At 57.8% G+C, this 221,644-nt stretch carries 216 protein-coding genes, 8 tRNA genes and 1 other annotated feature (1 of these 225 running past the window's edge); of the genes, 88 read left to right on the top strand and 136 right to left on the bottom strand.

The features are described 5' to 3' along the window. Positions 1-277 precede the first annotated feature (277 nt). The 3 genes from pfkA to elyC all read right to left on the bottom strand — a co-directional run bounded on the left by pfkA (position 278) and on the right by elyC (position 3,029). Positions 278-1,240, bottom strand: coding sequence for a 6-phosphofructokinase (pfkA, locus tag Q9290_RS06855; protein WP_306078893.1), 963 nt, complete (start codon positions 1,238-1,240; stop codon positions 278-280). A 169-nt stretch (positions 1,241-1,409) separates the two neighbouring features. Continuing rightward, complete coding sequence (gene tpiA, locus Q9290_RS06850) at positions 1,410-2,162, bottom strand: triose-phosphate isomerase (RefSeq protein WP_306078892.1); 753 nt, start codon at positions 2,160-2,162, stop codon at positions 1,410-1,412. Between the two features lie 102 nt (positions 2,163-2,264). Next, entirely contained in the window at positions 2,265-3,029 is a 765-nt protein-coding gene (elyC, locus tag Q9290_RS06845) for an envelope biogenesis factor ElyC (protein ID WP_306078891.1), read from the bottom strand. Positions 3,030-3,101: 72 nt separating this feature from the next. Between elyC and Q9290_RS06840 the strand changes: the two genes are divergently transcribed. From Q9290_RS06840 to Q9290_RS06800, 10 genes are all read left to right on the top strand, one after another. After that, positions 3,102-3,869 carry a methyltransferase domain-containing protein gene (locus tag Q9290_RS06840; RefSeq protein ID WP_306078890.1) on the top strand — a complete coding sequence of 256 codons (768 nt, stop codon included), beginning with the start codon at positions 3,102-3,104 and terminating at the stop codon, positions 3,867-3,869. Between the two features lie 190 nt (positions 3,870-4,059). Continuing rightward, positions 4,060-5,385: a chromosome partition protein MukF gene (gene mukF / locus Q9290_RS06835; protein WP_306078889.1), complete on the top strand. Its 1,326-nt coding sequence runs from the start codon at positions 4,060-4,062 to the stop codon at positions 5,383-5,385. Further along, entirely contained in the window at positions 5,366-6,037 is a 672-nt protein-coding gene (gene mukE / locus Q9290_RS06830; protein WP_306078888.1) for a chromosome partition protein MukE, read from the top strand. Before mukF ends, mukE begins: the two co-directional genes overlap by 20 nt. Beyond that, positions 6,034-10,449, top strand: coding sequence for a chromosome partition protein MukB (gene mukB / locus Q9290_RS06825; RefSeq protein WP_306078887.1), 4,416 nt, complete (start codon positions 6,034-6,036; stop codon positions 10,447-10,449). The genes mukE and mukB overlap by 4 nt, the downstream gene beginning before the upstream one ends. Positions 10,450-10,848: 399 nt before the next feature. Next, positions 10,849-11,226, top strand: coding sequence for a DUF805 domain-containing protein (locus tag Q9290_RS06820; protein ID WP_306078886.1), 378 nt, complete (start codon positions 10,849-10,851; stop codon positions 11,224-11,226). Positions 11,227-11,278: 52 nt separating this feature from the next. Continuing rightward, positions 11,279-11,719 carry a hypothetical protein gene (locus Q9290_RS06815; protein WP_306078885.1) on the top strand — a complete coding sequence of 147 codons (441 nt, stop codon included), beginning with the start codon at positions 11,279-11,281 and terminating at the stop codon, positions 11,717-11,719. Positions 11,720-11,856: 137 nt separating this feature from the next. Beyond that, positions 11,857-12,522: an SOUL family heme-binding protein gene (locus Q9290_RS06810; protein ID WP_306078884.1), complete on the top strand. Its 666-nt coding sequence runs from the start codon at positions 11,857-11,859 to the stop codon at positions 12,520-12,522. Between the two features lie 218 nt (positions 12,523-12,740). Beyond that, a complete protein-coding gene (locus tag Q9290_RS06805; protein ID WP_306078883.1) occupies positions 12,741-13,127 on the top strand; it encodes a tautomerase family protein in 387 nt (128 codons plus the stop codon). 45 nt (positions 13,128-13,172) lie between these two features. Next, the gene (locus tag Q9290_RS16480) at positions 13,173-13,385 is read left to right on the top strand and encodes an EamA family transporter (protein WP_371930900.1); all 213 of its coding nucleotides are present in this window, start codon (positions 13,173-13,175) and stop codon (positions 13,383-13,385) included. A 70-nt stretch (positions 13,386-13,455) separates the two neighbouring features. After that, complete coding sequence (locus tag Q9290_RS06800) at positions 13,456-13,728, top strand: hypothetical protein (protein WP_306078882.1); 273 nt, start codon at positions 13,456-13,458, stop codon at positions 13,726-13,728. A 99-nt stretch (positions 13,729-13,827) separates the two neighbouring features. Here the strand turns inward: Q9290_RS06800 and Q9290_RS06795 are convergent, their stop codons facing one another. Further along, entirely contained in the window at positions 13,828-15,297 is a 1,470-nt protein-coding gene (locus Q9290_RS06795) for a DUF945 family protein (RefSeq protein WP_306078881.1), read from the bottom strand. 276 nt (positions 15,298-15,573) lie between these two features. Here Q9290_RS06795 and Q9290_RS06790 point away from each other — a divergent pair, with 276 nt between their 5' ends. Continuing rightward, positions 15,574-15,912 (top strand): zinc ribbon domain-containing protein YjdM, encoded by a 339-nt coding sequence (locus tag Q9290_RS06790; RefSeq protein ID WP_306078880.1) that lies wholly within the window; start codon positions 15,574-15,576, stop codon positions 15,910-15,912. 79 nt (positions 15,913-15,991) lie between these two features. Beyond that, entirely contained in the window at positions 15,992-16,480 is a 489-nt protein-coding gene (locus Q9290_RS06785) for a 2-thiouracil desulfurase family protein (protein ID WP_306078879.1), read from the top strand. Positions 16,481-16,493: 13 nt separating this feature from the next. Here the strand turns inward: Q9290_RS06785 and Q9290_RS06780 are convergent, their stop codons facing one another. Then, positions 16,494-17,384, bottom strand: a complete 891-nt coding sequence (locus Q9290_RS06780; RefSeq protein ID WP_306078878.1) for a LysR substrate-binding domain-containing protein — start codon at positions 17,382-17,384, stop codon at positions 16,494-16,496. Between the two features lie 146 nt (positions 17,385-17,530). Here Q9290_RS06780 and Q9290_RS06775 point away from each other — a divergent pair, with 146 nt between their 5' ends. From Q9290_RS06775 to Q9290_RS06765, 3 genes are all read left to right on the top strand, one after another. Further along, the gene (locus tag Q9290_RS06775; protein WP_306078877.1) at positions 17,531-19,168 is read left to right on the top strand and encodes a BCCT family transporter; all 1,638 of its coding nucleotides are present in this window, start codon (positions 17,531-17,533) and stop codon (positions 19,166-19,168) included. Positions 19,169-19,297: 129 nt separating this feature from the next. After that, positions 19,298-19,600 carry a DUF1330 domain-containing protein gene (locus tag Q9290_RS06770; protein WP_306078876.1) on the top strand — a complete coding sequence of 101 codons (303 nt, stop codon included), beginning with the start codon at positions 19,298-19,300 and terminating at the stop codon, positions 19,598-19,600. Positions 19,601-19,768: 168 nt separating this feature from the next. Continuing rightward, positions 19,769-21,703 (top strand): methyl-accepting chemotaxis protein, encoded by a 1,935-nt coding sequence (locus tag Q9290_RS06765; protein ID WP_306078875.1) that lies wholly within the window; start codon positions 19,769-19,771, stop codon positions 21,701-21,703. A gap of 46 nt (positions 21,704-21,749) precedes the next feature. On the opposite strand, the gene Q9290_RS06760 is transcribed toward Q9290_RS06765, so the two are convergent. Continuing rightward, positions 21,750-22,421 carry a Dph6-related ATP pyrophosphatase gene (locus Q9290_RS06760; RefSeq protein WP_306078874.1) on the bottom strand — a complete coding sequence of 224 codons (672 nt, stop codon included), beginning with the start codon at positions 22,419-22,421 and terminating at the stop codon, positions 21,750-21,752. Between the two features lie 178 nt (positions 22,422-22,599). Between Q9290_RS06760 and Q9290_RS06755 the strand changes: the two genes are divergently transcribed. The 3 genes from Q9290_RS06755 (at position 22,600) to Q9290_RS06745 (ending at position 23,559) form a co-directional block, all read left to right on the top strand. Continuing rightward, positions 22,600-22,896 carry a sll1863 family stress response protein gene (locus tag Q9290_RS06755; RefSeq protein WP_306078873.1) on the top strand — a complete coding sequence of 99 codons (297 nt, stop codon included), beginning with the start codon at positions 22,600-22,602 and terminating at the stop codon, positions 22,894-22,896. Positions 22,897-23,027: 131 nt separating this feature from the next. After that, the gene (locus Q9290_RS06750) at positions 23,028-23,390 is read left to right on the top strand and encodes a hypothetical protein (protein ID WP_306078872.1); all 363 of its coding nucleotides are present in this window, start codon (positions 23,028-23,030) and stop codon (positions 23,388-23,390) included. Then, positions 23,383-23,559: a DUF1289 domain-containing protein gene (locus Q9290_RS06745; protein ID WP_306078871.1), complete on the top strand. Its 177-nt coding sequence runs from the start codon at positions 23,383-23,385 to the stop codon at positions 23,557-23,559. The genes Q9290_RS06750 and Q9290_RS06745 overlap by 8 nt, the downstream gene beginning before the upstream one ends. Before the next feature lie 51 nt (positions 23,560-23,610). Here Q9290_RS06745 and Q9290_RS06740 read toward each other — a convergent pair whose 3' ends face one another. Then, positions 23,611-24,168 carry an OmpA family protein gene (locus tag Q9290_RS06740; RefSeq protein ID WP_306078870.1) on the bottom strand — a complete coding sequence of 186 codons (558 nt, stop codon included), beginning with the start codon at positions 24,166-24,168 and terminating at the stop codon, positions 23,611-23,613. A gap of 331 nt (positions 24,169-24,499) precedes the next feature. Here Q9290_RS06740 and Q9290_RS06735 point away from each other — a divergent pair, with 331 nt between their 5' ends. Continuing rightward, the gene (locus tag Q9290_RS06735; RefSeq protein ID WP_306078869.1) at positions 24,500-25,654 is read left to right on the top strand and encodes a mechanosensitive ion channel family protein; all 1,155 of its coding nucleotides are present in this window, start codon (positions 24,500-24,502) and stop codon (positions 25,652-25,654) included. After that, positions 25,655-26,161, top strand: a complete 507-nt coding sequence (locus Q9290_RS06730) for a lipocalin family protein (RefSeq protein WP_306078868.1) — start codon at positions 25,655-25,657, stop codon at positions 26,159-26,161. It abuts the gene before it with no gap. A 16-nt stretch (positions 26,162-26,177) separates the two neighbouring features. Here the strand turns inward: Q9290_RS06730 and Q9290_RS06725 are convergent, their stop codons facing one another. The 7 genes from Q9290_RS06725 to Q9290_RS06695 form a co-directional block, all read right to left on the bottom strand. Further along, positions 26,178-26,732 carry a histidine phosphatase family protein gene (locus Q9290_RS06725; RefSeq protein WP_306078867.1) on the bottom strand — a complete coding sequence of 185 codons (555 nt, stop codon included), beginning with the start codon at positions 26,730-26,732 and terminating at the stop codon, positions 26,178-26,180. Positions 26,733-26,879: 147 nt separating this feature from the next. Continuing rightward, positions 26,880-27,845: a diguanylate cyclase domain-containing protein gene (locus Q9290_RS06720; RefSeq protein ID WP_306078866.1), complete on the bottom strand. Its 966-nt coding sequence runs from the start codon at positions 27,843-27,845 to the stop codon at positions 26,880-26,882. Continuing rightward, positions 27,838-31,851: a CHASE domain-containing protein gene (locus Q9290_RS06715; RefSeq protein WP_306078865.1), complete on the bottom strand. Its 4,014-nt coding sequence runs from the start codon at positions 31,849-31,851 to the stop codon at positions 27,838-27,840. Before Q9290_RS06715 ends, Q9290_RS06720 begins: the two co-directional genes overlap by 8 nt. Positions 31,852-31,909: 58 nt before the next feature. Beyond that, positions 31,910-33,613, bottom strand: a complete 1,704-nt coding sequence (locus tag Q9290_RS06710; RefSeq protein WP_306078864.1) for a putative bifunctional diguanylate cyclase/phosphodiesterase — start codon at positions 33,611-33,613, stop codon at positions 31,910-31,912. Between the two features lie 219 nt (positions 33,614-33,832). Continuing rightward, positions 33,833-34,429 carry a PqiC family protein gene (locus Q9290_RS06705; protein ID WP_306078863.1) on the bottom strand — a complete coding sequence of 199 codons (597 nt, stop codon included), beginning with the start codon at positions 34,427-34,429 and terminating at the stop codon, positions 33,833-33,835. After that, positions 34,426-36,063 (bottom strand): intermembrane transport protein PqiB, encoded by a 1,638-nt coding sequence (pqiB, locus tag Q9290_RS06700; RefSeq protein WP_306078862.1) that lies wholly within the window; start codon positions 36,061-36,063, stop codon positions 34,426-34,428. Before pqiB ends, Q9290_RS06705 begins: the two co-directional genes overlap by 4 nt. Beyond that, on the bottom strand, positions 36,056-37,390 hold the full coding sequence (locus Q9290_RS06695) for a paraquat-inducible protein A (protein WP_306078861.1): 1,335 nt from the start codon (positions 37,388-37,390) through the stop codon (positions 36,056-36,058). The genes pqiB and Q9290_RS06695 overlap by 8 nt, the downstream gene beginning before the upstream one ends. Before the next feature lie 191 nt (positions 37,391-37,581). Between Q9290_RS06695 and Q9290_RS06690 the strand changes: the two genes are divergently transcribed. From Q9290_RS06690 to Q9290_RS06680, 3 genes are all read left to right on the top strand, one after another. After that, complete coding sequence (locus Q9290_RS06690; protein WP_306078860.1) at positions 37,582-37,815, top strand: hypothetical protein; 234 nt, start codon at positions 37,582-37,584, stop codon at positions 37,813-37,815. Positions 37,816-37,899: 84 nt separating this feature from the next. Further along, positions 37,900-38,088 carry a hypothetical protein gene (locus Q9290_RS06685; RefSeq protein WP_306078859.1) on the top strand — a complete coding sequence of 63 codons (189 nt, stop codon included), beginning with the start codon at positions 37,900-37,902 and terminating at the stop codon, positions 38,086-38,088. 1 nt (position 38,089) lies between these two features. Then, positions 38,090-38,794: a methyl-accepting chemotaxis protein gene (locus Q9290_RS06680; protein WP_306078858.1), complete on the top strand. Its 705-nt coding sequence runs from the start codon at positions 38,090-38,092 to the stop codon at positions 38,792-38,794. 110 nt (positions 38,795-38,904) lie between these two features. Here Q9290_RS06680 and Q9290_RS06675 read toward each other — a convergent pair whose 3' ends face one another. The 3 genes from Q9290_RS06675 to Q9290_RS06665 form a co-directional block, all read right to left on the bottom strand. Next, positions 38,905-40,095 carry an amino acid aminotransferase gene (locus tag Q9290_RS06675; RefSeq protein ID WP_306078857.1) on the bottom strand — a complete coding sequence of 397 codons (1,191 nt, stop codon included), beginning with the start codon at positions 40,093-40,095 and terminating at the stop codon, positions 38,905-38,907. 157 nt (positions 40,096-40,252) lie between these two features. Then, positions 40,253-41,440 carry a Bcr/CflA family multidrug efflux MFS transporter gene (locus Q9290_RS06670; protein ID WP_306078856.1) on the bottom strand — a complete coding sequence of 396 codons (1,188 nt, stop codon included), beginning with the start codon at positions 41,438-41,440 and terminating at the stop codon, positions 40,253-40,255. Positions 41,441-41,502: 62 nt separating this feature from the next. After that, entirely contained in the window at positions 41,503-42,402 is a 900-nt protein-coding gene (locus Q9290_RS06665; protein ID WP_306078855.1) for a DNA replication terminus site-binding protein, read from the bottom strand. Between the two features lie 354 nt (positions 42,403-42,756). On the opposite strand from Q9290_RS06665, the gene Q9290_RS06660 reads away from it, so the two are divergent. Beyond that, positions 42,757-43,041 (top strand): YebG family protein, encoded by a 285-nt coding sequence (locus Q9290_RS06660; RefSeq protein WP_306078854.1) that lies wholly within the window; start codon positions 42,757-42,759, stop codon positions 43,039-43,041. 35 nt (positions 43,042-43,076) lie between these two features. Here the strand turns inward: Q9290_RS06660 and Q9290_RS06655 are convergent, their stop codons facing one another. After that, the gene (locus tag Q9290_RS06655) at positions 43,077-44,864 is read right to left on the bottom strand and encodes an ABC transporter ATP-binding protein (RefSeq protein WP_306078853.1); all 1,788 of its coding nucleotides are present in this window, start codon (positions 44,862-44,864) and stop codon (positions 43,077-43,079) included. Between the two features lie 73 nt (positions 44,865-44,937). Between Q9290_RS06655 and Q9290_RS06650 the strand changes: the two genes are divergently transcribed. The 8 genes from Q9290_RS06650 to Q9290_RS06615 all read left to right on the top strand — a co-directional run bounded on the left by Q9290_RS06650 (position 44,938) and on the right by Q9290_RS06615 (position 57,778). Continuing rightward, positions 44,938-45,399 carry a GAF domain-containing protein gene (locus tag Q9290_RS06650; RefSeq protein ID WP_306078852.1) on the top strand — a complete coding sequence of 154 codons (462 nt, stop codon included), beginning with the start codon at positions 44,938-44,940 and terminating at the stop codon, positions 45,397-45,399. A 91-nt stretch (positions 45,400-45,490) separates the two neighbouring features. Then, a complete protein-coding gene (proQ, locus tag Q9290_RS06645; RefSeq protein ID WP_306078851.1) occupies positions 45,491-46,036 on the top strand; it encodes an RNA chaperone ProQ in 546 nt (181 codons plus the stop codon). Between the two features lie 10 nt (positions 46,037-46,046). Next, positions 46,047-48,053, top strand: coding sequence for a carboxy terminal-processing peptidase (gene prc, locus Q9290_RS06640; RefSeq protein WP_306078850.1), 2,007 nt, complete (start codon positions 46,047-46,049; stop codon positions 48,051-48,053). A 76-nt stretch (positions 48,054-48,129) separates the two neighbouring features. Continuing rightward, positions 48,130-50,736 carry an aminopeptidase N gene (gene pepN, locus Q9290_RS06635; protein WP_306078849.1) on the top strand — a complete coding sequence of 869 codons (2,607 nt, stop codon included), beginning with the start codon at positions 48,130-48,132 and terminating at the stop codon, positions 50,734-50,736. Continuing rightward, positions 50,736-50,960 (top strand): DUF2835 family protein, encoded by a 225-nt coding sequence (locus Q9290_RS06630; protein WP_306078848.1) that lies wholly within the window; start codon positions 50,736-50,738, stop codon positions 50,958-50,960. The genes pepN and Q9290_RS06630 overlap by 1 nt, the downstream gene beginning before the upstream one ends. Positions 50,961-51,249: 289 nt before the next feature. Beyond that, entirely contained in the window at positions 51,250-56,085 is a 4,836-nt protein-coding gene (locus Q9290_RS06625; protein ID WP_306078847.1) for an NAD-glutamate dehydrogenase, read from the top strand. Between the two features lie 60 nt (positions 56,086-56,145). Beyond that, a complete protein-coding gene (gene pyrD, locus Q9290_RS06620) occupies positions 56,146-57,153 on the top strand; it encodes a quinone-dependent dihydroorotate dehydrogenase (RefSeq protein WP_306078846.1) in 1,008 nt (335 codons plus the stop codon). Positions 57,154-57,241: 88 nt separating this feature from the next. Then, complete coding sequence (locus tag Q9290_RS06615; RefSeq protein ID WP_306078845.1) at positions 57,242-57,778, top strand: cell division protein ZapC; 537 nt, start codon at positions 57,242-57,244, stop codon at positions 57,776-57,778. A 61-nt stretch (positions 57,779-57,839) separates the two neighbouring features. Here Q9290_RS06615 and Q9290_RS06610 read toward each other — a convergent pair. The 5 genes from Q9290_RS06610 to Q9290_RS06590 form a co-directional block, all read right to left on the bottom strand. Next, positions 57,840-57,916: transfer RNA gene (locus tag Q9290_RS06610), tRNA-Met, on the bottom strand. A gap of 39 nt (positions 57,917-57,955) precedes the next feature. Continuing rightward, positions 57,956-58,032: transfer RNA gene (locus Q9290_RS06605), tRNA-Met, on the bottom strand. A gap of 42 nt (positions 58,033-58,074) precedes the next feature. Further along, positions 58,075-58,151: transfer RNA gene (locus Q9290_RS06600), tRNA-Met, on the bottom strand. 39 nt (positions 58,152-58,190) lie between these two features. Continuing rightward, positions 58,191-58,267, bottom strand: a tRNA-Met gene (locus Q9290_RS06595). A gap of 41 nt (positions 58,268-58,308) precedes the next feature. Beyond that, positions 58,309-58,385, bottom strand: a tRNA-Met gene (locus Q9290_RS06590). A 215-nt stretch (positions 58,386-58,600) separates the two neighbouring features. On the opposite strand from Q9290_RS06590, the gene rlmKL reads away from it, so the two are divergent. The 4 genes from rlmKL to rmf all read left to right on the top strand — a co-directional run bounded on the left by rlmKL (position 58,601) and on the right by rmf (position 63,327). Continuing rightward, entirely contained in the window at positions 58,601-60,703 is a 2,103-nt protein-coding gene (gene rlmKL, locus Q9290_RS06585) for a bifunctional 23S rRNA (guanine(2069)-N(7))-methyltransferase RlmK/23S rRNA (guanine(2445)-N(2))-methyltransferase RlmL (RefSeq protein WP_306078844.1), read from the top strand. Then, positions 60,700-60,933 carry a glutaredoxin family protein gene (locus Q9290_RS06580; RefSeq protein WP_306078843.1) on the top strand — a complete coding sequence of 78 codons (234 nt, stop codon included), beginning with the start codon at positions 60,700-60,702 and terminating at the stop codon, positions 60,931-60,933. The genes rlmKL and Q9290_RS06580 overlap by 4 nt, the downstream gene beginning before the upstream one ends. Continuing rightward, a complete protein-coding gene (gene uup / locus Q9290_RS06575; protein WP_306078842.1) occupies positions 60,930-62,831 on the top strand; it encodes an ATP-binding cassette ATPase Uup in 1,902 nt (633 codons plus the stop codon). Before Q9290_RS06580 ends, uup begins: the two co-directional genes overlap by 4 nt. Before the next feature lie 319 nt (positions 62,832-63,150). Further along, positions 63,151-63,327 (top strand): ribosome modulation factor, encoded by a 177-nt coding sequence (gene rmf / locus Q9290_RS06570; RefSeq protein WP_107852562.1) that lies wholly within the window; start codon positions 63,151-63,153, stop codon positions 63,325-63,327. Positions 63,328-63,433: 106 nt separating this feature from the next. Here the strand turns inward: rmf and fabA are convergent, their stop codons facing one another. From fabA to speB, 8 genes are all read right to left on the bottom strand, one after another. Continuing rightward, positions 63,434-63,964 carry a 3-hydroxyacyl-[acyl-carrier-protein] dehydratase FabA gene (fabA, locus tag Q9290_RS06565; protein ID WP_306078841.1) on the bottom strand — a complete coding sequence of 177 codons (531 nt, stop codon included), beginning with the start codon at positions 63,962-63,964 and terminating at the stop codon, positions 63,434-63,436. Positions 63,965-64,055: 91 nt separating this feature from the next. Next, on the bottom strand, positions 64,056-66,011 hold the full coding sequence (locus Q9290_RS06560) for an AAA family ATPase (RefSeq protein ID WP_306078840.1): 1,956 nt from the start codon (positions 66,009-66,011) through the stop codon (positions 64,056-64,058). Positions 66,012-66,089: 78 nt separating this feature from the next. Continuing rightward, complete coding sequence (locus tag Q9290_RS06555; RefSeq protein WP_306078839.1) at positions 66,090-66,362, bottom strand: hypothetical protein; 273 nt, start codon at positions 66,360-66,362, stop codon at positions 66,090-66,092. Between the two features lie 33 nt (positions 66,363-66,395). After that, positions 66,396-66,878 carry a hypothetical protein gene (locus Q9290_RS06550; RefSeq protein WP_306078838.1) on the bottom strand — a complete coding sequence of 161 codons (483 nt, stop codon included), beginning with the start codon at positions 66,876-66,878 and terminating at the stop codon, positions 66,396-66,398. 256 nt (positions 66,879-67,134) lie between these two features. Next, positions 67,135-67,437 (bottom strand): MTH1187 family thiamine-binding protein, encoded by a 303-nt coding sequence (locus Q9290_RS06545; protein ID WP_306078837.1) that lies wholly within the window; start codon positions 67,435-67,437, stop codon positions 67,135-67,137. 231 nt (positions 67,438-67,668) lie between these two features. Further along, on the bottom strand, positions 67,669-68,958 hold the full coding sequence (locus Q9290_RS06540) for a tyrosine-type recombinase/integrase (RefSeq protein WP_306078836.1): 1,290 nt from the start codon (positions 68,956-68,958) through the stop codon (positions 67,669-67,671). Positions 68,959-69,501: 543 nt separating this feature from the next. After that, positions 69,502-70,902: a YjiH family protein gene (locus Q9290_RS06535; RefSeq protein WP_306078835.1), complete on the bottom strand. Its 1,401-nt coding sequence runs from the start codon at positions 70,900-70,902 to the stop codon at positions 69,502-69,504. 96 nt (positions 70,903-70,998) lie between these two features. Next, positions 70,999-71,973, bottom strand: coding sequence for an agmatinase (gene speB, locus Q9290_RS06530; RefSeq protein WP_306078834.1), 975 nt, complete (start codon positions 71,971-71,973; stop codon positions 70,999-71,001). A gap of 86 nt (positions 71,974-72,059) precedes the next feature. Here speB and Q9290_RS06525 point away from each other — a divergent pair, with 86 nt between their 5' ends. Further along, on the top strand, positions 72,060-73,055 hold the full coding sequence (locus tag Q9290_RS06525) for a LysR family transcriptional regulator (protein ID WP_306078833.1): 996 nt from the start codon (positions 72,060-72,062) through the stop codon (positions 73,053-73,055). Here Q9290_RS06525 and Q9290_RS06520 read toward each other — a convergent pair. Both Q9290_RS06520 and Q9290_RS06515 read right to left on the bottom strand, forming a co-directional pair. Next, positions 73,037-73,330, bottom strand: coding sequence for a hypothetical protein (locus tag Q9290_RS06520; protein ID WP_306078832.1), 294 nt, complete (start codon positions 73,328-73,330; stop codon positions 73,037-73,039). The genes Q9290_RS06525 and Q9290_RS06520 overlap by 19 nt on opposite strands. Before the next feature lie 86 nt (positions 73,331-73,416). Further along, a complete protein-coding gene (locus Q9290_RS06515) occupies positions 73,417-73,887 on the bottom strand; it encodes a hypothetical protein (RefSeq protein ID WP_306078831.1) in 471 nt (156 codons plus the stop codon). Positions 73,888-74,191: 304 nt separating this feature from the next. Here Q9290_RS06515 and ccoN point away from each other — a divergent pair, with 304 nt between their 5' ends. The 11 genes from ccoN (at position 74,192) to ttcA (ending at position 83,974) form a co-directional block, all read left to right on the top strand. After that, complete coding sequence (gene ccoN / locus Q9290_RS06510) at positions 74,192-75,616, top strand: cytochrome-c oxidase, cbb3-type subunit I (protein ID WP_306078830.1); 1,425 nt, start codon at positions 74,192-74,194, stop codon at positions 75,614-75,616. Between the two features lie 16 nt (positions 75,617-75,632). Further along, positions 75,633-76,241 carry a cytochrome-c oxidase, cbb3-type subunit II gene (gene ccoO / locus Q9290_RS06505; protein WP_306078829.1) on the top strand — a complete coding sequence of 203 codons (609 nt, stop codon included), beginning with the start codon at positions 75,633-75,635 and terminating at the stop codon, positions 76,239-76,241. An 11-nt stretch (positions 76,242-76,252) separates the two neighbouring features. Beyond that, the gene (locus tag Q9290_RS06500) at positions 76,253-76,468 is read left to right on the top strand and encodes a cbb3-type cytochrome oxidase subunit 3 (protein ID WP_306078828.1); all 216 of its coding nucleotides are present in this window, start codon (positions 76,253-76,255) and stop codon (positions 76,466-76,468) included. Beyond that, positions 76,465-77,436, top strand: coding sequence for a cytochrome-c oxidase, cbb3-type subunit III (gene ccoP, locus Q9290_RS06495; protein ID WP_306078827.1), 972 nt, complete (start codon positions 76,465-76,467; stop codon positions 77,434-77,436). The genes Q9290_RS06500 and ccoP overlap by 4 nt, the downstream gene beginning before the upstream one ends. A gap of 91 nt (positions 77,437-77,527) precedes the next feature. Continuing rightward, complete coding sequence (locus tag Q9290_RS06490; protein ID WP_306078826.1) at positions 77,528-78,013, top strand: FixH family protein; 486 nt, start codon at positions 77,528-77,530, stop codon at positions 78,011-78,013. A 2-nt stretch (positions 78,014-78,015) separates the two neighbouring features. Next, entirely contained in the window at positions 78,016-80,385 is a 2,370-nt protein-coding gene (locus tag Q9290_RS06485; protein ID WP_306078825.1) for a heavy metal translocating P-type ATPase, read from the top strand. After that, a complete protein-coding gene (gene ccoS / locus Q9290_RS06480) occupies positions 80,382-80,582 on the top strand; it encodes a cbb3-type cytochrome oxidase assembly protein CcoS (RefSeq protein WP_306078824.1) in 201 nt (66 codons plus the stop codon). The genes Q9290_RS06485 and ccoS overlap by 4 nt, the downstream gene beginning before the upstream one ends. Further along, the gene (locus Q9290_RS06475; RefSeq protein WP_306078823.1) at positions 80,566-81,249 is read left to right on the top strand and encodes a sulfite exporter TauE/SafE family protein; all 684 of its coding nucleotides are present in this window, start codon (positions 80,566-80,568) and stop codon (positions 81,247-81,249) included. The genes ccoS and Q9290_RS06475 overlap by 17 nt, the downstream gene beginning before the upstream one ends. A 63-nt stretch (positions 81,250-81,312) precedes the next feature. Further along, positions 81,313-82,056, top strand: coding sequence for an FNR family transcription factor (locus tag Q9290_RS06470; protein ID WP_306078822.1), 744 nt, complete (start codon positions 81,313-81,315; stop codon positions 82,054-82,056). A gap of 22 nt (positions 82,057-82,078) precedes the next feature. Then, positions 82,079-82,990 carry a universal stress protein UspE gene (gene uspE, locus Q9290_RS06465; protein ID WP_306078821.1) on the top strand — a complete coding sequence of 304 codons (912 nt, stop codon included), beginning with the start codon at positions 82,079-82,081 and terminating at the stop codon, positions 82,988-82,990. A gap of 69 nt (positions 82,991-83,059) precedes the next feature. Continuing rightward, the gene (ttcA, locus tag Q9290_RS06460; protein WP_306078820.1) at positions 83,060-83,974 is read left to right on the top strand and encodes a tRNA 2-thiocytidine(32) synthetase TtcA; all 915 of its coding nucleotides are present in this window, start codon (positions 83,060-83,062) and stop codon (positions 83,972-83,974) included. Between the two features lie 31 nt (positions 83,975-84,005). Here the strand turns inward: ttcA and Q9290_RS06455 are convergent, their stop codons facing one another. The 11 genes from Q9290_RS06455 to Q9290_RS06405 form a co-directional block, all read right to left on the bottom strand. Continuing rightward, positions 84,006-84,605 (bottom strand): DUF2987 domain-containing protein, encoded by a 600-nt coding sequence (locus tag Q9290_RS06455; RefSeq protein WP_306078819.1) that lies wholly within the window; start codon positions 84,603-84,605, stop codon positions 84,006-84,008. Further along, the gene (locus tag Q9290_RS06450) at positions 84,602-85,360 is read right to left on the bottom strand and encodes a hypothetical protein (protein WP_306078818.1); all 759 of its coding nucleotides are present in this window, start codon (positions 85,358-85,360) and stop codon (positions 84,602-84,604) included. The genes Q9290_RS06455 and Q9290_RS06450 overlap by 4 nt, the downstream gene beginning before the upstream one ends. Positions 85,361-85,469: 109 nt before the next feature. Next, the gene (cobB, locus tag Q9290_RS06445; RefSeq protein WP_306078817.1) at positions 85,470-86,210 is read right to left on the bottom strand and encodes a Sir2 family NAD+-dependent deacetylase; all 741 of its coding nucleotides are present in this window, start codon (positions 86,208-86,210) and stop codon (positions 85,470-85,472) included. A 105-nt stretch (positions 86,211-86,315) separates the two neighbouring features. Continuing rightward, a complete protein-coding gene (locus Q9290_RS06440) occupies positions 86,316-86,618 on the bottom strand; it encodes an integration host factor subunit alpha (protein ID WP_306078816.1) in 303 nt (100 codons plus the stop codon). A 4-nt stretch (positions 86,619-86,622) separates the two neighbouring features. Further along, entirely contained in the window at positions 86,623-89,010 is a 2,388-nt protein-coding gene (pheT, locus tag Q9290_RS06435; protein WP_306078815.1) for a phenylalanine--tRNA ligase subunit beta, read from the bottom strand. A 15-nt stretch (positions 89,011-89,025) separates the two neighbouring features. Next, complete coding sequence (gene pheS / locus Q9290_RS06430; protein ID WP_306078814.1) at positions 89,026-90,009, bottom strand: phenylalanine--tRNA ligase subunit alpha; 984 nt, start codon at positions 90,007-90,009, stop codon at positions 89,026-89,028. Positions 90,010-90,163: 154 nt separating this feature from the next. Continuing rightward, positions 90,164-90,520, bottom strand: a complete 357-nt coding sequence (rplT, locus tag Q9290_RS06425; protein ID WP_014292510.1) for a 50S ribosomal protein L20 — start codon at positions 90,518-90,520, stop codon at positions 90,164-90,166. A gap of 14 nt (positions 90,521-90,534) precedes the next feature. Then, the gene (gene rpmI, locus Q9290_RS06420; protein ID WP_014292509.1) at positions 90,535-90,732 is read right to left on the bottom strand and encodes a 50S ribosomal protein L35; all 198 of its coding nucleotides are present in this window, start codon (positions 90,730-90,732) and stop codon (positions 90,535-90,537) included. Positions 90,733-90,804: 72 nt separating this feature from the next. Then, positions 90,805-91,302 carry a translation initiation factor IF-3 gene (gene infC / locus Q9290_RS06415; protein ID WP_462806084.1) on the bottom strand — a complete coding sequence of 166 codons (498 nt, stop codon included), beginning with the start codon at positions 91,300-91,302 and terminating at the stop codon, positions 90,805-90,807. 41 nt (positions 91,303-91,343) lie between these two features. Next, on the bottom strand, positions 91,344-93,278 hold the full coding sequence (gene thrS / locus Q9290_RS06410) for a threonine--tRNA ligase (protein WP_306078813.1): 1,935 nt from the start codon (positions 93,276-93,278) through the stop codon (positions 91,344-91,346). A 190-nt stretch (positions 93,279-93,468) separates the two neighbouring features. Beyond that, positions 93,469-93,915, bottom strand: a complete 447-nt coding sequence (locus tag Q9290_RS06405; RefSeq protein WP_306078812.1) for a tellurite resistance TerB family protein — start codon at positions 93,913-93,915, stop codon at positions 93,469-93,471. Between the two features lie 90 nt (positions 93,916-94,005). Between Q9290_RS06405 and Q9290_RS06400 the strand changes: the two genes are divergently transcribed. From Q9290_RS06400 to Q9290_RS06390, 3 genes are read left to right on the top strand one after another with little or no spacing between them, the layout of a single operon-like run. Further along, entirely contained in the window at positions 94,006-94,869 is an 864-nt protein-coding gene (locus Q9290_RS06400) for a fructosamine kinase family protein (RefSeq protein WP_306078811.1), read from the top strand. A gap of 8 nt (positions 94,870-94,877) precedes the next feature. Then, on the top strand, positions 94,878-95,624 hold the full coding sequence (locus Q9290_RS06395) for a pteridine reductase (protein WP_306078810.1): 747 nt from the start codon (positions 94,878-94,880) through the stop codon (positions 95,622-95,624). 25 nt (positions 95,625-95,649) lie between these two features. Continuing rightward, positions 95,650-95,853: a CPXCG motif-containing cysteine-rich protein gene (locus Q9290_RS06390; protein ID WP_306078809.1), complete on the top strand. Its 204-nt coding sequence runs from the start codon at positions 95,650-95,652 to the stop codon at positions 95,851-95,853. 80 nt (positions 95,854-95,933) lie between these two features. Here Q9290_RS06390 and Q9290_RS06385 read toward each other — a convergent pair whose 3' ends face one another. Further along, the gene (locus tag Q9290_RS06385; RefSeq protein ID WP_306078808.1) at positions 95,934-96,542 is read right to left on the bottom strand and encodes a riboflavin synthase subunit alpha; all 609 of its coding nucleotides are present in this window, start codon (positions 96,540-96,542) and stop codon (positions 95,934-95,936) included. 160 nt (positions 96,543-96,702) lie between these two features. On the opposite strand from Q9290_RS06385, the gene Q9290_RS06380 reads away from it, so the two are divergent. From Q9290_RS06380 to aptA, 6 genes are all read left to right on the top strand, one after another. Further along, positions 96,703-98,091 (top strand): MATE family efflux transporter, encoded by a 1,389-nt coding sequence (locus Q9290_RS06380; RefSeq protein WP_306078898.1) that lies wholly within the window; start codon positions 96,703-96,705, stop codon positions 98,089-98,091. Then, positions 98,036-99,067 (top strand): DUF3080 domain-containing protein, encoded by a 1,032-nt coding sequence (locus tag Q9290_RS06375; RefSeq protein ID WP_306078807.1) that lies wholly within the window; start codon positions 98,036-98,038, stop codon positions 99,065-99,067. Before Q9290_RS06380 ends, Q9290_RS06375 begins: the two co-directional genes overlap by 56 nt. A gap of 91 nt (positions 99,068-99,158) precedes the next feature. Then, a tRNA-Val gene (locus Q9290_RS06370) sits at positions 99,159-99,235 on the top strand. A 14-nt stretch (positions 99,236-99,249) separates the two neighbouring features. Then, positions 99,250-99,326: transfer RNA gene (locus tag Q9290_RS06365), tRNA-Val, on the top strand. Positions 99,327-99,340: 14 nt separating this feature from the next. After that, positions 99,341-99,417, top strand: a tRNA-Val gene (locus Q9290_RS06360). A 403-nt stretch (positions 99,418-99,820) separates the two neighbouring features. Further along, positions 99,821-101,125 carry an omega-aminotransferase AptA gene (aptA, locus tag Q9290_RS06355; RefSeq protein WP_306078806.1) on the top strand — a complete coding sequence of 435 codons (1,305 nt, stop codon included), beginning with the start codon at positions 99,821-99,823 and terminating at the stop codon, positions 101,123-101,125. A gap of 48 nt (positions 101,126-101,173) precedes the next feature. Here the strand turns inward: aptA and Q9290_RS06350 are convergent, their stop codons facing one another. Further along, positions 101,174-101,764 (bottom strand): FMN-dependent NADH-azoreductase, encoded by a 591-nt coding sequence (locus Q9290_RS06350; RefSeq protein ID WP_306078805.1) that lies wholly within the window; start codon positions 101,762-101,764, stop codon positions 101,174-101,176. 671 nt (positions 101,765-102,435) lie between these two features. Between Q9290_RS06350 and Q9290_RS06345 the strand changes: the two genes are divergently transcribed. From Q9290_RS06345 to Q9290_RS06335, 3 genes are read left to right on the top strand one after another with little or no spacing between them, the layout of a single operon-like run. Continuing rightward, positions 102,436-104,358 (top strand): PrkA family serine protein kinase, encoded by a 1,923-nt coding sequence (locus Q9290_RS06345; RefSeq protein ID WP_306078804.1) that lies wholly within the window; start codon positions 102,436-102,438, stop codon positions 104,356-104,358. Positions 104,359-104,379: 21 nt separating this feature from the next. Then, positions 104,380-105,648, top strand: coding sequence for a YeaH/YhbH family protein (locus Q9290_RS06340; protein WP_306078803.1), 1,269 nt, complete (start codon positions 104,380-104,382; stop codon positions 105,646-105,648). Positions 105,649-105,656: 8 nt separating this feature from the next. Continuing rightward, positions 105,657-107,177: a SpoVR family protein gene (locus Q9290_RS06335; RefSeq protein ID WP_306078802.1), complete on the top strand. Its 1,521-nt coding sequence runs from the start codon at positions 105,657-105,659 to the stop codon at positions 107,175-107,177. Between the two features lie 64 nt (positions 107,178-107,241). Here Q9290_RS06335 and fadR read toward each other — a convergent pair whose 3' ends face one another. Beyond that, positions 107,242-107,955: a fatty acid metabolism transcriptional regulator FadR gene (fadR, locus tag Q9290_RS06330; protein ID WP_306078800.1), complete on the bottom strand. Its 714-nt coding sequence runs from the start codon at positions 107,953-107,955 to the stop codon at positions 107,242-107,244. Positions 107,956-108,076: 121 nt separating this feature from the next. On the opposite strand from fadR, the gene dsbB reads away from it, so the two are divergent. Further along, positions 108,077-108,577: a disulfide bond formation protein DsbB gene (gene dsbB / locus Q9290_RS06325; RefSeq protein ID WP_306078799.1), complete on the top strand. Its 501-nt coding sequence runs from the start codon at positions 108,077-108,079 to the stop codon at positions 108,575-108,577. A gap of 96 nt (positions 108,578-108,673) precedes the next feature. On the opposite strand, the gene Q9290_RS06320 is transcribed toward dsbB, so the two are convergent. Genes Q9290_RS06320 through Q9290_RS06310 form a run of 3 tightly spaced genes read right to left on the bottom strand, consistent with a single transcriptional unit; the run spans position 108,674 to position 110,071 of the window. Next, on the bottom strand, positions 108,674-109,108 hold the full coding sequence (locus tag Q9290_RS06320; RefSeq protein WP_306078798.1) for a YcgN family cysteine cluster protein: 435 nt from the start codon (positions 109,106-109,108) through the stop codon (positions 108,674-108,676). Further along, on the bottom strand, positions 109,109-109,771 hold the full coding sequence (locus Q9290_RS06315) for a fumarylacetoacetate hydrolase family protein (protein ID WP_306078797.1): 663 nt from the start codon (positions 109,769-109,771) through the stop codon (positions 109,109-109,111). 9 nt (positions 109,772-109,780) lie between these two features. Then, positions 109,781-110,071, bottom strand: a complete 291-nt coding sequence (locus tag Q9290_RS06310) for a YcgL domain-containing protein (RefSeq protein ID WP_306078796.1) — start codon at positions 110,069-110,071, stop codon at positions 109,781-109,783. 106 nt (positions 110,072-110,177) lie between these two features. On the opposite strand from Q9290_RS06310, the gene minC reads away from it, so the two are divergent. Genes minC through minE form a run of 3 tightly spaced genes read left to right on the top strand, consistent with a single transcriptional unit; the run spans position 110,178 to position 111,982 of the window. Continuing rightward, entirely contained in the window at positions 110,178-110,861 is a 684-nt protein-coding gene (minC, locus tag Q9290_RS06305; protein ID WP_306078795.1) for a septum site-determining protein MinC, read from the top strand. 29 nt (positions 110,862-110,890) lie between these two features. Beyond that, positions 110,891-111,703 (top strand): septum site-determining protein MinD, encoded by an 813-nt coding sequence (gene minD, locus Q9290_RS06300; protein WP_306078794.1) that lies wholly within the window; start codon positions 110,891-110,893, stop codon positions 111,701-111,703. A gap of 3 nt (positions 111,704-111,706) precedes the next feature. Beyond that, positions 111,707-111,982, top strand: coding sequence for a cell division topological specificity factor MinE (gene minE, locus Q9290_RS06295; RefSeq protein WP_306078793.1), 276 nt, complete (start codon positions 111,707-111,709; stop codon positions 111,980-111,982). A 226-nt stretch (positions 111,983-112,208) separates the two neighbouring features. Here the strand turns inward: minE and rnd are convergent, their stop codons facing one another. The 7 genes from rnd to Q9290_RS06260 all read right to left on the bottom strand — a co-directional run bounded on the left by rnd (position 112,209) and on the right by Q9290_RS06260 (position 120,631). Then, positions 112,209-113,303: a ribonuclease D gene (gene rnd, locus Q9290_RS06290; RefSeq protein WP_306078792.1), complete on the bottom strand. Its 1,095-nt coding sequence runs from the start codon at positions 113,301-113,303 to the stop codon at positions 112,209-112,211. A 54-nt stretch (positions 113,304-113,357) separates the two neighbouring features. Then, positions 113,358-113,504, bottom strand: coding sequence for a hypothetical protein (locus tag Q9290_RS06285; RefSeq protein ID WP_306078791.1), 147 nt, complete (start codon positions 113,502-113,504; stop codon positions 113,358-113,360). Positions 113,505-113,513: 9 nt separating this feature from the next. After that, positions 113,514-114,194 (bottom strand): tRNA (adenosine(37)-N6)-threonylcarbamoyltransferase complex dimerization subunit type 1 TsaB, encoded by a 681-nt coding sequence (gene tsaB / locus Q9290_RS06280; protein WP_306078790.1) that lies wholly within the window; start codon positions 114,192-114,194, stop codon positions 113,514-113,516. 4 nt (positions 114,195-114,198) lie between these two features. After that, a complete protein-coding gene (locus tag Q9290_RS06275; RefSeq protein WP_306078789.1) occupies positions 114,199-116,118 on the bottom strand; it encodes an ATP-dependent DNA helicase in 1,920 nt (639 codons plus the stop codon). A 76-nt stretch (positions 116,119-116,194) separates the two neighbouring features. Next, the gene (locus Q9290_RS06270) at positions 116,195-116,926 is read right to left on the bottom strand and encodes a ZIP family metal transporter (RefSeq protein WP_306078788.1); all 732 of its coding nucleotides are present in this window, start codon (positions 116,924-116,926) and stop codon (positions 116,195-116,197) included. Positions 116,927-116,978: 52 nt separating this feature from the next. Further along, entirely contained in the window at positions 116,979-119,687 is a 2,709-nt protein-coding gene (locus Q9290_RS06265) for a diguanylate cyclase domain-containing protein (protein ID WP_306078787.1), read from the bottom strand. Then, the gene (locus Q9290_RS06260; protein ID WP_306078786.1) at positions 119,684-120,631 is read right to left on the bottom strand and encodes an ABC transporter substrate-binding protein; all 948 of its coding nucleotides are present in this window, start codon (positions 120,629-120,631) and stop codon (positions 119,684-119,686) included. The genes Q9290_RS06265 and Q9290_RS06260 overlap by 4 nt, the downstream gene beginning before the upstream one ends. Positions 120,632-120,859: 228 nt before the next feature. Here Q9290_RS06260 and Q9290_RS06255 point away from each other — a divergent pair, with 228 nt between their 5' ends. Beyond that, positions 120,860-121,582 carry a Crp/Fnr family transcriptional regulator gene (locus Q9290_RS06255; RefSeq protein WP_019933684.1) on the top strand — a complete coding sequence of 241 codons (723 nt, stop codon included), beginning with the start codon at positions 120,860-120,862 and terminating at the stop codon, positions 121,580-121,582. A 59-nt stretch (positions 121,583-121,641) separates the two neighbouring features. Here the strand turns inward: Q9290_RS06255 and Q9290_RS06250 are convergent, their stop codons facing one another. The 6 genes from Q9290_RS06250 to Q9290_RS06225 form a co-directional block, all read right to left on the bottom strand. Next, positions 121,642-122,490, bottom strand: a complete 849-nt coding sequence (locus Q9290_RS06250) for a BON domain-containing protein (protein ID WP_306078785.1) — start codon at positions 122,488-122,490, stop codon at positions 121,642-121,644. A gap of 164 nt (positions 122,491-122,654) precedes the next feature. Next, complete coding sequence (locus Q9290_RS06245) at positions 122,655-122,846, bottom strand: hypothetical protein (protein WP_306078784.1); 192 nt, start codon at positions 122,844-122,846, stop codon at positions 122,655-122,657. Between the two features lie 222 nt (positions 122,847-123,068). Then, positions 123,069-123,257: a Thivi_2564 family membrane protein gene (locus tag Q9290_RS06240; protein WP_019933687.1), complete on the bottom strand. Its 189-nt coding sequence runs from the start codon at positions 123,255-123,257 to the stop codon at positions 123,069-123,071. A gap of 65 nt (positions 123,258-123,322) precedes the next feature. Then, on the bottom strand, positions 123,323-123,883 hold the full coding sequence (locus tag Q9290_RS06235) for a lipid-binding SYLF domain-containing protein (protein ID WP_306078783.1): 561 nt from the start codon (positions 123,881-123,883) through the stop codon (positions 123,323-123,325). A 165-nt stretch (positions 123,884-124,048) separates the two neighbouring features. Further along, a complete protein-coding gene (locus tag Q9290_RS06230) occupies positions 124,049-124,201 on the bottom strand; it encodes a DUF3309 family protein (protein ID WP_306078781.1) in 153 nt (50 codons plus the stop codon). A gap of 188 nt (positions 124,202-124,389) precedes the next feature. Beyond that, positions 124,390-124,515, bottom strand: coding sequence for a hypothetical protein (locus Q9290_RS06225; RefSeq protein WP_306078780.1), 126 nt, complete (start codon positions 124,513-124,515; stop codon positions 124,390-124,392). A 172-nt stretch (positions 124,516-124,687) separates the two neighbouring features. Between Q9290_RS06225 and Q9290_RS06220 the strand changes: the two genes are divergently transcribed. Further along, positions 124,688-124,966: a high-potential iron-sulfur protein gene (locus Q9290_RS06220; protein ID WP_306078779.1), complete on the top strand. Its 279-nt coding sequence runs from the start codon at positions 124,688-124,690 to the stop codon at positions 124,964-124,966. Between the two features lie 72 nt (positions 124,967-125,038). Then, positions 125,039-125,242, top strand: a complete 204-nt coding sequence (locus tag Q9290_RS06215) for a CsbD family protein (RefSeq protein ID WP_306078778.1) — start codon at positions 125,039-125,041, stop codon at positions 125,240-125,242. A 138-nt stretch (positions 125,243-125,380) separates the two neighbouring features. Here Q9290_RS06215 and Q9290_RS06210 read toward each other — a convergent pair whose 3' ends face one another. Then, positions 125,381-125,521, bottom strand: a complete 141-nt coding sequence (locus tag Q9290_RS06210; protein WP_306078777.1) for a hypothetical protein — start codon at positions 125,519-125,521, stop codon at positions 125,381-125,383. Positions 125,522-125,529: 8 nt separating this feature from the next. After that, complete coding sequence (locus Q9290_RS06205; RefSeq protein WP_306078776.1) at positions 125,530-126,756, bottom strand: porin; 1,227 nt, start codon at positions 126,754-126,756, stop codon at positions 125,530-125,532. Between the two features lie 505 nt (positions 126,757-127,261). Continuing rightward, positions 127,262-127,384, top strand: a sequence feature (His leader region). Positions 127,385-127,425: 41 nt separating this feature from the next. Between Q9290_RS06205 and hisG the strand changes: the two genes are divergently transcribed. From hisG to hisIE, 8 genes are read left to right on the top strand one after another with little or no spacing between them, the layout of a single operon-like run. Next, positions 127,426-128,322: an ATP phosphoribosyltransferase gene (gene hisG, locus Q9290_RS06200; protein WP_306078897.1), complete on the top strand. Its 897-nt coding sequence runs from the start codon at positions 127,426-127,428 to the stop codon at positions 128,320-128,322. Between the two features lie 3 nt (positions 128,323-128,325). Beyond that, positions 128,326-129,618, top strand: coding sequence for a histidinol dehydrogenase (gene hisD / locus Q9290_RS06195; protein WP_306078775.1), 1,293 nt, complete (start codon positions 128,326-128,328; stop codon positions 129,616-129,618). After that, a complete protein-coding gene (hisC, locus tag Q9290_RS06190) occupies positions 129,615-130,673 on the top strand; it encodes a histidinol-phosphate transaminase (RefSeq protein ID WP_306078774.1) in 1,059 nt (352 codons plus the stop codon). Before hisD ends, hisC begins: the two co-directional genes overlap by 4 nt. Then, entirely contained in the window at positions 130,674-131,744 is a 1,071-nt protein-coding gene (hisB, locus tag Q9290_RS06185; RefSeq protein ID WP_306078773.1) for a bifunctional histidinol-phosphatase/imidazoleglycerol-phosphate dehydratase HisB, read from the top strand. It begins immediately after the preceding gene. Beyond that, a complete protein-coding gene (hisH, locus tag Q9290_RS06180) occupies positions 131,741-132,331 on the top strand; it encodes an imidazole glycerol phosphate synthase subunit HisH (protein WP_306078772.1) in 591 nt (196 codons plus the stop codon). The genes hisB and hisH overlap by 4 nt, the downstream gene beginning before the upstream one ends. Further along, positions 132,331-133,068 carry a 1-(5-phosphoribosyl)-5-[(5-phosphoribosylamino)methylideneamino]imidazole-4-carboxamide isomerase gene (gene hisA / locus Q9290_RS06175; protein ID WP_306078771.1) on the top strand — a complete coding sequence of 246 codons (738 nt, stop codon included), beginning with the start codon at positions 132,331-132,333 and terminating at the stop codon, positions 133,066-133,068. The genes hisH and hisA overlap by 1 nt, the downstream gene beginning before the upstream one ends. Further along, positions 133,050-133,823, top strand: coding sequence for an imidazole glycerol phosphate synthase subunit HisF (gene hisF / locus Q9290_RS06170; protein ID WP_306078770.1), 774 nt, complete (start codon positions 133,050-133,052; stop codon positions 133,821-133,823). The genes hisA and hisF overlap by 19 nt, the downstream gene beginning before the upstream one ends. Then, complete coding sequence (hisIE, locus tag Q9290_RS06165; protein WP_306078769.1) at positions 133,816-134,424, top strand: bifunctional phosphoribosyl-AMP cyclohydrolase/phosphoribosyl-ATP diphosphatase HisIE; 609 nt, start codon at positions 133,816-133,818, stop codon at positions 134,422-134,424. Before hisF ends, hisIE begins: the two co-directional genes overlap by 8 nt. Before the next feature lie 406 nt (positions 134,425-134,830). Here the strand turns inward: hisIE and Q9290_RS06160 are convergent, their stop codons facing one another. The 3 genes from Q9290_RS06160 to Q9290_RS06150 form a co-directional block, all read right to left on the bottom strand. After that, positions 134,831-135,241: a GNAT family N-acetyltransferase gene (locus Q9290_RS06160; RefSeq protein ID WP_306078768.1), complete on the bottom strand. Its 411-nt coding sequence runs from the start codon at positions 135,239-135,241 to the stop codon at positions 134,831-134,833. Further along, positions 135,231-135,725, bottom strand: a complete 495-nt coding sequence (locus tag Q9290_RS06155; protein WP_306078767.1) for a GNAT family N-acetyltransferase — start codon at positions 135,723-135,725, stop codon at positions 135,231-135,233. Before Q9290_RS06155 ends, Q9290_RS06160 begins: the two co-directional genes overlap by 11 nt. A 95-nt stretch (positions 135,726-135,820) precedes the next feature. Then, complete coding sequence (locus Q9290_RS06150) at positions 135,821-137,164, bottom strand: DKNYY domain-containing protein (protein WP_306078766.1); 1,344 nt, start codon at positions 137,162-137,164, stop codon at positions 135,821-135,823. Between the two features lie 124 nt (positions 137,165-137,288). On the opposite strand from Q9290_RS06150, the gene Q9290_RS06145 reads away from it, so the two are divergent. The 3 genes from Q9290_RS06145 to Q9290_RS06135 are packed head-to-tail and all read left to right on the top strand — an operon-like array spanning position 137,289 to position 140,247. Beyond that, a complete protein-coding gene (locus Q9290_RS06145) occupies positions 137,289-137,822 on the top strand; it encodes a hypothetical protein (RefSeq protein WP_306078765.1) in 534 nt (177 codons plus the stop codon). Positions 137,823-137,835: 13 nt separating this feature from the next. After that, positions 137,836-139,353, top strand: coding sequence for a molybdopterin-dependent oxidoreductase (locus Q9290_RS06140; protein WP_306078764.1), 1,518 nt, complete (start codon positions 137,836-137,838; stop codon positions 139,351-139,353). A gap of 30 nt (positions 139,354-139,383) precedes the next feature. Further along, complete coding sequence (locus tag Q9290_RS06135) at positions 139,384-140,247, top strand: hypothetical protein (RefSeq protein WP_306078763.1); 864 nt, start codon at positions 139,384-139,386, stop codon at positions 140,245-140,247. A gap of 227 nt (positions 140,248-140,474) precedes the next feature. Here Q9290_RS06135 and Q9290_RS06130 read toward each other — a convergent pair whose 3' ends face one another. The 8 genes from Q9290_RS06130 to Q9290_RS06095 form a co-directional block, all read right to left on the bottom strand. Next, positions 140,475-140,855, bottom strand: coding sequence for an HNH endonuclease (locus tag Q9290_RS06130; RefSeq protein WP_306078762.1), 381 nt, complete (start codon positions 140,853-140,855; stop codon positions 140,475-140,477). A 125-nt stretch (positions 140,856-140,980) separates the two neighbouring features. Continuing rightward, positions 140,981-142,161 (bottom strand): IS3 family transposase gene (locus Q9290_RS06125; protein ID WP_371930897.1). Its coding sequence is split into 2 segments (ribosomal slippage): positions 140,981-141,865 and positions 141,868-142,161, totalling 1,179 coding nucleotides; the frame shifts between segments, so codons are not numbered across the junction. 104 nt (positions 142,162-142,265) lie between these two features. After that, positions 142,266-143,996: an ATP-binding protein gene (locus tag Q9290_RS06120; protein ID WP_306078760.1), complete on the bottom strand. Its 1,731-nt coding sequence runs from the start codon at positions 143,994-143,996 to the stop codon at positions 142,266-142,268. Positions 143,997-144,005: 9 nt separating this feature from the next. Beyond that, a complete protein-coding gene (locus Q9290_RS06115; RefSeq protein ID WP_306078759.1) occupies positions 144,006-145,019 on the bottom strand; it encodes an SIR2 family protein in 1,014 nt (337 codons plus the stop codon). 77 nt (positions 145,020-145,096) lie between these two features. Next, positions 145,097-146,188 (bottom strand): putative phage abortive infection protein, encoded by a 1,092-nt coding sequence (locus tag Q9290_RS06110; protein WP_306078758.1) that lies wholly within the window; start codon positions 146,186-146,188, stop codon positions 145,097-145,099. Positions 146,189-146,260: 72 nt separating this feature from the next. Beyond that, on the bottom strand, positions 146,261-146,734 hold the full coding sequence (locus tag Q9290_RS06105) for a hypothetical protein (protein ID WP_306078757.1): 474 nt from the start codon (positions 146,732-146,734) through the stop codon (positions 146,261-146,263). A 123-nt stretch (positions 146,735-146,857) separates the two neighbouring features. Beyond that, positions 146,858-147,184: a hypothetical protein gene (locus Q9290_RS06100; RefSeq protein WP_306078756.1), complete on the bottom strand. Its 327-nt coding sequence runs from the start codon at positions 147,182-147,184 to the stop codon at positions 146,858-146,860. 384 nt (positions 147,185-147,568) lie between these two features. Next, complete coding sequence (locus tag Q9290_RS06095; protein WP_306078755.1) at positions 147,569-147,907, bottom strand: tRNA-binding protein; 339 nt, start codon at positions 147,905-147,907, stop codon at positions 147,569-147,571. Between the two features lie 254 nt (positions 147,908-148,161). On the opposite strand from Q9290_RS06095, the gene Q9290_RS06090 reads away from it, so the two are divergent. Beyond that, entirely contained in the window at positions 148,162-149,217 is a 1,056-nt protein-coding gene (locus Q9290_RS06090; RefSeq protein ID WP_462806083.1) for an integron integrase, read from the top strand. Between the two features lie 173 nt (positions 149,218-149,390). Here Q9290_RS06090 and Q9290_RS06085 read toward each other — a convergent pair whose 3' ends face one another. From Q9290_RS06085 to yceD, 25 genes are all read right to left on the bottom strand, one after another. After that, positions 149,391-150,038 carry a DsbA family oxidoreductase gene (locus tag Q9290_RS06085; RefSeq protein ID WP_306078754.1) on the bottom strand — a complete coding sequence of 216 codons (648 nt, stop codon included), beginning with the start codon at positions 150,036-150,038 and terminating at the stop codon, positions 149,391-149,393. 7 nt (positions 150,039-150,045) lie between these two features. Then, positions 150,046-150,327, bottom strand: a complete 282-nt coding sequence (locus Q9290_RS06080) for a DUF503 domain-containing protein (protein ID WP_306078753.1) — start codon at positions 150,325-150,327, stop codon at positions 150,046-150,048. Between the two features lie 142 nt (positions 150,328-150,469). Next, the gene (locus Q9290_RS06075) at positions 150,470-151,573 is read right to left on the bottom strand and encodes a Fic family protein (RefSeq protein ID WP_306078752.1); all 1,104 of its coding nucleotides are present in this window, start codon (positions 151,571-151,573) and stop codon (positions 150,470-150,472) included. Positions 151,574-151,643: 70 nt separating this feature from the next. Beyond that, on the bottom strand, positions 151,644-153,518 hold the full coding sequence (locus tag Q9290_RS06070; protein WP_306078751.1) for a propionyl-CoA synthetase: 1,875 nt from the start codon (positions 153,516-153,518) through the stop codon (positions 151,644-151,646). Positions 153,519-153,568: 50 nt separating this feature from the next. Next, on the bottom strand, positions 153,569-154,744 hold the full coding sequence (prpF, locus tag Q9290_RS06065) for a 2-methylaconitate cis-trans isomerase PrpF (protein ID WP_306078750.1): 1,176 nt from the start codon (positions 154,742-154,744) through the stop codon (positions 153,569-153,571). Positions 154,745-154,756: 12 nt separating this feature from the next. After that, positions 154,757-157,336 carry a Fe/S-dependent 2-methylisocitrate dehydratase AcnD gene (gene acnD, locus Q9290_RS06060; RefSeq protein ID WP_306078749.1) on the bottom strand — a complete coding sequence of 860 codons (2,580 nt, stop codon included), beginning with the start codon at positions 157,334-157,336 and terminating at the stop codon, positions 154,757-154,759. 8 nt (positions 157,337-157,344) lie between these two features. Further along, positions 157,345-158,505 carry a bifunctional 2-methylcitrate synthase/citrate synthase gene (gene prpC / locus Q9290_RS06055; RefSeq protein WP_306078748.1) on the bottom strand — a complete coding sequence of 387 codons (1,161 nt, stop codon included), beginning with the start codon at positions 158,503-158,505 and terminating at the stop codon, positions 157,345-157,347. Between the two features lie 38 nt (positions 158,506-158,543). After that, a complete protein-coding gene (prpB, locus tag Q9290_RS06050; RefSeq protein WP_306078747.1) occupies positions 158,544-159,422 on the bottom strand; it encodes a methylisocitrate lyase in 879 nt (292 codons plus the stop codon). Further along, positions 159,419-160,126, bottom strand: a complete 708-nt coding sequence (locus Q9290_RS06045) for a GntR family transcriptional regulator (protein WP_306078746.1) — start codon at positions 160,124-160,126, stop codon at positions 159,419-159,421. The genes prpB and Q9290_RS06045 overlap by 4 nt, the downstream gene beginning before the upstream one ends. 370 nt (positions 160,127-160,496) lie before the next feature. Continuing rightward, positions 160,497-161,042: a PIN domain-containing protein gene (locus tag Q9290_RS06040; RefSeq protein ID WP_306078745.1), complete on the bottom strand. Its 546-nt coding sequence runs from the start codon at positions 161,040-161,042 to the stop codon at positions 160,497-160,499. 66 nt (positions 161,043-161,108) lie between these two features. Then, positions 161,109-162,062, bottom strand: coding sequence for an SPFH domain-containing protein (locus Q9290_RS06035; protein ID WP_306078744.1), 954 nt, complete (start codon positions 162,060-162,062; stop codon positions 161,109-161,111). 38 nt (positions 162,063-162,100) lie between these two features. Next, a complete protein-coding gene (locus tag Q9290_RS06030; RefSeq protein ID WP_306078743.1) occupies positions 162,101-162,523 on the bottom strand; it encodes an NfeD family protein in 423 nt (140 codons plus the stop codon). Between the two features lie 315 nt (positions 162,524-162,838). Continuing rightward, entirely contained in the window at positions 162,839-163,621 is a 783-nt protein-coding gene (locus Q9290_RS06025; RefSeq protein WP_306078895.1) for a TatD family hydrolase, read from the bottom strand. Between the two features lie 27 nt (positions 163,622-163,648). Further along, positions 163,649-164,608, bottom strand: a complete 960-nt coding sequence (gene holB / locus Q9290_RS06020) for a DNA polymerase III subunit delta' (RefSeq protein WP_306078742.1) — start codon at positions 164,606-164,608, stop codon at positions 163,649-163,651. Further along, positions 164,593-165,216, bottom strand: a complete 624-nt coding sequence (gene tmk, locus Q9290_RS06015) for a dTMP kinase (RefSeq protein WP_306078740.1) — start codon at positions 165,214-165,216, stop codon at positions 164,593-164,595. Before tmk ends, holB begins: the two co-directional genes overlap by 16 nt. A gap of 3 nt (positions 165,217-165,219) precedes the next feature. Then, positions 165,220-166,224: an endolytic transglycosylase MltG gene (mltG, locus tag Q9290_RS06010; RefSeq protein ID WP_306078739.1), complete on the bottom strand. Its 1,005-nt coding sequence runs from the start codon at positions 166,222-166,224 to the stop codon at positions 165,220-165,222. Beyond that, on the bottom strand, positions 166,208-166,999 hold the full coding sequence (gene pabC, locus Q9290_RS06005; protein ID WP_306078738.1) for an aminodeoxychorismate lyase: 792 nt from the start codon (positions 166,997-166,999) through the stop codon (positions 166,208-166,210). Before pabC ends, mltG begins: the two co-directional genes overlap by 17 nt. 57 nt (positions 167,000-167,056) lie before the next feature. Next, complete coding sequence (gene fabF, locus Q9290_RS06000; protein WP_306078737.1) at positions 167,057-168,298, bottom strand: beta-ketoacyl-ACP synthase II; 1,242 nt, start codon at positions 168,296-168,298, stop codon at positions 167,057-167,059. 71 nt (positions 168,299-168,369) lie between these two features. Next, complete coding sequence (acpP, locus tag Q9290_RS05995; protein ID WP_014292450.1) at positions 168,370-168,606, bottom strand: acyl carrier protein; 237 nt, start codon at positions 168,604-168,606, stop codon at positions 168,370-168,372. A gap of 158 nt (positions 168,607-168,764) precedes the next feature. Beyond that, positions 168,765-169,499: a 3-oxoacyl-ACP reductase FabG gene (fabG, locus tag Q9290_RS05990; RefSeq protein WP_306078736.1), complete on the bottom strand. Its 735-nt coding sequence runs from the start codon at positions 169,497-169,499 to the stop codon at positions 168,765-168,767. Between the two features lie 114 nt (positions 169,500-169,613). After that, positions 169,614-170,549 (bottom strand): ACP S-malonyltransferase, encoded by a 936-nt coding sequence (gene fabD, locus Q9290_RS05985; RefSeq protein ID WP_306078735.1) that lies wholly within the window; start codon positions 170,547-170,549, stop codon positions 169,614-169,616. A gap of 11 nt (positions 170,550-170,560) precedes the next feature. Further along, a complete protein-coding gene (locus Q9290_RS05980; protein WP_306078734.1) occupies positions 170,561-171,520 on the bottom strand; it encodes a beta-ketoacyl-ACP synthase III in 960 nt (319 codons plus the stop codon). 5 nt (positions 171,521-171,525) lie between these two features. Continuing rightward, positions 171,526-172,536 carry a phosphate acyltransferase PlsX gene (gene plsX / locus Q9290_RS05975; protein WP_306078733.1) on the bottom strand — a complete coding sequence of 337 codons (1,011 nt, stop codon included), beginning with the start codon at positions 172,534-172,536 and terminating at the stop codon, positions 171,526-171,528. Between the two features lie 10 nt (positions 172,537-172,546). After that, positions 172,547-172,717 carry a 50S ribosomal protein L32 gene (gene rpmF, locus Q9290_RS05970; protein WP_014292445.1) on the bottom strand — a complete coding sequence of 57 codons (171 nt, stop codon included), beginning with the start codon at positions 172,715-172,717 and terminating at the stop codon, positions 172,547-172,549. 21 nt (positions 172,718-172,738) lie between these two features. After that, entirely contained in the window at positions 172,739-173,260 is a 522-nt protein-coding gene (yceD, locus tag Q9290_RS05965) for a 23S rRNA accumulation protein YceD (protein ID WP_306078732.1), read from the bottom strand. Between the two features lie 136 nt (positions 173,261-173,396). Between yceD and Q9290_RS05960 the strand changes: the two genes are divergently transcribed. After that, complete coding sequence (locus Q9290_RS05960; protein WP_306078731.1) at positions 173,397-173,975, top strand: Maf family protein; 579 nt, start codon at positions 173,397-173,399, stop codon at positions 173,973-173,975. Between the two features lie 57 nt (positions 173,976-174,032). On the opposite strand, the gene Q9290_RS05955 is transcribed toward Q9290_RS05960, so the two are convergent. Both Q9290_RS05955 and rluC read right to left on the bottom strand, forming a co-directional pair. Further along, complete coding sequence (locus Q9290_RS05955; RefSeq protein WP_306078730.1) at positions 174,033-174,674, bottom strand: HAD family hydrolase; 642 nt, start codon at positions 174,672-174,674, stop codon at positions 174,033-174,035. Next, positions 174,671-175,621: a 23S rRNA pseudouridine(955/2504/2580) synthase RluC gene (gene rluC / locus Q9290_RS05950; RefSeq protein WP_306078729.1), complete on the bottom strand. Its 951-nt coding sequence runs from the start codon at positions 175,619-175,621 to the stop codon at positions 174,671-174,673. Before rluC ends, Q9290_RS05955 begins: the two co-directional genes overlap by 4 nt. 333 nt (positions 175,622-175,954) lie before the next feature. Between rluC and rne the strand changes: the two genes are divergently transcribed. Beyond that, positions 175,955-179,002: a ribonuclease E gene (gene rne / locus Q9290_RS05945; protein WP_306078728.1), complete on the top strand. Its 3,048-nt coding sequence runs from the start codon at positions 175,955-175,957 to the stop codon at positions 179,000-179,002. Between the two features lie 134 nt (positions 179,003-179,136). On the opposite strand, the gene Q9290_RS05940 is transcribed toward rne, so the two are convergent. Next, entirely contained in the window at positions 179,137-179,628 is a 492-nt protein-coding gene (locus Q9290_RS05940; protein ID WP_306078727.1) for a low molecular weight protein-tyrosine-phosphatase, read from the bottom strand. Positions 179,629-180,294: 666 nt separating this feature from the next. On the opposite strand from Q9290_RS05940, the gene Q9290_RS05935 reads away from it, so the two are divergent. The 4 genes from Q9290_RS05935 to Q9290_RS05920 all read left to right on the top strand — a co-directional run bounded on the left by Q9290_RS05935 (position 180,295) and on the right by Q9290_RS05920 (position 182,589). Continuing rightward, positions 180,295-180,486 carry a hypothetical protein gene (locus Q9290_RS05935; protein ID WP_306078726.1) on the top strand — a complete coding sequence of 64 codons (192 nt, stop codon included), beginning with the start codon at positions 180,295-180,297 and terminating at the stop codon, positions 180,484-180,486. A gap of 78 nt (positions 180,487-180,564) precedes the next feature. Beyond that, positions 180,565-180,753 (top strand): type II toxin-antitoxin system HicA family toxin, encoded by a 189-nt coding sequence (locus tag Q9290_RS05930; RefSeq protein ID WP_306078725.1) that lies wholly within the window; start codon positions 180,565-180,567, stop codon positions 180,751-180,753. A 164-nt stretch (positions 180,754-180,917) separates the two neighbouring features. Next, entirely contained in the window at positions 180,918-181,322 is a 405-nt protein-coding gene (locus tag Q9290_RS05925) for a type II toxin-antitoxin system HicB family antitoxin (protein WP_306078724.1), read from the top strand. Between the two features lie 58 nt (positions 181,323-181,380). After that, positions 181,381-182,589, top strand: a complete 1,209-nt coding sequence (locus Q9290_RS05920; RefSeq protein ID WP_306078723.1) for a hypothetical protein — start codon at positions 181,381-181,383, stop codon at positions 182,587-182,589. 83 nt (positions 182,590-182,672) lie between these two features. Here Q9290_RS05920 and Q9290_RS05915 read toward each other — a convergent pair whose 3' ends face one another. The 9 genes from Q9290_RS05915 to Q9290_RS05875 all read right to left on the bottom strand — a co-directional run bounded on the left by Q9290_RS05915 (position 182,673) and on the right by Q9290_RS05875 (position 192,551). Next, complete coding sequence (locus tag Q9290_RS05915; RefSeq protein WP_306078722.1) at positions 182,673-183,881, bottom strand: hypothetical protein; 1,209 nt, start codon at positions 183,879-183,881, stop codon at positions 182,673-182,675. Between the two features lie 26 nt (positions 183,882-183,907). Continuing rightward, a complete protein-coding gene (locus Q9290_RS05910; protein ID WP_306078721.1) occupies positions 183,908-185,020 on the bottom strand; it encodes a nucleoid-associated protein in 1,113 nt (370 codons plus the stop codon). A gap of 89 nt (positions 185,021-185,109) precedes the next feature. Beyond that, on the bottom strand, positions 185,110-185,526 hold the full coding sequence (locus Q9290_RS05905) for a hypothetical protein (protein ID WP_306078719.1): 417 nt from the start codon (positions 185,524-185,526) through the stop codon (positions 185,110-185,112). Between the two features lie 658 nt (positions 185,527-186,184). After that, entirely contained in the window at positions 186,185-187,474 is a 1,290-nt protein-coding gene (locus tag Q9290_RS05900; protein WP_306078717.1) for an amidase, read from the bottom strand. Then, positions 187,471-188,652 carry an oxamate carbamoyltransferase subunit AllG family protein gene (locus Q9290_RS05895; protein ID WP_306078716.1) on the bottom strand — a complete coding sequence of 394 codons (1,182 nt, stop codon included), beginning with the start codon at positions 188,650-188,652 and terminating at the stop codon, positions 187,471-187,473. Before Q9290_RS05895 ends, Q9290_RS05900 begins: the two co-directional genes overlap by 4 nt. Before the next feature lie 70 nt (positions 188,653-188,722). After that, the gene (locus tag Q9290_RS05890; protein WP_306078715.1) at positions 188,723-189,334 is read right to left on the bottom strand and encodes a hypothetical protein; all 612 of its coding nucleotides are present in this window, start codon (positions 189,332-189,334) and stop codon (positions 188,723-188,725) included. 33 nt (positions 189,335-189,367) lie between these two features. After that, positions 189,368-190,237, bottom strand: coding sequence for an NAD-dependent epimerase/dehydratase family protein (locus Q9290_RS05885; RefSeq protein WP_306078714.1), 870 nt, complete (start codon positions 190,235-190,237; stop codon positions 189,368-189,370). A gap of 22 nt (positions 190,238-190,259) precedes the next feature. Then, positions 190,260-191,234: a PDR/VanB family oxidoreductase gene (locus Q9290_RS05880; RefSeq protein WP_306078713.1), complete on the bottom strand. Its 975-nt coding sequence runs from the start codon at positions 191,232-191,234 to the stop codon at positions 190,260-190,262. A gap of 93 nt (positions 191,235-191,327) precedes the next feature. Continuing rightward, entirely contained in the window at positions 191,328-192,551 is a 1,224-nt protein-coding gene (locus Q9290_RS05875; RefSeq protein WP_306078712.1) for an aromatic ring-hydroxylating oxygenase subunit alpha, read from the bottom strand. A 314-nt stretch (positions 192,552-192,865) separates the two neighbouring features. Between Q9290_RS05875 and gloA the strand changes: the two genes are divergently transcribed. Then, entirely contained in the window at positions 192,866-193,273 is a 408-nt protein-coding gene (gene gloA, locus Q9290_RS05870) for a lactoylglutathione lyase (protein ID WP_306078711.1), read from the top strand. 40 nt (positions 193,274-193,313) lie between these two features. On the opposite strand, the gene Q9290_RS05865 is transcribed toward gloA, so the two are convergent. The 20 genes from Q9290_RS05865 to Q9290_RS05770 all read right to left on the bottom strand — a co-directional run bounded on the left by Q9290_RS05865 (position 193,314) and on the right by Q9290_RS05770 (position 215,942). Further along, a complete protein-coding gene (locus tag Q9290_RS05865) occupies positions 193,314-193,826 on the bottom strand; it encodes a universal stress protein (RefSeq protein ID WP_306078710.1) in 513 nt (170 codons plus the stop codon). 10 nt (positions 193,827-193,836) lie between these two features. Further along, the gene (locus Q9290_RS05860; RefSeq protein WP_306078709.1) at positions 193,837-195,141 is read right to left on the bottom strand and encodes a TRAP transporter large permease; all 1,305 of its coding nucleotides are present in this window, start codon (positions 195,139-195,141) and stop codon (positions 193,837-193,839) included. A gap of 28 nt (positions 195,142-195,169) precedes the next feature. After that, positions 195,170-195,715, bottom strand: coding sequence for a TRAP transporter small permease subunit (locus Q9290_RS05855; RefSeq protein WP_306078708.1), 546 nt, complete (start codon positions 195,713-195,715; stop codon positions 195,170-195,172). 104 nt (positions 195,716-195,819) lie between these two features. Beyond that, positions 195,820-196,833, bottom strand: coding sequence for a TRAP transporter substrate-binding protein (locus Q9290_RS05850; protein WP_306078707.1), 1,014 nt, complete (start codon positions 196,831-196,833; stop codon positions 195,820-195,822). Positions 196,834-197,107: 274 nt separating this feature from the next. Further along, on the bottom strand, positions 197,108-197,983 hold the full coding sequence (locus tag Q9290_RS05845) for a LysR substrate-binding domain-containing protein (protein WP_306078706.1): 876 nt from the start codon (positions 197,981-197,983) through the stop codon (positions 197,108-197,110). Between the two features lie 863 nt (positions 197,984-198,846). After that, a complete protein-coding gene (locus Q9290_RS05840) occupies positions 198,847-199,890 on the bottom strand; it encodes a methionine synthase (RefSeq protein ID WP_306078705.1) in 1,044 nt (347 codons plus the stop codon). A gap of 30 nt (positions 199,891-199,920) precedes the next feature. Next, positions 199,921-200,913, bottom strand: coding sequence for a DUF1852 domain-containing protein (locus Q9290_RS05835; protein WP_306078704.1), 993 nt, complete (start codon positions 200,911-200,913; stop codon positions 199,921-199,923). 326 nt (positions 200,914-201,239) lie between these two features. After that, on the bottom strand, positions 201,240-202,124 hold the full coding sequence (locus Q9290_RS05830) for a LysR family transcriptional regulator (protein WP_306078703.1): 885 nt from the start codon (positions 202,122-202,124) through the stop codon (positions 201,240-201,242). A gap of 145 nt (positions 202,125-202,269) precedes the next feature. After that, on the bottom strand, positions 202,270-203,028 hold the full coding sequence (locus Q9290_RS05825; RefSeq protein WP_306078702.1) for an iron ABC transporter ATP-binding protein: 759 nt from the start codon (positions 203,026-203,028) through the stop codon (positions 202,270-202,272). A 19-nt stretch (positions 203,029-203,047) separates the two neighbouring features. Continuing rightward, positions 203,048-203,995 (bottom strand): iron chelate uptake ABC transporter family permease subunit, encoded by a 948-nt coding sequence (locus Q9290_RS05820; RefSeq protein ID WP_306078701.1) that lies wholly within the window; start codon positions 203,993-203,995, stop codon positions 203,048-203,050. Continuing rightward, on the bottom strand, positions 203,995-204,939 hold the full coding sequence (locus Q9290_RS05815) for an ABC transporter permease (RefSeq protein WP_306078700.1): 945 nt from the start codon (positions 204,937-204,939) through the stop codon (positions 203,995-203,997). Before Q9290_RS05815 ends, Q9290_RS05820 begins: the two co-directional genes overlap by 1 nt. A gap of 26 nt (positions 204,940-204,965) precedes the next feature. Then, positions 204,966-205,889, bottom strand: a complete 924-nt coding sequence (locus Q9290_RS05810) for a siderophore ABC transporter substrate-binding protein (RefSeq protein WP_306078699.1) — start codon at positions 205,887-205,889, stop codon at positions 204,966-204,968. Positions 205,890-205,900: 11 nt separating this feature from the next. Next, complete coding sequence (locus Q9290_RS05805; protein ID WP_306078698.1) at positions 205,901-206,185, bottom strand: DUF2218 domain-containing protein; 285 nt, start codon at positions 206,183-206,185, stop codon at positions 205,901-205,903. A 61-nt stretch (positions 206,186-206,246) separates the two neighbouring features. Further along, on the bottom strand, positions 206,247-208,181 hold the full coding sequence (locus Q9290_RS05800) for a TonB-dependent receptor domain-containing protein (RefSeq protein WP_306078697.1): 1,935 nt from the start codon (positions 208,179-208,181) through the stop codon (positions 206,247-206,249). A 113-nt stretch (positions 208,182-208,294) separates the two neighbouring features. Next, complete coding sequence (locus Q9290_RS05795) at positions 208,295-208,990, bottom strand: response regulator transcription factor (protein WP_306078696.1); 696 nt, start codon at positions 208,988-208,990, stop codon at positions 208,295-208,297. A gap of 9 nt (positions 208,991-208,999) precedes the next feature. After that, positions 209,000-209,854, bottom strand: a complete 855-nt coding sequence (locus Q9290_RS05790) for a sugar phosphate isomerase/epimerase family protein (protein WP_306078695.1) — start codon at positions 209,852-209,854, stop codon at positions 209,000-209,002. After that, positions 209,851-211,164 (bottom strand): DUF6005 family protein, encoded by a 1,314-nt coding sequence (locus Q9290_RS05785; RefSeq protein WP_306078694.1) that lies wholly within the window; start codon positions 211,162-211,164, stop codon positions 209,851-209,853. The genes Q9290_RS05790 and Q9290_RS05785 overlap by 4 nt, the downstream gene beginning before the upstream one ends. Beyond that, entirely contained in the window at positions 211,164-212,438 is a 1,275-nt protein-coding gene (locus Q9290_RS05780; RefSeq protein WP_306078693.1) for an AMP-binding protein, read from the bottom strand. Before Q9290_RS05780 ends, Q9290_RS05785 begins: the two co-directional genes overlap by 1 nt. Positions 212,439-212,443: 5 nt before the next feature. After that, positions 212,444-214,159, bottom strand: a complete 1,716-nt coding sequence (locus tag Q9290_RS05775; RefSeq protein WP_306078692.1) for an IucA/IucC family protein — start codon at positions 214,157-214,159, stop codon at positions 212,444-212,446. After that, positions 214,146-215,942: an IucA/IucC family protein gene (locus Q9290_RS05770; protein ID WP_306078691.1), complete on the bottom strand. Its 1,797-nt coding sequence runs from the start codon at positions 215,940-215,942 to the stop codon at positions 214,146-214,148. Before Q9290_RS05770 ends, Q9290_RS05775 begins: the two co-directional genes overlap by 14 nt. A gap of 140 nt (positions 215,943-216,082) precedes the next feature. Here Q9290_RS05770 and Q9290_RS05765 point away from each other — a divergent pair, with 140 nt between their 5' ends. Further along, positions 216,083-217,456: an MATE family efflux transporter gene (locus Q9290_RS05765; protein WP_306078690.1), complete on the top strand. Its 1,374-nt coding sequence runs from the start codon at positions 216,083-216,085 to the stop codon at positions 217,454-217,456. A gap of 171 nt (positions 217,457-217,627) precedes the next feature. After that, on the top strand, positions 217,628-218,464 hold the full coding sequence (gene yghU, locus Q9290_RS05760; RefSeq protein WP_306078689.1) for a glutathione-dependent disulfide-bond oxidoreductase: 837 nt from the start codon (positions 217,628-217,630) through the stop codon (positions 218,462-218,464). 50 nt (positions 218,465-218,514) lie between these two features. On the opposite strand, the gene Q9290_RS05755 is transcribed toward yghU, so the two are convergent. The 3 genes from Q9290_RS05755 to apbC all read right to left on the bottom strand — a co-directional run. Next, the gene (locus tag Q9290_RS05755; RefSeq protein ID WP_306078688.1) at positions 218,515-220,464 is read right to left on the bottom strand and encodes an AsmA family protein; all 1,950 of its coding nucleotides are present in this window, start codon (positions 220,462-220,464) and stop codon (positions 218,515-218,517) included. Between the two features lie 220 nt (positions 220,465-220,684). Further along, positions 220,685-221,266 (bottom strand): dCTP deaminase, encoded by a 582-nt coding sequence (gene dcd / locus Q9290_RS05750; RefSeq protein WP_306078687.1) that lies wholly within the window; start codon positions 221,264-221,266, stop codon positions 220,685-220,687. Between the two features lie 96 nt (positions 221,267-221,362). Continuing rightward, positions 221,363-221,644: the end of an iron-sulfur cluster carrier protein ApbC gene (apbC, locus tag Q9290_RS05745; protein ID WP_306078686.1), read on the bottom strand. The gene runs 792 nt beyond the window's last position; the window shows 282 of its 1,074 coding nt (coding positions 793-1,074); the start codon falls outside the window, past its right edge; the stop codon is at positions 221,363-221,365.

Here is a 221,644-nt window from a genome sequence, read left to right as displayed (position 1 = left end):
AGCGGAAGAAGTTATGGCAGACTGTGCGGACGGCAGGCATGGCGGGTCCTCTTTGTTTTTTTGGCGATTAACAAAAGAGAAAATCTACCATGCCTGCCTATTTTTTTGGGGATCCCTCAGCGCGAAGGCGGGCATCCAGGGGCAGGCAACGTAGAGTCTGCTTTATGCGGTGGAATGGCAAACGACGGCATTGTCTGTGAGATGGACTCCCGCCTTCGCGGGAGTGACGTAGACAAGGAGGGAGTGACGTAACTTAAGACGGGAGTGACAAGAGCAATCAGAACAGCGTATTCGACAGCTGATACATCTCTTCGTTAAAGGGGCGACGCAGGTGCTTGATGCAGTCGATGATGTCGTGGTGCACGATATGGTTGTTCTGCAGGCCCATGCAGCGACCGCCCAGGCCTTCCAGCAACAGCTCCACGGCGCGGGCGCCCATGCGGCTGGCCATAATTCTGTCCTGCGCGGTGGGGGTGCCGCCGCGCTGAATGTGACCCAGAATGGTGGCCCGGGTGTCGCGACCGGTGGCTGCCTGAATGTTTTTGGCCAGCTGGTTGACGTCGCACACGTTTTCGCAGATGGCCACAATGGCGTGCTTCTTGCCCTTGGCCACGCCTTCGTGGATTTGCTGGATCAGCTCGTCCTGATCAAAGGCCACTTCCGGCACGATCACGTATTCGGCACCGCCGGCCACGGCGGCAGACGAGGTGAGATCACCACAGTGACGGCCCATGATCTCCACCACCGATATGCGGTTGTGGGAGCTGCAGGTGTCGCGCAGCCGGTCAATGGCTTCCACCGCCACATTGAGGGCGGTATCAAAACCAATGGTGAACTCGGTGCCGGCAATGTCGTTGTCGATGGTGCCGGGAATGCCGATGCAGGGGAAGCCCATCTCGGTCAGGCACATGGCGCCCATGTAGGAGCCGTCACCGCCGATCACCACCAGGCCGTCGATGCCGTGCTTTTTCAGGTTTTCCACCGCTTCCTCGCGCACCTTAAGTTCCTTGAACTCGGGAAAGCGCGCCGAGCCCAGAAAGGTGCCACCCCGGGTGATCACGTCCGATACGCTGTGACGGTCGAGCGGTATGATCTGATCCTGATGCAGGCCCAGATAACCGCTCTGAATGCCGAACACTTCCAGGCCGTGATGCAGGCCGGTCCGTACCACAGCGCGAATGGCCGCGTTCATGCCGGGGGCATCGCCGCCACTGGTCAGCACACCAATTCGTTTGATCATGGAGTCCCTCTTTATTATTCCGTTATGCTGTAAGCGTGGTCATTCCGGCCTGCGAGCCGGAATCCATTCTGCAGACACTGGTGCAACTTGCCTCGGACTCCGGGTCTGTCATGCTGATACTGAATCAAGTTCAGCATGACGAAGGTTCAGTACCGGAGTGACGAGGGTGTTACGCCCCCGCACGGATAATGGCGGCGAACTCGTCGGCCTTGAGCGCCGCGCCGCCCACCAGGGCGCCGTCGATGTCTTCCATGGCAAACAGGCCGGCGGCACTGTCGCCTTTAACCGAACCACCGTACAGAATTTGCACTTTGGCGGCCACATCGGCGTTTTGCTTCGCCAGAAAGGCACGAATGGCGCTGTGCACGCCCTGCGCGATCTCGGGGGTGGCGGTCTTGCCGGTGCCAATGGCCCAAACCGGCTCGTAGGCGATAACGCTACGACCCAGTGACTCGATGCCGCACTGATCGATCACCGCCTGTAGCTGGCGCTCGACCACGGCCTGGGTTTCGCCCGCTTCAAACTGCTCCAGGGTTTCGCCAATGCACAGTACCGGCACCAGATTTTGCTCCAGCACGGCGGCGAACTTGGCGGCCACCACGGCGTCGGACTCACAGTGCAGAGTGCGGCGCTCGCTGTGGCCCACCAGTACGTATTTCACGCCAAATTCCTGGTACATGGCCGGGGAGTTTTCACCGGTAAAGGCGCCGTCGGTGTGCACATCGGCGTCCTGAGCGCCCAGAGCAATGTGGCTGCCGGCCAATTCGGCTTCGGCCTGGCCCAGAAACAGCACCGGCGGGCATACGGCCACGGCCACTTTGTCGCTCTCGGCGGCGGGGGCCTTGAGAGCGCCGATCAGCTCGCTGACCATGGTCTTGTTGCCGTTGAGCTTCCAGTTACCCATTACCAGAGTCTGTCGCATTAGGAATTTCCTTTCAGTCAAATGATGAGGATTATAGGGATCTGGGCTGCATTAAACCAAGCCTCGGCCATCAAGTGCCAGTGAATTGTGCAGTTCGTTCATTCACTGTCCGCCAAGGCGCATCCATAACCGGCCCAGGTACTCGTGCCAGGCCAGCTCGCTGCGCTCCAGATAACGGGCCCGGGGCAAATAGGTATAGAGCGGCAGGGTGCCCGCGCTTTCCTTGGCCTGATGATCGACGGGGGCGGGTACGGGCGTGGTGCCTTTACCGGCAAACAGCGCCATGGCGCGGGGCAGGTGGCTGGCAGACGTGACCAGCACCGCCCGGCGGCCGGCAATCAGCGGTGCGATGGCGGCGGCTTCCTCGGCGGTGTCTCTGGGCTTGGGCAGCATCAGCAGCCGGCTTTGCTCAATGCCAAAGGCCACCGCCACCTCGCCATAAAGCTCGGCGCTGCTTCGACCCTCACCACCGGCGTAACCGCTTAATATCATTCGTGCCCCGGGGTGAGCGTGAGCGAGGCGAATCCCTTCGCTGATGCGCGCCAGCGCCGCATTGCCCAGCTGGCTTAACAGCGGCAGGCGCGGATCGGCGACCTGGGCCGCTCCCAGCACAATAATGTCGTTGACCGGCTGGTCGCCGGCCTCAAAGGGGGCATAGGTGCTTTCGAGCGGGGCAATCAGTGCATTGGCCACGGGCCGGGTGCTGAGCAGAACAAGTGCCAAAAGAGACACGAATACAAAGAGCATTCCACTGCGCTTGTGCCGCAGCAACAGCAGGAACACGCCGAACATTGCCACAAAAAGCAGCAATGGCAGGGGTAAAAGCAGGCTACCCAGCCATTTTTTCGCCAAAAAGAGAAAGGGCATGCACTCTCACATTTGTTAACCGTACGGGTTGTGCCAGAATAGCCGTCTTCGTAATGGCAAGAAATACCGGGTTTGACGCGTAACACCAGCTTTGACGGCAAAAGCCGCACTTTTTCTCGCAATATCTACGGCACCACCAAGGGGCAAATCCGCCTGCGCGTGCTGGAGCGGGATCTGACCGAAGGACTGCCCGCCAGCCGGCAGCCCCTGCGCACTCTCGATGCCGGCGGCGGCTTTGGCCCGGTGTCCCAGCGTCTGGCCGCCGAGGGCCACACTGTGGTGCTGTGCGACTTGTCTGCCGAAATGCTGGATGAGGCCCGGACCCAGGTGGCAGAAAAAGGCCTGAGTGAGCAATTCGACTTTATTCATGGCTCCATTCAGTCGTTAACCGTGGCCGATCTCGGACAATTTGACCTGGTTCTCTGCCACGCCGTGCTGGAATGGGTGGAGGAGCAGGCCGGGCTGCTGGCGACATTAAACGAGCTGCTGCTGCCCGGCGGCCATTTGTCACTGATGTACTACAACCGCGATGGCCTGCTCTACCACAGCCTGGTAAAAGGTAACTTTGATTACGTGCACGCCAACCTGGTCAGAAAACGACGCCAGAAACTGACGCCGGGCTGGCCCTGCCGGCCCGCCGAGGTAGACGGCTGGCTGCACGAGCTCGGCTTTGTTATAACCGGGCGCAGCGGCGTACGGGTCTTTCACGATTACATGTCGAACGTGCACGGGCCTTTCCCAACCGAGGAAGAGCTGATTGAAATGGAGCTGGCCCACTCCCGCACCGAGCCCTTTATGCATCTGGGCCGCTATATGCACGTGCTGGCGCGGAAGGAATAAAAAAAGCTGTCATGCCCGCGGAGTGAGCATCCAGGTAGGCGATGCTAAAGTCTGCGAGCCTCGCACTGATTTGAAAGTTCGGCGGTGTCTGCATTATGGACTCCCGCCTGCGCGGGAGTGACCAAACGAAAAAGAACACGCGCCGCCGGGCCAGTAGCCGGGCGGCATTCAAAGTGAAGAGAGCAACACCATGACGGAAATGTCCCGCACCCTGCCGGACTGGATCGGCTGGGTCAGAGAGGAAAATCTGGGGCTCAGTCTGCCCCCCGAGCGGCTGGCCTTTTTGCTGGCGGTGCACATCTTCGGCCGGGGCGGCGAGCAGCCGCAACTGTCCGAGGCCGAGCTGCACCACGCCTTTGGTTATGTCAGCAAGGGCTTTGATCAGGCCGGCGACACCCAAGTCAGCCGGGCCAACAACGCCATTAACGATCTGGTGCGACAACGGTTGCTGAGCCGCTTTCAGGGTGACGGCGGCGAGGGGGAAAGCCTCTATCGCCTGACCCGGCTGGGGCTGGCCATTGTGGAATTCTTTGCCGCCCAGCGGGAAGTGAGCCAGATCAAGCTGTCGCTGCTGCTGGAGCACATCGCCCAGGAGCTGGACCGCGTGGCCGAGGCCATTGCCGCCGATCCCGATGAACAGGGCTGGGCCCAGAACGTGGAAGGCCGGCTTAAATACTCGGTATCCGAGCAGCTGGCGCGCATTGACGACACCCAGCGCACCATGGACGAGCAGCAGAACGCGGTAAAAGCCAACATTGCCTCCCTGCTCAACAAGAACTGGCACGAGGCCATTCACGCCTGTGAGCAACTGCTGCGGGAAACCGGCGTCACCCTGCGGGAACTGCAGGATACCCTCGACAAGGCCGGCCACGGCCTGCAACAAAGCCTGCTCAATATTGAAGAGCAGCTGCAGCAATCCTCACGGGGCGAAGCCGTGGCGGTGTTGTGCCAGCAGCTGCAGGCCCGGCTCGACGCCATTATTCACTGGGGCAGCCAGTGCATCGAGCTCTGGTCCCGTTACGACCGCCACGTACACCGCTTTATTCGCACCGCCATCGACATGGACAAGAACCGCGCCTTCAGCCAGCGGCTGCGCGAGTCGATTCGCCACTTTGAGCATCACAACTGGCGGCTGCGGGTGAGCCAGACCCTGCCTTTGCTTGAGCTGCGCGACGAAACCATGGCCGCCTACGCCGAGGAAGTGACCGGCGAGCTACCGGTGGAGCTGGAATATCAGGACATGACCGACGTGGCCGCCGAGCTCTCCGGGCGCATTCGCGATCTCCTGGAGATATTTTCCAGCGCCGGCAAACCGCTGGATCTGGCCGGAGTGCTGCGCGATTACCTCAACGATTACCCTCATTACCAGCACTTTGACATTGCGCGCCTGCTGATTGACGAAGCGGTCAAGCTCGGCCATGCCGACGGCGAATTGGCGGGCGCGCCCATGCCCGACTGGCAACCCATTAATGCCCACGGGGCCAAGGTACAAGCACATGTTATCGACCAATACTGATCAGGCCCTGGACCCGCGACTGGTTCAGGCCATTGCCAATCCGCTGTTTCCGGCCCTCGACAACCAGCTGCGGTCGGGCCGGCACATTACCGCCGACGAGCTGGAGCAGCATTCGCTGCTGCAGGAGTTTTACCCCGAGCTCGACGCCTTTTATCAGCGCTACCAGGCCGAGCTGGTGCGCGCTCCCGAGGGCTTTTATTACCTGCGGCCGCGCTCCACCAGCGAGCTGGGCACCTCCATTCTCTCCGAGCTGGAAATGCTGGTGGGCAAGGTGCTGTGCTACCTCTACCTGAGCCCGGACAGGCTGATCAACGAAGGGGTGTTTTCCGTTGACGATCTGCAGGAAGAGATTTTGACCCTGTCCAACGAGCAGGCGTTGCTGCGCATGGTAAACCAGCGTGCCGGCGGCAGTGATCTCGACAAGCGCAAGCTGGCCGACAAGCTCAAAAGCGCCATTCGCCGGCTCAAGCGCATTGGCATGGTGAGCAGCGTGGGCAGCCAGGACAAATTCCGTATTACCGAAGCGGTGTTCCGCTTTGCCGCCGACGTGCGCAGCGACGAGGATCCGCGCGAGCTGCAGCTGCGCATGATCCAGGAAGGCGAAGCCGTGGCCGGCACCGAACAGCAGGACGAGCAGGAGAACGAGCAGTGAGTGTGACCCGAGGCAAGTTTGAATCCCTGACCATGGTCAACTGGAACGGCTTTTTCGCCCGCACCTTTGACCTGGACCAGCTGGTGACCACCCTGTCCGGCGGCAACGGTGCCGGCAAGTCCACCACCATGGCGGCCTTTATTGCCGCGCTTATTCCCGATCTCAGCCTGCTGCACTTTCGCAACACCACCGAAGCGGGTAGCCAGTCCGGCAGCCGCGACAAGGGCCTGTATGGCAAGCTGCAACGGGGCCACTGCTACTCGCTGATTGAGGTAACCACGTCACAGCAGGAGCGGGTGTGGTTTGGCGTGCACCTGGAGCAGGTGGCCAACCGTGACAACAAGGTCAACCTGGTGCCCTTCGCCCTGCAGGACGTAAGCGAGGGCGTGGAGCCTACCGAGCTGTTGCTGCAACGGCTGGAAGACGGTCGCGGCCAGGTGCGCTCGCTCAACGAGCTGAAAGCCGCCGCCGTTGATGCCGGCCTGCGCTTCGCCCGCTTTAATACGGTGAGCGAGTATCACAACTTTTTGTTCGACATGGGCGTGACCCCGCGCAAGCTGAAAGATCAGCGCGATCGGGTCAAGTTCTACCGCCTGATCGAAGCGTCTCTGTACGGCGGTATTTCCAGCACCATCAGCCGCAGCCTGAAAGACTATCTGCTGCCGGAGAACGCCGGTATTCGCAAGGCCTTTACCGACATGGAAGCGGCGATCTTTGAAAACCGCCGCACCCTGGAATCCATTCGCGAAACCCAGCGTCAGCGGGACCTGTTCCGTCAGCTGATCACCGAAACCACCCACTACGCTGCCGCCGACTATGTGCGCAACAGCGCCGAAAAGCAGCGGCTGTCGGATCTGGCCCTGGCGGCCCGTAAAGCACTGGCGGAAGAGCGCCGCATTCTGGCCGAAGAAAAGGCCCGGCTGATTTATCTGGCCGACGAATACGAGCACCTGCAGGCCAAGGAGCGCATGCTCACCGACGAGCTGGATATTGCCTCCGAGCATCTGGCCAAGGTGATGAGCGGGGTCAAACTCAACGAGAAAATCCAGGCCTACCAGCTGGAGCTGGACGAGCTGGAAGAAAAGCTCGCCATTCAGGAAGAAATGCTGGCCGAGCTGCAGGATGAGTATCAGGAAGCCCAGGATGCCCGCACCGAGGCCGACGCCGAGGTAGACAGCCTGAAGAGCCAGCTGGCCGACTATCAGCAGGCGCTCGACACCCAGCAAACCCGCGCCATTCAGTATCGCCAGGCCCGCCAGGCGCTGGAAGACGTGCGCGCCCGCTGCGAGCTGCCCACCCTTGAGCCGGAGCAGGCGAAAGAAGAAGAGCAGCGCCACCAGCAACGCGAGCAGGAGCTCACTCAAGCCGTGCTGGAGCAACGCCAGCAGCTCTCGCTGGCCGAGGCCGCCCGCGCCCAGTATGACCAGGCGCTGGCGCTGCTTGAAGCCGTGGCCGGTCCGGTGGACAGAGCCGCCGCCTTTGGCAAGGCCACCCAGCTGATTGAGCAGGGCCGTGAGCACCAGAGCCTGCTGAGTCGGGAAGAGAGCATTCGCCGCACCCTGAAAGACGCCGAGCAGGCCGAGGCTCGGCTGCAAAAGGTGCGCGAGCTGCAAACCGAGCTTTCCCGTCACAACCGCCGAGTACAAAGCGAAGACGAGCTGGAGCTGCAACTGGCCGAGCTCGACGAGCAAAAGGCCGAGGCCGAAGAGCAGCTGGCCGAATGCACCGAGGCTCAGCGTCAGCTTCAGTCTGCCGAAGGGCAGCTGGCCCCGCGCATCAAGGAATTGAAGGCTCAGGCTCCGGCCTGGCACAAGGCCCAGCAGGCGCTTGAGCGGCTGCGCGAGCTTTCTGCCCAGCCGCTGGCCGACAGCAGTGAAATTACTGCGGCCATGCAGCAGGCCCTGCGCGACGAGCATCTGGCCGAGCAAACCAAACAGGAAGCCCTGGCCGCCAAGCAACGCATGGAGCAACAGATCCGTGTGCTGAGCGGCGGCAGCGATGCCTCGCCTGAGCTGGTGTCGCTGTGCGAGCACCTGGGTGGCACCCTGCTGTGCGAAGTCTACGACGACATAGCAGTGGAGGACGCCCCTTACTACGAGGCGCTCTACGGCCCGGCCCGCAACGCCATTGTGGTGGCCGATCCGGAAGCCGCACTGGAAAAACTGCAGGCACTGGAAAGCTGCCCGCCTGATGTGTACCTCATTCAGGGTAACCCCGACGCCTTTGATGAAGATCTGCTGCAGGCCACCGAGCTGGAAGGGGCCGTGTATGTGCAAAACGGCGAGCGCCAGCTGCGCTATTCCCGTTTTCCTGCCGTGCCGCTGTTTGGCCGCGCCGCCCGGGAAGCCCAGGTGGAGAAGCTGAGCGAGGAGCTTGAGACTGAAAGCGCCCGCTATGCCGAGGCCGCCTTTGCCCAGCAAAAGCACAGCCGGCTGTACCACCAGCTGAGCGAGTTTGTCAGTGACGGCCTGCAACAGGCCTTTGCCCCCAGCCCGGAAGAATTACTGGCGGAGCTGGCCGAGCAGCAACAGGAGCTGGAGCAGGAGCGGGCGGTGCTGTCCGAGCAGCGCACTCAGTGGGCCAGCAAGGTAGAAACCTTGCGCGAGCAGCAGGGCCTGCTGCACAAGCTGCTGCCGCTGGCCTCGTTGCTGGCAGACGACGGCGTGGCCGAGCGGCTGCAAGCTGCCGGAGCCGAGGCCGACAAACTGAATGATGCCCGCAACTTTATGGCCGCCCATGGCCAGCGCCTGGGCCGGCTGGCCGAGCAGGTGCAGGTGCTGCGCCAGGATCCCGCCGGCTTTGATGCCCTCAAGGCCGCCACCGAGCAGGCCGAAAGCGATTTGACCGAGGCCCGCGTCCGCACCTATGCCCTGAACCAGCTGGTGGCGCGATTGCCGCACCTGGCTTATGACGATGCCGAGCAGTTGCTGAGCCAGAGCTCGGCCATGAACGACAGCCTCAAGGCCAAGCTGGCCCAGGCCGAAGAAGCCCGTCGCAAGGCCGGCCTGCGTGCCGAGCAGCTGTCCGGCCGGGTAAGCGATGCCCTACAGGCGCGCACCGCCCTGGTAACCGGGCGCGATGCCCGCAACCGTACCCTGGGTGAGTTCCGTGACGAGCTGGCGCAGCTTGGCATTACCCTGTCTGCCGACATGGAGCAAAAGGCACTGTATGCCAAGCGCGAGCTGGAAAACGAGCTGGTGCAGACCCGCAACAAGCGCAGCCAGACCGAGGCCCAGCGCCAGGTCACCAAGCGCGAGATTGACTCGCTCAGCCAGCGGCTGTCGAAAGACGGCCAGGGTTACTTTGCTGCCCGCAAGGCGCTGGTGGCCCACAAGGCCAACTGGTCGAGAGTGGAGCGGCTGGCCCGGGATCACGATGTGGAGCGCCGGCTCAAGCGCCCCGAGCTGGCTTACCTCGATGCCGACGAACTGCGCTCCATGTCCGACAAGGCCCTCGGCACCCTGCGGGTGGCGGTGGCCCACGACGAAGAGCTGCGCGATGCCCTGCGCCTGAGTGAGGGCAACCGCAACACCCTGCAAAAGGTGCAGTTCTACATTCTGGTGTTTCGTCATCTCAAGGCGCGCATTCGCCACGACATCATCCGCGCCGACGACCCGGTGGAAGCGCTGGAAGAAATGGAAGTGGAGTTGGCGCGCCTGGCCGACGAGCTCACCCTGCGCGAAGGCCAGCTGTCGCTGTCTTCGGTGGAAGTGGCAGCCAAGATCAACACCATTATTCGCCGCGAGCAAACCCGCATTCGCCAGCTGAACCAGGGCCTGCAGAACATTCGCTTTGGTCTGGTGGCCGGAGTGCGGCTGAACGTGAACATTCGCGACACCTATCAGCGTCTGCTGGATGCCCTGAGCGACCCCGAAGGCCGCCATCAGGACTTGTTCAGCAGCAAGGAGCTCAGCTTCTCCGAGGCCATGGGCAAGCTGTATCAGCGCCTGAACCCCGAGCTGGAGCGGGGCGATCGCAGCCCTCAGGTGCTGGGCCAGGCCTTGCTCGACTACCGCAACTACCTGGAGCTGGACATTGAAGTGCAGCGCGGCGCCGACGGCTGGCTGCGTGCCGAAAGCGGCGCGCTCTCGACCGGTGAGGCCATTGGTACCGGCCAGGCCATTCTGCTGATGGTGCTGCAAAGCTGGGAAGAGGAAGCCCGCCACCTGCGCGGCCGCGACGTGCTGCCCTGCCGCCTGCTGTTCCTCGATGAGGCCGCGCGCCTCGACGCCCGCTCCATTGCCACCCTGTTCGAACTGTGCGAACGCCAGGACATGCAGCTGCTGATTGCCGCGCCGGAAAACATCAGCCCGGAAAAAGGTACCACCTACAAGCTCATCCGCAAGGTGCACGGCAACCAGGAGCACGTGCATGTAGTTGGCCTGCGCGGCTTTGCAGGGGAGGCGGCTTAACTTCTTCTTTGTCATCCCCGCGATGGCGGGGATCCAGAGCAGACACCTCCGAACTAACCCAAAAACGCCCGCCATCGCGGGCGTTTTTCTTTTATTAGTTACCCAGCCTCTGATCTCCGGCCGGTATTTTCCTTATCGTTCACTACACCCCTTTTTTGTCATTCACCGCAAAGTGAGGTTCCAGCGCATACAACTCCAGTATCACAATGCAAGGCAATCGTTTCATTACGAAAGGTTTCATTTGAATTTCTTGTCAGGATCTGCACAATACTTCGGTGCTGGCGAGGCCGCCAACAGCTGGTCTCTGCTCATGCACAATGAAAAACAAAAAACGATCGGGTGACACCACTGCCTCAGGTGTTAGCTGAATAATGAGCACGGGGCAAAAAGGAAAAATTGATGAACTGGTATCTTGAAGTTCTTAAGAAGTATGCTGTTTTCGAAGGCCGCTCCAGAAGAAAAGAATATTGGATGTTTATTCTGTTCACTACGCTGATCAGCCTGTTTCTTGCTTTTTTTGATGGCATGATTGGTCTTTTCAGTGAGGAAATGGGAATTGGTGTGCTGGGCGGTATCTATACCCTGCTTGTGCTGCTGCCGAGCCTGGCAGTGACCGTTCGTCGTCTTCACGATATTGGCCGCAGCGGCTGGTGGGTACTGATGGCATTTATACCGCTGGTAGGTGTGCTGGTACTGTTTGTCTTTATGTTGCTGGACAGCAAGCCCGGTGAAAACCAGTACGGCAACAATCCCAAGCAGGAAGCTCTTGCTTCATAACCTACGCCTTCAGCGTGGCTGACTGCGAATATCTTAACAGCCCGTGCCGGGCATGCAAGAGGGTTTAGATATTTTTGAAGAAGGAATAATTCAGTCATCCAGAGCAGTATCTGAAGAAAGGAAGCAAAGATTGGCTCATTTAGTAGCCAATTCATTATCCGTCGACCAATTAAAATATTCAGAATCCCGAAAGCTCCTTAATATTTACAATGAGTTAACAGATCCAGAAGTTATTTGGTTAATATACTATTCGCTAAATCCTGTTTTAGTTAAAGGTCCACACTCTGATTGGGTAAATAAGCACCCTGATGTCCTTAAGCCAATTAGTAGGGAAATGGGGGCTCCCCAAGAGCAACATGAAAGAGGCGCGCTTCAAGATAGCTATAAACTAACTCTTTCTCGTTTAGGTTTGACTACAGAAAAGAACCGTACAACAAGTCTTACTACTCTTGGTCGACTTATGGTTCGTTATATTACCGATGAAGAAAGCTAACAAATCAATCAACTTTTCGCCTACGGCGCCGGACGCAGCAAGCTGCGCCGGTTATTGAGACGTTGGGCGTCAAAAGTGGTGCCCTTATATCTGGTTGCTGTGTAATGCCCGGCGGTGAGCTTCATTTTAGGTCCGGAATGGTTGAGTCTAAAAAGGAAATCTCAAAAATGTTGCGGATAGCTCGGGGGAGTTGGATCATAATTATCATGTTGCTGTTGACGGGAAATGCTATGGCCGTTGAGGAAGCAAAATACAAGGTACTTCGAGAAGAAAACGGGTTCGAGCTTCGAGAGTACGAGTCCCATATTCTTGCCGAGACATTGGTAGATGGTGAGTTTGAAGATGCAGGTAGCGAAGCATTCGGCCGCCTGTTCAAGTACATTTCCGGCAACAACAAACAGCAACAGAAAGTGGCAATGACATCGCCTGTTGGCCAAGAGCCAACGAGTCAGAAGATTGAGATGACATCGCCGGTAGGCCAGCAGAAGCAGGATGGAAAATGGATTGTCAGCTTTATGATGCCAGCGTCATTCACGCTGGAAACGACTCCTGAGCCAAAGGATCCAAACATATCTATTCGAGAGGTTCCGGCACGACTCATTGCTTCGGTACGCTATTCTGGTTTTTGGAGCGAAAAGAGTTACCATCGCAACTTGGCAAAATTACAGGATTGGATAGCGAATAATCGCTTGACTAAGTTAGGCGAACCGATTTGGGCACGGTATAACCCGCCGTTTATGCCTTGGTTCCTTCGTCGCAATGAAATCCTGATACCGGTTGCATCCCCGGAATCTGACGATTGAGTGTGATGCAGTTGACATCCAACCAGCCGTTGCAGCTACTTTTCAGTTTTTGGCGGCTGGGTGCCGTTGACCAGTTTACGCCCGAGCCGGCTCCGCAAATACAGGTTTATACCGCAGATAAAGCACCCTGGGTAACTTTGCATGACGATGAATCTGTTGCTGGCTGATTTCTCTGCCAGGCGTGAGGGCTCGGCGTTATACATAAAAAGGAGAATTGAATGATCGTTGTTTATGGTATCAGGGAGCGGTTAAACCCCATAAAGGCGCAGCTTTCAGAGGTGATTCACGGTTGCATGATGTCCGTGCTCGGCATGCCCGAGGACAAGCGCGCTCACCGCTTTGTGCCGCTGGCACGTGATGACTTCTATTACCCTGGTGGCAGAAGCGAGGCCTACACGGTGATCGAAATTAACATGATGGCCGGTCGCAAACCCGAGACGCAAAAGCAGCTCATCAAGGCCTTGTTTGAGGAGCTTGAAAGCCGGATCGGGCTGGCTCCCGCGAATGTGGAAATCACCATCAAGGAGCAACAGCCCTATCAGTGGGGTTTTCGCGGCATGACCGGCGACGAGGCGCGCGACCTTAAGTACTCGGTCAATGTGTAACAATGTGGTCAACGGGCGTTATGTGTTAGCCGGTGTTACGCAGCTCTGGCGCCTTACGCACTGTGGTACTGGGTTCTGCCAGAACTTACCGCGGGCACTGCGGCCACCGTGCAACTGAGTGTGCCCATTATTGCCGCAGCCGGTGGCGTATTGTTCCTGGGCGAGCCATTTTCAACCCGGCTGGCCATCGCATCGGTCATTGTGGTGGGCGGCATCTTCGTGTTCATCCATTCAGACCGGCGCGCTGCGGGGCAATGAGAGCAAAACCTGGTCAGGGGTTATAATAAAAGCTTCCTTGATGGTGTAACGACAACCCGGAGGTTTCATCATGACCACGGTGATCGCAGTGCATGAAGTAGACGATGTGGGCCACTGGCTGAGCTCGCCGAAACGGGCCGAGTTTTTTGCAGCCCATGGCATGACGGTAAGGACCTTTGTCAGTCCGGAAGGCGGCAAGCGGGTGGGGCTGATCATCGAGAATGTGCCCAGCCTTGAAGCGCTTAAAACCGCGCTGCAGGGAGCGGATGCGGCCGAGGCAATGAAGCATGACGGTGTACACCCGGATACGGTAGAGCTGTTTATCGCCGGTCAGTCGGACTGAGCCGAGTTAAGTCTCTGCTCTCGTCAAAACGCCCGCAATCGCGGGCGTTTTCATATCCACTCATACCGTCCTTCAAGCTGAGTAAAACAGCTAAGGCGATTAAATCCTTTCGCCGTTCATGGTGGTTTCGCCGTCTTCGATCTTGAAGGTAAATTTATCACCAGACTCCGACAGTATGGCGGCGGCCATGGGGTTGATGGTGGAGGCCATGTCGCTGGCACTTTTACCCAGCTCTGCTTCAAAATCTACCAGAATGGCTTTGATGAACTCTTGAGGATTGGGCGCACGATTATATTCAAAGGCTGATTTAAGAAAATCTTTCGGGAGTTTGGAGGAGTCCAGTTTGGCTATGCCTTCGGCATCTATCAGGAGGTCGCCGTTCATTTTTGCTTTAATGCGATTGATTTCCAGCTTTGGGTTATAAGCCAGAAGACTGTCGGCTCGCTCCCGTAAAGCGCCTTCAATGGACTGCTGAAGCCGGTATTCACTCCAGTCTTCCTTGGCTGCTTTTTGGGTCATCTTGATGACATCAACAATGGATGCACCATCGATTCCTGCCAGGCTATAGCTGACTTCCACATCCGAGAGTGAGTCACCGTTGGCGTTAAGCTCGTCAAATTGCAGTGAAAGATTACTGCTGAACTCTTCCTGCAGGTCAAGATCCATGGCTATGGCGAGATCTTTCACTTCCACCCGCTCGCTATCACGGCGATAACCCTCGTTGATAACAGTGAGCTTGTTCAACTCCAGAGAAAATTCGCCATTTCCTTTTTCACCGTCGAATTCGTTGGTTAATTCGAGAACGCCATCGGTGAGTTCGAACCCTTCACGTCTGTCTTTGAATTTTATTAAAGGCACACTGGCCTGCACTTCATAGAGTCCGGGAGAGCCGTATTCATTGAAGTTGCTGGCGTAAAATTCTGCGATGATGGGCTTTGCTTCCAGACCGCCACGGCCTTCTGAGAACTCAATGGCAGGTACTGTGAGGGTTCCGTCAATGGAGTCGCTACCCAGAGAGCCGTTAATGATAACGGGCTGATCATTCAGCAGCACGGATGTCAGCGTTTTTTCGTCATTTCCGTCCATCACAGAGTTAATGATTTCGGCTTCATAAGAGGCACCGCCCAGCACGGTAGTGAGGCCATGAGCAACGGTATAATTAATCCTGAACTCAGTGGGCCGGTAGTCGGAGCCTGCTTTGACGGTGATAACACCGTTTGAGGAAAATACGCCGCCGTCATGAGAGGCCAGCTCGGCATTGATCTCTTCCCCAAACAGGCGGGCGTCGTTTAGTTGTTCAATAATGTTGTCTACGCCGGCCTTAACTTGACCCTTGTAGCCAGCCTGATTGATGCCAACAAAGCCAACAACAGTAACGGCTGCAACAGCAGCCGCAATTTTTTTGGTTTTCATCAGATATCCCTTTTTATCTTGTGCTCTGGTTTTTAATTGTTGAAGCGTTGAAGGGCTTGGTCCAAGCGATGAGCCTGTTCCAGACAAACTTTCAAAAGGTGAGTTTAAAACCAGCCGTGTGATGCTGCGTTTTTCTGGCAGGGTTTCATTCAGCACTTAGCGGCAGAATTTGACGCATGCAGGGGCAAATTGCAAGCCAAAATGGTTGTGTTGTGCATTTTGGGATTTACTTTCACATCCCAGTGCTTTGGTCAACCTGATACCCGCCGGCAATAACTACTGAAATTATTCAAAAGCGATGGTTAGTTAAAATTTTCGGGCTGGTTTTCATAAATTGGCGTTGTTGTCACTTTGTGGTGCACAAACCCACTCGAAAAATCAGGGAATTATCGTTAACATATGCCCCAAATCACTTTGAAGAAGAAGCAAGTCATGTCTTTACCTCCGTGCCCCAAGTGCAACTCCGAATACGTTTACCAGGATCAGGAGCAGCTGATCTGCCCCGAGTGCGGCCATGAGTGGAACCCGGCCGAAGTGGCCGCCGAAGACGCTCCCATCACTGCCAAGGATACCAACGGCACCCTGCTGCAGGAAGGCGACCGCATTACCGTGGCCAAGGATCTCAAGGTAAAGGGCAGCTCCATGGTCATTAAAATCGGTACCAAGGCGCTGATCCGCCGTATTGTGGATGCCAAGGATCACGAGCTGGACTGCAAGGTAGATGGCGTGGGCGAGATGATGGTTACCGCCGCCTTTGTAAAAAAAGCCTGAGTGCTTCAAGGCCCCTGAACAGGGGCCTTGTTGTTTTATCGCCACTCAACTTATTGCCTCTCAACAGGGAATTCGCACCATGGAAAATATCCTGGTCAGCGCCTGTTTAATGGGCGTGCCCGTCAGGTACAACGGCAAAAGCCTGGGGCTGCAGCCGGACGATCTGGTCTGGTTGAAGCAGCGCTTCAACCTCATGACCTTTTGCCCCGAGGTGTCTGCCGGTTTGCCCACGCCCAGAGCGCCGGCCGAAATCAAGGGCGGCGAGGGGGCCGATGTGTTGCTTGGTGCTGCCCGGGTGCAGGACAACACCGGCGTTGACCAAACGGCCGCCTTTGTTCGAGGTGCCGAGCAGGCCCTGGCATTTTGCCGGGCGCATAACATTCGCTATGCCATTCTGGCGGAAGCCAGCCCTTCCTGTGCCAGCAGCACCATTTATAACGGCCGCTTCTCTGGTGAGAAGATTCCGGGGCAAGGCGTGACCGCAGCGCTGCTGCGCCGCCACGGCATTTGTGTGGCCAGCCAGCACACGATTTCCGTTATCAAGGCACAGCCAGGCTGCACCGAATAAGTCACTCCGTTGATCAGGCTCCCGGCCGGCGTTTTGGGTTGTGCTCCTCCATGTGAGTGCGCAGTTGCAGCGCCAGCTGGTCAATGGCGTCGCCGGCCCTCTGGCTGCTGCGGTGCAAGGCAATTTCAATACCGGGTAGCGCCGGCAGGCCTTCTTCGGCTCCCAGAATACGCATGCCGGGCCCGACCATGGACGGCGTGAGCACGGTAATGGCCAGGCCCGCCCGCACCGCCGCAGACAGCCCGGACAGGCTGGCGCTGGTATAGGCAATTCGCCAGCGAATGGCGGCGGCATCCAGGCTGGCCAGGGTGTGCTCTCTAAAAATGCACACGCCCCGTTTGGACACCGCCAGTGGCAGGGGCGAGCGCCGGGGGGTGTCGTAGCCGGCGGCGCCCACCCACACCATGGGCTCCCGGCGCAGTACTTCACCACCCGGACTGCGGGGCTGGCGGGTGGTAATGGCCAGATCCAGGGCGCCGGTTTTTATCTGCTGGATCAGATCCACACTCAGGCCGCAGTGCACTTCCAGCTCCACATCTGGAAAGCGGGCTTCAAAATCAGAAAGCGCCGCCGGCAGGTAGCCAAGGTAATCTTCCGGAATGCCCAGGCGCACCACGCCGGCCAGCCGCTGGTCCAGTATGTCCTGCCAGGCCAGTGCGTTCTGACGCAGCATCTGCCGGGCATGTGACAGCAGCCGTTCACCCACCGCCGTGGGCACGGCCAGCTGATGGTGGCGTTGCAGCAGGGGCCGTTCGAGCAAGCTTTCCAGGCGCTTGATGTGGGCACTGACGGTGGATTGCGCCAGGTGCAGGTGACTGGCGGCGGCGGTAAAGCCGCCCTTGTCGACCACGGCCACAAAGGTGTTCAGCAGTACCAGGTCAATCGGGCGATAGGGTGCAGGCATAGGTATTACGTTTCGTGATGGAGGTATCAGGACTCTTCGTTTCCATGATGGGTGTGGTTTGGTCAGAATGCGCGGCTGAACACAGTCAGGCGTTTTCCCTTCTCCCGCCTTTGCACAACTGAATTCATTCAGCTGACAGGTACATCATGAACGAAGCGTATTACCAGCCGCAAGCCGACGCACCCAGCGCGGCGGCCGAGAGCATTCCTTCGCCCGACGGGCACTCCAACCTTATCAACACCGATTATACCATCGGCCAGGACAACATCACCTCCGGTTTCCTCGGATTACGGATTGATCTGCACAGCCAGGTGTTTACCTGGTCGTCGCTGGTGATCCTGGCCTTTGTCACCATTACCCTGGCTCTGCCGGAGGTCATGGAGCCGTTTTTCGGGGGCATTCGCAGTTACCTGACCAGCCACCTGAGCTGGGCCTTTATGCTGTCGACCAATGTGTTTGTGATCCTGGCCATTGTGCTGATTTTCTCGCCCCTGGGCAGAGTGCGGCTGGGCGGCACCAAGGCTACCCCGGATTTCAGCTACCCCGGCTGGTTTGCCATGTTGTTCGCCGCCGGCATGGGCGTCGGGCTCATGTTTTACTGCGTGTCGGAGCCACTCACCTATTTTGGCGATCTGCGAGCCGGTACCAGTGGCCCCTTGGGTGAGCAGCTGGCCTCCGACGGCGCGGCCCGCTCGCTGAGCATGGCCACCACCATCTTTCACTGGGGCATGCACCCGTGGGGTACCTACGCCATCATTGCGCTGGCGCTGGCGCTGTTTTCCTTTAACAAGGGCTTGCCGCTGACCATGCGCTCGGTGTTTTACCCGGTGCTGGGCGAGCGGGTGTGGGGCTGGCCGGGGCACGTGATTGATGTGCTGGCAGTGTTTGCCACTCTGTTTGGGCTGGCCACCTCGTTGGGGCTGGGCGCGTCCCAGGCCGCGGCCGGGCTGCATGCGCTGTTTGGTGTACCCAACGACAGCACCACCATGGTGCTGCTGGTACTGGGCATTACCGCGGTCACCCTGGTGTCGGTGATTGCCGGGGTGGAAAAAGGCGTTCGCCGGGTGTCACAGATCAACATGATGCTGGCCATTGTGCTGATGCTGTTCGTGATGCTGGTGGGGCCGACGTTGCTGATTGCCACCGGTGTGGCCGAGAACCTGATGAGTTACCTCAAGGCGCTGCCGGCACTGTCCAACCCCTTTGGCCGCCCGGATGACGACTTCATTCACGGCTGGACCGCCTTTTACTGGGCCTGGTGGGTGAGCTGGTCACCCTTTGTGGGCATGTTTATTGCGCGGGTGTCACGAGGGCGGACCGTGCGCGAGTTTCTGATTGCGGTATTGCTGGTGCCCACCCTGGTATCGGTGCTGTGGATGAGTACCTTTGGTGAAACCGCCTTCTGGCAGCTGGCCCAGGGGTATGACGGTGCCAAAGACGCGGCACTGGAGCTGCAGCTGTTTGCCATGCTGAAAGAGCTGCCGCTGGCGTCGGTCACCTCATTGGTGGGCATTATGCTGGTAATGGTGTTCTTTATCACCTCATCGGACTCCGGCTCACTGGTCATCGACTCCATCACCTCGGGCGGCAAGGTGTCGTCACCGCGCAGCCAGCGTATTTTCTGGGTGATCGTCGAAGCGGCCATTGCCATTGCCTTGTTGCTGGGCGGAGGCCTGACGGCATTGCAGGCGGCGGTGCTGATCACCGGGGTGCCCTTTATGCTGGTGGTGCTCACCTCCGGTTATTCGGTGGTGCAGGGGCTGCGCAGCGAGCCAAGGGTGTAATGCCGAATGTTAAAGGGGAGGTGACTCCCCTTTTTTGATCGTGACCAGCGTGTTGTGTGCCCGGCTTCGATGGAGCGACTGATGCCAGCCGTGCCTATGATTGATATACCGGCATAAGGAGGAACAAGCATGGCAAAGGCGTATTGCATTGTGAATATCGTCAAAATCCACGATACGGAGAAGTTTAATGAATATGTTGTCGGGCACACGCCCACCATAGCGCAATATGGCGGCCGTTTTCTGGTAAAGGGAAATCGGGGTGAGGTACTGGAGGGAGTGTGGCCGGCCAACCTGATGGTGGTGCACGAGTTTCCGAGCGTGGAGCGGTTTCGGGCCTGGTACAACTCCGAGGAATATCGCCCCTGGAAGGAATTGCGCCAGTCCTGCGCCGATGTGAATGTGATCCTGACTGAAGGCGCTGATCCAGAGTAACAGCAGCGTAAATCCTTTCGGTTTTTATGGTTAATATTTGCGCTTGCCCGGCTCAGGCGAATCCATTAGCATGCCGATTCTGACCTTTTGGTCAACAATCTTGTTACAGTTCGTGGCTGTGCCTGTCGTTCTGTACAGGGTCTGAGAAATTACCCGCCCGGAGCCGGCATGCATACCTTCAAGCTAAGAACCATTCTTATCGCCTTTGTGGCGATGTCACTGGCGTTGCTGACGCTGGTATCCACCGTTATCAATGTTCACCGGTTTTCCGGCCTCTATTACGGTCAGACCGAAAGCAACCTGTTGCCTAACAGCGTGGGCCGGGTGGCAGAACAGGTGCGCTCCGAGCTGATGCCGGCCATATTGCTGTCCGACAACCTGGCGGCCAACGGCCTGCTGCACGACTGGATGCGGGAAGGAGAAAGCTCCTCACCCATGCACGGCCAGGCGCTGCGTTATTTTCACGAACAGCGGGCGCAAACCGGCGCTTCCACCCTGTTCTGGGTGTCCGGTGACAGCCGTGCCTATTACACCGATGCCGGTGTGTTCAAGCAGATATCGCCCGCCGATCCCCTGGACCGCTGGTATTACGACTTTATTAACGGCAACCAGCAGCTGGCGCTCAACCTGGATCCGGACGAGCGCACCGGCAAGCTCACCCTGTTTGTTAACTCGGTGGTGGAGATAGACGGCAAGCGTGTGGGCGCCGCCGGCATGGGGCAGGATGTCTCCGCCATTGTGGATTTGGTGTCCAACTATCATCTGGGCGAGAACGGTTACCTGTTTCTGGTAAACGATCAGGGGGTGATTAACGCGCATCCCGACGCCAGCCTGGTGGGTAAGACCCTTGGCAAGCAGGCGGGGTTTGAGCCCGTGACCGGCCTGCTTGCGGACCAGCAAAACCGCTTCGATTTTGAGCAAACCGAGTTTAACGGCGAAAAGGTGTACCTGGCGGTGCAGGACATTCGTGATACCGGCCTCAAGCTGGTGGCGGTGCTGCCGTCGGCAGAGATCAGCGACACCATCAATGAGGTGATTTCGTCCTCGGTGATCGTAAGCGTATTGCTGGCGCTGGCCTTTGTTGTGCTGACCGTATTTTTTGCCAATGCACTGGCCCGGGCCATTCGCCGGGTGGGAGACGATCTGCTTGCCATGTCGGGCAACGGCGGCGATCTGACCAAACGTCTGGACGACAGCCACGACAACGAGCTGGGTCACCTTGCTCATGGCTTTAACGCCATTATCGGTAAAATTCGCGAGCTGGTGGCGGAAATTCAGCACACCGAAACCGCCATGAAAAGTGGTATCGAGCAGCTGGCGCTGCTGGCCGACGATACCTTCAAGGCCACCGAGGTACAGCGCGGGCAAACCGAGCAGGTGGCCACCGCCATTACCGAAATGGGCCAGACGGTAACCGAGGTGTCGGGCATTGCCCAGCGCACCGCCGGCGACACCGAAGCGGCGGTCATCGAAGCCGGCAGTACCAACGAAAACATGTCGCTCACCACTCATACCATGGCCCAGCTCAACGGCGTGATGAACGACATTGAAACCACCATTAATGATTTTGCCGATCAGGCCGACGCCATTAACTCGGTGGTGGAGGTGATCAACGCCATTTCCGAGCAGACCAATCTGCTGGCGCTGAACGCTGCCATTGAAGCGGCCCGGGCCGGCGAGCAGGGGCGCGGCTTTGCGGTGGTGGCCGATGAAGTGCGCAGTCTGGCCAAACGCACTCAGGCGTCTACCCAGGAGATCAGCGAGCAAATCGCCCGACTGCAGCAGACGGCACGCCAGTCTACCGCCGCCATTCGCGAGGGTACCGACAGCAGCCGCCGGGTGGCGGAAAGCACCGAGCAGTCGGCCCGGGCCCTGGCCAGCATTCAGCAGCGGTTTGAAGCCATCAGCTCCGGCAGCCATCAGGTGGCGGCGGCCACCGAGGAGCAGGGTGCGGTGGCGGATCACATCAACCAGTCGGCTCATGTGATCTCCGACAGCGCCGCCGGCATTCACGACAATGCCGAGCAGCAGCTGGTGGCCATCAGCGAGCTGCAGCAGCGTGCCGAACACCTGCGCAGCCTGGTGGGGCAGTTCAGGGTGTGAGGCTGTTACCGTGATCCCTTTTCATAGCCCGGTTCGCCGGGCTTTTTTACGCCGGCAGCACATCCGCAAACACAAAGCCGTCCCGCTCCACCACCTCGCCTGTTTCAATGGCTACCGGTTTTCTGAACATGGGACCGTCAAACACAAAGGTATGAAACTCGCCGTTCTCGCCACAAGGATCGGTGCCCTCGGGCAGGGCGGCCAGTAGTTCGGCGGTCAGCTCCCGGCCGGCAAACTCAACCGGCACCTTTTTCGGGTCCAGGCAGGTGATCACCGCCCGCAGGCCGCGTTCCATCATGGTGTGAGGCAGCTCGTGGGTGGGGGTGTGCCAGATGGGAAACACCGCCTCAATGCCGGTGCCCTCAAGCTGGCTTTCACGATAGTGCTTCACGTCTTCCAGCAGCAGGTCGCCAAAGCCAAAGCAGTCAATGCCCCGGGCCTTGGCGCGGGCAATAAAGGCACTCATGCGTTGCTGATAGTCTTCGTTGGTGCAGGGCCAGGGCAGGGCAATGATCTCCAGCGGCAGGCCCAGCGCCTCGGCCTGTTGCTGCAACAGGGTGGCGCGCACGCCGTGCATGGCCACCCGGTCAAAGGCTTCGTTCACCGTGGTGAACAGGCCCACTACCTCATATTCGGGGTTTTGCATCAGCCGGTGCAGGGCCCAGGCGCTGTCCTTGCCGCTGCTCCAGGACATTAACAGTTTGCGCTTGTGCGTCATGATGCCACCCTTTAAAAAGCGGCCATGGTAACACAGTAACGACCAACACTCGGGGTTACGTCGGGCAGTTGTTCCGTCGGGGACGGGCAGCCAGCCTGGACATACCGGTGGCGAAGGTGGTGGTCGCCGGCGCGTCGTCAAGGCGCCCGCTTTCAATCTCGACAGGAGGAATTACCCCATGAATGAGAGAGAGCTATATCAACAAAAGGCACAAGCCAGGCTGGATGAGTGGAAAGCCGAGCTCGACAAGCTCAAGGCACAGGCCGAGCAGGCTGATGCCGACACCCGCATTGAGCTTAACCGTCAGATCAAGACCATGAAGGCTCAAATTGAGCAGGGCGAAAACAAGCTTGATGAATTATCCGAGGCCGGAGAGCAAAGCTGGGAGGAGTTAAAGCAAGGATTTGAGAGTGCCTGGGACAGCCTTAGCGATGCCTTCGGCAAGGCGGCCGACAAGTTTAGACAACAGCGTTAATCGTTAGCCTGTGAGTCAGGCAGTTTCGCAAAGCCCGGCTTACCGGGCTTTGTTTTTTGTGGCGTGGTCATGGCATCATTGCGACCACATATATTAACCCGCTGTCTTCACAGCATGTCTGGCGAGAAAGAATGAAATCATTGAAATACGGTGCATGCCTGGCGCTGACCCTGCTGCTCACGGCCTGTGATCACGGTTTTGAAGGGGTGTATGAGACCCGGGCGGATTCGTCCAACGAGATGATGTCTCAGCTGATGAGCGATTTTTCCGGGCTGGTGGGCAGCGAACAAATCGTGATCGGCACCGACTATATCGAGCATAACGGCGAGCGCACCCGCTTTGACGACATCTTTGTTCGCGAGTCGGCGGGCAAGCGTTATCTGGTGTTTGTGCAGGGCGAGAAGGAAGAAGTCTGGACCATAGTGGACGACAACACCCTGATGAAGGGCAACGGCCTGGTCAAGGTACTGATGGAGCGGGTGAGCGATGAATGAGCCGGTGGCCAGCCCTTGCATCGGTTATTGCCGGCTGAATGAACAGCGGGTGTGTGCCGGCTGTTACCGTACCATCGACGAGATCATCGGCTGGCGCGAACGCTCAGAGCACGACAAGGCGGTGATCCTGGAGCGCTGTGCCGAGCGCCGTCATCACGATACGCCATAAAAAAAACAGCCCCGGAACGGGGCTGTCATTTGAAAAAAGAATGGATGGTTATCAGAAGTTGAGGCCCATACCAAAGGTATAAGCCCAGGCACCATCATCGAAGTTGTCATTGGCGCTGTCGCCGCTGTCAAACAGGAACTGGTATTCGGCCCTGGCCTGAATAAAGGTAGTGGGCAGCAGGTAATATTTCAGACCCGCTTCCAGGCCGGCAATGCCGGTATCGTTTACCCCGTCACCGTAAATACCACCCAGCGAAGCCCCTACAAAGGGACGCGCGGCATTCTGGCCAAAGTGATAGTCGGCAAAGAGTCGGGTACTGCCGTTCCAGAAGTCGTCTGTCAGGCCTTCACCTTCCACATCGGCGTAGCTGATGCTCTGACGAACCCCCAGCAGGGTGCGATCCGAATAATACCAGCCATAGTCAGCGGAAATACCGAAGCTGCTGTTGTCGAAATCCTTGCTGCTGCTACCGGTACCGGAGAGTGAGAACTCCCGATCACCCGCGCTCGGTCCTATGGAGCTGTGGCCATGCATGTTGGCCATAGCCACGGCGGGAAGCAGGGTGGCCCCAATCAGTGCGGCCAGCGGAGCTTTTTTGAGCATGTTCATGATAACACCTCGGATTAATCATTGGTTTCAATCAAGCACTTACCACTCTTCGAATAAAATAACGTATCGGACCCATTACCCGGGTTCGATAAACGAAGTGTGCCACTGTTGCTGTCAATCCTTGTCTTTATTGGTCCTTGGTATTTCGCGCGGCCAGCAGGTCCGCAGCACTGCAAGTATAGAAGTCATCCCCTTGTTGCGTTGGAATTCTGGCATCGGATAAGTCAATATTTGTCCAGCGTGATTCACCTGAGTCGCAAACATTCGGTGAAGGGCGCTCTGGCCGGCTGCTATAGTTTCAGCAGTCTGTCAGCTTCAAGGAAGGTGCTGAATGAACGACGACGATGTGGCCCTGCTGTGGCAGCAGTTTCGTAACAGCCTTGAAGACACAGGTAACGCCCTGGGACTGAGCGGCTATAACTGGCAGGAGTTGGCGGTATACGGGGTTGGGCAGTTGCTGGTCACCCTGATGATAGGCCTGCTGTTCTGGCTGTTGTATGTGGCGGGCTGCCTGGTGGTGCGCTGGCTGCTTGGCCGGCTGGGCTACGGTGCCGGCCCTTACCGCACCGGCAGGGTGGTGCTGCGCTACCTGCTGGGGCTGGCCACCCTGGTGGCGATACTGGCTCAGTACGGCGCCGAAGACGGCGTGATCAAGGGCATGGCCCGGGCCGGCCTGATGGCGCTGGCCTTTTATATGGTGTGGCAGTTGCTCTCCCATGGGCTGATCAACCGGCTGTCGCGGCGCCACCTGGATTCTTCCCTTGTGCAGTTGTGCAAAAACACCCTGTCGGTGTCGCTGATGGCGCTGGGGGCCATTACCGTGATGGCCCAGTTCGGTTTTGACGTGCTGTCCATTATTGCCGGTCTGGGTATTGTGGGTATTGCCGTGGGCTTTGCCGCCCAGTCGACCCTGTCGAATTTTATTGCCGGCATCACCCTGCTCATTGAGCGTCCCTTTCGCATTGGCGACTGGGTGTGTATTCATGGCCAGGAGGGCAGGGTGGTGCGCATTGCCTTGCGTACCACCTGGCTCAGAACCCGCGACAATGTGTTTGCCATGATCCCCAACGACAGCGTGGCCACCACCGACATTATCAACTACAGCGCCGAAGGGCCGACCCGCCTTCGCATTCCCCTGCATATTGCCTATAAGGACTCGGTTGAGCAGGCAAGAAGCGTTATCATGCCCATACTGAGGGCGCACCCGCGTGCCATTAATAACGACACGCTGGGGCCCAGGGTACAGTTGCGGGAACTGGCCGACTCCTCGGTGATCCTGAGTGCCCAGGTCTGGGTCAGCGCTCAGGACGTGGAGGTAAAGGGACGCATTACCTGCGAACTGCTGGAATTAATCAAGCAGGGGCTGACCGAGGCGGGCATTGAAATTCCCTTTCCGCATCTGCAATTGCATCTCGACGAAGCTCGGGGGCTGGAGCCGGTATTTGGCCGGGGTCATGCCGCCGATGACGCTACAAGGAATCATTAAATGAAATACAGCCTGTTTGCATTGTTGCTGCTGGCCGGATGTGCCGGCAAGCCCGACGGCATTACGCCGGTGTCTGGTTTTGAGCTGAACCGCTATCTGGGTACCTGGTACGAGATTGCCCGGCTCGACCACTCCTTTGAGCGGGGGCTGGAGCGGGTGACCGCCGATTACAGCCTGCGCGACGATGGCGGCGTGCGGGTGATCAACCGGGGCTTTGATGTTGAAGAAGGGGAATGGCAGCAGGCGGAAGGCAAGGCCTATTTTGTGGCGTCCCCGGATCTTGCTCACCTCAAGGTCTCGTTCTTTGGCCCTTTTTACGGCGCCTACGTGGTGTTTGAACTCGACGATGATTATCGGTATGCGCTGGTGTCGGGCCCCAGCCGCAATTACCTCTGGTTACTGGCGCGTCAGCCGGTGCTGGCGCCCGCACAGCAGCAGGCGCTGATTGAACGGGCAAGACAGGCCGGCTTTGATACCGACGGCCTGATATTCGTTGATCACGAATAGTTTATTCCAACATACCTCACGGGCGAATGCTGGCCAGTACCCTGACCCTTTCTTCCAGGGGCAACGCCAGGATCAGCGCCTCGCCCGAGGCGGGAAAGCGGCTGGTCAGGGTGGTGATGTTCACCTGATGACTGATCAGCACCACCGGCAGGCCCGGCTCAAGCCCTGCTACAAACCGGCGCAGCTCGCGGGTTTGCTCAGAACGTCGGCTTCGCCGGGAGAAAAACGAATTGAGCTCGGGGGCGGGCACCACTTCACCCAGGTTCAGCAGACGGGCGGTTTCCAGAGTACGGCAGAACTGGCTGCTGTAAACCCGGGCCTTCAAGATGCCATGCTCCCTGAGCCGGTCGCCCCAGGCCTCGGCCTGGGCCCGGCCGCGGGCATCCAGGTTACGCTGGGTATCGCAGCGCTCCAGTATAAAGCCGGGCGGGTCTCCAATGCCGGGGGCATTGGCATGACGCATCAGCATCATGGCGTGACCTTCCCGCAGCGCCTGCCAGGCGTCGGCATCGGAGGCGTGCACGCCCGCGGGCAATAGCAGCAACAACAACATCCATTTCATGATTGGCATGGGCATGAGTGTCCTTTATTACGTCAACAGGCAGACCGGTGACAACCGCCAGTGCTTTCACTGATTATGCCAACATACAATTGTCAGTCTGATTACAATCATTCACCGCCGATCACCGGTCTCACCTGGCAGGCAAAACACCGGGCTCTAGTCGTCATTTCCCCGTTCCGGCTGCGCCAGCTCGATGCTGCATACCCGGTTACGGCCGCCTTGTTTGGCCTTGTACAACTGATTATCGGCGGCATTGAGCAGCACCGCCTGAGTCACGCCCATGTCTGGCTGCACGGTGGCCACCCCAATGCTGACCGACACCAGATCACTGGTCGGCGATTGAAGGTGTTCGAGCTCCAGGGCCCGGACTGCGTTCAGCATTACCCGGGCCCGGTCCATGGCGCCGGCGTGGGGCGTGTTGGGCAGCAGACAGGCAAATTCCTCGCCGCCATAGCGCGCCACCAGATCGTCAGGGCGTCGTACCGAGGCACTCAAGGCTTCGGCAATGCGGGCCAGACAGTGGTCGCCGGCCGGATGGCCATAGTGATCGTTGTATTGCTTGAAATGGTCCAGATCGATCAGCATCAGTGAAAACGGATGTTCATCGCGCAGGCAGCGACGCCAGCCAATCTGAAACTGCTCATCAAACTGGCGGCGGTTGGCCACTCCGGTCAGGCCATCGATCAAGGCAATGGATCTCAGTATGTCGCTTTGCAGCTTGAGCGCCAGGTGCGTTTTTACCCGGGCCATGACGGTCACCGGATGAATGGGCTTGGTAATAAAGTCCACGGCGCCGCATTCAAAGCCAAGCGCCTCATCTTCCGCATCGTTCCGGGCGGTGACGAAAATAACCGGAATCTCTCTGGTCTCGCGGCAGGCCTTGAGTTGCCGGCACAGCTCATGCCCTCCCAGGCCGGGCATCACCACGTCCAGCAGAATGATGTCGGGACGCTGTTCACGGCAGATGGCCATCACCTGTTCGGGCTCTGTGCTCATCAGCACCTCAAGGTGGCCACGAAAAATACCATGCAGCACACGAATATTCATGGGTTGATCATCCACAACCAGCACCCGTAACGGGTCACGCCGGTGGGGCAGGGCATTCATCAGCTCATCAAGCATCGGCGTTCTCCAGCAGATCAAGGACAATACGGTGGGCGGCAGTAAAGTTCAGCTTTTGCACCTCGGCCACCAGCTGAGTCAGCAAGTCGTTGCCGGAGTGCGGAAGCAAAGCCAGTTCTTCGACCACTTCCACTGCCCGCAGGTTACCGGCCTTGAGCAATTCCAGCAGTGACTCAAACTGTTCATGCAGCTCGGCCATATCCAGTGTGCCGCTGGGGGCTTGCTCGGCGTCATCCAGGGAAGCAACCCGGGCGAGGCTGGCCTGCAAGCTCGCCTGGCCGCTGGCGAGCTGCTGTGCCAGCTCGTGCACCGTGCCGGCATCGAACGCCGTGAAGGTCTGAGCGTCATGGCCGCGAACCTCCTGCTCAAGGGCGGCAAACCGGGCCGCCAGGCCACACAGGCCCATGGTGCCTGCCATGCCCTTGAGGGTATGCAGGCTGGCGCTGACCGCCTCACCGTCGCCCTCGGCCAGCCGGGCTTCCAGGGTTTTCAGCTCGGCCATTGTGCTGGCATCGAAATTGTCGAGCATGGTGCGGTAGAGGCGGACATCGCCACCAAAACGTTTGAGAATGATGTCCAGGCTTTCAATCCCGGCCGGTGGTTGTCGGGTGGGCCTGGGCCCGGTGACGGGCGCATGGCGCATCACCCCGAGGATCCCGCTCACCATCTCGTCGGCGTCGATGGGTTTGCCCAGATGACCATTCATGCCGGCCCGCATGCAGGCCTGGCGGTCTTCTTCCGATACGTTGGCGGTCATGGCCAGAATCGGCAATGTGGCGCACTCGCGATGACGGCGAATACGCCGGGTCGCCTCAAGGCCGTCGATATGGGGCATCTGCATGTCCATCAGCACCACATCAAAGGCGTCGGGCGTGTCCGTCACCTTTTGCACCCCTTCGAGCCCGTCTTCGGCAACGGACACAGTGGCGCCTTCACTGGCCAGCAGCTCGGCGGCCACCTGGCGGTTGAAGGCATTGTCTTCCACCAGCAGCAGGCGCAGGCCGTCGAGCCGAAGCGTGCCGGCACTGTCCGGTGCCGGGCCGACTGCCTCGGCGCGGTCCCGGCCCAGGGCGTATTCAATGGCGTCCACCAGTTGCCGGGTGGTCACCGGCTTGGTCAGAAAGTCACTGAAGGGGGGATTCGCCTGGCGCTGCACCCCGGCCAGGGTGTCGTGTTCATGGGCGGTGATCATGATAATGGGGGCAGGGTTGCTTCGGGCCTGCATTTGCGCCGCAATGTCCAGGCCGCTCGGGCCGGGCAGCAGGCAGTCCAGCAACACCAGGTCAATAGTCTGCCGATCAATGGTGGTCAGCGCGTCTTCGCCACGGGCCACGCAGCTGACCCGATAGCCCTGGGCACTCAGGGTGGCCTCAAGAATGCCGGAAGACACCCGGTTGTCGTCGACCACCAGAATGTGGGCCTGGGTCAGGGCAAGGGCTGGCTGAACACTCTCCGCTCCGGCCAGGCCAAAATCCACCTCAAACCAGAAGCGGCTGCCAGCCCCCTGGGTACTGCTGACCTTGAGCTTGCCGCCCATCAGGCCGACCAGACGGCGGCTGATCACCAGCCCCAGGCCCGTACCACCAAAGCGCCGGGTGGTAGACGCCTCGGCCTGGGTAAAGCCTTCAAAAATACGCTCCAGCTTGTCGCCGGCAATGCCGATACCGGTGTCGGTCACCGCAAAGCACAGCCGGGCCCGTTGATCTTCCCGGTGGGTGACCCGCACCTGCACCACCACTTCGCCCCTGTCGGTAAACTTGATGGCATTGCCGGCCAGATTGATCAGCACCTGTTGAAGGCGCAGCCTGTCACCGATCAGCTGTTCCGGCAGGGCCGGATCAAGATCAAACATCAGCTCTACGGGTTTGTCGGCCAGGTTGCCCGCCAGCACGATGCCGAGATCCTGCAGCAACTGCTCCGACTCAAACAGGTGAGGTTCCAGTTGCAGCTTGCCCGCTTCTATCTTGGAGTAGTCCAGAATATCGTTGAGCAGGGCCAGCAGGGAACGGCCGGCCGACTGGGCCTTGGAAACATAATCCTGTTGCCGCGCATTGAGGCCGGTTTTTTGTACCAGCTGCAGCATGCCCAGAATGGCATTCATGGGAGTGCGGATCTCGTGGCTCATGTTGGCTAGAAAGTTGGACTTGGCCTGACTGGCCTCGTCGGCCTTTTGTTTGGACCAGCGCAGGCTGGTTTCCAGCTCGCGCTGGCTGGTAATGTCGATATTGATGCCGGTGACCTGCTCGGCAACCCCCTGGGCATTACGCACCACCTGAGCCCGGGCCTGCATGATGCGGATCTGCCCACCGGGCTGAACAATGCGAAAGGTGGGCTCATAGACCCCGGTTCCGTTTACCGCCGCCTGCAGGCTGGCCACGACCATGTCCACATCGTCGGGATGAACACGGGCACGCCACTGCTCATAACTCAACCCTTGCCGGCGTAATGACAGGGGCAGCTGGTAAAGCTCAAACATTCTGTCATTCCAGGTGAGGGTATTGTCTGCCAGGCTCCAGCTCCAGATCCCCATTTCCGCCACCTCGGCGGCCATGACCAGCTCGGCGGTGCGCTGGGCCACCTGGGCTTCCAGGTTGCTGTTGAGGTCGAGAATTTTTGCTTCGGCCACTTTCTGAGGAGTAATGTCGCGCACGGTTTTGGATGCGCCCACCACGCGGCCGGTGCTGTCCCTGAGGGGCGACATGGTGATGGAGGCATGAAACGGGTCGCCGTTTCTGCAACGGCGTATGGTTTCAAACTGGGGAATGGCTTCACCGGCGCGTACCCGATTGGTGATATCGGCTTCTTCCTGCTGAAATTCCTCCGGCACCAGCAGCTCGGCAAAACGCTGGCCCATGGCCTCGCTGGCATCAAAACCAAAGATGCGCTTTGCGCCGCGGTTCCAGGAAGTGATGCGGCCGTCCAGCGTCTGGCTGATGATGCCGTCTTCGGAGCTTTCCACGATGGCGGCCAGCTGGGCCTGCTCTGCGTGGATCTGGCGGCGGTTGCTGCGACTGAGGCTGATCATGCCGGTCAGGGCGGCGGCCAGTAGGGCCACCAGCGCGCCCAGCAAAAACAGCTGCAGCGGAGAAAACAGGTGCAGGTTGTCAATAAACAGTGGGCGCACGCTGAAACGTGACTCCCACTGGCGGCCATACATGTCAAACTGCGCGGTTTGCGTGTGCAGTAATGACGAGTCTGCCGGATCGGTGTAATAAAAGGCTTCTTCCTGGCCGGTACGGGTCACATCCCACAGCTCCAGGTGCGTGGCCTCGGTGTTAAAGGGCAGGTCGGCCAGCACATCCTTCATCAGCAGTGGCGCATAGCTCCAGCCATAGGCTCTGGCCTGGCGTTCGGCCTGGGTGGCGGGTGTCTCGCCTCCCTCATAAACGGGCATCAGGATCAAAAAGGACTGCTGTGGGTTACCGGTGGCCTGTACCAGGGTAATGGGGCCGGTAATGCGCACGTCGCCGGTGCGTATGGCCGCGTCGGCGGCGGCCCGGCGATGGGCCTCGGAGCCAATATCGAGCCCCACCGCTTCAATGTTGCGATCCACCGGCTCGATATACTGGATCACATAGCGCTCGCGCTGATGGGGGCTGAGCTCCTTGATGCGAAAGTCGGGCCAGCCATCAATCCTGGCCTGTTGAGTAAACTCGGCCTCGTCGGTCCGGGGCACCCGGCGAATAAAGCCAAAGCCCCGCGCGCCGGGAAACTCCGCATCAATGTCCCGTGAGCGGCTGTAGCGCTGAAACAGTTCCCGGTTGATGCCGTGCTCCCCGGCCGACAGTATTGCCCCACGGGCACCGCTCAGGCCGTAATGATAGAGGGAGAGCCGCTCCCGTACCGCTTGCTGAGCCTGCTCGGCGGCCTTGCCGACGGCCTGGTCGACTATGCCCTCGTTGGTGATATGCAATTTCCATGCTGCCAGTGCGCTGAGCAGCAGACCGCCGGCCAGGGTAAGCTGAACCCAGCGTCCACACAGTGCGCTGTTGAGGTGAAGTGGCATCCCATGCCTCCGTATTATTATGTGACTGGCGTGCTGCGCCATGTTTATTATTCGGTTATCAGGAGCCGGTACTGACGGTAATACCGGTTTCAAGCAACTGGCTCATGTCGGCAAAGGGAATGGGCCGGCAATAGAGGAACCCTTGCATTACGGTGCACCCCAGGGTCAGCAACGCGGCCTCCTGAGCCTGGGTTTCTACGCCTTCGGCGACCAGCTCCATGTCCAGCGCCTGGGCCATTTTGATAATGGCTTCAATGATCACCGCATCGCTGTGATCATCGAGAATGCCGCGCACAAAGCCCTGGTCGATTTTCAGTACGTCCACCGGGAACAACTTGAGGTAGGTGAGGCTGGAATAGCCGGTACCAAAGTCATCAATGGCAATGCGCACGCCCAGTTGTTTTAATTGCATCAGGGTTTCCTGAGAGCCATGTTTGCCGGTGGCGAGCACCCCTTCGGTAATTTCCAGTTCAATCAGCTCCGGGCTGGCGCCGGTCTCGGACAGAATACGGCTGACATCGGCAATAAAGTGCTCGTCCCTGAGTTGCACCACCGAGATATTCACGCTGATACGCATCGTGTACCCTGCTTCCCGCCAGTGGCGGGCATCCCGGCAGGCCTGCGTCAGTACCTGCTTGCCCATGGGAATGATCTGGCCGGTTTTTTCCGCCAGGGGAATAAAATCGCCCGGCGGGATCAGATGACCGTCGGCGCCCCGCCAGCGTATCAGGGCCTCAACGCCGGCAATCTGTTTTTGCCTGGCTTCCACCTTGGCCTGGTAGAACACCTCAAAGGCGTTGGCGTCCAGCGCCGCCTGTATCTGGCGCTCAAGCAACAGACGGGCACGCATGCAGGATTCGATTTCAGAAGAAAAAAAGCTGTAGCGATTTTTGCCATTGGCCTTGGCCTGATGCATGGCGGTTTCGGCGTGCCGCAGAATGGACTCACAATCATTGCTGTCGTCGGGAAAAACACTGACGCCAATGCTGCCGGTCAGGTGGTAATCGCGCTCCTCAAGGTGAAAGGGCTTTGACAGCAATGCCAGTAATCGTCCGGCGTAGTCGCCCACGGCGCTGACCGCGGGCAGATCCGGCAGCAAAATAATAAACTCGTCGCCTCCCGGCCGGCTGACGGTATCTCCCGCCCGGGAGTGCTGGGTCAGCCGGTTGGCGACCTGCTGAAGCAGCCGGTCGCCCTGGGGCAGGCCTTCCGAATCGTTGATTTCCTTGAAATTGTCGAGATCGAGCAGGATCAGCGCCACGCGCTCGTCGTCACGGCGGGCCTGGTGAATGGCCTGGGTGATCCTGTCCTGCAACAGAATGCGGTTGGGCAGGCGGGTCAGCCGGTCCTGATTGGCCAGCGCCATGGCCATTTGTTTCAGCCGCACATGAATGCGGATCCGGGCCCGGGCAACGGGAATATTGACCGGCTTGGAAAGAAAATCGACACCGCCCATTTCCAGCGCCTGTATTTCAAGCTCGGCCTGATTGTGGGCGGTCACAAAAATAATGGCGGCGTCATTGAGCTCGGGATCGGATTTAAACGCTTCACACAATTCAAATCCATTCATACCGCGCATTTTAATATCCAGTAATACCAGATCGGGCTTTACCCGGCTGGCCAGTTCAAGGGCCTGGTTGCCGCTGGTGGCAAAATGAACCACCCCCAGGCCCCTGGCAGCTTCTCCAAGCAGCTGAATATCACTGATCTGGTCATCAACAATCAGAATGACTGCTTCGTGACAGAGTAAATCATCATGCATTCCATTGCTCCCGGTGAAGCAGAGCGCCTTTTGGATAAAAGAAAGACGGTATTAAAAATATGCGGGTACAAGTCGATGATTGACTCCAAACGACTCCTAGTCAAGGTTATTTTTTGAAAGGGTGATAGTCCACTGCGTTAAGAAAAGAAGCAGGGATAAAGTCGGCAACGGTGCCGGGGCAGTAGCGCCTTCGGTATTGCACGGAAGGCGCGAATGAATTTAAAGACTCGCTACCAGTCGGGCGCCCAGATCGTCGGCCACCTGCTCCCAGCCGCCGGCCAGCGCCCGTACCAGCGCCGGGTAGCCGTCTTCATCGAGGGGCGTTTCCACGCGGAAAGCCTGTTGGTCAAGCAGCTCGCCCTGCTCACTCAGTAACTGCCAGTGTCCCTGGACCAGCGCCACACCGTCGTAGCGGCCCTGAAAACGGTTCAGCTGCAGGCGGACTTCACGGGCCGGTGTGTTGCCGGCTCTGGGCTCTCCGCGGGAAATGACCTGAGCCCGGGGCAGGCTGGCGCCGAGGCGCTCGATCAGCAGCTGGCGCAGCTGGCCGGGCAGGGCCTCGGCCCAGAGATGATTGCGGGCCTCGTGCACTTCAATGTCGTCGAGCTGCATCACGATGCCGTCGCCTTCCAGAAACGCGGCCATGGTGATGGGAGCCACCATCACCGCCAACCGGGCCTGGTGCTGTTGGCTGGCGGTGGTCGCCGGCAGCAGGTAGGCGGCTGTGCCGGTATCATTGCTGCCGGCACAGCCGGTGAGGGCCAGGCCGAGCAGCAGCGGCAGGGTGCAAAGACGTGGGGTGGTGAATGGCATCATTTGGCGGCCCTCGGTTGTGGATCCTGAGTGGGAGTGCGGTCGAAGATCAGCGCGTTGGGCTGATCGTTGAGGGTGCGAAGCACGGGTTGCATGTCTGCCATCAGCTGCTCCAGCCGCGACAGGGTCTGGGTCAGCTCGTTATAGCCCTGGGAGTCGGGGGCAAAGCCTTCCAGGGTGTCGTTCAGCTGGCGCAGGGTCTGGTTGACGCTGGCGGGGAGTTCACCGGTGGCCGGATCCGCCAGCAGGGCGTCTACCGAAGCGGCGATGCGGTTGACCTTGTCCATGGTCTGTTGAGTGGCCACCAGGGTGTTGTTGAGGTTATCGACCACCGGCTCGATCTGGAGGTTGTTGAACTTGTCGAGCAGGTTCGACACCTTTTGTTCAATCTGGGCAAAGCCGCCGGTAGTGGTGGGAAACACCCGCCGTTCCACAAAGGTCATGGCCTGCACGTCGGCGGCGTCGGGGTGGAAGTTGAGATCCACAAACAGGGCGCCGGTGAGCAGGTTGCCGGCCTTGAGCGATGCCCGCAGGCCGTGACCGAACATGCGTTCCAGACGAGCATACCAGGCCCGGGTGTCGATCACCTCACTGGTGTTGTCAAAGCGCTGAGGTTCGATGCGAATGAGCACCGGAATGGCAAAGCGGCTCAGGGAGTCGGGTTGCGGCGCGGTGAAGTGCCAGGGCACGCTGACCACAGATCCAATGCGTACACCCCGGTATTCCACCGGCGCGCCCGGCTCCAGCCCACGCACCGTGTCGTCCACCAGCAGCACGTATTCCAGGTATTGATCATAACTGCCTTCGTTGGCGCTTTCCTCGTCGGCGAACAGCACATAGTTGGCGTTGGCTTTGGCAGGATGCCCCATGGCGGTGTTGTCGGGCACGCCAAAGGTGATGCCACCGCCGACCAGAGATTCGAGTGAGCCTACGTTAACCCGAAAACCCTGGGAGTCCAGACGCATGTCGATACCGGAGCTGGTCCAGAACCGGGTGGTGCTGGTCACCAACACATCGTAGGGAGACTGAATATAAAGCCGGTGGCGCATTTCCCGTTTTTCGGCGTCAAATTCGCTGTGCTCCACCCGTCCTACGGTATAGCCCTGATAGCTGACCGGATCGCCGGTAGAGATGGCATTGCCCACCTGGCTGATCAGGTTGATGCGCAGTCCGGGCGCATCGGGCGGCGCCACCGGCGGCTGCTCCAGCACCTGAAAGCGGCGTTTTGACTGTTCGCTGCTGCCGGGCAGCAGCTGTATATAGGCGCCGGACAGCACGGTATTAAGGCCGCTGATGCCTTCCCGGCCGATGCGTGGCTTGACCACCCAGAAGCGGGTGTCGTCGTTGAGCATGTCTTCTGCCTGAGGACTCATGCGGGCGGTGATCAGGGCGTGCTGCAGATCGTCCGACAGCCTGACCCGCTCCACCCGGCCCACTTCCACGTTACGGGTCTTGATCAGGGTTTTGCCCGCTTCAATGCCTTCGGCATTGTCCATCACCAGGGTGATGGACGGCCCGAGCTTGCTCAGGTTGTCATAGATCATCCAGGCGCCGATCAGAACCGCCACCAGGGGCACGATCCAGATGGGCGACAGGGAGCGCTGTGTCTTGCGCTCGGCGCGGGGGGAATCAGACATGGTTCGGTTCCTTGCGGTTCTCGTTGTTATTGTGCGTGGCACCTGCCCAGATGGCGCGTTGATCAAACAGCATGGCCGCCAGCATGGTTAATACCACCACGGCGGCAAAGGCCAGCGCCGCCGGGCCGGGCTCGATGGACATCAGATTGCCGTTGCGGATCAGGGCCACCAGTATGGCCACCACGAACACGTCCACCATGGACCAGCGCCCCACAAATTCGGTAATGCGATAAAGACGAATGCGGCTCATGGGACTGAGGGCGGCCTGTTCGTGCCTGACGATATAACACAGCCACAGCAGGGCCAGGATCTTGCAGACCGGCACCAGAATGCTGGCGGTAAAGATAATAAAGGCGATGGGCCAGTCGCCGTGCTGAATAAACAACAGCACACCACCAATAATGGTGGACGGCGAGCTGCTGCCAAGGGAGGTGGTCACCATAATGGGGTACAGGTTGGCGGGCAAATACATGATCACCGACGCCGCCAGCAGCGCCAGGGTGGCCTGGTTGTTGATGCCATGCCAGGGATGCAGCGGCTCGTCGCAGCGCCGGCAACGGGCCTTGCCGTGCGCGGGCAGGGCGTTCACCAGGCCACAGGTGGCACAGCCACACAGGTTTTGTTCGCTGGCGGTGCGGCCGGGCACGGCGCCCGGGGGGGCCATGGCGCGCCGGTCGAGGGAAAACCACAGCCAGTCCTTGTCTACCGACTGGGTGGTCATCAGCAATAACAGGGCAAAGGCGCAAAAGGTCCAGAACGACATGCCGAGCTCGATGTCGGCCATGCCTACCACCTTGATAAGACTCACCAAAGTGCCGATCACAAACACGTCCGCCATCATCCAGGGTGTTACATGGCGCAGGGTACGGGCAATTTGCCGGCTGCGGGGCAGCGGGCGGCCCAGCAGCATGCCGGCGCACAGCCAGCTCACACTGAGCAGGTACACCAGCGGCAGAATAATCACCGTCAGCAACACGCACAGGGCCACCAGCGGCTGGTGCAGGCCGATAAGAATGGAGGCACTGTCGGTCAGCTCAATGCGGTTGCCGATGCCGCTCAGCTCAAAGCCGATAAAGGGAAAGGCCACCGACAGCGCCAGGGCGGTCAGGGTGGCCAGGGCCAGCGCCAGGGAGCGCTCGGCCGGATTGGCATGGCGGCGCACCAGGGTGTGGCCGCAGCGCGGACAGTCGGCCTTTTGCCCGGGGGCAAGGCGCGGCAGTGCCACCAGCAGATCGCATTCGTGACACACCCGCAGGCGCCGGCGGGAAACGGTCCGGCGACGATGCGGCTGTGCAGTGATGGCCGGCGTGTGTGGCGAGTCTGACAAGTAAGCACCCAAAACAATGAAGAATCAGTAGCTTGATACTACGACAGCTGGTCACGGGGAACAAAGATGAATCCGTGCCCCGCGACCGGAAACAGGATTGTATACATAACATGACATTTTTGTTTCAGGTTTGTCCCGGGCTGCCGATAAGGCATCAGACATAATCCCGTTGTTTATGGTAGGAGAACAAGGTGTTCCGCAATATTAATATCGGCCTGAGATCGGCCCTGGCTTTTGGCGCCATTGGCGTCTTGATGCTGTTCCTGGGCGTGCTCAGCCTGGTGCAGCTGGCCAGCCTGAATCATCAGATAGGCTGGTTGGTGAACCATGATGTGCCCAGCCTGACCGCGGTGGAAAACATCGACAAGGAATTTTTGCGCATTCGTCTGCACAGCCTGGCGTTGACCAACTCGGCACAGGCCTAGAAGCGGGCCGAATCCCGGGCCAACCTGGAAGCCGCCCGGGAAAAACTCAACGGCTTCAAGCAGGAGTACGATCAGCTCGCTCGTTTGCCCGAAGCCCGGGCGCTGATTGACCGTTTTAATACGGTCGAGGCCCGCTACTGGCAGGCCCATGGCCGCATCATGAACCAGGCTGAAGCCGGCGACGTGGCCGGGGCCAACCTTGCTTCGCGACTGGAGCTGGCCCCCCTGGCGGAAGAGCGAGGAGCTGGAGCAAGCGGCTACGGCGGTGAATGAAATGACCGCCGCGGTGGAAGAGGTGGCACGCAATGCCTCCAGCACCTCCCAGGAGTCGGAGCTGGCCGATGAGCGGGTCCAGTTTGGCCGCGACCGGGTTGGCCAGACCGTTACCTCCATGGAAGGCCTGGCCGGCGAAATTGGCGACACCATGAATAACATTGAGAGCCTGGCGGTGCGGGTGAACGACATCACCAGCGTGCTCGACGTGATCCGCGCCATTGCCGATCAGACCAACCTGTTGGCCTTGAATGCCGCCATTGAAGCCGCCCGCGCCGGCGAGTCGGGCCGGGGCTTTGCGGTGGTGGCCGATGAAGTACGGGCCCTGGCGCACCGTACCCAGGAGTCCACCAAGGAAATCGAGCAGATGATCCAGGCGGTGCAGCGGGGCTCGCAGGATGCGGTAACCGCCATGAAGAGCAGCAATGAGCGCACCACCGACACCCTGAGCATTGCCCGTGAAGCCGGCGAGACCCTGGCGCAGATCGCCACCAGCATCTCCGGCATCAATGACCGCAACGTGGCCATAGCCAGCGCCGCCGAGGAGCAGGCTCACGTGGCCCGGGAAGTGGACGGCAATCTGGTTAACATTCGGGACCTGTCGGTACAGAGCGCCGCCGGAGCCAACCAGACCAGCGCCTCCAGTCAGGAACTGGCCCGCCTGGCCGGCGAGCTTAATACCCTGGTGAACCGCTTTGCGATTTAACCAGACCAGCTAACTCCTGCTGCTCGGGTCGCTCCTTCGCGTCATGACAGGCTGGATCCCATAAAAAAGCCCCGCAAGAGCGGGGCTTTTTATTACCGGCAAGAAAATGCTTACAGTACGGCGGCGATGCCGTCACACAGGGCGTCGATGTTCGCCTTGGTGATGCCGGCCACGCTGATGCGGCCGGAGCCGACGATGTAGATGCCGAATTCGTCCTTCAGACGCGCTACCTGCTCCGGAGTGAGGCCGGAGAAGGAGAACATGCCGTTCTGGCGGGCGATAAAGCTGAAGTCCTTGGCGACGCCACGGGCGGCCAGCTTTTCCACGAACAGGGTGCGCATTTCCTGAATGCGATCCCGCATTTCCGCCAGCTCCGCCTGCCAGTCGGCATAGAGCTCGGGGTCATTGGCAATAATGGCCACCACGTTGGCGCCGTGGGAAGGCGGGTTGGAGTAATTGGCGCGAATAATGCCCTTCACCTGGCTGAAGCTGGTGTTGGCAGTGTCGGCATCCTTGGCGACCAGGGTAAAGGCACCCACGCGCTCGTTGTAGAGACCGAAGTTCTTGGAGAAGGAGCTGGCGATCAGCAGCTCGGGGTTATGCTTGGCAAACTCGCGCAGACCAAAGGCGTCTTCTTCGGTGCCCTGGGCAAAGCCCTGATAGGCGAAGTCGAACATCGGCAGCCAGCCCTTGTCGGCAGACAGCTTGGCCAGCTGTTGCCACTGCTCGGCGGTGGGGTCAATGCCGGTGGGGTTGTGGCAGCAACCGTGCAACAGCACCACGTCACCGGCCTTGGCGTCTTCCAGGCTGGCCAGCATGGCGTCAAAGTCCAGATCCTTGGTGTCGGCGTTGTAGTAGCCGTATTCCTTCACTTCCAGACCGGCGGCGGTAAACACGGCACGGTGGTTGGCCCAGGTAGGGTTGGAGATCCAGATGGTGTTGGTGTCGAGCTGGCGGGCGATGAACTCGCCGGCGATGCGCAGGGCACCGGTACCGCCCGGGGCCTGAGCGGTGCGGGCACGCTGCTCGGCAATAATGCTGGCGTCGGCACCAAACAGCAGTTTCTGTACTACCTGACCATAGGCTTCAATGCCTTCTATGCTGAGATAGTTTTTGGTGGTTTGCTCCTGCACCAGGCGCGCTTCGGCCTTTTTTACACAGCGCAATACCGGGGTCTGGCCGGCTTCGTCTTTGTAGATACCAACGCCCAGGTTGATTTTGTCGGCACGGGTATCTTTACGGAACGCATCGGTCAGACCCAGAATGGGGTCGGCCGGTGCAGCAGTGACCTTCTCGAACATAGTGTTGTCAATTCCTTCTTGTAAAAACGAGTGTGGTCGCCAGGCGACGGTCTTTAGTTATAACACTTGCGCCGGTATTAAAAAACGGCTTTGCCGGAATTTAGCGGGCGTCGCTACGCCAGGCATCGCATGCGGGGTATCCGTTGCCGGCTATCGGTTACGCCGCGGCCAGCGCCGGCCGCACCAGCACCCAGTAACTGGCCAGGGCCAGCCAGGCGCACAGGCTCATGACCAGCACCATGGGCAGGGCCGAGACCGCGTGACTGGCATTGACCGCAAAGGTGGCCACGGCCCCCAGGCCAAAGCGTACCGTGCCCGCCAGCGCCGAGGCGGTACCGGCCGATTCAGGGAAATGACTGAGCAGCCCGGCCATGGCATTGGCACCCACCAGGCTTATCTGGGCAATCAGTACCATCACTGCCGGCACCAGCCCCCACAGGCCGCCAAACCCGGTGATGCCATTGAACAGCAGGGCCACGCCGGCGAGAGCGGCCAGGGTCAGGCCGGTTTTCAGCAGCCGGTCGCTGCCCAGATGCCTGACCAGCCGGCTGTTGCCAAAGGTCAGTATCATCATCAGCACGATGTTCATGGCAAACAGCAGGCCGTAATGCTGGGCCGGCACGCCGTAGAGCTCGATGTACACCAGGGGCGAGCCGGAAATGAACGCAAACATGGCGGCCGTGGTCAGACCGCCGCAGCCGATGTAGCCCACCGCCGCCCGGTGGCGCAGCACCTTGCCGTAGTTTTGCAGCACCGGCCACATGCGAAAGGGCTGGCGGTGTTCGGGCTTCAGGGTCTCGGGAATCCGAAGGGCCAGCGCCACCGTTACCAGGGTGCCGATGATCGCCAGCAGCACAAAGATGCTGTGCCAGTGGCCAATCAGCAGCAGGTAACCACCGACGATGGGCGCCACCAGCGGCGCCAGGGTCATCACCAGAATCACCAGCGACATCACCCGGGCAAACATGTCTCGCTCGAACATGTCGCGCAGCAGGGCGTTGAGCACCACGGAGCCGGCGGCGCCGCCGATGGCCTGTAACAGACGAAAGGCCATCAGGGTTTCAATGCTGTCGGCCACGGCACAGCCCAGGCTTGCCAGGGTAAACAGGGCCAGCCCGCCCAGCATCACCGGTTTGCGTCCCACCGAGTCGGCCAGCGGTCCGTACAACAGTTGTCCCAGGGCAAAGCCTGCCAGAAACACGCTGATGGTGAGCTGGGCCTGGGACACGGGCACGCCCAGATCCCGGGCAATGGTTGGCAGGCTGGGCAGGTACATGTCGATAGCCAGGGGAGTGAGCCCGGCCAGGCTTGCCAGCAACAACAGCAGTGAAAAGGGCAGTGCCATAACGTCACCAAAGGTTACAAAAGAAACATCCGGCCATGATAGCACCGCCGTCAAGGCCAGTGTCAGGGTTCAAAGGGATAAATATGCAGCCGGGGGATCAGCGGTTCGCCGCCAATGCGTGCGGCCCGGCGCTTTCGGGTTTTGGTGGGCGGGTAGTCACACAGGTGAGTGATGGCGGGCAGTTCGTCCTGGCACAGTAACAAGGGCAAATGGGCCTTGAACTGCTGCTGGCGGGGGCTGAGCGGCTCGCGCCAGCGCACATTGACCATGGGGTGGGTTTTGACCGGCCGGCGCAGGCGCAGCTCAACATGAGCCGGCAGGCGTTTGACGTCGTAGACTTCCCGATCCACGCACTGCAGCCAGGTGTGGGCATCCACCAGGGGAGGGGGATGGTTGCGGCTTTGCATCAGTTGCTCCACCAGCCTTGTTTTGTCGACTTTCTGAATGATCTGCTTGTTGGCCCAGGTAAACCCCAGGCGCATGGCCGCATGGGGCAGCAGGGTAAGCTGGCGGTATACCTGCAGGGTAACCAGGCCGGGAAAGGTGTCGTGCACCAGGGTGAATTTTTTGTCCTTGTCGTCGAGCCGCTGTACCAGGGCACGAAAGGCCAGTTTGAGCCGGTTGACTTCGTCTATCAGAGGCTCAACCAGCGAACGGCTGGCGGCCGGCAGCAGCACAAAGCCGGGCAGACGAAAACTGGCCTTGGCGGAGCAGTCGGGCTGAATATGCCAGCGGCCAAGGGCGGCAAGGGCGGTGTCGAGGGCAGGCTGACCACTGAGCTGCTCCTGTACCGGAATCTGTTCAACGGGATCGTGCTCCTTGCCCTGAGCGACCTCGGGTAACCGGTAACAGCAGGCCCGGGGAGAGTTACCGGCCTCGGCTCTGACGAGCTGGTTCAGGCTGGCGAGGGCGGCCTCAAGCAAGGACATGGTATGGCGAAGTTCGGCGGCCAGTGTAAACATTGCTATTATGCCAACATACAAATGGTGTCTTAATATTAACCTGACCTGAACCAGGTGCAACCATTAATCATTTATGCTTACAAAAAAATAATGCTTTTATTTAACATAAGGTATTGCGGGGCGTATTATCGACAAAAAAAGCCAGGTACAAATTCCGTGTACCTGGCTCAGGGGAATGGCTCATTAGCTGAGCCGTGCGCTAGTAAGAGAACACCCGAGGTCGGGCGCCCTCTGTTTGAATTTTAGACATTAATCCCGAGTCCGCCAGCCATGAGCAAAAGAGGGGAGTCATGAGTGGCTTGCAATTCGGTAACCGGCTGATTACTGTATGCATATACAGATAAGGAGTCCACCATGGCCGTAGAAGTTCAATATCGCGTAGTACGCAACGGAATTGAGAAGATGACCTTTACCAACAAGAAAGAGGCGGACGCCTACGACCGCCTGCTGGATCTGGCCGAGCACATTGAAACCGTGCTGGAAAGCGCCCCGGTTGCCCTGGATGAAAACGACCGGGAAGCCCTGGCCCTGTTCCTGGCACAGAATCAGGCCGAGCTGTCGGGCCCGAAAAAGAAGCCCGCCAAAAAAGCCGACAAGGCAGACAAGGCGGGCGATGACGCGGTCAAGGCCGTGGCCTGAGTTGACCGTCTCACCGGCGTGGTACGGTCAGCTAATCAGCTATACAGGGTCCGGTACAGCCCCGGCTGTTCGAGCAGCTCAAAGTGAGTGCCGGACTGACTGATCCTGCCGTCCTCAAACACGATAACCCGGTCAGCCTGACGCACCGAGCTTAGCCGGTGCGCCACGATCAGGGTTGTGCGACCTTTCAGAAAGCCCGACAGCGCCTGATGCAGTCGCTGCTCGGTGTCGGTATCCAGTGCCGAGGTGGCCTCGTCCAGGATTACGATGGCCGGGTCTTTCAAAATCATTCTTGCCACCGCCAGTCGCTGTTGCTGGCCTCCCGACAGCCGCACACCCCGGCGGCCGATTTCGGTATCCAGGCCCTTGTCCATGGCCGCCACCACATCGTCAAGCTGGGCCACCTTCAGTGCCTGCCAGATGGCCTCATCATCGTGATCATCGCCCAGGTTGAGGTTGGCGCGTACCGTGTCGTTAAAGAGCACCGGCTGCTGCAGCACGGTGGCCACATGCTCGCGAATGGTGGCAAAACCAATGTCGGCACTGCTGACTCCACCAAAGCGAATGTCGCCGCTGTCGGCGGGGTAGAGGCCCAGCAACAGCTGAATAAAGGTGGACTTGCCACCACCACTGGCCCCCACCAGGGCCACCTTCTCGCCGGCGGCAATGCTCAGGCTGATATCGTCCAACACCCGGCGTTCACCATCGTAGGAAAAACCGAGGTTGCGCACCTCTATCGGCAGGGTGGTGACCCCGGCAAACGGATTAACCCGGCCGGCGGGCGCATCCTCACCCCCCAGGGTCAGCATGCCGTTAATGCGCTTGCGGGCGGCATCGGCGGCATAAAAGGAATACTGCATGTTGAGCAGCTCCTGCACCGGCCCCATCATGAACCAGAGGTAACTGAACACCGCAAAAATCTGTCCCACGGTCAGATCGGTGTACAGCACCATGATCATGCCCACGGCCCGGAACAACTCCACCCCGGACAAAAACAGCAGAAAACTGGCCTTGCCGGCCGCCTCGCTCTTCCAGTGATACTCTACGGCGGTGTCGCGCACGCCCCGGGCCCGGTCGATCACCCGTAACAGGTAATGACGTTCACGGTTGGCGGCGCGAATTTCCTGAATGCCGTCCAGGGTTTCCACCAGCGCCTGCTGAAACAGCTCGAACGCCTTGTTTTCGTTGCGCTTCAGGTGTTTGACCTTGGACCCCAGCCGGCTGGAGAAGTACACCACCACAGGGTTCAGCAACAAAATGAACAGACCCAGCTGCCAGTTCAGCAGCAGCAGTACCACGGCGGTGCCCAGTACGCTGAGCAGGCTGATCAGCAGCCGGCTCAGGGTTTCCCCCAGAAACTTGTCGAGGGTTTCCACGTCGGTTATGTAATGGGAGCTGACGGTGCCGGCCCCCATCGATTCAAAGGTCCGCATGGGGGTACGCATCAGCTGACGGGTCAGGCGACGCCGGATCTGAAAGGTAATGTGCTTGGCCACCCGGGCGAACTGGCGCCCCTGCAGAATATTGAATGCCAGCGCCATAAATCGCAGCAGCAGGGTCACCAGTAGTACTGCCAGAATGTAGCCTACGCCGGTCTGCCAGTGGTCGGGTAGCAGGGGGTTGAGCCCGGCGATTAGGGTGCCCGGCTGCTCCAGCAGCACTTCATCCACCAGCAACGGCATCAGCAACGGCACCGGCACCGCCAGCAGGGTACCGATAATGGCCAGTAAATGGGCATTGATCAGCAGTCGCTTGTGACGACGCATCATGCCGGTCAGCACCGACCAGTGCAGAACGGGGCTGTTCGGTTCTTTTTTACTCATTCACCACCATCATTGGTTTTCATTTTGTAAAAGCGCAGGTAAGTTAAGCCAAAATTGCCAACCTACTGACACCATGAGTGAAAAAAACGCATTTTATCAAAGCCTGACCGCTCAGGCACTGGCCCTGTGCGAAGGGGAACCCAACCGCATTGCCAAGCTGGCCAACCTCTCCGCTCTGCTGAACCTGTCTCTGGACGAGATCAACTGGGTCGGTTTTTACCTGCGCGAGCAGGATGAACTGGTGCTGGGCCCGTTTCAGGGCAACCCGGCCTGCGTACGCATTCCCATTGGGCGTGGCGTGTGCGGTACCGCCGCGGCCAGCAACCAGGTTCAGCGCGTGGCCGATGTTCACGCCTTTGCCGGCCATATCGCCTGCGATGCGGCCAGCAACGCGGAAATAGTGCTGCCCCTGAGTGATGAAAACGGTGTGGTTTGGGGTGTACTCGACATCGACAGCCCGGTGCATGATCGTTTTGACGCTGACGATGAAGCCGGCCTGACCACCCTGGTGAACAGCATACTGCCCCTGCTATAACATGCCGGGGTCGCTTTTGTCCGTGCGCCCCTTATAATGTGAAGGTTTCAACGGGCGGTGCGCCCACTGGTTTCAAATCCCAAGGTATTTCATGGAAAACTCCGAAAAACTGAAAAACAGCAAAGAAGTCATCGCCTACCTGGCCGAGCGCTTTCCCGAGTGTTTTATTGCGGCGGGCGAAGCCAAGCCGCTCAAGATTGGTATCTTTCAGGATCTGGCGGAACGCATGGCCGATGATCCCAAGGTATCCAAGACCCTGCTGCGCACCGCCCTGCGCCAGTACACCTCCAGCTGGCGTTACCTGCACGGCCTGAAGGCCGGCATGAGCCGCGTTGATCTGGACGGCAATCCCTGCGGTGAGCTGACCCAGGAGCACGTTGATCACGCCAAACAGGCCCTCAAGGACAGCAAGGAAAAGGTCTTTGGTCCGCGCAAGGAAAAGCCGGCCGGTAAAAAGCCCCGTCCTCGGGCAAAAAAGGTCGATCCCGCGAAACTCGCTGTTGAGCAGAATGTCAAAGTATTGCTGGGCAAGTCGCCGGTTCCCGCTACCATTAAGGAAGTGACCCGCGACGACGTTCAGGTAGAGCTCAAAACCGGCATGTCGGTTCGCGTCAAGTTCGATCACATAGTTCTCTGAGGAGTAGGGTTTGATCAGTCACGGAATTCGTTTTTCCCTGGTGGCCGCCGGCGTGCTGGCCGCCGGGCTAGCCCGGGCGGTGACGCCGGCCGTTGAGGCCGATGCCATTCCCGTTCTGGCTCCGGAAAGTCAGCATGCGGCTGCGGCCAAGCGGATTACCGCGCTGTTCACTCGCTCTCATTACAAGCAGTTCAGGCTGGATGATGCCTTTTCCGAGACGATTTTCACTCGTTATATCGAAAGCCTGGACTACAGCCGCAACATCTTCACTCAGGAAGATCTGCGCCGTTTCGAGCGTTACCGCGACAGTTTTGACGATCTGCTGCGGGCCGGCCGGCTCGACGCCGCCTTTGACATGTACAACGAGAGTCTGCGGCACCGTTACCAGCGCCTCAGCTATGCGTTGTCGTTGCTCGATACGCCGATGAATTTTGACGACGCCGAAGACTACCAGTTTGACCGCACCGAGGCCGACTGGCCCGCCAGCCAGCGAGAGCTGGATGAGCTGTGGCGCAAGCGGGTCAAGTTCGACGCCCTCAGTCTCGCCCTGGCCGACAAGGACTGGAGCGAGATCAAGACCACCCTCACCAAGCGCTACAACAACGCCATCAAGCGGTTGTCCCAGAGTGAGAGTGAGGATGCCTTTCAGAGTTTTGCCAATGCCTTTGCCCGGGCCATTGAGCCCCACACCAGTTACCTGAGTCCGCGCAACGCCGAACGCTTTGAAACCGAGATGAACCTCTCTCTTGAGGGCATCGGTGCCGTGCTGCAGGCGGAAGACGACTACACCGTCATCCGCTCTCTGGTACCGGGTGGTCCGGCGGCCCGGTCCAGCGAGCTACAGCCCGACGACCGTATTATCGGGGTAGGGCAGGAAGCCGATAAAATCACCGATGTGATCGGCTGGCGGCTGGATGAAGTGGTGGATCTGATCAAGGGGCCCAAGGGCACCCGGGTGTGGCTGCAAATTCAGCGTGGCCAGGCCGTGACCACCACGCCGCGCATCGTTGAGCTCACCCGTGATACCGTGCGCCTAGAGGACAGGGCCGCCAACGGCAAGGTGCTGGAGGTGAACGATCAGCGCATTGGGGTGATTGAAATTCCCAGTTTCTACGTCAACCTGAGCGTGGACGTGGCCCGGGAAATCGACAAGCTCAAGCAGCAGAACATTCTGGGCCTGGTGATTGACCTGCGCGCCAACGGCGGCGGCGCACTGACCGAGGCCTCCGCGCTCACCGGCCTGTTTATTGACAGCGGTCCCGTGGTGCAGATCCGTGACGGCCTTGGCCGCATTTCGGTGAACGGCGATGACGACGAACGCATCAGTTATGGCGGCCCCATGGCGGTGCTGGTGGATCGCTATTCCGCTTCGGCGTCGGAAATTTTCGCCGCCGCCATGAAGGACTACGGCCGGGCGGTGATCCTGGGCGAAAACACCTTTGGCAAGGGCACGGTGCAGCAGCACCGCAGCCTGTCGCGCATTTACGATCTGTACGAAAACCCCATGGGATTTGTGCAGTTCACCATCGCCAAGTTCTACCGCATTAATGGCGGCAGCACCCAGAACCGGGGGGTGAGCCCGGACATTCCGTTCCCTACTGCGATCGATGCCGATGAAACCGGTGAAAGCCTGGAGAAAAACGCATTGCCCTGGGATCAGATTGACAGCCTCGACTTTGCCCATGTGCGTGATTTGTCGCCCTATCTGCCCAAGCTGCGTCAGCGCCATCAGGCCCGCATTGAGCAGGATCCCGAATTCGCCTATGTGTTCGAAGACATTCGCGAATACCAGAAGCTCAAAGAGAAAAATTCGGTGTCCCTGAACCTGACCGAGCGCAAGGCCGAGCTCAGCGAGCAGGACGCCCGCTCGCTGGAGCGCCTCAACGACCGCCTGCGCCGGGCCAACCTCAAACCGGTGGACACCCTGGACGACGCGCCCAAGGACTTTGAGCCCGAAGACAGCTACCTGCAGGAAGCCGCACGCATCACCGCCGATCTGGCCAGGTTGCTGGGCTAATTCATTGCCATTCGGGGCCTTTGTGGCCCCGTTTTTTCACGTCATTTCTTCTTTCATCATTTTAACGAGATTCACTATGAGCCAAACCCAACCTCAGGTGCAATATCGCGACGATTATCAGCCACCCCATTACTGGATTGACACCCTGGATCTGGACATTCAGCTGTACGACACCGCCACCGAGGTGGTGGCCATCAGCCGGGTGCGCCGCAACGGTGAGCACAACGAACCCCTGGTGCTGGATAGTGAGCAGCTGGAGCTGTTGTCGGTCTCGATAAACGGTGTTGAAACCTCACAGTTCGAACAGGGCGAGGGGAGTCTGGTACTTCCCCAGGTGCCCCAGGAATTCGTGCTGACCATTAAGAACCGCATCAACCCCGCCGCCAATACCGCGCTGGAAGGGCTGTACAAGTCCGGCGATGCCTACTGCACCCAGTGTGAAGCGCAGGGGTTTCGCCGTATCACCTATTACCTGGACCGCCCCGATGTGCTGGCCCGCTTCAGCACCCGCATTACCGCCGATGCCGAAGCCTGTCCGTTTATGCTGTCCAATGGCAACCGGGTGGGGCAGGGCGTGCTCGATGATGGTCGCCACTGGGTGCAGTGGCAGGATCCCTTCCCCAAGCCTGCCTACCTGTTTGCGCTGGTGGCCGGAGACTTTGACGTGTTGCGTGACAGCTACACCACCCAGAGTGGCCGGGAAGTGGCGCTGGAAATTTTCGTCGACAAGGGCAACCTGCACCGCGCCGGTCACGCCATGGACAGCCTCAAGGCCTCCATGCGCTGGGACGAGCAGCGCTGCAATCTGGAATACGATCTCGATATCTACATGATAGTGGCGGTGGATTTCTTCAACATGGGGGCCATGGAAAACAAGGGCCTGAACGTGTTCAACGCCAAGTTTGTGCTGGCCGATGCCCAGACCGCCACCGACGATGATTACCTGGACGTGGAACGGGTGATCGGTCATGAATACTTTCATAACTGGACCGGCAACCGGGTCACCTGCCGGGACTGGTTTCAGCTGTCACTGAAGGAAGGTCTGACGGTATTCCGGGATCAGGAATTTTCTTCTGATCTGGGCTCGCGCACCGTGAACCGTATTCACAACGTACGTATTATGCGCGGCCCTCAATTTGCCGAAGACGCCGGCCCCATGGCCCATCCCATTCGTCCCGACGCCGTGATCGAGATGAATAACTTCTATACCCTGACGGTGTACGAAAAGGGATCGGAAGTCATTCGCATGCTGCACACCCTGCTGGGGGAGCAGGCCTTTCAGGCCGGCCTGGCGTTGTATCTGCAACGTCATGACGGCCAGGCCGCCACCTGTGACGACTTTGTCGCCGCCATGAGCGAGGCCAGCGGCCGGGATCTGACCCGCTTCCAGCGCTGGTACGGCCAGTCGGGCACGCCGGTGCTGACGGTGCGCGATGAGTATGATGCCGACTCTCAGCGCTATACCCTGATCGTGGGCCAGCACACGCCGCCCACCCGGGATCAGCCGGAAAAACTGCCCCTGCACATTCCCCTCAGCCTGGCGCTTTATACCGAGCAGGGCGAACCGGTGCCGCTGATGATGAACGGCCAGTCGGTGGAGTCGGTGCTGGACGTACTGGAAAGCGAGCAGCAGTTCGTGTTTGAACAAGTGCCATCCCGGCCGGTACCGGCCCTGCTGCAGGGCTTTTCGGCACCGGTGAAGCTGGACTATCCCTACAGCGACGAGCAACTGTCGTTGCTGGCCCGGGTCAGTCTGGACGAATTCGTGCGCTGGGATGCGGTGCAGATGCTCATTAACGAAACCGTGCGCCGCAATGTCGAGCTGTTGCAGCGGCGCCAGCCCCCGGTGCTGCCCCGCAGCCTGCTCGACGTGTTCCGCTGTACCCTGGAAGACGCCGTCATGGATCGGGCACTCAAGGCCGAAATGCTGGCCCTGCCGGATCTGGCCAGCCTGCTGGAGCTGTTTGAGCAGGTGGACATCGAACTGCTGGCCCAAGCCCGGGAGCATCTGGCCCGGGAGCTGGCCGAGGCGCTCCAGCCGGCCTGGCAGCAGGCCTATGATGATAACCTGACCCCGGAATACCGCATTGAGCACAGCGACATGGCCCGCCGGGCGCTGAAAAACACCGCCCTGGGTTACCTGGCCCTGACCGGTGCCGGACAGGCGGTCGCCCACCAGTATGACGCAGCCGACAACATGACCGACACCTTGGGGGCCATGCGTGCCGCCGTGCGCGGCGAGCTCGACTGCCGCCACGCCATGCTGGCAGATTTTGAGCAGAAATGGCGGCAAGACGGCCTGGTGCTGGACAACTGGTTCCGTGTACAGGCCACGGCGCCGGGGACCGACACCCTGAACCGGGTCCGTGAGCTGATGAAGCACCCGACCTTCAGTCTGGGCAACCCCAACCGGGTGCGGGCGCTGATCGGCGCCTTCTGCCAGGGCAATCCGGCTCAATTCCATCGTCTCGACGGCACCGGCTACGATTTGCTGGTGGAGGTGCTGACGCAGCTTAACCGCAGCAATCCTCAGGTGGCGTCGCGGCTGCTGACCCCGCTGATCCAGTTCAGCCGGCTCGATGATGACCGCCAGGCATTGATTCGGGCACGGCTGAAACAGCTGATGGACCTGCCGGATCTTTCCCGGGATCTGTTTGAGAAGATCAGCAAGGCCCTGGACTGATGCGACGGCTTCGCTTTCGGCTGACCATTTCCGGGGCCGAATTGCAGCGTTACTACACCGGCCGGGTCTCGGCACTGACGGTAATGACCGAGCAGGGGCTGCGATTGCAGCTGCCCCTGCATCATTTTCGTCGCTTTGTCGGCCATACCGGTCTGAACGGCCGCTTTGAAGTGGTGCTGGACGAGGGCAATGCCCTGCGACAATTGCAGCGTCTGGAAGGATAATAAAACAGCGGAGTTTATCTCCGCTGTTTTATTTCTGGCGCGACTGAAAAATATTATCCAAGGAAATATGCCGTCTTTAAGAATATAAATTCAGTTATTTTTAAAGGCCTTTGTATATATTCCGCACAGCAGTGATCCGCTCGATATTTTTTACATTCTTATCCCTGTGATTCCTCGCTTTCCCCCGGTGCCGGGCATACACTGGGCTCAATTCCAAGGGGTCAAATGACTGCCCCATTGGCTACGCTTTTCTCCATGGTCAATGCCTGTTCTCGAGGAAACCGACACCATGACTTTTAATGATGCCACCACTTCCGTGTTGCTGGAAAACGTCGAACAACTGGTCTGTGAAAAATTTTCAGAGCAAACCGCCCCCCTGGTACAGACCTTTGTCGGCAAGCTTTACAGCGGCATGACCCACGATGATCTGCACCATCGCAACGACAGCGATCTTTACGGTGCCGCCATCAATTTGTGGAACGACTTTGAAACCCGCCCCGATGACACACCCCATGTGCAGGTGTACAACCCCGAGCTGTCCCGCCATGGCTGGCAGTCGCCGCACACCATCGTCGAGCTGGTACTGCGCGACGCGCCGTTTCAGGTAGATTCCATTCGCATGGCCCTGAGCCGCATGGGCATTACCGCCCATCTGATGCTGCATCAGCCGCTGCATCTGGTGCGCAACAAGCAGGGCCGGGTGGAGTGCATTCTCTCCAGCAAGGACAAGGCCCGGCAAAACCGGGCGGAAACCGCCTTTCTGATTGAAATCGACCGCCAGCCCGACAAGAAAAAACGCGATCAGCTGCGCGATGAGCTGCTGTCGGTGGTAGAGGAAGTGGCGCTGGCGGTGGACGACTGGCAGCCCATGGTGAAACGGCTCAACACGGTGATTAAGGAGTTGCCCGCCCAGCTGAAACAGCACGACAAGCAGGATGCGGAAGAGAACCTGTCGTTTCTGCGCTGGGTGGCCGATCACAACTTCACCCTGATGGGCTATCGCCGATACCATATTTCTGCCGTGGAAGGAGATTACGAGCTGGTGCCGGATCACGACACCAGCCTGGGGTTAATGCGCAATATTCAGCACAGCGAGGGCCTGCGCCTGAGCACGCTCACCCCGAATGCCCGGGAAGAAGCCCTCAGTCAGAACATACTGGTACTCACCAAAACCAACCACAAGTCGCGGGTGCACAGACCGGCCTATATCGACTACATCGGCATCAAGCGCTTTGACGCCAAGGGCAACGTCGTTGGTGAAGACCGCTTTATCGGTTTGTATGCCTCCAGCATTTACAACACCAGCGCCATGCAAATTCCCCTGATCGGCGCCAAACTCAAGCGCATTATCGATGCCTCCGGACTGGAAGCCGGCTCTCACGCCTACAAGGCGCTGCTCAATATTCTCGAGACCTATCCCCGCGACGAGCTTATCCAGGCCCGGGAAGACGAGCTGCTGGAGATCGGCATGGGCGTGCTCGGCATGCAGGAGCGGGACATGACCCGGTTGTTTGTGCGCCGGGATCTGTTTGGCCGTTTCTTTTCCTGCATGGTGTATGTCACCAAGGACAGATATAACACCGCCCTGCGGGAAAAAACCCAGCGGATTTTTCAGCACTATTTTGGCTCGGTGGAAGAGGTGGAGTTCACCACCTATTTCTCGGAAGGGGTGCTGGCCCGCACTCACTACCTGATCCGCGTGCAAAACAACACCATGGACATCAATGTGAACGAGATCCAGTCAAACCTGATTGAAGCCGCCCGCAGCTGGGATGACAAGCTGGAGCAGTCGCTGTCTGCCAGTTTTGGCGAAGCCGAGGGCAACCGGCTCAAAGCCAAATATCAGCAGGCCTTTCCCCGGGCCTATACCGAAGACGTGATCCCGGGCTCGGCGGTGGCCGACATCGAACAACTCGAGGCGCTGAGCGACGACAATCGCCTGGGTATGCTGTTCTACCGGGCCCAGGAGCAGGGCCAGGACTCCAACCGGGTGCGGCTCAAGCTCTATCACAGAGCCGAGCCCATTCACCTGTCCGACGTGTTGCCCATGCTGGAAAACATGGGGCTGCGTGTGATCGGGGAAACCCCTTATGAAATTGACTGCGGCAGCGAGACCTTCTGGATCCTCGACTTTTCCATGCTGTACCCCCGCGGGCCACTCGATCTTGATGCCAGTCAGCAGCGCTTTCAGCAGGCCTTTGCCCAGATCTGGAATAGTGAGCTGGAAAACGACGGTTTCAACCGCCTGGTGCTGGCCACCCGGCTGACCGGCCGGGAAGTGAGCGTGCTGCGGGCCTATGCCCGCTACATGCGCCAGACCGGGGTCACCTTCAGCCAGGCCTACATCGAGGAAACCCTGTCACGCTATCCGCACATGGCCTGCCTGCTGTTTACCCTGTTTGAACAGCGGCTGTGCCCGGACCACAAGCAAAATGCCAAGGCGTTGCAGTCCCTGCACCAGGAAATGCTGGAAGAGCTCGACAAGGTCGCCAACCTGGACGATGACCGCATCATTCGCCGCTTTATGGAAATGATTGAGGCGACTCTGCGCACCAACTTCTACCAGCCCGCCAGTGATGGCTGCGACAAGGCCTATATCTCCTTCAAGATGGCGCCCGAGTCCATCAGCGACATGCCGCTGCCCCTGCCAAAGTTCGAGATTTTCGTGTACTCGCCACGAGTAGAAGGGGTGCACCTGCGCTGGGGCAAGGTGGCCCGGGGCGGCCTGCGCTGGTCTGATCGTCGCGAAGATTTTCGCACCGAGGTACTGGGCCTGGTAAAAGCCCAGCAGGTGAAAAACACCGTGATCGTACCGGTGGGCGCCAAGGGCGGCTTTGTGTGCAAGCAACTGCCGGAAGGCGACCGGGTCGCTTTTCTCAAGGAAGGCCAGGACTGCTACCGGCTGTTTATTCGCGGCCTGCTGGATGTTACCGACAACATCGTCAATGGCGAGGTGATCCCGCCGAAAAACGTGGTCCGTCACGACGAGGACGACTACTACCTGGTGGTGGCCGCCGACAAGGGCACCGCCACCTTTTCCGATATTGCCAACGGCATCAGCGCCGAATACGGCCACTGGCTGGGTGATGCCTTTGCCTCCGGCGGCTCCGTGGGCTACGACCACAAGAAAATGGGCATTACCGCCCGGGGCGCCTGGGAGTCGGTCAAGCGTCACTTCCGTGAACTGGGCACCGACTGCCAGAATGCCGACTTTACCTGTGTGGGTGTGGGCGACATGGGCGGCGACGTGTTCGGCAACGGCATGCTGCTGTCGAAACACACCCGGCTGGTGGGCGCCTTTAACCACCTGCATATCTTTATCGATCCCGAGCCGGACGCCGCCAGCAGTTATGAAGAGCGCCAGCGCCTGTTTACCACGCCGGGCAGCAGCTGGGACGATTACAACCGTGAGCTGATTTCCGAGGGCGGCGGCATCTTTGCCCGCTCCGCCAAGTCCATCAGCCTGTCGCCCCAGATGAAAAAGCTGCTGGGCACGCAAAAGGCCAGCCTCACGCCCACCGAGGTGATTCGTCACCTGCTGATGGCCGAGGTGGACTTGCTGTGGAACGGAGGCATCGGCACTTATGTCAAGTCACGGCGAGAGACCGACGCCGACGTGGGCGACCGCGCCAACGACGCCGTGCGCATTAACGGGGAAGATCTCCGTGCCCGCATTGTGGGCGAGGGCGGTAACCTGGGCTGCACCCAGCTGGGCCGGATTGAATACGCCGCCAGGGGCGGGCGCATCAATACCGACTTTACCGACAACGTGGGCGGGGTGGACTGCTCCGACAACGAGGTCAATATCAAGATCCTGCTCAACAAGCTGGTGGCAGAAGGCGAACTGACCAAGAAACACCGGGATCAGCTGCTCTTCGACATGACCGACAAGGTGGCGGACATAGTGCTGACCAACGCCTATCGTCAATCCCAGACCATTTCCATTACCCAGCACAGAGGCGCTCAGGCGCTGAAGGAGCATCAGCGCTTTATGCACTGGCTGGAGCGGGAAGGCGGTCTGGACCGGGGCCTGGAGTTTTTGCCCAACGACGAAGAGCTGGCCGAGCGCATGGCCGCCAACCGTGGCCTGACCCGGCCCGAGCTGGCCATTCTGGTGGCCTACGGCAAGATGGTGCTCAAGGACATGCTCAATATTCCCGAGATCACCAACAACGACTATATTGCCCGGCTGCTGCCGGCCAGCATGCCGGAAAAACTGGTGGCCCGCTTTGGTGAAGCGCTGATGGCGCATCCGCTGCGCAGCGAAATCATCGCGACCCGTCTGGCCAACATCATGGTCAACGACATGGGCTGCAATTTTGCCAACCGCATGCTGGACGAAACCGGCGCCGGCATGGGCGACATTGCCATCAGCTTTATGATTGCCCGGGAAGTGTTAGGCATGAACCAGTTGCTGCGCGACATTGAAGCCCTGGACAACAAGGTGCCGGCGCCGTTGCAACTGCAAATGTTCTACCAGTGCCGGCGCATGGTGCGCCGCGCTACCCGCTGGTTCCTGCGTAACCGCAACCGAAACCAGGGGCTGGAAGACACCATTGCCCAGTTCAAACCTGCCTACGACACTCTCAGTAAACACCTTTACGAGGTGATGGAGGATAGCGAAGTGGCTGAACACCGGAAGGAAGTGGCCCGGCTGGTAGAGCAGGGCGTGCCCGAGTCGCTCGCCGCCCGAATCACGCACATGAGCACCCTGTTCTCGGCGCTGGATCTGGCCCAGATCAGCCACGAACACCAGCAGGACATTGAGGGGGCGGCCCGGGTATATTTCCATCTGGGGGCGGCGCTGGAACTGCACTGGTTCCTGGATCAGATCAACCAGCAGGCAGTGGGTAACCACTGGCAGGCCCTGGCCCGGGCGTCGTTCCGGGAAGATCTGGACTTTCAGCAGCGCAGCCTCACCTCGGTGGTGCTGAAAAACTGTAAAGAAAAAGGCGAATGCGCTACCATGCTGGCCCAGTGGCTTGATGAGCATGAGCAGCTGCTCAATCGTTGGCGTCATTTGCTGGCGGATTTCAAAACCTCCGGCAGCCATGAATTCGCCCAGTTCTCCGTCGCCCTGCGCGAGCTGAACCTGCTGCATCTCAATTGTGTGAACGCCGTCTGATCAGGCGGCCACGACAAAAGCCCCGGCCATGACCGGGGCTTTTTTATAAGGAAACAAAACGTGTACTCCCTGGTAAAACCCCTGCTGTTTCAGTGTGACCCCGAACATGCCCACGAGCTGACCATCAAGGCCCTGGCCAAAACCCAGCGCACTCCGCTGGAAGCCCTGTACCGCCGCCCGGCCATTCATAACCCGGTTGAGCTGATGGGTCTGACCTTCAGCAATCCGGTGGGCCTGGCCGCCGGTCTCGACAAAAACGGCGAGTGTATCGATGCCTTTGCCGCCATGGGCTTTGGTTTTGTGGAAGTGGGCACGGTGACGCCCCGGCCGCAGGACGGTAATCCCAAACCCCGGCTGTTCCGGGTCAAGCCCGCCGAAGGCATCATCAATCGCATGGGCTTTAATAACCTGGGTATCGATTACCTGATCGAGAACGTGAAGCAGGCCCGCTACAACGGCATTCTCGGTATCAATATCGGCAAGAACAAGGACACCCCCATTGAGCATGGCAAGGACGATTACCTGATCTGCATGGAAAAGTCCTATCAACACGCCAGCTATATTACCGTAAACATTTCCTCACCCAATACGCCGGATCTGCGTTCGCTGCAATATGGCGATGCCCTGGACGATCTGCTGAGCTCATTAAAGGAAAAGCAGGCCGAGCTGGCCCAGAAACACCACAAGCAGGTGCCGCTGGTAGTAAAGATTGCCCCGGATCTGGACGAGGCTGAAATCGAGCAGATTGCCGACAGCCTGGTGCGCTTTAATATCGATGGCGTGATTGCCACCAACACCACCCTGGACCGGGAACTGGTGTTTGAGCTGCCCCACGCCCAGGAAGCCGGCGGGCTCAGTGGCCGGCCGGTGCAGAACAAAAGCACCCAGGTGATTGCCGAGCTGTCACGCCGGCTCGACGGCAAGCTGCCGATCATCGGGGTAGGGGGCATCGACTCGCTCACCGCCGCCCGGGAGAAAATGTCTGCCGGCGCCAGCTTGGTGCAGGTCTATTCCGGCTTCATTTATCATGGCCCTAAACTGGTACAAAACCTGGCAACCTATCTGTAAGCTGTCATAATAATTTGCCCCCAGGCGAGTATTTCAATATATATTTAACGTTTTGGGGGACATTTTTTTATTTTCACAAGGTGTGTGAATGCTGCTACAACCAAATGATCAGTGGTGCTGGTTTGTCGGCGCAGACCGGCACCTGATGCTGGATCTGGGAGAGGAAATGCTGTTTGCCACTCCCTACTTACAAAAAAAACTGATTTGCGCCGAGAATATGCGCCAGAATTTCTCGGTGGAAGACACCGGGCTCTATTATACCTTTCTCGACAAACTCAGCTGTGTGGCAACGCCCTCGCGACGGGTACAGGCGGCACTGAATGGTGTGGCCGTGGCTCGCTTTTACAAGCCATTGATGCCCCAGAGCTGGTTTTTTGAGCCTCAGGCCGACTATCACCAGCCTCAGCTGGGCGAGTTGATTGGCCTCGACAGCGGTGAACGCAACCTGGCCATGATGGTGGTGGAAACCTCACCATCAGCGTCGTTGTGCATCTCGCTCTCGGCGGATGTACTGCTGAGTGACTCAAAGAAATTGCCGGTGTTTGGCGCCATCAAGGTGATGAACGATCGTTTGTTCAGTCTGGAGGAAGATACTCAACTGCAGGAAATGCGTCGGGTCGGTTAATACCGGCCGATGTGTTTTTTATGGGGTAGTACTGAAAGGAAGGGGAGAGTGTTCACCGGATTGGTTGCGGGAGCCGGATTTGAACCGACGACCTTCGGGTTATGAGCCCGACGAGCTACCAGGCTGCTCCATCCCGCGGCCGGTGTATACATCTGTTTTCTTGTTCAAACATCAAGTTGGTTGCGGGAGCCGGATTTGAACCGACGACCTTCGGGTTATGAGCCCGACGAGCTACCAGACTGCTCCATCCCGCGCCAGGGGTATTACATCTTGATGCTGCCGTATTGAAATCAAGTTGGTTGCGGGAGCCGGATTTGAACCGACGACCTTCGGGTTATGAGCCCGACGAGCTACCAGACTGCTCCATCCCGCGCCAGGTGCTTGATTTCTTCATTTGCAATACAAAACCGGTTGGTTGCGGGAGCCGGATTTGAACCGACGACCTTCGGGTTATGAGCCCGACGAGCTACCAGACTGCTCCATCCCGCGGCCGATACCTGTATTTACAAATTTTTACAGCTTCTGAGAACTGGTTGCGGGAGCCGGATTTGAACCGACGACCTTCGGGTTATGAGCCCGACGAGCTACCAGACTGCTCCATCCCGCGTCCTCAGGCTGCGTATACTAGTGATCCGCCTCACCGAACGCAACCCCTTGATTGAAACTTTATTTTGCTCGCTCAACAAAGCAGCGACATGGTCAACTGTTATGCGCATTGGCGTTTTTTACGCCGTCATGGACCGCTTGCCCACCATTAATCCGCAGATATCGCCTTGTCACTCATGTATAATATGGCCTCTCTATTTCTGACCATGCGTGATTATGCTGCCGTTTTTTGCTACCTGCCCCAAGGGCCTGGAATCCTTACTCTCCGACGAACTGCAAGCCCTTGGCGCCAGCCAGGTGCAGGAAACCGTGGCCGGTGTGGCCTTTCTGGGCGAACTGGATGTTGCCTACCGGGCCTGTTTGTGGTCACGGCTGGCCTCGCGCATCATGCTGCAGCTGGCCGACTTTCCCATGCGCGACGACATGGACCTTTACCTGGGCGCCAGCAATATAGAGTGGGAAACCCATATAGAAGAAGGCCAGACCTTTGCGGTGGACTTTTCCGGCAGCAACCGGGCCATCACCAACACTCAGTATGGTGCCCTGAAGATCAAGGACGCCATCGTTGATCGCTTAAGCAAGCGCCGGGGCGAACGTCCCAGTGTGGACAAGCGTTTTCCCGACATTCGTATTCTGGCGCACCTGAAGCGCGAGCGGGTCAGCATTACCCTGGACCTGTCGGGCCCGGCACTGCATCAGCGCGGCTACCGCCAGCAGGCGGGCGAGGCACCACTGAAGGAAAACCTGGCCGCCGCCATTTTGCTGCGCAGCGGCTGGGATGCCAAAAGTCCGCTGGTGGACCCCATGTGCGGCTCCGGCACCCTGCTGATAGAAGCCGCGCTGATGGCCGCCGATCAGGCGCCGGGCCTGCTGCGCCCGCGCTTTGGTTTTATGGCCTGGTCCGGTCACGACCGGGAGCTGTGGCAAAGTCTGCACGCCGAAGCCACAGTGCGCGCCACCCGCGGCCTGAACAAGGCTGACGCCGTCATCTATGGCTTTGATCAGGACAAACGGGTGCTGGGCTTTGCCCGGGACAACGCCGAGGCCGCCGGTGTAGAGCGCCTGATCAACTTTGCGCAAGGTTCGGTGAGTGTGCTTAAAAACCCGAGTGAGCAGCCGGGCTGGCTGATTTCCAACCCGCCTTACGGCGAGCGCCTGAGCGAGTTTCCGTCTCTGCTGGGCCTGCATCAGGGTCTGGGCGACACCCTGCGGGATCAGTTCAAGGGCTGGCATGTGAGCCTGATTTCCAGCTCGCCGGAGCTGCTCAGCTGCCTGCGTCTGCGTCCGGAAAAAACCTACAAGCTGTTTAACGGCGCCCTGGCCTGTGAACTGCGCAACTATGCCATTGCCGAGGATGCCCGGCCGGCACGGCCGCTGGCGGAAGACTTTGCCAACCGCCTGGCCAAGAACATCAAGACCCTGGACAAGTGGGCCCGGAACGAGGGCATTGAGTGTTATCGCCTCTATGACGCCGACCTGCCCGAATACAACGCCGCCATCGACCGTTATCAGGACCACCTGGTGATCCAGGAATACGCCGCCCCCAAGAGCGTGCCCGAGCACAAGGCGCGCGCCCGTTTCTATGATCTGGTGCAGGCCACCATGACGGTGACCGGCGTGCCCGGCAACAAGGTGGTGCTCAAGGTGCGCGCTCGCCAAAAGGGCAGTGAGCAGTATGAAAAGCTCGACAAACGTGAGCAGTGGATGGACGTGCAGGAGCACAATGCGCATCTGCTGGTGAACCTGCACGACTATCTGGATACCGGTCTGTTTCTGGATCACAGACCCATTCGCAAGCGCCTGGGCGAGCTTTCCAAGGGCAAGGACGTACTCAATGTGTTCGCCTACACCGGCACCGCCACCGTACACGCCGCCCTGGGCGGCGCCCGCTCCACCACCACGGTGGACATGTCGAGAACCTATCTGGGCTGGGCCGAGCGCAATATGCAGTTAAACGGCATGAATGATCGTCGTCATCAGTATGTGCAGGCCGACTGCCTGAGCTGGCTGGCCAACACCGATGGCGATTATGATCTGATCTTCTGTGATCCGCCGACCTTCTCCAATTCCAAGCGCATGGAAGAGAGTTTCGACGTGCAGCGGGATCACCTTGAACTGCTGCAGCTGCTGAGCAAGCACCTGCGCAAGGACGGTCTGCTGATCTTCTCCAATAACAAGCGCAACTTCAAAATGGATCTCGACGGCCTGGCGGCAATGGGCCTAGATGCAAAGAACATCACCCGATCAACCCTGCCCAAGGACTTTGCCCGTAACCCGCACATTCACAACTGCTGGGAAATTCGCTGGAGTGAACAATGAGCCTGACGCTGTTTTCCACCGACGGTTGCCACCTGTGTGAACAGGCCTGGGGTCTGCTGGAGCAGACCGGACTGGCCGCCGACACCGATATCAAGGACATCATCGACAACGAACAGTGGCTTGACGCCTACCGCATTCGCATTCCGGTGCTGCGCCGGGAAGACGGTGCCGAGCTGGACTGGCCCTTCAGTGCCGATGATCTTATTGCATTTAATCAGGAACAATCATGAGTCTGCTTACCCTGCAAAACGCCCTGCTGGCCTACGGCGATGCGCCGCTGCTGGATGGCGTGGAGCTTAACATTCAGGCCGGCGAGCGGCTGTGTATCGTCGGCCGCAACGGCGCCGGCAAATCCACTCTGATGAAGGTGATCGCCGGCGACATTCAACTTGACGACGGCCGTCGCCAGGTACAGCAGGATGTGGTGATTGCCCGGCTGGAGCAGGATCCCCCCCAGGTTGACGACGATCAGACCGTGTTCGACTATGTTTCCGCCGGCCTGGCCGAGCTGGGTGAGCTGCTGGCCCGTTACCATCACCAGCTTGAAAAAGTCAGTCACGACAGCTCCGACAAGGCCATGAACGAACTGATGCGGCTGCAGGAGCAGGTGGAGCACGCCAACGGCTGGCAGTTTGATACCCGCATTAACCAGAGCCTGACCCTGCTGGGCCTGAATGGCGACACCCGGCTCAAGGATCTCTCGGGCGGCTGGCTGCGCAAGGTGGCCCTGGCCCGGGCGCTGGCCAACGACCCCGATATTCTGCTGTTGGACGAGCCCACCAACCACCTGGACATTGACGCCATAGCCTGGCTGGAAAACTTTCTGGTGGAGTTTCGCGGCGCCATCGTGTTTATCAGCCACGACCGGGCCTTTATTCGCAAGATGGCCACCCGCATTCTCGACCTTGACCGGGGCAAGCTGTCCAGCTGGCCCGGCAACTACGACGACTACCTGGTCAACAAGGAAGAAGCCCTGCGGGTGGAAGCCGAGCAGAATGCCCTGTTCGACAAGCGTCTGGCCCAGGAAGAAGCCTGGATCCGTCAGGGCATCAAGGCCCGCCGCACCCGTAACGAAGGCCGGGTGAGGGCACTCAAGGCATTGCGTAATGAGCGCAGCCAACGCCGGGAAAGCCTGGGCAAGGTCTCGGTCACCCTGGATGACGTGCGCCGCTCGGGCAAGATTGTGTTCGAGGCCGAGCACCTTGGCTTTGACTATGAGGGCAAGCCGCTTATCACCGACTTTTCCGCCCTGGTGCAGCGGGGCGACAAAATTGCCCTCGTCGGCCCCAACGGCTGTGGCAAGAGTACCCTTATCAAGTTGCTGCTGGGACGCCTGGATCCCAAACAGGGCACCCTCAAGTGCGGCACCAAGCTGGATGTGGCCTATTTCGATCAGTACCGGGAGCAGCTCGATCCCGAGCGTACCGTGATGGATAACCTGGCCGACGGCAAACAGGAAGTGGAAGTGGGCGGTAAGTCCCGCCATGTGCTGGGCTATTTGCAGGACTTTTTGTTTGAGCCCAAGCGCGCCCGCACCCCGGTGAAGGCGCTGTCCGGTGGTGAGAAAAACCGTCTGCTGCTGGCCCGGTTGTTTCTGAAGCCCAGCAACCTGCTGGTGCTTGATGAACCCACCAACGATCTGGATGTGGAAACCCTGGAGCTGCTGGAAGAGCTGCTCGCTGATTACCAGGGCACCCTGTTGCTGGTGAGTCACGACCGGGACTTTATCGATAACACGGCTACTCATTGCTGGACCTTTGACGGCAAGGGTGGGGTGGATGAGTTTGTGGGCGGCTATCAGGACATGCTGGCCCAACGCGAACGCCAGGCCGAGCCGACGCCGGTCAAGGCAGACAAGGCCGCCCCGGTGAAGTCGCAGAAGCCGAAACCTTCGGCCGGCAAAAAGCTGTCTTATAAACAGCAGCAGGAGCTGAACGGCCTGCCGGCCCGACTTGAAGCTCTTGAGCAACAGATTGAAGCCCTGCAGGAAGCGATCAACAGTCCGGACTTTTTCACTCAGCCGGAAGACGTGACCCAGCAAACGCTGCAGCAGCTGGCGGCGGTGGAAAGCGAGCTGGAAGAAGCCTTTGCCCGCTGGGAAGAGCTGGAAGAGCTGGCGGCCGGTTAACCCTGTGTTGCCACCTTCATTTATTTGACATGCCGGCCCTTGCGCCGGCATCTTTTTACCCGCCGCCGCGACCAGGTGCCGGCGCAATCCCGGAATGACACTGATTCAATTCTCCGGCCACCCGCCTTCAAAGTGATCAAACTCACATTTCAGTATTTTGCTTTTTCATCAAAACTTCATAAATATCAGTCGCTAAAACGCGGTCCTGGCCTATGCTCGAAAATTACCCCTTGAGAACGTGGTGCAACTCATCTATCACTTAAGAGCGGCAGGATGAACACGCCGCGCACTTTTTGTTGATTAAACGAGGGTAATACCTATGAAGAGACAAAAACGTGACCGTTTGGAAAGAGCGCGTACCCGCGGTTACCAAGCTGGAGTCAGTGGACGTTCCAAAGAGCAGTGCCCCTATACCGATTTCGACGCCAAAGGCCATTGGTTGGGCGGCTGGCGAGATGCCATGGAAGACAAAGGTTCCGGCCTCTTCATCAAGTAAGTAACGTATTCATCATCAACAAAAAGGCCCCGCAATTGCGGGGCCTTCACGTATGGGCACAAAAAAGGCCTCGCGAGCGCGAAGCCTTTGGCATGCGAGCCGGCGATCAGAAAGTGGAGGTGTCGGTAAACAGGCCCACTTTCAGATCCTTGGCTTCATAGATGGGGCGGCCATCCACTTCCACCACGCCGTCGGCGATGCCCATGATCAGCTTGCGCCAGATCACCCGCTTCAGGGTGATCTTGTAGGTGACCTTCTTGGCGGTGGGCAGGATCTGGCCGGTGAACTTCACTTCACCCACGCCCAGGGCACGGCCCTTGCCAGGGCCGCCTTTCCAGCCCAGGAAGAAACCCACCAGCTGCCACATGGCATCCAGGCCCAGACAGCCGGGCATCACCGGGTCGCCGGGAAAGTGGCAGTCAAAAAACCACAGGTCGGGAGTGATATCCAGCTCGGCCACGATCTCGCCCTTACCGTGCTCGCCACCCTCGTCACTGATGTGCATGATGCGGTCCATCATCAGCATGTTGGGGGCGGGCAGCTGGCTGTTACCGGGGCCAAACAGCTCGCCCTGGCTGCAGGCCAGCAGTTCTTCTCTGGTAAAGCTGTGTTTACCCAGTTCTTTTTGTGAAGGCATTTCACTTTTCCGTTTTTCATCGGGCACTCGGCCCGGGTGTAAAATTGGCGTCACTTTAGCGAACAGCTGTGCGCCAGACAAGTCCGATCTCTTAACGGCGTAACAACCGGCGCCAAAAACTGCTTTCCATATTATGACCGTTGAGGTCGTCCAGCCGTTCACGTATGCGACCAAACAGAGTATAGGGGTCATCCACCTTGCCCGCCTCACAGCCCATCAACAGGGCGATGGCTTCTTCCACCCGGGCCACCGGATGGATATGGAATCGCCCCTGCGCCACGGCATCGGCGACCTCGTCCGACAGGTTGAGTTGCAGCCGGTTGCTGGCCGGGATCAGCACGCCCTGTTGACCGGTGACGCCCTGAAGCCGGCAAAGCCGGTAAAAGCCCTCGATTTTTTCGTTCACACCGCCCACGGGCAGCACGTTGCCAAACTGATCCACGGCGCCGGTAATGGCAAAGTGCTGGTAAATGGGCTCCCGGGACAGGGCCGAGAGCAGGGCACAGAGACCGGCCAGTGCCGCACTGTCGCCGTCGATTTCGTGGTAGGACTGTTCAAACACCAGGTTGGCCGACAGCGGCGAGGGGTGTTCGGCACCAAACAGGTTGGCCAGATAACCGTGAATGATCATCATCGCCTTGGCGTGAATATGACCGGCCAGATCGGCCTTGCGCTCGATGTCGGCCACGTCACCGTCGCCCAGGTGCACGGTGGCCGTGAGACGAACCGGCTCGCCAAAATCGTAAGGATGGCCGGCAATCTGGATCACCGACAGGCCATTGATCTGACCGATTTCCTTGCCCTGAGTCTGCATCAGATACTGACCGTCACGTACGCCCAGATCCGACTGCTCTACCAGAAAGTTAAGCCGCTGGTCCTGCTCTTCCTGAGCCAGGCGCAGGTGCTGCTCGGTGATAAGTGTACTGTGTTCGCGAGCGGCAATCACATCCGCCAGCTGCATCATGGCCACCAGATGGGCTTCCACCAGAGACAGCCGGTGCTGATGCTCGGTAATACGGCTGCCGTAGCGGCACAGCCGGGCCACGGCGCCGGCATCCATGTCGCGCAGGCCGTGCTTTTGGCGAAGGTGCGCCAGGTAACCCAGATAGGAAGGCAGGTCTGCCACCGCATCCCATTCGGGAATGATATCGGCACGCAGAAACGCCAGGGTGTCGAGCTCCCGGTCGAGCATGTGCAGCTCGGCCACGGCCAGGCGATCCCCTACCAGAATAAGGTGCACATCCAGCGGCGGCGGCTCGGGCTGAAAATAAAATGCGGCCATCTCATTGGGCCGGCTCCATTCCACCCGCTGAGTGGCAAGGGCGTTCTTCAGCCGGAACCACAGATTGGGCTGATCCAGCAACTCCTCGATGGGTACGATCAGATAGCCGCCGTTGGCCTGATGGATCAGCCCCGGCTCAAGCAGGTGATGATGGCTGAACACAGAGCCCTGCTCGGTCTGAAAATGAATGGCGCCAAACAGTTGTTCGGGGGTGAACTGACGGGCATGCACAATGGGTATGCGATCGTCGTGGCGGTGCACCATCAGGTTGATCAGGACGGGATGGCTGAACCCGCCACCCGATGCCACATGCTGGGCCAGATCCGACAGATAGTCGGCCACTTTCTCATCCTGGTCCTGCTTTTTGAGAATGCGCTCGACGATGTGCTCCGCTTCCAGATGCCGGGAGCTCAGCTCCAGCAGCTGACCCACCAGCTCGCAGAACTCGATGCCGGTGCCGGCCTTGAGCCGCAGCCAGATGGGCTTTTGCGGATGATGCAGGTTTTCCGCGTAACAGAGGTCGAACAGATCGGCGTGATTGGCATGGTGTTTTACCAGATCCTGAACCAGCTCTTCCACATCAAGGCCTGCAAAGCCGTTCAGCAATAAAATGGGGTTGACGCTGTTCAGGCCCGACAGCGTGGCAAAGGCCGAATCGGCCCGTTGTTGCAGGGCGCTAAAGGGCAGGGGAGCCGTATCATTCAGAGTGGTGAGTTCAGGTAATGAGAATGCAGGGGCCAGCTCGGCCGGGCTCAGTGGTTGCACTGGTTCACTCGTTCTAGGGGTCGATGGCGGCCAGTATACTGCAGCCGCGCTTCGGTTACAGCCGGTCCGGCCATATTCTCAGCCTGACAAGGCACAGCTGCCGGCCGATACCGGCGCGCCAGGCGAATTAAGCCGGTAGTCCCGGCGGCTGACGTCAAGCCGTCCGCGGATACCAATGGCCTCACCGGCGCAGTCAATGGCCACCGCCAGGGCGGCAGCCAGTTGTTGTGGCTTAAGGGGAGCGCCGGCATGCATAACAAAGGACGGTGCCAGCGCACAGGCACTGCGGTCGATAATGGTGATGCCATGAGTATTGAGCAGTGGCCAGCTGTGGGCATCGATGGCGGCCACATCGGCCTCGCCGTTTCGCAGTTGTTCAAGGCTTTACGCATGCGCACCGCTGGTGCTCAGGGGGCCGGGCTCAATGTAGTGATGGCGCAGCCATTCGTACAGGGCCGCGCAACCGGAGCGCGAGCTCGGTGAATTAACCACCAGCCGGGGTCGTGCCGGCAAGGTGCGGCACGCTGTCACGATATGGCTGTAGTAATGTCCGGGGGCACAGTCGAGATCCGCAAAGACCGGCCGGGCCACCGGCACCAGGTGACGGGCCGCGGGTGTAAACAAGTCGGGCCCGCAGCACTGGCTCAACAACAAGCCCGAATGGGACCACTGATCGATCAGCGGCAGGCTGCGCTCAAGAGTGCGAGGCAAGGGCAGGGCACAGACTTGCTCCAGCTCGTACCGCAGCGCGCACCAGAACGCATCGAGCCCGGCTCGCGCCGGTGGCAAATCGTACCAGGGCAAACTGGCAATCAGGCGCAACGGAATCTCCTTGCCGCTCAGGATGGAGTGAAAAAACAGGCGCAAAGTGTAATCAGCCCCTGGCCGCAAGTAAACAAAGGATGGTTATAAGGGCCTTTGGCAGAATAATTGTCTTCGAGCCCGAATACAGCCCCGGTAATATTTGAGACCGGGCAGCATAAAATGTTGGGTGGTGTACCATGCGAAGCAATGTCAGGGATTGCCGTTTCCGACCGTTTTGCAGCGTGTCGGATCAGGCAACCCTGATGTTGCTTCGTGAAACCAATGAGCCGCAGGCTGGCTATTAAAAGCGTCTCAACCGTTAACCATTCAGCTTTTGCTGCACGCTGGTGACCTTGTCGGCCATGGTCTGATCCCGGTCGTTGCGGGTGCCGAGCTTGATATGGCTGGTAATGCGCACGGCACCGGCATCGTGCAGTACTTCGTGGCAACGCTTGACCGCCGCCATTACATCATCCCATTCGCCTTCAACATTGGTGCCGTAGCCATGCATGGTGTGCGTGAGTCCGGCATCCTCAAAAATCTGCTGACACATGGCCACGTAAGGCGACACCGAAACGCCAACACCGCCGGGTGACACCATGATATCCATCAGTACGTACATAACTGCTCCTTGAATTGAAATGAACCATTGAGTAAATCACTCTGTCATTCGAGCCAAAGCGCGGGAACAGTACAAGGGCCAGATCCAGGGTCTGGATTGGCCAGTACACGGCTTAGGAATACCATATTTAACATAATATACATTATGCGAAGTTATGTATTTGCAGGTTATTGGGCCACTCCTGGGCCCGAGTTCCGGCTCCCTGACCTTATCTCGGGGTTATCGGTGTTATCACTCCCGTAACCGATCCAGGCGTTTGTTGGCGGCACTTTCATGACGTTCCACCTTGCCGGTGTGCAGATATTGCGACGTGGTGTCGATGCTGTCGTGGCCGGCGTCGGCCTGCACATGAGACAAGGGTCGGCCGTTGTAGTTGATGTCGTGGGTAATGCCGGTATGGCGAATGCCGTGCACCGTGAGCGTGCGCATTTCACTGGCGTCCTGATCAAAGCCATCAGCCATGGCGGCATCGGCGGCGGCGGCCAGCAGCTCGTTCAGCAGTTCACGCAACTGGCGTATGCCCAGGTTGGCATTAATCAGCCCCTGATCCCGGCCTCGCCCGGCGGCGCGATGACGGACGAATAAGGGAATGGCCTCGCCGGGTGCCGGCAGTGGCGACAGCCCGAGATAAGTACGATAGCGCTTGAGCGCCTCGAGCAATTCCCGGGAGACCGCCACGGTGCGCTTTTTGCCGCCTTTGCTGACGGGAATGTAAAAACTCCAGATGCCGGTTTTGGCATCCCGGCGAAACTGGCTCATCACCGGGGAAAAACCCGGGCGGGCCGCCACTTCGGAAATGCGCAGGTAACAGCCGTACATCAGCGATACCAGAAACAGAGTGCGTTCGTGGCGCTCCGGCGCACTTTCGGCAAGGGCCCGGGCCGTGTTCATCACATAGGACCATTGCAGATCGCTGAATACCCGTACTTCGTCTTCGTCACTCAGGGTGGCTGCCACCGGGGCCGGTGAGCCAAACCGGCTGTGACGCATCCACATGGTGGCCGGGTTGCGCTCGGTGACTTCCTCGTTGATGAGATAACCATAAAAGGAAGACAGCACCGCCATCTTGGTTTTCAGGGCCTTGTCGCTGAGCCGGTACGGCTGCTCGATGCCATCGGTTTTTTTACCCAGAAACGGCCGCCACAGCGGATTGGGCCGGCGCTCACCCAGCTCCTTGTCAGCCACAAACTGGGCCACGTTACGGTAGGCAATCAGCGTTTTGGGTGGTGCCAGACAATAGTCCACATAGCGGTTCATGGTGCGCCGGGTCACGTCCACCGGTGAAATCTGCTCCACCTCCAGGCACCAGTGCAAAAAGGTGGTCAGCTCACTGCGGTAGGTCTTGTAATTGTTTTCGCTGTAGCGGCTTTCCAGCAGCCACTCCATGGCATGCTCGTAAATAAAGGCGGCGTCGGATACCCGGTTGAGGGTGAGCTGGGCAATATGCTGGTTCACCAGGCTGTTGCCCTCTTCCAGGTGTTGGGGGGCGTCAAACAGAGGAAAAACCGGTGGCGTGTCCATATATAAGAAAGAAACATCAATCGAGTGGTGTGCGCATAATGCCGATAAATCCAGTTATCGGCAATGAGCCTTGTGCTTTCGGCACTGCTCTATGCTTTTGGTTTGTTCATTCAACCGGAGCCATTGCCATGAAATGATGCTTGGGAACCTGCCCGCATGCTCGCCTGGCTGGGTTCGGCCTTTGCCCAGGCGTCGCTGGCATCCCTGCCCCAGGCCGAAGCCCGATTTAACACCGCTCTATGTTCTGGCTGACTGCAAAGGCAAGACACAAGCTTTCAACCTGCCTTGTCTGTCAAAACAACCTTCCGCCCCTCGCCTGCTTTCAGCCAAAGTAAAACGCCCAGTGTGCTGTTTTTACTGACTCAACCAGCGCGTTGATGTCACTATCCGCACACTTGCAAGCTGCCCCAGCTCACAGCGCCGATGAAACGTGATTCATGCCCCCCTGTCCTGCGTATCTTCTGGCTAAATATGTACTGAGAAAGAAGGCAAAGTAAAAACTCTGCCTTCTTTCCACTAAGGGTATTTTCTAACTGAGTTCCCCTACTCCCTAAAGACTATAAAGTGAGCAACCATAGCGGCAATGGGTAGTATCACTATTGTCCGGACCAAGAAAATCATGATCAGGTCCTTAAAGTTGAGCGGTATCTTGCTCTTGAGTAACATCACCCCCACTTCCGACATGTATACCAATTGAGTGACTGAAACCGAAATAATAACAAACCGTGTCAACTCACTCTCGATTCCGGTTGCAACGACGGCAGGCAAAAACATCTCGGCAAATCCCACCAGCATGGCTGGTGCCGCCTTGTCCGCTTCCGGCAACTGTAATAACTCCAGTACCGGAATCAGAGGATACGATAGCCAGGTCATGAGCGGGGTAAACTCCGCAACAATTAATCCGGTTGTGGCAATCACAACCAGCGGTGGCATCAGGCCAAACCAGATATCACAGGTATTCTGTACTGCAGACTTCAACAGGTTAAGTAAGGATGGCGCAGAGCGGGATTGTTCTACCGCCAGATGAAGGCCCCATGTAAACAATGACTGGCCTGGTGGCACCTCCTCAACCAGGGCCTTTCCTTCGGGTGGATAATAATCTTGAGGAATGCGGGAAAGCGGTGGTAACCGAGGTACGATAATGGCTGCAGCAACACCGGTAACTACCACAGTGGCATAATATTCGATAAACAGGTGTCCCAATCCCACAAATTCGGCAATTACCAAGGTGAATGGCACGGCAACAATCGAAAAGTTGGTCGCTATTATCGCCGCATCCCTGGCAGAGTAGTGCCCCTTTTCATACTGCTGTGATGTTATCAGGATACCGACCGCCGCCGAGGATAGCCAAGAGGCCGTTGCATCGACAGAGGCTCGTCCGGGAATACAGAAAAGCTTTTGAAAAACATTACGAAACAAGGTGCCGACAAACTCCATCAGGCCATAGTCAGTGAGCAAAGGAAGCAAGAGTGCAGCAAACAGGAAAATGGTGACGATGGCCGTTGCCAGATCTTCCAGCACGACTTTTCCAGTTTTATCGGACCAAACCCACTCTGGCCCCAGCTGATAATAGATCATCAGAGTCATCACCAGTCCCAGCAAGCGCAATAAAAGCCAGGGAGTACTCACCGAGAATAAAGCTGAAATAAATGATGTTGGCTTTATCCACCTTGGTTTAAGTAGGGTCACATAAGCAGTGATTAATGCGGAGATACTGACAATACCGAAGACGATCAAGACCATATAGTCTTTCAATTCTGCTTTCAGCCAATTGGAAAGCATGGCCATCACTATCGTTATCTGCCCGTTGTCTTCAACCGGTATAAGAAACGCAGTAACCCCAAGTAAGGAAGGAATGATAAATTTCAGTAATGCCTTGCTACTGAGTCCGGCCAATGGAGAAGTCGAGACCTTCTGCCGAACAGGAAGATTCTTGGTGGTCATGTTCAGATCCTTCTGAAACGTGTAGTAACACATCAACAAACGCCAGGTTCAAAGCAGACCTGGCGCCGCTGTGCTAATCGCTTGACGAGATGAAAGTTACCTTTTGTCTTTGCCGACCTGGTCTGCCAGCATGCAGAGGATCTCCCACATGAGGGTGACGCCAACCAAGGCTGTATTACCGCTGGGGTCAAAGGGCGGGGCGACTTCAACCACATCGCCACCTACCAAATTCAGTCCTTGCAGGCTGCGTATCATGCGCTGTGCTTCATGGGTACTGATGCCACCTACTTCCGGAGTACCAGTCCCCGGGGCATATACGGGATCCAGGCAGTCAACGTCAAAGCTGACATAGGTGTTTTGATCACCAACAACCCGATGAATCTCCTTAATGACCCCTGCCACACCCAGCTCAAAGTATTCTTCAATGCGGATCACTCGGATTCCTTGCTGAAGTCCCCACGTATCATCATCTTCGCTGTAAAGACCACCGCGAATACCGATTTGAACAACACGCTTGGGATCCAGTACCCCCTCCTCTATAGCACGACGAAACGGGGTGCCATGAGTGTATTTGCAACCGCCAAAATAACGGTCAAAGGTGTCGGTATGAGCGTCGAAATGAACCATCCCAAGGGGGCCGTGTTTTTTGGCCAATGCACGAAGTATGGGTAAGCTGACCAGATGGTCCCCACCGGCCGAGAGCGGAATGATATTTTGCTCCACTACCTGATGGTAAAAATGCTCAACTCGTTCCAGGGTATCCTCTATTTTGACAGGATTGACCGGGGTATCCCCCAGATCGGCGCAATTGGCGAGTTCGTAAGGGCTGATGCCCAGGCTTGGGTGAAACTTTCTCATCAGAGAGGAGAGATCCCTCATCTGACGGGGGCCGTGACGAGCGCCGGCACGATTGGTGGTCCCGCCATCCCAAGGTATGCCAATGAGACCGATATCCACATTGCCGGCGTCGGAAACAGGGAGATACGGTAAGCGCATGAAGGTTGCGATGCCTGCATAACGAGGGGTTGCATTGGAATCAATGGGTGAAAAGCTGTGTTTTTGCTCAGACATAGTCTTGCCTCTTCTTACTTGGTCATGGTTTAAGGTCTTCACAAGATGGCGTGAGTGCCGTGGCTTGTTGGACAAAGTATCGAGGCATGGTAAGTTTCGTTAAATCACAAGCTGGTAACTCTTGGTTTACATTTATGGCAACTAACCCTCGTACATCCCGTACAACCAATGCTCTCTCGGGATTGATCACAGACCTGGATCTGCGACTTTTAAGAGTTTTCAAAACGGTGGTTGAATGCGGAGGCTTTGCTGCCGCAGAAGTTGAGCTCAATATCACGCGCTCTGCCATCAGTCGGTACATGGGGGATCTGGAAACCCGGCTGCATATGCATCTTTGTTACCGCGGGCGTTCCGGATTTTCTCTAACCGAGCAAGGCCGGCTGGTGTATGAAAGCCTGATGCAATTGCAGGCCGATCTGGAGAAATTCCGGGCCAACATCAATACAGCACATCATCGGCTGGTGGGGAACCTGCATATTGGGGTGACCGATAACACCATCACCGATCCCTGCTCTCGCACCGCGTCAGTGATCGCAACACTGAAGCAGCTGGGGCCGGAAGTGCAAATTGTCATGCTGACAACCTCCCCCAACGAAATTGAACGCTTGTTAATTGAAGGGCATTTGCATATCGGTATCATCCCCAGTCATCAGACCTTACCCGGATTAGCTTATCTGCCGCTTTACCAGGAGACGTCATACCTTTACTGCGCACAGGGTCACCCGCTATTTTCTTGGGAAGAAACGCTGGTTCCAGCCCTTCTGGCTCAGTACGAGCATGTAAGCCCGGGTTATAAACCGGACGCGGCCATGCTTGAGTTACAGGCTGGGCTTAAAACGGCTGCTCACGCCTATCAGATGGAAGGTGTTGCGACCCTGATTATGAGTGGCGCTTTCATAGGATTTTTGCCCGAGCATTATGCGAGATACTGGGAAGAGCTGGGGTTAATGCGCAAGTTATTGCCCGAACAGTTTTCTTTTTCGACGGGGTTCAAGGCAGTTTGGCGTGACGAGGTTCAGCCTAATCGGCTTAGGGCCGTCTGCCTTGAAGAGTTACGTCGTAGCTACGGACTTACCGAATAACAAGGTTTTACTGGGTAGCAGCCGTACATCAGCAAGGCCAGAAACAGGGTGCGCTCGTGGCGTTCGGGAGTGTCGCTGGTCAGTTGGTGTACGCTGCTCCTCACATAGGGCAACTGCAAAACGCTGAACACCCGAATTTCACTTTCTTCGCCCAGGGTGGCTGCCACCGGCGCCGAAGTGCCAAAGCGGCTGTGGCGCATCCACATGGTAGCCGGGTTGCGCTCGGTCACTTCTTCATTAATAAGGGAGGCATAAAAGGAAGACAGCTCCGCCATCTTGATTGATACGGCGGTGCCGTGATGCTCATGACCAAGGCCAACCTCAAGCTTGTGGCGCTAACCCACAAGCTCCCAGACCGCCCTCAGCGGCGCACTTCAAACAGAAAGCGGTAGCTCAGAGGCTGGCCCTGATGTTCCACCTCAATCACCCAGGCCCACAGCATGCGCTCCTCGGTGCAGCTGCCCACCAATGCCTGTCCCTGCCAACGGCCCTCACCGGTTTGTTCAAGCAGGGCCGGCAGGGTCCCCATATACATGATCTCCCCTTCCAGCACGCTGCGGGTCACGATCGCCTGCGCATCGGACAGGGTCAATTCCAGCTCAAAAGGGGTTTCCGCCTGAAGCCCATTGCTGTTCAGTTGTGCCTCGGCCACAAGCCCCTGCTGTTCAATGGCGCATTTTTTGTGAGATATATCACAATACTCAATTTTTTCCGTGACGGATTCAGTCGTCTCCTGTTCATCGCTGCAGGTGCGCAGCCAGAAGGCGGCGGACAAAACGGCCATTACCAACAGAATTTGCACCAGTTTGGGGCCGGTCAGTCGCTCTCTCATGGGGTTTTGTTTCCTGTATCGGGGTGTATTCAGGGACTGGCTTGATCTCGATCAAGGCGCCTCCTTATGCCTTGTGTGGGGCCAAAAGGAGCAATCATATTACTGTTTATACTGTTTTTTTGGCACCCACTACTTTATCATCAGTGCCGGGTTTTTGGGGCCCCTTTGCTTTGTTAACAAAGAGTTAATAAGCAGTGCGGGCACTGAAGGCCTTAACTAGAAACCGGTAATTTAATCCTTCCGACGTGAGCACTTAGCGTGAACACAAGATCTGAATAACAGCAGTGGAAGCGGAACTATAACGATGAGTCAAACTAATAATCAACCAAACTACAACTACACAGTAGTTCGTCAGTTTACGGTGATGACCGTAATCTGGGGCGTTGTAGGTATGTCGTTGGGTGTGCTGATCGCAGCACAGCTTATCTGGCCTGCCCTCAACTTCGAAACACCCTGGCTGACCTACAGCCGCCTGCGTCCGTTGCACACCAATGCGGTTATCTTCGCATTTGGTGTCAGCGCTCTGATGGCCACGTCTTTCTACGTGGTGCAGCGTACCTGTAACACCCGACTGTTTGGTGGCCCGCTGGCCTCCTTCGTGTTCTGGGGCTGGCAGGCCATCATTGTTTCGGCAGTGATCACCCTGCCGCTGGGCTACACCACCAGCAAGGAATACGCCGAACTGGAATGGCCGATCGACATCGCCATTGCCGTGGTGTGGGTGGCGTACGCCATCGTGTTCTTCGGTACCCTGTATCGTCGTAACACCTCCCACATCTACGTGGCCAACTGGTTCTACGGTGGCTTCATCCTGACCGTAGCCGTGCTGCACATCGTGAACAGCATGGCCATTCCGGTGGCGGGCCTGAAGTCCTATTCCATGTATTCCGGTGCAGCCGATGCCATGATCCAGTGGTGGTACGGTCACAACGCAGTAGGCTTCCTGCTGACCGCCGGCTTCCTCGGCATGATGTACTACTTCGTCCCCAAGCAGGCCGGTCGTCCGGTTTACTCCTATCGTCTGTCCATCGTGCATTTCTGGGCACTGATCACCCTGTACATCTGGGCCGGTCCGCATCACCTGCACTACACTGCCCTGCCCGACTGGGCCCAGTCTCTGGGTATGGTGATGTCCCTGATCCTGTTCGTACCCTCCTGGGGCGGCATGATCAACGGCATCATGACCCTGTCCGGTGCCTGGCACAAACTGCGTTACGACCCCATTCTGCGCTTCCTGATCGTGTCCCTGTCGTTCTACGGCATGTCCACCTTTGAAGGCCCCATGATGGCGATCAAGACCGTGAACGCCCTGTCTCACTACACCGACTGGACCGTGGGTCACGTTCACTCCGGCGCCCTGGGTTGGGTTGCCATGGTGTCTATCGGCTCTGTATATCACCTGATTCCGAACCTGTTCGGTCAGCAGCGCATGTACAGCCTGGGCCTGATCAACACCCACTTCTGGCTGGCTACCATTGGTACCGTGCTGTACATCGTCGCCATGTGGATCAGCGGCGTGATGCAGGGCCTGATGTGGCGTGCAGTGAACGAAGACGGCACCCTCACCTACAGCTTTGTTGAAGGTCTGCAAGCCTCTTACCCGTTCTACTTCGTACGTTTCCTGGGCGGTGTCTTCTTTGTCGCCGGTATGCTGCTGATGCTGTACAACGTGTACCGCACCATCAAGGCGCCGAAAGGCTCCCTGCAAGCTATCCCCCAACCGGCCTGATTAAGGAGACTCGTGAATGAAAAACCGTCATGAACTGGTCGAAAAGAATGTCACCTGGTTGGCAATTCTGACCGTTGTCGCCATCAGTTTCGGTGGTCTGGTAGAAATCGTACCGCTGTTTTTCCAACAGCAGACCAACGAGCCGGTTGAGGGCCTGCGCCCCTACACCGCCCTGGAAATGGAAGGTCGCGATATCTACATCCGTGAAGGCTGTAGCGTATGTCACAGCCAGATGATCCGTCCTTTCCGTGCCGAGACCGAGCGCTATGGTCACTACTCCGTGGCCGGTGAAAGCGTGTGGGAGCACCCCTTCCTGTGGGGCTCCAAGCGTACCGGTCCGGATCTGGCCCGTGTAGGTGGTCGTTACTCCGACGAGTGGCACCGCGTACACCTGATCAACCCGCGTGATGTGGTGCCCGAGTCCAACATGCCGGCGTTCCCCTGGCTGGAAACCACCGAGCTGGATGGCAAGGACACCGCCGAGAAACTGCGCGTTTTCCGGGATAACTTCGGCGTTCCGTACACCGACGCCGATATCGAAGGTGCCGAGGCAGCCGTGAAGGGCAAGACCGAAATGGATGCCGTCATTGCCTATCTGCAATCCTTGGGACACGCCCTTAAATAACCGGAGTCGATATGGATTTCAGTACCTTGGAAGCCCTCAAGCCGATGCTGATAAGCTTTCAGACCCTGGCCCTGCTGGTGTTGTTTGTAGGTATAGTGTGGTGGGCCTACGGCAAACGCAGAAAGGGCAAGTTTGATGACGCCGCCAACTCCATCTTTGATGAAGACGAGCGGAAGGATCAACGCCGGGGTACTGAGCAGGATCGCGCAGGAGCTAATAAAGAATGAATACTTTTTTGAGCATTTTTGTAACCGTGATCAGCCTGGGCACCATTTTTGGCTGCCTGTTCCTGCTGATCTGGTGCACCAAAGACAAGATGGGAATGGAAGAAGGCGCGCCCACCGGGCACACCTTTGACGGCATCTCCGAACTGAACAATCCGCTGCCCAAGTGGTGGAGCTACATGTTCGTGTTCATGATTGTCTTTTCCCTGATTTACCTGGTGCTCTACCCGGGCCTGGGTAACTTCAAGGGTGTGCTGGGCTGGGAGAGCTCCAACCAGGACGTACGTTCTCTGGAAGAGTCTCGCGCTGCCTCAGCTGCCGCCCGTGAAGAAGGCCGTCTGGTGCAGTACGAGCGTGAAATGGTGAAGGCTGATGAAGTCTTTGGGGCCAGGTTCCGTGAGCTGGTATATGAAGACAACGGCCAGGAATACCGTGCCATTGCCGACATCGCCCAGGACGAGGAAGCCACCAAGGTGGGTCAGCGTCTGTTTCTGCAGAACTGCGCCCAGTGTCATGGCTCCGACGCCCGTGGTGCCCGTGGCTTCCCCAACCTGACCGATGCCGACTGGCTGTACGGCGGTACCCCCGAAGCCATCAAGGCTACTCTGCTCCACGGCCGCAAGGGTGCCATGCCCGCCTGGGGCGACAGCCTGGGTGAGCAGGGTGTACAGGAAGTCACTTCCTACGTGCTGAGCCTGTCCGGCCGCAAGGTGGATCCGGTAGAAGCCCAGAAGGGCCAGGCCCGCTTCGCCATGTGTGCCGCCTGTCACGGCATGGACGGCAAGGGTAACACCGCCGTTGGCGCGCCCAACCTGACCGACAACATCTGGCTGTACGGTGGTTCCCGTGCCGCGGTGGAAGACTCAGTGCGTCACGGCCGTGCCGGTGTCATGCCCGCCTGGAAAGACATTCTGGGTGAAGACAAGGTGCACCTGCTGGCGTCTTACATCTACAGCCTGAACAGCAACTAACAAGCCCTCGGGCTTTCAATTTAAAGCCCCGCTCGCCGGGGCTTTTTTGTTATATTAGCCACCGACCTTTTTCGCAGTAGGAATTCTTGTTATGCAACGTCCCTGGTATAAGCAATTCTGGCCCTGGTTTCTGATCACCCTGCCCCTGTGCGTGGTGATCGCCAGCCTTTATACCCTGCACCTGGCAAGCACCAATGCCGATACCATGGTGGTGGATGACTACTACAAAAAAGGCCGTGCCATCAATCAGGACCTCAGTGAACTGAAAGAAGCCGCACGCCTGGGGCTGGTCGCCGAGCTCAGCATCACCAACGGCCTGCTTTCTCTCGAGATGCAGGGCGAGCACAAGCAGGGGGAAGCCATTTACCTGCTGCTGAGCCACCCGACCCTGGCCGAGCAGGACGTACAAACCCTGCTGACCAGTGATGCCAACGGTGTGTACCGGTTCCGCCCCGATCACGAGCTGCTCAATGGTCAGTGGAATCTGCAACTGGAAGCCTTTGACAAACGCTGGCGTATTCAGCAGCGCATTCGCCTGCCCATTGCCGACCGGCTCGTGATCCGCGCCGGGAGCTGAGCATGGCCGGCTGTTTTCACTGTGGCGAGCCGCTGCCGGCGGGTGCCGCCTTCAGTGCCACCCTTGACGGCGAACCCCGCAACTTCTGCTGCCCCGGCTGCCAGGCGGTGGCCGAGACCATTATCGACTGTGGTCTGGGCAGCTATTATCAGCACCGTACCGGAACCGCCCCCAGGGCCGAGGCGGTGCCCGATGAGCTGCGCCGGCTGCAGCACTATGATCTGGACGAAATTCAGCAGGACTTCGTGCTGGAGCGGGACCACATTCGCGAAGTGCAGTTATCCATCGGCGGCCTGACCTGTGCCGCCTGTGCCTGGCTGATCGAGCGGCACCTGTCCCAGGTGCCCGGTGTCACCCTGATCCAGGTCAACACCACCACCGAGCGGGCCCGGCTGCGCTGGGACGACCGCGAGACCCGGCTCAGCACCCTGCTCGCCGCCTTTGCCCATATCGGCTATCAGGCCCGCCCCTTTCTGCCGCACCAGCAGGAGCAGGATTACAACCGTGAAGTCAAATCCTATCTGCTGCGCATGGGCGTGGCCGGCATCGCCAGCATGCAGGTGATGATGGTGGGGTTTGCCCTCTACGAAGACCTGTTTCCCGATATCGATGCGGGCCTGGTACAGCTGTTTCGCTGGGTCAGCCTGTGGCTGTCGGTGCCGGTGATGGGTTACTCCGCCCTGCCCTTTTACCGCAATGCCTGGCGTGGCCTGAAACACCGCGCCCTGAACATGGACCTGCCGGTGTCGCTGGCCATGTTGTTTGCCTTTGTGGCCTCGGTATACGCCACCGTCACCGCCACCGGCGAGGTGTATTACGAGTGCGTGTCCATGTTCGCCTTTTTGCTCCTCACCGGGCGCTTTCTGGAAATGCGCGCCAAGCGCCGGGCCTCGGAAACCACCGCCAACCTCACTCACCATATTCCCATGCTGGCCCGGCTGGAAACCGGCGGCGACGAACAGGAAGTGGCCGCCCGCACCCTGGTGCCGGGTCAGGTGGTACGGGTGTCTCCCGGATCGGTGATCCCCGCCGACGGCGACATTATCGAAGGGCATACCAGCATCGACGAGTCCATGCTCACCGGTGAGCACCTGCCGGTGTCCCGCGGCCCGGCTGAGCCGGTATTTGCCGGCACCACCAATGTGGAATCACCCCTGCGCATTCGCGTCAGCCGTACCCTGGCCGATGCCCGGGTATCGGAAATTCTGCGTGCCCAGGATGATGCCCTGCTCGACAAACCCCGGGTGGCGGTGCTGGCGGATCAGCTGTCGCGCTATTTTGTGGCGGCGCTGCTGCTGGCCACGCTGGGCACCTGGCTGGTGTGGTTGCAGCTGGATCCGGACCGGGCCTTCTGGGTGATGCTGTCGGTGCTGGTGGCCACCTGCCCCTGTGCGCTGTCGCTGGCCACCCCCACGGCGCTGACCGTGGCCACCTCCCGGCTGACCCAGGGGGGCGTGTTGGTGCGCCGGGCCCATGTGCTCGATACCCTGCCCAGAGCTACCCGCATGGTGTTCGACAAGACCGGCACCCTGACCCAGGGCAAGGTGGCGCTGGCGGAGGTCACCCCGCTGGGTTCGCAGCCCGGAGAGCAACTGCTGACCCTGGCCGCCGCCCTTGAAGCCGGCTCAGAGCATCCCATTGCCCGGGCCTTTCTGCCTCATGCCGATGCCGGTATAAAGGTGTTGCAACGGCAAAACCACGTCGGTCAGGGGGTGAGCGGCCTCATTGACGGCCAGGTGTGGCGTCTGGGCAGTGCCGCCTGGCTGAACCCCAATGCCAAAGACCGCGAGCTGTGTGTGTACCTGGCCAATGAACAGGGACTGCAGGCCCGCTTTGAGCTGGCCGATCCGCTGCGGGACGAAGCCGCCGAGCTGGTGCGCGCCTGCCATCAGCAGGGGCTGGCCACCACCATTCTCACCGGTGACGGCTCCGGTCAGGCCGACCGGGTAGCCGCCACCCTGGCCGTGAGCGAACTGCGCAAGAACGCCACCCCCGACGACAAGCTCGCCTACCTGCGCGAACGCGCCGACCAGGGTGACATCTGCCTGATGGTGGGTGATGGCATCAACGACGCACCTGTGCTGGCCGGTGCCCATGTGTCCTTTGCCATGGCCGGCGGCACCGATATTGCCAAAAACAGTGCCGATGCCATTTTGCTGGGTGACAGCCTGCAGCGCCTGCTGATGGCCCGGCGTGTTGCCGCCGCCGCCCGCCGTGTGATCAAGCAGAATTTCAGCTGGGCGCTGGGCTACAACCTGGTGGTTCTGCCGCTGGCGGCCATGGGCCATGTGTCGCCCTGGTTCGCCATGATCGGCATGTCGGCCAGCTCACTGATTGTCATGTCCAATTCCCTGAGGTTATCCCGCTTATGAATGGTGACACCATCTGGTACCTGATCCTGCCCATCGCCCTGATTTTGCTGGTGGTGGTCATCGCCGTGTTTCTGTGGTCGGTGAAGAGCAACCAGTTCGAGGATCTGGACCGCCACGGCAACAACATTTTGTTTGACGACGACCAGGATGCCCACCGCCGGGCCCAGCGCAAGGACGACGATGACAAGTCAGCTTGATCCCGTCGCGGCGCTGCTGATCGGGTTTCTTGGCGCCGGCCACTGCATCGCCATGTGCGGTGGCGTGGCGGCGGCCTTTTCCATGGCCATTCCGCAAACCCAGCGGCGATGGCAATGGCTCTACCTGCTCAGCTACAACGCCGGCCGCATTGCCAGCTATGCCCTGGCCGGCGCCCTGGTAGGCGGTGTGTTTGCCGGCCTGGCCGACATCAGCCTGGGCAAACAGGGACTGCTGTGGCTGCGTGGTCTGGCCGGCATTATGATGATATTGCTGGGCCTGTATCTGGCCCGCTGGTGGAACGGCCTGCTGGCGCTGGAGCGCCTGGGCAACGGCCTGTGGCGGCATATCAAACCTCTGGCCGGACGCTTTGTGCCCTTTCGCCACCCCCTGGCCGCCCTGCCCTTTGGCATGATCTGGGGCTGGCTGCCCTGCGGCCTGGTGTATTCGGCGCTGACCTGGAGTGCGGTATCGGGCGGTGCGGCCCAGGGCGCACTGGTGATGGCGCTGTTTGGCCTAGGCACCCTGCCCACCCTGCTGGCACTGGGAGGCCTGGCCGGTTCACTCCGGCACTGGCTGAACCATTCAGGATTTCGGCGATTTTCCGGCATCCTGTTGATTTGTTACGGTTTATTCAGTCTTTACCAGGCCGGCCTGTTGCTTTCCTAAGCTATTAACCGGTTTTTATTGGTGCTATGATTCAAGCTGAGTATTTATCAGGCGACGGAGCACATGGGAAAAATTATCAAAACCGGCAAGCCAGCCACAGGTCGCGCCATACACTGCCAGGATTGCAGCATAAGCCAGCTGTGCATTCCCCTCGGACTCAACTCCGATGAGCTGGACGAGCTGGACAATATCATCGAGCGTAAAAAACCGATTCAGAAAGGCCAGGAGCTGTTCAAGGCGGGTGAGGAGCTGAAGTCCCTCTACGCCATTCGTGCCGGCACCGTGAAGTCCTACACCATTACCGAGCAAGGTGACGAGCAGATCACCGCCTTTCATCTGGCCGGGGATCTGGTCGGCTTTGACGCCATCAGCACCGGCAGTCATCCGTCCTTTGCCCAGGCCCTGGAAACCGCCATGGTGTGTGAAATTCCCTACGAGGTACTGGACGATCTGTCAGGTAAGTTGCCACGGCTTCGCCAGCAGATCATGCGGCTGATGAGCAACGAAATTAACGGCGACCAGCAAATGATACTGCTGCTCTCCAAGAAAACCGCCGAAGAGCGACTCGCCGCCTTTTTGTACGGGCTGTCCAGCCGGTTTTCCAAGCGCGGTTTTTCTCCCCGGGAGTTTCGCTTGAGCATGACCCGGGGCGATATCGGCAATTACCTGGGGTTGACGGTGGAAACCGTGAGCCGGCTGCTGGGCCGTTTTCAGAAAAACGATCTGATCGCGGTAGACGGCAAATACATTCGCATTCTCGACCTGCCCGAGCTGGCCGCCCTGGCCGGTGCCCAAGAGGCGGAATAAGCAGCGCCACAAGGAGGTGCTTATGATCAAGTATCGACATATTCTGGTGGTGATCGATCCGGTCGCCGAGGCCCAGCCGGCCCTGCACCGGGCCGTGTCGGTGGCGGCGTTGCAGGAAAACGCCGCCATTACCCTGTTTCTGGCCATTTACGACTTTTCCTACGAAATGACCTCCATGCTCTCCAGTGAAGAGCGGGACGAAATGCGTGAAGGCGTCGTGCAGGGACGGGAAGAGTGGCTGAAAACCCTGCTCGAGCCCTACGCCGACAGCAACATCGACTTTCAGCTCAAGGTGGTATGGCACAGCCGGCCCTTTGAAGCCATCAACCAGCAGGTGCAGGAGCATCACCACGATCTGGTGGTTAAAAGTACCCACAAGCACGCCATGATCCAGTCGTTCATCTTTACCCCCACCGACTGGCATCTGCTGCGCAAATGCCCCTGCCCGGTGTTGCTGGTCAAGGAGCGGGACTGGCCCATGGGCGGTACCGTGCTGGCCGCGGTCAATTGCTGCAGCGACGACCAGGCCCAGGAAGCGCTGAACGAGAAGGTCATCGCCGAAAGTGCCGAGGTAGCCCGGCTGTTGTCGGCCACTCTGCATCTGGTAAACGCCTACCCCATCACCCCGGTGAACATGGCGCTGGAGCTGCCCGACTTTGACCCCCATGCCTACAATGCGGCGGTGAAAAAGCACCACGAACGGGCTCTTTATGAGTATGCGGTACGCTTTAATCTGGAATCGGAAAGCCTGCACCTGCATGAAGGCCTGGCGGAAGAAGTGATCCCCCAATGTGCCGACGCCATCGACGCCAGCCTGGTGATTCTTGGGTCGGTGGGCCGTACCGGGCTGTCGGCGGCCCTGCTCGGCAATACCGCCGAGCACGTGATCGACAAGCTTCACTGCGACGTACTGGTGTTGCGCCCCGATGCCTGATCTTGCTGGCGCCTTGCCCTTGAGGCGCCAGTCACTATAATAGCCCCCAGTTTTTTCGCCGGGGGCATCATGTCTGTTCAAACCGCCAAGCAAGTCTACAACTTCAACAAGCTGCAAAAGCGGCTGCGCCGCAACGTGGGCGAAGCCATCGCCGACTTCAACATGATCGAAGAGGGTGATCGGGTAATGGTGTGCCTGTCGGGTGGCAAGGACAGCTATGCCATGCTCGATATTCTGCAGAACCTGCAGGCCCACGCCCCTATTCGCTTTGAGATAGTGGCGGTCAACCTGGATCAGAAGCAGCCCGGCTTTCCCGAACATGTGCTGCCCGCCTACCTGGACAGCCTGGGCGTGGAATATAAAATCGTCGAGGAAGACACCTACTCCATCGTCAAGGACAAAATTCCCGAGGGCAAGACCACCTGCTCGCTGTGCTCACGCCTGCGCCGGGGCATTCTGTACCGCACCGCCACCGAGCTGGGTGCCACCAAGATCGCACTGGGTCACCATCGCGACGACATTCTCGAAACCCTGCTGCTCAACATGTTCTACGGCGGCACCATGAAGTCAATGCCGCCCAAACTGGTGAGCGACGACGGCAAGCACGTGGTGATCCGGCCGCTGGCCTATGCCAAGGAAAAGGATCTGGTGCGCTACGCCGAGGCCCGGGAATTCCCCATTATTCCCTGCAATCTGTGTGGCTCCCAGGAAAACCTGCAACGTCAGGCCATTAAGAGCATGCTGCAAGACTGGGACAAGCGCTTTCCCGGCCGCATTGAAAGCATGTTCCGCTCGGTGCAGAACCTGGTGCCGTCACACCTGATGGATCACCAGCAGTTCGACTTCAAGAGCATTAACCGTGAGTCCGGTGTGATCGACGGTGGCGACATCGGCTTTGACAAGCCCGACTTTGCGCCTCGTGTTGAACAGGACGACGACGCCCCCGAGCTGGGCGAGCGGCTGCAGATTGTGGAAGTGAAATAAGAAAAGGCGCCTCGGCGCCTTTTTTATTGCGTTACAACCAGGGGGTGACCCGGGTGGCAGGCAGAGGCCATTGTGCATCTCCGGCCAGGGCCGCATCGTCCAGAGCCAGTTCCGGCAGGCCCTGAATCAGGGCTCCCTGATTCAGCGGCTGCAGTTGCACGCCCTTTATCTCCGGCACAAAGTAGCGGCCGGGCCAGCCGGCCATTTCCTTGAGCAGGGTTTTCATCTCGTCACGAATGCCGCGCAGTTGTTCGGCACCGGCCTCACCGGCGGGCAGCAGACTCTGGATCTGAATGGAAATTTCGCAACGTTCCGGCTGGTCGACATCCAGCCGGACCACCGCCTTGTCCAGATCCAGTTGCTTGTCAAAGGGCAGCACGAATTCGCCGTGAGGCAGTACTCGCACTTCACCACGGGTTTCGCCAGCCACTTCCACGGTGCCCGCATGAATGTGGCACCAGCCACTGCCATCATTGCGACTCAGGTAAAAGCCGAGGGTGGCGTGCTCCACCTTGGCATCGGCAACGGTATCAAGGTGCTTGTAAAAACCGCTGTAACCCAGGTCGAGCGGAGCGGCGTGTACCGTCGTGGTCAGCAGGGCCAGGGTGGCCCCGAGCAGTGATGATTTCATGCCTCGAAATGATCTCCTGAAGGTGAAGAAGAAGGGCTGGCGCCGTTGTCAGTCATGCCTTTCACGCCGCAGGCTTCCCGGTAGATGATGCCCTTGACCACCATATACAGGGGCGCAGCCCAGATCAGACCAATGCCAAAGGTCAGCACGGCGGCCATAAACAGCAGGGCCAGCAACAGGTGAATGGCAATCAGGTTAAGCCACTGGCGGGCAAACAGCCTGATGGAAATCATAATGGCCTGAAACGGGCTCAGGCCTTTTTCCAGGATCAGCGGAAACACGAACATCAGCGCCACGCTCACCACCAGGGTGGGCAGCATCGACAATGCCGCCGGCAACCCAAGGGCTACTCCCAGGGGCAGAAACAGGCTGGTCATAAAGCCCATGATCAGGCTCGCCACCGCCAGTGGCAGCACATAACGAAAATAATCAAAAATCTGGCTGGGGCGAATGGGCCGGTTCACTGCCCGGTAAATGCCCATCATGTCCAGGCCACCGCTCATGGGCGCCATGATCATGGAGATCAGCAGTCCCAGCAGGCTGGCGTTCCAGTCACCGGCTTCACTGTCGCCGGTCACGGTCAGCAGCAACTGGTTAAGCAACAGCCAGCTGCCGGCCACACCAATGGCCGCCAGCAACAGGGTCAGTTTCGCCCCCCGGATCCGTTCCCAGCCTTCCTGGAATACGGCCCTGGGGCTGAGGGAAAAACCGCGTTCCAGCGACTGCTGCAGGCGGGCAAATTCGGGTTCGTTCATGAATATGAAATCTGGTTCAGGAGATGGCGCCATTATAGCGGTATCAGGCGGCTCTCGTAACCCACTCCCCTGCCCGATTAAAAAAGCCCGCTTTCGCGGGCCGTGGAAATTATCGTTTGCCGTTGGCGGCTTTTTTCTCGCGCCCGCGCAGCAGTTCATTCACGTAGTCGGTCACCACCTGAGTGGCCGGCCCATAGCGGTGCTCATCGAAGTTGTCCTGTACCTCACTCGGTGCCAGGTTGATCTCCAGGGTGTGTGCGTTATGCATGGCCGCTTCATGAACGAAGCCGGCGGCCGGATACACATTGCCCGAGGTGCCGATGGCGATAAACAGGCTGGCCTCGCTTAACGCCTGGTAGATTCGATCGAGCAACAGCGGCATTTCGCCAAACCAGACCACGTGAGGCCGCAGCGGCTCGGGAAACTGACAGCAGTGGCACAGATCCGTGGTATGCAGTGCGCCGGTCCAGCTCACGGTCTGGTTGCTGTGGGGACACCGTGCCTTGAGCAATTCGCCGTGCATGTGCAGCACATTCTGGCTGCCGGCCCGCTCATGCAGATCGTCAATGTTCTGGGTGACGATGGTTACCTGTTCGGGCCACTCGGCCTCGAGCCGGGCCAGAGCATGATGAGCGGCATTGGGCTCAACCGTTTGCAGCAGTTCCCGGCGCTCATTGTAAAAGTGTTGTACCAGCTCCGGATCCCGCTTGTAGCCTTCGGGAGTGGCCACGTCTTCAATACGGTGTTCATCCCACAGGCCGTCGGCGGCCCTGAAGGTACGAATGCCTGATTCGGCGGAGATGCCCGCCCCGGTAAGAATGACGATGTTTCCTTTCTGCACGCCGTGCATGCCTCTGCTAATTCCATCCTGTCCATAGGCTAACAGCCGGTGAGGCGCAGAGCCAATAGTGCCTTAGTCTAAACGAACAAAGCCAGGCGATTGCCTGGCTTTGGTTCATTCTGCGTCGCTAAGGTCGGCGTTTTCCACCCGGGCCTTGAGTTTCTGGCCCGGACGAAAGGTCACCACCCGCCTGGCCGAAATGGGAATGTCTTCCCCGGTTTTGGGATTGCGCCCGGGGCGCTCACCCTTGTTGCGTAGCTCAAAATTGCCGAAACCGGAAATCTTGACCTGTTCACCCTGCTCAAGCGCGGTACGAATTTCTTCAAAAAACGCTTCAACCATGTCCTTGGCATCCCGTTTGCTGATGCCAAGGCGGGTAAACAAATGCTCTGCTATATCGGCCTTGGTTAACGCCATAAGCTCAATCCCTCAAGGAAGCATTAAACTCGTCGGAAACCGCCGTTACGATGCGGGCAACGGTGTCGGCAATTTCCTTTTCTTCCAACGTCCGTTGGGTGTCCTGCAGTACCAGGCTGAGTGCCAGGCTCTTTTTGCCCTCGGCAATGCCCTGCCCCTGGTATACGTCAAACAAGTTTAATCCAACCAGCTGATTACCGCCAACTTTCCTAACCAAATCAAGGATATCGGCAGAGGCCAGGTTCTGATCGACGACCAGCGCCAGATCGCGGCGGTTGGCCGGGAAACGGGACACTTCCACCGCATCCGGTACCCGGCGTTCGGTGAGCGCAGCCAGCTCGATTTCAAACAAATACACCTGAGACTTGAGGCCCAGCTTTTTCAGCAGGCTCGGATGCAGGGCGCCAAAATGCCCTACCGGCTGGCCGTTGCGCAGCAGGCGTGCAGACTGGCCCGGGTGCAGGGCAGACAGTTCGGCCCGCTCGACGCTGAAGGCCAGCTCATCGGCACTGAGTGCCAGCAGGCTTTCCACGTCACCCTTGACATCAAAGAAGTCGGCGCCTTGGCTGCTCATGCTCCAGTGCTCGTCCACCACCGGGCCCAGCACCAGGCCGGCCAGTACCGGCGTCTGGCGCACGCCGTTTTCAGCGGTGTCGTCGGGCACAAAGGTCAGCCCCTGTTCAAACAGGCGCAGCCGCGACTGCTGACGGTTCTGGTTGTACACCGCCGCCTGAATAAGGCCCGGCCACAGCGACAGACGCATGGCAGACATGTCGGCGGCGATGGGGTTCGGCAGCACCATGTGCTCGGCGTTCGGGAACAGCAGTTGCTGCTGAGCCGGATCCACAAAACTGTAGGTGATGGCTTCCTGGTAGCCCAAATCGACCAGGGCATCCTTCAGCCGGTTCAGCGGCAGTTGCGCTTCGCGGTGGGATGACATGGACAGACTGGCACGCGGCGCCACGTCGGGAATATTGTTGTAGCCATAAATCCGGGCCACTTCTTCCACCAGGTCTTCTTCGATGGCGATGTCAAAGCGGTAGCTCGGAACCTGCACGCTCCAGCCGTCGGCGGTGGTGGTGACGTCCAGTCCCAGCCGGGTCAGCATTTCGGTGACCTGACCGGCCTCGATATCAATGCCGATCAGCCGGTTCAGCTTGGCATGGCGCAGCGGCACGGTGGCGGCCTGGGGCAGATCGGCCTCTGACACGGCTTCAATCACCGGGCCGGCTTCACCGCCACAGATCTCCAGCAGCAATGCGGTGGCCCGTTCCATCACCTTGTGCTGCAGCCGGTAATCGACGCCACGCTCAAAGCGGTGGGAAGAATCGGTGTGCAGGCCATAGCTGCGGGCGCGGCCGGTGATGGCCAGCGGGCTGAAGAAGGCGCACTCCAGCAATACGTCCTGGGTGGCCTCGGTCACACCGGTGGCTTCACCACCGAAGATGCCGGCCATGGCCACCGGACGTTCGTTGTCGGCGATCACCAGGGTATCGGCATTCAGGCTCACTTCATTGCCGTCGAGCAGGGTCAGCTTTTCGTCCTGCTCGGCCTGACGAACCGTGATTCCGCCCTTCAGGGTAGCGAGGTCAAAGGCGTGCATGGGCTGACCCCATTCCAGCAGCACGAAGTTGGTGATGTCCACCACCGGATCGATGCTGCGAATACCGCTGCGGCGCAGTTTTTCCTGCATCCACAGCGGGGTTTCGGCCTTGACGTTGATGTTCTTCACTACCCGGCCCAGGTAACGCGGGCAGGCGGCGGGCGCGTTCAGGCGAATGTCGAGGCGGTCATCGATGCTGGCCGGCACGGCGGCGATCTCGGGCCAGGCCACGTCCTGGTTGTTGAGTACACCCACTTCCCGGGCCAGGCCGGCCAGGCTCAGGCAGTCGGCGCGGTTGGGAGTCAGATCCACTTCAATGGTGACATCGTTCAGCGCCAGGTAGTCACGTACGTCGGTACCGACAGGCGCATCGGCAGGCAGTTCGATGATACCGTCGGATTCCACGTCAATGCCCAACTCGCCGTAGGAGCACAGCATGCCGTGAGACGGCTGACCGCGCAGCTTGGCCTTCTTGATCTTGAAGTCGCCGGGCAGCACGGCACCGACCACGGCCACTGCCACTTTCAGGCCCTGGCGGCAGTTGGGCGCGCCACAGACGATATCGAGCAGCTCGTCGGCGCCCACGTTGATTTTGGTCACGCGCAGCTTGTCGGCGTCGGGGTGCTGGCCGCACTCCACCACCTCACCTACGACTACCTGAGAAAAGTCACCGGCCACCGGCTCGATTCCGTCCACTTCCAGTCCGGCCATGGTGATCTGCTCGGCAAGCGCCTCGGCGTTAAGACCGGTGTTGATCCATTCATCCAGCCATGATTTTGAAAACTTCATTATTGCTCCTGCCGCTTACCGGAATTGCTTGAGAAAACGCAGATCATTTTCGAAGAAGGCGCGCAGATCGTTGACGCCATAACGCAGCATGGTCAGGCGCTCCACCCCCATGCCAAAGGCAAAGCCGCTGTAACGCTCGGGGTCGATGCCCACAGCGCGCAGTACGTTCGGGTGCACCATGCCGCAGCCGAGCACTTCCAGCCACTTGCCGTTCTTGCCCATCACGTCCACTTCGGCGCTGGGCTCGGTGAACGGGAAATAGGACGGACGAAAACGGATCTGCAGATCTTCTTCAAAGAAGTTGTGCAGAAAGTCGTGCAACACGCCCTTGAGCTGGGTAAAGCTGACGTTTTCGTCCACCAGCAGGCCTTCCACCTGGTGGAACATGGGAGTGTGGGTCTGGTCGTAGTCGTTACGATACACCCGGCCCGGCGAGATGATGCGAATGGGCGGCTGCTGCTGCTCCATGGTGCGGATCTGCACGCCGGAGGTCTGGGTGCGCAGCATCAGCTTGGGATTGAAATAGAAGGTGTCGTGATCGGCCCGGGCCGGGTGGTGGGCCGGAATATTGAGGGCGTCGAAGTTGTGGAAATCGTCCTCGATTTCCGGGCCCTCGGCCACCTGAAAGCCGAGCTCACCAAAAAAGGACTCGATGCGCTTGATGGTACGGCTGACCGGATGCAGGCCACCGCTGGCCTGACGGCGGCCCGGCAGGCTGATGTCCAGGGTTTCACTGGCCAGTTTGGCATTAAGCTCGGCCAGTTGCAGGGCTTCACGCTTGGCATTCAGTGCCTCGTTGACCGCCTGTTTGGCCTGGTTGATGGCCTGGCCCGCGGCGGGGCGTTCTTCCGGAGACAGTTTGCCGAGCGCCTTGGACTGCTCGGTAAAGGTGCCCTTCTTGCCCATGTAGCGAACCCGGATTTCATCCAGTTCGGCGGCAGTGGCGGCAGCCTGGATCTCCGCCTGCGCCTTGACGATCACGTCTTCCAGCTGATCCATGTATTCCTCGTTGACTTGCCCGTATACACGGACGCTAAGTATTAGAAAAGGCCTTGATAATAAAGGAAATGCCCTTTTGCTTCCAGCGCGGAGCCGGGCAAAAGGCAACAAAAAAGGAGGCCGTAGCCTCCTTTGAAAATCATCGTAATCCGACTTACGCCAGGGCTTCTTTCGCTTTGGCAACCAGAGCGGTGAAGGTGGTCTTGTCGTGTACGGCGATGTCAGCCAGGATCTTGCGATCGATTTCAACAGAGGCCTTCTTCAGACCGTTGATGAAGCGGCTGTAAGACAGACCGTTCTGACGGGAAGCCGCGTTGATACGGGCAATCCACAGTTGACGGAACTGACGCTTCTTCTGACGACGGTCACGGTAAGCGTACTGACCGGCTTTGGTTACAGCCTGTACCGCTACGCGATAAACGCGTGAACGGGCACCGTAATAACCTTTGGCCTGCTTCAGAATCTTCTTGTGACGAGCGCGTGCAGTTACACCACGTTTAACTCTTGGCATTGTTCACTCTCCTCTTAAGCGGTGGGCAGCATGGATTTGATCTGGGCAACGTCAGACGCCGCTACCAGACACTTACCGCGCAGCTGACGCTTACGCTTGGTGCTTTTCTTGGTGAGGATGTGACGCAGGTGGGACTGCTTGCGCTTAAAGCCACCAGAGCCGGTCTTCTTGAAGCGCTTTGCAGCGCCCTTGTTGGATTTCATCTTAGGCATGAAATACTCCGCATTGTTAATAACAACAACAGGCAAGGTGAGCCGGGCGCAGCGCCCGGCTACTTGTTGACCTTACTGTTTCTTTTTAGGGGCAAGCACCATCACTGCCTGGCGACCTTCCAGCTTGGGAAAGGATTCAACCACGGCCAGCTCTTCAAGTTCGGTCTTGATGCGGTTAAGCAGATCAAAGCCGATCTCCTGGTGCGCCATTTCACGACCGCGGAAACGCAGCGTGACTTTGGCCTTGTTGCCTTCTTCCAAAAAGCGAATCAGGTTGCGTAGCTTTACCTGATAGTCGCCTTCATCGGTACCGGGCCGGAATTTAACTTCCTTGACCTGGATTTGTTTCTGCTTTTTCTTCTGTTCCTTGGTCGCTTTACTTTTTTCGTAAAGGAACTTGCCGTAATCCATAATTCGGCAAACGGGAGGCTCGGCATTGGGACTGATTTCCACCAGATCGACGCCCGCCTCGCTGGCAGCGCTCAGTGCCTCATTGATGGACACGACCCCCAATGCTTCACCTTCCAGGCCGACCAGACGAACTTCTTTCAGTCGGATTTCTTCATTCAGTCGATTACGGGGAGCGGGCTTGCCCCCTTTTTTGGCGCCTTTTATAACCTATCCTCCACTGTTTTCTTTCCGCGGGTCTGAACCTCTTCCTTGATGAGCGCGGTCAGCGCGTCAACATCAAAGGTTCCCAGATCCTGCCCTTTTCGGGTACGAACTGCTACCTTGCCGGCTTCGACTTCTTTGTCGCCGCATACCAGCATGAAAGGTACCCGCTTAAGAGTATGCTCGCGGATTTTAAAGCCAATTTTCTCATTTCTCAAGTCCGCCTTGGCCCGAATGCCAACATTATTGAGGGACTCGACCAGGTTTTTCGCATATTCGGCCTGGTTATCGGTAATATTGAGCACCACCGCCTGGGTGGGAGCCAGCCAGGTCGGGAACAGCCCGGCGTACTCTTCGATAAGAATACCGATGAACCGCTCGATGGAGCCCAGAATGGCGCGGTGAATCATCACCGGCACATGGCGCTCGTTGTCTTCGCCCACGTAGCTGGCACCCAGACGTCCGGGCAGAGCGAAGTCGAGCTGAACGGTACCGCACTGCCAGGCCCGGTTGAGGCAGTCGTGCAGGGTAAACTCAATCTTGGGGCCATAGAAGGCGCCCTCGCCCGGCTGCAGCTCGTATTCGATGCCGTAGGCCTTGAGTGCCTCTTCCAGGGCCAGCTCGGCCTTGTCCCAGATCTCGTCGTTGCCGATGCGCTGCTCCGGACGGGTGGAAAGCTTGACCGCGATATTGGTGAAGCCAAAGGTCTCGTAGGTGTCGTACACCATCTTGATACAGGCGGACACTTCGCTCTGGATTTGATCTTCGGTACAGAAGATATGGGCATCATCCTGAGTAAAACCACGCACCCGCATCAGGCCGTGCAGGGCACCGCTCGGCTCGTTGCGGTGGCAGCAACCGAACTCGGCCATACGCAGGGGCAGGTCCCGGTAGGACTTGAGCCCCTGATTGAAGATCTGCACGTGACCCGGGCAGTTCATCGGCTTGATGGCGTAGTCCCGGCTCTCGGAATGGGTGGTGAACATGTTCTCGGCGTACTTGTCCCAGTGGCCGGACTTTTCCCACAGCACCCGGTCCATCATGAAGGGGCCTTTCACCTCTTCGTAATGGTATTCCCGCAGCTTGTCGCGCACAAAGGTTTCCAGCTCGCGGAAGATGGTCCAGCCGTCGTTGTGCCAGAACACCATGCCCGGGGCTTCTTCCTGCATGTGATACAGGTCGAGCTGCTTGCCGATCTTGCGGTGGTCGCGCTTGGCGGCTTCTTCCAGCTGCACCAGGTAGGACTTGAGTGCCTTCTTGTCACCCCAGGCGGTACCGTAAATGCGCTGCAGCATCTTGTTCTTGGAGTCGCCGCGCCAGTAGGCGCCGGACACTTTCTGCAGCTTGAAATGCTGGCAGAAGCGCATGTTGGGCACGTGCGGTCCCCGGCACATGTCGATGTATTCCTCGTGGTGATACAGACCGGGCTTGTCGTTCTGGCTCACGTTCTGATCGAGGATCTCGATTTTATAAGACTCATGCCGACGGGCGAAGGTATCCCGGGCTTCCTGCCAGCTGACCTTTTTCTTGATCACCGCATATTCGGTTTTGGCCAGCTCCAGCATGCGGGTTTCGAGCTTCTGAATGTCTTCCTCGGTCAGGGTATGCTCGAGGTCCACATCGTAATAGAAGCCGTTTTCGATCACCGGGCCAATGGCCATGCGGGTTTCGGGCCACAGCTGTTTGATGGCATGACCCATCAGGTGGGCGCAGGAATGGCGAATGATCTCCAGACCATCCTGATCCCGGGCAGTAATGATCGACAGGGTGGCGTCGTGGCTGATCAGCTCACAGGCATCCGCCAGCTCACCGTCGATGCGGCCGGCGATGCAGGCCTTGGCCAGGCCCGGACCGATGTCCTGGGCAACGTCCATGATGGTAACGGGGTTCTCGAAATGGCGTTGGCTGCCATCGGGAAGGGTAATTGTCGGCATGAAATGTCCTTGACAGTGGTGCACCCTACCAAAGCGCACATGTATGTATGAAAAACGGTTGTGTCATTCGATATCCCGACCATCTGGCGTTACTCGGCCAGCCTGGCACGCAATGGGTTCTAGCCGGCGGCACAGGTCGGGAGCGCAGAGATTAACAGAATTCATGGACGCCCGCCATGCGCCGTGGACGTCAGCGGGCGGGCTGGTCTTCTTCGGCCCGGTGCTTGAGCCGAATAAAGCGGCTGTGAGGAATGTAAAGAAGCTCGGCCACCTGACGCACAATGGCCTCTTCCTGAGGGTCCAGCTCGCCATCGGCCAGGGCCATGTGCCACAGGGCCAGCAGAATGGCTTCCCGCTGGGGCACTGGCAGTTCCTTAAGATGAGAGGTGAATTCATACAGTGACACCGCTTCCTCCTGCCGCGCCCTGCCCTGCTTCAGCCAGTCGTGCACCTCGCTCTGGGTCTGGCCGAATAACCGGGCCAACAGGCTCTCCAGCCGTTGCCGCTCGACCTCGCTGACCTTACCGTCGGCCAGCATCACTTCACTCAGCAGCGCCGCCACCGCCACTTCTTCCTGCATCGGCAGGGGCTCCTCGTCCTTGCCGCCCGCCAGCCATTGTTTCAGTCGTTCTATCATGATGATTCACCTTGTTGCCGCTCAGCCCCGGACGTGCCGGCTTTTAGCCTATACTGGTGGCAAAACCCGGCACCGTGGAGTGAAATTGCTATGTGGCCCGTCATTGCCAGTCAGATCAGCGAAGCCATCAATACCGAATTCAGCATAGTTGAGCGTACCCCCCTGAGCGGGGGCGATATCAACCAGGCGTTTCGCATCAGCAATGGCCACAACAGCTATTTCGTTAAACTCAATGACCGTGCCGCCGTCGATATGTTCCGCGCCGAATGGATGAGCCTGGAGCACCTGGTCAACAGCCAGACCCTGAAAGTGCCGCGGCCAGTCTGTTGCGGCACCACCGTCAGCAGCAGCTTTCTGGTACTGGAATATCTGGAGCTCGGTGACGCCGACGAGCAGGGCTGGCACATGCTGGGCCGGCAACTGGCTCACCTGCACCGGGGCAGCACCCAGCCCATGTACGGCTGGGATGAAGACAATTTTATCGGCACCACGGTGCAGCCCAACGCCTGGCACAAGAAGTGGGCCACTTTTTTTGCCGAGCAACGTATCGGCTGGCAATTACAACTGCTGGAAGACAAAAATATACACTTTGGCGACATTGAGGAGATTGTGGGAGCCATCAAGAACCGTCTGGCCAGTCACCAGCCCACCGCTTGCCTGTTGCACGGGGATTTGTGGCGTGGCAACCTTGGTTTTTGTGAGCGACAGGGAGTGTTGTTTGATCCGGCCAGTTACTTTGGTGATCGTGAAACCGATATCGCCATGACCGAGCTGTTTGGCCAGTTCCCCAGCGTGTTCTACCAGGGCTATGACGCGGTCTGGCCCCGGGAAGAAGGCTACCGGGCCCGGCGTGAAATCTACAACCTTTACCACCTGCTCAATCACGTTAACCTGTTTGGCCAGCCTTACCTGAAACAGGCCAAGGCCAGCCTGTTAAACATTATCGCCAGCTAGGAGAAGCCATGTCGCAACCCGTGGTGTTGATCACCGGCGCCGCCAGGCGCATTGGTGCGGAAATCAGTCGTTGCCTGCATGCTCAGGGTTATAACCTGATCATGCACTATCACCACAGTGAACAGGACGCCAGCGCCCTGGCCAGCAGCCTTAACCGGGCCCGCCCCGACAGTGTTCGTTTATTACAGCAGGATCTGACCCGCCTTGACGACATCAACGCCATGGCCGACCGGGCTCTGAGCTGTTTTGGCCGTCTCAGCGCTCTGGTCAATAATGCCTCCGCTTTTTATCCCAGCCGTTTTGGTGACATCACGCCGGCCCAGTGGCTGGAACTTTCTGCCACCAATGCCGCCGCGCCCCTGCTGCTGAGTCAGGCACTAACCCCGGCCCTCAAACGGGAAAAAGGCGCCATTGTCAACATGGTGGATATTCACGCCGCCAACGGCCTGCGCCATCACCTTCCCTACAGCATGGCCAAAAACGCGCTGGCCACCCTGACCCGAGCCCTGGCAGCCGAGCTGGCACCCGATATACGGGTGAATGGCATTGCCCCCGGCCCCATTATCTGGCCCGAGCACGAGCTCAATGAAGCGCAAAAGCGACGGGTGCTGGGTTCGGTGCCCATGGGCCGGCTGGGCAGCCCTCAGGAAATTGCCGATACCGTCGCCTTCCTGCTTGAGGGGCCGGATTACCTTACCGGCCAGATCATCGCCCTGGACGGCGGCCGTTCCTGTCAAAGTCTGCCCGAGGCCTGATCACGCCATTATCAGGAGAACCGCCATGCGTGACTATTTTGAGCAAACCATCCTCTGCCCTCATTGCGGTCACCATACCCGTATTGAAGTGGATGCCTCCGGGGGTGATCAGGATTACTACGAAGACTGTCAGGCCTGCTGCAATGCCATGCACATCAAGCTGGTCTGCCATGAAGACAGTGATGAAGTTGAGGTTCGGGTGGATGCCGACGACGAGCAGTATTTTTAGTAAATGTGTGTAGAACACTGTTTCTATGTTGGCATAATAATGCCGCGATAAAAAAAGCCGGGCTCACCCCGGCCTTTACCTTATTTCTGGCTTGCGAGCACCCGCTCCACCGTGTCTACAATGGCCTGGGTTTGCGGATCTACTTCAATATTGGCCCGGTAGCCGGGCTGCACCACCCCCAGGTTGGTGCGGGCCAGGGTTTCGGGAATAAGATGTACCACAAAATGCTCGGCGCTCACCTCTCCCAGCGTCAGGCTAATGCCATCAATACCGATATACCCCTTGGTAAACAGGTATTTGCCCAGGTCTTCGGGCACCGCAAAACGCAGGGTGGTATTGGTGTCGGTGTCAATGCGCTCCAGCAACTCACTCATGCCCATAATGTGCCCCGACATGGCATGACCACCAATATCATCACCAAAGCGGGCCGCCCGCTCCAGATTAACCCTGTCTCCTTCTTTGAGCTGCCCCAGATTGGTGACCCTCAGGGTTTCCTGCATCAGATCGAAACTGACCCGTTCACCATCGATGGCGGTCACGGTCAGGCAGCAGCCGTTATGGGCTACAGAGGCACCCAACGCCAGGCCGGGCAGCAGCTCGGCGGGCATGGCCACCACATGCGTACGAAAATCGGCTTTTTCAATGATGGTCAGCAGGGTGCCCTGCCCCTGCACAATTCCGGTAAACATCGCGTAAATCCATATCAAAGCAGTTTAAAATAATGGGAAAAAACGCCGGCAACCGTTATATTCACGGCCTGTGGCGATTCCCCGACATCGTACCACTCTCCGGTCATTCATTCGCGCCGGCCATTCACGCCGACGGCATTTTTTCATGAGCGAAAGACGCATGTCCTTTACCCCTTTTCTGGCCGAAACCCGGCACCTGCTGCGGCTATGTGGCCCCATTCTGGTGGCCCAGGTGGCGCAAACCACCATGAGCTTTGTGGATACCGTGATGGCCGGGCAGATCAGTGCCACCGACATGGCGGCCGTGGCGGTGGCCACCAGCTTCTGGCTGCCGATCATTCTGCTGGTACAGGGGGTGGTCATGGCACTGACCCCCATCATATCTCAACTCAATGGCGCCCGTCGCCACGACGAGGTGGCCGGGGCCGTACACCAGGGATTCTGGCTGACGCTGCTGGTGATGGTTCCCGCCTGGCTGGCCCTGTATTTTTCTCCCATGGTGCTGCACTGGATGGACGTGGAGCCCCTGCTGGCGGAAAAAACCACCGGCTACCTGCACGGCATTCTCTGGGGCATGCCCGCCTATGCCCTTTATCAGGTGCTGCGCAATTTCAGTGAAGGACTGTCGCACACTCGCCCAACCATGGTGATCGGCTTTATTGGCCTGGCGGTGAACGTGCCCGCCAACTATGTGCTGATCCACGGCAAGCTCGGCCTGCCTCAGCTGGGCGGGGTGGGCTGTGGCTATGCCTCGGCGCTGGTGTTCTGGGCCATGCTGATCGCCATGGTCGTTTACACTCAACGCTCGGCCTTGCTTAACCGCTTTGCGGTATTCGCCGCCCTCAGCGCGCCGGACATGGCCCGCATCGGCCGCATCTTTCGACTGGGCTTTCCCATTGCCATGGCCATTTTCTGTGAAGTGACCCTGTTTACCGTGGTCGCCCTGCTGCTGGCACCGCTTGGCGCCGACGTAGTGGCCGGCCACCAGATAGCCATCAACTTCTCCAGCATGATCTTCATGCTGCCGTTAAGCCTGGGCATGGCACTGACCATTCGCGTGGGCCACAGCCTGGGGGAAGGGCTGGCCGACCAGGCCAGAATCGCCAGCCTGACGGGCATTGGTTTTGGTGCCTTGCTGGCGGTAGCCACGGCACTGGCCACCGCTCTGTCACGCTACTGGATCAGCGGTATCTATACCGATGACACCTATGTGCTGGAGCTGGCCGCCAGCCTGCTGCTGCTGGCGTCGCTGTATCAGATTTCCGACTCGGTACAGGTGATCACCGCCGCCGCCCTGCGGGGCTACAAGGATACTCAGGTCATTTTCTATATTACGCTGCTGGCTTACTGGTTGTGCGGCCTGCCCGTAGGCATGGTGCTGGGCCTCACCGACTGGCTGGTGCCGGCCATGGGCCCCCACGGCTTCTGGCTGGGTTTTCTGGTAGGCTTGACCATAGCGGCTTGTTTGTTGATACGGCGGTTACGTACGATTTATGAAAGGGTCCATCATCGCGATAACGCTGGCTTGCCTCTGGTTGACGGGTTGTAACGACCGGCAGGCACTGAAATCGGCCTTTGACACCTACCTGGCCCGGGTGGCCAATGTGCTCGGCACCGATCCCCCTGCCCTCGGCCAGCCGGCCCCCCTGCCTCCGCTGCCGGCCCAGCGCCGGCTGCAACTGCAACAACCGCGTATCAGCGCTGGCCTGCTAGATACCCTTAAACTCGGCGAATGCCGGCTACTGGCCCTGGTGGGCGAGCACAACAGCCCCATCGGCAAAAGCCAGAGTGCCGGGGCCGTGCTGCTTTATCATCTGCGCTTTCAGCAAGGGTTGCAGGACTGTCGGGCTCAGCAGGACGATAATGCACTGCAAGCCTGGCTGACCGGGCTGGAACAACAAAAGGCCCCGCTGCTGCCCGGCTATCACTGGAACATGATGGTGGCCGAGCCAGACATCCGTGCCGCCCTCACGCCTCGCCAGCGTCCGGTGCCCGATGATCACCGTGGCTTTCAGGCCACCTTCAACGCGTTTTCCCTGTTTGCCCGTCTGCGCCATCAGGCCGCCGGCACACCGCAACTGACGGTGATCGACAGCGCCGGCTTTAACGAACGGCTGGGCGGACTCTATAACAATGACTACCTGGGTGAATTGTATTACTCACTGCACAGTGCCAGCCATTATCTAGCCCAGAGCATCACCTTTCTTGGCCGTCTGGAACAATTCAACTGTGGCCCGGCAGGCAAGGCCGATGCCGAGCGGCTGCGCAACGCCATGGAGCATTACTACATCAAGGATATTCAGGCCCGGTTAAGCCGGCTCGACCGGCACTTTGTGCGGCTGGCACCCTTGCTGCAACAAAGCCTGACCCCACCATCCACGGGCCATGACGCCATGGACGAGTACCGGCACTGGTATGCTTCCGGCCTCGACAGCCTCATTTACACCCGCTACCGGCAGCTGACTCTGGAACACGCCAGGGCCTGGCAGGACTTTTTACACCGGTGCAATCTTTCACCGGGCTGAGCAATTGTTCTCCATCCGGTTGGTATCAAAGAAAAAAGGCTTGCCGAGGCTGATGGCCTTGGCTAGTATACGCAGCGCCTGACGGCACGATGCGTTCTTAGCTCAGTTGGTTAGAGCACCACCTTGACATGGTGGGGGTCGGTGGTTCGAATCCACTAGAACGCACCAAATCAGCACTATTTGCGTCCTTAGCTCAGTTGGTTAGAGCACTACCTTGACATGGTAGGGGTCGGTGGTTCGAATCCACTAGGACGCACCAAATTAATATACAACGCGTTCTTAGCTCAGTTGGTTAGAGCACCACCTTGACATGGTGGGGGTCGGTGGTTCGAATCCACTAGAACGCACCAGTTTAAAAAAGCCCGCTCCTTGAGCGGGCTTTTTGCTGTCTGAAGTGCTTTGATATTTATGTATGTTGGCATAAATCAACCACCGGTATGAAAAATGACGCTCTTTGCCAGTAAAGAGAGAGCGTAAAACACCTGGTGCGGATCAAGCCACATGGTCTACTCCCCTCATCCAACCCGATTATCACTGTGCCGGTCCTGAACGACGGTTTGTGTCACCCCCTGTTAACGCCAGGGCATGCACAAGGTTTCAGTTTCAGGGAGACACCGAATATGCCTCTCATGTTGAAGCCGGCCAAACTGAACATTGAAACGATGTGATTTTCCCTTCATTACCTTTTGTTCACACTGGCCTTAATCACAGCGCCCAACAGCGCATATAACCCGAGTCTGAGAGAGTGCCAGCATGAACAATACTGCGTTAAACACCCACTGGATGCCGTTCACCCCCAACAAGGGCTTCAAGGCCAGTCCGCGTATGCTCACCGGCGCCAAAGGCATGCACTGGATCACCGACGACAACCGCCGGGTGCTGGACATGACCGCCGGTCTGTGGTGCTGCAATGCCGGTCACGGCCATCCGCACATTGCCGACGCCATCGCCCGCCAGGCCCGGGAGCTGGACTATGCTCCCTGCTTTGGCTTTGGCCACCAGCTGGCCTTTGAGCTGTCGGAGCGCCTGGCCGAACTGGCGCCGGGCAACCTGAACCGGGTGTTCTATACCAATTCCGGCTCCGAATCGGTGGAAACCGCATTGAAAATGGCCCTGGCCTACCACCATGCCCGGGGTGAGGCCGGGCGCCAGCTGTTTATCGGTCGCGAGCGCGGCTACCACGGAGTGAACTTCGGGGGCATTTCGGTCGGCGGTATCACCAGCAACTACAAGGCCTTTGGTCAGTGGCTGCCCACCGATCATCTCTCTCATACCCAGGATCTGGAACGCAACGCCTTCTCTCGCGGCCTGCCCCTTCACGGCGGTGTGGAAATGGCCAACGAGCTGGAAGGGCTGATTAAACTGCACGATGCCAGCCGCATCGCCGCCGTCATCATCGAGCCCATCACCGGGGCCGGTGGCGTGCTGCCGCCGCCGCTGGGCTATTTGCAGCGCATTCGGGAAATCTGCGATGAGCACGGCATTGTGCTTATTTTTGATGAAGTGATCTGCGGCTTTGGCCGAACCGGCAATGTCTTTGCCAGCCAGACCTTTGAGGTTCAGCCCGACATCATGACCACCGCCAAGGGCCTGACCAACGGCGCCGCCCCCATGGGCGCCGTACTGGCCGGCGACCACATTCATGATGCCGTGATGGAAGCCAGCGCCAGCGGTGTGGAGTTCTTCCACGGTTATACCTATTCCGCCCACCCCCTGGCCTGCGCCGCCGCCATGGCGACCCTGGATGTGTACGAGCAGGACGGCCTGTATCATCGCGGGGCCGCCGACGGCGAGATCAGCCGCTACTTTGAACAAGGGCTGCACAGCCTGAAAGGCCTGCCCGGCGTCATCGATATTCGCAACTACTCCCTGATTGCTGCCGTGGAGTTCGACACCCCCGCCGGTGCCGATATCCAGAGTTTGGCCTGGGAGCAAGGGCTGATGCTGCGCTCTCTGGGTAACGCCATCGCCATGTCACCGCCCCTTGTTATCGAGAAGGAACATGTTGATCAGACCATCGGGATCCTGGAGCGCTGTATTCGAAAGCAGTTCGGCTAAACAAAAAGGGCTGCATTTGCAGCCCTTTTCACCTGTTGCCATTGGCGGTCAGCCCGCCGCCAGCTCCGCCAGCCTTTGCCGGGCACCATTCAGGCCGGCTTCACGCGCATCGCCTCCCATATTCAGCCCCTCGGCATACACGAATTCCACCTCGGTGATTCCCATAAAGCCAAGTACGGTTTCCAGATAGGGCGTGATCAGCTCGCGGGAGCTGTCTTTATGCTGGCCGCCCCGGGTGGTGATCACCACGGCTTTCTTGCCCTTCAGCAAGCCTTCCGGCCCCTGGTCGGTGTAACGAAAGGTCACACCGGCCCGGCACACCAGATCAATCCAGGTCCTGAGCTGTACCGGTACATGAAAGTTGTACATGGGTGCGGCAATCACCACCCGGTCGGCGGCCTTGAGCTCGGCCACCAGCGCATTGGACAGCGCCAGCAGGTCACGCTGGCGTTCATTCAGCTCACCGTCACTGCGCAGTGCTTGTGCTCCCTCTCCATTCAGCACCGGCAGCGGCTCGGCGGCCAGATCCCGTACCGTGGGCGCCGGCTCATCAAGCTGGCTGATAAAATAATCCATCAGCCGGCCGGACTCGGAATGCTCACCAAGAATGCTGGATTTGAGGATCAGGGTATGGGTCATGGACTGGCTCCTTAATGCAGAAATACTGAATAACTGACACATTTAAAAGTGCCGATGTTTATCGAATTGGAATCAGCATAAGACAGGCAACAGCCGAGAAAAACCGGAAAATCGTGGCCGACACGTTCAAAATATTCGAATAAACCACAAGCGAACGCATGACGTTAACGTAAAGGGAATGACAAGGGGCAGATAAAAGAAAACCCTCGACTGGCGAGGGTCAAACAAACGGAAACGTGCTTAAACAGAGCTACGCATCTCACCTAACAAGTTGCTTTCATTAACATGTAGCAAGTGGCTAGACCGTGATGCTGATTCAATGTAACCGGAGCAAAATGTGAAGTCAACGTAAAAAGCCATAAAACACTCCCGGATTTAGCGCCGCACTTCCATTATTTACGTTGACGTTATGGTCAGTATTTTTCATTGCCAGCGGTCTTGAACGGCGCCAGCCCCTGCTGCTGGTGCTGCCGGCATCGCAGAATCCGGCTTTTTCGCTTGCCGGTCTCAGGGAAATCCCCTTCACGTTTTATATAAATGTCAGTTTTTTCCGTGTGTTACACGAGCGCAATAGCAGAACCGTGACTAACCTTATCACTACAGGATGTGAAATGTGTGTGCGCACGGCTCTGTCTTTTATTAAGAGCCGTTAGTAATCAGGGGGAATGACCATGGGTATTTTCGAGCACTATCAAACGCGCTATGAAAAAGCCAAGGAAGAGGAATACAGCCTGCAGGAATTTCTCGACCTTTGCCGCGAAGACAAGGGCTGTTACGCATCCGCCTCCGAGCGGCTGCTGATGGCCATCGGTGAGCCGGAAATGATCGACACCGCCCAGGTGCCCAGATACAGCCGGCTGTTCTCCAACCGGGTAATTGCCCGCTATCCTGCCTTTGCCGACTTCTATGGCATGGAAGACAGCATCGAGCAGATTGTTTCCTACCTCAAGCACGCCGCTCAGGGGCTGGAAGAAAAGAAACAGATCCTCTACCTGCTGGGCCCGGTAGGGGGTGGTAAGTCATCCCTGGCCGAGTGCCTGAAGGCGCTGATGCAAAAAGTGCCTATCTATCGCATCAAGGGCTCGCCGGTCAACGACCATCCCTTCTGCCTGTTCGACTCGAACGAAGACGGCCCCATTCTGGAACAGGAATACGGCATTCCGCGCCGGTACCTGCGGCCCATCATGTCGCCCTGGGCGGTAAAACGCCTGCATGAATACGGCGGCGATATCACCCGTTTTCGGGTAGAAAAGGTGTACCCCTCGGTGCTCGACCAGATCGCCGTGGCCAAAACCGAACCCGGTGATGACAATAACCAGGATATTTCCTCCCTGGTGGGCAAGGTCGATATTCGCAAGCTGGAGCATTATGCCCAGGACGATGCCGACGCTTACTCCTATTCCGGCGCCCTGTGCAAGGCCAATCAGGGCATGATGGAATTCGTGGAAATGTTCAAGGCTCCCATCAAGGTACTTCACCCGCTGCTGACCGCCACCCAGGAAGGCAACTACAACGGTACCGAGGGGCTGTCCGCCCTGCCCTTTGACGGCATTATTCTGGCTCACTCCAACGAGTCGGAATGGCAGCACTTCAAGCATAACAAGAATAATGAGGCCTTCCTTGACCGGGTCTATATCGTCAAGGTGCCCTATTGTCTGCGCATTACCGAAGAAGTGGAGATCTACAAGAAGCTGCTGGCCAACAGTGAACTGTCCACCGCCAAGTGTGCCCCCGGCACCCTGGAAACCCTGGCGCAGTTCACCGTGCTCTCCCGCATCAAGGATCCGGAAAACTCCAGCATTTATTCCAAGATGCGGGTGTACGACGGCGAAACCCTGAAAGACACGGATCCCAAGGCCAAGTCCTACCAGGAATACCGGGACTACGCCGGGGTCGATGAGGGCATGACCGGCCTGTCTACCCGTTTCGCGTTCAAGATCCTGTCCCGGGTGTTCAACTTCGACCACGCCGAAGTGGCGGCCAACCCGGTGCACCTGTTCTACGTGCTTGAGCAGCAAATCGAACGGGAACAGTACGCTCAGGAAGTACATGACCGTTATCTGGAGTTCATCAAGGGTTACCTGATCCCCAAATACGTGGAGTTCATCGGCAAGGAAATTCAGACTGCCTACCTCGAGTCCTACTCCGAGTACGGCCAGAACATCTTTGACCGTTATGTCACCTACGCCGACTTCTGGATTCAGGATCAGGAATACCGGGATCCGGACACCGGCCAGCTGTTTGACCGCTCTGCGCTCAATGCCGAACTGGAGAAAATCGAAAAGCCCGCCGGCATCAGCAACCCCAAGGACTTCCGCAACGAAATCGTCAACTTCGTGCTGCGGGCCCGGGCCAACAACGCCGGCAAGAACCCCAACTGGACCAGCTACGAGAAGCTCAGAACCGTTATCGAGAAGAAAATGTTCTCCAATACCGAAGAGCTGCTGCCGGTCATCTCCTTCAATGCGAAAACCAGTGCCGACGAGCAGAAAAAGCACGACGACTTCGTGGACCGCATGATGGAAAAAGGCTATACCCGCAAGCAGGTTCGTTTGCTGTCCGAGTGGTACCTGCGGGTACGCAAGTCAAGCTGATAGGCATCAGTTGGGGGAACCATGGCGCATTTTATCGACAGACGACTGAATGGCCGTAACAAGAGCGCTGTCAACCGGCAGCGTTTCATCCGCCGCTACAAACAACAGCTTAAAAAGGCGGTGTCGGATGCGGTGCTCAAACGCAGCATTCAGGATATCGACAAGGGCGAGAGTGTCTCCATTCCTACCCGGGACATCTCCGAGCCCTTCTTTCATCACGGCAAGGGAGGCCACCGGGATCAGGTTCATCCGGGTAACGACCAGTTCGTCAAGGGTGACAAGGTTGACCGTCCCTCCGGTGGTGGCGGTGGCGGCAGCGGCCAGGGCGAGGCCAGCAATCAGGGAGAAGGTCAGGACGATTTCGTGTTCCAGATCTCCAAGGACGAATACCTGGATTTGCTGTTCGACGGCCTGGAGTTGCCCAATCTGGAGAAGAACAAGCTCAACAAGATCAGCGAAATGAAAACCTTTCGGGCCGGCTACACTGCCGACGGCGTGCCGGCCAACATCAACGTGGTGCGTTCATTGCGCCAGTCTCTGGCCCGGCGTACCGCCCTGCAGGCGGGTAAAAAGCGTACCGTGGCCGAGTTGGAACAGGAGCTGGCAGACCTGGGCAAGCGCCCGGCGGAAAACTACGCGCGCATTCAGGAGCTGGAGGACGAAATCAGCGAGCTCAAACGCCGCATTGCGGCGGTGCCCTTTATCGACACCTTTGATTTACGCTACAACAACTTCGTCAAACGGCCGGTGCCTTCTACCCAGGCGGTAATGTTCTGCCTGATGGACGTGTCCGGCTCGATGGATCAGGCCACCAAGGACATGGCCAAGCGCTTTTACCTGCTGCTCTATCTGTTTCTGACCCGCAGCTACAAGAACGTGGACGTGGTGTTTATCCGCCACCACACTCAGGCCAAGGAAGTGGACGAACAGGAGTTTTTCTACTCTCAGGAAACCGGGGGCACCATTGTCTCCAGCGCACTGCAGCTGATGAAGGAAGTAATGAATGAGCGCTACCCATCGGATCAGTGGAATATCTATGCCGCCCAGGCGTCCGATGGCGACAACTGGGCCGACGATTCTCCCCTGTGCCGGCAACTGCTGCAAAAGGACATCATGCCGCTGGTGCGTTACTTCACCTATATCGAGATCACCAACCGGGCTCACCAGAGTTTGTGGCACGAATATGAACCCATTGCCCGGCAGTTTCCGGCCTTTGCCATGGAGCACATCCGCTCGGTGGAGGATATCTATCCCGTATTCCGGGAGCTGTTCAGAAAACAGGCGGCGTGAGGTGACCTATGGCGCAAGCACTGAAAAAATGCCGGCCGCTGAGTGACGGACCGGACTGGACCTTTGACCTGCTCGAGGCCTATCACAAGGAAATTGCCCGTATCGCCGAACACTACGGGCTCAGCACCTATCCCAACCAGATAGAGGTGATCACCGGCGAACAGATGATGGATGCCTATTCCAGCATCGGCATGCCCATTGGCTACCATCACTGGTCTTACGGCAAAAAATTTATTCAGACCGAGCAGAATTACAAGCGCGGCCAGATGGGCCTGGCCTACGAGATTGTGATTAACTCCAACCCCTGCATCGCCTATCTGATGGAGGAAAACACCATGCCCATGCAGGCGCTGGTCATCGCCCATGCCTGCTACGGCCACAATTCCTTTTTCAAGAACAACTACCTGTTCAAAACCTGGACCGATGCCGAATCGATCATCGACTACCTGCTGTTTGCCAAGCACTACATTAACGAGTGCGAGGAAAAGTACGGCATTTCGGAAGTGGAGAACCTGCTCGACAGCTGCCATGCCCTGATGAACTACGGGGTCGACCGCTACAAGCGGCCGCAAAAACTGTCACTGGCGGAAGAACGACGCCGTCAGAAGGCGCGCGAGGCCTATCTGCAAACTCAGGTCAACGAGCTGTGGCGAACCTTGCCGCGCATGGAAGACGAAAAGCAAAAGCAGAAACTGCGCTACCCCAAAGAGCCGGAAGAAAACCTGCTGTATTTCATTGAAAAACACGCGCCCCTGCTGGAGCCCTGGCAGCGGGAAGTGGTGCGTATCGTGCGCAAGATAAGCCAGTATTTTTACCCGCAAAAGCAGACCCAGGTGATGAACGAGGGCTGGGCCACCTTCTGGCATTACACCATTTGCCAGCACATGTACGACGAGGGCTTGGTCACCGACAAATTCATGATGGAGATACTGCACAGCCACACCAATGTGGTATTTCAGCCCCCCTACAACAGCAAGTACTACTCGGGCATCAATCCCTATGCCCTGGGGTTTGCCATGTTTCAGGACATTCGCCGCATCTGCGAGGATCCCACCGAGGAAGACAAGGCCTGGTTTCCGGATATTGCCGGCTCCGACTGGGTCAAGGCCCTGCACTTTGCCATGGAGAACTTCAAGGACGAGAGCTTTGTCAGCCAGTTCCTCTCACCCAAGGTGATGCGGGACTTCCACCTGTTTGCGGTGGCCGACGACGACACCCGCAATTACCTGGAAATTTCGGCCATTCACGACGATCTGGGCTACCACCAATTGCGGCAGACCCTGTCAAACCAGTACAACCTGTCCAACCTGGAGCCCAACATTCAGGTCTATAACGTGGAGGTAAAGGGCGACCGGTCGCTGACCCTGCGTCATGTGCCTCATAACCGTATTCCGCTATCGGACTCCTGTCACGAGGTGGTCAAGCACGTGCACCGGCTGTGGGGATTCGACGTCCTGCTGGAGCAGGAAGAAGCCGATGGCAGCGGTACCTTGCTCAGCCGCTGCCCGCCCAAACCGGAAGAAAGCTGAGTCAAAAACGCCTCTCGATGAGAGGCGTTTTTTTCACTACTGCACTTGTTACTGTTGCACTTGTTTATTGATGAACCAGGGTATCGGGCAGATGCTCGCGCATTTCCTGCCACAGCCGGCCCGACGCCTTGCCGTAGTCCCGCACCAGCTCCACCACCTCTTCCGCCCGGCCGGTGCGGGCGTGCTCCGCCAGCCCCCGGTAATAGTCCGCCGCCAGGGCCCGGGCACCGGCACGGGAGAAATAATAGCGCCCTACCCGGCAATACAAACCCTTGAAGCCATTCAGGATCAACCCATAAATAGGATTGCCGGAGGCAAAGGCCAGACGATGGTGCAGCTCGTAGTCAAAGGCGGCATAGGCATCGGCGTCATCGGCCAGCCGTTCTAGCCCGGCCACTACCTCCTCTACCGCCGCGGAATCATGACGAATGGCACCACGAATAAAGATGCTGCTGATATGAGTGCGGGCCGATAACAGATGCCCAATCAGCTCGGGGGTCTTGTCGGCATCGAGCCGCGCCAGGGTTTCCAGAATATTCAGGCCGGAGGTTTCCCAGAAGTTGTTTACCCGGGTGGGCTTGCCGTGCTTGATGGTCAGCCAGCCGTCCCGGGCCAGCCGGTGCAACACTTCCCGCAGCGTAGTACGGGTCACGCCAATCAGCTCCGACAGCTCCCGCTCGGCGGGTAAAATGGAGCCGGGAGGAAAGCGACTGTTCCAGATGGACTCGATGATATATTCTTCCGCAAAACCGGCGGGGCTTTGTGCCTTGATGACCATGAAATCACTCTGTCTCTGGAATGTTACAAATGGTAAAAAACGCGAAAAATGATAACAGAGCGGACCAGTCTCCCACAAGCAACCCCGCCTTCCTTGCACATCAATCGACGAGGATTTCTCCGTGAACCAGTTTTCCCGCTCTCGCCTGGCCTGGGCCCTGCTGACCCTGGGCAGCACGGCGCTGCTGCTGGCGGCCCTTTACTACCAGTATGTGGAAGATTACGCCCCCTGCGTGATGTGCGTTTACCAGCGCGCGGCCTTGTGGGGCGTGATGCTGTCGGGCCTGCTGGGCTGGCTGGCCCCCCAAAATGCAGTGGTGAGTGGCCTGGCCCTGGCAGGCTGGCTGGCGGCCTCGGTAGAAGGTTTTTTGCTGGCCAGAGAACATGTGGGCTATCAGCTGAACCCTTCGCCCTTTCACCAGTGCTCCACGGTCGCCGAATTTCCCGCCTGGTTTCAGCTGGAGGTCTGGTGGCCGGCCATGTTTTATCCCACCGGTGACTGCTCTTCCATCGACTGGCAATGGCTGGGGCTGAGCATGCCGCAATGGCTGATGGGAATTTTCGCGGTGCTGGCCGGGCTGGCGGTATTGTTTATTGGCGTGCGCGTGGCGGCAAGACGTTAAACCTAGTCATTCCGGCCCTTGAGCCGGAATCCATTTTGCAGACAAAGGCCCGACCTACCCCAGACTCCGGGTCAAGCCCGGAGTGACGGTACCTTATCAGCTGGCCCAGGTAATGATGTGATCTTCCCAGTCGCCGGCCTTGGATTCGGGCACCACCTTGCCTCGCACCGACTGGCCGGCACGGTGCATGGCACTCTTGGAGCCGGTACGCAGCGGGTGCCAGGACGGCAGTGACTTGCCTTCCGCCAGCACCCGGTAGGCACAGGTGGACGGCAGCCAGTAAAACTCGCTCAGCTTGTCACGGGTGATCTTCAGGCAGTCGGGCACCCGGGCAAAGCGGTTGGGGTAATCGCTGCAGGCGCAGCTGTGGGTATTGAGCAGCTCGCAGGCCACGTTGGTGTGCACCAGCTCATCGGTGTCTTCATCGATCAGCTTGTTGAGGCAGCACTTGCCGCAGCCGTCACACAGGGCCTCCCACTCGTCGTCGGTCATCTCGTCGAGGGTCTTGGTCTGCCAGAAGTTTGCCTGCATTTATTTTGCTACCTTCGCCGTAAAGGCGAACTTGTTGTCCAGGGTTAACGTAAGTTCGTCACCCGCGTTCAGCTCCCCGACCCCCTTGGGTGTACCGGTAAGCACGATGTCGCCGGGCATCAGGGTAAAGCACCCGCTGATCTCCGCCAGCAACTCGCCCAGAGACCACATCATCAGTTTGGTATTGCCCGTCTGCCGGGGCTGGCCATTCACTGTGAGCGAAAAATCCAGCTGCTGCAGCGGCGCCAGCAAATCCGGTGACACAAACGGGCCCATGGGGCAACTGCCGTCAAAGGCCTTGGCCCGTTCCCAAGGCTGCCCCTTGGCTTTAAGCTCATCCTGTAGCGCGCGCAGGGTCAGATCCAGCGCCAGCCCCACACCGGCCACGGCGTTCAGCGCCTCCGCAGGGCTTGCCTTGCACAACCGGCGCCCCACCAGCAACGCAACTTCCACCTCATGGTGCACCGGCCCCTGATCTGCGGGCAACAGCAGCGGCTCGTCAAGGGGGGCCAGGCTGGTGGCGGGCTTGATAAACAACAGCGGTGCATCGGGCACCGGGTTGTTCAGCTCTTCGGCATGATCCCGGTAGCTGCGGCCAACGCACACCACTTTGCCGGTGGCATAGGGCAGTACAAAGCCTTCCTGATCGATATGCTGATACATGCTGGACTCTTATTCCTGATCGCCGCGCTCGGCGGCCTGGCGGGCAAGATGCTCCTTGAGCAGGTTTTCCGGCGGCGGCGGCAACTGCAGGAAATAGCCCTGGGTACGCAGGCCTTCCCGCACCTTGTCGATATCCGACAGCGCCAGTCTGGTTTTGGTGGCCAGATTGATCACCATGGCCAGTTGCGGCGTACCAAAGGTGGCCATCAGGGGAGCGGGAACACGCGAAAAATCGTCGCGCCGTTCAACAAACAAATAGGTCTCTGCCTTTTTGGGGCTTTTATACACTGCACACAACATGGAAATTGCTATAATCCGTCGGGTTTATTGCCAGTCTGGATGGCAAACTATAACATCAGCACGACCAATAACAAAAAGGATCACTTTCCTTGGGGGACAGCCGCTTATGGCGGAGCGTGGCATTGAATTGAAAGGCAGCAGCTTTACCCTGTCGGTGTTGCATATTACCTCGGCAGACATTGAACAGGTAAAACAACAACTGCTGGAAAAAATCGCACAGGCGCCGGAGTTTTTTCGCGCCGCACCACTGGTTATCAATATCGAAAAACTGCCGGAGATTCCGGATTTTTCCGCCCTGGCATCGGCCGTGCGCGAGCTGGAACTGGTGCCGGTGGGTGTCAGTGGCATTCTCGACGACAGCGGTCGTGCCGCCGCCCGCGCAGCCGGCCTGGCGGTGATGACCACCGGCAAGGTGTCTGCCCCCGCTCCCGAGCCGTCTCCTTCTCCTGCCCTGCTTAATCAGCCCGGCACCCGTGTCCATCGTGGCCCGGTGCGCTCCGGCCAGCAGATCTATGCCCAGAATGGCTCTCTGGTGGTACTGGGGGCCGTCAGTAACGGCGCCGAAGTCATCGCCGACGACAGCATTCATGTTTACGGGGCATTACGGGGACGCGCCGTGGCCGGCGCCAAGGGTAATGACAACGCACGTATTTACTGCCAGCAACTAATGCCCGAGCTGGTGTCCATCGCCGGACACTATCAGCTCAGTGACGGGCTGCAGGGCGAGCAATGGGAACAACCGGTCAGCATTTCTCTGGCGGGCGAACAGCTCAAGCTGGACAGGATCTGATTTTTTTTACGACTTAGGAACATATTTCTATGGCACGGATAATCGTCGTCACTTCTGGTAAGGGCGGAGTAGGTAAAACCACCTCCAGCGCAGCCATCAGCACCGGTCTGGCCAAACTGGGCCACAAAACGGTGGTCATCGATTTCGATATCGGTCTGCGTAATCTCGATTTGATCATGGGCTGCGAACGCCGCGTGGTCTACGACTTCGTCAACGTCATCAATGGTGACGCCAACCTCAATCAGGCCCTGATCCGCGACAAGCGGGTGGAGCAGCTCTACATTCTGCCCGCCTCGCAAACCCGCGACAAGGACGCCCTCACCCGGGATGGCGTGGAAAAGATCATCAACGACCTGAACGAGATGGGCTTTGACTACATCATCTGTGATTCGCCCGCCGGCATTGAAAGCGGCGCCCTGATGGCGCTGTACTTTGCCGACGAGGCCATTGTAACCACCAACCCGGAAGTGTCCTCGGTGCGCGACTCCGACCGCATTCTGGGTATTCTTTCCTCCAAATCCCGCCGGGCCGAACAGGGCCTGGAGCCCATCAAGGAGCACCTGCTGCTGACCCGCTACTCCCCCGAGCGAGTCAACCGGGGCGACATGCTGAGCGTAGAAGACGTGCAGGAAATCCTGGCCATTCCGCTGCTGGGCGTGATCCCCGAGTCCCAGGCCGTGCTCAAGGCGTCCAACGCCGGTGAGCCGGTGATCCTGGACAGCGAATCCGACGCCGGTCAGTGCTACACCGATACCGTGGCTCGCCTGCTCGGCGAAGAGCGGGAGTTTCGTTTCCTCGAAGAAGGGAAGAAGGGATTTTTCAGCCGACTTTTTGGGAGTTAACTCATGTCTCTACTGGACTATTTCCGTTCAAGAAAGAACCAGAGCAGCGCCAAACTGGCGAAGGAGCGACTGCAGATCATCGTGGCCCATGAGCGCAGCCAGCGGGATACCCCCGATTACCTGCCGCAAATGAAACAGGATATTCTGGAAGTCATTCGCAAGTATGTCAGTATCGAGCTGGAGCAGATTTCGGTTCAGCTCGATCAGAAAGGAGACAACCTCTCGGTGCTGGAGCTGAATATCATGCTGCCCGAGCAGGACGACAAACCCAGCTCGTAAGCTGAAAGCTGGAAGAATTAAAACAGTGCCACTTAAAATGCGGCACTGTTTTTTTTGTCTGCACAGCGTTATGGATCCACTGTGGTCATTCCGGCCCTCGAGCCGGAATCCATTCTGCAGATGGCGGTGAATTCCGCCGAAGACACTGCTCTCTGCGATGACCCCTCATCCCCACCTTCATGACGTTCCTTCGCGGGGTGACGGTTAAGTAGCAGCTGATGAAAAATTATAGCCGGCTTTGTAACAGCTCACCGCGCCATCCCTGCAACAGCGCAGGTTGGTTGTTTTCGCATTCTTCCAGCCGCCATTTCCAGCTCAGGTACTGGTGGATCAGCCGCTTCGAGGCAATCAGCTCGGCCGGTACACCGGACTCCTCACCCGCCTGCTCCACCAGACCGCGAATGCGCTTGAGCTCCGCCTTGTAACCGGGGTAATCCACCAGCCGCCTGACCGGCTCAGGCCAGGTTTCCGGGGCCGCCAGCGCCTGTTGCACAAAGCCCAGCAGGGTCTGGCCGTGGCGCTTGATCTCCATCGGCTCCAGCCCCAGCCGGTTGAGATCACTCAGGCTTAGGGGGGCCCGCTCGGCTACCCGGAACAGATGAGCTTCGCGCACCACAAAATTGACCGCCAGATCCCGCTTGCGTGCCTCGTTCAGCCGCCATTCGCACAGCCGTTGCAAAATCCCCAGGGCCTGACGGTCCAGGGTCCAGGCGTTTTTAACGTCCAGATAAGCCAGCGCCGGCTCCACGCTCACAGCCCGGCGTTTAACCGCCCACTCGCATTCCTGCTCAAACCAGTCGAGCAGGCCCCTTTGCGCCAGTTGTTCGTGCAGCTTCTGGTACAGCGGGTACAGATAAATCACGTCATCGGCGGCATAGCTGAGCTGGGCCGCCGACAACGGCCGGGCCAGCCAGTCGGTACGGGCATGGGCCTTGTCGAGGCTGACGCAGAGCAGTTGTTCCACCAGGGGCGCAAAGCCGAGCTGGGCACCCAGGCCCAGAAACGCCGCCGCCAGCTGAGTGTCGTGCACCCGGGCGGGCAGCGCGCCGCTCTGATGCTGAAACAGCTCCAGATCCTCTCCCCCGGCATGCAGCAGACAGATCCGGTTTGAATCGTGCAGCAAGCGCCACAGGGGGCTCAGATCGGTAACGGCCTGGGGATCTATCAGCGCGGTGCGCTCACCGTCGTGCAGCTGGTACAGGCCGGGACGGGCATAAAAGGTGCGGGTTCGTACAAACTCGGTATCTACCGCCAGCAGGGTGGCGTCGGTCTGGCAAAACTCTGCCAGGGTCTGATTATCGGCAATATATGTATAAGTCATGCAGGCTCTGTCAGCATTGGCCCGGTTCGGCCGGGCGCAAAAATGGGTGATCGTTCAGCGGCGTCGTTGCCGGTGCCACTGGCGCAGCAGGCGCTGGCGCTGACGCTGGCGTTGCCGCTGGCAATGGCGTGTTCGGTGATAGGGCCGCTGCGGAAACATCAGCGGCGTGTCTTCCCGGGTAAACGAATAAAAGATGGTCACCCCGACTCCTCAGCGACCGGGCAGCTTTTGCCAGGTCACCTTGTCTCGCAAATACACCGGTCTGGCCTCGGCGGCACTCACACCACGGCCGGCGGCCAGATCCTTGAGCGCCTGAGGCAGCATGTCCTGGGCCTCGGGAAAGGGCACCGCCTCGCACAACGCCTTCACCCGCTCCGTCAGTTCAGGATAGGTGACAAAGCCGCTGCCGGCGCCCTGTTGCCACTGGTCCTGGCAGTTGGCAAGAAACTCCGCCGGCGGCAGTACGGCCTCGGGCCGGGTGCCGGTCATGACCCCCTGCTCAAGGGCAAAACCACCGGCATAGATTTCGCCCATGCGGGCATCAATGGTGGCCAGCACGGTGTCACAGCCGGTGTGGCGGTGCACGCCCTGGGCCAGGGCCTGCAGGTTGGACACCCCAAACAGCGGCAGATCGGCGCCAAAGGCCAGCCCCTGGGCCACCCCAAGAGTAATGCGCACCCCGGTAAAGGAGCCGGGCCCGCGGCCAAAGGCCAGTCCGTCCAGCTGCGTCAGGGTGACGCCGGCCTCGGCCAGCAGTTCTTCCACCATGGGCAGGATCAATTCGGTATGGCCCCGTGGCGCCACCTGGTAGCGGCTGAGCACGTTTCCGTCCTGCCAGAGGGCGGCAGAGCAGGCTTCGGTGGCGGTGTCGATGGCCATTAACAGGCTCATGGCATTACTCCAGATTTGACAAAAATTCGTTCAGTTGCGGCAGGCTGCGGGTGCGTGGCATGGCCGGCAGGCTGGCGATAAAGTCGGCGCCATAGGCCCGGTTCACCAGGCGGGCGTCGGTGATCACCAGCACCCCCCTGTCTTCCACGTCACGGATCAGCCGGCCCACCCCCTGCTTGAGGGTAATGATGGCCTTGGGCAACTGCACCCGGGCAAAACCGTCTTCGCCCCGGCGGCGGCAGTCTTCCAGCCGGGCACTGAGCAGAGGGTCGTCCGGGGCAGCAAAGGGCAGCTTGTCGATCACCACGCACTGCAGGGCACGGCCGCGCACGTCGATCCCCTCCCAGAAACTGCTGGTGGCCACCAGCACGGCGCGGCCGTCCTGGCTGAACCGCTCCAGCAGCCGTACCTTGTTGTCTTCCCCCTGCATCAGCACGGTGCGATCCAGACGGGCGCGCAGCACCTCGGCCACTTCTCGCATCACCTGATAACTGGTGCACAGAAAAAAGGAACCACCGGGTACCCGGGCAAGGGTGTCGAGCAGGCTGTTGGCCAGCAGTTTGCCCCGGCCCGCACCGCTGGTCTCGGGCAGGTAGCGGGGTACGCACAGGCGCGACTGGCGAGGGTAATCAAAAGGGCTGTCCAATTGCAAGGTGCGACACTCGGTGAGTCCGAGATCGGCGCAAAAGTGCGCAAAACTGGTGCCCACGGCCAGGGTGGCCGAGGTAAACACCCAGCTGGTTTCTTCCCGGGCCAGCTCGCTGGCAAAACGCTCGGCCACCGACAGCGGCGTCTTGTGCAGGGCCACGTGCAGCCGGCTGCAGTCATACCAGAAGGAATAACCGTTTTCCTCGACCCGGGTCAGGCCTTCAAGCTGGGTGCGCAGGCCAATCAGCCGCTCAAAGCACTGGTCGAGTTGCTCGCCCCGGCCGAGTGCCAGCTTCAGCACCTCGTGAGTAAAGGCCAGGCTGTCGTTCAGCCGGGCCAGGGCCTGCGCCACTTGTGGCCGGCCCAGCGCCGGCCTGAGCTGGCCGCGGCCGGTGTCCAGGCCAAAGGCCAGGCGAAAATCCTGGGCGCAGCGCTCCAGCTGATCCGCCGCCTTGCCCAGCTGGGCCATGTCACGGGCCTCGGTTTTCTGGGCCAGCCTGAGATCCCGCGACAATTCGGTAAACTGCCGGCTCGACTGACTCTGGCCAAAATACTGGCCGGCAATCTCGGGCAACTGGTGGGCCTCGTCGAGAATACACACCTCGGCGTCGGGGATCAGCTGGCCAAAGCCGGTGTCGCGCACCGCCATGTCGGCAAAAAACAGATGATGATTGACCACCACCACCTGGGCCTCCATGGCCTTGTTGCGGGCCCTGACCAGGTAACAATCCTGATAATGGGCGCAATCGCGGCCGGCACAGTTGTCGTTGGTGCTGGTCACCAGCGGCAATATGTCGCTGCGCTCGGGCAGCCCGGGAATGTCGCCCACGTCACCGGTGGTGGTGAGCGGCGCAAAGCGTTTGACCACTTGCAGATCGGCCAGCGCCTCGGAAGACAGGCCGGGCACGGTATCATTAAGCCGGCCCAGTCGTTCAATGCACAGATAATTGGCCCGGCCCTTGAGCAGGGCCACCGGATGACTGTAGCCCAGCGCCTTGACCAGGGTGGGCAGGTCACGGTGATAGAGCTGCTCCTGCAGGTTGCGCGAGCCGGTGCTCACCACCACCTTTTTGCCGGCGGCCAGGGCCGGCGCCAGATAGGCATAGGTCTTGCCGGTGCCGGTGCCCGCCTCCACCACCAGCGGAATGCGATCGGTCATGGCCCGGGCCACCGCCGCCGACATCTCCACCTGGGCGGCACGGGGGCTGAAACCCTCTATCGCCTGGGCGAGCGGTCCTTCGGGGTCAAAGAGTACGGTACTGTCGGTAGGCTCCACAGGCGGCGGTTCCGTTGGCGAAAAAGAGAATCATACCAAAAGCCGCCCACCGGCGGCAGGCGGTGCGGGGTTTTATTCAGGCGCCGTGAGTGATCAGCATGTGTCCCAGAATACCCAGCAGAAAGCCAAGCACGGCGCCCATGGGCGGAGCCCAGTGGCGTTCCAGCACCGCCTGAGGGGCAATGTCCTGAAACACCGAATACAAAATGCCACCGGCGGCAAACAGCATGATGCCCGACACCAGCGGCGGGTTGGCCGCCAGCCAGAAATAGCCCGCCAGTGCCGCCGCCGGCCCCAGCAACGCCATGCCCACAAAGGATTTCACCGCCCGCCCCCGGCCATTGCCGGGCCTGGCGGTAGCGGACAGCTCCCGGTAGGCATTAAAGCCTTCCGGCAGGTTCTGCAACGCCATCAGTCCGGCCAGCAACAGGGCACCACTCTTGCTGCCATAGGCAAAGGCCGCCCCCAGTGCCAGGGATTCGGGAATAAAGTCCGACAGCATGGCCGCCAGCTGCCCGGCCCGGGTTTTAAACCGGTCGAGCAGCACATCCAGCGCCATAAAGGCCAGGCCGCCGCCGGCAAAACACAGGGCCGCGCTGCTGGCAGTGAGCCGCGCCGCCCCTTCCGGCACCAGCACCAAAGCCACCGCCGACAGCAGGGCTCCACCGCCAAAAGCCACCACCGAATGACGCAACTCGTTTTCCAGCCAGTCGGGATGAATGCGCTCGATGCGCGCCAGCAGGGCCCCGGCCGGCATGGCCAGTCCCGCCAGCAATGTAAAGACGATCATCATCATAACGTCGGTCATGGTGTGCTCCTGATGTGTGATTATTATTGATTGTTTGCCGTGGGTGCCGGCCTCAGGCCTCACCCAACTCGTATTCCAGCTGCTCTTCGCCCAGCTCGGCAAAACGCTGCCAGCGGTTTTTGCCTGCCTGCTTGGCGGCGTACATGGCCAGATCCGCCCGGCGCATCAGCTTGTCGGCGTCAACGCCGTCCTTTGGGTATACCGCCAGGCCGAGGCTGGCGGACACTCGCACCCTGATGCCTGCAATGTCGACGGGTGCGCTGGCAGCGGCCAGCAGTCGCTCCATTACCTCGTCGCCATCGTCGGGGCCGGCCATGCCGGCCAGCACCGCCACAAACTCGTCGCCGCCCATGCGCGCCAGAGTGTCGTTTTCCCGCAGGCAGTGCTGCATGCACGCCCCCAATTGCCTGAGCAGTTCGTCGCCGGCGTCATGGCCATGGGTATCGTTGACCGCCTTGAAACCGTCCAGATCGAGAAACACCAGTCCCACCGCCCCGCCCTGACGGCGACAGGCGGCCAGCGCCTGCTGCAGCCGGTCGGCCAGCAGCAGGCGGTTGGGCAGACCGGTCAGGGCATCGTAATGGGCAATGCGCTCCAGTTTTTCCTGCTGATCCAACAGCGGGGTAATGTCCGAGAACATGGACACGAAATGGCGGGAATGGCCGGCTTCATCCTGCACCCGGCTGACGTTCAGCATCTGGGCATACTGCTCGCCGCACTGGCGCCGGCTCCACACCTCGCCCTGCCAGTAGCCATGACAGGCCAGCGCCTGCCAGATCTCGGCATAAAAGCCCGAAGAATGACGCCCGGAATGCAGCAGGGTGGCATTGTTGCCCAGCACCTTGTCGCGCTCATAACCGGTAATGCGGGTAAAGGCCTCGTTCACATCGAGAATGGTGCCGGCTTCATCGGTGATCATGATGGCTTCCCGAGTGTGGCTGAATACGCTCGCCGCCAGTCGCAGGTCGAGATCGGCCCGGCGCTGAGCGGTAATATCGGCAAAGGCCACCACCAGGCTGTACCGGCTGTGCCCCAGGGGGGTGGCACTGACGTTCAGCCAGCGTTGACCGGCTGCCGACTGCAGCGACATCACCACATCGTGCACCGGCCGGTCTTCGGCCAGCGCCCGGGAGCTGGCGAACTCGCTTTTGGGCATGGCACTGCCGTCTTCCCGCAGCACCTGCCAGCCCTGATTGTCATATACGTCTTCCAGCCGGTGCCGGGGGCGTATGCCCAGCATGCTCTCGGCGGCGGCATTGCAATGCACTATCATTCCCTTGCGGTCGGTCAGGGCAATGCCCATGGGCAAAAAGGCCACTATGGTGCGCAGCCGCTCTTCGTTATCGGCAATCTCCGCCTGCTGCTGCTTGCGGTAACTGATGTCATGCAAAGTGCCCGACATGCGCACCACCCGGCCCGTGGTGTTGCGTTCCAGCACTCTGCCCTTGATCAGTACCCAGGCATAACCTCCCCGGCGATGACGCAGGCGAAGCTCCAGTTCAAGGTGCTCAAGCCGTCCTTCCAGCACGCGCTGCCAGGCCTGCTTCAGCGTGGCCAGATCCTGAGCATGAAACAGGGCACGCAGCTGATTTGCGCTGAAGGGCCCGGGCCAGGCCCGGTGGTAACCGGCAGGGCCGGCACATTGCTCACTGCAATACAGGCGGTCCTGAGCCGGTTGCCATTCCCAGGTGCCAATGCCGGTGCCCCAGATCACTTCTTCCAGCTTGCGGCTCTGCTCCTTGTAGGCACGGCGGCTCTGACGCACCTGATAATGCTTGCCAAACAGCGCCACCAGGCTGAGGCTGAGCAGCAGCATCAGCACAGACACAAACACCAGCCAGGGCCCGTAAAATCGCCACAGGGCCAGCAGACTGGGCTCTTCTTCCGCATCAAAGGGCGGCTGGCGCAGGCGCCGGGCCAGGTTTTCCACCGGCAGGTAATCCCCGGGCGGGGCAAAGCCCTCAATGCCCGCGGCCAGGGCGGCGGGATGATCGTGCTCCAGGGCCATCAGGGCACTGGCAATGCGGCGAACATGCGGCATGGATACCCGTGGCAGGGCCAGAAAAGGCCACTCGGGATAAAGCCGGGTTGAAACCGCGTAAGGAAAACCGGGCAGGTGCTGGGCATTCAGCACCCGGAACCGGCGTTGCTGCACCTCAGGCAGGCTTTCAAGGATCCCGGTGCGAACAAAGCCGGCATCGGCCCGCCCTTCCAACAGGGTGGCGATCACCCCGTCGTGGCCGCCCACGGCAGACAGGGTGGTGTCCTTGCCCAGGCGAATGCCGGCCTCCAGCAGCTCCAGCGCCTGGGTCTGATAGCCCCCCAGAAAGCGTTTTCCGGGAATGGCGATATGGCGGTTGCGCAGATCCTCAAGGGTATTCAGATCACTGCGCTCCCGGCGCGTCAGGATCACGCCGCCAAGGGCACTGGTGGCCTCGCCCTGTTCGCGGCTGATCTTGGTGGCCAGTACCCCGGTCAGGGCATTATGACTGCGCAGCAACAAATAGTGGCTGGGGTTGGTAAAGACCAGATCCAGCCCATTGCGGGACAGCTCGGTTTCCATTTCGTCCTGGTTCAGGACCCGCAGCCGCACCTGGGTACCGGGCAATTGTTCACTCAGGTAATCGGCGAGAGGCTGATACATGGTGATCATCATGGGTTTGGGGCGGTAGGCAAACACGCCCAGGGTCAGCATCTGCTCCGCCCGCGCCGGCAACGCCAGCAGACACAACAAGAACAATGCGCGGCAATACAAACTCATTCCCTCTCCTCGGGAAGCCAGCGAGGGCTGAACAGATGTTGCAGCCGGTCGGGCCGCAGCAGCAGACCATGATCCAGCATAATATCGTGCAACTGATGGGCCGCCTGAGCCAGGCGGCTGTCCTGTTCATCCAGATAGCGGCGGTTGGCCGTGAGATTGGGCATTACCACCCCGGCCAGCGCCTGCTCCACCTGGGGCAGCGATACATTCTGCCGGCCGGCAATACGGTAGAGCGCATCCTGACGGTTGGTACGAATGTGCTCCAGCGCCCGAAAATGGTTGTTCACCAGTGCGGCCAGCGAGCCGGTGCCGGACGCATCGGTGCGCAAGGCCAGCACGTCGAAGATGGTATCGGGCAGGCTGCGGCTGTCGAACAGCCGTGTGCCGCCCTGTGCCAGCAAGCGTCCGGCGGTGGGCTCGTAGGTGATCACGGCGTCAACGCGTTCCTGTTGCCAGGCCGCCAGCTGTTCGTCGGGAGCCAGCTCCACCAGCCGGACCGCCGAGCGCGGCAGGCCGGCGCTGTGCAGTATGCGGTTCAGCATCAGGGCACCCAGGGCGGTGGACTCCACCCCCAGCCGCTTGCCCGCCAGCTGATCCAGCTGCTGAATACCGGTACGGGCCACCAGCATGTCGGCGCCCGCCGACACATTGAACACGGTAGCAATGGTCAGCGGAATACCCTGACTGCGCGCCAGCAATACCTCGTCCAGGGTCAGGCAGGCCGCATCCAGCTCGCCGTTGCGCAGGCCCTTGAGGGAGTCGGTGGCATTGGCCCCCGACACCAGCTTTACGCTGTCGGGCAACCAGTTAAGATTGCGGGCAAGATACAGGGTTTCGTAACCAATCCAGGCATGAATACCAACCCGCAGTGGCGATACTCCACATCCGAGCAGCGGCAATGCCGCCAGGCTGGCGAGGCCGGTAAGAAAACGACGGCGTTCCATGATAGATAGACCTCTCCTGGCCGGTGAGTGAACGTCCCGGTACGGCGTCAAAGCCGGCTAAAGGGAGCTCACCCATCCCTGTGGGCAAATGCACAAATACGTAGTGAATATTCTCGCACAGATTCAAACGGGCAAGAAGTGTTCAGCACCTCGTGAGGCAACGTTGCGCTATTCTCTGTTTACAACAAAACAAAATAGTCAACGGCTGTCGATCTCATGGAGGCTGAGATGTCCAACTCACCCACCCCTGCGCAGAATCATCTGCTGTCCGCCTTACCCGACGAAGTCAAGGAGCGCCTGTTTCCCTTTCTCGAGTTGGTGTCGCTGCCATTGGGAAAGGTCTTGTATGAATCAGGAAGTCAACTGCGTTACGTCTACTTTCCCACCGATGCCATCATTTCGCTGCTCTATGTAATGCAGGACGGCGCATCGGCAGAGATTTCGGTGGTTGGTAACGAGGGAATCATTGGTATTGCCGTCTTTATGGGGGGCGAAAGTACTCCCAGCCGGGCACTGGTGCAAAGCGCCGGCCACGCCTACCGGCTGGCCAGCGTGCGACTCAAGGAAGAATTCAATCGTGATGCGACCATGCGGTTGCTGATGCTGCGCTACACCCAGGCACTGATCACCCAGATGGCCCAGACGGCAGTATGCAACCGCCATCATTCGGTCGATCAGCAGCTATGCCGCTGGCTGCTGCTGTCTCTGGATCGGTTGCCGGATAACCGCCTGACCATGACCCAGGAGCTGATAGCCAACATGCTGGGGGTACGCCGGGAAGGGGTCACCATTGCCGCCGGCAAGCTGCAGCAGCTCGGTGTTATCGAGTACCATCGCGGCCATATCACTGTGCTGGACCGCACCAAGCTGGAACAACTCAGCTGCGAATGCTATGCCGTGGTCAAGAAGGAAACCGACCGGCTGCTGGCCATGTCGCCGACCAGCTCATAAAAAACCGCCGTGCCCCTAACCGGATTGCACGACGGCACCCTGACCAGCGCGTCAGGAGATTAAAAAGTGAGCGCCTTGGCCTCAACACTCTTGACCCCACGTATATTCTGGGCATGTTCGATGGCCAGCGCCCGTTCGGCGCCACTGTGTACCTTGCCACTGAGATGGACCACGCCGTCTTCCGTGGTAACCGCTATATCGGAGCTGCTGACATTGCTGGAATACATAAAGGTCGCCTTCACCTTCATGGTGATCCAGCTGTCGGACATCCCGTGCCCGGCCCCTTTTCCCGTCTCTTTGGGCTCGTTTTTGGTGATATTCGGATCTATCCGCAGCTGGTTGTCCACGCCCAGCACGCCGCGGGTGCTCGCGGCCTGCCTCTCGGCGAATTCCTTGGCTTCGACGCTGCCGGCCGCTCCCTTCAGTGTGACCTTGCCTCTTTCGGTTGTCACTTCCACGGCCAGGCCGTCGGCATGCTTGCTCCACAACAGCTTAGACTTGACCGCCGCGGTCATGGAGATGTCATCGACCCGCTCGCCATAACTGCGCGCGCCGGTCGGCGCCGGCAGCGCATAACCTGCCTTCACCTGGATATCGTTGTTAACGGAGGTGATCCCCTCCACCCCCAGGGCAATCTCCTCGGCCAGCTCTTTATTGACGGCCTCGTCCACCACGCCGGTAAGGGTCGCCTCGCCGTCTTGAACCACCACCAGCAGATCGTTGGCCCGCAAATAGGGGCTCAGGATATAGGTGGTCCAAATCTGGGTTTCCATCCTGATATCAGACATTTCATAGGGCCGGGTCTGGGTTTGTGCACAGAGCGAAGCACTAAAAACGGCGAGCAGCAGTAACCCGCCCAACGCCATCATTAATTTCAACTGTTGATACTGTATATGGAAAATATACATGGCCTTTCTCCGGAATAAACCAATACGAAAGCCTGTGTTCCGCTACCGGACCCGGCCACGCCGCTGAGGCGGCATGGCCGGGGTTAACGATCGCAGGGCGTTATCATCCGCTCCGTCCATGGACTGGTACCGCCCTGCGACCTCGAGCCCCTTTTTATCGGCCTCTACTTCTTGGCTTCGGGGCGTTGCGGCTTGGGCTCTTGCTGGCCCTGCGCCTGCGCTTGAGGCTCTTGCTGACCCTGCGCTTTACGGGGTTCTTGTTGCTCTTCGCCCAGTTTGCGCTGTTGCTGGGGATCCTGGGGAGCCGTTTTTTTGCCGGGCTGCTCGGGTTGGTTGGGTTTGTGTGACTTGTCCATAATAACCTCGGAGTGTTAACCGTCCGCGATATTGCGGGCTGGCTACAAGGTAACAATGACAGGGAATCGGTACGGCGTCGGTACGTTGTCGCGCATAACGGGAAATACTTGCTGAACTGCATCTGATGCATGTAAAGGATGGGTTGGCAGACCAGGGACGAGGAAAATGCCCCGGGGCCTGATGACCCCAAGGACACATGTTAATTTTACTATTCGAGCGCCTCAGCCAACACGTATGCCGTCCAGGGCGCCCAGAACGCCGAACGCCTGCAACAGCCAGATGACCACGGCAATAACGACAACGATATTAAGGATATTTTTGATCTTGCGATCCATGGGAATGTAAGCGTTAACCAGCCAAAGCAGAACACCCACCACAATCAGCACGATAACCAGGTTAATAAGTGGCATGAGGACTCTCCTGTGAGATAAATCCGGTATAGCCTGTTGGTATAAAAGCTACCGTCAGGGCCAGTCTACCGATTGATACGAGAAATCTTGGTGCCTTCTATGCTGAGTCCCGCCATCAGTCCCTGCTGGCTGAAAATAAACGCATAGGCATCATGTTGCAGGGACGAGGTCGACAGGTTTTTTGCGACCCCTTCGTCCACCACCACCACGGTGGGACCAACACCCAGCTCCCAGCCTTGGGTATCTTCAACATAGCGCACTGCCTCCTCGGTCATCAGAAACACTGCATAGCCATACGTCTGGGCACCGATTTGCAGCCCCCAGGATCCTGAAACCGAGTTGTAATAATCGACGGTCGAGTCACCTTTTATCAGCACGCCTTCCCCATAGCTGCCGCCAAAGACCAGCCCCGCCTTCACCATATTCGGGAATACCAGTACCCCCTTGGCCGTGTGCGAAAGGCTCTCGGCGATAGGCTCGGTGCGATACAGGGTCTGCAGCGCCTGACGGGAATCCCTGTCCAGATCTTCCGCAGTGGCCGCGACGGCCTGATTATTCGCCGCCGGCAGGACGAAGAAAGCCGCCGCCAGGATGAGCGCGAACACATTGCGTTGTAGGCTGTACATAATCATTACTCCTTCACAGAACATCCCCCAAGGGGGCTGAAGCTATCGTCATTGATGCATCCAACCGGCGGGGTACTTCGTGCATTGCTATATAGCGCGCTGCCTTGGAATCCCCCGCCGTCACGAGCCATAACGATGGCTTCTTCAGTGGCGTAGTGCTTGCGGTCAGATCCGCCCCAGCAACAGCAACACCACCACAATAACCAGCACAACCCCCAGTACCCCGCTCGGAGCGAAGCCCCAATTACGGCTGTAAGGCCAGCTTGGAATGACGCCGATCAACAGCAAGACCAGCAGGATTAACAGAATGGTACCCATAATATGCGATGCCTCCTGGCAGGTGACCAACAAGGATGTCGGCAGATGCCGAACCCCGTTTGCGGGCGCAGCGACGGACATTGCCTGCCACGCCGTTCGGGTGATACCGATAACTGAACGACCAGCATGGCACTCGGTCATCATCACCTGACTCCCACTTTACTCTCACTGAAAACATCGTCTGTTCGTTAGCGCACACGGACCGCCAGACCTGTTTCGATGCTATGTACGCCATCGCACAGACAGCCCCTAACCGGATGAATAATCTTGTACTTGGCGGCGTCGACCATGTTGACCATGGCGATGTCGTACATGCGGTACCACCATCATGACGAACACGGGAAACCGCACTTGGAACTCGACCGGCCGCACCGCCACAGGAGGCGATATGAACCGGAATTGCACCCACCTTCACACCGCACAGGGGCGACACACAACGTCGGGGACAAGGCCCAGGCCGCCGAATACCCGGACCGCAGGAAAGTCTTGCGTAACGCTCTGGTCATGGGCTGCAGTCTGTTGATCCCCGTCGCCCTGGTAGGCTGTGAACCCAAACCGGAGATCCCGTCCCGGGGGGCGGACGACACCCCCGCCACTCCCCAGGCGGCCAAGGTTCCGCAGGCCAGTGTGCAATACCAAGTCCATCCCAACGAAGGCAGGCAGTGCAGCCAGTGCGAGCACTTTATCGCCGAGTCAAACAGTTGCCGGTTGGTGGCTGGCAACATCAGTAATACCGGTTGGTGTAGCCTGTGGACCGCGACTTGAAGCGGCATGGTTACCCCCCGGCCTTGCCGGCCCTGGTGCCGGCGGGCTCATCCATCAATACAGGAGTGACATATGAACTGGGATATCGTGGAAGGCAACTGGAAGCAGTTCAAGGGCAAGGTCCAGACGCAATGGGGCAAGCTGACCGACGATCAACTCGACGTCATTGCCGGCAAACGCGAAGAGCTGGCGGGCAAGCTCCAGGAAGCCTACGGCATCAGCAAGGACGAAGCCGAACAGCAGATAAAGGAATTTGAAGAACAAAATAAAGACTAAACCAAGCAGCACCGTCCCGGGGCGGCCCGGGACACTCCCGCCACATCAGCCCAAACAACGGCGCCGGCTGGCCCGCATCCCAGCAGGGGCAGCACCGCCAGCAAAAAAAGCTGTTAACGTGGCGGCTCTTGAAGACGCCTACCGCTGATACAAGTAGGCGCCATCCTCCCCGGTCAGCAAGCCGGGACCTTCAGGAATTTCCCGCTCGCTGTGGTACTGAGCCGGAGTGCCATTGCAGCCGGCCAGCGCCAGCAAAAGCAGCAAAATGCCTGTTTTCATCATGACTCCTAGAATTTGAGCCGGGCACCGGCAATCAGGGCATCGACATCATCCAGTGACTCGTCGGCCCGCTCAAGATCGTAGTTGCGATAGCCCACATAGAGCTCGGTCGCCCAGTCGTCGACATTCTGCACCAGCTGAACCCCCACCGACCTGGCCTTGTCGCTTCTGAACTCGGCATGATTGGCGACATGATAATCCACGGACATGGCAGTATTGCCGGCACTGAACCACTGGTTCTGATAGCCCAGCTTGCCGTAGACAAAATTGGGATCCTGCTCACCGGCATCCCGCTCGCCGGCGGCCACGGTCAGGCTGACGCCACTGGTGTGCAGAAACGACGCCGAGCCATTGACCTGGCCGTCATTGCTTTCCTGATCCGAATACGCCACGGCGGCGGCCAGGCTACCATAGCGATAATCGGCGGAATAACTGAGCGCCGCATCCCAGGCGCTGTCTTCAACGGCACTGACCGCCAGTTTGGCACCACCAAAGCTGGGGGTGTCGTAGCGCAGGCGGTCTGCCCGGCCCAGGCCATCCAGGTTGATAAAGCTGTCACCCACGGTTGAATCGCTCAGGTCACCAGCATCATCCCGAAACTTGATGCCGCCGGCGATATCGGCGGTGGAGGAGTAGCCGACCAGCGCTGTGCCGGACAAGTCCATTTCCGAGCTGTTGTCACTGGCGGTCCAGCCCTTACCGACCCACAGTTTACCCAGCCTCTCATGGTCGAAATACACTTCGAGCCGGCGGTCGGAGATGGTATCGCCACTCGGCGATTCGTCGTCCTGGCTGACGGCAAAGGAAGAGTTCGACTCCAGTTGCACCTCAATGGCCGTCCCTACAGTCAGCTCGGGTGAGACATCCCCTTCCCCGATCACCCTTAAGCGGGTGGACGAGCTGTCATTGTCCACATGGTAGAGTTCGGTTTCTTCACCATCGTCTACCACCAGCATGGCCCGGTTGACGTGGCCGGATACCGAGACCCGTATTTTATCGTTGCCCGAACTGATGGCCGGCGACGACGTGCTTACACTGCCGGACCGGGCCTCGGCGGCATCGGCCCGCGCCTCGGCATCCCGGGCCTGGGCTTCCAGCTGTTCGACCCGATCGAGCAGGGTACCCAGCTGGCGCTTGAGTTGTTCCAGCTCCTGAGTGTCGGCAAGCACCGTGAAGGGGGTGCCGGCCATCACAAGCGTGATGGCCGTGGCCACCAGTGTTTTTTGATATGTCATACTGATTCTCCTCCTGCCTGACTACCACCAGCAGGTTCGCCCCAAGCGGCAAGCCCCGCGCAATTCTCGCGGTTCAAGGCATTGAGTGTGGCGGTCAACGACAGTGCGACTCGTCCTTCAATGGTCTCCCCTCCATGGAATGATTGTTTTTTGTACAAAACCTTGCCTGTTAACCTTAGTCAAAGCCGGTTTGAAGCTCCATGCCAATGGGCCCGGCAATGAAAGATCACCAACGGCACAGAAGACACATCCCGAGTGAATACAATATATATCACCACGCCATTTTGAATAAGTATTCATAATTACTGCTAAAAACCCTATTTCCAGAATAGTGAATCATGACACCGTCCGACGCCCCCCCCCTGGCGGATGTTTAGGCTCTCTTGTGCCGGAAAGTTTCTTGTTGTCCGGGGTTGGCAAAGTCGTGCCGGCTTGTTATGGTGATGGCGTTTTCAACGAATTGAACGAGCCCATACAGCATCATGAACTTCCTGCACAACGCCAAGCATCACCATCATCATCATCTCTAGTCTTTCAGAATGATTTTCTGGAAGACCTTGCGCTTGGCGGCTTCCAGCAGGACAGAATATATGACCCCCGGAAGCATCGCTTTCGGGGGTTTTTCGTTTTCAGGATCAACATCACCAACAAGGAACACAGCTTATGACTTTGGATAACACCCGTCTTCGTATCGCGATTCAGAAATCCGGTCGTCTCAGCAAGGAATGCCAGAAGCTGCTGAAAGGCTGCGGCGTCAAGCTCAACATTCGTGAGCAGCGACTGATCGCCCATGCCGAAAACATGCCCATCGATCTGCTGCTGGTACGGGACGACGACATTCCCGGCCTGGTGATGGACGGCGTGGTCGATCTGGGCGTGGTCGGTGAAAACGTGCTGGAAGAAACCCTGATGGAGCGCCAGGCCACCGGTGAAACCGCCGAGTACAACGAGCTCAAGCGCCTGGACTTTGGCGGTTGCCGGCTGTCGCTGGCGGTGGCCGACGACTTTGACTACCAGGGCCCGCAAAGCCTGGAAGGCAAGCGCATCGCCACTTCCTACCCCTGGCTGCTGAAGCGCTTTATGGACAAGCAGGGCGTGAAGTTCAAGAGCGTGATGCTGAACGGCTCGGTGGAAGTGGCCCCCCGCGCCGGCGTGGCCGATGCCATCTGTGACCTGGTGTCCACCGGTGCCACCCTGGAAGCCAACGGCCTGGTCGAAACCGATGTGATTTTCCGCTCAAAGGCGGTACTGATCCAGAACGGCACGCCCCTGGCCGCCGGCAAGCAACAGATCATCGACAAGCTGCTGCCCCGCATTCAGGGTCTGCAACAGGCGCGGGAAAGCAAATACATCATGCTGCACGCGCCCAAGGACAAGCTGGAAGACGTGATCAACCTGCTGCCCGGCGCCGAGCGCCCCACCATCATGCAGCTGGCCGGCGACAGCAACCAGGTGGCCATTCACATGGTGAGCAGCGAAGACATGTTCTGGGAAACCATGGAAGGCCTCAAGGCCCTGGGCGCCTCTTCCATTCTGGTGCTGCCCATTGAGAAAATGATGGAGTAAGCCATGAAAACCCTGGACTGGAATCAACTGAGCGCGGCCGAGCAGGCCGCTGCCCTGCGCCGGCCCGCCCTGGAGCAGAGTGGCCGCGAGGCCCAGGTGGCCGACATTATCACCAAGGTCCGTGACGGTGGCGACGCCGCCCTGCTGGAACTCACCCGCACCCTGGATAAAGCCGAGCGCGACAGCCTGCAACTGACCGAAGCGGAAATCGCCGTCGCCGGCGAGCGGGTCAGTGACGAGCTGAAGGCCGCCATTGAGCTGGCCATCACTAACATCGAGACCTTTCACCGTGCCCAGCTGCCCGAGGCCGTGATCCAGGACACCGCGCCCGGCGTACGCTGCGAGCTGCACTTTCAGCCCATCACCAATGTGGGTCTGTACGTGCCCGGCGGCAGCGCGCCCCTGGTGTCTACCGTGATGATGCTGGCCATTCCGGCGCGCCTTGCCGGTTGCGAGCGGGTGGTGCTGTGTTCACCGCCCCCCATCAACGATGCCATTGTTTATACCGCCCAGCGCTGCGGTGTAGACGCCATCTATACGCTTGGTGGCGCTCAGGCGGTGGCGGCCATGGCCTACGGCAGCGAGACCGTGACCAAGGTCGACAAGATTTTCGGCCCGGGTAATGCCTGGGTGACCGAGGCCAAGCAGCAGGTGTCTTCCGATGTGAACGGCGCCGCTATCGACATGCCCGCCGGGCCGTCCGAGGTGCTGGTGATTGCCGACGAATTTGCCGACGCCGACTTTATTGCCTCGGACTTGTTGTCACAGGCCGAGCACGGTCCCGACTCCCAGGTGATCCTGGTGACCCCGAGCACGGACTTTGCCGACAGGGTGGACGAGGCCCTCGAGCGCCAGCTGGCCGAGCTGTCGCGGGCCGATATTGCCCGCCAGGCCCTGAGTGAAAGCCGCACCTTTATCTGCGACAACCTGGAGCAGGCGGCGATCATTTCCAATGCCTACGCGCCCGAACACCTGATCGTGCAGACCGAAAACCCCCGCGCCCTGCTGCCGAAACTGAAAAACGCCGGCTCTATCTTTCTCGGCGCCTGGACCCCGGAGTCGGTGGGCGACTACGCCAGTGGTACCAACCACACCCTGCCCACCTATGGTTATGCTCGGACCTATTCCAGCCTGGGGCTGGCCGACTACCAGCGCCGCTATACCGTGCAGGAACTGAGCCCGCAGGGGCTGCGCGCCATTGGCCCGGCAGTGGAGCTGCTGGCCGCCACCGAAACCCTGGATGCCCACAAAAACGCCGTGACCCTGCGCCTGGCGAAACTGGAGAAGCAAGCATGAGCCTGACTAAACTGGCCCGGGCCAGAGTGCAGCAACTGACTCCCTATCAGTCCGCCCGCCGCATTGGCGGCCAGGGTCACATCTGGCTGAACGCCAACGAGGCCGCCGACAGCGGCCAGTTCAATCTGGACTGCGCCCGCCTCAACCGCTACCCCGAGTGCCAGCCGCCTCAGGTGATTGAGCGCTATGCCGCCTATGCCGGTGTGGATGCCGAGCGGGTACTGGTGAGCCGGGGCGGTGACGAGGGCATTGAGCTGCTGATCCGTACCTTTTGCGAGCCGGGCACCGACAGCGTGCTGATCTGCCCGCCCACCTATGGCATGTATGCCATCAGCGCCGAAACCAATGGTGTGAACGTGGTGGAAGTGCCCCTGACCGACAGCCGCCAGCCGGACTTTGACGCCATCATTGAACGCCTCGAAGAGGTCAAGATTGTCTTCCTCTGCTCCCCCAACAACCCCACCGGGGATCTGGTGGACAGAGACGGCCTGGTGCGCTTGCTGAACGCCGCCAAGGGCCGTGCCCTGGTGGTGGTGGACGAGGCCTACATCGAGTTTTGCCCCGAACACAGCCAGGTGGATCTGCTGACCGACTTTGACGAGCTGGTGATCATTCGCACCCTGTCCAAGGCCTTTGGTCTGGCGGGCATTCGCTGCGGCTTTACTCTGGCCAGCCCGGAAGTGATTGGCCTGCTGCTGAAGGTCATTGCCCCCTACCCGGTGGCCGAGCCGGTGGCCCAGATTGCCGCTCAGGCCCTGAGCGATCAGGGCCTGGTGCTGATGCGCAGCCGAGTGGACGAAATCAACCGGCTCAAGACCGAGCTGGCCGAGGAGCTTTCGCAGCATGCCCAGGTACAGGACGTGTACGCCCCCAACGGCAACTACCTGCTGGTGCGCTTTACCCCCGGCAGTGAAATGTTTGCCCGAATGAGTCGGGCCGGTATCATATTGCGCGACTTTGCAAGCAAGCCCGGCCTGGCCGACTGCATTCGCATTACTATCGGCAGCCGTGCCGAAATGGACGCGGTACTCGACGTACTGCAAAAGGAGCAATAAGTGTCTAAGGAACGCATTCTTTTTATTGACCGTGATGGCACCATGGTGGAAGAGCCGCCGGTCGACAAGCAGCTGGACCGTCTCGACAAGCTGGCGTTTTTGCCCAACGTGATCCCTGCCCTGCTGACCCTGCAAAACGCCGGTTACCGGCTGGTGATGGTTACCAACCAGGACGGCCTGGGCACCGACAGCTTCCCCCAGGAAGACTTTGACGCCCCCCACAACCTGATGATGCAGATCCTCACCTCGCAGGGCGTGCGCTTTGATGACGTGCTGATCTGCCCCCACTTTCAGCACGATGACTGCGCCTGCCGCAAGCCGCGTCTGGGCCTGGTAAAAGACTATCTGCAGCAGGGCAAAATCGACTTTACCGACTCCTGGGTCATTGGCGATCGCCACACCGACATGCAGCTGGCCGAGAACATGGGTCTGCCCGGCCTGCACTACGGCCACAACGATCTGGGCTGGAACGAGATTGTAGCCCGGCTCACCAGCCGCGGCCGCACCGCCGAAGTGACCCGCACCACCAAGGAAACCGACATTCACGTGGGGCTGGATCTCGATCAGAGCGGCGGTAGCCAGATCAGCACCGGCCTGCACTTTTTTGATCACATGCTGGATCAGATCGCCACCCACGGCGGTTTTCGCCTCAACGTAAAAGTGGACGGCGATCTGCACATTGACGATCACCACACGGTGGAAGACACCGCCCTGGCCCTGGGTGAGGCCCTGCGCAAGGCACTGGGCAACAAGCGTGGCATTGGCCGTTTTGGTTTTGTGCTGCCCATGGACGAGTGTGAAGCGGCAGTGACCCTGGATCTCTCGGGCCGCCCCTACATGAAGTTTGAAGGCGAGTTCAAGCAGCCCAAGGCCGGCGATCTCACCGTGGAAATGGTGCCGCACTTCTTCCGTAGCTTGAGCGACAGCCTGGCCGCCAACATTCACCTCAAGGTGACCGGCGACAACACCCACCACATGGTGGAAAGCGTGTTCAAGAGCTTTGGCCGCGCCCTGCGCCAGGCCATTCGGGTGGAAGGTAACGAGCTGCCGTCGAGCAAGGGGGTATTGTGAAGGTCGTTATTATCGATACCGGCTGCGCCAACCTGTCTTCCGTGCGCTACGCCATTAAGCGCCTGGGCTATGAGGTGACCGTGAGCCGCGACCCGGAAGTGGTGCTGGCCGCCGACAAGCTGCTGCTGCCCGGCGTGGGTACCGCCAAAGAGGCGATGAAAAACCTGCGTGAGCGCGGCCTGATTGAGCTGATTGATCAGCTGCAACAGCCGGTGCTGGGCATTTGCCTCGGCATGCAGATGCTGGTGAACCACTCCGACGAAGGCGATATGGATTGCCTGGGCAAGGTGAACGCCGACTGTGTGCACCTGGAAGGCGGCGACGGCGTGCGCCTGCCCCACATGGGCTGGAACCAGATCACCCCCATGCCGGGCCACCCGCTGTTCAAGGACATTCCCGAAGGCAGCTTCTTCTATTTTGTGCACTCCTACGCGGTGCCGGTGGGCGAATACACCCTGGCCACCAGCCAGCACGGCCAGAGCTTCAGTGCCGCCATTGGCCAGGAAAACTTCTTTGGCGTGCAATTTCACCCGGAGCGCTCCGGTGCCGCCGGCGCTCAACTGCTGAAAAACTTTCTGGAGCTGTAATGATTATTCCCGCCATAGACCTTATCGGTGGCAAGGTAGTGCGTCTGTATCAGGGCGATTACCAGCAAAAAACCGAATACACCGCCTCCCCCCAGGAGCGGTTCGATCTGTACGTGGCCGAGGGGGCCACCCAGCTGCACCTGGTGGATCTGGACGGTGCCAAAAACAGCAGCGAACGCCAGCTCACCGTGATCAAAAGCCTGATTGAAAACACCCCAGTGCCGGTGCAGATCGGCGGCGGCATTCGCACCGAGCAGGACGTAAAAGACCTGCTCGACATTGGTGCTCAGCGGGTGGTGATTGGCTCCACCGCGGTGAAAAACCCGGAAATGGTGGCCGGCTGGATCAAGCACTACGGCCCCGACCGCATTGTGCTGGCGCTGGACATCAACATTACCGCCGACGGCGAGAAGAAAATCGCCATCGCCGGCTGGCAGGAAGACAGCGGCATCACCATTGAATCGCTGCTGGAACACTACCTGCCCGCGGGCCTCTGCCATGTGCTGTGCACCGACATCTCCAAGGACGGCACCCTCACCGGCTCCAACGTGGCGCTCTATCGTGAGCTGGCCGCCCGCTACCCCACCATTTTGTGGCAGGCCTCCGGCGGCATCGGCAACATCGACGACATTGAGGCGCTCAAGGGCACCGGCGTGGCCGGCGTGATCCTGGGCCGCTCGCTGCTGGAAGGTAAATTCACCGTCAAGGAGGCCATCGCATGCTGGCAAGACGCATAATCCCCTGCCTGGACGTGAAAGACGGCCAGGTAGTCAAAGGCGTGAAGTTCCGTAACCACGAGATCATCGGCGATATCGTCCCCCTGGCCGAGCGCTATGCCGCCGAGGGCGCCGACGAGCTGGTGTTTTATGACATCACCGCCTCCAGCCAGGATCGGGTGGTCGACAAGAGCTGGGTGAGCCGGGTGGCGGAAGTGATCGACATTCCCTTCTGCGTGGCCGGCGGTATCAAGTCGGTGGAAGACGCGGCCCGCATTCTGGAATTCGGCGCCGACAAGATTTCCATCAACTCACCGGCCCTGGCCAACCCGGCCCTCATCACCGAGCTGGCCGACACCTTTGGCGTGCAGTGCATCGTGGTGGGCATCGACTCCTACTTTGATGAGGCCACCGGCCAGTATCAGGTGCACCAGTTCACCGGCGACGAAAGCCGTACCCAGGTCACCCGCTGGAACACCTTTGACTGGGTGCAGGAAGTGCAGCAACGGGGCGCCGGCGAAATCGTGCTCAACGTGATGAACCAGGACGGCGTGCGCCAGGGTTATGACATTGAGCAGCTGCTGCGGGTGCGCGCCATCTGCAACGTGCCGCTGATCGCCTCCGGCGGCGCCGGCGAAATGGTGCACTTTCGCGACGCCTTCCAGGAAGCCGACGTGGACGGCGCCCTGGCGGCCTCGGTGTTTCACAAGGGTATCATCAACATGGGTGAGCTCAAGCAGTATCTCAAACAGGAAGGAGTCGTGATCCGTGATTGATGCAAGCAAGCTGGACTGGGACAAGGTAGACGGCCTGATGCCGGTGATTGTGCAGGACGGCCAGTCCGGCCGGGTGCTGATGCTGGGCTACATGAACCATGAGGCCTTGACCAAAACCCAGGAAACCGGTCATGTTACCTTTTTCAGCCGCACCAAAAACCGACTGTGGACCAAGGGCGAAAGCTCCGGCCATGTGCTGAAGCTGAAAGACATTTGCACCGACTGCGACAACGACACCCTGCTGGTGCAGGCCGAGCCGGTGGGTCCCACCTGCCACCTGGGCACCGTGTCCTGCTTTAACGAGCAGCAGGCCCCGGCGCTGACCTTTTTCGCCGAGCTGGAACAGGTGATTGCCAGCCGCAAGGGTGCCGATCCGGAGTCCAGCTACACCGCCAGCCTGTATGCCAGAGGCACCAAGCGCATTGCGCAAAAGGTTGGTGAAGAAGGTGTGGAGACCGCATTGGCCGCCACCGTGCATGACAAGGACGAGCTGGTGAACGAATCTGCCGATCTGCTCTACCACCTCACCGTGCTGCTGCAACAGGAAGGCCTGGAGCTGGCCGACGTGATGGCCAAGCTCAAGGAGCGCCACAGCAAGTAACTAAATCTGGAGCGCGGGCTGCCAGCCCGCAAATTGCCGCAACGCGGCAACCTCCACCCATTCCCACGCTCCGCGTGGGAATGCATACCCAAACTCCCCCGCCGCTTAAACCATCGCAAGTCGCCTGCAGGAGCGTGTAACTTCGTCGCACAAAGAGCCACTCCAGCGACACGCCGTGAATCCATCCGTGGAGGCTCCGCTGCGCCATCCTTGGCGCAGAGGGTCGCTGGCGCGGACCCTTTGCCCTCCTCCATAAGCTCATGCGCATCTGGCTGAAGTGCATACTGCTAACAAAAACAACCCCAATCACTGGAGCGCGGGCTGCCAGCCCGCAAATTGCCGCAACGCGGCAACCTGTCACTCAAAACAATTTCGCCCCACCATTTTTTATGTAAAATAAAACCCTTTAACCCTGCAAAACCCGGCTCATCCGAAAATACGCCACCCCATGTTTGTAAAACCGCTCCCCGTCCACCGCAAAGCCAAATTGTTCATAAAACGCAATGGCCGATGCTCGGGCATCAAACCAGAACAGCTTCACACCCTGTGCACGCAAATGCGCAATCAAAAACTCAAGCACCGTAGAGCCAACTCCCTGCCCCTGACAGGCGGTTCTGGTGGCAAACTTGCGTAACCGCGCCCTGTCACCCTTAAAAAACACCGAGGCCACACAGACCACCTCGCCGTTTTTCCGCACGCCAAAGTGCTCACCGGCATCGTCATTCGCCACACGGCAAAACGCCATCGACTCGTTCGGCCACAGCACTTCATGGCGCACCGGCAACACCTCTTCAACGGTTAAGGTTTCAACCTGCATCGTCAGCCAGCCATTTGTACATCACAAAGGTATCCACATAACCGAACCGGGCGTGCCGGTACGCTTTGGGCACCCGGCCGATAATCTCAAAGCCGAGCTTTTGCCACAGCCGTACAGCCACCTCGTTAGTGGAAACCACACTGTTAAACTGCATGGCCTCAAAGCCGAGCGCCAGCGCCTGCTGCTGGGAATGCTCACACAGTGCGCGGGCAATGCCCTTGCCTCTTGCCTGTTCGGACACCATATAACCGCAGTTGCACACATGGCTGCCTGGCCCGGCGGCATTGGCCTTGATGTAATAAGAGCCCAGTACCTCACCCTGCTCCACATACACAAAGGTGTTCAGCGGCAACTCGCACCACAGCCGATACGCCTGTTCCGGCGTCATATTCTGGTCAAAGGCATAGGTCTCCTGAGCCTGAATAACCCGAGAGAACACAGGCCAGAAGGCGTCAAACTCCAGGCGAGTAATGGGCTTAATCATGGGAAGCCAACACATAATCAATGGCCGCACACACCGCCGCCACCTGGGCGGCATTGTAACACCGCAGATTTTTCTTATGCTCGAAATTCAAACTCTTAATACTCCGCCATTTTTAAAACATACTCACCCGCTTCGTTTTCACCTGCATACAAATTATCTTTATATTCAAAGGTTGCTGGGTTGGCATCTGTTACTCTGTGCTCGCTCCAATACACGTGACTGGCATCTTTTGAAAAACGATTCGAGATGACAGTAAAGGTTTTTGGATCTGCACCTGAAATAACAGTACCATAATAAAACACCTGATCATCTATGCGGACAAATGCCTTGTCATTCTCATCCAGAACGATAACATCCTCAGGATTAATGCCAGCCAGCTTTTCAGCTCTGGAATAAACTTCATTGTTATAGACATAATAATCGTTGGTAATATCTGTAACATCGTCACTGGGAACCAGTATCACAGTGGTCGCGTTCAGGTGTAGTGCTCTCCACTTCCATAATTTTTGCAGATCATCAGCTTCAGAGCGCGCTACTTCCAATGGTTTTTTGTTTTCAACAATATAGCCATTATAATAAACATTACTCTTATCCTTTGAAACGGCATTATTCAGCACCTTGAAGCTGGCAGGATCACTGTCAGGAATGGGCGTATTAAAGTAATAAGCCTGATTTTTATCTTTTCTGTAATAAGGCGAGATAACAGTAAAACCCTCGGGCACCATGCCTTCAACAAAGTCACCATTAGAGTAAACATGGAGTGCATCTTTGGCGTATTCGTCATCAATAATGTTAAAACTGCTGGCGTCATGACTGATCACTTTTCCGAGATACAACACCTGTTCACCATGCCTGATGTAGCGGTCGTTGGCCCTGGAAATAGCTGCAGGTTTTGTTGTAAGCGGAGTTTTATTATCAATGTAGTGATACAGATAATCCTTATCCATGGAGTAGGAACCATGAAGGTAAAGGAAAGATTCCGCGTCAGCGCCTGCAATGACCTCACCGTAGCAAAAGACCTTTTCATTACTGATAAGGTAACCCGTATCGACAGCTTTTTTATCAAATCCAAGTGCAACAGACGTTACTGATCCAGGGCTGACACCTGCAACAGGCTCACCGTTGTAATAGATGTTGTTGCTATCTTTGGCGTAGAACTTGTCTATTACCGTAAACGTATCAGGATCCGCTCCTGCTACTTCTGTGCCTCCAACCTGAAAAAAGTTACCATCCAGCACATAAATGACTTTTCCATCCTGCTTGTAATACTGATTACTCAGCTTGCTGTTATAAGCAGTAGCGTTATATGAACCAGGGCTGCTCACATAAGAAGAGAAAGCAAACACCACCAAACAATAAGCAGCAACCAATATCAATAACGAAATACCTATCCATGCAAACACTTTCATCGTTATCCCGTAGATTTTAATTTTACTCATGATAACATGTTTTCAAATGACACCAGCGAAAGACTGGTGAATTAACAGGCAGGGGCTATTTTTTAACCTTGTCGGCTGTGCTCAACAGCAGCCGGCGATAATTGATTTTTGATGGAGGCAGTATATGGCAATGGAAGACGAAAACTCCCCTGCGCTGCGCGCCGGGGTAGACTTTCGGGGCACCCCAAACGCGACTCAGCCAGTGCTTGAGCACATAAAACCGGGCAAAAAGCGCGCTCCGTTTTTGCGCTACATTCGCATCAACCTGCCGCGCACCACCCGTCTGCTGCTTATCGCGGTCATTGCCGTTATCGGCGGGGCTTCCGCGTCTGTTGCGTTATCCAACCATGAGCCCTTTCTGTTCGCGACCCAGGCGTTGTGGAGTGTGTTCGGGGCTGCAGCCCTGTTCGTTGCCGTGGGTTTAATGACCTCTGCCCGCATCTGGACCTGGGGCTTGCTCATCGCACTGCTTTCACTGCTGATCTACCTTGGCGGCCTGCTGGGCAATGCGCCCTACGTCTGGAACGGGGCCAGTGTTGTTTCCGCCGCCATCTGGAACCTCACGCTGCTGGCCTCCCTGGCATACATGGTGCTTTTTGGGGCACTGCGCTATGGCATGATCGTCGCCGCTCCCGACAACCAACACTTTTTAGACTGACAAGGCTTTATCAATGGATCTCGGATTTCCGTGGTGGCTTCGTGTGGAGCACTTCCTCAACATCATCTTTATTTCGTTTCTTGTTCGCTCGGGCCTGGAGATTCTGGGTACCTACCCCAAGCTTTACCGCTCCCAGCACACTGTGCCTGGCTCATCCTGGGCCAAGTTTACGGTTCAGCAAGAGCCCAAGCACAAATACTACACGGTGGGCGGCGAAGACAGTGACTACTCTCCCCGTATTTCCCTCCCCGGGCATCGCCTGCTGGGTTTGGGGCGTTACTGGCACTTTATGACCGTTACCGGCTTTGTTAGCTGCTGGGTCATTTACTTTGTATTACTGCTGGTTACTGGTCAGTGGCGGCGCTATGTGCCCACCAGCTGGGACACCTTTGCTCAGGCGGGCCACGATATGCTGGCCTACCTTGCCTTCACCATGCCCCACCCCGCCGATGGCATGGTGTTTAATGCCCTGCAGCAACTCTCTTACGGTTTTGTGGTATTAATACTCACGCCTTTGGTCATTCTGACCGGCGCCTTTCAGTCTCCGGCCATTGCCAACCATTTTTCACGCATTACCCGACTGCTTGGTGGCCGCCAGGTGATCCGCAGCACGCACTTTCTGTGCCTGGTTGGCTATGTCGCCTTCTTTGCCGTCCACCTGCCCCTGGTCTTTCTTCACGGCTACCTGCACGAAACCTCAAAAATGGTGTTGGGCCACTCCAACAACCCGGTTTTAGGCGGCGTCATTTTCACCCTCGGCCTCGCTCTCGTTATTGCTCTGCATGTGGTTGCCACGCGCTGGACCCTGGCGGACGGCCGTGCCGTTGAGAAGTTGCATAACCGGATTGTACGGCCATGGTCGAATCTGCTGTACAAACTGCCCGCGCGCATGCATTACGACCGCTCCAATATCACAGGCAAAGACGTGGGGCTTGATAACGCCACCCACAACTTCCGTGGCAGCGGACGGCCACCAGAAACCCCCGAGTACCTGGCACTGATGGCCAACTGCTTTGAGGACGACTACGTACTTGAGATTGGGGGTTACGTTGAACGCCCGATGACGCTGACCCTTGCAGAGCTGCGCGAGCTTGCCGCGGGCCACTCACAAACCACCCTGCACCACTGTGTGCAGGGCTTCAGCTCGATTGGGCGTTGGCGCGGCATTACCGTGTCGGACCTGTTGGATCTGGTTCGGCCCCTGCCCGGCGCGACCGACGTGGTGTACACCAGCTTTCAGAACATGGGCCGCGATGATGCCCTGTATGAGGGGGGAACCTACTACGAGTCCACCCCCATGGTTGAAGCGCGCATGCCCCAGACAATGATTGCCTTTGAGCTTAATGACGAAGGCGAGATCCCGGCCAAAAATGGCGCGCCGGTGCGGCTGCGCCTGGAAACCTCAACCGGATTTCGCAGCCTGAAGTGGCTGGAACGTATTGAGGTGGTTAACCGCTACGACATTATCCTTGAAGGCCGCGGTGGCTACTTTGAGGACACCGACTTCTTCGACCGCAACCAGTTGATCTGACCGTTCGCGAAAAGAAAAGGAAGCTGTTTTATGACCCTGAAAAAAACACGGCCACGTACCCAGGCCGAGCTGGATGCTTACATGGCCGCGCGACCCAGACCGGTGCGCAACACCTTTGAAGGTATGTATCCGCTGCATGAGGATATTGAGCTGTCGGACGAACAGGTGCGAATAGTGCAGGACTACCTGCAGGAGGTGAACTTTCATCTGCCCGGCGCCGCGCCTCATGAGTTTCTCGTGGTGCGCTGGGCCCGCTACACCGGATTTCAGTTTATGCAGGAAGACCTGGAAGCCTATGCCATTGGCCTGAGATGCACCCATCCCGGCATGGAAGATCAGCACACCTTTATTCGTATGTCCTGGGGCCAGCTGATGGGTGACCCCGAGGCGGTTCGCCTGCCGGTGAACGAACCCGTGCTGGCAAGCGACATGATGACCCTCGCCCGCTATCGCGATACCCGCACCGGCCCCTCAAAAACCGGCGTTAACGCCTATGGTGATGCCCCTGTACCAGGCACCGACTTCGACCTGAAACTGCTGAACGGCGCACTGGATGACGTGATAGCGCAGCACCAGACCGGCAAAGGGCGTGAAATCAACTCATGGTGGAACCCTGCCCTTAACTGGGGAGTGGCACTGGCAGGCCGCTATCCGCGACTGAAGTACTTCGAGTTCAAGGGTCGCCTCGATGAAAAGACCCTGACCGCTTTGCACGCCTTTGAAGCACGGGCAGCCAGCGCGGAAGCAGCGTTGCAGGCACTCGGCCTGGCCTCGCCTGCATCCGTAGCCGAGTCTGCGCTTAAACAGGTGGAGAAAGCGGAAAACGGGACCTTTTCCCGCAAACATCGTATTCGCAACCCACAGCCGCTCACACAAGCAGAGCGTGACAGCTAGCGTCCGCGAGCAGGAGGTGTTTTACCATTGAACACCTCTCTTTATAACTGTGCTGACGACCATAGGCATTGCATCTGCCGCCGGAATAATAGAAAATTTCTTTATTCAAGGCACAATACGTTGGCCCGCTATTGTAAGCCGGCTTGGATCATCTATCTGCGTTATCGCGGGGTGTCCGTTAAAGCGGGTGAGATCCAGCGTCCACTTAAGCAATTTGTTAGCATTATTTATATACGACCAACTATCTTTCTTAGCTCATGAACTACGCTTTCATTTTCATGACGCTTTTCAGAAATATACTTTTTAGCAGATATAATTAATTGTTCTCTTGTTGGTATTACACCTACGTACTCGCTTTGTGGATTCCAACGACCTTTTATAAAGTTACAGGTTCTGCAACAAATAACATAATTACTAATTTCATCTAAACCACCACTACTTGATGGAACCAAATGATCTGTTTGCCATTCTTTGTAATTATCAACAGAGGCAAGTAAATCTTTACCACAATATTGGCATCTAAAATCTGCCGCTAACCCCATACTAGCGTCGGGTTCTCCCCATAATCCAGTAGCTAAAAGTTGTTCCACTATATCATCAGGTTTCATACTCATCCTTAATACGGCTAACGCCCCAAGAAGGGACAGTAACACGTAGCTATAATACGGAACGAAGTGACGGGAGCCCACGTGTTATTGTGATCTTCCCCCGATAAATCGGACACGCTCTTCCACTACGCCACCAGGGCTTCATATTCGACTGGACTCATATAATTCAGACTTGAGTGCAGTCGAAATCGATTATAAAAATGCTGGATGTATCCGGCCAGTTTATCCCGCAGATGCATCTCTCCATGAAAACGGTTTTCTTTAATCAGCTCACCCTTCAGGGTATGGAAAAACGATTCCATCTCTGCGTTGTCAGTGCACATACCCGGCCGATTAGTACTGGCTCTGATCCCGTGTCGTATCAGCAAGCGCTGTAACTCATGAGCACGATATTCGACTCCTCGATCCGTATGGAAGATCAGACCAGGTTCCGGCCGGCGGTTTCTCAACGCCATCTGCAGAGATGCTTGCGTAAGAGATACCGTTTTACGCTTACCCAGTAACCATCCCACGACACGACGAGAATACAGGTCGATGACTGCGGCAAGGTACAGCCAGCGAGAGCCAACTCGGATGTAGGTCAGATCGGCTGTCCAATGTTGATTGGGAGCAGTCGGCTTTGGCTGGTCTTTACGTAGGTTTACCGATTTCTGATAAAAGCGGTGCAGGCCAGCCACCTTGCGATAAACCCGGGCGACGCGCGCTTTCAATCCGGCTTCCCGCATCAGCCGCTCAACACGCTTTCTGCCGACATGAATGCCTTGTCGCTTCAGGGCTTGATGCACCCTCGGACTTCCATAAGTTTCTCTGCTGGCAGTGAAAACCCGTTTTATTTGCTCTATCAGCTCCGCATTGGCCTGGTCACGCTGGCTCGTTTTACGTTGCAGCCAAGCATAAAAGCCACTGGCAGATACCTTCAGAAAGCGACACAAACAACGTACACCATAGCGAGCACGGTGCTGAGCTACGAACTGGAACCGCGCTTGCGTTCCTCCGCGAGAAACCGTTGCCACTTTTTTAGCAGGTCGTTTTCCTCCTTCAGGTCAGCAACCTGCTTTTCCAGCTTTCGGATCCGTTCGTTTTCGCTCAGGACCTTCGGCTTACTCTCAGCTTTCCTGCGTTTATCCGCCACGATCTTTCCCTCTCGGTACTCTTTACGCCATCGTGACAACATGAAGGGATGAATGTCCAGAGACTCCGCCACTCCCTTCACACTCGCTCCGCTCAGGTGCGTCAGCCTAACAGCTCTGACCTTGAACTCATTCGTGTACTGCCGAGTCTTCTTCTGGTTCTTGTACGCTGGCATTTCTCACCTCGTCTTCGTTTGACTGAGGTGTCCACTAAAACGGGGGAACTACACAGTCCGGCAACATGCGTTTGTTAGGGCTTATTGGCTCGATAAATTCCATTCTATTGAATGTTCTGCTTACGCCAGTTATCAACCGCAATTGATAACCGCTTATCTTTGACTGGTTTTTGCCATTCATCCCAAAAATCAACCGTGCCACTATTTGGCTTATTCTGAGGTTCATCAATTCTGATCCTGCTTGGTAATAGACTAGCATCGCCAACAACAAGTGCTTCACCAGTATCGAGTGTCGGCAAAATGTCGCTAAACCCGCCAAGACTATCTGGAAGTAGACGTTTGATAACCCCCTGATCCTCGGCGTTGGTTAACCTCATGGATACAAAATTGCTGCACTGGCTAAGCATCGTCTTATTTACTTCGGACGGACGTTGACTTATCACCACCAAGCTGACGCCGTATTTACGGCCTTCCTTCGCGATACGCTCGAAAATATCAAGCGAGATGTCGTCGGCAGAATCGGCCATGTTGCGCTGTGGCATGTAAAGGTGCGCCTCATCACACAGCAACGCAATAGGATGACGTAGCTGCGATGGCGTCCATTGTTGGATCGAGAACGTAACCCTTGCTACCAGAGATACAATCAAAGGGAGAACGTCCGAAGGAACTTCTGAAAAGTTAATGATTTTAATCCCGGCCTTGCCATTCTCACCTGTGCTCCCGAGTACCGCAGTAGTGAATTTTTCGAGCCAAGTGAAATCGAGCAGGCCGCCACCGCCATTGAACATAAAGCCAAGACGCCTATCGGAGATTTTGTTCTCAAGACGGGAAATCATGCGGGCGAGTTTTCCGAAGAAATCACCTTGTTTCTCTCTGCCACCCGCTCCAGGAACCATTTCAACGTTGATCTCATTCAGTCGCTCCATAAGGACATCTAAATCAAACGGAACTGGGCTATCTACGGTGAAATGCTTCAATACTTCTTGCTGACCATTTTCCTCCAAGTACTTTTGCTTCGCTCGGTTGATTTCGCGCGCCATAATCATGGCCTGATTGGGAGCATTCTGGTCACTACGATCGACGAACATGGACACGAGTGCTTCATAAGAAAGCAGCCAGTAAGGAAGGTAAATCACATCATCATCAATGGTACGTTTGGCTTCAACGTCTGCAGGACCGGCAACCTTGAAGTGTTGAATGCCTTCTCCCACCAAAGGAGCATATTCGCCATGGAGGTCAAAGACGATAGCGTTAGCGGTCGCGAGTCCCGCCATCTGCTCGATAATTTTGGCAGTCGTCCACGATTTACCAGAACCGGTACTGCCACCAATAAAGGCGTGACGTTGGAAAAATTTGTTGCCGTTTAGATAGGCAACAGCATGCTCATCCAGCGTGTATTTACCGAGAGTCAGAGCATTCCCGTCGGCTGATACGCTTGAAAGGGTACGCATGAAACCCGTGAGGTTATCACCTTCGAGCGAGAAACAGTTCGCGTCAATTTCGGGAACACTTTCGAGGGTACGACGGAATACGTTTTCCTTTTCCCCGTCACGATCCAGCATGGTGCCAATCAGGGCGATACGGCACAGATTTAACTCTGGCGCGTGGCCGTTGATACCGTCATTGATAATGTCTTCGATGCCACGTTTGCGGGTCACCTGTGTAATGAGACCAATGAGGTGTTGCCCGAGTCTGCTGCTTTGCAGCACAGCGAGATGGTTAACCTGCAACCTTTTGAGCTGGTCGATGTTCTCCACCTCTACGATCACATTTGTAGTATCGACTGATGCAACCTTTCCAAGCGCTTCTTCATCCTCAAATGCAAAAATCGGCATGTCTTCTTCCTATATGATTAGTGACAGGTAGCCTTCAAGGCTCCAGATATTCATTTCTACCTTAAGCGGATCCTTATCCAGAGAGGAATAGACGATGGATTGATCGTCTGTTTCACCCCGTTCGATTGCTAGGTAGTTCTGTGCTTTACCATCAAGAATAAGCTTTTTTGCTGAGTCAGAAAGCGCATAAGTAATAATGGTTACAGGTGTCTTCTGTCTAAGGCACTTCACCATCAGCTTCGGTTGAATATGTTCGTCATTAAAACCGTAGCCAATACAAAGGTAAGAACCAGCTTCATTGATAGCTAGATCAGCGTTATTGATAATGGAGCGGAACGGCTCCAGATGTGTTTTTTGATATTTTTGAGTGCCAGGGGTCACGATCTGCGGTTGATAGTTATCTGGTATCCCTTGGATATTTGAGAGGGCTACAGTATCTTCCAGAGGGGTCTGAAACCAATCTAGAGATCCATGGACCTTCCAGATATTAACCCTGCGAGCAGAGGTGATTTCTGTAGGGGCCGCGAGTTGGCGGAAGAAGCCGTGCGTAAATCCGGTGTAATGATGAATGCGCCTCTGATCGCAGGCATACTCCGCTAGGCGATCATAATTTGTAGTGATAATATTTATCCTTTTGAGGCTGCTTCTGAACATATGCTCAAGAAGGCGACTCAATGGAAACATCGCATTATCCTGAAGACTCTTCTGAAAGATTTCTATGTCTTCAGAGTAAATTAGCGCCCAGGTAGCTTTAACGATTCTGGACGTTAGTTCTTCAGAAGCTGCTACCTGGTGTAGGGCAGACTCTAGGTCTACGCCGTCGCCCAAAACCTGGCAGAACTTTTCCCAGACCTCCAGTTCAGGAGCTGACAGACCGGAAACGTCAGTGTGCGCCACGAGATACTTTGCAAGTGCCCCCATCCCTGACATGCCGTGCGCAGCCGAGGCCCCGCTGCCCATAATTATGACAGGTGCCTTTCCATAGAATTCCTGCGCTTGTTTTTGGTAGTTTAAATCAGGCATATCATTCTCGCTATTAGTGCCCCTGCATCCTTCGGTTAACTGTACGGCTTTCGACAGCGCTTACTCGCCCTAACGTCTCAATCAGCCGCCGCTTCAGCGGTCTGCTGGATTGACTTGTTAGGGCGTAGACTATAGGGCACACCTCTATTTTGACCGAAAGCACCGCCATAGTACTTCTGAAGATCAAGGCCTAAATCTTTTTTGTGTTTATATTGAAGGAACATTTCATCACTAGCCAATGGAGTTTTAGATCCAGCCAATGAATATCCTCCATTGATTTCAGAGATAGGTAGATGCTCAAGCATTTGAAATTCAATTAATAGGTTTTTAAATTGCCCACTATCAGCCACGCCCTCAATGCAGTTCATAAAGAGCAAGGCTAACTCTTTGGTGGATAGCTGAGCTCTTAGTATACTAGTATATTTTCTCTTTTCTTCAGGCTGAAGCTTTTCTTCATCGTAGTTATGGATAACTTTAAGCGCCTGATATAAATTTCTAAAGTAATGACCGAGAATATGGTTGTGGTTGTTTTGAATATACTTATACCGCTCCAATGATTCCTCTGGCGACTTAGCCTCTATAGAAAGATAATTTAGAATTTCTTCGAAAACGGGACGGCCCTGAGCTTTTAAAGATTTTGATGCAAAGCTTGCTCCGATTTGTGCCTTTAGTATTGAAGAAGATATCCCCTTAATTACTTTCTGCGCTTCGGCTTTATCACTTAACTCCTCAAGATCCACCTTTAAGTTATCAACAATATTATGGTGAAGATCAATAATATTAAAGAATGTAGTTTCAATCGCAGAGGTACTTAATGCGTCTGCTGTTTTTTCGTATTCATTCCTAGCGAGGCGAAGCTCTTGTCGTTGGATTATAATTGTTACGATTAGTCCAAACAGAGTAAAAAACGTAAGAATAGGGTTAAGAACTCCGCCTAAAAAATCGCCAAACACTCCACCTCTATCAGTAAAAGTTATCAGTAACAGGTTTATTACCAGCAAAAATCCAGCGACAATAACTGCACTAGATATGATCTTAAAAAGGACTTTATTTAGAGACGAGCCAACTTGATCGGTTTTAGCATCAGTAAATAACGCCTCAAACTTTGGGTATCTCTTATCGAGAAAGGCGTTTACTTTCAAAAATCTACTTTTAATCCATTCTTTCACTATAAAGTCCTAAATTTGTTCTTTGTTCCATAGAGCCCTAACGCCCTAAAATTTCTACGATTAATTAGTTTGTTAGCCACTCGACTCCGACTCTACAACCCATTCGACGCAATCCATATATTCATTGAGACTTATCTTACCGAGGCTAAACGCATCTGCATCTTTGACAAGTACTCTAGCTTTACCGAATAAACTACCATCTGGTAATTTAAGCTGGATACTGACTTTTGAGATTTTCGATGATGTTGCTACATCTTGCAACACACCAACCGACAATTCGATAAGTTGCTGGGATGAGTGAATTAATGCTTCAATAGAATCTCGGTTTAACTTATCGACCACAGTTAGCATACCTTCTCGACTATTTACTTCCCAACCTGAACTCTCAAAGCCAACTGTCGTAAGGTTATGTACTATACCTAATAGCGATGACGAAAGAGAACGCTCTGAATCAAGCTGCTGTATTTTTGTGATCTCCTGTATATGTTCTACAAATGTAATTGTATTCGCTAAACGTACTGCGCAATGGACCTTAATTAACCACACCGAAACTCGCCTCAGTCGGTGGAGACCAATTTTTTGTTCTTTTAGTTTTGGAGCTTTACCATAAGTAGCAAGTATCGTTTGGGGACCAACCAGCTTAAAAGACTTATGCGCTGATATGTTACGCTACTGGTTCACTGAGATATTCACTTCAGGATCTCGAAGAAAGATTGATGGTGGACTTATTTTAGTTATTGGGAAACCACCAACTAGCGAACCAAAGTTTTTTCCGCAAACATCCTCAGGCCATGTCCCTTTCGCTTCCTTGTGAGCAAATGCGTAAATAATCTGTAATTGAGGCTTAAAACAACCCTCGCCAACGCCATCAATAGTTTGAAATAACTGATAGGCTTTATCTCTTGGTTCCGCATTCTTTGGCAATGGCGTTGTCATTTGAAATAAATTAAGCCAATTTTCGTCGGATGCCATCGTGTTAGCAAAAAGCTTATTCATTTCTCGGTATGCACCAGCCGATCAACTCTGAGAACACTACGGTGAAGTGCTAAGCACCACTCCATAAGTTCAAGGTACTCAGGATCTGTGGCGAATTTTGCCAAATTGCGCAACTCGAACATGAACGAATCAATATTTTTTTTGAGAAAGTTTTTACGTCGAAAATATGGTGTAAATGCGGCTTCTGTTGCTAGCTTCCAATCATCTCTTGTAAAACGTGTTGGATCGCTATGTTTAATTATTGAAGTTAGGTGTTTTTCCATTTTCCTAAAACTACATGACGTTAATGACTAGAGTGGCTAACACCCCCGCTAAACGGCGAGCGTTAGCGAGTCCGGTGTAGGCTGCGTTTTTGTTGCAGCCGGAACGAATTTGAGCGGCTTGTTATGCCAGCCGAGCTCCATTTGGCAATTCCATATCAACGGTTGAAAGCACAACTGAACCATCAGGCCGGTGCAACCCAGTGACCAAACATTCAGACATGATGGGGCCAATTTGTTTTGGTGGGAAGTTTACGACTGCCAGCACCTGCTTACCCAACAAATCTTCTTTGGCGTATAAATCAGTGATCTGCGCGCTAGATTTTTTGATACCAAGCTCTTCTCCAAAATCCACTTTTAACTTGTAAGCAGGTCGGCGAGCCTCTGGAAAGTCTTCAACTTCGACAATGGTTCCAACGCGGATATCAACTTTTTGAAAATCACCCCAATCAATATGCTTCATAATTCACCTTAAATACTTTGTGTGCATAACATTTTAATAGTGAGCATGCGCATATATGTTCAGATACTCGCGCTCAGTAAATTTCATAATACTCTGATTATAAAATCATTTTCTCTCTTTTAGAGCAATCACTCCGTGATCAAAATGAGCATGCTCAATATCTACACGGCTTTGCTAGTTATCTACATCATCATAACCCAAGCCCTTCTATCTACTGGTCTTTTCTGCCCTTGCCTGTTGCACACGAGCACTTGTTGTTGATAACGCGCATGCAAACCTCAGGGCTTACAATATACTGTATAGATAACCAGCATTCGTGGAATGGGAAAAGCATGGCTGCCAGTCCGTTTTTGAATCGCATTCGCCGGGAGCTGCGCCTGGGTGGCTACAGTCTGAGAACTGAAAAAACCTACCTGCACTGGATCAAGCGATTCATTCGCTTTCATCGGCTGCGCCACCCGGCCGACATGGGAGCACCAGAGGTGCGCCGCTTTCTTACTTGGCTGGCCGCCGATTGCCATGTTGCCGTCAACACGCAAAAAACCGCCCTTAATGCCCTGGCTTTTATGTATCACAAGGTGCTGAATATCGAGCTTGGCGAACTGGATTTTCATCGTGCAAGTCAATATCGCCGCCTTCCCGTTGTGCTTACTCAGGCTGAAGTCGCGTTAATCCTCAAACACCTGGATGAACGCAACCGACTGATTTTTTCATTGCTGTATGGCAGCGGCCTCAGAATCACCGAATGCCTGCGGCTCAGAGTACAGGACATTGGCTTTAACGACGGCTCTGTTACCGTGCGTAACGGCAAGGGCAACAAAGACAGAAAAACCATGTTAAGTGAGCGGCTTCACGGCTTGCTGCACCGGCAGATAGAGAGTGCTTTATCGGTTCAGCAGGCAGATAACCTGAAAGGTGTTGGCCCATCGCTGCCTTACGCCATTGGCAAAAAACACCCTAATGCCTATCGTCAACCGGCCTGGATGTTTGTGTTCCCGTCCGTCAGCCTGTGCAAACATCCCGTTACCGGCGTGGTTTGCCGCCATCATCTGCATGACTCGGTGCCACGCAGGGCACTTAAAGCGGCAGTTCGTCAGGCCGGCATCTGCAACAAGCGCATCAGTTGCCATACCTTTCGCCATTCATTTGCCACTCACCTGCTTGAAAGCGGCCGCGATATCAGAACCGTACAGGAGCTGCTTGGGCACAGCGATGTGCGCACCACTCAGATTTACACCCATGTGCTCGGTCAGCACTTTGCCGGTACACACAGCCCCCTCGACTTTCTTGCCGGCGTGGATAAACAGTAACCGAATGCGCATTTAGTTGAACGTCACCCACGCTACCGCCGGACCTTGCAGGCGATCACCCTGATTGCAGCTCTGTTAATTTGCGTCCTATTCTGACGTGCTGGCATATTATTTCAATTGAGACCTATACAAAAACGGCCCGCAGTGCGGGCCCTTGGCGATAACGTGAGCATTCAGGCAGATTCGGCGCCAATCTCTTGCAGGGCCTGCACCAGGGCATCGGGCTCCTGGGCGCCAGCAATCAGGTATTGGTTATTGATAATAAAGGCGGGCACGGAACTGACACCGGCCTGCTGGTAAATTGCTTCCTCTTCCCGCACCAGGTCGGCGTATTGATCCGAGTCCAGCACCTGCCTGGCTTTTGCCCGGTCCAGCCCCAGGGCTTGAACGCAACTCAGCAGCACAGCGTGATCAGACACATCCATCGCCTTGCCAAAATACACCTCGAACAGGGCCTGTTTCATGGCGGTTTGCCGGCCCTCCTCCCCTGCCCACTTCACCAGCCGGTGGGCATCAAAGGTATTGCAGGTTAACCGCTCCTGTATTTTCTCAAAGTTGAGGCCAAGCTCGGTGGCAATGGTCATCATGCGCTGCTGGTTTTCCCGCATCTCCTGCTCGCTCCGCCCGTATTTTCTGGCCAGGGCAGGCAAAATGGGCTCACCTTGCCCGGTGTGCTCCGGGTTCAGTTCAAATGCCTTCCACTGCACGCTGAATTCATAATCGGGCGCCAGCCGTTCCATGGCCTGCGCCAGCCGGGCATAGCCAATGGCACACCAGGGGCAGGCAATATCGGAAACGATATCTATGTGTATCTTTTTCATAACACTCCTACAGGAATTCGCGGGTGACGCTGATGATGCGTGCATCTACGGTGCTCTGTATCTTATCTTCGATGCGGCTGCACAGTGATTCAAGCTCCCGTCGCGAGGCCGCCACCACCACAAATGACCATTCGCTGGCATCGTGACTGTTGAGTTCGCCACTCTCACACACGGCTACCGACGGGTTGCGCCCGAACCGTTCATGCATGCCACCCATGCGCTGGCGCTTTTCCTTTAACGAGCCACATCCCGGCAGAGAAAAGGTGATGCTCAGCATACCAATATGCATGTCGTCCTCCTTGCTGGCGGAGTTACAGGGCCTGACAAGAATAGTGTTTCACGTTCCAGTCAGCAGCGCGAACGACTTTATGCAGAACACCTGCCCACTATTCCCTTTGCCGGACCATGGAGACCAGAGTGAACGTACTTGCTTAAAGCAGACCATACCGGGTGCTGCGCCCACCGCCCGGCAGGCTGTGCAAACATCCTTTTTCTACCAGATCTGCCAGATCACGGGTGGCCGTGGCCTTGCTCACCTTGGCCAAAGCCTGATATTTACGAGCATTAATGCCGCTTTCAAACTCTTCTCCCGCGTTATCCAGCAGCCGGTTAAGTACCTTTATCTGCCGTTCACTCAGGGGCGTTTTTGCATGTCGCTGCCAGAAGTGCGCCTTTTCCAGTACCCGATCAACCCGTGCCAGCGCCTGCTGCAGTGCCTCTTGCAAAGTGTCCAGAAACCAGGCCAGCCAGATGGTGATGTCCAGATTGCCCTTCTGGGTTTGTTCGAGGTGGTCATAATAGCCATTACGCCGGGCCATAATGGCCGCACTCAGAGAATAAAAACGCACGGAGCGGGCCTCGGCCTGGGCCAGCGCCCTGTCGGTAACCGCTCTGGTTACCCGGCCGTTGCCATCATCAAAAGGATGCAGGGTGATCAGCCATAAATGAGCAATACCGGCTCTGAGAATAGAATCCAGCTGTTCCGGCGGATGATTGAACCATTCAATAAAGGCGTTCAGTTGCTGCTCCAGCCCCTGCCTGGGCGGTGCTTCAAAATGAACGGTGGGGTTATCCATTCGTCCGGATATCACCTGCATAGGGTGTTCACCCCGCAGCTCACCAATCAAAATTCGGGACAGAATGCTCTCACGAGGAAACAGCTGTGCCTGCCAATGACATAGCTGCTCACAAGACAATGGCTGTTCGGGCTGATGGGTGGCTTCCAGTAAAAGGGCTACCAGAGAGTCGGACTCGGGAGTAGGTCTGCCGGCCATACCGGCCTGCTCCAGCCCAAGCTGACGGGCCACCGACGAGCGAACCGATCCCACATCGAGGTGCTCACCCTCAATTTCACTGGTACGGATGGCATTCTGGATCAGGGCATCCATTTCTACGGCCGAGTCAGTTTGCGCAGGCGCCACTTCGGTACGGCCCAACAGCCTCCCCTGCAGCCAGCGGATCTCGTCAAGCCTGGGCTTTAGCGTTGCTTCATCCCAACGGAAATGAGGCCAGTCATTATGTTGCCAGATGTACATGAGCCGAATAACCACCCTAATCGAATCAAAATATGAGCCGATTATGGCAATTAATCGGCTCAGGGGGAAGTTACTCCAGCACCCGCGCCAGCTCGTCCAGCGAGCCGGGGTCGTCTATGGTGGACGGCACCACATACTGCTCGCCGTCGGCAATCTGGCGGATCACCCGGCGCAGTATTTTGCCGGAGCGGGTTTTGGGCAGGCGATCCACGATGATGGCCTGTTTAAAGCAGGCCACCGCGCCCACTCGGTCGCGCACCAGTTGCAGCAGCGCTTGCTCTATGTTGCCGTTGTCAGAGGCATAGCCGTCTTTCAGCACCACCAGCCCCAGCGGCAGCTGGCCTTTCAGCTCGTCGTGCACGCCAATCACGGCACATTCGGCCACCGCCTCATGGCTGCCCACAATCTCTTCCATCTCGCCGGTGGAAAGCCGGTGGCCGGCCACGTTAATCACATCATCCATGCGCCCCATCACAAACAGGTAACCGTCTTCGTCCACATAACCGCCATCGCCGGACACATAAAAGCCGGGGAACTGGCCGAGGTAACCGGATTCAAAGCGGTCGTGATTGCGCCACACAGTGGGCAGGCAGCCCGGTGGCAGCGGCCGCTGAATGGCAATGTAGCCCTGCTCGCCGGCGGGCTGTGCTTCTCCCAGCTCGTTCAGCACTTGCACCTTGTAGCCGGGAATGGGTTTGGTGGCGGAGCCGGGTTTAACCGCGAAGCGCTCCAGCCCCAGCGGGTTGCCGGCAATGGCCCAGCCGGTTTCGGTTTGCCACCAGTGATCCACTACCGGCCGGCCGGTATGGCGCTGCACCCACTCCAGGGTGGGCGGGTCGAGCCGCTCGCCGGCCATAAAGATGATGGTGAGCTTATCCATGAGGTAATGCTCAAGCTGCTCGCCGTTCGGGTCTTCCTTCTTGATGGCACGAAATGCCGTGGGTGCCGAGAACAGCACTTTTACCCCATATTCGTCGCACACCCGCCAGAAGGCGCCGGGATCCGGGGTTTTCACCGGTTTGCCTTCATACAAAATGGTGGTGCAACCGTAGATCAGCGGCGCATACACTATGTAGGAATGGCCCACCACCCAGCCCACGTCGGACGCGGCCCAGAACACATCATTGGGCTCCACGTTATAAACGGTTTTCATGCTGTAGTGCATGGCCACCGCATGGCCCCCGTTGTCGCGCACCACCCCCTTGGGTTTTCCGGTGGTGCCCGAGGTATACAGAATGTAGAGCGGGTCCGTGGCCTTGACCGGCACGCAGGGGTGCGGCTCGGCCTGTTGCATCAGGGCCGACCAGTCCTTGTCGCGCTCATGGGGCAGATCCGCCGGGCATTCCCGGCGCTGAAACACCACCACATGCTCGGGCTTCCAGCGGCTGTCCATCACCGCCTTGTCTACCAGCGGCTTGTAGGGGATCACCTTGTTGACCTCCACGCCGCAACTGGCGGTGAGCAGCACTTTGGGTTCGGCGTCTTCAATGCGCACTGCCAGTTCGTGAGACGCAAAGCCACCAAACACCACCGAGTGAATGGCCCCCAGCCGGGCACAGGCCAGCATGGCTATCGCCGCTTGCGGGATCATGGGCATGTAAATCACCACCCGGTCGCCCTTTTGCACGCCAAGCTGAGCCAGCATGCCGGCGGCCTTGGCCACCTGATCCCGCAGCACGCCATAGCTGTAGCGGGCCTTCTGGCCGGTGACCGGCGAGTCGTAGATCAGCGCGGTCTGATCCCCCCTGCCCTGGGCCACATGATAATCCAGCGCCAGATGGGCGGTGTTGAGCTCGCCGTCGGCAAACCAGCGCTCAATGCCGTGCTCGTCCTTGCTTAATATGGTGCTCGGAAAGGTAAACCAGTCCAGTTGCTCGGCCTGTTGTTTCCAGAAGGTGTCCGGCGAGCTGGCCGCCAAATCAAATGCCTGCTGATAGGTGAACATGGTGCTTGCTCCTGACATTGCTTGTCCTTAAGCGCCGCGGCGCATTGTGGTTACTCAAACGACACGCGCACCACTCCTTCCATTAAAATGCGCGCGCTGCGACTCATGGTGACTTTTTCCGCTACCCAGCCTCGCTCGGTGTGCCGAGCACTGGCGCCCACTTTCAGGGTGCCGGACGGGTGACCAAAGGTGACCGACTCTCTCTCGACGCCCCCGGCGGCCAGGTTGACCAGGGTGCCGGGCACACAGGCAGCGGCGGCAATGGCCACGGCGGCGGTCCCCATCATGGCGTGGTGCAGCTTGCCCATGGACAGCGCCCGCACCAGCACATCGATGTCGTTTTCGGTCACCGTTTTTCCGCTGGAGGCGGAATAGGCCGCCGGGCCTGCCACAAAGGCCACCTTGGGGGTGTGCTGGCGTTGTGCGGCGTCTTCGGGCTTGGTTATCAGCCCCATTTTTACGGCGCCAACAGCGCGGATTTGCTCAAACATCGCCAGTGTCTCGGCATTTCCGTTAATGGCTGGCTGCAGCTCGGTGCCGGTGAAGCCCATGGACTCTGCGTTAATAAAAATGGTGGGAATGCCGGCGTTAATGAGCGTGGCTTCAAGCGTGCCGATGCCGGGCACGTCCAGGCGGTCGGTCAGGTTGCCGGTTGGGAACATGGCGCCCTCGCCCGGTTCCATAAAGTCGACCTGAATTTTCGCCGCAGGAAAGGTCACGCCATCCAGCGCAAAGTCGCCGGTTTCCTGCACTTCACCGTTTACCATGGGCACATGCACCCGCAGGGTTTTGCCAATGTTGGCCTGCCACACCCGCACCGTGGCCACACCGTTTTGCGGCAACCGTGCTTTATCCACCAGGCCGGCATGAATGGCAAAGGGTCCTACCGCCGCCGACAGGTTGCCGCAGTTACCGCTCCAGTCCACAAAGGGCTGGTCGATGGACACCTGACCGAACAGGTAGTCCACGTCGTGATCCGGCTTGTCGCTTTGGGACACGATCACGGTTTTGCTGGTGCTGGAGGTAGCCCCGCCCATGCCGTCTGTGTGTTTGCCGTAAGGATCCGGGCTGCCGATGATCCGCAGTAACAGTTTGTCTCTGGCCTCGCCAGGCACTCGTGCCGCCGGCGGCAGATCGCTCAGGTTAAAAAACACCCCTTTGCTGGTGCCGCCACGCATATAGATGGCGGGTATTTTCAGCTGGGGCGGGAACACATTGCTTGCCATGGTTAACTCCTTTTAACCGGCCAGAAAATCCTGGGCAAAGCGCTGCAGCACACCGCCGGCGCTGTACACACTGAGCTCATCGGCGGTGTCCAGCCGGCAGCGCACCGGCACTCGTTCCTGTTCGCCGCTGGCTCTGGTGATCACCAGGGTCAGCTCGGCCCCGGGGGTAATGTCACCCTGCACGTCGTAGAGCTCGGTGCCGTCGAGATCCAGCGTATGCCGGCTGGTGCCGGGCAAAAACTCCAGCGGCAGCACGCCCATGCCCACCAGGTTGGTGCGGTGGATGCGCTCAAAGCCTTCTGCCACAATGGCTTCCACCCCGGCCAGGCGCACGCCCTTGGCAGCCCAGTCCCGGGACGAACCCTGGCCGTAGTCGGCCCCCGCCACGATGATCAGCGGCTGCTTGCGGTTCATGTAGGTTTCTATGGCTTCCCACATGCGGGTGACCTTGCCGTCAGGCTCAATGCGCGCCAGCGACCCCTGCACCACCTCGCCGTTGTCCTGCACCATTTCGTTAAACAGCTTGGGGTTGGCCAGGGTCGCCCGCAGGGCGGTAAGGTGATCGCCGCGATGAGTGGCGTAGGAGTTAAAGTCTTCTTCCGGCACGCCCATGCTGGCCAGATATTCTCCCGCCGCGCTGGTTGGCAGAATGGCGTTGGACGGCGACAGATGATCGGTGGTGATGTTGTCCCCCAGAATGGCGAGCGGGCGCATGCCGGTCAGGCTGCATTTTCCGGCCAGGGCGCCTTCCCAGTAAGGCGGGCGGCGAATATAGGTACTCATGGGCCGCCAGTCATAGAGCGGCTCGGCGCCTTGAGCGTCGTCATTCAGCCTGAACATTTGAATGTACACGTCGTTGAACTGCTCGGGCCTGACGTAGTCGGCCACCACCGCATCTATCTCTGCATCGGTAGGCCAGAGATCGTTCAGATATACGGGCTTGCCGCTGGCGTCGGTGCCCAGGGCGTCGCGTTCAATATCAAAGCGAATGGTGCCGGCCAGGGCATAGGCCACCACCAGCGGCGGCGAGGCCAGAAACGCCTGCCGGGCATAAGGGTGAATGCGGCCGTCGAAGTTGCGGTTACCCGAGAGCACCGCCGTGGTGTAAAGATCGCGCTCAATAATTCCCTGCTGAATATCCGGGTCGAGCGCGCCGCTCATGCCGTTACAGGTGGTGCAGGCATAACCCACAATGCCAAAGCCCAGTTGTTCCAGCTCCGGCAGCAGGCCCGCTTCTTCCATATAGAGCCGCGCCACCCTGGAGCCGGGGGCGAACGAGGTTTTGACCCAGGGCTTGCGCACAAGGCCCAGCGCGTTGGCTTTTTTCGCCAGCAGCCCCGCCGCCACCACATTGCGCGGATTACTGGTGTTGGTGCAGGAGGTAATGGCGGCGATGATCACGGCGCCGTCCGGCAGCTCACCGGGTTGCTCTTGCCAGGGACCGGCAATGCCCCGCTCGGTGAGCGCCGAGGTGGGCAGCCGCCGGTGCGGACTGGAGGGCCCCGCCATGTTGCGGGTAACAGTGCCAATATCAAACTCCAGTACCCGTTCATAACAGGCAGCACGCAGATCATCCGCCCACAGTCCGGTATGGCGGGCATAGGCTTCCACCAGCTTCACCTGCTCATCGTCCCGTCCGGTGAGCTTGAGGTAGTTGATGGTCTGCTCATCGATGTAGAACATGCCGGCGGTGGCGCCGTATTCCGGGGTCATGTTGGAAATGGTGGCACGGTCGCCAATGGTCAGATCCCGAGTGCCTTCCCCAAAGAACTCCAGCCAGGCCGACACCACCCGCTGCTCGCGCAAAAACTCGGTGAGCGCCAGCACTATGTCGGTGGCGGTAATGCCGGGCTGCCGGGTGCCGGTGAGCCTGACGCCAACGATGTCCGGCAGGCGCATCATGGAGGGCCGCCCCAGCATCACGGTTTCGGCTTCCAGCCCGCCCACGCCAATGGCAATCACCCCCAGGGCATCCACGTGGGGGGTGTGGCTGTCGGTACCCACACAGGTATCGGGAAAGGCCACGCCGTTTTGCACCTGCACCACCGGCGACATTTTCTCCAGGTTTATCTGGTGCATAATGCCGTTGCCCGCCGGGATCACGCTCACGTTCTCAAAGGCGGTTTTGCACCACTCAATAAAGTGAAAACGATCTTCGTTGCGGCGATCTTCTATGGCGCGGTTTTTTTCAACGGCGTCCGGCTCAAAGCCGGCGTGCTCCACCGCCAGCGAGTGATCCACAATCAGCTGGGTTTGCACCACCGGGTTGACCCGGGCCGGATCGCCCCCTTGCGCGGCAATGGCGTCCCGCAGGCCGGCCAGATCCACCAGTGCGGTCTGGCCCAGAATGTCGTGGCACACCACCCGCGCCGGATACCAGGGAAAGTCGAGATCGCGCTTGCGCTCGATCAGCTGTTTAAGGCTGTCGGTCAGCATGGAAGACTCACAGCGGCGCACCAGTTGCTCCGCCAGCACCCGTGAAGCATAGGGCAACTTGTCATAAGCACCGGGAGCGATGGCATTGACCGCTTCCCGCGCATCATAGTAATCGAGCCCGGTGCCGGGCAGCGGCTTGCGATAGTCGGTGTTCATGGCGGACCTCACTTGCGCTCACCGATGGGCAGCCAGGCCTGAGGCTCGGGGCCAACATAGTCGGCGCTGGGGCGAATAATGCGGTTATTGGCGCGCTGCTCAAAGACATGGGCGGCCCAGCCGGTGACCCGGCTCATCACAAAAATGGGGGTAAACAGCTTGGTGGGTATGCCCATAAAGTGATAGGCGGAGGCGTGAAAGAAGTCGGCGTTGCAGAACAGGTTTTTCTCCCGCTTCATCACGGCTTCTACCCGCTCGGACACCGCATAGAGCTGAGGGTTGTCCGCATTTTCCGAGAGCTTTTTCGACCATTCCTTGATGAGATTATTGCGCGGATCCGACTCGCGATAAATGGCATGACCAAAGCCCATGATCTTTTCCTTGTTGGCCAGCATCTGCAGTATGCCGGCTTCGGCTTCGTCGGGGGTTTGCCACTGCTCAATCATGTCCATGGCCGCTTCGTTGGCACCGCCGTGCAGGGGGCCGCGCAGGCTGCCAATGGCGGCGGTAATGCAGGAATGCAGATCCGACAACGTGGAAGCACATACCCGGGCGGTAAAGGTAGACGCATTGAATTCGTGCTCGGCATAAAGCACCAGGGAGCAATGCATTACTTGCTTGTGCAGCTCGCTGGGGGCCGTGCCGGTAAGCATTTCCAGAAAATAGCCGCCAATACTGTCCTGCTGCGGGCAGGTAGTATCAATGCGCACACCGTCATGACTGTAGCGGTACCAGTAGCAGATGATGGCCGGCAGCATGGACAGCAGAGTGTCGGTTTTATCCTCCTGCTCGGCAAAGTCCCGTTCCTGATCCAGGTTGCCCAGGGCGGAGCAACCGGTGCGCATCACGTCCATGGGGTGGGCATCGGCGGGAATTTCTTCCAGCACCCGGCACAACGCCGGCGGCAGGCCACGGCGGGCCATGAGACTGTGTTTGTAGTCATTCAGCTCGGTTTGCGTGGGCAGCTTGCCCTTTAACAGCAGGTGGGCCACTTCCTCAAACTCGGCATGATGAGCCAGATCGGTAATGTCATAGCCCCGATAGGTCAGCCCGGTGCCACTTTTGCCCACGGTACACAGGGCCGTGGTGCCGGCACTCTGGCCGCGCAGGCCGGCACCACCCAGTTGTTTGTTATCCATTTTGTTATCGGCTACGGCAAACGCAGTCATGGCACTCTCCTTGTTGCTTTTTGGTCGATATGGGGTGTTTAGTCGCCTTTTTGCTCGCTGAACAACTGATCGAGCTTTTTCTCGTAATCGTGATAACCCAGGTAGTGATAGAGCTGCTCGCGGGTTTGCATGCTGTCCACCACCTGGCGCTGATGGCCCTCTTTCAGCAGGTGCTGATACACATTCAGCGCCGCCTGGTTCATGGCCCGGAATGCCGACAGCGGATAGAGCACCATGTCGACGCCGCACTCGGCCAGCTCGTCTCTGCTGAACAGCGGGGTCTGACCAAACTCGGTAATATTGGCCAGAATGGGCACCTTGACCGCCTCGGCAAACTGGCGGTATTGCTCCAGGGTGTTGATGGCCTCGGGGAAGATCATGTCGGCCCCCGCTTCCACACAGGCCAGTGCCCGCTCAATGGCGGCGTCCATGCCTTCCACCGCCAGGGCATCGGTACGCGCCATGATCACAAAGTTGCTGTCGGTTCTGGCATCCACCGCCGCCTTGACCCGGTCCACCATTTCGCCTTGGCTGACAATGGCCTTGTTGGGCCTGTGTCCGCAGCGCTTTTGCGCCACCTGATCTTCCAGGTGCACGGCAGCGGCGCCGGCGCGTTCCATCTCCTTAATGGTGCGGGCAATGTTAAAGGCACCGCCAAAGCCGGTGTCGATGTCCACCAGCAGCGGCAGCCTTGAGGCGGCGGTAATGCGGCGTACGTCTTCCAGTACATCGTTCAGGGTGGTAATGCCCAGATCCGGCAGGCCGTAAGAGGCATTGGCAATGCCGCCACCGGAAAGGTAAATGGCCTGGTGACCCACCTGCTCCGCCATCATGGCGCAATAGGGATTAATGGTGCCCACTACCTGCAGCGGCCGGTGGCTTTCCACGGCCTGACGGAATTGTGCTCCCGGACTCATAAGCTTGCTCCTTGTTCGTCATTCAGTTGTTGTTCAATCAACAGCCGGCTGCGCATGATATGGCGGCGCATCAGCAACTCGGCCAGCTCGCCGTCCCGCTCCCGCAGGGCCTCAAGCAGATGAAAGTGCTCGGTCAGCGCCTGTTGCGGGCGGGAATGTGAGCGCTGGGACTGATGGCGGTACATGCGCAACAGGTGATAAAGCTCGTCGCACAGCAGGTGTATCAGGGTGCTGTTACGGCTGGCCTGAATAAGACGGTAGTGAAAGTCGAAGTCGCCCTGCTGATGAAAATAGGACGCCCCTTCTACTTCCTCGATATGGGCCTTGTGGGTATTCAGCAGCTGTTGCAGGGCATCGAGCTCATCGTCGGTAATGTGCTGGCAGGCCAGGCGCACCGCCATGCCCTCGAGCGCTTCGCGCACCGCGTAAATCTCCACCAGCCTGGCCCGGCTCAGGGTAATGACCCGCGCACCCACATGGGGCACCCGTTCAATGAGCCCGAGAGATTCCACCCGCATAATGGCCTCGCGCAGTGGCCCGCGGCTCACCCCAAAACGGCGCGCCAGCTCCGGCTCGGAGATCTTGCTGCCGGCGGCAAACTGGCCTTTTACAATCAGATCGATCAACTGCTCGGTAAGGTTGGCCGACTTGGTCAGCTCCGGCAGATGGTCGACACCATGGTCTATTACTTCTTGCTCGATCATTTAAACTGTCAACAATTTAACGAATATGAAACAAAATTATCACCAGATATGGAGTTCATCAAGGTGATGTGTCGACAATTATGATTAGACTTTGGTCTGAGAGGTAACTTGGGGAATGGGGTAAGCTGAGCTGGCAGAATTTGAGCGCCCTGCGGGCGCTAATGCAGGCGAGCCGCCTGCGCTCCATATGAGCGGTGCATTTCTGGAGCGCGGGCGGCCCGCCCGCAATTTGGCGCGAAGCGGCAACTCCGGCTGCCCACCATGTGCCCGTCGGGTGTAAAATGCCGGCCCCGGGGAACATGGCCTCCAGCTCATTGACGGTGGCGTAGATCTGTTTGACCAGAGTCTGGTGGTTGATTATGAGAGTGAATCAGCACTGGTACTCAATACCGTCACCGGCAATTTTGAGCACCTTTGCCGTCACCAGCTGGTTCAGTTGTTGCTGAATGGCAAGTTCATTGCCCTGCAGCTTCAGTTGTGCGGCAATGTGATTGCGAAGGCTGGCTACTTTTTGAGGGCGTTTTTCCTTTGGGGTAGAAACCAGGCTTTGCAACAGCCGCTCGGTATCTGCCGGCACACTGTTCATTCTCAGTTGTTTGCAGGGTCGGCCGATATTTTTGATATGGGCAATCAGGGGTGAAAATCCCCCATCATTGCTTACCACTTCAAAAATGATATTGGCTGGTGCTTCGCTGTCGAATTTGCCCAGATAGTAAGCAAGGTGAAAATCCAGATTATTGGCCTGAGTGGCCTTGAGTTGAACCAGCATCATATTGATCGGCTTGTCATATCTGACATTACCAAAGTCCAGTTTCGGCTGATTGGCCCCCAGAAATACAATGACCCGCTCGTAACACGAGAGATCCACCTTGCTCAGACAGCCAATATTTTCATAATCGATGAACGCCCATTTCATGGTCTCTCTCCCTGAGTGCCATGCTATTAACAAAAAACGGCAGACTCATTAGCCTGCCGTTTTTCGTTACTGAACCTTACCCTTCAACAACGCCTCTATACTGCCCACGGCACCGAGCACGCTGCTGGCTTCATAGGGCAGGAAGATACGGTCGCCGTCTTTGCCGATCTCGGGCAGGGTTTTCAGGTATTCGAGGCCAAGCAGGTAGCCCACCACCATTTGCGGATCCAGCCGTTCGCTGCCGGCGGCAAGCACCTGGTCAATGGCCTGGCGCTGACCGTCGGCCATCAGAATGGCGGCTTCCTTTTCCCCTTCTGCCACCAGAATATTGGAGCGTTTTTCCCCTTCGGCCCGGGCAATGGCGGCCTCCCGCTCACCGCTGGCCTGCAGCACCAGGGCGCGGCGCTCCCGCTCGGCGGCCATTTGCTTGCGCATGGCGTCTTCCACCTCGGCAGGAATGATGATGTCCTGGATCTCGACCCGGGTGACTTTTACGCCCCACTTGTTGCCGGCCTCGTCCATCACAATTTGCAACTTGTCGTTGATCTCCTGGCGGGATTCAAACAACTTGTCGAGCTCCATTTTACCCACTTCGGAGCGCAACGAGGTCTTGGCCAGGATCTCGATGGCCTGAATGAGGTTTTCGGTCTGGTAAACCGCCCGCTCCGGGTCGATCACCTGAAAATAGAGAGCGCCGTTTACGGTCACGCTCACGTTATCGGCGGTGATCACCGACTGGCCGGGAAAGTCGAGCACGGTTTCGCGCCGGTCGATGCGGGTTTCTTCCTGCACCACCGCCACATTCTCACCGCCAATGGCCTGATAGCGGCGCACCTTGATGGACCGGGGCTTGTCAATAAAGGGAATAATCCAGTTAATGCCCGGGGACAGGGTTTTCTGGTAACTGCCGAGGCGCTCGATCACCACGGCTTCCGACTGCTGCACTATCATCAGGCCCTTGATCACCAGTGCCAGCACCAGCACGGTAAAGATCAGGGCAATAATCAACATCACATCCATGACAAAATCCCCTTGCTGTTTATGTTATTTCCTTGAAATTATTCGAGTTGTTTAACAATAGCGGTTATGCCGTCGAAGCGGATGATTTCCACTTCGTCACCCTCCTTCAACACGGTGCCGGTCTGAGCGCGCACCATAAACAGATCTCCTTCAAGCCTCAGCCGAAGCTCACCGTTATGATGACGTACCAGTTTTCCGGTTTGATGACGGCTTTCCCCCGCCAGGCCGCTTTGACGGCGCGAGGGCGCAAATTCACGAAAGACTTTTTTCAGCAGTGGCGCCAACACACCGGTGGCCAGGGCAAAGGCAAACCACTGGCCGGTGGCCCCCACATCAAATAACGCAGCGGTCATGGCGACCAGTGCCGCCAGACCCATGGCAAAGGCAAAAAAACCGGTGCCGAGCAGTTCGGCGAGCAATAAAACCAGGGCGGCAATCAGCCAGAGATGCCAGGCAAGCACGTATATTCACCTCAGATGCAAATGGAACAGTGATTACTATAGAGGAGGTGTTGCGGGTTGGAAATGGGTGTGGCGAGTGATTCAGGTATGGGTTCCCACGCAAAGCATGGGAACCAGGCAGGCGCCCGCTGAATGAGCACAGGCTTTGTTTGCAGGCCTTCAGGGAGAGAGTCCGGGTGGTATGCGTTCCCAAGAAGAGCAAGTGAAGAAAAGATACGGAGCAAGCAACTGACGACAAGGCTGTGTCTGCACAGGCGCATGGATCCCCGCCTTCGCGGGGATGACGTTCCTGCCCGGGGGTGACGGCAGTAATTATTAGCGTTTGGCGAGCTTGAACAGCTCAAAGAAGTTGGCGGTGGTTTGTTCGGCCACCTGCTCGTAGGGTATTCCCTTGAGCTCGGCCACGAACTCGGCCACGGTGCGGGTGTAGGCGGGCTCGTTTTCTTCACCACGGAACGGTACCGGGGCCAGCCAGGGAGAGTCGGTTTCCACCAGCAGCCGCTCCAGCGGCAGGGCCTTGACCACGTCCCGCAGGGCGTCGGCGCTGCGGAAGGTCACAATGCCGGAGATGGAAATGTAAAAGCCCAGCTCAATAGCGGCTTCCGCCATTTCCAGCGATTCGGTAAAGCAGTGCAGCACGCCGCCCACCTTGTCGGCACCGCCCTTGCGCAAAATTTCCAGGGTATCTTCCTGGGCGCTGCGGGTATGAATGATCAGCGGTTTGTTCAGCTCCACCGCCACACCCACATGCTGCTCAAAGGAGCGCTTTTGCAGCTCGGCGCTTTCCGGGGCGTAAAAATAATCCAGCCCGGTTTCGCCAATGGCCACTACCGACGGATGCGATGCCAGCTTGCGCAGCAGCGCCGGATCATTTTGTTCGTCACCCTGATGTAGCGGATGTACACCACAGGAAGCAAACACCTGAGGATAAGGCTCAACGGCCTTCAGCATATCGGGGAAGGACGACAGCCCCACGCCAATGCACAGCATGTGATTTACGCCGCGGTTGGCGGCTTTGGCAATGGCCTCGTCCATGGACTTGTGTTTCTTGCCGTAATCGAGTTTGTCGAGGTGGCAATGGGAATCAACCAGCAAAATCGGCTCCAGTAAAACGTGTTCGGTAAATCAGGAATGGGTTAATGCGCGCTGCAACCGGCGCAGCCATTGGCTCAGTTGCAGGCCGGCATTCATGGGCCGGCCCTGTCCCGGCTGCAGGCTGCGGCGCAACGCCAGCAGTTCGCTGTTCAGCTCATGCAGGGCCATGGCGCCCAGCCGTGCCAGGCGCTCGCTCTGCGCGCGGCAGTCATCGAGTTTCAGCGGCGCGTTTACCCCCAGCGCGGTTTGCAGCGCGTCCTGCAGCAACAGCTGCACCCACACCAGGTGCACGGGTTGCTCCAGCAGGCCCGTCTGCACCCTGGCCAGGTGGGTGGGCGTCTCGGCCAGACTGGCCAGCTCGGCGAGCAACGCCAGGCGCTTGTCGTCGGCGCCCCCTTGCAGGTATTCCAGGGTTTGCAGCGGCGAGCCCTGGTTTACGCTGAGTGCCGCCGGGGTGGCAGTCACGCCCTGCTCATTCAGCCAGGCCAGCGCGGTGTCAGTGTCGGGCAGTGGCACCAGCCACTGCTGGCACCGGCTGAGCAGCGTAGGAAGCAGCCGCTCGGGCCGGGACGACACCAAAATCAGCGTGGCCTCCCCCGCAGGCTCTTCCAGGGTTTTCAGCAGGGCGTTGGCGGCGGCCTCGGTCATCAGCTCGGCCCGTTCGATAATGGCCACCTTGCCATGACCCAGGCGCGCGCTTTCGCTCATGATCCGGCTGAGCTCGCGAATGGCATCAATGCCTATGCTTCGCCCTTCCCTGCCCACCACATGGAGATCCGAGTGGCTGCCGGCGGCGTTAAGCTCACAGGCATGGCACATACCGCAAGGAGCATTACTTGTATGTTGGCATAATAATGCGGTCGCCAGCTCAGCGGCCAGTTCGCGCTTGCCCAGGCCCGCCATGCCCTTGAGCAGCAGGCCATGGCCCAGGTGGCGCTCACGCACACCCTGCAGCAGCGGCTGCCAGACCGGGGTCAGCCAAGCGTACACAGTCGTCGCTCCAGGCAGGCCAGTACCCGTGCTTTCACTTCCTGCTCGTTGCCGGACGCGTCGATCAGCTCGCAATCGGGATCGGCCTCGGCCAGCTCCAGGTAACGGGCCCGGGTACGCTCGAAAAAGTCGAGATTTTCCAGCTCAATGCGGTCCAGCTCGCCGCGGCTGCGGGCCCGGGCCAGGCCCTGGGCAGGGTCGATGTCGAGATACAGGGTCAAATCCGGTTTAAAGTCGCCCAGCACCGCCTGTTTGATCTGGCTGATCAGATCCGCATCAATGCCCCGGCCGCCACCCTGGTAGGCCCGGGAAGACAAATCATGCCGATCCCCCACCACCCAGATGCCGTCACGCAACGCCGGCTGAATGCGGTTTTTCACCAATTGTACCCGGGCGGCGTACATCAGCAGCAGCTCGGCTTCCACGGTTAGTTGTTCTTCATGCACTTCCTTGACCAGGGCACGCATTTTTTCCGCCAGTGGCGTGCCACCGGGCTCCCGGGTGGTCATCACCTTATGACCTCGTGCCTCAAGCCAGCTCACCACATGGCGCTGCACCGTGCTCTTGCCGGCGCCTTCCAGGCCTTCAATGACAATAAATCGACTCATGGTTTACCTGTTCAGTATGTAGCGGCGCACCGCATTATTATGCTCGCGCAGGGTGCGGGAAAAGTGATGGCGCCCCTCGCCCATGGCCACGAAATAGTAATACCTGCTTTCGGCCGGGTTCAGCGCGGCACGAATGGCCTCCTGGCTGGGCATGGCAATCGGCGTCGGCGGCAGACCGTCAATCACATAGGTGTTGTACGGGGTGTGGGCACGCAGATCGCGCTTGCGAATGTTGCCGTCATAGTCCTCGCCCATGCCGTAGATCACGGTGGGATCGGTCTGCAGCCGCATGCCCCGGCGCAACCGGTTGATGAATACAGAGGCGATCATGGGGCGCTCTTCGGCAATGCCGGTTTCCTTTTCAATGATGGACGCCAGGATCAGCGCCTCATAGGGCGTATCGATGGGCAGGTTGGGCTCGCGGGCCTCCCAGGCCTCATTCAGAAAATCCTGCATATGGGCATAGGCGCGCTCGAGCACGTCATAGTCGCTGTCGCCAGGGGTGTAGCTGTAGGTTTCGGGCAAAAACAGGCCTTCCAGCTTGTCGTGCTCCACCCCCAGGCGCTCGGCCAGTTGCGCTTCGCTGACGCCGTCGAGCTCGTGCTCCAGATACTCGGCCTCGGCCAGCCGGGCACGCCAGTCGGACAGCCGCAGGCCTTCCACCAGGGTCACATTCAGGCGATACACATCACCCTTCACGAAGGTATTGAGGGCCTCGCGCAGAGAGGTGCCGTCATCCAGCTTGTAGGTGCCCTGGCGCACCGCCGCCAGCTCCGGGTGCAGCTTCAGCCACAGCTTGCGATGCAGCACCGGCAGCCCGGGGCTGAGCCGGCCGGTCAGTTGCAGCGCGGTCTCGCCTCGGTGCACCACAAACAGCGGGTGTTCGCCAGGCGTGATGGTCAGTTGTTCCAGTTTCTGCCACTGGTGATAGCCGTAACCGGCCAGTCCCGCACCCGCCAGGGTGGCCGCCAGCACGACCCCCTTCAGGCCTTTAATCAATTTGCTCATATCGTTGTTGTAGTGCTCTCGTCATTGAATGCTCACCGCTCAGTGCGCGCCCGGCCACCGAGCTCACCGGCACCAGGCCCATCAGGGCGTTGGTGATCCAGGCTTCATCGGCGCCTTGCAGCGCCTCCAGTGGGGCGCTGACCTGCTGCACCCGCCCTTCCAGCTCGGTCATGACCCAGGCCCGCAGGGTACCGTGCACACCGCCATTGGCCAACTCGGGCGTAAACACCGCCTCGCCCTTGCGCCAGAACAGGTTGGCGGTGACCGCTTCCATTACCCTGCCCGCTTCGTTCAGTACCACACCCTCGGCAAGCTGCCTGCTTTCAAGCTCGGCCTTGAGCAGCACCTGCTCCAGCCGGTTCACGGTTTTCAGCCCCGCCAGCAGGGTGGAGCTGCCCAGGCGCCCTTCGCACAGGCCAAGGTCAATGCCCTGCCGCCGCCATTCAAGGTAATGCGCCGGAAAAGGTGACAGGTTCAGCACCACAGTGGTGTCGCCGCAGCCGGCAATACCATAGCCGCGCCCGCCGGGGCCGCGCAACAGCGTCAGCCGCAACACGCGATCGCCCTCGTCCGGCAGTGCCGCCAGCTCGGCTTCAACAACGGCCCAGTCGGGCTCGTCCATGTGCAGCCGGCGGCAGGCATCTATCAGCCGGGCCTTGTGCAATGGCCACAGCCTGATCCGGCCCCGGCGTGCGTGCATGGTGGTGAAGTGACCGTCGCCCAGCTGCCAGCCGCGGCTCAGGGCCTGCTCCTGTGGATGAAGGATTTTCTGCATGGTTATTTCATAAAAAAAGCCCGGCACATGGCCGGGCTGTATCTGACCAAAAGGCCATTATATGCGTTTGAAGATCAATGAGCCATTGGTGCCGCCAAACCCGAAGGAGTTGGACAGGGCATACTCAAACTCCGCCTTCTTCGGCTGGTGCGGAACCAGATCCAGGTCGCACTCATCATCCGGATTGTCCAGGTTGATGGTGGGCGGAGCAATTTGATCGCGCAGAGCCAGCACGGTCACGATGGCTTCCACCGCACCGGCGGCACCCAGCAGGTGACCGGTCATCGACTTGGTGGAGCTCACCAGCAGCTTGCCGGCGTGCTCGCCAAAGACCTTCTTCACCGCCTTCAGCTCGGCCACATCCCCCAGCGGGGTGGAGGTGCCGTGGGCATTGATGTAACCCACCAGGGCCGGATCCAGATCCGCATCGCGCAGGGCGTTGGCCATGGCCGCGGCGGCACCGCTGCCGTCGTCGGGCGGCGCGGTCATGTGGTGTGCATCACCGCTCATGCCAAAGCCAACCAGCTCGGCATAAATGGTGGCACCACGGGCCTTGGCCTGCTCATATTCTTCCAGCATCACCACACCGGCGCCGTCACCCAGCACAAAGCCGTCGCGCTCCTTGTCCCACGGACGGCTGGCCTTTTGAGGCTCGTCGTTGCGGGTAGACAGCGCGCGGGCCGCGGCAAAGCCACCCATGCCCATGGGCGTGGAGGCCTTTTCGGTACCGCCGGCCAGCATGGCATCGGCATCACCGTAGGCGATCATGCGCGCCGCCAGACCAATGCTGTGCGTACCTGTGGTACAGGCAGTGGTGGCCGCAATGTTGGGGCCGCGCAGGCCTTTCATGATCGACAGATGACCGGACACCATGTTGATGATGGTGGACGGCACAAAGAAGGGGCTTAGCTTGCGCGGGCCGCTCTTCATCAGGTTGGTGTGGTTCTGCTCGATCAGACCGAGGCCACCAATGCCAGAGCCGATGGACACGCCAACACGGTCCGCATTGGCATCGGTAATCTCCAGTCCGGCGTCCGCAAAGGCCTGCAGGCCAGCGGCAACACCGTACTGAATAAACAGATCCATCTTGCGGGCTTCTTTCTTGGCAATGCCATGCGCTTCCGGGTCAAAATCCTTGACCAGGCCGGCAAACTTGGTGGTGTAATCGGTAGTATCAAAATGATCGATGTTGGTAATGCCACTTTGACCTGCCAGCAGGGCCTGCCAGCTGGCATCGACCGAGTTTCCGACAGGAGATAGCATACCGAGGCCAGTCACCACGACTCTGCGTTTTGACACAGGAGCGCCTCCGAATGGGGATTTAAACAAGAAAAAACCGAAGTGGCGGGCGCCACTTCGGTACAGGTTTGTTATTCCTGGTTAGCGTTGATGTAGTCGATCGCAGCTTGAACGGTGGTGATCTTTTCCGCTTCTTCGTCAGGAATCTCGGTATCGAACTCTTCTTCCAGAGCCATTACCAGTTCAACGGTGTCCAGGGAATCCGCGCCCAGATCATCAACGAAGGAAGCTTCGGATTTAACTTCTTCTTCCTTAACGCCCAGTTGCTCTACGATGATTTTCTTTACGCGTTCTTCGATGTTGCTCATGACCAGTATTTTCCTTTAGAAATACGCAAGTGCGTGTCGTTGCGGTAGTGTATAAAAATGACCGTCGTTTGCAAGCCTGTTTGGGGCTGGTCTAACCAGAATTCATACGATAAATGCCGCATTTTCCGCCAAACAGATGCCAACAGTGGTGATTTTCATCACACCATGTACATGCCGCCATTAACGTGCAGCGTTTCGCCGGTAATGTAACCAGCTTCATCCGACGCCAAAAAGGCCACGGCGGATGCAATCTCTTTGGGGTCGCCCAGACGCTGGGCCGGAACCTGTGACAAGATACCGGCTCGCTGCTCGTCATTCAATGCGCGCGTCATGTCGGTTTCAATAAATCCAGGGGCCACCACGTTCACGGTGATGCCACGGGAAGCCACTTCCCGGCCCAGGGACTTGCTGAAGCCAATCAGACCCGCCTTGGCGGCAGCGTAGTTGGCCTGGCCGGCGTTGCCCATGGTGCCCACCACGGAGCCGATGGTCACAATGCGGCCAAAGCGCTTTTTCATCATGGTGCGCAGCACCGCCTTGGACAGACGGAATACGGAAGTGAGGTTGGTGTCGATAATGTCCTGCCACTCCTCATCCTTCATGCGCATCATCAGGTTGTCGCGGGTGATGCCGGCGTTGTTGACCAGCACATCGATATCACCGAAACGTTCCTTGATGGTGGCCAGGGTCTGCTCGAGAGAGGCAGCGTCGGTCACGTTCAGCACCAGACCGGCGCCCTTGTCGCCCAGATAGGCGCTGATCGCCTCGGCGCCCTTTTCGCTGGTGGCAGTACCGATGACGGTGGCGCCACGCTCAGCAAACAGTTCGGCGGTGGCCCGGCCGATGCCACGGCTGGCACCGGTTACCAGGACTACTTTACCGGAAAAACTCATAGTAACTCCTTAAGCTGTAAACAGGGCGGGCCTTAAACGATGGGCCAATTCAATGGCGCCCGCCACTCTTTACCGGGGTTTTACATGAAGCCGGGCTTCACGTCATAAAGGCAATTAACCGTTTACCGCGGCCAGGGCTTTTTCCAGGCTGGCATCGTCGTTCACTGCCAGCCCTTCCACCCGCTTGTCGATGCGCTTGGCCAGACCGGTGAGTACCTTGCCCGGGCCCACTTCCAGTGCCAGGGTCACACCCTGCTCCGCCATGGTTTCCACGGTCTCGGTCCAGCGTACCGGACTGTAGAGCTGACGCACCAGCGCATCCTTGATGGCGGCCGGATCGGTCTCGGGCTTGACGTCCACATTGTTGAGAACGGGCACGGACGGGGCGTTAAAGCTCATGGCGCCCAAGGTCTCGGCCAGCTTGTCGGCGGCGGGCTTCATCAGGGCACAGTGAGACGGCACGCTGACCGGCAGCGGCAGTGCGCGCTTGGCGCCGCTTTCTTTCATCAGGGCATTGGCACGCTCCACGGCGGCCTTGTTACCGGCGATCACCACCTGACCCGGTGAGTTGAAGTTCACCGCAGACACCACCTCGCCTTCTGCGGCTTTTTCGCAGTTGGCAATAATAGTGTCATTATCAAGGCCGATGATGGCCGACATGGCACCGGTGCCTTCGGGCACGGCATCCTGCATCAGCTTGCCGCGCAGCTCCACCAGCCTGACGCCGTCGGCCAGGCTCAGCACACCGGCGCACACCAGGGCGGAATACTCACCCAGGCTGTGACCGGCCATCACGGCGGGCTGTGCCCCACCCTGCTGTTGCCACAAGCGATAAAGGGCAACGGAAGCGGTCAGCAGTGCCGGCTGGGTATGCCAGGTTTTGTTCAGCTCTTCTGCCGGGCCGTTCAGCACCAGCTCCGCCAGATTGTAACCGAGGGCGTCAGACGCCTCGGCAAAGGTCGTTTTTACAATCTCGTGATTAGCCAGCACATCGGCCAGCATGCCCACAGTCTGGGATCCCTGTCCGGGAAAGGTAATGGCAAAAGACATGGTATTTCCTCTTAAAAACGTACCAGGGCCGAGCCCCAGGCAAAGCCGCCGCCAAAGGCTTCCAGCAGCACCAGCTGACCGCGCTGAATGCGGCCGTCACGCACCCCTTCATCCAGGGCGATGGGCACACTGGCCGCCGAGGTATTGCCGTGCTTGTCGAGGGTCAGGATCACGCTGTCCAGTGACATGCCCAGCTTGCGGGCGGTGGCGTTGATAATACGGTAGTTGGCCTGGTGGGGAACCAGCCAGTCGAGTTCCGACTTGTCGATACCGTTGGCCTCGAGGGTCTGGGTCACGATGTCACTCAGGCGGCTTACGGCCACCTTGAACACTTCGTTGCCCTTCATGTGCATGTAGGCATCCATTTCGGTGCCGGACACCCCGCGCTGACGGTGCGGCAGCTTGAGCAGCTCGCCATAGGCACCATCGGCATGCAGATGGGTAGACAGAATGCCCGGCTCTTCACTGGCGCCCAGCACCACGGCACCGGCGCCGTCACCAAACAGAATGATGGTGGATCTGTCTTCCGGATCGCACATGCGCGACAGCGCATCGGCGCCAATCACCAGCACATGGCGGGCCGCGCCGCTTTTAATGAATTGATCGGCCACGCTCAGGGCGTAGCTGAAGCCGGCACAGGCGGCGGCAAGATCAAAGGCCGGAATACCGGGCACCTTGAGCAGGGCCTGGACTTCACAGGCGGCGGCCGGAAAGGCATTGTCGGCGCTGGTGGTGGCCAGCACTATCATGTCGAGCTGCTGGGCTTCGATGCCGGCGGCATCCAGGGCGCGCAGAGCGGCGCCGTAAGACATGGTGGCCACGGTTTCTTCGGCGCCGGCAATGCGACGCTCGCGAATACCGGTACGCTCCACAATCCACTGATCACTGGTTTCTACCATTCTTTCCAGGTCGGCGTTGGTACGCACATCCTGAGGCAGGTAGCTGCCGGTTCCCAAAATTTTACTGTTCATAGGCGTTATCTTGCGTGACTGTCCTGAGGGGCAGTATCAAAAAGATGCGCAATCCTGGCAGGCAAAGCATGTTCTGTTTCCGCTACGGCCTGCAGAATCGCATTCAAGAAGGCGGGTGATGCTGCGCTCCCGTGGCTTTTTACCACACTGGAGCGTAATCCTATCAGACTGGCACCATTATACTGGTCTGGGTTCAGATGAGAAAGTCGCCGTTTTACCCAGAAAGCGAGCAGTTTCCGCCAGAAACCCCGTTTTTTCCCCGCCCCCAGCAACAGGCGGGCCACGCCCTCACTGGTTTTAAGCGCCACATTACCGACAAAACCGTCACACACAATGACATCGGCCTTGCCGGCAAAAAGGTCATTGCCTTCCACGTAGCCGGTATAGTGCAGCTCGGGCTGCGTCTTTAAACGACGTGCCGCCTGGCGCACGGCATCGGTGCCCTTGTTGGCTTCGGCCCCCACGTTCAGCAGGGCCACCCGGGGGCGGGACTGCGACAACACATGCCGCGCCACCGCATTTCCCATCAGCGCAAACTGCACCAGCTGACCGGCATCACAACTGACATTGGCGCCTACGTCCAGCAACAGGGCGTGGCTGCCATCGACCTGGGGCATGCGCGTGATAAGAGCGGGCCGGTCCACTCCCGGCAGGGTATGCACCACCCGAACGGCCAGCGCCATCAGGGCGCCTGTGTTGCCGCCGCTGACACAGGCCTGGGCTTCGCCCCTGGCCAGGGCATCAAGCGCCTTGCACATGGAAGAGTCGGCCAGATGACGCAGCGCGTAGCCGGCCTTGTGCTCATTGGTTACCTGCTGGGTACAGTAATGCACCCGAACCCTGGGGTGGGCGTTCAGGTTGCAGCGGTCAAGCCAGGGGGAAAGCGCCGCGCGGGACCCGAACATCTGCAAATGAAGTTCGGGCAGAAGCGACAGTGCCTGCGCGGCGGCAGGCACTGTAACAGGAGGGCCGAAATCGCCCCCCATCATATCAAGCGCAACGGTCAGCTGCGGCAAAAGGCAAGCCTTACTTGGCGATTACCTTCTGGCCACGGTAGAAACCATCGGCAGTCACGTGGTGACGACGATGAGTTTCGCCAGTGGTCTGGTCTACAGACAGGTTGGCGGTGCTCAGGGCATCGTGTGAACGACGCATACCACGCTTGGAACGGGTTTTACGGTTCTGTTGTACGGCCATTTGACCTAACTCCTAAATCAGTTACTTTCGTTTCAGCTCTTCCAGAATCGCGAAAGGATTCGGACGCTCTTCGGCTTCAGGAATGTTCCCGTAGCTCAAATCGTACTTGCCTTCGGCGCAGTGCTCATTTTCATGGGCGGGCACCAGCGGCAGGCCAAGGATGAGTTCATCCTCGATGATCTGGACCAGGTTGACTTCCCCGAATTCATCAGCCTCAAACGTCTCGTACGCTTCCGGCAGCTCCGGCGCCTCGGCATTCTCACGCGAAGGCGTGTACGTAAACTCGGACTCTATGGTGCTATCGAATGGCTCGTTACAGCGCTGGCACTGAAGGGTTACTTGTGCGCGGGCAGAACCCGTCATCACGCGCAGCCCCTGGGCATCGGTACCAAAGCTCAGTGAGACGTCGATATCACCATGGATACCTTGGGTTGACTCCGCCAGTCTGGGCATCAGCTCTGCGGCATAAACACCCTGATAATCCAGGCGTTTATTGGCGCAGCGGGCGGGGTCTACCTTGATGGGCAACTTTACCTTTTCCATAAGGCGCGCATATTATAGCGCCACTCCCCCGGAGTCAAAGGGAAAATAGTGCGCAACGCGACCAACGGCCATTTGTAACGCGAGTAGGCCCGGCGCTAGAATCGGTGCCTAACATTTCCCTGAGCAGAGTGCTGTCATGCCGCCCATTATTCTTGCGTCTTCCTCTCCCTATCGCCGTGCCCTGCTGGCACGTCTGGGGCTTGCCTTTGACTGCCACAGTCCGGACATTGACGAGACCGCCCTGGCCGAAGAAACCGGCGAGCAACTGGCCCTGCGCCTGGCCGAACAAAAGGCGGCGGCGGTGGCTGCCGAGTATAAAGAAGGCCTGGTGATTGGCTCGGATCAGGTGTGCGTGAACGGTGAGCTGCTGCTGGGCAAACCCGGCACCCTGGAAAAAGCCCGCCAGCAACTGCTGGCCGCCGCGGGCAAGCGGGTCTCCTTTTATACCGGGCTGTGCCTGCATGACATAGCCACGGGCCGAAAGGCATCACTGGTTGAGCCCTTTCATGTGCATTTTCGCCCGCTGACCCTTGCCCAGATTGATCGCTACCTGGACAAGGAGCCGGCCCTGGACTGCGCGGGCGCCTTTAAATGCGAAGGCCTCGGCATCAGTCTGTTTGAACGTATGGACGGCCGCGACCCCAACAGCCTGGTGGGCCTGCCGCTCATCGCCCTGGTGGACCTGCTGACGGAATTTGGAGTGAAAGTGCCCTGATTCGTGAGGAGTGAGGTGAAAGGACACTATCCCCTCACCTCCCCCCCCCTCACGCATTTAAACCCACTGGGGCAAATGGCGAATATCATCAATCATGGCGATGGGGCTGTGGGCGCCGAGCTGATCCCGGTTGTGCACACCGTAGGTGACGCCAATGCGGTCCATGCCAATGGCTTCGGCCATGGCCAGATCGTAACTGGAGTCCCCAACCATCACCGCCTGCTCCGGGGCCAGGCCGAGCTCGTCCAGAATTTGCGCCAGCATCAGCGGGTCTGGCTTGGAACGGGCCTGATCCGCCCCGCGCAGGGCGTGAAACAGGTGCCCGAGGCCGGTATCGGCCAACACCCGGTCGAGCCCCACACGCTGCTTGCCGGTGGCTACCGCCAGCCGGTAGCCGCCCGAATGCAACCCGCTCAGGGTATCGGCGGCGCCGGCAAACAGTGGCGTGGGCGTGGTGTTCAGCTCAAGGTAATGAAGCCGGTAGGCCTCCAGCAATTTATCACTCTCGGCGGCAGACAGCTCCCCAAACAAAATCGGAAAGGCCTTGTACAGGCTCAGACCGATAATATGCCGCACCGCCTCCGGCGAGGGCACCGGCAGGCGGCAGTCAGTGGCCGCCGCCTCCATGCAGGACACAATACGCGCCACCGAGTCCATCAGGGTGCCGTCCCAGTCAAAGATCACCAGTTCGTATTTCATGAGGCGGCCATTCGTGTCAGCAGCTTTTTCAGAGCCGGCTCCAGAGGCGCTTCCAGCGTCATGGTCTCTTCCTTGCCCGGGTGATAAAAGCGAATGCGGCAGGCATGCAGAAACAGGCGGCTCAGCCCCTGACTGCGCATGGTCTCGTCGAACTGGCGATCGCCGTATTTGTCATCGCCGGCAATGGGATGGCCCGCATGCAGGGTATGTACCCGGATTTGATGAGTACGGCCGGTCACCGGACTGCACTCCACCAGGGTGGCGCCCTTGAATTTCTGCACAATGCGAAAACGGGTTTCCGAGGGTTTGCCGTCCCGGTCTACTCTGACGATGCGCTCGCCCGAAGCCAGCTCGTTTTTCTTCAGCGGCGCCTTGACCGCCTTCTGATGAGACTGCCACTGGCCCCGCACCAGCGCCAGGTAATGCTTGTCCATGGTTTTTTCTCGCAGCTGCTCGTGCAGGCTGCGCAGCATGCTGCGTTTTTTGGCCACCAGCAAAATACCGGAGGTATCCCGGTCCAGCCGGTGTACCAGCTCCAGAAAACGGGCCTGGGGCCGCAGTGAGCGCAGGCCCTCGATCACCCCGAAACTGAGGCCACTGCCACCGTGCACCGCCATGCCCGACGGCTTGTTGAGCACCAGCAGGGCGTCATCCTCATAGACAATGGCTGATTCCAGCCCCTGCACGCTGTCGAGCTTCGCCGAGGGCAGCACTTCTTCGCGCTCGGCCACCCGCACCGGCGGCACACGAATGATGTCGCCGGTCATCAGCTTGTATTCCGGTTTGATGCGCTTCTTGTTAACCCTAACCTCACCCTTGCGCAAAATACGATAAATCAGGCTTTTGGGAACGCCTTTGAGCTGAGTCCGTAAAAAATTGTCGATGCGCTGCCCTTCATGCTCAGCCTCGATGGTGAGCAGCCGCACGCTTTGATGTTCTTGTTTCATGGCGTGGATTCTACCACCGAAGCCGGTGTTTTTGCTGCAAAAATGGTGCCTTGCTAAGGCTGTGGGTAAAGTGTGATAATGCGTGAGTTTTTCGTGTCTTCCCGGGTGGGGAGACACACACTCAAACCCCGGAAATACCGCTTGGTTCGCGACCTTTGGGCTACCCTCCCTTTGACGTGATACACACCTGCAAAATGCGCCTCATGCGTAGCCAGCCGGGAGGCTGTAATGACTACGCTACAAGACTCGAGGCCGGTGTCGGTCGGAGCCAAATGGTCATTCGGGTAACGCGAACACTGTAAAAAACAGTAAAAACATAAAAAAGAGTACTCAATGAAAAGAATGCTGATTAACGCAACCCAGGAAGAGGAGTTGCGCGTTGCCCTGGTAGACGGGCAACGACTGTACGATCTCGATATTGAAAGCCCCGGCCACGAACAGAAAAAAGCCAATATCTACAAGGGCAAAATCACCCGGGTTGAACCCAGCCTGGAAGCCGCCTTTGTCGACTACGGCGCCGAGCGCCACGGCTTTTTGCCGCTGAAGGAAATTGCCCGCAACTACTTTCCTGCCGGTTATACCTACCAGGGCCGCCCCAACATCAAGGAAGTGGTCAAGGAAGGTCAGGAAGTCATCGTCCAGATCGACAAGGAAGAGCGTGGCAACAAGGGTGCGGCCCTCACCACCTTTATCAGTCTGGCCGGCTCCTACCTGGTGCTGATGCCCAACAACCCCCGTGCCGGTGGCATTTCCCGCCGAATCGAGGGTGACGAGCGCACCGAGCTGAAGGAAGCCCTGTCCCGCCTCAAGCTGCCCGACGGCATGGGCCTGATTGTGCGCACCGCCGGTGTGGGCAAGTCCGGCGAAGAGCTGGAGTGGGACCTGAACGTGCTCAAGACCCACTGGACCGCGATTCAGGAAGCCGCCGACAGCCGCCCTGCCCCTTTCCTGATCCATCAGGAAAGCAACGTGATTGTGCGTGCCATTCGCGACTACCTGCGCCGGGATATCGGTGAAATTCTCATCGACAACCCCACGGTGTTTGAACGCGCCAAGCAGCACATTCAGCTGGTTCGTCCCGACTTCGTCAACCGGATCAAGCTGTACGAGGGCGATGTGCCCATGTTCAGCCACTATCAGATCGAGAGCCAGATTGAGTCTGCCTTTCAGCGCGAAGTGCGTCTGCCGTCCGGCGGCAGCATCGTCATCGATCCGACCGAGGCACTGACCTCCATCGACATCAACTCCGCCCGCGCCACCAAGGGCGGCGACATTGAAGAAACCGCGCTGCAGACCAACCTGGAAGCGGCCGACGAAATCGCCCGCCAGCTACGCCTGCGCGATCTCGGTGGCCTGGTGGTGATCGACTTTATCGACATGACCCCGGTGCGCCACCAGCGCGAAGTGGAAAACCGCCTGCGCGACGCCGTGCGCCAGGACCGTGCCCGCATTCAGCTGGGTCGTATCTCCCGCTTTGGCCTGCTGGAAATGTCCCGCCAGCGCCTGCGCCCGTCACTGGGCGAGTCCAGCACCCATGTATGCCCCCGCTGTCTGGGCCAGGGCACCATTCGTGACAACGAATCCCTGGCGCTGGCCATTCTGCGCCTGATTGAGGAAGAAGCGCTCAAGGACAATACCGGCCAGATCCACGGTCAGGTACCGGTGGACGTGGCCGCCTATCTGCTCAACGAAAAGCGCAAGTCCATTGCCAACCTGGAAAACCGCTACAAGGTCGACATCTTTATTATTCCTCATCAGCAGCTGGAAACCCCTCACTTTGAAGTGACCCGGGTGCGCAGCAGCGACGTGGAAGACGTCACCAGCTATGAGCTGAAAACCGAAGTGGAGCAGCCGGTTTATCAGCCGCGCCAGCATGAAACGGCCAAAAAGATTGAGCAGCCTGCGCTGCAGGGCTTTTCTGCCCCGGCACCGGCCCCGGTAGCCTCCAGCCGTCCGGAGCCCCAGCAGCAGCCCCAGGCCCGTCAACCCGGTCTGCTGAGCCGTCTGTTCTGTGCCATTGCCGGCTGGTTCAAGGCTCCCGAGCAAACCCAGGCCGCACCCGAGCCGGCGCCAGCCAAGCCCGAACGCAACAACCGCGGCCAGCGTTCCGGTGAGCGCCGGGATCGCCGCGAGCGTGGTGAACGCCGTGGCGGCAACCGCAACCGCAAACCCCGCGATGAAGAACGCAGTCAGAAGCCGGCCCCGGCCGCCCCTCAGGAAAGCAACGAGCAAAAGCCGGAGCGTCCGCGCCGTGAGCGTCGCAAGCCCCGTCGCGAACAGCAACCCGAGCGCGCCCCGCGCCCGCAGCAGGAACAGCAGCCGGCCCGCGAAACTGAGGCGCCCCGCGCCGCCGAGGTCACCAGCCAGCCCGAAGCCCAAAAAGAGCAGGCCAAGGAGCAGGCAGTAGCCGAGCGTCGTCAGCGTCGCCAGCTGCGCAAGAAAGTCCGTCTGGACAGTGAAGGCCGCACCCAGGAGCAGCAGCCCGCCGCCGTGGAAAGCAAGGCTGCCGAGCAGGCTCAGCAACCCGCTGAAACCAAGGCTCGCAAAGAGCAGCCGCATCCGCACAAGCGTGCCCCCAAGCGCAAGCGCATCAATGAAGACAGCCGTCGCCGTCGCCGTGAAGAAAGCATTGCCGCGCTGATTGCCGAGCAGGGTGCCGACAAGTGGGTGGCGAGCGAAGATGAGCAACAAGCCGCTCAGCCCGAGGCCAAGCAGCCGGAAGCCGTTGTAGAAGCCAAGCCCGAGGTGAAACAGCCGGAAGTGACTGCCGAAGCCAAAGCCCCGGCTGCTGAAGCCAAGCCCGAGCCGAAAGCCGAAGCCCCGGCAGCTGAAGCCAAGCCCGAGCCGAAAGCCGAGACCCCGGTTGCTGAGGCTCAGCCCGAGCCGAAAGCAGAAGCGCCCGTGGCTGAAGCCAAGCCCGAACCGAAAGCCGAAGCCCCAGTAGCAGAAGCCAAGCCCGAGCCGAAAGCCGAAGCGCCCAAGGTTGAAGCCCAGCCTGAGCCCAAGGCAGAAGCGCCTGTAGCAGAAGCCCAGCCTGAGCCCAAGGCAGAAGCGCCTGTAGCAGAAGCCCAGCCTGAGCCCAAGGCAGAAGCGCCTGTAGTAGAAGCCCAGCCTGAGCCGAAGGCTGAAGCCCCGGTTGCCGACGCCGAGCCAAAAGCCGAGGCCCCGGTTGCCAAAGCTCAGCCCGTGGCTAGCGCCGGTCGTTACCTGGCAGCACGCAAGGCCTCTGCGCCCATGACCAAACCGCCGGTGGTGGAAGCCGCACCTTACGTGAAGCCCGACTACCCGCCTCTGGTGCGCCAGCCTATCGCCACCAGCGATCGCCAGGGTGGCAGCATCAATGCCCGCACCCAGGCCTCTGCCCCCATGGCCAAGCCCTGATACTGGCGCGGTAAAACAAAAAAGGCTCCTTCGGGAGCCTTTTTTATCGCCTTGCATGACCGTCATACCGGGCTTGATCCGGTATCTTTCTGCAGGAAGATCCTGAGCCCGAAATCAAACGTCTAGAGTCCGTTTCACAGGCTTCGCTTAAGCTGCTTCAGCACTCCTTCACACGCCGCTTCCACCAGATCCAGCACATGCTCAAAGCCCTGCTCGCCACCATAGTAAGGATCCGGCACTTCCTGCTCAGCCCCCTCGGCAAAACTCAGCAGCAATTTCACCTTGTGGCTGTGCTCGGCCGGACACAAACGTTGCAGATCCCGCAGGTTTTCCTTATCCGCCGCCAGCACCAGATCAAAGCGTTCAAAATCCTGCACCATTACCTGACGGGCACGCATGCCGGAGAAGTCATATCCCCTCGCCTCACCTGCCGCCCTGGCCCGTGCATCCGGCCCCGAGCCGGCGTGATAGCCAATGGTGCCCGCCGAATCAATCTCCATATTCAGCCCGGCACTCGCCGCCTTGTGGCGAAACACCGCCTCAGCGGTGGGTGAACGGCAAATATTGCCCATGCAGGCGAAAATGACACTATATTTTTTCTTATTTTTCAGTGAGTTATCAGTCATATTGGCACCTGTTTTTGCTATTTATGAACAAAAATTAACTGCTTAAAATTCAGTGACTTACTGATCATTTTGGGGAAGATTTACGCCATAAGACAGGCATTTATGAGTCCCATTAAATTTATCCCAAAAACCAAGAAAGTCACATAACATTATGAAAAATATGAAAAAAATCATATTTCAGTTATGTGTAGGTTTTGAGTACTGTTTCCAGCACTACTTCACGGGTTCAAATCAGCATAAAGGGCATTAGAATCACATTCTATATGCCACAAGAGTCCATGGCTGGTAAGGCACGATTTAGGCAACCCACCGAAGTGTATGAACATGACAGGCCAGCTCGTCTCACTCATGGTTAACACCCTTTCTTCCTGGCTGGGGCTGTGTATACCCAAAGGCAAGGACCAGGGGGCCAGCGGCAAGCCCCTGCCCGGCATATTGAACACCCGCCAGAGCGGCGACCAGCACCGCTTTGCCATTGCCGACCGCAGCAGCTATAGCGCCGTGGTGGCAAGACAACGACAAAGCCAAAAAGGAAAAAGTGGAAGTAGGCGAGCCCGCCGAGAACGACACGCTAAAAGGCGACGACAGCAACATTAAAACCCTGCGCCATGTGTATGCCAGCAAAGCAGCGCCACCCGCTCGGAGTGGGACAAACTGCAGCGCGCCGTGGCCCAGTTCAGCATTACCCTGGCCAAAGGCCGGCCAGAGCTGTTCCCCGAACTGCCCGCCACCGTAGTCGGGTTCAAACCGCAAATAGACGCCCTGCCCTGGCTGCTGACCAAAGTCACCCACAACCTCAGCGACAGCGGTTACACCAACCAGCTTGAACTGGAGGTGAAGGCGGATGAAGAACAATAACCACCATACCCACCAAGCTTGACGGGATAGTCACTGGTGGTTACTATAACCACCAAGAGCAACGAGAATGGAGGATGCTTGAAAAGCTCCGACGTAATCCGCCTGCTCAAGGCGAACGGTTGGGAGCTGGTGAGGACCAAAGGCGATCACCACCAGTTCAGGAAGGAAGGCAGCCCATACGTGGTGACTGTTCCCCACCCAACCAAAGACATAAAAATCGGCACCCTGAAGAACATTCAGCGATTGACCGGCATAACAATGAAATAAGAACAGCGCCTTCGGGCGCTTTATAAGAAGTCGAGCTAACAAAGCATTCAAGTGGGATAAGGGCCAACGGCAATTGGTTGTTATCAAACTGGGTCAATATACAGCTCTTATACAGTGTATTGACCAAAATTTCTGGAGTTATTCTTCTGGTTTAGGAGTGAAAAATGAACTATCCGGTATATGTCCATCAGGATCCAGACGGCAGCGCGAGCGGCTTTTTTCCTGGCGTGCCGGGCTGTTACTTTGCAGGTGATTCGTTCGAAGAGGCCCTGGCCGATGCCGCCCGCGCCTTGGATGCTCACCTGGAGCTACTGGCAGAACAGCGAGAAGCTATTCCCGAACCCACCGCCATTCATCAGCACCAAAACGATGAAGACTGCACTGGCGGCGCTTGGGGATTGGTGAATATCGATACCAGCAAATTCGAAGGCAAGGCACAAAAAATCAACATCACCTTGCCCGAACTGCTCATCGCCAAGATCGACGAGTATGTAAAAGCTCACGGCGAGTACGGCAGCCGCTCCGGCTTTCTGGCCATGGCCGCCCGCCACGAAATGAAACACAGCTGACAATAAGCCGCCTTTGGGCGGCTTATTAACTAATAAAAACCAAAATTAATAAGGGAGCATGATGGTCAATCTTTACGAAAACAAACAAGAACCGGGAAGTTACAATTATCAGCATTATGAACTGCAATCAGATGAACTATCAAAAGATAATGAAAACATGCCTTTAAAATCAGCATTCAATGAGGCAGTAACAACAGAAAAAATAAGTATAATAAACGAACAACTGAGAGAACTGTCAGATAAGGCATCGCAGACTAAAGCAGCACTTTATAAATTAAAAAATAGCGCAACCGAGCCCGAAATAAAAGTTGCCCACTCATTACTAAGTGAAATAGAAAATAAGATAAATAATCTTAACTCACGGTATAACAACCTATCTCTGATTGAAAACCAAGTGCTTTCATTAAAAGATGATCTTGATGCTAAAGACCGCGCATTGAAAAGACAATTAGATGGAATAGACAAAACCAAATCTGAAATTGAAGAAGAATACAAGAACGAAATAAAAAGAAAAGAAGCAGAATTTAGATTTAAAGAAGAACGTCTTGCCAATCGACAGAAAACAATAGAGAAAGAACTTAAAAAACAGCTTGAAGAAAATGAGAACATAAGAGATAGAATTCAAAATGAATTAATAGAGAAAAATGAAGAGTTACAAAAAATACTAATTGAAACAAAAGAAGAAAAGGAAAAGTATGAGCAGGAAAGCATAAAAGCTTTAGAAACAAAATCTAAGAAATTTATTGCTAGTACATTAGGAATTTTAGGGAACAACGAAAAAGGTTTAAAAACAAAGGCAAGTTATTGGTCATTCGCAGGGGTGGCTGCAATTTCGGCAGGGATAATATTTGCTATTTACAGTATGTTTTTTAACGCTGACAGCTTCCACAACACCTCAAACAACTCTTTGAGCTATTATTTTTATACCCTCTTTCGAGGGATAATCTCCATTGGATTATTCTTAATACTTGCACGATATTGCTTCAGACTTTGTGATTCATTCATGCATGAGTCTCTCAAAGTGTCCGAAAGAATACACGCAATCAAATATGGTGAGTTCTATCTTGATGTGTCTGGCCCAAAGGCGGAATGGGATAATATAAAAGAGGCATTTTCAAATTGGAACATCGACGGCAGAAGTGCATTTTATGAAGTAAAAGGAAATGAAAATGAAAAAATCAATATTGAAAAAGAAACATCCGAAATTCTTCTGTCAAAGATAATTGAAATATTTAAAAGAGAGGCTCTTCCTGAAAACAAAAAATAATACAGAATAAGATGGTTCACTATGGGGCAGTGCGCCCCATTCTCTGACAGAAAAAGGTTGCCAACTATGTCAGCGGATAGAAACTATTTACCATTAAAAATATAAACAAGAACCATATAAACAACAGCTCCCCAGCACATCCACCTCGACCACTTATCTATTTTATCCAGTCTATCCTTAGCTTTACCGATAAGGATGATTAGGGTTTCCAGGTTTCCTCTTGCGCTATCTTTAACATCCTCATCTTCATCAATCTTTAAATATTTCTTGAACGAAGACTCTACTTGACTTTGGAGGAATTCAAAAGTTTCCCTATGAACCTGATTTGCTGTAACTGTCAACTCTTTTATTAGCCAAACAGCAAGGAGTATTAAGAGAGAATTAAGAAAGGATGCAGTTCGATATAAAGCGCCGACAGCAACAACTGCGCCTGGTATTGTCAAGGCTCTGGCCTGCCCCGAGGCCAACAACTCATTAACCTTGCCAGTATACTCCAAGCTTTTAGTCTCAAGCTCATTAAGCACCTTATTTATAGAGAACCGTCTGATATACAAGTCATACAGTTCCCTATATTTAGCTTCGAACCTTTTGCTTTTGTTGATTATGTTAAGGAAAATCTTGCTTGATGAACCATCAAGAAACTCAGCAAGAGTACTCCTCATCACTGAACGGCGTTCATCATGGTGAGCATCCTTATCTTCTAGCTTTCCAGCCAAATACTTCACAACATCAAGAGATTCTTGAGGTGAAATAATAGATTCAATACTCTCTATACCAAGAATTGTATTTAGCTCGTATTTTTTACCAACATCATCTTTATTGATGAAGAATACAAACGAGTCGCTATCGACAGGATGATCACAAAGTTCTGTAAGTAATTTTTTCCACTCAAAAACAGAAATCATTTGAGATTTAAGCTTCTGAGCATCTTCACTAAAAGAAGATATTTTTTCGCCCTGTATAAAGAAATACTCAGGAAAGACAAATTCTGGTGATGTTGCTGCTTGGACCAATCTCTTCCACAGGTTACCCTTATCGGTCACCAGTGGGCAAAAACCTGCCCATGCTTCACTTTTTCTTGATATATAAAGTGAGCGATGGCCACTATCATCCTGAAAATAATCGTTTGACTGCGATGTATACCCCATGTCGGTAAGAGCATCAATGATATGAGGTTCATCCGCGCGGTCAAAATCGCTTGGTAGCCTTGCAACTGTATAGGCACGCTGACTACTTAACTCACTGCCTTGCAACAGGTTAAATATCATCGCGTGTGCTCCAGATGGACTCATATCAATGCACCTTATGGACAATAGAGTTAGTCACTTATTCCTAGCTCTTTTATTTTCTTCTCATCTACCGGCACCATCAAATACTGGCCAGTAGAGTCCAACATAATTGGCTTGCCAGAGCCATGTTTACCTACTGAGTTTTTATAAACTTTAAGTTCGAAGTCATCATTTTCTTCATCAACAATAGTCATAAATGCACCCTTCCTTGCAGACTGAGAAGAAAACTCAAAGGTGTGATTGACTTCATAACCGTTTTCATTCACATAATCAGTAAACTTACCCTGAGCTTGATGCTCTTCGCTCAACTGTTTGTCAACAACATGTTGAATGTTTTCCAACTTCACGGATTTATCCGGTGACTTCCGTTTCGTTTCCAAATAATCCTGAATCGCATCCCTTATCTTTTCGCGAGTTGGAATATCAATCTCATTATCACCCATAAACTTATCAAGAGCAATAAACAACTGTTCAGCACTTTTTTTGTTATCTATTTTTTCTTGACAACCTAAAGCATCTTTGAAAAAGCTACTTGTAGATTTACCTTCAATAAACTGAAGATAGGCGGCCCCCTCATTTTTGGGGTAATCGACATCAAACAAGTTAAGATCATATGACGCTGCTTGTCTAAGTGCATCAGTATCTATTGATTCAACGGTCTTAGGTTCAAGTGTTTTTTCATCAAAGTCAAAAACACCTTTCTTATCAACCATTACAACAAGCACTTTACCCCGTCCATCTTCTTGGACAATACTTCCAGGTGGGTGATAGTGAATAAATACTACTTTCACTTCTGCTACAGAGCGTCCCTTATCGTTGGCTTCGGACACAATGCGCGAGGCTAGCTTATCGCTTAGCTTTTCAAAATCGTACTGTTCATCAATATAAAGCCGAAGATAAGTCGGAACGGAGTTAGCCAAATCATTCTTTTCCAAATGACTATGGGATTTATTTTTCCTTCTAAACTTAGCTTCTATTTGCTCGATAAAGCTACGCGCTTCTTCACTTGCAAGATTCCAGCTGTAACCAAACCGGTAGGAAACATGCTTATCATCTTTTTTGCGGTAGAGTTCTGCAGTGATAGCGCCAACCACCTCAAGGTGAGGTTTCACTTCAGAAAGTTCAATGCCTTTATCTTCCATGCTCAATCCTTATTTTTATAGCTGTAAAAATGAACGTTATTATGTGCTACCAGGTAGTTGAAATAAGCAACCTTCAGCCGATCACACACTCAGTCTGGTACGTGGCTTATCATATCGAGCTGGTACTGAAAGGCGCTTTGGGTCTGCTCTTGCTGGGGTGAGCCATCAGGCTGCTGACGAATAAGGTGGTAAAAGCGGTGCTTTACCGTCATCACCGCTCTCATGTTGTTCCGCATTTCATCTACTGGGTACAAGGTAAGCGGGAACCGCTCGCTATAGGTGCGAATCATCGGATGCAGGCGGGTGCGCTTAAACTCAACAAGATCGTTGTAATTGCCGGTTCTGGCATCGTTCAGCAGCTCATTGAAACCAAGTACAGTCATGCCATCGTAGGTATACTTGGCGGACTGGCGGTCTTTGGTGTTTCTTATTTCAATGGCATGGGCAGAGAGCACAGAGAACAATGAAAAAAGCAGATCAGATAAGGCAATTCCTTGTTTTACCATCGTGCTCTCCGTGCGGGTGTAATTATCGTCGTTTTCGCCGGTACTTCCTGTGCTCTAACATGGTACCGATGATCACCACATGGCACATGTCGGAGCAAATGGGAGCGTAATCTTGGTTAAAGCCGCGGGGGCGGCATTTATTGAAGATGGCTTCAAGGCTGCCGTTTTTGGCGGCCACGTAGTCGCCTGGACGCGGTATGCTGTCTGGATCACACAATTACCTCACCCTCCGTGCTGCGATCTATTTATTTTACCCATATTACTATCTTCACAGTCAATGTCTGAAGCGGACAAATAGAGATTATTCCAACGAATCCACCAAAGCAGCAGCCTAATATTCAGGTAAAAGTGGGAAGATAGCAACCTCATGATAAAAAAGGTCTTTTATTTTCCTGCAATCACCCTCATTCCATGCAGGCAGTCTGCGTGTATTTGGTTTTGCTCCATGGCAGGAGCAGTACTGGTAACCGGCCGTAATGCAGCTGTGCCGATTTGCCAGCCGCATTACGTTGGTACCAAGCGCTCCGAGTGTGTCCAGCTTGTATCATGGTTGGGGGCTGTACTGTTGGTAACCCAAAATTGGATCCGCTGATAAAATCGGATCCGAGACAGCCTGTTGCTTCTGAGCTTGATACTCTTTACTGACCGGAGCGCTCAGTTAATACAAATATGATTGAATATGATGTGCTACACCCAATAAATTCTCATCCCCCCGAGAGCGTCCAATCAACTGTAAACCCAGTGGCAGTCCATCGTCGCTCTTCATACCAGGCAGAGTAATCACCGGCAGACCCAGCGCTTGCCAGGGGCGGCTCATGTACGGCTGACCGGTGCTGTCGTGCCCCTTCGGAGCCACACCCGGCGCCGCTGGTGCCAGAATGACATCCACTCCCTGATGCTCTGGGTTGGCCCACAGCCAGTGTCCAATCCGGGACACCTGTTCCAGCGCATCCAGATAGTTCTGCTGGTCCATACTCAGCCCCTGCTCCAGCAGGGCATTCAGGGGCTGAGACAAGTGCGCAGCCTGCTGCGACTCGGCGCACAGGTTACGACTTGCTTCCCAGGCCATAATTGCCTGATGAACGTCCACCAGCCGGCGCAACAGGTCACAACTGTGCATTTCCACCAGCTCGGCTCCCAGTTGTTCCAGCCGGCCGGCAAGCTGGACCAGCGCCTGCTCCATGGCCGGCTCACACTCACCGATATTTGAGCCTTTGCACACCAGGATCCGCAATGGCCGCCCGGGCTCGGCAATAGGCTCAACAGGTTGGCGCAACAAGGCCGCCCGCAGCAACCGGATATCGTCAACCTCCCGTCCGAACATACCCAATGCATCCAGGGACTGAGCCAAGGGCTGTACCCCCCGCAGGGAATATTCCCCCCGGCTTCCTACATAACCGACCACGCCACAATAGGCCGCCGGTCGAATAACCGAGGCCGCGGTCTGAGAGCCTAATGCCACCGGCACCATGCCGTCGGCCACCGCTGCCGCCGAGCCACTGGAAGAGCCCCCCGGTGTTCGCGTCAAATCGACCGGGTTGGCGGTTTTTCCCGGACGAAAATAGGCAAACTCGGTCGTCACCGTTTTGCCGGCAACCACCCCTCCTGCCAGCGACAGCAATTCTACGCAAGCGGCATTATCCGGCGGCTGTCGCCCTTGATGGATCACCGAGCCCAGCTCGGTGGGAAAATCCCGAGTATCGATAATATCCTTGATACCCACCGGCAGCCCCCGTAACAAGCTGGAGCGATAAAAATCCTCATGCTTACGGTAGTGTTGCAGGTAACGCTCTCTGGTTTGTCGGCACTGCCAGGCACCCAGCTCAGGCTCACGGGCCTCAATGCGCTCAAAACAGGCGTTAATCAGCTCGACAGCATCGCACTCTCCGCTGCTGATGCGATGCACCATCTGGCTCAGACTGAGCCGATAAAGAGGGGTATTACTCATTTCATCACCTCACGCAAAGCCTGTTCAAACAGAGTAACGGGCACATCTGCCACACCGCCACCAATACGGCCCGCCTCTCCCGTTTCCTCTATCATGCCCAGCAATACCAGCGGTCCGCCGCCATTCGTCGTCACACACCGAGCACTGGTCACCGCCGGTCGATCATCCAGTTCAGGCAAGGGACCGGCAAGCACCTGCGCCGGCCGCGTCAGGGCGTCGGCAGGCAATACCGGCGCCAAAGCCTGACGGGAAGCATGAGCAGTGTTCAGCACCTGCCCGCCCAGTCCGGCAAAATCAACCACGGCACTGTCCCCCAGTGCTCCCAGCGCGGTTCGCCCGGTGTGAGCCGGTTCAACCAGACCATGAATGGGGGGGGCCGGCATGGTAATCCAGCGGCCCGGTGCCGTGGCCAACTGAATACCAAAGGTCACTCCGTTGCCCCCCGCCCGGGTCACTAGGCTGGCCCCGCTCACGCCTTCGGCGGCTGCCAGCATCAGGCTGCAGGCAGCCATCCACAAATTAAGAGCAAAGGCCGGAGAGTTCTGCAAAAAGGCATCAATATCGGCTGGTACCTGTTCACTCGCCATGGCCGTCAGCTGCTGGTGGATCAGGGCCGAGCCGGCCAGGGTGCGACCGTGGCAGTCATCACCATCGGCCAGGGCGGCCCGCATCAAGGGCAACAGCGCCAGCGGCTGTTGTAGCCGCTCCTTCAGCCACTCGGCCAGGTCTTCGTTCAACCAGCTCAAATGCGCTGGCAGGAGCGGATCCCGCCGGCCCAGCCGGGTGCAATGCACCATGCCTTCGTTAAGCACCGAGAACCTGCAGGCCTCGGGACGATTACCATCCTGCACCACCAACAGGCTCATGGAGGGAGAAACCACTCCCGCCAGGGGAACCACAATGGCGTTGTCCTGGGCGGGCCGCAACTCGATTTCATGATTCAGGATCATCCGCCGGGCCTGTGCTTCATCACTGGCCCAGCCTTCCCACACTGCGCCGGTGCACAGTGAATTCATCACGGGAGCGGGAATATGCTCACGCGATTCAAAAGGGGGGCCTGCATGCAACAATATGCGGCCACTGCCCACCAGATCCCGCACCAGACAGAAACCGCTCCATTGCGGTCGACACGCTTTTACCCGCTCAAATGCCAGCCGATCGGCTGTAGCTAATGACATAACTGTTCTCCCGGCCGGGTGCCACTGGCGCCCGGCTTGTTACTGATGAATCCAGAAACCCGGTGTGGAGTTATTTGGCTTGCACCCAGCTTTCGCTATTGGCGAGAGCGGCCGACTGTGCCACCCGGTTCAGGAAATCACGCGCCACCGTATTGCCCGGCAACGCCTGACCATTAACGGTCACCGAGGCACTGCCGGCGGTCTGAAAGATGGCAAACATCTCATGTTCGCCGGTCTGGCTCTCTTCCGGTGGTAGTGCCACCGCAAAAGGGTCCCCCAAATCGTTCCAGATCAGACTGACACTGGTATTGGTTGAGGCGGAATGAGCCGTGCAAATATGGCGATGGGGATAATCTGCCTCGGTTTTAAAGCTGGCGTCAGCCACGTATTCCAGGTTATTTAGCGCTACCGCCTTGCGAAACAAACCGAAATGGCACACGAAATGGTTGACCAGATATTGCGCCAGCGGCAGGTTATCGGTCAGGCATTTGCGCACAGCGCTTTTGTCTTCCTGCTGATAGGGGTTTTCCAGTACCAGAATGGCTTCACCACGCCCGTATTCCGAAGCGGCAATACGAAAATACAGCGACAATGAAGACCAATCGCCATTCGGATCTGTTTTCAGGTAAATAAAAGGGTTATCGCCGGTCCAGTCGACCTTGGTGGTTCGTACAGAATTCATTGCAAAGCTCCTTGTTGTTATCAGAAAACAGGCTCAGTTACGTGTCCTGACCCGCTCACGAAGTTGCTCAAAATCGGATGTGGGCTTCCAGCCCAGCACTTCCTTCGCTGCCGCACTGGAAAAAATGGAAGCGCGCGGATGTTGATGATAGCGTCGGGGCACACGCAGCATCGGAGGAGTACCGATGATGTCGGCATACCAGTCCAGAGTCGGGCGCGGGTGGGAGGTATCATCGGCGCTCAGGAAAAATACGCCGTAACGCAATCCTTCGGCCTTGAGGGCACAGTCAAAGGCCGTGGCCACGTCTTCGGCGGTGACGTAATAAAACAGCCAGTTTCGATCCGCCGTATCAACAAACTCGATGTACTGCTCCAGAGTCTCATCAAGCACCACCGCAAGTGGTCGAAGGCAGATCACGTCCATCTTGGTGCCATCCACAAAACTTTTGGCCATCTGCTCCATGACCAGCTTGGACACACTGTAGGCCTGCACCGGACTATTGGGGTGATGCTCATCCACTGGCAGATACTGCGGCTTCCAGTCGGCACGCATTTCCGACAGGCCGCAGGCAGAAATGCTGGAACACAGCACCACCTTTTTGACCCCCTGCTCTGAAGCCGCCTGCAACACATGCCAGGTACCGCGCACGTTAACGTCGATATACTGCTCAGGTGGGCAGTTCCAGTCGTAGTCCAGTGCGGCCAGATGCACCACCGCATCCGCGCCCTCAAAGGCCTGCCGCAGCTGATCCAGTTCCATGACGTTAGCCTGCACATAACTGGCATCGGCATTGCCCGGCACCAGGTCGGCGATCACCACCTCATAATCCTCAAGCAGCTGACGAACCACATAGCCCCCCACCCGACCGGACCCGCCGGTTACCACAACTCGTTTAATTGACATAGCTTCCTCATTTAATTGGCATTTACAGATCGAGCACAATTTCCGGGGACAGCGCCCGGGACACGCACAGCATCATGTAGGCATTTTCTTCCCGTTCCTCGGGAGAGAGTATGGAGTCCCGGTGATCAGGCACACCTGCCAGTACCCCGGTCTCGCAAGTACCACAGACGCCGTTGCCGCAGGACGTGGGAACCTTGACCCCGGCCTCGCGCAGCACGTTGAGAATGGATTGCCCCTCGGGGATGTGATAACGCTGGCCGGTGCTGTTAATGACCACATCAAAGGCCCCTCCCGAAGCATCAACCGGCCCGGCAGAAAATCGCTCTATATGAAGGCTCCACTCCGACTGCTTTGCCGCAAGATCCTCGAGTGAGTCCAGCAGTCGCTGGGGCCCGCAGGAATACACGGAGGTATGCGCGTCACAACCGGACAGCAAGGCGGGCAAATCGATAAAACCATCTTCCTTGTCGCCATTCAGCCTTACCCGCTCCGGGTCATGGCCGGCCAGCTGCTCGAGAAAGGCCAGCCGGCTGCGCTCCCGCGCCAGGTACACCAGCCGCCAGTCCACGCCCTCTGCCTCGGCCTGCCGAATCATGGGCAGAATGGGGGTAATACCAATGCCGCCGGCGATAAAAAGGCACTTGCGCCGGGGCACAAAGGGAAAGTTGTTACGCGGCTCGGATACACGCACGACATCACCCTCGCGCACAGCATTGTGAATAAACAGGGAACCGCCACGTCCGTTTTCTTCCTTCAGCACGGCAATTTGCCAGTATTGGCGGTTGGCAGGATCACTGCACAGGGAGTAATGGCGTATCAGGGTGTTATCCCCCCCGTTACCGCCCGCATCCACGCACGGATTTAAAGACAATTCAATATGTGCCCCCGGCTGCCATTCCGGCAGCAAGCCGCCAGTCACAGACTCCAGTGTCAGGCCGACAATATCCTCGGTCAGCTGCTCACGGGCAGCGACCCTGAGTTCAAGTTGATTGGTCATGGCATCACCTGTTCGGTCAAGACCCCGCTGACATACTCGGCATGCCGGTGAGGCGGGTGACGCTTAGGTCACCCTGTAATGATAAAAAGGAAATCAGCCCACTCGGGCCAGGGTGTCGGGAGCATCGGCGGCCCGGGCACGACTGTCTTCGGCACGATACTTGTCGATCAGCCAGTTCTGCAGGCGCTGGATCACCAGCTCATCCGAGGTCAGGCGACCCCGCGTGGCAAAACGGGAACGAAACCCCTGCTGTACGCCATTCCAGGCAAACAGATCTTCTTCCATCACCGGCCAGAGATCGTCGTGCTCCTTGTCGTAGTTGAGCTTGAAATCATCACGGGCCAGGGTTGCTTCCGGATACATCCAGGACACGCCGTACCAGGAAGTCTGGGGCCCTGCCGGCAGCCACATGAAATATTTCACCTTGTCGGGCATGGCCACGATCAGCAGGTTAGGCGCCACCGTCACATAACTTAGCTGTGAGCGTTCCTCATCAGTAAGGGTGGTCATGGCCGGCTGCAAAATGGAGCCGGTATGAGTGGGAGCGGCATCCAGGTGCGGGCTTATCAGGTTGTAGGACACCAGGCCCCGATCCACATCGTTGAACTTGACGGATTCGTCCACGTTGCACTGGGGCAGCGGATACATACCCCCCCAGGAGTTGGCATGAAGATAGGAGCAGTGGTAGCACTCATCGTTGAAAATCTTCCAGTTCCACTCCATTTTCTCCATGGTCAGCGGCTCGGGACCACGCAGTTCCGCCATGCGGTAATTCTTGAGCTGCTCTCCCAGATGGCCCAGACGCTCACTGAGCGGTGCCAGCTCCTCATCGTAGGTAATAAAAATAAATCCTTCCCATACCTCGGTACGGATCTTCGGCAGGCACACGTCCTTGACGTTAAAACTCTCTTCTTCCTTGTCACTCAGACCGGGAGCGGAAATAAGCTCACCACCCGTGCTGTACACCCAGGCGTGCAGCGGACAGCGTAAACGACGGGTATTACCACGACCTTCAACAATCAGCATGCCCCTGTGCTGGCAGACATTGGACAACACATTGACCGAGCCGCTGCGGTCACGAATAACGATCAGAGGATCATCGCCCACCTGTATCGTGTAATAGTCTCCGGCCTTAGGAATGTCACTGGCTCGTCCCACGCAGAACCACTCATGACCCCATACTGCATTCATTTCAAAACGATAAAATTCTTCACTGGTAAAACATTCGGCCGGCAGGGAAACCACGGGGCCTCCGGTGGCGTAGCTGGCATCGAATTCATGGATGGGGATCGGACTCTTGATATTGTTGATGGACATTGCTCTTACTCCGTTCTCGTTCAGCGACCTTGCTGGCTTTCGACGATTAACAACTCATTAACAGTTGAGTCCAATATCACAGAAAAAACAGAGTGCAGGAACAGAACAGATTTCAATTAACTGTGAATTAAATTCACCATTTACCTCAACCAAAACCATTAAAGGAAAGCTCTGTAAGAGTCAGGCCATCATTCGCTTATCCGTGAAAAGGGAGTAACAAGAATTTCTCAACCAGAATTGAGTACGGTTCAACATGAACGAGGACGACGAACGGGTAATATCAGAACAAACAACCCACACTCTGGAGCATCAATATGAGCCACACCTTTCGCCTGGATCACACCATGATCCGTGTCGCCGACCTGGATTCATCCCTCGACTTCTACACTCGAATTCTGGGAATGAGCATTCTCAGAAAGAATGACTATCCGGGAGGCCGGTTCACCAATGTGTTTCTGGGTTATGGACCCGAAAACGAAACCACCACCCTGGAGCTGACCCATAACTGGGACACTGACCAGCCTTACGAAATGGGGGCCGCCTATGGCCATATTGCCTTTAACGTGGATGATGTGGTCTCGGCCATGGATTACCTTGAAAAGGAAGGCGTCAGAATCAAAAGCCCCGCCAAACCGATGAATCACGGCACCCGCATGCTGGGCTTCGTGTACGATCCCGACGGTTATATCATTGAGCTCAACGAGCCCCTCAAGCGGCTCTGATATTAAGATAAAAAAAGGGCCGGCTTGATGCCGGCCCTTTTTATACCAATGGCTCAGAGTGACTGTGCTCCCTGCCGGTGGGCACCACCAGTACCGGTACCCGTGACCGCCTAATGACCTGTTGGGTTGTCTGACTATGACCATGCAAACCAAATTTATGCTCGGTGCCCATCACAATCAGATCCACCTTCTCCCGCTCGGCCACCCTGAGAATGGCCTCGTCATGCAGCCCGTCCACCACCATGGGCGTAACTACTACTCCAACCGGTACCGTCAGGTGACTCAGCTCCTCTTCAAAAAAACCTTGTACCCGGGTTTTCATCTGCGCCAGCACGCGGGACACGCCTTCGTCGTGCACCTTTTTTACCAGCTCGTCGGGCAGATATTGCTTGATCAGTGCCTCACCCAGCTCACCGACAGGATTGATCACATGCAGCATAATCACCTCCGCCTGATGCTGCCGAGCCTGCTCCAGTGCATGACGGTAAACCGGCCTGGTATGGGGCCCCAGCGAGGTGGTGTAGAGAATGCGTTTAACCTTGGGTAATGTCATGACTCACTCCTTACATCAGGGCTGGCAGAAACAGTACCAACTGGGGGAAAATACTGACGAGCACCACAGCCACACACATCAGCAGGAAGAAGGGAAAAGCCGCCTGCACTACCCGCCCTATTGACTGCCCTGTCAGTCCCTGCAGAATAAACAGATTAAAGCCCACTGGCGGTGTCATCTGTGCCAGCTCTACCATCAGCACCAGAAACACCCCAAACCAGATAGGGTCGAATCCAGCCTGCAGGATCAGCGGCAGGGTAATCGGCAGGCTCATAACAATGATGGAAATACCGTCCAGGAAAAAACCCAGCAAAATGTAGAACAGGGCAAGAATAGCCAGCAAACCGTAGGGTGACAGCGCCAGGCTCTTGATAAAGGCCACCAGCTCCACCGGAATATGCAGGTAACCGATAGCGGTGGAAAGAAACGCCGCCGACACCAGAATGGAGCACACCATACAGGAGGTTTTCACCGCCCCCATGGCCGCTTCAAACACGATATTCCAGGAAAAGCTTCTCATCACCAGCGTGAGCCCCAGAGTGGCAACAACCCCCACTGCCGCCGCCTCCGAAGGAGTGGCAATACCGGTGTAGATACCACCCAGTACCAGCACGATCAGCGATACGATGGGGGCCAGATCCTTGAGCCCGGAAAGACACTGGGCCAGGGTCACCTTTTCGTCGGAGCGGGGGGCCAGAGCCGGATTAAAACCACAGCGAATAATGATGTACCAGGAGTAAAGGAAAGACACTAACAGGCCGGGAATAATGCCCGCAGCAAACAACTTGGCAATCGATACTTCTGCCAGTACGCCGTAGATGATCATCACAATAGAAGGCGGGATCAACAGGCCCAGACTACCGGCACCGGCCAGCGATCCCACCGACAGGCTGTTGTTGTAACTTCGCTCAGCCAAGGCACTGGTGGTTATCTTGCCCACTGTGGCGGTGGTGGCTGACGTGGACCCACTCACGGCGGCAAACAGGGTGCATCCCAGTATATTGGTATGCAGCAAACGCCCCGGCATCCATTGCACCAGCGGCGACAGGCCGCGAAATAGCCGATCCGAGATATCGGTGCGAAAAATAATCTCCCCCATCCAGATAAACAGCGGAATGGCAGACAACTCCCAGGCACTGGCGCTGCGCCAGATCACCGAGCGGGCAATAGCGCCTACCCGATCCAGAGGAAAATCGGCAATCAGTGCCAGTCCGGCCAGCCCCACCAAAAAAAGACCGACAAAGACCCAGACCCCCAGCCCCAGAAACACAATAATAAGGGCAAGCATCATGCCCATGGTCATCAGTACATCCATAACAAAATTCCTTTTTTACGCTCGCCACTTACTCCTGCCCAACCGGCAGTGACTGACCCAACGCCAATCGCACCATGTAGGCAAGCAACTGGATCATGAAAATCACCAGCCCGATCAGCACAAAGGCTTCGGGAATCCAAAGCGGTACCTCAGCGATGGTTTCACTGGTGGCCCCTCGGGTAAAATTGCGCAATACGCTCTTCCAGAAATAACCGGCGATATACCCGCTCAGCACCAGCGCCGTTGCAGCACAGGTCAGCTCCACCAGCAGGCGACCCGCCTGACTGCGAATACGCGCCAGCAATATGTTCACCCGGATAAGGCTGCCGGTTTCAAGGGCATGCCCCAGCGTCATGAAGGTCATGGCCGCCACGCCGTAACCCACAAACTCGTCCAGGACAAAAGTGGATGTGTTAAAAAAGGCACGCAGTACTATCTCCAGCATCACATGCAGGGTCATGGCCGCCATCAGCACGGCAGCCAGTACGGCACCGGCTCGGGCAACAAACGAGGCAAACCACAAAAAGCCTGCCACCGGCCCTTGTTCAAGAGAAGATCCAGTTTCGATATCCATATCCGTTTCCTTGCGCTACCACAGCCGGAACGCCCCGAGCGTTCCGGCACAACAGGATCAATGCGGCACGGCACGGAAAACCTCGCGCCGGGCCACACCAGAGATCAGTTTGCTGCTAACGCCGGCTGCTGTAGCGCCTTACGGTATTCCGACAGCAACTGCTCACCCTTGGGTCCCATCTTGCTCACCCACTCTTCCAGTACTGGCTGAGCCGCCTGCTTCAGCTGATCGCGAAACTCGGCGGGCACCGTCTCCACTACCGTTACTCCCCGGCTGCGGGCATCCGCATAGCTCTCATTCACAACCTGATCGATATGGCTCCATACATAGGTCTCGGTTTGCTCCGCAGCCCTCACTACTGCCTGCTGCTGCTCGGGGGACAGTTCATCCCAGGCATCCTGGTTCATGGTGATCAGGTTGATGGTGCTGTCATAATTCAGGGCGGTAAAGTGACTTACGTAATCGTTAAAGCTGGCGCTCAGACCGGCTTCGATGGAAGTGAGCACGCCTTCAATACCGCCGGTACTCAACTGCGGAATGATATCGGCCCAGCTCAACTGAATGGGAGCCGAATTGGTATTGCGGAACACCTTGGTGCCATTGGCGTCATAGGTGCGCATCTTGAGGCCATTAACTGCGCTCATGGTGCTGGCTTCCTGCTTGCCCCAAAGCCCGCTTGAAGGCCAGGGAGAAGCGTAAAGCAACCTCTGATTATGCTTTTCCAGCACTCGCTCATACTCGGGTCTGGCGGCTTCAAACAGCAGCCGGGCCTCTTCGGAGCTGGAGCTCAGGAAAGGCAGTGAAGACAGTAAAAAGATGGGATCTATTCCTCCCAGCGGAGGAATAAACGTATTGGCAATCACCACAGCGCCATCCCCTACCGCATCCAGCTGATCCTTCGACTTCAGCCCAAGAGCGCCACCGAAATGGTGCATGATCTCGATTTGACCGCCGGATTCCCGCTTAAGCTGCTCACCGAAATACCGGTCTCCCTCGGCCTGCACCGAGGTGGCGGGATACTCGTTCGGCATGTCCCACACCATGGGTGCGGCCTGGACAGGCATCGACAAAACAGCCGACAGACTCAGCAGCGTGGTTACCTTCTTAAACATCATCATTGTTCAAACTCCCTGGTTAGTATGGTGTCGGAAGCGCTCATCCGGTTTTTTTGATGCTCGACCGCCGTGACAACCCATGGCCAAATGCCGCCTTTGATTGCCGCAACCTTGTCTGGCTCGCGCCCCACCACCATATTTCACATTTTATTTACAAACTGCCATCGAGGATTGCTCAAGGAAGCGTGAGAAAGATTCAACCACGCCACTAGGGGGAGACAGAAAAAACAAAGCCACGCTTAGGCGTGGCTTGGAGAGATGGCAGGGAAGGTAGGCGCTACTCGCGTTCGGTCAGAATCCAGTCGATAAAGGTATTCAACTTGTCACTCAGTGGCCGATGCTTGGGATAAACCAGGTAGTAACCGTAAGTATCGAGTGTGGTATCAAACAGTTGCACCAGACGGCCACTGTTCAGCTCTTCGCGCAGCAGGGCGGGACAGCCCAGCATTATCCCCTGATGGTTGCGAATCGACTGCACCCGCACGTTGGTGTCGTCGATGATCAGGTTAGCCTTGCTGCTGATGCCGGCAGCGCCAGCCAGCTCCAACCAAGCGTCCCAACAGGAACGGTCCTCATCGTGAATGCGAATAAACCTGGCCAGATCCGCTGGGGTCTCGGGTCGTCCTTCACGCTCCAACAGCTCGGCACTACAGATTGGCGTAAGCCTGCCCGGCAATAACAGTTTCACTTCCATGTCGGGCCAATCGCCCTTACCCCACAATATCGCCAGATCGATACTATCCGACGTAAAGTCTGGTACCTTGAGCATGTGCATCAGGTCTATCTCAATGTCCGGGTACTTGCCCCAGAAACGATTGAGCCGGGGCGCCAGCCAGGCACCGGAGAAAAAGGGGCGCAGGGCAATATTGATCGACTCACGCCGCTTTACTTGCTGCGCTTCTTGAATTGCACGGGAAATAGCATCAAACGGACCTGTCAGTGACGCATGTAGATGGAGCCCTTCGGGAGTCAGGCTGAGCGTGCGGTTCTGGCGCACAAACAACTTGAGCTCCAGATACTCCTCCAACACCCGGATCTGATGACTAACAGCCGAAGGGGACACAAGCAGCTCGTCAGCGGCTCGGGTAAAATTTAAATAACGCCCGGCCACCACAAAGGTTTTCAGAGCATTCAGCAAGGGCAAGTGCAGCATAATAAGGACTCTCTAATGAAAGTAGACATTTGGTACCATGCTTTTGACCACTTAGCAATCATACATCTAGCCAGATACTTAGGTTCGGAGACACCAACTCTTGGTATTTATACTTGAAAAATGGGATGGAGTTTCCTGGAGACAAACATCACTTTATATAAAAATAGGAATATTCGTAGCCTGCCGTGGCTTTCTGACAAAGTCACTCTGAACCCCAGCCGCATGGACAATGATGCCTGTTGGCCAGCCGGTTAATTAAAGGAATCAAACCGTGTAGGGTCAGGCTGTCCTGCTCTGATTTGATCAACAGCGCCCCGATCAGGTATCACCTGGGCAAAGGATACAACCCCACCCAGCTTCCATGAGCAGCGCTCCCTGGCCGGGCGTGTCTATCACGAGCAAGGGATCGATACCCAGATCCTGCTGGGGCATAAACACCTGAGAACGACCGAGGAGTACCGAGACAATCGCGGGCATGAATGGTTGGTAGTCAAAGTTTGAACCAGGCGCTCACAAATTGGGGAGGAATTTTGGAGAGATTTTGGGGAGGATTTTAAGTTACTAATAATTATGAACTTAATCACAATGAAATGTGCTGCCCATGCAGATCATCAGCACGCTGATACTAGCTTTATTTTTCAGGTGATTATCCGTCATTATTCTGCCTTTTACTGATTGCCATGAATGACCATTAATATCATATATTTCAGCGGGTTGAAGAGTGTTATGAAGATGATTGCGGAAATTTCAACTGCCTGCGGGTAGTTGCATCACAGCAAAAAGCAGGAGCCTGGCATAGCGGGCTCCTGCTTGATATATGAATCACAGCTTGTGCTTGTGAACCGCGGTGCTAGTTCACAGGTTCAGGCAGCACCCCCCCGAGCCAGCAGCTCTCTGCGGATGATATCTGCGCCGGCGCTCAGGGCATTCAGCTTGCCTCTGGCAACGTCACGCGACAAGGGGGCCATGCCACAGTTGGTGCAAGGGTAGAGCTTGTCGGCATCGACATACTGCAACGCTTTGCGCAGCGTGTCGGCCACCTCTTCCGGGGTTTCAATTCGGTTGGTAGCGACATCAATGGCCCCTACCATCACCTTTTTGCCTCGAATGAGCTCAATCAGCTCCATGGGCACGTGAGAGTTTTGACATTCCAGTGAGATAATATCGATATTCGACTTTTGCAGTCTGGGAAAGACCTCTTCATATTGCCGCCACTCGGAGCCCAGGGTCTTTTTCCAGTCGGTATTGGCCTTGATGCCGTAGCCGTAGCAAATGTGCACGGCCGTTTCGCACTTCAGGCCTTCAATGGCTCTTTCCAGAGCGGCAATGCCCCAATCATTCACTTCATCAAAAAACACATTAAAGGCAGGCTCATCAAACTGAATGATATCAACACCCGCGGCTTCCAGCTCTCTGGCTTCCTGATTGAGGATTTTGGCAAATTCCCAGGCCAGTTTTTCACGACTTTTATAATGGGCATCATAAAGCGTGTCGATCATGGTCATGGGGCCAGGCAACGCCCATTTAATGGGTTGCGTGGTTTGCTGACGCAAAAATTTGGCATCTTCAACAAACACCGGCTTCTGGCGGCTGACAGCCCCCACGACCGAAGGCACACTGGCATCGTAGCGATCACGGATTTTAACGGTTTTACGCTGTTCAAAATCAACACCGTCAAGGTGCTCGATAAAGGTCGTCACAAAATGCTGACGGGTTTGCTCGCCGTCGCTGACAATATCAATGCCGGCATGTTGTTGCTCTTGCAACGACACTCGCAACGCATCGCGTTTGCCGTCGATAAGCTCGTCACCTTGCAGCTTCCAGGGCGACCAGAGCGTTTCGGGCTGTGCCAGCCAGGACGGTTTGGGCAGGCTGCCTGCGGTGGACGTAGGTAATAACTTTTTCATGATAAATTCCGTTTCTGTTCTCGTTAATTATTAGGCGTAATTAGCTGACCACTGCTCAAGAATTGCCTTATATGGCTTGATGAAGCTCTCTTCCGCTAGTTTGCCTTGCTTGATGGCCAGCTGGCTGCGCTCTTCTCTGTCATACACAATTTGAGTGAGTGAATGATCCGGGTTTTTCAGATTCGGCTTATAGCACTTTCCGGCCACGGCATTGGCATTGTAAATTTCGGGACGGTAAATCTTCTGGAACGACTCCATGGTGCTGATGGTAGCGATAAGCTCAAGATTCGTGTAGTCGTTCAGCAAGTCGCCAAAGAAGTAAAAGGCCAGGGGCGCAACACTATGAGGCGGCATAAAGTAGCGCACTTTTAGACCCATCTTTTTAAAATACTGCTCCGTCAGGGATGATTCATTGGGCAGATATTCCACACCCAGTATGGGATGCTGGTTTTCAGTCTGGTGATAAGTCTTGTTATCGGAAACACTCAGGCAGATCACCGGCTGCTTGGCAAAGTTCTGCTTGTAGGTGTTCGAGTTAACAAAGCTCTTGAAAAGATTGCCATGCAAGTCACCAAAGTTCTCCGGAATGCTGAAGCCGGATTGCCCCTTGTTGTGCTCCAGTAGCCGCACACTGAAGTCATAGTCCCGCACATAAGAAGAAAAGTTATTGCCAACAATGCCTTCAGTACGTTGTTTGGTTTTGTGATCAACAATGATGGTTTTCAATATTTCAATGATCGGGAAGGTATGGGCCTTGCCTTCATTATCGATATCCATATCAACGGAAATGATTTCAAGCTCAACTGAGTAACGGTCCGCTTTGGGGTTATCCCAATTCGCTGTGGCATTGAAACGATTGTTAATCATCGTCAAGGCATTGCGCAGGTTTTCCTGACGGCTCTCCCCTCTGGCCAGGTTGGCGAAGTTGGTGGTAGCACGGGTGCTGTCTGCGGGTTGATAATTTTCATCGAAAGCAATGCTGTTTACAGCAAATTTGAAGTCGTTACTCATAATGTTCTGCATCCTTTTTCCCGAGATAAAAACTGAATTTGTTCCCTGCTCTTTCTGGAAGTCCAGACATCTAGAGCTAAGCATGTGTATGTTATACAGAGGCAGTTACATGAACAAAAATGATTTTACCTCATCAATACATGAACACCTCTCATGATTTGTTGTGGGACCAGGCTCTCCTGAGCAAGCGTTATGTCACGCTCAGTGAAGTGCTGCTGCGGCGGCGGATGCTGAGGTTGTGCTCTGTTCATCAGGTGAACAGAGCATGGAAGGAGGGATGACAGTGTCGGCTGCCGGGCTGGTAAAAAGCGGTATGAACCTAAAGCACTATTGAGTCATTACCCAATATTCTGAGCCAGAGCAACGAAGTCACTCAGGTAGTTAATCTGCTCTTCGCCTTTTCGCACCCCCAGAAAGATTTGTTTTTTAATCCCGTGCTGACCAAACCGAAGGCTTTTAATGGCCATTGTTTTAGCGAACTCATCCACCAGCCAACCAGGCAGTGCGCAAACGCCTCTGCCTGCGGCCACCATCTGCAACATGATTTCCGTGGTTTCGATTGTCTTGTGTTTTTTGACCGTGCATTTTGCTGGGTTCAGGAACTGACTGTAGATATCCAGCCGCTCAGGCTCTACCGGATAACTGAATAGCACTTCTTCATTCAGTTGCTCAGGCATGACCGAGTTCTGCATGGCAAGAGGGTGAGATGATGAAACAACCAGTCTGTGTTCATAGTCAAAGACCGGTATAAACGTCAGCTGGGGCTTATACAAGGGATCGGGCGTGACCAGAATATCTATCTCGTAGCTGTGCAGAGCCCCCAGACCACCGAACTGAAATTCCTGCTTTACGTCAATGTCGACGTTGGGCCACTTATCAAGATAGGGTTCAATCACTTTTAACAGCCATTGATAGCAAGGGTGGCATTCCATGCCGATGCGAAGCGACCCCATTTCGCCTTTCGCCATCTGAGACAAGAGCAGTTCCGTGTGTTTAAACTGCGGCAACACCCGGTTGGCCAGCGTCAGCATCTGTTCACCCGCGGAGGTCAGGCGCAGGCTTCTTCCTTCTTTTTGCCAGACAGGCGTTTTGATCTGGCCTTCCAGTTTTTTGATACTGTGACTCAGGGCGGACTGGGATAAATTCAATGATTCAGCAGCCTGAGTCAGGGTTCCCTGCTCTTTTATTGCTGCCAGTACTTCAAGGTGAAACCGCTCCAACATAACCAGACTCCGGTCTTTAGCGCTTAATCCCATGAATATAATTCATGATTAATTGAAAATATATTATTATTTCCGTTTTTAGAGCGCCGTAGAACAAGCTCTGCCGGCGATAAAAAGCACAATCAGGAGTGTTTGTTTATCGAGCTCACGCGTAGTACATACAAATACGCTGACCGTTCATCTCGGCGATATTGAACCCGGTGTCGTAAATGTCCGACAACACCTCGGCCTGGATCACGTCATCTACCGGCCCCTGGGTGATCACCCTGCCCTGCTTGAGGGCAATAATATGGTCGGCATAGCAGGAGGCGAAGTTGATATCGTGGATCACGATCACCACCGCCTTGTTCAGCTCGTGGGCCAGCACGCGAATGTTGCGCATGATCTGCAGCGAGTGCCGAATATCCAGGTTGTTTAGTGGTTCGTCCAGAAACACGTATTCGGTGTCCTGGGCCACCACCATGGCAATAAAGGCCAGTTGCCGCTGGCCGCCGCTCAGCTCGTCGAGATAGCGGTGTTGAATATCGGCCAGATCCAGATAGTGAATGGCCTTGTCGATCACCGCCTTGTCATGCTCGGTGAGCTTGCCGCCGCTGTGGGGAAAGCGGCCAAACGACACCAGCTCGCGCACGCTGAAGCGCATGTTGAGGTTGTTGGCCTGGCGCAACACGGCCAGCCGTTTAGCCAGCACCCTGGTGTCCCAGTCGGCCAGCGCCTTACCGTCGACAAACACCTCGCCGCCGTCCTTGTCGAGCAGCCGGCTGGCCATGGACAGCAGGGTGCTTTTACCCGCGCCATTGGGGCCGATAATGGCCGTCACCTGGCCGGCCTGAAAACAGGCAGAGGCCTGATCGATCACCATTTTCGCGCCGAATGCCTTGGTCAGCCGGTCCAGTTCAATCATGGTTTGAGCACCCCTGTGGTTATACTTTTTGCCGGATCAGCAGCCACAGAAAATACAGGCCGCCAACAAAGTTGATCACCACGCTCAGGGTGGTGTTGAGTGAAAACAGGTTTTCCAGCAGCCACTGGCCGCCCAGTAGCATCAGCACCGCCAGCAAAGAGCTGGCCAGCAGCAGCACTCTGTGCTGATAGCTGTGGCACAGCTGCCGGCTGAGATTGGCCACCAGCAGGCCAAAAAACAGAATGGGCCCTACCAGGGCGGTAGACACCGACACCAGCACCGCAATCAGCAGCAGCACCCGCCGGGTCACCGCCTTTACATCCACGCCCAGACCGATGGCGTTGTCTCTGTCCAGCCAGAACACATCCAGGGTGCGATGCTGGCGGTACAGCAGCGTGACCACCAGCGCCAGCGGCAGCAGGCAGAGATACACCAGATCGCCGTTGATGTTGTTGAAGCTGGCAAACATCTTGCCTTGGGCCAGAGCGAACTCGGTGGGATCCAGCAACACCATAAAGAAGGAAGACAGGCTGCCGAACAGCTGGCCGAAAATCACCCCAAGCAGCAACAGGGTCATAATGCCGGCCTGCTGTCTTTTAAAATAAAAACCGAACAGCAGCAGCGAGAACAGCATCATCACCACCACCGACAGCACGAAATTCACATACACATTGGCCATGGCCACGCTCAGGCCGCCAAGCAGCAGCACCAGCAATATCTGGGTGGCCTGATACAGGGCATCAAAGCCCATGATGCCGGGGGTCAGAATGCGGTTGCTGGTAATGGTCTGAAACACCAGTGACGACTGGGCAATGGCCACCGCTGCCATGATCAGCGCCAGCACCCGGGGCACCCGCCGCGACAGAAAATAGCGGTAGTTGTCGGCGTCCAGTCCCACGCCCACAAACAGCGCCACCAGCAGCAACGAGGCCGCCGCCAGCACCATAATTTTTACGCTGTCAGACATCATGCCCCCTGCCCGCTCTGAGTGTCTTTCAGCACCAGATAAATAAAGGCGCCGCCGCCGAGCAGACTGATGATCATGGTGATGGGCACCTCATGGGGAAAAATAATCAGGCGGCCGAGCACATCGCACACCAGCACCAGAATGGCCCCGCACAGCGCCGTGACCGGAATGTTTTTGCGCATATTGTCGCCCTGATAGCGGGACACCAGGTTGGGCACAATCAGCCCCAGAAACGGCAGCATACCCACTATCATCACCACCGACGCCGACATCACCGACACCAGCAGCACGCCCAGCAGCACCAGCTGCCGGTAGTTGAGACCAAGACTCACGGAAAAATCCCGGCCCATTCCCACCGCCGACAGCCGGCTGGCAAACCAGTAACTGAGAATGCCTACCGGCAGGGCAAGATAGAGCAGCTCATAATTGCCGCGCAGAATGCTGGAAAAGTTGGCCATTTCCCAGCCGGACAGGTTTTGAATCACATCGTATTTGTAAGCTACAAAAGTAGCAGCAGCAGCCACCACATTGCCATACACAATGCCGGTAAGGGGCACATAAATAGTGTTTTTGAACTGCACGCCGTGAATAAAGTTTACAAACACCAGGGTGCCGGCCATGGCCGAGCCAAAGATGACCAACAAGTTGTTGCCGTCGCCAAACAGCACCAGGCTCAGTACATAGCCAAACATGGCGCATTCTATGGTGCCGGTGGTGGACGGAGCGGCAAAACGGTTCTGGCTGATTTGCTGCATAATCAGCCCGGCAATACTCAGACCCGCTCCCGCCAGCCAGATGGCCAGCAGCCGGGGCAGACGGCTGACCAGCAGCAGCTCGAGTGCGGCCGTATCCCCTTTCAGGATCGCCGCCATATCCAGGTCAATCACACCCACAAACACCGATGACGCGCTTAACAGCACAAAAACAGGCAATAAGAATTTCACGTTAACTTCCCGACCGCATCAAGGGCTTACTGCATCTGCAGGTTCTGTTTCACGTCCGAAATCATGATTTCGGTGGCGGTCACGCCCGAGGCGGTGATGTACCAGGCACTGGTATTGAGGTAAGTCACGGCCTGGTTCCGGTAAGCATTGGTGGCTTTTACCAGGGCATTGTCAAACTGCTCATGCGTGGTGCTTCTGCCCTTGTTCACTACCTTGTCGCGATCGATGATAAACAGGTGCTGAGGGTTGGCCTGCTTGATGTACTCAAAAGACACCAGCTCACCATGACGGGACTGACTGTGTACCTCAGCCGCATTCACAAAGCCAAAGTCACGGAAGAGGGCGGAAAAGCGTGAGTGCGCGCCAAAGGCGGTCATGTTCTTGCCGCTGCTCATCACCAGCAGAGCATTGTTTTGCTCGGTCCGGTTGCGCCCGGCAATGGCGTTAAACTCGGCATTCAAGGCGGCGATTTTGGCCTCTACCCTGTCTTCAATGGCAAACACCCGCCCCAGGGTGCGCCACAGCTGCTGCGTGGCCTGCCAGTAGCTGGCACCGGCCTGTTCATCGGGGGCAAACACCAGAGTCGGGGCGATTTTGCTCAGCTCAGCAAACTGATCCGAGCTGCGGGGGCCAACAATAATGAGATCCGGCTTCAGGCTGAAGATACCCTCAAAGTCGGGCTCAAACAGGGTGCCGGACGTAGCATATTGCTCGCTACGGTATTGCGCCAGATAATCGGGCAGATATTCCTTGGTCACCGCCACCGGCGCTATGCCAAAGGCATCCAGCACATCCAGGGCGGCAATGCCCGTTACCACCACCCGCTCGGGCCTTACCTGTACCTGCGTGCTGCCCATGGGGTGCTTCACGGTAACCAACTCCGCCGGCGCGGCGGCGACAGCAAAAGGAAAAACAACGGCGGCCAACAGCGCCAGAGCCATAACACGCATCATTCCCTCCTTCAGCCTTGTGGCCAGTGCAGCACCTGCTGCTCACGGCGGGCAAAGCGATCAAAGTGGGACTTTATCACTGCTTTCAGCTCTTCCAGCCGAGCCTGGTCTTCGGCTCGGCAGTGAATATGCAGCGCTTCGGCATTCGCCGCCATGGTGCAGCGGCCAATGTCGAACTCAATCTCACCTTGATGGTCGTTCCAGCGGGCCTCGACCTTGTGATTGAAATGCTTGCACAAATGACGCAGATACTTGCTGCCCTCAATGGTGTTAACCACTGTGCTTGTCTCAAACATGAATACCTCCGTAAACGGTTAAAGGCAGGCACTATATGCCTGCCTTTAAATAGCAAGGGGATCAGAAGCGGTAGCTGGCACTCACGCGAATATCACGGCCGGCTTCGGGCAGGCCGGCGGTCACATCGTCCGGATCGGCAAAGGTGGCGTGATCCAGATACTGCTTGTCGAACAGATTGTTGATGCTCAGGGCCAGGGTCAGCTGATCGCCAGCCAGCGGACGCCAGCGGGCATGGATATCATGCACGCCGTAACCGGGCTTCTCGGAGAAGCCATCCGCCACTGTGGTCAGGCGCTCGGAGAAGCGGCCGGTCCAGCCCAGGTCCACGCTCTCAACCGGGTAAAAGTCCAGGCTGGCCACCCAGAGATCACCCTGGCTGGTGCCGATGCCCATGTTCCAGTCAGACAGCGGCTGACCTTCAAATTCGGGGCGGCTCTGGCTGTAGCTCAGACCGGCACTTACCCGAGTCCAGTCGTAGCCGATGCCGGCGGTAAAGCCTTTGTTCCTGAGATCACCCAGATTGCCCAGCTGGCGGTTGTCGTTACGACCCACTATGTCGTCGATATGGGTCACAAAGGCCTCGGCAGTCAGGTGCAGGCCGCCACTGCGGTAGGTCACGCCCAGCTCGTAGTTGTCGGCGGTTTCTTCCTTGCGATCCGGCGCGTTTTCAAACTCCAGCAGGTAAATTTCCTTCACCTGAGTGCCGCGGAAAGCCCGGGCCCAGCCGCCGTGAAGGTTCAGCTCATCGGTCACATCCAGGCTGAAGCCCAGGTTGGGGCTGAAGCCGGACTCGCTGTAGCTGCGACCGGAGCGGGCTTCATCAAGCTGGTACCAGTCGTAGCGGGCACCGGCGCTCAGCAGCAGGCGGTCGGTTACCTGGAAATGATCCTGCAAATAGACTCCGGTCACCCGGCCCTTGTCGGTGTCGGTCAGAGAATATTTAGGCTGATACAGCACGCCCTTGTCGTGGCGGTAGTCCACGCCATAGGTCAGGGTGTTGGCACCCAGCCGGCTCTTGTTGCGCAGATCGCCGCCCTGGCTTTCGGCGCTGGCGTAGATATCTCCCCATTTCCCTTCGTACTGATCCAGGGTGGACGCGGTACGGTACAGGGTCAGTTCGGCGTCAACCAAATCGCTGTTATTCGGGCTAAAGCCATATTTACCGGTGATGGTCTCGCGTTGCAGATCCTGATTGATGGGCGTGTTTTCCAGCATATGCGCCTTGGTGGAGCGAAACGCCTGATCCCGGCTGCGCTCATAGCTCAGGCTCAGCTTCTGCTCATCGGTAAGCTGACCCACCACCTTGGCAAAGCCGGTGTTCAGCTCGGTGCCGGTATAGGGCTGAGTGTTACCATCGCCATCTTCATATTCGCCCAGATCGGTGCGCGACAGGGTGGCCAGGGCACTCCAGTCATCGGTAAGATGACCATAGACGCTGGCGGACGCCTTGAAGCCATCGGTATTACTGTAGTAACCGCTTTTTACCGTGGCACCAAGGCGCTGCCCCGGACGCAGCAAGTCGGAGGGATCCCTGGTCACAAAGCGAATGGCGCCGCCCAGGGCACCCGGACCATTGGTAGCCTCGCCGGCACCGGCAGACACTTCTACCTGCTTGAGCAGCTCGGGATCGATCAGCAGCCGGCCCTGATGATGGAACAGCTGGCCGCCCTGAGTGGCACCGTCCACGCTGACGTTAAGCAGGGTATCTTCCACGCCGCGCACGTAAATTTTCTGCGCCGCCGGCGCCGAGCCGCCTACGGTCACCTCGGGGTTGCCGGCAAAAATATCGGCCACGTCATTGGCCTGGCGCTTCTCCAGCGCCTCCTCGCCAATCACGATATCGGTATCCGGCGCGGTGCGCGACTCGGTCACCAGCACCTGATCCAGTTCGGTATAGTGGTTGCTGTTAGCCAAGGCCGGGGCGGCGCCTATTGCGGCGGTAACGGCCACGGCCAGGGCAGAGGGTCGGGTCAGCAGGGAAACGGGCTTAGTCATTGAGAGTAAACATCCATTTAATGAGAACGATTTTTATTTGTGGGCGTATTCTCAATATTTCTGGTATTCCGGTAAATGATTTTTACATTTGTTACATTCGGTGGTGAATCACCTCAGACAAACCCATAGCCACGGCCGTGAACCGTCTTCAGCCGCTCCGGGTCCAGCCCCGCCTGCACCAGCTTGCGCCGCACCCGGCTAAGGTGCATGTCCAGACTGCGATCGTCGTTGCTGAACGGCTTTTCCAGCACCTGGCGATAAAGAAAGGGTTTGTCCAGCACCCGCTCCCGGTGCGCCACCAGGGTCCACAGCAGCCGGAACTGAATGGGGGTCAGCGTGACCGGGGCCTGGCCCACGCTCACCTGCATTTGCTGGCGATCCAGGCACAGGCCGTCGGCCCGCAGTATTCGGGCCGGCTGCGCCGGCCCCGGTGAGTAGCGCCGTAACAGTGCCTGAATGCGCAGCAGGCACTCCTCAACATCGGCCGGCGCAGAGAGTGCATCATCGGCGCCCCGGCTCAGGGCGGCAATGCGCCCTGCCGCCGACTCGTCCGCTGCAATCGCCAGCAGGGGTCGGTCACTCAGCTGCCGGCACTGCTGCACCCATTCCGGCCCCGCCTCCCCCACCGGCAGGCACAGCACCGCCATTAACGGCAGCTCTCGTTCCAGCAGCGCCATCGCCTGCACCATGGAGCAACACAGCGTTTTGTGTCCGGCCTGCTGCAGCTGCCTGCTCAGCGCCACAACAAACTCATCCTCCTCAGCCATCACCAGAAGCAGGGTATCGGTGATCACCGGATTCAACGACATACTCCCTCCTTATCCCACGGCGAGCAGCTGCGGATGCGCACAGGCCTCGCGGACCAGCCCGGCGATGATCCGGCGATCCCGGCCCAGTACCTCATAGGCGTTGTTGCCGAACCACTCCAGCGAGGCCGATATATTCGGCTCGTTTTCGTCCAGCAGGGCCGCCAGAAACGTCCGGTAGTCCAGCTCGCCTTCAAACAGGGGGACCATGCCTTCGCGATCGCCGGCCGCCGCATACACATTGGCCGGGTTGAATACCGACAGCTGATCACGGCAGTACACATTCTTGAGGTGAAAATAGCCCACATGGGGGCGCAGCTGGCGCAGCAGGGCCAGCGGCTCATCCCCGCCTTCCCACACATGCAGGGTGTCGAAATTGAGTTTAAAGGCCGAATGATTGACTTCGTCAAGCAGGCGCAGGGTAGAAGCGCCACAGTCCGCCAGGGTGCCCGGGTGGGTTTCCACCAGCAGCTCCAGGCCGTGATCCGCGGCCATCATGCTCTGCTCCCGCAAACAGGCCGCAATGGCGGCGCGCTGCTCCGGGGTGGTGTCGTGGCTGCCGCAACGACCGGCAAAGGTGCGAATGCGCTTCGCTCCCCAGTGTCGGGCCAGCGCACACAGGCTCAGGGTCTGCTGCCGAATCTCCTCATGCGGGCCCTCGGTGGGCAGATAATCGCTGAGCATGGGCACCTCCAGGCCAAAGCCGGCCAGCCAGTCACCATCGTAATGGGGCTGTCCCGCCAGGTTGCGGGCATGGGCCCCCCACAGCTCAATGCCCTGAAACTGGTTGGCCTGGGCCCAGATGGCCAGCTCGGCCAGCGACACCAGCTGGTGCCGAAAGCTGATGGTACAGAGTGCAATCTTCATGCTGCGCCCTCCATCACGTCGGCGTCACCGGCCGCCAAGCCATGGTGAGCGCACCAGTCGGCAAACACCGCCGCCAGTCCGCCCTTGAGCCGGAACTCGGTGTCGTCCAGGGTATCCAGCTGTTGAGTAATGGCCGGCACCAGTGCCTCATCCCCGCTTTGCCCCAGCTTCATCAGCTGGTAATGCAGCGTTTTAAAGCCCTGGATCAGGCTTTCTATTACTGCGCACCAGCTCTCGAAATCGGCGTCGGCCAGCTTCAATTCCCGCCAGAAAAAGGCAAAGGCGTGCTCATAGCCGTATTTACGCACCGAGATCACCGGCAGCTCGCGCAGGGCATGGCTCAGGTTGCTCAGCTGCACGCCATCGGTGCCGTTCAGGTGCGCCTGCAGAATGCGCCGTACTCCCTCGGTCAGGGCATTGCGCTCGGGCTGAAAGCAGGCAAGAAAGTAGTCCCGCACCACCTCCGGTGGCGCCGGCCGGGCCGTGCTGCGGTCAAAGCGCCAGCCACCGGCCACAGTGGGCTGATCCACCGCCTGCAATATGCGCGCCCGTGGCAGTTCGCCTTCCCAGCGGTAATCCGGATCCCGCATCATCCAGACGTCCGGATCGGCGGTGGTTTCCAGCAATACATAGTGCGGAAAGGGGTTCTGGTTGAACTTGTTTTCCCGCTCGGGCAACTGGTAAAGATCGAGCATCACCATCACAGAGCCCGTGGCCGGCCGTTGCTCGACCAGCTCGCACAGGGTGGCGATATTGTCGGCCCGGGAAGCGTCCGGCCGGTACCACTGCTGCAACGGAATGCCGTACAGGCGTTCGAACCAGTAGTGAAAGATGTCATGATTGATCGAGGGGGCGTGGTAGCTCAGCACCCAGCCCGGCTCGATGGCGAAATCTGCATCCCACACCGAAAAATAATAGGGCCGGTGATCAATGCCGGCCTGCTTCAGCGCATCGCAGACACAGCTGACAAAGCAGTGCACCTTGATGTCTTCATACTCCTCGCCGTGCACGCCCTCTCCCGGCTCGCTCCCGGCCGTGTCCGGCACCGCCGGCTCAGTCTCACCGGCACTGCGCTCAAGAAAGGCGGCCAGGCCGGCCACCGTGGTGAAATCTTCCTGACCCAGCGCTTGCTCGGGAATGGTAAAGCCCCAGTCCAGCTCCAGGTGAAGCAGCAACTGCAGCATCTGTATCGAGTCCAGGTACAAGTCTTCATTCAACCGAGCATCGGGCCCGAACCCGCTCAGATGCGGATGAGCCAGGGTATCGCGCAGCACCCGGTGAATGGCGTTGATAATCTGCTGTTGTTCCATCAGGCCACCTCCCCGGCAGTGAGGGTCAGCTCACCGGCGGCAAAGCGCGCCGCCACCTCCCGGCGGCTGATCTTGCCGTTGGCCTGGCGCGCGATATCCTCCACCTGCACCATCTCCGCCGGGATCTGATAGGGCACCAGCCGGGCCCGGCACCAGTCCCGTAACGCATTTAGCGAGACCGACGCATCGGCGGTAAACAGCAGGCAGGCCCGCTCGCCGGAAAAGGGATCCGGCTTGCGCAGCACCACGGCGTCATCAATGCCGGGCATCGCCATGACCACGTCTTCCACCTCCTGTGGGTAGAGGTTCAGCCCGGCCACATTGATGGTGTCATCACTGCGGGCCACGAACACCAGCATGCCGTCGGGGCGCCGGTAACCCAGATCCCGAGTGTGAATAACGCCGTCCTCCCCTTTAAACACCAGCTCGGCCGGCGCTTCGCCGCTGGGGGCATTGACCAGCATCAGATGCGGCAGCACAAAGCCAATATCACCGGCGGAGGTCACCGCCGGGTTGATGGCAATGCAGCCAGCCTCGGAACAACCGTATTGCTGAAACAGATGCTCGGTGCAGGCGCTCAGGGTCTGAAACCAGGGACCGGGCAACACGGTGCCGGAGGTCATCACCCCATGCAGGCGCTCCCCGGCCGGCAGCAGCCGGCACAGGGTGTTGAGCATGGCCGGTGAGGAATAGAGCAAATGCTGCGGTATGGCCCGCAAACGCCGCAGCAGGTATTTGGGATTGAGGTTGTCGAGGATCACCGGCACCTGTCCCCGGCGCAGGGCCACCAGCAGGCCGGCGATCAGACCGTAGGAATGGGTGAGCGGACAGGCGATCACCGCCGTCATGGTCTCGGGCTCGCGAAAATGACTCACATAACTGCTCAGCTCGCGCTCTATGCTGGCCCAGGCGCGGGCAATACACTTGGGCTCGCCGGTGGTGCCGGAGCTCATCTGCAGCAACTCGCCCCCCGGTATCGCCGGGCGGCCCTGATCCAGCGGTTCGGCATGCAGATCGTGATAAAACAGCCAGTGACAGCCGGCCCGCCGGGCCTGTCGCTGGGCCGCTTCCAGGGGCATGTCCGGGTGCAGCGGCAATACCGTGCTGCCGGCGTCGCGCAGATAGAAAAACAGCGCCAGCCAGTCTGCCGTGGCCGGCAGACAGACCGCGTAGCGGTATTGCCGGCAGTCAGCAAGGGCCGACAGGGCCGCAAACTCACGGGCGGCGGCCTCGAAATGGGCCCGATCATAAAATTGCTCGTTTACATACAACATCGGATTCAGCTCTCGTGATGGGGTTCCGCACACAGGGGGTTGTCGATCAGATGGTGATAGTCCACCCGGTTACCGGACAACTTGCGGGTTAACAGGGATTCGGTATAAAGCTGGCGGGCATCGTGCCCCAGCCGGCGCTGGCGCGCCTGCAGATGGTGCTCGCTGGCGTAGCGCTCCAGCCGGAGCGCCAGCCGGGACCAGAACCGGTTTTCCGGCAGGCCACAGTGACTTTCAAGCAGATTGGACACTTCGCTCAGGTTGAACACAAAGAGGGTGTCCATCACCAGCTCGCGCAGCAACTCCAGGGTTTCCATCCAGTAATACTGGTTGGGCGCGGCTTTCCGGTAGCAGGCATCCAGCGCCGGAAAGTCCGGCACCCGCTCCGGCGCGCGAACAAAGGCGGGCACATACTCCACGCTCTCGTGAAAATCGCGCAGCACCAGCCGCACCGGCCAGCCATTGCGATGCACCAGCACCATGTTCTGACCATGGGCTTCCAGCGCAATGCCGTGGGCCACCAGCAGGTGCCACACCGGCAGCACCGCCACCTCAAACAGCCGGTCGAGCCAGGGCTCCAGCCCGTGCCGGGCCAGCCAGTCGGCAATAAAGGGCCGGCCGTCCTGCTCCAGCATCATCAGCGCATTAAAGGGCACCGCCTGCTCGCCGGGCTGCAGCAGTGGGGTCAGGCTTTGACGCCAGATGGCGGCCAGCTGCCCCTCTTCATCGGCGATCATGCCGGCATATTCGGCCAGCAGGGTTAGCGGATAACGCGTGTTGAACAAGGGATCGGACGCCACCACCCCGGTCAGCCAGTGCGAAATGGCCGGGGCGCTGCATACCGAATGAGGTGCCAGGGTGCGCAGCGAAGAGCTGTTCACCATGTTCATCGCCAGCTTGATATTGGCCTTGTGGGGGCAGTCTGCATTCAGCAGGGTGCGTACCGACTGGCTGGCCTGATAGTGATCGCCGGCCGCGCCGAGAAAAAGATAACGCCCCTGCTCCAGCCCTGCGGCCAGCCGGGCGTGGCGTTGCTGTTGCCACTGCCAGGGATGCAGGGGCAGCAGGCCGTGACTTTCCCAGCTGCCACCCAGGCCATGCAACCGGGTAGAAAGCAGATCCCAGGCCTCGCCGCCCAGCTCGGCCAGCCAGAAGGCGGTGTCTTTCGCCGGCAGTGACTGACGCAGGCAGGAACGCTCCACCGCCAGCCACACCAGCTGAAAGCGGGCCGCGGCCTCGGGGCCGTACTGCCGGTGATCCCGCTCGCTGAATCCGGTGCGCGCCTTGAAGCAGGGATGGTAAGGATGCCCCTCGTCGAGGGCGGCCTCCAGCCGGGCAAAATCCAGCCCGCGGCGTGAGCGCGGCGTGACCAGCTGCTGCCGGTTCCAGCGACACAGCCGTACCGTTTGTTCAAGCTCGCTCGCCAGTTGCTCGCGCACCCGAGGCTGCGCCGGCAGCGCCGTAAGCAGCTGCTGCAACCCGGCCGGCTGCCAGCCCCAGCCGTCATTCTGCTGCAGGCTGCCGGCGGTTATCCGTACCCGCCCAAAGGCACCGATACGGGCCCGGCAACGGTAGTGAATGTTGCGCAAGCGCCAGTGCAGAAAGGTGCCATCGTCCGTGTTTTGCCATTCCGCCGGCAGCCGTTTTTCAAACAGCAGGGCTTCCACCAGCTGCCGCAGCACCCGCTCTTCCGGCTGGTTGATCCGTTCCTCAGGCAACGGCATCGGCCACCTCCTGCCGCTGGCGCTGTCGCCATTGCCACAGCGGATTGACCAGCTCGGTATAAATGGCCTGCTCGTTGTCGGCTTCCAGTTCATCCACGTCATACAGCCGGGTCAGCAAATTGCCCTTGGCCGGAATGGTGGATCTGTGCAGCAAGGAGCGGGCAAAGTCGCGGCCGGCGCCTTCAAGGGTGCCCGCCAGCCGCTCAAGACGGCGGTACAGCATGGCCAGCAGCGCGGCCTCGCTGACCAGGCCGTCCTGCCCCATGCGGCTGATAATGGCGTAAACCTGGTTAACGATCAGGTAATAGGCAAAACGATCCTGAATGGTGTCGTCCGGATAATAGAGCGATGCTATCTGCGCCGCCTCCGGCGCCAGCCGGTCGAGCTGGCCACGATAGCGCTCGGACAGGTAATAGCCCTGATTGTCCCGGTAATAATAAGCGGTGGGATAGCCGGTGGAGACATCGAGCAAGCTGTTCTGCTGGTGGGCCTCCAGGGCAATGCCCTGCTCATCGAAGAGGCGGAGCAGCGGCTCGAGGGCACAATCCAGATAGCGCTCAAACCACTGGCGGCCTGCAGCTTCCGGCGACTGTCCGTCACGCTGAGCCAGGTCTTTGAGCAGGGCAGCCAGCCGCGACGGCGCGCCCGGCAGGGGATCAGCGGTCAGCGCCGCTATGGTGCACACGCCCCGCTCTTTACCGCCGGTAAAGGGATTGTCACGCAGTATCACCTCAAACCCGCTTTCTTCCCGGCCGGGCAGATCCAGGGTGATGTAGGCGGGATCCTGAATCATGCGAAACGCCGGATAACGGCGTAAAAAGCCGGTGCGGGCCAGCAGACGGTCCATCATGCCCCCTGCTTCCAGCTCATGGCGACGGTTGCGCCGCAGCGAGTTGGTGATCCGCACCGGAATCGAAAACTTGACCATCCAGGGCAAGGCCGGGTGATACAGAGTACGCACCGACGAAGTGGCGGCAAACTCGGGGCCGGCCGGCCCCAGATAACTGAGCCTGCCGTCGGCGAGCAGGGCATTGACCGCCGGATCCAGCAGCAGCGCCTGCGCCTGCAGCGGATGCATGGGCAGCAGCAGCTTGCCGTCCGTGCGCGCCAGCCGCTGAGCGTCGTCCCCCAGCAGTGCCTTGATCATGTCCGGTGCCTGCTGCGGCCGGGACGAGCCGTGCCGCACCAGACTCGCATCGGCGGCAAAATAATGCAGGGCAAAGCAACCGCCAAGCTCGGGCGCGTAGACCCTTTGCTGCCAGTCGGTCATGCCCTGACGACTCTTGGGCGTGGGGTGCAGCCAGTGACCGAACAGCACCGCCTGCTCGGCGGTAATAAAAGTGTCCATCTCCCGGTGCCGGCGCCGCGCTTCCACATAGGCGGCCATCAGCCGGTAGCTGTCGGTGAGACGGTGCAGCAGTTCCAGCTCCCGCTCGCGCAACTGTTCGGCATGGCCCCGGCAGAACACCCGGTAAATTTCATGGACCAGCATCAGCACTGCGCTGAACGGCTCTACCGGTTGCCAGCCATCTTCCCGGGTGCGGCACAGCCAGAGCCGGCCAAACACATGGCAGCCGGTGAGCGAGCGATAGCTCAGCTCGGCCCGCAGCGTCGCCTGGTGGCTGGTCAGCGGCAGCTCAATGGCCTCGATGGTTGCCGGCTCGCCGCTTTCCGACCCGACGACATGAGTACAGTCGATCCCCGGCTCGACTTCACGCAAATAACAGTTGAGGAAGGCTCTCAGGGTAGCCTGTTCGGCGATATACCGTGATGATGTGGTCATCCTTTAACCTTGTTCGTTCTGGGAGCGATTCATGCTTTTGTTTGGCATGCGCAGGAAGTAAAGTATCAACGAACAGTAATTTGCATGATAATCGTTTTTATTTCTATATGTGTTACATATGTTACATCAGGGAGTAATTCATGTCAGTCGTTGAACGCGGCCACCCCATGGTGCAGACGCCGGTATTGCCGCTGTTTTTCCGTTTTGCCGGCCAGGCACTGATCAGCCTGCTGGCGATCACCAGTGCCTCACTGGTGGATGGCCTCTTTGTTGGCAACCTGGTCGGCGCCGACGCCCTGGCGGCCGTTACCCTGCTGGTGCCCTACTTCACCCTGCTGTTCGCCCTCGCGCTTGTGCTGGCCATTGGCGGCTCGGTGCGGGCCGGACACCACCTCGGCGCCGGCAATGCCATGGCCGCCGGCCGGCTGTTTGGCGCCGCCCTGCTGACCATTGCCCTGCTGGCCATGCTGGCCGGGGTGGCGGCCACCCTGTGGCCGCATCTGCTGTTCGATGCCCTGGGGGCACCGGCACGGCTGCGCCCGCTGATGGCGGAGTATCTCGGCATCATGAACATGGCCCTGGTCATTCAGCTGGTGACCATGGTGGCCTACTACTTCATTCGCAGCGACGGCCACCCCGAGCTGGCCACCCGCGCCCTGATCGGCGGTGCTCTGTGCAACATGCTGCTCAACGGTTTGCTGGTGGGCGTACTGGAGCTGGGGCTGGCGGGCGCGGCCTGGGCCACCCTGCTGGCCCAGCTGATTCAGATACTGCTGCTCGGTCGCTATTTTCAAAGACCCGAACGAACACTGCGTTTGCGCCTGAATGGCTATCCCTGGCGCGATATGGCCGCTGTGTGGCGCAATGGCCTGTCGGAAGGGGTGAATGAAATTTCGGTGGGCGTGGTGATCTGGCTGATTAACTGGCTGATGCTCGACGCCGTGGGGCCCGACGGCGTGGCCGCCTTCAGCATTGTCAATTATCTGATTTTTACCGGGGTCATGATCTGCTACGGCATTGTCGATGGCGTTCATCCGCTGGTCAGTCACAATCAGGGCGCGGGCCGGCCCGACCGGGTGCGTCAGGTGGTCAAGATGGCGGCGCTGACCCTGGCCGCCATCGCCGTGCTGATGACCAGCCTGCTGTTGCTGGCCGGCTCGCGCATTCCGGCCCTGTTTCTCGACACCGACGAGCAACATACCCTGATCCTGGCCAGTCATTATCTGGCTATTATCTGGCCGCTGTTTCTGTTTAACGGTTTCAATATGCTGATTGCCGTTACCTTTACCGCGCTGCAGCGGCCCCTGCCCTCGGCGCTGATCGCTTTCAGCCGCGGGCTGATCCTGCCGGTGGGCCTGATGCTGTGGCTGGCCAACCGCTTTGCGGATACCTCTTTTCTGCTGGCACTGCCACTGGCCGAAGGCCTGACCCTGGCGCTCGCCCTGCTGCTGGTGCTGAAAACTCCCATCACCACTAAGCCTCCATGCCAGCATACCGGGGGGACAGAGCACTGATCCGGACCGACTGATCAGAATGCTCGGGCGGTATATGATGATGCCAAACGAGCACGAACCGGTGCATGCCGTGTATTATCGGACCACGGCGCTTTCCGGCCGTATCACTGACTTTCTTGACGATGTGGCGCCACGACTGCCTTGTCACCATCAAATCAACAGGAGACGATGATGAGCACACCTTATACCCCACCCAGGGTCTGGAGCTGGGATTCCGCCAGTGGCGGTGAATTTGCCAATATCAACCGACCCGTGGCGGGCGCCACCCACGACAAGGCGCTGCCCGTGGGCAAGCACCCGCTGCAACTGTATTCCCTGGGCACGCCCAACGGGATGAAAGTGACCATTATGCTGGAAGAGCTGCTGGCGCTCGGTCACAGCGGTGCCGAGTACGACGCCTGGCTGATTCGCATTGGTGAGGGCGATCAGTTTTCATCGGGGTTTGTGGAAGTAAACCCCAACTCCAAGATCCCGGCACTGGTGGATCACAGCACGGATAAGCCGGTGCGGGTGTTTGAGTCCGGCTCCATACTGCTGTATCTCGCCGACAAGTTCGGTGCCCTGCTGCCAGAAGATACCGCTGAAAAAACCGAGGTGATGAACTGGCTGTTCTGGCAAATGGGCTCGGCGCCTTATCTGGGCGGCGGCTTTGGCCACTTTTATAACTACGCGCCGGAAAAGCTGGAATACCCCATCAACCGCTTTGCCATGGAAACCAAGCGTCAGCTGGATGTACTGAATCGCCAGCTGGCCGAGCGGCCCTATATCGCCGGTGACCACTACAGCATTGCAGATATTGCCATCTGGCCCTGGTATGGCGCCCTGGTACTGGGCCGCCTGTACGATGCGGGCGAGTTTCTGTCGGTGAGCGACTACAAACATGTGCTGCGCTGGGCCAATGCCATCGCTGAACGGCCCGCAGTACAGCGTGGGCGTCGGGTAAATCGCACCTGGGGGGATGAGTCGGAGCAACTGGAAGAGCGGCACAGTGCCGCGGATCTCGACTAAACAAAGAGGCGGTGATGACCGCCTCTTTTCATTGGAAAAACCGTAACGCGTTATAGCCCCAGTTTGTCGAACAAGCCGGGCAGTTTTTCATTGATCTTGTCACCCAGCTCGCCGCCGAGTTTCTCATTCAGCTTGCGCTTGACCCGCTCCGCTTCCTTGTCGGCTTTTTCCTTCAGGTAGAGATCGAACACCCGCTGCATGTCCAGGGTGTAGCGGGGCTCCTTGTAGCTGCCGCTGATGCGCACCGGCACCGTGATGTTCTTGAGTTCATCCAGGGACTCGCCGTCCTGGCCCTTGAGGGTGCCAACGATGGAGGTATTGAGCAGCACATTCAGGGACTCATCCAGCAGACTGGTTTCGCCCTCGCCCTGCACCCGCAGCAAAGGTGAGGCCAGGTTAAGGTTATTGGTCGCTATCTTGCCCTTGCCGATGGCAAAGTCGGCGGTCAGGACGCTGAAGTCGGTTTTCTGGGGCTCGTTATCCTCAGGCAGCGGCTGGCCCCTTACCTGGGCATAGCCCCGGCGGATCATGGCGGCAATATTCACGCCACGCAGGGCGCCATCGGCAAACTCCACCCGGCTGGTGCCGTTCAGGCTTTTCTTGATGGCCTGGGCCGACAGGCCCCGGCCAGTAACGTCCAGGGCCACGGTGGCTCGACCTTCGAGCGAGTCCATGCCGGCAGCGGCATTCAGCAATCGATAGCCGTCTACCCCGTTTAGCGCGGTTTGCAGGGCAAAACGCGCCGGCGACGGGTTGGCATCCAGGCTGGCCTTGCCCTTGAGTTCGCCATCATACAGCCGGGCACTGATTTGCTCGGCCGTGGCCTTGCCCTGACGGACCTTGATGTCGAGCTTGAGGTTGTCCATTTCCATGCCCTGCACTTTCAGCTGATCGGCGGCAAGACGACCCTGCACATCCAGGGTTTTGAGAATGGAAAGATCCGGTTCGTTCGATGCCACCGAGGGCGGCAGTTTGGCCCGCTTCGCCGGTGTCTCGCTGCTGTCGGTGGCGCTGGCACCACTGGCGGCGCCGCCCTGCTCACTGCTCCACTCGTCGCTCAGCTGTTCCAGATCCAGCAGCGGGGTGTGCAGATCAAAGCGGATTTTGGGGATATTGGTGGCATGGTTAACGCTGAGTTTGCCATCCAGGGTGAGCGAGCCCACCACCAGCGCCAGATTGCTGAATTCAGCCTGCTGGGTCGCCATGCTGTAGGCCAGATCGCCGTTCAGACTGAGCTCCTTGTTGCCGGGCACGGCACGGCCGGTAGCACCGGCCTTGAGGCTCAGGCCGGCCAGGCGCAGGCGATCCAGCTCCGGCGCCAGCCACAGGCGGCCGCCGGCTTCGATGCTGGCCTGCACCTCGTCGGAAAACAGGTTGCCCGACAGTGTCAGCAGGACTTCTTCGCCCGGGGAAAAGCGATCCAGGGCGAGGTTGACCCGGTTCAGCCGGGTCAGGGTGTCGGTTCGCTCGTCCTGCAGCAGCACTTCGGCGTCCACCACTCGTACCCCGGCCAGGCTGACGAATTCCAGCTCGCGCTTTTGCTTGGGCTGAGCCTCGGCCGCGTTGGAACCGGTCGTTTCTCCGGCCGATGACTCATCTTTCTTGCCCAGGTTGCGCAGATCATCCAGGTTGGTGGTGCCATCCTTGCGGGTGATAAGGTGCAAACGGGCGTTGCTCAGCACCGCCTCGCCCACTTCCAGCCGGTTATCAAACAACGGCTTGAGCGCCACATCCAGGCTCACCTCACCCACCGACAGGGTTGCGCCTTCTTCAAAGCCGGCCGGGTTCAGCAGGGCGGTCTTGCCCAGAGTGAAGCCCACAGAGGGGAAAAAGCGCCAGCTCAGATCGCCGTCGATGACCAGGGTGCGGCCGGTTTTTTCCCGGGTCTGCTCCACCAGCAGGCGTTTTACCCTGTCGGTATCCACCAGCCGGGTCAGGGCAAAGGCCCCCACCAACACCAGCAGCAACAGCACTGCCACCCCGTAAAGCCATTTTCTCATTATTTTTTGTCCCGTTTTGTGCGTGTAAAACCAATAAGTGACCGTTTCCCTGTCACTCCGGCCGGTAAGCCGTTTATTGTCATTCCCACGAAGGTGGGAATCCAGGAACCCGGCGCCGGCCTGTAACACAGTGCCGGACTAAACATGGACTCCCGCCTCCACGGGAGTGACGGATTCTTAAAGCTTTCGGCTTCCAGCTTTCAGCTCCCCCGAAGGGGGCTCAGTCCTGAGTGATCCGGCTGGCATCGGCGCCTTTCTGGGCCTTGTATTTGGCACTGGCGCGGCTCATGTAGGGCCGCTCGGCGGGGCCCGACATGGTTTCAAAGTTCAGGGCACCAATCACCATTTGGGGGCGCAGCGCCAGCGGCAGCTTGCCGCTGTTATAGAACTCCAGCACGATGCGCCCGCTCCAGCCCGGATCGATGCGGTGAGCGGTCACGTGCACCATGAGCCCCAGCCGGGCCAGTGAAGAGCGGCCATCGAGCCAGCCGACAATATCGTCGGGCAGGGTAACGGACTCGTGCGTTACCGCCAAGGCCAGCTCGCCGGGGTGCAGAAAAAACGCCTCGCCGTCCTCAATCACGATCTCGTCGCTCATGACCCGGTTGATCTGCTCCTGCACCTGGCCCTTGGGGCCGCTCAGATCGATATAGGGAGCGGTATGATCCTGAAACACCCGAAACGCGTTGCCGAGCAACACATCCACGGTCACACCGCTGATCCGCTCCGCCGGTGGCTCGGGCACGATTTGAATTCGGCCCTCCGCCAGGTACTGCTTGATATCCCGATCGCAAAGACGCATGAAAACTCCTTAAACCAGACCAGCTTCCGGCCATTGCCCGAAGCCCAAAAGAAAACGGTGCCGGCCTTGCCGGCACCGGGAAAAGACCATTCGTTATTATACCTGCCGGGTATACAGGGTGGAGGGTACCGCCTTGCCGGAGAAATAGAGGCCGGCGGCCAGGCGCTCGGCCATATTGAGATAAAGGCCGGTAATCTCCCCCTCGGGCTCGGCAGCCACCACGGGCGTTCCCGCGTCCATTTGCCGGCACAGGGTGGCATTGAGCGGCATTCGGCCCAGCAGGGGCACGCCGTGCTCGCTGCACAGGTGCTCGCCGCCACCTTCGCCAAACAGGCTTTCCTGGTGGCCGCACTGGCTGCACTGGTGGTAACTCATGTT

This window comes from Oceanimonas aquatica (assembly GCF_030732065.1).
Classification (GTDB): domain Bacteria; phylum Pseudomonadota; class Gammaproteobacteria; order Enterobacterales; family Aeromonadaceae; genus Oceanimonas.
Note: the sequence above shows the minus strand (reverse complement) of the source record. Positions and strands in the feature narration are given on the sequence as shown.

What these genes read in the sequence shown, in the direction of transcription:
- pfkA (WP_306078893.1), bottom strand. Translation starts at nt 1,240, where the DNA reads ATGATCAAACGAATTGGTGTGCTGACCAGTGGCGGCGATGCCCCCGGC.
- tpiA (WP_306078892.1), bottom strand. Translation starts at nt 2,162, where the DNA reads ATGCGACAGACTCTGGTAATGGGTAACTGGAAGCTCAACGGCAACAAG.
- elyC (WP_306078891.1), bottom strand. Translation starts at nt 3,029, where the DNA reads ATGCCCTTTCTCTTTTTGGCGAAAAAATGGCTGGGTAGCCTGCTTTTA.
- mukF (WP_306078889.1), top strand. Translation starts at nt 4,060, where the DNA reads ATGACGGAAATGTCCCGCACCCTGCCGGACTGGATCGGCTGGGTCAGA.
- mukE (WP_306078888.1), top strand. Translation starts at nt 5,366, where the DNA reads ATGTTATCGACCAATACTGATCAGGCCCTGGACCCGCGACTGGTTCAG.
- Q9290_RS06820 (WP_306078886.1), top strand. Translation starts at nt 10,849, where the DNA reads ATGAACTGGTATCTTGAAGTTCTTAAGAAGTATGCTGTTTTCGAAGGC.
- Q9290_RS06815 (WP_306078885.1), top strand. Translation starts at nt 11,279, where the DNA reads ATGCAAGAGGGTTTAGATATTTTTGAAGAAGGAATAATTCAGTCATCC.
- Q9290_RS06810 (WP_306078884.1), top strand. Translation starts at nt 11,857, where the DNA reads ATGGTTGAGTCTAAAAAGGAAATCTCAAAAATGTTGCGGATAGCTCGG.
- Q9290_RS06805 (WP_306078883.1), top strand. Translation starts at nt 12,741, where the DNA reads ATGATCGTTGTTTATGGTATCAGGGAGCGGTTAAACCCCATAAAGGCG.
- Q9290_RS06800 (WP_306078882.1), top strand. Translation starts at nt 13,456, where the DNA reads ATGACCACGGTGATCGCAGTGCATGAAGTAGACGATGTGGGCCACTGG.
- Q9290_RS06790 (WP_306078880.1), top strand. Translation starts at nt 15,574, where the DNA reads ATGTCTTTACCTCCGTGCCCCAAGTGCAACTCCGAATACGTTTACCAG.
- Q9290_RS06785 (WP_306078879.1), top strand. Translation starts at nt 15,992, where the DNA reads ATGGAAAATATCCTGGTCAGCGCCTGTTTAATGGGCGTGCCCGTCAGG.
- Q9290_RS06780 (WP_306078878.1), bottom strand. Translation starts at nt 17,384, where the DNA reads ATGCCTGCACCCTATCGCCCGATTGACCTGGTACTGCTGAACACCTTT.
- Q9290_RS06775 (WP_306078877.1), top strand. Translation starts at nt 17,531, where the DNA reads ATGAACGAAGCGTATTACCAGCCGCAAGCCGACGCACCCAGCGCGGCG.
- Q9290_RS06770 (WP_306078876.1), top strand. Translation starts at nt 19,298, where the DNA reads ATGGCAAAGGCGTATTGCATTGTGAATATCGTCAAAATCCACGATACG.
- Q9290_RS06765 (WP_306078875.1), top strand. Translation starts at nt 19,769, where the DNA reads ATGCATACCTTCAAGCTAAGAACCATTCTTATCGCCTTTGTGGCGATG.
- Q9290_RS06760 (WP_306078874.1), bottom strand. Translation starts at nt 22,421, where the DNA reads ATGACGCACAAGCGCAAACTGTTAATGTCCTGGAGCAGCGGCAAGGAC.
- Q9290_RS06755 (WP_306078873.1), top strand. Translation starts at nt 22,600, where the DNA reads ATGAATGAGAGAGAGCTATATCAACAAAAGGCACAAGCCAGGCTGGAT.
- Q9290_RS06750 (WP_306078872.1), top strand. Translation starts at nt 23,028, where the DNA reads ATGAAATCATTGAAATACGGTGCATGCCTGGCGCTGACCCTGCTGCTC.
- Q9290_RS06745 (WP_306078871.1), top strand. Translation starts at nt 23,383, where the DNA reads ATGAATGAGCCGGTGGCCAGCCCTTGCATCGGTTATTGCCGGCTGAAT.
- Q9290_RS06740 (WP_306078870.1), bottom strand. Translation starts at nt 24,168, where the DNA reads ATGAACATGCTCAAAAAAGCTCCGCTGGCCGCACTGATTGGGGCCACC.
- Q9290_RS06735 (WP_306078869.1), top strand. Translation starts at nt 24,500, where the DNA reads ATGAACGACGACGATGTGGCCCTGCTGTGGCAGCAGTTTCGTAACAGC.
- Q9290_RS06730 (WP_306078868.1), top strand. Translation starts at nt 25,655, where the DNA reads ATGAAATACAGCCTGTTTGCATTGTTGCTGCTGGCCGGATGTGCCGGC.
- Q9290_RS06725 (WP_306078867.1), bottom strand. Translation starts at nt 26,732, where the DNA reads ATGCCAATCATGAAATGGATGTTGTTGTTGCTGCTATTGCCCGCGGGC.
- Q9290_RS06720 (WP_306078866.1), bottom strand. Translation starts at nt 27,845, where the DNA reads ATGCTTGATGAGCTGATGAATGCCCTGCCCCACCGGCGTGACCCGTTA.
- Q9290_RS06715 (WP_306078865.1), bottom strand. Translation starts at nt 31,851, where the DNA reads ATGCCACTTCACCTCAACAGCGCACTGTGTGGACGCTGGGTTCAGCTT.
- Q9290_RS06710 (WP_306078864.1), bottom strand. Translation starts at nt 33,613, where the DNA reads ATGCATGATGATTTACTCTGTCACGAAGCAGTCATTCTGATTGTTGAT.
- Q9290_RS06705 (WP_306078863.1), bottom strand. Translation starts at nt 34,429, where the DNA reads ATGATGCCATTCACCACCCCACGTCTTTGCACCCTGCCGCTGCTGCTC.
- pqiB (WP_306078862.1), bottom strand. Translation starts at nt 36,063, where the DNA reads ATGTCTGATTCCCCCCGCGCCGAGCGCAAGACACAGCGCTCCCTGTCG.
- Q9290_RS06680 (WP_306078858.1), top strand. Translation starts at nt 38,090, where the DNA reads ATGACCGCCGCGGTGGAAGAGGTGGCACGCAATGCCTCCAGCACCTCC.
- Q9290_RS06675 (WP_306078857.1), bottom strand. Translation starts at nt 40,095, where the DNA reads ATGTTCGAGAAGGTCACTGCTGCACCGGCCGACCCCATTCTGGGTCTG.
- Q9290_RS06670 (WP_306078856.1), bottom strand. Translation starts at nt 41,440, where the DNA reads ATGGCACTGCCCTTTTCACTGCTGTTGTTGCTGGCAAGCCTGGCCGGG.
- Q9290_RS06665 (WP_306078855.1), bottom strand. Translation starts at nt 42,402, where the DNA reads ATGTTTACACTGGCCGCCGAACTTCGCCATACCATGTCCTTGCTTGAG.
- Q9290_RS06660 (WP_306078854.1), top strand. Translation starts at nt 42,757, where the DNA reads ATGGCCGTAGAAGTTCAATATCGCGTAGTACGCAACGGAATTGAGAAG.
- Q9290_RS06655 (WP_306078853.1), bottom strand. Translation starts at nt 44,864, where the DNA reads ATGAGTAAAAAAGAACCGAACAGCCCCGTTCTGCACTGGTCGGTGCTG.
- Q9290_RS06650 (WP_306078852.1), top strand. Translation starts at nt 44,938, where the DNA reads ATGAGTGAAAAAAACGCATTTTATCAAAGCCTGACCGCTCAGGCACTG.
- proQ (WP_306078851.1), top strand. Translation starts at nt 45,491, where the DNA reads ATGGAAAACTCCGAAAAACTGAAAAACAGCAAAGAAGTCATCGCCTAC.
- pepN (WP_306078849.1), top strand. Translation starts at nt 48,130, where the DNA reads ATGAGCCAAACCCAACCTCAGGTGCAATATCGCGACGATTATCAGCCA.
- Q9290_RS06630 (WP_306078848.1), top strand. Translation starts at nt 50,736, where the DNA reads ATGCGACGGCTTCGCTTTCGGCTGACCATTTCCGGGGCCGAATTGCAG.
- Q9290_RS06625 (WP_306078847.1), top strand. Translation starts at nt 51,250, where the DNA reads ATGACTTTTAATGATGCCACCACTTCCGTGTTGCTGGAAAACGTCGAA.
- Q9290_RS06615 (WP_306078845.1), top strand. Translation starts at nt 57,242, where the DNA reads ATGCTGCTACAACCAAATGATCAGTGGTGCTGGTTTGTCGGCGCAGAC.
- rlmKL (WP_306078844.1), top strand. Translation starts at nt 58,601, where the DNA reads ATGCTGCCGTTTTTTGCTACCTGCCCCAAGGGCCTGGAATCCTTACTC.
- Q9290_RS06580 (WP_306078843.1), top strand. Translation starts at nt 60,700, where the DNA reads ATGAGCCTGACGCTGTTTTCCACCGACGGTTGCCACCTGTGTGAACAG.
- uup (WP_306078842.1), top strand. Translation starts at nt 60,930, where the DNA reads ATGAGTCTGCTTACCCTGCAAAACGCCCTGCTGGCCTACGGCGATGCG.
- rmf (WP_107852562.1), top strand. Translation starts at nt 63,151, where the DNA reads ATGAAGAGACAAAAACGTGACCGTTTGGAAAGAGCGCGTACCCGCGGT.
- fabA (WP_306078841.1), bottom strand. Translation starts at nt 63,964, where the DNA reads ATGCCTTCACAAAAAGAACTGGGTAAACACAGCTTTACCAGAGAAGAA.
- Q9290_RS06545 (WP_306078837.1), bottom strand. Translation starts at nt 67,437, where the DNA reads ATGTACGTACTGATGGATATCATGGTGTCACCCGGCGGTGTTGGCGTT.
- Q9290_RS06540 (WP_306078836.1), bottom strand. Translation starts at nt 68,958, where the DNA reads ATGGACACGCCACCGGTTTTTCCTCTGTTTGACGCCCCCCAACACCTG.
- Q9290_RS06535 (WP_306078835.1), bottom strand. Translation starts at nt 70,902, where the DNA reads ATGACCACCAAGAATCTTCCTGTTCGGCAGAAGGTCTCGACTTCTCCA.
- speB (WP_306078834.1), bottom strand. Translation starts at nt 71,973, where the DNA reads ATGTCTGAGCAAAAACACAGCTTTTCACCCATTGATTCCAATGCAACC.
- Q9290_RS06525 (WP_306078833.1), top strand. Translation starts at nt 72,060, where the DNA reads ATGGTAAGTTTCGTTAAATCACAAGCTGGTAACTCTTGGTTTACATTT.
- Q9290_RS06520 (WP_306078832.1), bottom strand. Translation starts at nt 73,330, where the DNA reads ATGGCGGAGCTGTCTTCCTTTTATGCCTCCCTTATTAATGAAGAAGTG.
- Q9290_RS06515 (WP_306078831.1), bottom strand. Translation starts at nt 73,887, where the DNA reads ATGAGAGAGCGACTGACCGGCCCCAAACTGGTGCAAATTCTGTTGGTA.
- ccoN (WP_306078830.1), top strand. Translation starts at nt 74,192, where the DNA reads ATGAGTCAAACTAATAATCAACCAAACTACAACTACACAGTAGTTCGT.
- ccoO (WP_306078829.1), top strand. Translation starts at nt 75,633, where the DNA reads ATGAAAAACCGTCATGAACTGGTCGAAAAGAATGTCACCTGGTTGGCA.
- Q9290_RS06500 (WP_306078828.1), top strand. Translation starts at nt 76,253, where the DNA reads ATGGATTTCAGTACCTTGGAAGCCCTCAAGCCGATGCTGATAAGCTTT.
- ccoP (WP_306078827.1), top strand. Translation starts at nt 76,465, where the DNA reads ATGAATACTTTTTTGAGCATTTTTGTAACCGTGATCAGCCTGGGCACC.
- Q9290_RS06490 (WP_306078826.1), top strand. Translation starts at nt 77,528, where the DNA reads ATGCAACGTCCCTGGTATAAGCAATTCTGGCCCTGGTTTCTGATCACC.
- Q9290_RS06485 (WP_306078825.1), top strand. Translation starts at nt 78,016, where the DNA reads ATGGCCGGCTGTTTTCACTGTGGCGAGCCGCTGCCGGCGGGTGCCGCC.
- ccoS (WP_306078824.1), top strand. Translation starts at nt 80,382, where the DNA reads ATGAATGGTGACACCATCTGGTACCTGATCCTGCCCATCGCCCTGATT.
- Q9290_RS06475 (WP_306078823.1), top strand. Translation starts at nt 80,566, where the DNA reads ATGACAAGTCAGCTTGATCCCGTCGCGGCGCTGCTGATCGGGTTTCTT.
- Q9290_RS06470 (WP_306078822.1), top strand. Translation starts at nt 81,313, where the DNA reads ATGGGAAAAATTATCAAAACCGGCAAGCCAGCCACAGGTCGCGCCATA.
- uspE (WP_306078821.1), top strand. Translation starts at nt 82,079, where the DNA reads ATGATCAAGTATCGACATATTCTGGTGGTGATCGATCCGGTCGCCGAG.
- ttcA (WP_306078820.1), top strand. Translation starts at nt 83,060, where the DNA reads ATGTCTGTTCAAACCGCCAAGCAAGTCTACAACTTCAACAAGCTGCAA.
- Q9290_RS06455 (WP_306078819.1), bottom strand. Translation starts at nt 84,605, where the DNA reads ATGAAATCATCACTGCTCGGGGCCACCCTGGCCCTGCTGACCACGACG.
- Q9290_RS06450 (WP_306078818.1), bottom strand. Translation starts at nt 85,360, where the DNA reads ATGAACGAACCCGAATTTGCCCGCCTGCAGCAGTCGCTGGAACGCGGT.
- cobB (WP_306078817.1), bottom strand. Translation starts at nt 86,210, where the DNA reads ATGCACGGCGTGCAGAAAGGAAACATCGTCATTCTTACCGGGGCGGGC.
- Q9290_RS06440 (WP_306078816.1), bottom strand. Translation starts at nt 86,618, where the DNA reads ATGGCGTTAACCAAGGCCGATATAGCAGAGCATTTGTTTACCCGCCTT.
- pheT (WP_306078815.1), bottom strand. Translation starts at nt 89,010, where the DNA reads ATGAAGTTTTCAAAATCATGGCTGGATGAATGGATCAACACCGGTCTT.
- pheS (WP_306078814.1), bottom strand. Translation starts at nt 90,009, where the DNA reads ATGGATCAGCTGGAAGACGTGATCGTCAAGGCGCAGGCGGAGATCCAG.
- rplT (WP_014292510.1), bottom strand. Translation starts at nt 90,520, where the DNA reads ATGCCAAGAGTTAAACGTGGTGTAACTGCACGCGCTCGTCACAAGAAG.
- rpmI (WP_014292509.1), bottom strand. Translation starts at nt 90,732, where the DNA reads ATGCCTAAGATGAAATCCAACAAGGGCGCTGCAAAGCGCTTCAAGAAG.
- thrS (WP_306078813.1), bottom strand. Translation starts at nt 93,278, where the DNA reads ATGCCGACAATTACCCTTCCCGATGGCAGCCAACGCCATTTCGAGAAC.
- Q9290_RS06405 (WP_306078812.1), bottom strand. Translation starts at nt 93,915, where the DNA reads ATGATAGAACGACTGAAACAATGGCTGGCGGGCGGCAAGGACGAGGAG.
- Q9290_RS06400 (WP_306078811.1), top strand. Translation starts at nt 94,006, where the DNA reads ATGTGGCCCGTCATTGCCAGTCAGATCAGCGAAGCCATCAATACCGAA.
- Q9290_RS06395 (WP_306078810.1), top strand. Translation starts at nt 94,878, where the DNA reads ATGTCGCAACCCGTGGTGTTGATCACCGGCGCCGCCAGGCGCATTGGT.
- Q9290_RS06390 (WP_306078809.1), top strand. Translation starts at nt 95,650, where the DNA reads ATGCGTGACTATTTTGAGCAAACCATCCTCTGCCCTCATTGCGGTCAC.
- Q9290_RS06385 (WP_306078808.1), bottom strand. Translation starts at nt 96,542, where the DNA reads ATGTTTACCGGAATTGTGCAGGGGCAGGGCACCCTGCTGACCATCATT.
- Q9290_RS06380 (WP_306078898.1), top strand. Translation starts at nt 96,703, where the DNA reads ATGTCCTTTACCCCTTTTCTGGCCGAAACCCGGCACCTGCTGCGGCTA.
- Q9290_RS06375 (WP_306078807.1), top strand. Translation starts at nt 98,036, where the DNA reads ATGAAAGGGTCCATCATCGCGATAACGCTGGCTTGCCTCTGGTTGACG.
- aptA (WP_306078806.1), top strand. Translation starts at nt 99,821, where the DNA reads ATGAACAATACTGCGTTAAACACCCACTGGATGCCGTTCACCCCCAAC.
- Q9290_RS06350 (WP_306078805.1), bottom strand. Translation starts at nt 101,764, where the DNA reads ATGACCCATACCCTGATCCTCAAATCCAGCATTCTTGGTGAGCATTCC.
- Q9290_RS06345 (WP_306078804.1), top strand. Translation starts at nt 102,436, where the DNA reads ATGGGTATTTTCGAGCACTATCAAACGCGCTATGAAAAAGCCAAGGAA.
- Q9290_RS06340 (WP_306078803.1), top strand. Translation starts at nt 104,380, where the DNA reads ATGGCGCATTTTATCGACAGACGACTGAATGGCCGTAACAAGAGCGCT.
- Q9290_RS06335 (WP_306078802.1), top strand. Translation starts at nt 105,657, where the DNA reads ATGGCGCAAGCACTGAAAAAATGCCGGCCGCTGAGTGACGGACCGGAC.
- fadR (WP_306078800.1), bottom strand. Translation starts at nt 107,955, where the DNA reads ATGGTCATCAAGGCACAAAGCCCCGCCGGTTTTGCGGAAGAATATATC.
- Q9290_RS06320 (WP_306078798.1), bottom strand. Translation starts at nt 109,108, where the DNA reads ATGCAGGCAAACTTCTGGCAGACCAAGACCCTCGACGAGATGACCGAC.
- Q9290_RS06315 (WP_306078797.1), bottom strand. Translation starts at nt 109,771, where the DNA reads ATGTATCAGCATATCGATCAGGAAGGCTTTGTACTGCCCTATGCCACC.
- Q9290_RS06310 (WP_306078796.1), bottom strand. Translation starts at nt 110,071, where the DNA reads ATGTTGTGTGCAGTGTATAAAAGCCCCAAAAAGGCAGAGACCTATTTG.
- minC (WP_306078795.1), top strand. Translation starts at nt 110,178, where the DNA reads ATGGCGGAGCGTGGCATTGAATTGAAAGGCAGCAGCTTTACCCTGTCG.
- minD (WP_306078794.1), top strand. Translation starts at nt 110,891, where the DNA reads ATGGCACGGATAATCGTCGTCACTTCTGGTAAGGGCGGAGTAGGTAAA.
- minE (WP_306078793.1), top strand. Translation starts at nt 111,707, where the DNA reads ATGTCTCTACTGGACTATTTCCGTTCAAGAAAGAACCAGAGCAGCGCC.
- rnd (WP_306078792.1), bottom strand. Translation starts at nt 113,303, where the DNA reads ATGACTTATACATATATTGCCGATAATCAGACCCTGGCAGAGTTTTGC.
- tsaB (WP_306078790.1), bottom strand. Translation starts at nt 114,194, where the DNA reads ATGAGCCTGTTAATGGCCATCGACACCGCCACCGAAGCCTGCTCTGCC.
- Q9290_RS06270 (WP_306078788.1), bottom strand. Translation starts at nt 116,926, where the DNA reads ATGACCGACGTTATGATGATGATCGTCTTTACATTGCTGGCGGGACTG.
- Q9290_RS06265 (WP_306078787.1), bottom strand. Translation starts at nt 119,687, where the DNA reads ATGAGTTTGTATTGCCGCGCATTGTTCTTGTTGTGTCTGCTGGCGTTG.
- Q9290_RS06260 (WP_306078786.1), bottom strand. Translation starts at nt 120,631, where the DNA reads ATGGAACGCCGTCGTTTTCTTACCGGCCTCGCCAGCCTGGCGGCATTG.
- Q9290_RS06255 (WP_019933684.1), top strand. Translation starts at nt 120,860, where the DNA reads ATGTCCAACTCACCCACCCCTGCGCAGAATCATCTGCTGTCCGCCTTA.
- Q9290_RS06250 (WP_306078785.1), bottom strand. Translation starts at nt 122,490, where the DNA reads ATGTATATTTTCCATATACAGTATCAACAGTTGAAATTAATGATGGCG.
- Q9290_RS06245 (WP_306078784.1), bottom strand. Translation starts at nt 122,846, where the DNA reads ATGGACAAGTCACACAAACCCAACCAACCCGAGCAGCCCGGCAAAAAA.
- Q9290_RS06240 (WP_019933687.1), bottom strand. Translation starts at nt 123,257, where the DNA reads ATGCCACTTATTAACCTGGTTATCGTGCTGATTGTGGTGGGTGTTCTG.
- Q9290_RS06235 (WP_306078783.1), bottom strand. Translation starts at nt 123,883, where the DNA reads ATGTACAGCCTACAACGCAATGTGTTCGCGCTCATCCTGGCGGCGGCT.
- Q9290_RS06230 (WP_306078781.1), bottom strand. Translation starts at nt 124,201, where the DNA reads ATGGGTACCATTCTGTTAATCCTGCTGGTCTTGCTGTTGATCGGCGTC.
- Q9290_RS06225 (WP_306078780.1), bottom strand. Translation starts at nt 124,515, where the DNA reads ATGTACGACATCGCCATGGTCAACATGGTCGACGCCGCCAAGTACAAG.
- Q9290_RS06215 (WP_306078778.1), top strand. Translation starts at nt 125,039, where the DNA reads ATGAACTGGGATATCGTGGAAGGCAACTGGAAGCAGTTCAAGGGCAAG.
- Q9290_RS06210 (WP_306078777.1), bottom strand. Translation starts at nt 125,521, where the DNA reads ATGAAAACAGGCATTTTGCTGCTTTTGCTGGCGCTGGCCGGCTGCAAT.
- Q9290_RS06205 (WP_306078776.1), bottom strand. Translation starts at nt 126,756, where the DNA reads ATGACATATCAAAAAACACTGGTGGCCACGGCCATCACGCTTGTGATG.
- hisD (WP_306078775.1), top strand. Translation starts at nt 128,326, where the DNA reads ATGAAAACCCTGGACTGGAATCAACTGAGCGCGGCCGAGCAGGCCGCT.
- hisC (WP_306078774.1), top strand. Translation starts at nt 129,615, where the DNA reads ATGAGCCTGACTAAACTGGCCCGGGCCAGAGTGCAGCAACTGACTCCC.
- hisA (WP_306078771.1), top strand. Translation starts at nt 132,331, where the DNA reads ATGATTATTCCCGCCATAGACCTTATCGGTGGCAAGGTAGTGCGTCTG.
- hisF (WP_306078770.1), top strand. Translation starts at nt 133,050, where the DNA reads ATGCTGGCAAGACGCATAATCCCCTGCCTGGACGTGAAAGACGGCCAG.
- Q9290_RS06160 (WP_306078768.1), bottom strand. Translation starts at nt 135,241, where the DNA reads ATGCAGGTTGAAACCTTAACCGTTGAAGAGGTGTTGCCGGTGCGCCAT.
- Q9290_RS06155 (WP_306078767.1), bottom strand. Translation starts at nt 135,725, where the DNA reads ATGATTAAGCCCATTACTCGCCTGGAGTTTGACGCCTTCTGGCCTGTG.
- Q9290_RS06150 (WP_306078766.1), bottom strand. Translation starts at nt 137,164, where the DNA reads ATGAGTAAAATTAAAATCTACGGGATAACGATGAAAGTGTTTGCATGG.
- Q9290_RS06145 (WP_306078765.1), top strand. Translation starts at nt 137,289, where the DNA reads ATGGCAATGGAAGACGAAAACTCCCCTGCGCTGCGCGCCGGGGTAGAC.
- Q9290_RS06140 (WP_306078764.1), top strand. Translation starts at nt 137,836, where the DNA reads ATGGATCTCGGATTTCCGTGGTGGCTTCGTGTGGAGCACTTCCTCAAC.
- Q9290_RS06135 (WP_306078763.1), top strand. Translation starts at nt 139,384, where the DNA reads ATGACCCTGAAAAAAACACGGCCACGTACCCAGGCCGAGCTGGATGCT.
- Q9290_RS06130 (WP_306078762.1), bottom strand. Translation starts at nt 140,855, where the DNA reads ATGAAACCTGATGATATAGTGGAACAACTTTTAGCTACTGGATTATGG.
- Q9290_RS06120 (WP_306078760.1), bottom strand. Translation starts at nt 143,996, where the DNA reads ATGCCGATTTTTGCATTTGAGGATGAAGAAGCGCTTGGAAAGGTTGCA.
- Q9290_RS06115 (WP_306078759.1), bottom strand. Translation starts at nt 145,019, where the DNA reads ATGCCTGATTTAAACTACCAAAAACAAGCGCAGGAATTCTATGGAAAG.
- Q9290_RS06100 (WP_306078756.1), bottom strand. Translation starts at nt 147,184, where the DNA reads ATGAATAAGCTTTTTGCTAACACGATGGCATCCGACGAAAATTGGCTT.
- Q9290_RS06095 (WP_306078755.1), bottom strand. Translation starts at nt 147,907, where the DNA reads ATGAAGCATATTGATTGGGGTGATTTTCAAAAAGTTGATATCCGCGTT.
- Q9290_RS06085 (WP_306078754.1), bottom strand. Translation starts at nt 150,038, where the DNA reads ATGAAAAAGATACACATAGATATCGTTTCCGATATTGCCTGCCCCTGG.
- Q9290_RS06080 (WP_306078753.1), bottom strand. Translation starts at nt 150,327, where the DNA reads ATGCATATTGGTATGCTGAGCATCACCTTTTCTCTGCCGGGATGTGGC.
- Q9290_RS06075 (WP_306078752.1), bottom strand. Translation starts at nt 151,573, where the DNA reads ATGTACATCTGGCAACATAATGACTGGCCTCATTTCCGTTGGGATGAA.
- Q9290_RS06070 (WP_306078751.1), bottom strand. Translation starts at nt 153,518, where the DNA reads ATGTTCACCTATCAGCAGGCATTTGATTTGGCGGCCAGCTCGCCGGAC.
- prpF (WP_306078750.1), bottom strand. Translation starts at nt 154,744, where the DNA reads ATGGCAAGCAATGTGTTCCCGCCCCAGCTGAAAATACCCGCCATCTAT.
- acnD (WP_306078749.1), bottom strand. Translation starts at nt 157,336, where the DNA reads ATGAACACCGACTATCGCAAGCCGCTGCCCGGCACCGGGCTCGATTAC.
- prpC (WP_306078748.1), bottom strand. Translation starts at nt 158,505, where the DNA reads ATGACTGCGTTTGCCGTAGCCGATAACAAAATGGATAACAAACAACTG.
- prpB (WP_306078747.1), bottom strand. Translation starts at nt 159,422, where the DNA reads ATGAGTCCGGGAGCACAATTCCGTCAGGCCGTGGAAAGCCACCGGCCG.
- Q9290_RS06045 (WP_306078746.1), bottom strand. Translation starts at nt 160,126, where the DNA reads ATGATCGAGCAAGAAGTAATAGACCATGGTGTCGACCATCTGCCGGAG.
- Q9290_RS06040 (WP_306078745.1), bottom strand. Translation starts at nt 161,042, where the DNA reads ATGAAATGGGCGTTCATCGATTATGAAAATATTGGCTGTCTGAGCAAG.
- Q9290_RS06035 (WP_306078744.1), bottom strand. Translation starts at nt 162,062, where the DNA reads ATGGATGTGATGTTGATTATTGCCCTGATCTTTACCGTGCTGGTGCTG.
- tmk (WP_306078740.1), bottom strand. Translation starts at nt 165,216, where the DNA reads ATGAGTCGATTTATTGTCATTGAAGGCCTGGAAGGCGCCGGCAAGAGC.
- mltG (WP_306078739.1), bottom strand. Translation starts at nt 166,224, where the DNA reads ATGAGCAAATTGATTAAAGGCCTGAAGGGGGTCGTGCTGGCGGCCACC.
- pabC (WP_306078738.1), bottom strand. Translation starts at nt 166,999, where the DNA reads ATGCAGAAAATCCTTCATCCACAGGAGCAGGCCCTGAGCCGCGGCTGG.
- acpP (WP_014292450.1), bottom strand. Translation starts at nt 168,606, where the DNA reads ATGAGCAACATCGAAGAACGCGTAAAGAAAATCATCGTAGAGCAACTG.
- fabG (WP_306078736.1), bottom strand. Translation starts at nt 169,499, where the DNA reads ATGAGTTTTTCCGGTAAAGTAGTCCTGGTAACCGGTGCCAGCCGTGGC.
- fabD (WP_306078735.1), bottom strand. Translation starts at nt 170,549, where the DNA reads ATGTCTTTTGCCATTACCTTTCCCGGACAGGGATCCCAGACTGTGGGC.
- Q9290_RS05980 (WP_306078734.1), bottom strand. Translation starts at nt 171,520, where the DNA reads ATGAACAGTAAAATTTTGGGAACCGGCAGCTACCTGCCTCAGGATGTG.
- rpmF (WP_014292445.1), bottom strand. Translation starts at nt 172,717, where the DNA reads ATGGCCGTACAACAGAACCGTAAAACCCGTTCCAAGCGTGGTATGCGT.
- yceD (WP_306078732.1), bottom strand. Translation starts at nt 173,260, where the DNA reads ATGGAAAAGGTAAAGTTGCCCATCAAGGTAGACCCCGCCCGCTGCGCC.
- Q9290_RS05960 (WP_306078731.1), top strand. Translation starts at nt 173,397, where the DNA reads ATGCCGCCCATTATTCTTGCGTCTTCCTCTCCCTATCGCCGTGCCCTG.
- Q9290_RS05955 (WP_306078730.1), bottom strand. Translation starts at nt 174,674, where the DNA reads ATGAAATACGAACTGGTGATCTTTGACTGGGACGGCACCCTGATGGAC.
- rluC (WP_306078729.1), bottom strand. Translation starts at nt 175,621, where the DNA reads ATGAAACAAGAACATCAAAGCGTGCGGCTGCTCACCATCGAGGCTGAG.
- rne (WP_306078728.1), top strand. Translation starts at nt 175,955, where the DNA reads ATGAAAAGAATGCTGATTAACGCAACCCAGGAAGAGGAGTTGCGCGTT.
- Q9290_RS05940 (WP_306078727.1), bottom strand. Translation starts at nt 179,628, where the DNA reads ATGACTGATAACTCACTGAAAAATAAGAAAAAATATAGTGTCATTTTC.
- Q9290_RS05925 (WP_306078724.1), top strand. Translation starts at nt 180,918, where the DNA reads ATGAACTATCCGGTATATGTCCATCAGGATCCAGACGGCAGCGCGAGC.
- Q9290_RS05920 (WP_306078723.1), top strand. Translation starts at nt 181,381, where the DNA reads ATGATGGTCAATCTTTACGAAAACAAACAAGAACCGGGAAGTTACAAT.
- Q9290_RS05915 (WP_306078722.1), bottom strand. Translation starts at nt 183,881, where the DNA reads ATGAGTCCATCTGGAGCACACGCGATGATATTTAACCTGTTGCAAGGC.
- Q9290_RS05910 (WP_306078721.1), bottom strand. Translation starts at nt 185,020, where the DNA reads ATGGAAGATAAAGGCATTGAACTTTCTGAAGTGAAACCTCACCTTGAG.
- Q9290_RS05905 (WP_306078719.1), bottom strand. Translation starts at nt 185,526, where the DNA reads ATGGTAAAACAAGGAATTGCCTTATCTGATCTGCTTTTTTCATTGTTC.
- Q9290_RS05900 (WP_306078717.1), bottom strand. Translation starts at nt 187,474, where the DNA reads ATGAGTAATACCCCTCTTTATCGGCTCAGTCTGAGCCAGATGGTGCAT.
- Q9290_RS05895 (WP_306078716.1), bottom strand. Translation starts at nt 188,652, where the DNA reads ATGTCATTAGCTACAGCCGATCGGCTGGCATTTGAGCGGGTAAAAGCG.
- Q9290_RS05890 (WP_306078715.1), bottom strand. Translation starts at nt 189,334, where the DNA reads ATGAATTCTGTACGAACCACCAAGGTCGACTGGACCGGCGATAACCCT.
- Q9290_RS05885 (WP_306078714.1), bottom strand. Translation starts at nt 190,237, where the DNA reads ATGTCAATTAAACGAGTTGTGGTAACCGGCGGGTCCGGTCGGGTGGGG.
- Q9290_RS05880 (WP_306078713.1), bottom strand. Translation starts at nt 191,234, where the DNA reads ATGACCAATCAACTTGAACTCAGGGTCGCTGCCCGTGAGCAGCTGACC.
- Q9290_RS05875 (WP_306078712.1), bottom strand. Translation starts at nt 192,551, where the DNA reads ATGTCCATCAACAATATCAAGAGTCCGATCCCCATCCATGAATTCGAT.
- gloA (WP_306078711.1), top strand. Translation starts at nt 192,866, where the DNA reads ATGAGCCACACCTTTCGCCTGGATCACACCATGATCCGTGTCGCCGAC.
- Q9290_RS05865 (WP_306078710.1), bottom strand. Translation starts at nt 193,826, where the DNA reads ATGACATTACCCAAGGTTAAACGCATTCTCTACACCACCTCGCTGGGG.
- Q9290_RS05860 (WP_306078709.1), bottom strand. Translation starts at nt 195,141, where the DNA reads ATGGATGTACTGATGACCATGGGCATGATGCTTGCCCTTATTATTGTG.
- Q9290_RS05855 (WP_306078708.1), bottom strand. Translation starts at nt 195,715, where the DNA reads ATGGATATCGAAACTGGATCTTCTCTTGAACAAGGGCCGGTGGCAGGC.
- Q9290_RS05850 (WP_306078707.1), bottom strand. Translation starts at nt 196,833, where the DNA reads ATGATGATGTTTAAGAAGGTAACCACGCTGCTGAGTCTGTCGGCTGTT.
- Q9290_RS05845 (WP_306078706.1), bottom strand. Translation starts at nt 197,983, where the DNA reads ATGCTGCACTTGCCCTTGCTGAATGCTCTGAAAACCTTTGTGGTGGCC.
- Q9290_RS05840 (WP_306078705.1), bottom strand. Translation starts at nt 199,890, where the DNA reads ATGAAAAAGTTATTACCTACGTCCACCGCAGGCAGCCTGCCCAAACCG.
- Q9290_RS05835 (WP_306078704.1), bottom strand. Translation starts at nt 200,913, where the DNA reads ATGCAGAACATTATGAGTAACGACTTCAAATTTGCTGTAAACAGCATT.
- Q9290_RS05830 (WP_306078703.1), bottom strand. Translation starts at nt 202,124, where the DNA reads ATGTTGGAGCGGTTTCACCTTGAAGTACTGGCAGCAATAAAAGAGCAG.
- Q9290_RS05825 (WP_306078702.1), bottom strand. Translation starts at nt 203,028, where the DNA reads ATGATTGAACTGGACCGGCTGACCAAGGCATTCGGCGCGAAAATGGTG.
- Q9290_RS05820 (WP_306078701.1), bottom strand. Translation starts at nt 203,995, where the DNA reads ATGTCTGACAGCGTAAAAATTATGGTGCTGGCGGCGGCCTCGTTGCTG.
- Q9290_RS05810 (WP_306078699.1), bottom strand. Translation starts at nt 205,889, where the DNA reads ATGCGTGTTATGGCTCTGGCGCTGTTGGCCGCCGTTGTTTTTCCTTTT.
- Q9290_RS05805 (WP_306078698.1), bottom strand. Translation starts at nt 206,185, where the DNA reads ATGTTTGAGACAAGCACAGTGGTTAACACCATTGAGGGCAGCAAGTAT.
- Q9290_RS05800 (WP_306078697.1), bottom strand. Translation starts at nt 208,181, where the DNA reads ATGACTAAGCCCGTTTCCCTGCTGACCCGACCCTCTGCCCTGGCCGTG.
- Q9290_RS05795 (WP_306078696.1), bottom strand. Translation starts at nt 208,990, where the DNA reads ATGTCGTTGAATCCGGTGATCACCGATACCCTGCTTCTGGTGATGGCT.
- Q9290_RS05790 (WP_306078695.1), bottom strand. Translation starts at nt 209,854, where the DNA reads ATGAAGATTGCACTCTGTACCATCAGCTTTCGGCACCAGCTGGTGTCG.
- Q9290_RS05785 (WP_306078694.1), bottom strand. Translation starts at nt 211,164, where the DNA reads ATGGAACAACAGCAGATTATCAACGCCATTCACCGGGTGCTGCGCGAT.
- Q9290_RS05780 (WP_306078693.1), bottom strand. Translation starts at nt 212,438, where the DNA reads ATGTTGTATGTAAACGAGCAATTTTATGATCGGGCCCATTTCGAGGCC.
- Q9290_RS05775 (WP_306078692.1), bottom strand. Translation starts at nt 214,159, where the DNA reads ATGCCGTTGCCTGAGGAACGGATCAACCAGCCGGAAGAGCGGGTGCTG.
- Q9290_RS05770 (WP_306078691.1), bottom strand. Translation starts at nt 215,942, where the DNA reads ATGACCACATCATCACGGTATATCGCCGAACAGGCTACCCTGAGAGCC.
- Q9290_RS05765 (WP_306078690.1), top strand. Translation starts at nt 216,083, where the DNA reads ATGTCAGTCGTTGAACGCGGCCACCCCATGGTGCAGACGCCGGTATTG.
- yghU (WP_306078689.1), top strand. Translation starts at nt 217,628, where the DNA reads ATGAGCACACCTTATACCCCACCCAGGGTCTGGAGCTGGGATTCCGCC.
- Q9290_RS05755 (WP_306078688.1), bottom strand. Translation starts at nt 220,464, where the DNA reads ATGAGAAAATGGCTTTACGGGGTGGCAGTGCTGTTGCTGCTGGTGTTG.
- dcd (WP_306078687.1), bottom strand. Translation starts at nt 221,266, where the DNA reads ATGCGTCTTTGCGATCGGGATATCAAGCAGTACCTGGCGGAGGGCCGA.